The sequence below is a fragment of the Paenibacillus sp. MAHUQ-45 genome (assembly GCF_058133325.1).
The window spans coordinates 346029-576714 of the sequence record NZ_JBYUPV010000001.1 but is presented as its reverse complement, the minus strand read 5'-3'; the positions used below and the strand labels follow the sequence as shown (position 1 = coordinate 576714).

Annotated in this window: 210 protein-coding genes, 3 tRNA genes, 1 other RNA gene and 4 pseudogenes (2 of these 218 only partly in view); 31 read left to right on the top strand and 187 right to left on the bottom strand. The window is 48.7% G+C overall.

The annotated features are described in order from the left end of the window. The 8 genes from AC3Y23_RS02570 to AC3Y23_RS02535 all read right to left on the bottom strand — a co-directional run. On the bottom strand, positions 1 to 793 hold the beginning of the coding sequence (locus AC3Y23_RS02570) for an alpha-L-rhamnosidase-related protein (protein WP_379195279.1). The gene continues 1412 nt to the left of window position 1, outside the view; only the first 793 of its 2205 coding nucleotides appear in the window; it begins with the start codon at positions 791 to 793; the stop codon falls past the left edge of the window. Between the two features lie 52 nt (positions 794 to 845). Then, positions 846 to 1685 (bottom strand): carbohydrate ABC transporter permease, encoded by an 840-nt coding sequence (locus AC3Y23_RS02565; RefSeq protein ID WP_379195277.1) that lies wholly within the window; start codon positions 1683 to 1685, stop codon positions 846 to 848. A gap of 16 nt (positions 1686 to 1701) precedes the next feature. Further along, positions 1702 to 2598, bottom strand: a complete 897-nt coding sequence (locus AC3Y23_RS02560; protein ID WP_379195275.1) for a carbohydrate ABC transporter permease — start codon at positions 2596 to 2598, stop codon at positions 1702 to 1704. 62 nt (positions 2599 to 2660) lie between these two features. Beyond that, positions 2661 to 3965: an ABC transporter substrate-binding protein gene (locus tag AC3Y23_RS02555; protein ID WP_379195273.1), complete on the bottom strand. Its 1305-nt coding sequence runs from the start codon at positions 3963 to 3965 to the stop codon at positions 2661 to 2663. Between the two features lie 16 nt (positions 3966 to 3981). Continuing rightward, positions 3982 to 6324 carry a glycoside hydrolase family 65 protein gene (locus tag AC3Y23_RS02550; RefSeq protein WP_379195271.1) on the bottom strand — a complete coding sequence of 781 codons (2343 nt, stop codon included), beginning with the start codon at positions 6322 to 6324 and terminating at the stop codon, positions 3982 to 3984. 178 nt (positions 6325 to 6502) lie between these two features. Further along, positions 6503 to 7495, bottom strand: a complete 993-nt coding sequence (locus AC3Y23_RS02545) for a LacI family DNA-binding transcriptional regulator (RefSeq protein WP_379195269.1) — start codon at positions 7493 to 7495, stop codon at positions 6503 to 6505. A 361-nt stretch (positions 7496 to 7856) separates the two neighbouring features. Then, on the bottom strand, positions 7857 to 8378 hold the full coding sequence (locus tag AC3Y23_RS02540; protein ID WP_379195267.1) for a serine O-acetyltransferase: 522 nt from the start codon (positions 8376 to 8378) through the stop codon (positions 7857 to 7859). Positions 8379 to 8565: 187 nt separating this feature from the next. Then, entirely contained in the window at positions 8566 to 9336 is a 771-nt protein-coding gene (locus AC3Y23_RS02535) for a glycosyltransferase family A protein (protein ID WP_379195265.1), read from the bottom strand. A gap of 317 nt (positions 9337 to 9653) precedes the next feature. Here AC3Y23_RS02535 and AC3Y23_RS02530 point away from each other — a divergent pair, with 317 nt between their 5' ends. Further along, positions 9654 to 10160 (top strand): hypothetical protein, encoded by a 507-nt coding sequence (locus AC3Y23_RS02530; protein ID WP_379195263.1) that lies wholly within the window; start codon positions 9654 to 9656, stop codon positions 10158 to 10160. A gap of 598 nt (positions 10161 to 10758) precedes the next feature. Here AC3Y23_RS02530 and AC3Y23_RS02525 read toward each other — a convergent pair. The 3 genes from AC3Y23_RS02525 to AC3Y23_RS02515 are packed head-to-tail and all read right to left on the bottom strand — an operon-like array spanning position 10759 to position 14374. After that, complete coding sequence (locus AC3Y23_RS02525) at positions 10759 to 11889, bottom strand: Ger(x)C family spore germination protein (protein WP_379195261.1); 1131 nt, start codon at positions 11887 to 11889, stop codon at positions 10759 to 10761. Next, on the bottom strand, positions 11886 to 12983 hold the full coding sequence (locus AC3Y23_RS02520; protein WP_379195259.1) for a GerAB/ArcD/ProY family transporter: 1098 nt from the start codon (positions 12981 to 12983) through the stop codon (positions 11886 to 11888). Before AC3Y23_RS02520 ends, AC3Y23_RS02525 begins: the two co-directional genes overlap by 4 nt. Continuing rightward, on the bottom strand, positions 12980 to 14374 hold the full coding sequence (locus AC3Y23_RS02515) for a spore germination protein (RefSeq protein ID WP_379195257.1): 1395 nt from the start codon (positions 14372 to 14374) through the stop codon (positions 12980 to 12982). Before AC3Y23_RS02515 ends, AC3Y23_RS02520 begins: the two co-directional genes overlap by 4 nt. Before the next feature lie 211 nt (positions 14375 to 14585). Between AC3Y23_RS02515 and AC3Y23_RS02510 the strand changes: the two genes are divergently transcribed. Beyond that, a complete protein-coding gene (locus AC3Y23_RS02510; protein ID WP_379195255.1) occupies positions 14586 to 14684 on the top strand; it encodes a sporulation protein YjcZ in 99 nt (32 codons plus the stop codon). Positions 14685 to 14755: 71 nt separating this feature from the next. On the opposite strand, the gene AC3Y23_RS02505 is transcribed toward AC3Y23_RS02510, so the two are convergent. Beyond that, positions 14756 to 15052: a hypothetical protein gene (locus AC3Y23_RS02505; RefSeq protein ID WP_379195253.1), complete on the bottom strand. Its 297-nt coding sequence runs from the start codon at positions 15050 to 15052 to the stop codon at positions 14756 to 14758. Between the two features lie 317 nt (positions 15053 to 15369). Between AC3Y23_RS02505 and AC3Y23_RS02500 the strand changes: the two genes are divergently transcribed. Both AC3Y23_RS02500 and AC3Y23_RS02495 read left to right on the top strand, forming a co-directional pair. Further along, positions 15370 to 15455, top strand: a tRNA-Leu gene (locus AC3Y23_RS02500). Positions 15456 to 15692: 237 nt separating this feature from the next. Continuing rightward, the gene (locus AC3Y23_RS02495; RefSeq protein WP_379195251.1) at positions 15693 to 16007 is read left to right on the top strand and encodes a hypothetical protein; all 315 of its coding nucleotides are present in this window, start codon (positions 15693 to 15695) and stop codon (positions 16005 to 16007) included. Between the two features lie 50 nt (positions 16008 to 16057). Here AC3Y23_RS02495 and AC3Y23_RS02490 read toward each other — a convergent pair whose 3' ends face one another. From AC3Y23_RS02490 to AC3Y23_RS02480, 3 genes are all read right to left on the bottom strand, one after another. Beyond that, on the bottom strand, positions 16058 to 16150 hold the full coding sequence (locus AC3Y23_RS02490) for a YjcZ family sporulation protein (protein WP_379195249.1): 93 nt from the start codon (positions 16148 to 16150) through the stop codon (positions 16058 to 16060). A gap of 196 nt (positions 16151 to 16346) precedes the next feature. Further along, positions 16347 to 16742, bottom strand: a complete 396-nt coding sequence (locus tag AC3Y23_RS02485; protein ID WP_379195247.1) for a WGxxGxxG family protein — start codon at positions 16740 to 16742, stop codon at positions 16347 to 16349. Positions 16743 to 16817: 75 nt separating this feature from the next. Beyond that, positions 16818 to 17501 carry a M15 family metallopeptidase gene (locus AC3Y23_RS02480; RefSeq protein ID WP_379195245.1) on the bottom strand — a complete coding sequence of 228 codons (684 nt, stop codon included), beginning with the start codon at positions 17499 to 17501 and terminating at the stop codon, positions 16818 to 16820. A gap of 283 nt (positions 17502 to 17784) precedes the next feature. Here AC3Y23_RS02480 and AC3Y23_RS02475 point away from each other — a divergent pair, with 283 nt between their 5' ends. Beyond that, positions 17785 to 17943: a hypothetical protein gene (locus AC3Y23_RS02475; RefSeq protein ID WP_379195243.1), complete on the top strand. Its 159-nt coding sequence runs from the start codon at positions 17785 to 17787 to the stop codon at positions 17941 to 17943. An 11-nt stretch (positions 17944 to 17954) separates the two neighbouring features. Here AC3Y23_RS02475 and AC3Y23_RS02470 read toward each other — a convergent pair whose 3' ends face one another. Then, the gene (locus tag AC3Y23_RS02470; RefSeq protein WP_379195241.1) at positions 17955 to 18290 is read right to left on the bottom strand and encodes a YolD-like family protein; all 336 of its coding nucleotides are present in this window, start codon (positions 18288 to 18290) and stop codon (positions 17955 to 17957) included. 216 nt (positions 18291 to 18506) lie between these two features. Then, positions 18507 to 19067, bottom strand: a complete 561-nt coding sequence (locus AC3Y23_RS02465) for a hypothetical protein (protein ID WP_379195239.1) — start codon at positions 19065 to 19067, stop codon at positions 18507 to 18509. A gap of 179 nt (positions 19068 to 19246) precedes the next feature. Between AC3Y23_RS02465 and AC3Y23_RS02460 the strand changes: the two genes are divergently transcribed. Continuing rightward, positions 19247 to 19735: a PH domain-containing protein gene (locus AC3Y23_RS02460; protein ID WP_379195237.1), complete on the top strand. Its 489-nt coding sequence runs from the start codon at positions 19247 to 19249 to the stop codon at positions 19733 to 19735. Positions 19736 to 19829: 94 nt separating this feature from the next. Here the strand turns inward: AC3Y23_RS02460 and AC3Y23_RS02455 are convergent, their stop codons facing one another. Continuing rightward, positions 19830 to 21314, bottom strand: coding sequence for a glycosyl hydrolase (locus AC3Y23_RS02455; RefSeq protein ID WP_379195235.1), 1485 nt, complete (start codon positions 21312 to 21314; stop codon positions 19830 to 19832). An 89-nt stretch (positions 21315 to 21403) separates the two neighbouring features. Then, positions 21404 to 21568, bottom strand: a complete 165-nt coding sequence (locus tag AC3Y23_RS02450; protein WP_379195782.1) for a hypothetical protein — start codon at positions 21566 to 21568, stop codon at positions 21404 to 21406. Positions 21569 to 21703: 135 nt separating this feature from the next. Between AC3Y23_RS02450 and AC3Y23_RS02445 the strand changes: the two genes are divergently transcribed. Further along, positions 21704 to 22138, top strand: a complete 435-nt coding sequence (locus AC3Y23_RS02445) for a DNA-entry nuclease (RefSeq protein WP_379195233.1) — start codon at positions 21704 to 21706, stop codon at positions 22136 to 22138. Between the two features lie 55 nt (positions 22139 to 22193). On the opposite strand, the gene AC3Y23_RS02440 is transcribed toward AC3Y23_RS02445, so the two are convergent. Beyond that, the gene (locus tag AC3Y23_RS02440; protein ID WP_379195231.1) at positions 22194 to 22346 is read right to left on the bottom strand and encodes a YjcZ family sporulation protein; all 153 of its coding nucleotides are present in this window, start codon (positions 22344 to 22346) and stop codon (positions 22194 to 22196) included. Positions 22347 to 22540: 194 nt separating this feature from the next. Between AC3Y23_RS02440 and AC3Y23_RS02435 the strand changes: the two genes are divergently transcribed. The 4 genes from AC3Y23_RS02435 to AC3Y23_RS02420 all read left to right on the top strand — a co-directional run bounded on the left by AC3Y23_RS02435 (position 22541) and on the right by AC3Y23_RS02420 (position 24141). After that, a complete protein-coding gene (locus tag AC3Y23_RS02435) occupies positions 22541 to 22717 on the top strand; it encodes a YjfB family protein (RefSeq protein ID WP_379195229.1) in 177 nt (58 codons plus the stop codon). 189 nt (positions 22718 to 22906) lie between these two features. Then, positions 22907 to 23401, top strand: coding sequence for an ImmA/IrrE family metallo-endopeptidase (locus AC3Y23_RS02430; protein WP_379195227.1), 495 nt, complete (start codon positions 22907 to 22909; stop codon positions 23399 to 23401). A gap of 108 nt (positions 23402 to 23509) precedes the next feature. Next, a complete protein-coding gene (locus AC3Y23_RS02425; protein ID WP_379195225.1) occupies positions 23510 to 23683 on the top strand; it encodes a hypothetical protein in 174 nt (57 codons plus the stop codon). 95 nt (positions 23684 to 23778) lie between these two features. Then, the gene (locus AC3Y23_RS02420; protein ID WP_379195223.1) at positions 23779 to 24141 is read left to right on the top strand and encodes a hypothetical protein; all 363 of its coding nucleotides are present in this window, start codon (positions 23779 to 23781) and stop codon (positions 24139 to 24141) included. 135 nt (positions 24142 to 24276) lie between these two features. Here AC3Y23_RS02420 and AC3Y23_RS02415 read toward each other — a convergent pair whose 3' ends face one another. After that, positions 24277 to 24522, bottom strand: coding sequence for a hypothetical protein (locus tag AC3Y23_RS02415; protein ID WP_379195221.1), 246 nt, complete (start codon positions 24520 to 24522; stop codon positions 24277 to 24279). 86 nt (positions 24523 to 24608) lie between these two features. On the opposite strand from AC3Y23_RS02415, the pseudogene AC3Y23_RS02410 reads away from it, so the two are divergent. Continuing rightward, a pseudogene (locus tag AC3Y23_RS02410) lies at positions 24609 to 24797 on the top strand (YHYH domain-containing protein); the annotation flags it as partial. 83 nt (positions 24798 to 24880) lie between these two features. Here AC3Y23_RS02410 and AC3Y23_RS02405 read toward each other — a convergent pair. The 12 genes from AC3Y23_RS02405 to pyrR all read right to left on the bottom strand — a co-directional run bounded on the left by AC3Y23_RS02405 (position 24881) and on the right by pyrR (position 36650). Next, positions 24881 to 25165 carry a hypothetical protein gene (locus AC3Y23_RS02405; protein ID WP_379195219.1) on the bottom strand — a complete coding sequence of 95 codons (285 nt, stop codon included), beginning with the start codon at positions 25163 to 25165 and terminating at the stop codon, positions 24881 to 24883. A 180-nt stretch (positions 25166 to 25345) separates the two neighbouring features. Continuing rightward, a tRNA-Ile gene (locus AC3Y23_RS02400) sits at positions 25346 to 25419 on the bottom strand. A gap of 45 nt (positions 25420 to 25464) precedes the next feature. Then, positions 25465 to 25541, bottom strand: a tRNA-Met gene (locus AC3Y23_RS02395). Positions 25542 to 25622: 81 nt separating this feature from the next. Next, positions 25623 to 25856 (bottom strand): hypothetical protein, encoded by a 234-nt coding sequence (locus tag AC3Y23_RS02390; RefSeq protein ID WP_379195780.1) that lies wholly within the window; start codon positions 25854 to 25856, stop codon positions 25623 to 25625. Positions 25857 to 25914: 58 nt separating this feature from the next. Next, on the bottom strand, positions 25915 to 27465 hold the full coding sequence (locus AC3Y23_RS02385; protein ID WP_379195217.1) for an extracellular solute-binding protein: 1551 nt from the start codon (positions 27463 to 27465) through the stop codon (positions 25915 to 25917). A gap of 305 nt (positions 27466 to 27770) precedes the next feature. Beyond that, complete coding sequence (gene pyrE / locus AC3Y23_RS02380; RefSeq protein ID WP_379195215.1) at positions 27771 to 28412, bottom strand: orotate phosphoribosyltransferase; 642 nt, start codon at positions 28410 to 28412, stop codon at positions 27771 to 27773. Next, entirely contained in the window at positions 28409 to 29182 is a 774-nt protein-coding gene (pyrF, locus tag AC3Y23_RS02375) for an orotidine-5'-phosphate decarboxylase (RefSeq protein WP_379195213.1), read from the bottom strand. Before pyrF ends, pyrE begins: the two co-directional genes overlap by 4 nt. Before the next feature lie 138 nt (positions 29183 to 29320). Next, positions 29321 to 32542, bottom strand: coding sequence for a carbamoyl-phosphate synthase large subunit (gene carB / locus AC3Y23_RS02370; protein WP_379195211.1), 3222 nt, complete (start codon positions 32540 to 32542; stop codon positions 29321 to 29323). 1 nt (position 32543) lies between these two features. Next, positions 32544 to 33722 (bottom strand): glutamine-hydrolyzing carbamoyl-phosphate synthase small subunit, encoded by a 1179-nt coding sequence (gene carA, locus AC3Y23_RS02365; protein WP_379195209.1) that lies wholly within the window; start codon positions 33720 to 33722, stop codon positions 32544 to 32546. 44 nt (positions 33723 to 33766) lie between these two features. Continuing rightward, the gene (gene pyrC, locus AC3Y23_RS02360) at positions 33767 to 35050 is read right to left on the bottom strand and encodes a dihydroorotase (protein ID WP_379195207.1); all 1284 of its coding nucleotides are present in this window, start codon (positions 35048 to 35050) and stop codon (positions 33767 to 33769) included. A 104-nt stretch (positions 35051 to 35154) separates the two neighbouring features. Further along, positions 35155 to 36063, bottom strand: a complete 909-nt coding sequence (locus tag AC3Y23_RS02355) for an aspartate carbamoyltransferase catalytic subunit (protein ID WP_379195205.1) — start codon at positions 36061 to 36063, stop codon at positions 35155 to 35157. A gap of 2 nt (positions 36064 to 36065) precedes the next feature. Continuing rightward, complete coding sequence (gene pyrR, locus AC3Y23_RS02350) at positions 36066 to 36650, bottom strand: bifunctional pyr operon transcriptional regulator/uracil phosphoribosyltransferase PyrR (RefSeq protein WP_379195203.1); 585 nt, start codon at positions 36648 to 36650, stop codon at positions 36066 to 36068. 431 nt (positions 36651 to 37081) lie between these two features. Here pyrR and AC3Y23_RS02345 point away from each other — a divergent pair, with 431 nt between their 5' ends. Together AC3Y23_RS02345 and AC3Y23_RS02340 are read left to right on the top strand one after the other, a co-directional pair. Beyond that, on the top strand, positions 37082 to 38059 hold the full coding sequence (locus AC3Y23_RS02345) for an ABC transporter substrate-binding protein (RefSeq protein WP_379195201.1): 978 nt from the start codon (positions 37082 to 37084) through the stop codon (positions 38057 to 38059). Next, entirely contained in the window at positions 38052 to 39695 is a 1644-nt protein-coding gene (locus tag AC3Y23_RS02340) for an AraC family transcriptional regulator (RefSeq protein ID WP_379195199.1), read from the top strand. The genes AC3Y23_RS02345 and AC3Y23_RS02340 overlap by 8 nt, the downstream gene beginning before the upstream one ends. A 237-nt stretch (positions 39696 to 39932) precedes the next feature. On the opposite strand, the gene AC3Y23_RS02335 is transcribed toward AC3Y23_RS02340, so the two are convergent. The 5 genes and pseudogenes from AC3Y23_RS02335 to AC3Y23_RS02315 all read right to left on the bottom strand — a co-directional run bounded on the left by AC3Y23_RS02335 (position 39933) and on the right by AC3Y23_RS02315 (position 44488). Further along, complete coding sequence (locus AC3Y23_RS02335; RefSeq protein WP_379195197.1) at positions 39933 to 40394, bottom strand: phosphotransferase enzyme family protein; 462 nt, start codon at positions 40392 to 40394, stop codon at positions 39933 to 39935. A gap of 32 nt (positions 40395 to 40426) precedes the next feature. Further along, positions 40427 to 41272, bottom strand: coding sequence for a GNAT family N-acetyltransferase (locus AC3Y23_RS02330; protein WP_379195195.1), 846 nt, complete (start codon positions 41270 to 41272; stop codon positions 40427 to 40429). A 67-nt stretch (positions 41273 to 41339) separates the two neighbouring features. Then, on the bottom strand, positions 41340 to 42248 hold the full coding sequence (locus AC3Y23_RS02325) for a protein kinase family protein (RefSeq protein ID WP_379195758.1): 909 nt from the start codon (positions 42246 to 42248) through the stop codon (positions 41340 to 41342). Positions 42249 to 42632: 384 nt separating this feature from the next. Next, a pseudogene (locus AC3Y23_RS02320) lies at positions 42633 to 43001 on the bottom strand (kanamycin nucleotidyltransferase C-terminal domain-containing protein); the annotation flags it as partial. A gap of 476 nt (positions 43002 to 43477) precedes the next feature. Beyond that, positions 43478 to 44488 carry a sigma-70 family RNA polymerase sigma factor gene (locus AC3Y23_RS02315; protein WP_379195193.1) on the bottom strand — a complete coding sequence of 337 codons (1011 nt, stop codon included), beginning with the start codon at positions 44486 to 44488 and terminating at the stop codon, positions 43478 to 43480. A 167-nt stretch (positions 44489 to 44655) separates the two neighbouring features. On the opposite strand from AC3Y23_RS02315, the gene AC3Y23_RS02310 reads away from it, so the two are divergent. Then, on the top strand, positions 44656 to 45003 hold the full coding sequence (locus AC3Y23_RS02310; protein WP_379195191.1) for a winged helix-turn-helix transcriptional regulator: 348 nt from the start codon (positions 44656 to 44658) through the stop codon (positions 45001 to 45003). 63 nt (positions 45004 to 45066) lie between these two features. On the opposite strand, the gene AC3Y23_RS02305 is transcribed toward AC3Y23_RS02310, so the two are convergent. The 6 genes from AC3Y23_RS02305 to lspA all read right to left on the bottom strand — a co-directional run bounded on the left by AC3Y23_RS02305 (position 45067) and on the right by lspA (position 49953). Further along, positions 45067 to 45597 carry an NAD(P)H-dependent oxidoreductase gene (locus AC3Y23_RS02305; RefSeq protein WP_379195189.1) on the bottom strand — a complete coding sequence of 177 codons (531 nt, stop codon included), beginning with the start codon at positions 45595 to 45597 and terminating at the stop codon, positions 45067 to 45069. Between the two features lie 97 nt (positions 45598 to 45694). Beyond that, on the bottom strand, positions 45695 to 45979 hold the full coding sequence (locus AC3Y23_RS02300) for a hypothetical protein (RefSeq protein ID WP_379195187.1): 285 nt from the start codon (positions 45977 to 45979) through the stop codon (positions 45695 to 45697). Between the two features lie 388 nt (positions 45980 to 46367). Continuing rightward, positions 46368 to 46940 (bottom strand): DUF4352 domain-containing protein, encoded by a 573-nt coding sequence (locus tag AC3Y23_RS02295; RefSeq protein ID WP_379195185.1) that lies wholly within the window; start codon positions 46938 to 46940, stop codon positions 46368 to 46370. 198 nt (positions 46941 to 47138) lie between these two features. Beyond that, positions 47139 to 48392: an LL-diaminopimelate aminotransferase gene (locus AC3Y23_RS02290; RefSeq protein ID WP_379195183.1), complete on the bottom strand. Its 1254-nt coding sequence runs from the start codon at positions 48390 to 48392 to the stop codon at positions 47139 to 47141. A gap of 94 nt (positions 48393 to 48486) precedes the next feature. Beyond that, positions 48487 to 49458, bottom strand: a complete 972-nt coding sequence (locus tag AC3Y23_RS02285; RefSeq protein WP_379195181.1) for an RluA family pseudouridine synthase — start codon at positions 49456 to 49458, stop codon at positions 48487 to 48489. A 12-nt stretch (positions 49459 to 49470) separates the two neighbouring features. Next, positions 49471 to 49953 (bottom strand): signal peptidase II, encoded by a 483-nt coding sequence (lspA, locus tag AC3Y23_RS02280; RefSeq protein WP_175372942.1) that lies wholly within the window; start codon positions 49951 to 49953, stop codon positions 49471 to 49473. Between the two features lie 247 nt (positions 49954 to 50200). On the opposite strand from lspA, the gene AC3Y23_RS02275 reads away from it, so the two are divergent. After that, the gene (locus tag AC3Y23_RS02275; RefSeq protein ID WP_379195179.1) at positions 50201 to 50935 is read left to right on the top strand and encodes a TraR/DksA C4-type zinc finger protein; all 735 of its coding nucleotides are present in this window, start codon (positions 50201 to 50203) and stop codon (positions 50933 to 50935) included. A 427-nt stretch (positions 50936 to 51362) separates the two neighbouring features. Here the strand turns inward: AC3Y23_RS02275 and AC3Y23_RS02270 are convergent, their stop codons facing one another. The 36 genes from AC3Y23_RS02270 to AC3Y23_RS02095 all read right to left on the bottom strand — a co-directional run bounded on the left by AC3Y23_RS02270 (position 51363) and on the right by AC3Y23_RS02095 (position 93237). Next, positions 51363 to 51665 carry a DUF5665 domain-containing protein gene (locus tag AC3Y23_RS02270; RefSeq protein ID WP_379195755.1) on the bottom strand — a complete coding sequence of 101 codons (303 nt, stop codon included), beginning with the start codon at positions 51663 to 51665 and terminating at the stop codon, positions 51363 to 51365. Positions 51666 to 51987: 322 nt separating this feature from the next. After that, positions 51988 to 55080, bottom strand: a complete 3093-nt coding sequence (ileS, locus tag AC3Y23_RS02265; RefSeq protein ID WP_379195177.1) for an isoleucine--tRNA ligase — start codon at positions 55078 to 55080, stop codon at positions 51988 to 51990. A 1010-nt stretch (positions 55081 to 56090) separates the two neighbouring features. Continuing rightward, entirely contained in the window at positions 56091 to 56576 is a 486-nt protein-coding gene (locus tag AC3Y23_RS02260) for a DivIVA domain-containing protein (RefSeq protein ID WP_379195175.1), read from the bottom strand. Between the two features lie 223 nt (positions 56577 to 56799). Further along, positions 56800 to 57582: a YlmH family RNA-binding protein gene (locus tag AC3Y23_RS02255; protein ID WP_379195753.1), complete on the bottom strand. Its 783-nt coding sequence runs from the start codon at positions 57580 to 57582 to the stop codon at positions 56800 to 56802. Positions 57583 to 57588: 6 nt separating this feature from the next. After that, positions 57589 to 57858, bottom strand: coding sequence for a YggT family protein (locus tag AC3Y23_RS02250; RefSeq protein WP_379195173.1), 270 nt, complete (start codon positions 57856 to 57858; stop codon positions 57589 to 57591). Positions 57859 to 57865: 7 nt separating this feature from the next. Then, positions 57866 to 58315 (bottom strand): cell division protein SepF, encoded by a 450-nt coding sequence (locus AC3Y23_RS02245; protein ID WP_066364116.1) that lies wholly within the window; start codon positions 58313 to 58315, stop codon positions 57866 to 57868. Positions 58316 to 58318: 3 nt separating this feature from the next. Continuing rightward, complete coding sequence (locus AC3Y23_RS02240; protein ID WP_379195751.1) at positions 58319 to 59008, bottom strand: YggS family pyridoxal phosphate-dependent enzyme; 690 nt, start codon at positions 59006 to 59008, stop codon at positions 58319 to 58321. Positions 59009 to 59017: 9 nt separating this feature from the next. Then, a complete protein-coding gene (gene pgeF / locus AC3Y23_RS02235) occupies positions 59018 to 59869 on the bottom strand; it encodes a peptidoglycan editing factor PgeF (RefSeq protein WP_379195170.1) in 852 nt (283 codons plus the stop codon). Between the two features lie 138 nt (positions 59870 to 60007). Further along, positions 60008 to 60319, bottom strand: coding sequence for a YlmC/YmxH family sporulation protein (locus AC3Y23_RS02230; RefSeq protein WP_286154934.1), 312 nt, complete (start codon positions 60317 to 60319; stop codon positions 60008 to 60010). Positions 60320 to 60611: 292 nt separating this feature from the next. Further along, on the bottom strand, positions 60612 to 61394 hold the full coding sequence (sigG, locus tag AC3Y23_RS02225; RefSeq protein ID WP_066364124.1) for an RNA polymerase sporulation sigma factor SigG: 783 nt from the start codon (positions 61392 to 61394) through the stop codon (positions 60612 to 60614). Between the two features lie 78 nt (positions 61395 to 61472). Then, the gene (gene sigE / locus AC3Y23_RS02220; RefSeq protein ID WP_066364125.1) at positions 61473 to 62192 is read right to left on the bottom strand and encodes an RNA polymerase sporulation sigma factor SigE; all 720 of its coding nucleotides are present in this window, start codon (positions 62190 to 62192) and stop codon (positions 61473 to 61475) included. A gap of 82 nt (positions 62193 to 62274) precedes the next feature. Continuing rightward, the gene (gene spoIIGA, locus AC3Y23_RS02215; RefSeq protein ID WP_379195167.1) at positions 62275 to 63225 is read right to left on the bottom strand and encodes a sigma-E processing peptidase SpoIIGA; all 951 of its coding nucleotides are present in this window, start codon (positions 63223 to 63225) and stop codon (positions 62275 to 62277) included. A 258-nt stretch (positions 63226 to 63483) separates the two neighbouring features. After that, a complete protein-coding gene (locus tag AC3Y23_RS02210; RefSeq protein WP_379195165.1) occupies positions 63484 to 64395 on the bottom strand; it encodes an Rpn family recombination-promoting nuclease/putative transposase in 912 nt (303 codons plus the stop codon). Positions 64396 to 64504: 109 nt separating this feature from the next. After that, positions 64505 to 65626 carry a cell division protein FtsZ gene (ftsZ, locus tag AC3Y23_RS02205; RefSeq protein ID WP_379195163.1) on the bottom strand — a complete coding sequence of 374 codons (1122 nt, stop codon included), beginning with the start codon at positions 65624 to 65626 and terminating at the stop codon, positions 64505 to 64507. Positions 65627 to 65689: 63 nt separating this feature from the next. Then, the gene (gene ftsA, locus AC3Y23_RS02200) at positions 65690 to 66952 is read right to left on the bottom strand and encodes a cell division protein FtsA (RefSeq protein ID WP_379195161.1); all 1263 of its coding nucleotides are present in this window, start codon (positions 66950 to 66952) and stop codon (positions 65690 to 65692) included. A 345-nt stretch (positions 66953 to 67297) separates the two neighbouring features. Next, on the bottom strand, positions 67298 to 68047 hold the full coding sequence (locus tag AC3Y23_RS02195) for a cell division protein FtsQ/DivIB (protein ID WP_379195159.1): 750 nt from the start codon (positions 68045 to 68047) through the stop codon (positions 67298 to 67300). Between the two features lie 66 nt (positions 68048 to 68113). Then, a complete protein-coding gene (gene murA, locus AC3Y23_RS02190; protein ID WP_379195157.1) occupies positions 68114 to 69397 on the bottom strand; it encodes a UDP-N-acetylglucosamine 1-carboxyvinyltransferase in 1284 nt (427 codons plus the stop codon). Positions 69398 to 69658: 261 nt separating this feature from the next. After that, entirely contained in the window at positions 69659 to 70771 is a 1113-nt protein-coding gene (gene murG, locus AC3Y23_RS02185; RefSeq protein ID WP_379195155.1) for an undecaprenyldiphospho-muramoylpentapeptide beta-N-acetylglucosaminyltransferase, read from the bottom strand. 5 nt (positions 70772 to 70776) lie between these two features. Continuing rightward, entirely contained in the window at positions 70777 to 71874 is a 1098-nt protein-coding gene (gene spoVE, locus AC3Y23_RS02180) for a stage V sporulation protein E (protein WP_379195153.1), read from the bottom strand. A gap of 48 nt (positions 71875 to 71922) precedes the next feature. Beyond that, positions 71923 to 73344, bottom strand: a complete 1422-nt coding sequence (gene murD, locus AC3Y23_RS02175; RefSeq protein ID WP_379195151.1) for a UDP-N-acetylmuramoyl-L-alanine--D-glutamate ligase — start codon at positions 73342 to 73344, stop codon at positions 71923 to 71925. A 3-nt stretch (positions 73345 to 73347) separates the two neighbouring features. Next, a complete protein-coding gene (gene mraY, locus AC3Y23_RS02170; protein WP_175372879.1) occupies positions 73348 to 74313 on the bottom strand; it encodes a phospho-N-acetylmuramoyl-pentapeptide-transferase in 966 nt (321 codons plus the stop codon). A 22-nt stretch (positions 74314 to 74335) separates the two neighbouring features. Continuing rightward, entirely contained in the window at positions 74336 to 75739 is a 1404-nt protein-coding gene (locus tag AC3Y23_RS02165) for a UDP-N-acetylmuramoyl-tripeptide--D-alanyl-D-alanine ligase (protein ID WP_379195148.1), read from the bottom strand. Then, entirely contained in the window at positions 75736 to 77223 is a 1488-nt protein-coding gene (locus AC3Y23_RS02160; RefSeq protein WP_379195146.1) for a UDP-N-acetylmuramoyl-L-alanyl-D-glutamate--2,6-diaminopimelate ligase, read from the bottom strand. The genes AC3Y23_RS02165 and AC3Y23_RS02160 overlap by 4 nt, the downstream gene beginning before the upstream one ends. 107 nt (positions 77224 to 77330) lie before the next feature. Next, positions 77331 to 79256, bottom strand: a complete 1926-nt coding sequence (locus AC3Y23_RS02155; protein WP_379195144.1) for a stage V sporulation protein D — start codon at positions 79254 to 79256, stop codon at positions 77331 to 77333. Between the two features lie 83 nt (positions 79257 to 79339). After that, positions 79340 to 81499: a penicillin-binding transpeptidase domain-containing protein gene (locus AC3Y23_RS02150; RefSeq protein ID WP_379195142.1), complete on the bottom strand. Its 2160-nt coding sequence runs from the start codon at positions 81497 to 81499 to the stop codon at positions 79340 to 79342. 111 nt (positions 81500 to 81610) lie between these two features. Continuing rightward, positions 81611 to 82006: a septum formation initiator family protein gene (locus tag AC3Y23_RS02145; protein WP_379195140.1), complete on the bottom strand. Its 396-nt coding sequence runs from the start codon at positions 82004 to 82006 to the stop codon at positions 81611 to 81613. 23 nt (positions 82007 to 82029) lie between these two features. Further along, positions 82030 to 82983, bottom strand: a complete 954-nt coding sequence (gene rsmH, locus AC3Y23_RS02140; protein ID WP_379195138.1) for a 16S rRNA (cytosine(1402)-N(4))-methyltransferase RsmH — start codon at positions 82981 to 82983, stop codon at positions 82030 to 82032. A 39-nt stretch (positions 82984 to 83022) separates the two neighbouring features. Continuing rightward, on the bottom strand, positions 83023 to 83460 hold the full coding sequence (gene mraZ, locus AC3Y23_RS02135; protein ID WP_379195136.1) for a division/cell wall cluster transcriptional repressor MraZ: 438 nt from the start codon (positions 83458 to 83460) through the stop codon (positions 83023 to 83025). 274 nt (positions 83461 to 83734) lie between these two features. Beyond that, positions 83735 to 85366: a bacillithiol biosynthesis cysteine-adding enzyme BshC gene (gene bshC, locus AC3Y23_RS02130; protein ID WP_379195134.1), complete on the bottom strand. Its 1632-nt coding sequence runs from the start codon at positions 85364 to 85366 to the stop codon at positions 83735 to 83737. 270 nt (positions 85367 to 85636) lie between these two features. Continuing rightward, positions 85637 to 86554: an ABC transporter ATP-binding protein gene (locus AC3Y23_RS02125; RefSeq protein WP_379195132.1), complete on the bottom strand. Its 918-nt coding sequence runs from the start codon at positions 86552 to 86554 to the stop codon at positions 85637 to 85639. Positions 86555 to 87118: 564 nt separating this feature from the next. Next, a complete protein-coding gene (locus AC3Y23_RS02120) occupies positions 87119 to 88066 on the bottom strand; it encodes an ABC transporter permease (RefSeq protein WP_379195130.1) in 948 nt (315 codons plus the stop codon). 2 nt (positions 88067 to 88068) lie between these two features. Beyond that, entirely contained in the window at positions 88069 to 89001 is a 933-nt protein-coding gene (locus tag AC3Y23_RS02115) for an ABC transporter permease (RefSeq protein WP_379195128.1), read from the bottom strand. Between the two features lie 216 nt (positions 89002 to 89217). Further along, complete coding sequence (locus AC3Y23_RS02110; protein WP_379195126.1) at positions 89218 to 90927, bottom strand: peptide ABC transporter substrate-binding protein; 1710 nt, start codon at positions 90925 to 90927, stop codon at positions 89218 to 89220. A gap of 150 nt (positions 90928 to 91077) precedes the next feature. Continuing rightward, positions 91078 to 91464 (bottom strand): DUF3397 domain-containing protein, encoded by a 387-nt coding sequence (locus tag AC3Y23_RS02105; protein ID WP_379195124.1) that lies wholly within the window; start codon positions 91462 to 91464, stop codon positions 91078 to 91080. Between the two features lie 7 nt (positions 91465 to 91471). Further along, on the bottom strand, positions 91472 to 92452 hold the full coding sequence (locus AC3Y23_RS02100) for a ketopantoate reductase family protein (RefSeq protein WP_379195122.1): 981 nt from the start codon (positions 92450 to 92452) through the stop codon (positions 91472 to 91474). 134 nt (positions 92453 to 92586) lie between these two features. Next, on the bottom strand, positions 92587 to 93237 hold the full coding sequence (locus AC3Y23_RS02095; protein WP_379195120.1) for an RsfA family transcriptional regulator: 651 nt from the start codon (positions 93235 to 93237) through the stop codon (positions 92587 to 92589). Between the two features lie 344 nt (positions 93238 to 93581). Between AC3Y23_RS02095 and AC3Y23_RS02090 the strand changes: the two genes are divergently transcribed. Continuing rightward, on the top strand, positions 93582 to 93818 hold the full coding sequence (locus tag AC3Y23_RS02090) for a DUF2626 domain-containing protein (RefSeq protein WP_379195118.1): 237 nt from the start codon (positions 93582 to 93584) through the stop codon (positions 93816 to 93818). A gap of 215 nt (positions 93819 to 94033) precedes the next feature. After that, positions 94034 to 95140 carry a coiled-coil domain-containing protein gene (locus AC3Y23_RS02085; protein WP_379195116.1) on the top strand — a complete coding sequence of 369 codons (1107 nt, stop codon included), beginning with the start codon at positions 94034 to 94036 and terminating at the stop codon, positions 95138 to 95140. Here AC3Y23_RS02085 and AC3Y23_RS02080 read toward each other — a convergent pair. Both AC3Y23_RS02080 and AC3Y23_RS02075 read right to left on the bottom strand, forming a co-directional pair. After that, positions 95132 to 96355: an ABC transporter substrate-binding protein gene (locus tag AC3Y23_RS02080; RefSeq protein WP_379195114.1), complete on the bottom strand. Its 1224-nt coding sequence runs from the start codon at positions 96353 to 96355 to the stop codon at positions 95132 to 95134. The genes AC3Y23_RS02085 and AC3Y23_RS02080 overlap by 9 nt on opposite strands. 555 nt (positions 96356 to 96910) lie before the next feature. Continuing rightward, positions 96911 to 98242, bottom strand: coding sequence for a PhoH family protein (locus tag AC3Y23_RS02075; RefSeq protein WP_379195112.1), 1332 nt, complete (start codon positions 98240 to 98242; stop codon positions 96911 to 96913). A gap of 105 nt (positions 98243 to 98347) precedes the next feature. Between AC3Y23_RS02075 and AC3Y23_RS02070 the strand changes: the two genes are divergently transcribed. Further along, positions 98348 to 98920 carry a YhcN/YlaJ family sporulation lipoprotein gene (locus AC3Y23_RS02070; RefSeq protein WP_379195110.1) on the top strand — a complete coding sequence of 191 codons (573 nt, stop codon included), beginning with the start codon at positions 98348 to 98350 and terminating at the stop codon, positions 98918 to 98920. Positions 98921 to 98953: 33 nt separating this feature from the next. On the opposite strand, the gene AC3Y23_RS02065 is transcribed toward AC3Y23_RS02070, so the two are convergent. From AC3Y23_RS02065 to AC3Y23_RS02010, 12 genes are all read right to left on the bottom strand, one after another. Further along, positions 98954 to 99409, bottom strand: coding sequence for a PNPOx family protein (locus tag AC3Y23_RS02065; RefSeq protein ID WP_379195108.1), 456 nt, complete (start codon positions 99407 to 99409; stop codon positions 98954 to 98956). A 76-nt stretch (positions 99410 to 99485) separates the two neighbouring features. After that, positions 99486 to 100583 (bottom strand): LCP family protein, encoded by a 1098-nt coding sequence (locus tag AC3Y23_RS02060; protein WP_379195105.1) that lies wholly within the window; start codon positions 100581 to 100583, stop codon positions 99486 to 99488. A gap of 83 nt (positions 100584 to 100666) precedes the next feature. Further along, on the bottom strand, positions 100667 to 100963 hold the full coding sequence (locus tag AC3Y23_RS02055; RefSeq protein ID WP_379195103.1) for a YlaH-like family protein: 297 nt from the start codon (positions 100961 to 100963) through the stop codon (positions 100667 to 100669). A gap of 145 nt (positions 100964 to 101108) precedes the next feature. Beyond that, entirely contained in the window at positions 101109 to 102950 is a 1842-nt protein-coding gene (gene typA, locus AC3Y23_RS02050) for a translational GTPase TypA (RefSeq protein WP_379195101.1), read from the bottom strand. A 221-nt stretch (positions 102951 to 103171) separates the two neighbouring features. After that, positions 103172 to 103684 carry a hypothetical protein gene (locus AC3Y23_RS02045; protein WP_379195099.1) on the bottom strand — a complete coding sequence of 171 codons (513 nt, stop codon included), beginning with the start codon at positions 103682 to 103684 and terminating at the stop codon, positions 103172 to 103174. A gap of 305 nt (positions 103685 to 103989) precedes the next feature. Further along, on the bottom strand, positions 103990 to 104649 hold the full coding sequence (locus tag AC3Y23_RS02040; protein WP_379195097.1) for a TerC family protein: 660 nt from the start codon (positions 104647 to 104649) through the stop codon (positions 103990 to 103992). Between the two features lie 98 nt (positions 104650 to 104747). Next, on the bottom strand, positions 104748 to 106031 hold the full coding sequence (gene thiI / locus AC3Y23_RS02035; RefSeq protein ID WP_379195095.1) for a tRNA uracil 4-sulfurtransferase ThiI: 1284 nt from the start codon (positions 106029 to 106031) through the stop codon (positions 104748 to 104750). A gap of 3 nt (positions 106032 to 106034) precedes the next feature. Further along, positions 106035 to 107186: a cysteine desulfurase family protein gene (locus AC3Y23_RS02030; protein ID WP_379195093.1), complete on the bottom strand. Its 1152-nt coding sequence runs from the start codon at positions 107184 to 107186 to the stop codon at positions 106035 to 106037. A gap of 178 nt (positions 107187 to 107364) precedes the next feature. After that, the gene (locus tag AC3Y23_RS02025) at positions 107365 to 108093 is read right to left on the bottom strand and encodes a transglycosylase SLT domain-containing protein (protein WP_379195091.1); all 729 of its coding nucleotides are present in this window, start codon (positions 108091 to 108093) and stop codon (positions 107365 to 107367) included. A 440-nt stretch (positions 108094 to 108533) separates the two neighbouring features. Beyond that, positions 108534 to 108944, bottom strand: a complete 411-nt coding sequence (locus tag AC3Y23_RS02020; protein WP_379195089.1) for a hypothetical protein — start codon at positions 108942 to 108944, stop codon at positions 108534 to 108536. Positions 108945 to 108955: 11 nt separating this feature from the next. Continuing rightward, positions 108956 to 109234: a DUF1540 domain-containing protein gene (locus AC3Y23_RS02015; protein WP_379195087.1), complete on the bottom strand. Its 279-nt coding sequence runs from the start codon at positions 109232 to 109234 to the stop codon at positions 108956 to 108958. Between the two features lie 116 nt (positions 109235 to 109350). Continuing rightward, the gene (locus AC3Y23_RS02010; RefSeq protein WP_379195085.1) at positions 109351 to 109848 is read right to left on the bottom strand and encodes a YpuI family protein; all 498 of its coding nucleotides are present in this window, start codon (positions 109846 to 109848) and stop codon (positions 109351 to 109353) included. Positions 109849 to 110102: 254 nt separating this feature from the next. Here AC3Y23_RS02010 and AC3Y23_RS02005 point away from each other — a divergent pair, with 254 nt between their 5' ends. Further along, positions 110103 to 111995 carry a S8 family peptidase gene (locus AC3Y23_RS02005; protein WP_379195083.1) on the top strand — a complete coding sequence of 631 codons (1893 nt, stop codon included), beginning with the start codon at positions 110103 to 110105 and terminating at the stop codon, positions 111993 to 111995. A 79-nt stretch (positions 111996 to 112074) separates the two neighbouring features. Here the strand turns inward: AC3Y23_RS02005 and pdxR are convergent, their stop codons facing one another. Continuing rightward, on the bottom strand, positions 112075 to 113535 hold the full coding sequence (gene pdxR, locus AC3Y23_RS02000; protein WP_379195081.1) for a MocR-like pyridoxine biosynthesis transcription factor PdxR: 1461 nt from the start codon (positions 113533 to 113535) through the stop codon (positions 112075 to 112077). Between the two features lie 94 nt (positions 113536 to 113629). Here pdxR and AC3Y23_RS01995 point away from each other — a divergent pair, with 94 nt between their 5' ends. Further along, a complete protein-coding gene (locus tag AC3Y23_RS01995; RefSeq protein WP_379195079.1) occupies positions 113630 to 114847 on the top strand; it encodes an aminotransferase-like domain-containing protein in 1218 nt (405 codons plus the stop codon). Between the two features lie 133 nt (positions 114848 to 114980). Here AC3Y23_RS01995 and rnpB read toward each other — a convergent pair. The 32 genes from rnpB to AC3Y23_RS01835 form a co-directional block, all read right to left on the bottom strand. Beyond that, positions 114981 to 115392: RNase P RNA component class A (gene rnpB / locus AC3Y23_RS01990), an RNA gene on the bottom strand. 60 nt (positions 115393 to 115452) lie between these two features. Next, positions 115453 to 116568 (bottom strand): Nif3-like dinuclear metal center hexameric protein, encoded by a 1116-nt coding sequence (locus tag AC3Y23_RS01985; protein ID WP_379195077.1) that lies wholly within the window; start codon positions 116566 to 116568, stop codon positions 115453 to 115455. Then, positions 116544 to 117320, bottom strand: coding sequence for a tRNA (adenine(22)-N(1))-methyltransferase (locus AC3Y23_RS01980; RefSeq protein WP_379195075.1), 777 nt, complete (start codon positions 117318 to 117320; stop codon positions 116544 to 116546). The genes AC3Y23_RS01985 and AC3Y23_RS01980 overlap by 25 nt, the downstream gene beginning before the upstream one ends. Next, positions 117317 to 118165: a hypothetical protein gene (locus AC3Y23_RS01975; protein ID WP_379195073.1), complete on the bottom strand. Its 849-nt coding sequence runs from the start codon at positions 118163 to 118165 to the stop codon at positions 117317 to 117319. The genes AC3Y23_RS01980 and AC3Y23_RS01975 overlap by 4 nt, the downstream gene beginning before the upstream one ends. Positions 118166 to 118218: 53 nt before the next feature. Next, entirely contained in the window at positions 118219 to 119352 is a 1134-nt protein-coding gene (gene rpoD / locus AC3Y23_RS01970) for an RNA polymerase sigma factor RpoD (protein WP_066364230.1), read from the bottom strand. Between the two features lie 41 nt (positions 119353 to 119393). Further along, the gene (gene dnaG / locus AC3Y23_RS01965; RefSeq protein ID WP_379195749.1) at positions 119394 to 121214 is read right to left on the bottom strand and encodes a DNA primase; all 1821 of its coding nucleotides are present in this window, start codon (positions 121212 to 121214) and stop codon (positions 119394 to 119396) included. Between the two features lie 39 nt (positions 121215 to 121253). Continuing rightward, positions 121254 to 121733, bottom strand: a complete 480-nt coding sequence (locus AC3Y23_RS01960) for a YaiI/YqxD family protein (protein WP_379195070.1) — start codon at positions 121731 to 121733, stop codon at positions 121254 to 121256. Between the two features lie 230 nt (positions 121734 to 121963). Continuing rightward, a complete protein-coding gene (gene glyS / locus AC3Y23_RS01955) occupies positions 121964 to 124039 on the bottom strand; it encodes a glycine--tRNA ligase subunit beta (RefSeq protein ID WP_379195068.1) in 2076 nt (691 codons plus the stop codon). Next, on the bottom strand, positions 124032 to 124919 hold the full coding sequence (gene glyQ / locus AC3Y23_RS01950; RefSeq protein WP_066365582.1) for a glycine--tRNA ligase subunit alpha: 888 nt from the start codon (positions 124917 to 124919) through the stop codon (positions 124032 to 124034). Before glyQ ends, glyS begins: the two co-directional genes overlap by 8 nt. Positions 124920 to 125378: 459 nt before the next feature. Beyond that, positions 125379 to 126134 (bottom strand): DNA repair protein RecO, encoded by a 756-nt coding sequence (gene recO, locus AC3Y23_RS01945; protein WP_379195066.1) that lies wholly within the window; start codon positions 126132 to 126134, stop codon positions 125379 to 125381. A gap of 36 nt (positions 126135 to 126170) precedes the next feature. Continuing rightward, positions 126171 to 126314 carry a YqzL family protein gene (locus AC3Y23_RS01940; protein WP_379195064.1) on the bottom strand — a complete coding sequence of 48 codons (144 nt, stop codon included), beginning with the start codon at positions 126312 to 126314 and terminating at the stop codon, positions 126171 to 126173. A 101-nt stretch (positions 126315 to 126415) separates the two neighbouring features. Beyond that, the gene (gene era, locus AC3Y23_RS01935) at positions 126416 to 127312 is read right to left on the bottom strand and encodes a GTPase Era (protein ID WP_379195062.1); all 897 of its coding nucleotides are present in this window, start codon (positions 127310 to 127312) and stop codon (positions 126416 to 126418) included. Between the two features lie 337 nt (positions 127313 to 127649). Next, positions 127650 to 128045: a diacylglycerol kinase family protein gene (locus AC3Y23_RS01930; RefSeq protein ID WP_379195060.1), complete on the bottom strand. Its 396-nt coding sequence runs from the start codon at positions 128043 to 128045 to the stop codon at positions 127650 to 127652. After that, positions 128045 to 128542: an rRNA maturation RNase YbeY gene (gene ybeY, locus AC3Y23_RS01925; RefSeq protein WP_379195058.1), complete on the bottom strand. Its 498-nt coding sequence runs from the start codon at positions 128540 to 128542 to the stop codon at positions 128045 to 128047. Before ybeY ends, AC3Y23_RS01930 begins: the two co-directional genes overlap by 1 nt. Continuing rightward, complete coding sequence (locus AC3Y23_RS01920; protein ID WP_379195056.1) at positions 128539 to 130794, bottom strand: HD family phosphohydrolase; 2256 nt, start codon at positions 130792 to 130794, stop codon at positions 128539 to 128541. The genes ybeY and AC3Y23_RS01920 overlap by 4 nt, the downstream gene beginning before the upstream one ends. A gap of 14 nt (positions 130795 to 130808) precedes the next feature. Then, positions 130809 to 131780: a PhoH family protein gene (locus tag AC3Y23_RS01915; RefSeq protein ID WP_379195054.1), complete on the bottom strand. Its 972-nt coding sequence runs from the start codon at positions 131778 to 131780 to the stop codon at positions 130809 to 130811. Between the two features lie 6 nt (positions 131781 to 131786). Continuing rightward, positions 131787 to 132977 (bottom strand): sporulation protein YqfD, encoded by a 1191-nt coding sequence (yqfD, locus tag AC3Y23_RS01910; protein WP_379195052.1) that lies wholly within the window; start codon positions 132975 to 132977, stop codon positions 131787 to 131789. Then, positions 132974 to 133267, bottom strand: coding sequence for a sporulation protein YqfC (yqfC, locus tag AC3Y23_RS01905; RefSeq protein WP_379195050.1), 294 nt, complete (start codon positions 133265 to 133267; stop codon positions 132974 to 132976). Before yqfC ends, yqfD begins: the two co-directional genes overlap by 4 nt. Before the next feature lie 256 nt (positions 133268 to 133523). Next, complete coding sequence (locus tag AC3Y23_RS01900) at positions 133524 to 134111, bottom strand: YqfB family membrane protein (protein ID WP_379195048.1); 588 nt, start codon at positions 134109 to 134111, stop codon at positions 133524 to 133526. A 16-nt stretch (positions 134112 to 134127) separates the two neighbouring features. After that, a complete protein-coding gene (floA, locus tag AC3Y23_RS01895) occupies positions 134128 to 135132 on the bottom strand; it encodes a flotillin-like protein FloA (protein WP_379195046.1) in 1005 nt (334 codons plus the stop codon). 259 nt (positions 135133 to 135391) lie between these two features. Then, positions 135392 to 136777 carry an NfeD family protein gene (locus AC3Y23_RS01890; protein WP_379195044.1) on the bottom strand — a complete coding sequence of 462 codons (1386 nt, stop codon included), beginning with the start codon at positions 136775 to 136777 and terminating at the stop codon, positions 135392 to 135394. 121 nt (positions 136778 to 136898) lie between these two features. Continuing rightward, positions 136899 to 137342, bottom strand: coding sequence for a GatB/YqeY domain-containing protein (locus tag AC3Y23_RS01885; RefSeq protein WP_379195042.1), 444 nt, complete (start codon positions 137340 to 137342; stop codon positions 136899 to 136901). A gap of 15 nt (positions 137343 to 137357) precedes the next feature. Further along, complete coding sequence (gene rpsU / locus AC3Y23_RS01880; protein ID WP_005547957.1) at positions 137358 to 137531, bottom strand: 30S ribosomal protein S21; 174 nt, start codon at positions 137529 to 137531, stop codon at positions 137358 to 137360. Between the two features lie 138 nt (positions 137532 to 137669). Then, complete coding sequence (locus AC3Y23_RS01875) at positions 137670 to 138029, bottom strand: histidine triad nucleotide-binding protein (RefSeq protein WP_379195040.1); 360 nt, start codon at positions 138027 to 138029, stop codon at positions 137670 to 137672. A 432-nt stretch (positions 138030 to 138461) separates the two neighbouring features. After that, on the bottom strand, positions 138462 to 141890 hold the full coding sequence (locus AC3Y23_RS01870; RefSeq protein ID WP_379195038.1) for an AAA family ATPase: 3429 nt from the start codon (positions 141888 to 141890) through the stop codon (positions 138462 to 138464). Between the two features lies 1 nt (position 141891). Then, on the bottom strand, positions 141892 to 143073 hold the full coding sequence (locus AC3Y23_RS01865) for an exonuclease SbcCD subunit D (RefSeq protein WP_379195036.1): 1182 nt from the start codon (positions 143071 to 143073) through the stop codon (positions 141892 to 141894). Positions 143074 to 143554: 481 nt separating this feature from the next. After that, positions 143555 to 147739: a UvrD-helicase domain-containing protein gene (locus tag AC3Y23_RS01860; RefSeq protein ID WP_379195034.1), complete on the bottom strand. Its 4185-nt coding sequence runs from the start codon at positions 147737 to 147739 to the stop codon at positions 143555 to 143557. Beyond that, positions 147736 to 151266: a helicase-exonuclease AddAB subunit AddB gene (addB, locus tag AC3Y23_RS01855; RefSeq protein WP_379195032.1), complete on the bottom strand. Its 3531-nt coding sequence runs from the start codon at positions 151264 to 151266 to the stop codon at positions 147736 to 147738. Before addB ends, AC3Y23_RS01860 begins: the two co-directional genes overlap by 4 nt. Before the next feature lie 281 nt (positions 151267 to 151547). Beyond that, positions 151548 to 153287, bottom strand: coding sequence for an ABC transporter ATP-binding protein (locus AC3Y23_RS01850; RefSeq protein ID WP_379195030.1), 1740 nt, complete (start codon positions 153285 to 153287; stop codon positions 151548 to 151550). After that, positions 153284 to 155089 carry an ABC transporter ATP-binding protein gene (locus AC3Y23_RS01845; RefSeq protein WP_379195028.1) on the bottom strand — a complete coding sequence of 602 codons (1806 nt, stop codon included), beginning with the start codon at positions 155087 to 155089 and terminating at the stop codon, positions 153284 to 153286. The genes AC3Y23_RS01850 and AC3Y23_RS01845 overlap by 4 nt, the downstream gene beginning before the upstream one ends. A gap of 118 nt (positions 155090 to 155207) precedes the next feature. Next, complete coding sequence (locus AC3Y23_RS01840) at positions 155208 to 156266, bottom strand: helix-turn-helix transcriptional regulator (RefSeq protein ID WP_379195026.1); 1059 nt, start codon at positions 156264 to 156266, stop codon at positions 155208 to 155210. Positions 156267 to 156713: 447 nt separating this feature from the next. After that, positions 156714 to 158117: a class I SAM-dependent rRNA methyltransferase gene (locus AC3Y23_RS01835; RefSeq protein WP_379195024.1), complete on the bottom strand. Its 1404-nt coding sequence runs from the start codon at positions 158115 to 158117 to the stop codon at positions 156714 to 156716. A 93-nt stretch (positions 158118 to 158210) separates the two neighbouring features. Here AC3Y23_RS01835 and AC3Y23_RS01830 point away from each other — a divergent pair, with 93 nt between their 5' ends. Continuing rightward, a complete protein-coding gene (locus AC3Y23_RS01830) occupies positions 158211 to 159197 on the top strand; it encodes a Na/Pi cotransporter family protein (protein ID WP_379195022.1) in 987 nt (328 codons plus the stop codon). A 187-nt stretch (positions 159198 to 159384) separates the two neighbouring features. On the opposite strand, the gene AC3Y23_RS01825 is transcribed toward AC3Y23_RS01830, so the two are convergent. From AC3Y23_RS01825 to gpr, 23 genes are all read right to left on the bottom strand, one after another. Further along, complete coding sequence (locus tag AC3Y23_RS01825; protein WP_379195020.1) at positions 159385 to 161586, bottom strand: translocation/assembly module TamB domain-containing protein; 2202 nt, start codon at positions 161584 to 161586, stop codon at positions 159385 to 159387. A 386-nt stretch (positions 161587 to 161972) separates the two neighbouring features. After that, on the bottom strand, positions 161973 to 163307 hold the full coding sequence (mtaB, locus tag AC3Y23_RS01820; protein ID WP_379195018.1) for a tRNA (N(6)-L-threonylcarbamoyladenosine(37)-C(2))-methylthiotransferase MtaB: 1335 nt from the start codon (positions 163305 to 163307) through the stop codon (positions 161973 to 161975). 3 nt (positions 163308 to 163310) lie between these two features. Next, positions 163311 to 164075, bottom strand: coding sequence for an RsmE family RNA methyltransferase (locus AC3Y23_RS01815; protein WP_379195015.1), 765 nt, complete (start codon positions 164073 to 164075; stop codon positions 163311 to 163313). A gap of 156 nt (positions 164076 to 164231) precedes the next feature. Then, positions 164232 to 164915, bottom strand: a complete 684-nt coding sequence (locus AC3Y23_RS01810) for a site-2 protease family protein (RefSeq protein ID WP_379195013.1) — start codon at positions 164913 to 164915, stop codon at positions 164232 to 164234. Positions 164916 to 164917: 2 nt separating this feature from the next. Next, positions 164918 to 165970, bottom strand: a complete 1053-nt coding sequence (gene prmA, locus AC3Y23_RS01805; RefSeq protein WP_379195011.1) for a 50S ribosomal protein L11 methyltransferase — start codon at positions 165968 to 165970, stop codon at positions 164918 to 164920. A gap of 86 nt (positions 165971 to 166056) precedes the next feature. After that, positions 166057 to 166635 (bottom strand): DNA-3-methyladenine glycosylase I, encoded by a 579-nt coding sequence (locus AC3Y23_RS01800; protein WP_379195009.1) that lies wholly within the window; start codon positions 166633 to 166635, stop codon positions 166057 to 166059. 140 nt (positions 166636 to 166775) lie between these two features. Further along, positions 166776 to 168434: a DUF4179 domain-containing protein gene (locus tag AC3Y23_RS01795; protein WP_379195007.1), complete on the bottom strand. Its 1659-nt coding sequence runs from the start codon at positions 168432 to 168434 to the stop codon at positions 166776 to 166778. Then, positions 168394 to 168954, bottom strand: coding sequence for an RNA polymerase sigma factor (locus tag AC3Y23_RS01790; RefSeq protein WP_379195005.1), 561 nt, complete (start codon positions 168952 to 168954; stop codon positions 168394 to 168396). Before AC3Y23_RS01790 ends, AC3Y23_RS01795 begins: the two co-directional genes overlap by 41 nt. Before the next feature lie 149 nt (positions 168955 to 169103). Next, positions 169104 to 169478 carry a hypothetical protein gene (locus AC3Y23_RS01785; RefSeq protein ID WP_379195003.1) on the bottom strand — a complete coding sequence of 125 codons (375 nt, stop codon included), beginning with the start codon at positions 169476 to 169478 and terminating at the stop codon, positions 169104 to 169106. 54 nt (positions 169479 to 169532) lie between these two features. Then, the gene (locus tag AC3Y23_RS01780; RefSeq protein ID WP_379195001.1) at positions 169533 to 170315 is read right to left on the bottom strand and encodes a GNAT family N-acetyltransferase; all 783 of its coding nucleotides are present in this window, start codon (positions 170313 to 170315) and stop codon (positions 169533 to 169535) included. 58 nt (positions 170316 to 170373) lie between these two features. Further along, positions 170374 to 171045: a 4'-phosphopantetheinyl transferase family protein gene (locus tag AC3Y23_RS01775; RefSeq protein WP_379194999.1), complete on the bottom strand. Its 672-nt coding sequence runs from the start codon at positions 171043 to 171045 to the stop codon at positions 170374 to 170376. A gap of 122 nt (positions 171046 to 171167) precedes the next feature. Next, complete coding sequence (locus AC3Y23_RS01770) at positions 171168 to 171347, bottom strand: YfhD family protein (protein ID WP_379194997.1); 180 nt, start codon at positions 171345 to 171347, stop codon at positions 171168 to 171170. Between the two features lie 46 nt (positions 171348 to 171393). Then, on the bottom strand, positions 171394 to 171753 hold the full coding sequence (locus AC3Y23_RS01765) for a hypothetical protein (RefSeq protein ID WP_379195746.1): 360 nt from the start codon (positions 171751 to 171753) through the stop codon (positions 171394 to 171396). A 179-nt stretch (positions 171754 to 171932) separates the two neighbouring features. Then, positions 171933 to 173057, bottom strand: a complete 1125-nt coding sequence (gene dnaJ / locus AC3Y23_RS01760; RefSeq protein WP_379195744.1) for a molecular chaperone DnaJ — start codon at positions 173055 to 173057, stop codon at positions 171933 to 171935. A gap of 161 nt (positions 173058 to 173218) precedes the next feature. After that, positions 173219 to 175063, bottom strand: a complete 1845-nt coding sequence (dnaK, locus tag AC3Y23_RS01755) for a molecular chaperone DnaK (protein WP_379194995.1) — start codon at positions 175061 to 175063, stop codon at positions 173219 to 173221. Positions 175064 to 175220: 157 nt separating this feature from the next. Then, positions 175221 to 175781, bottom strand: a complete 561-nt coding sequence (gene grpE / locus AC3Y23_RS01750) for a nucleotide exchange factor GrpE (RefSeq protein WP_379194993.1) — start codon at positions 175779 to 175781, stop codon at positions 175221 to 175223. A 48-nt stretch (positions 175782 to 175829) separates the two neighbouring features. After that, a complete protein-coding gene (gene hrcA / locus AC3Y23_RS01745; RefSeq protein ID WP_379194991.1) occupies positions 175830 to 176861 on the bottom strand; it encodes a heat-inducible transcriptional repressor HrcA in 1032 nt (343 codons plus the stop codon). A 219-nt stretch (positions 176862 to 177080) separates the two neighbouring features. Then, on the bottom strand, positions 177081 to 177569 hold the full coding sequence (locus AC3Y23_RS01740; protein ID WP_379195742.1) for an N-acetyltransferase: 489 nt from the start codon (positions 177567 to 177569) through the stop codon (positions 177081 to 177083). 95 nt (positions 177570 to 177664) lie between these two features. Beyond that, a complete protein-coding gene (hemW, locus tag AC3Y23_RS01735) occupies positions 177665 to 178837 on the bottom strand; it encodes a radical SAM family heme chaperone HemW (RefSeq protein WP_379194989.1) in 1173 nt (390 codons plus the stop codon). Positions 178838 to 179050: 213 nt separating this feature from the next. After that, positions 179051 to 180865, bottom strand: coding sequence for a translation elongation factor 4 (gene lepA, locus AC3Y23_RS01730; protein WP_379194987.1), 1815 nt, complete (start codon positions 180863 to 180865; stop codon positions 179051 to 179053). Between the two features lie 220 nt (positions 180866 to 181085). After that, positions 181086 to 181574, bottom strand: coding sequence for a hypothetical protein (locus AC3Y23_RS01725; RefSeq protein WP_379194985.1), 489 nt, complete (start codon positions 181572 to 181574; stop codon positions 181086 to 181088). Positions 181575 to 181603: 29 nt separating this feature from the next. Beyond that, positions 181604 to 183025 carry a stage II sporulation protein P gene (locus AC3Y23_RS01720; protein ID WP_379194983.1) on the bottom strand — a complete coding sequence of 474 codons (1422 nt, stop codon included), beginning with the start codon at positions 183023 to 183025 and terminating at the stop codon, positions 181604 to 181606. A 618-nt stretch (positions 183026 to 183643) separates the two neighbouring features. Next, the gene (gene gpr, locus AC3Y23_RS01715; RefSeq protein WP_379194981.1) at positions 183644 to 184642 is read right to left on the bottom strand and encodes a GPR endopeptidase; all 999 of its coding nucleotides are present in this window, start codon (positions 184640 to 184642) and stop codon (positions 183644 to 183646) included. A 180-nt stretch (positions 184643 to 184822) separates the two neighbouring features. Here gpr and rpsT point away from each other — a divergent pair, with 180 nt between their 5' ends. After that, entirely contained in the window at positions 184823 to 185095 is a 273-nt protein-coding gene (gene rpsT, locus AC3Y23_RS01710; RefSeq protein ID WP_066364350.1) for a 30S ribosomal protein S20, read from the top strand. A gap of 163 nt (positions 185096 to 185258) precedes the next feature. Here rpsT and holA read toward each other — a convergent pair whose 3' ends face one another. The 4 genes from holA to AC3Y23_RS01690 form a co-directional block, all read right to left on the bottom strand. Continuing rightward, entirely contained in the window at positions 185259 to 186278 is a 1020-nt protein-coding gene (gene holA, locus AC3Y23_RS01705) for a DNA polymerase III subunit delta (RefSeq protein ID WP_379194978.1), read from the bottom strand. Between the two features lie 379 nt (positions 186279 to 186657). Then, positions 186658 to 187908 (bottom strand): anti-sigma factor family protein, encoded by a 1251-nt coding sequence (locus AC3Y23_RS01700; RefSeq protein WP_379194974.1) that lies wholly within the window; start codon positions 187906 to 187908, stop codon positions 186658 to 186660. Continuing rightward, entirely contained in the window at positions 187905 to 188453 is a 549-nt protein-coding gene (locus AC3Y23_RS01695; RefSeq protein ID WP_175372810.1) for an RNA polymerase sigma factor, read from the bottom strand. The genes AC3Y23_RS01700 and AC3Y23_RS01695 overlap by 4 nt, the downstream gene beginning before the upstream one ends. 353 nt (positions 188454 to 188806) lie before the next feature. Beyond that, positions 188807 to 189448, bottom strand: a complete 642-nt coding sequence (locus tag AC3Y23_RS01690) for a bifunctional 2-keto-4-hydroxyglutarate aldolase/2-keto-3-deoxy-6-phosphogluconate aldolase (RefSeq protein WP_379194972.1) — start codon at positions 189446 to 189448, stop codon at positions 188807 to 188809. Between the two features lie 323 nt (positions 189449 to 189771). Between AC3Y23_RS01690 and AC3Y23_RS01685 the strand changes: the two genes are divergently transcribed. Further along, positions 189772 to 190722 carry a sugar kinase gene (locus AC3Y23_RS01685; RefSeq protein ID WP_379194970.1) on the top strand — a complete coding sequence of 317 codons (951 nt, stop codon included), beginning with the start codon at positions 189772 to 189774 and terminating at the stop codon, positions 190720 to 190722. 184 nt (positions 190723 to 190906) lie between these two features. On the opposite strand, the gene AC3Y23_RS01680 is transcribed toward AC3Y23_RS01685, so the two are convergent. The 13 genes and pseudogenes from AC3Y23_RS01680 to AC3Y23_RS01620 all read right to left on the bottom strand — a co-directional run bounded on the left by AC3Y23_RS01680 (position 190907) and on the right by AC3Y23_RS01620 (position 204478). Next, positions 190907 to 191920, bottom strand: coding sequence for a LacI family DNA-binding transcriptional regulator (locus AC3Y23_RS01680; protein WP_379194968.1), 1014 nt, complete (start codon positions 191918 to 191920; stop codon positions 190907 to 190909). A gap of 82 nt (positions 191921 to 192002) precedes the next feature. Continuing rightward, entirely contained in the window at positions 192003 to 193064 is a 1062-nt protein-coding gene (locus AC3Y23_RS01675; RefSeq protein ID WP_379194966.1) for a hypothetical protein, read from the bottom strand. Then, the gene (locus AC3Y23_RS01670) at positions 193061 to 193609 is read right to left on the bottom strand and encodes an RNA polymerase sigma factor (RefSeq protein WP_379194964.1); all 549 of its coding nucleotides are present in this window, start codon (positions 193607 to 193609) and stop codon (positions 193061 to 193063) included. Before AC3Y23_RS01670 ends, AC3Y23_RS01675 begins: the two co-directional genes overlap by 4 nt. 232 nt (positions 193610 to 193841) lie before the next feature. Beyond that, positions 193842 to 194168 (bottom strand): AzlD domain-containing protein, encoded by a 327-nt coding sequence (locus AC3Y23_RS01665; protein ID WP_379194962.1) that lies wholly within the window; start codon positions 194166 to 194168, stop codon positions 193842 to 193844. Then, positions 194159 to 194896: an AzlC family ABC transporter permease gene (locus tag AC3Y23_RS01660; protein WP_379194960.1), complete on the bottom strand. Its 738-nt coding sequence runs from the start codon at positions 194894 to 194896 to the stop codon at positions 194159 to 194161. The genes AC3Y23_RS01665 and AC3Y23_RS01660 overlap by 10 nt, the downstream gene beginning before the upstream one ends. Before the next feature lie 33 nt (positions 194897 to 194929). Beyond that, positions 194930 to 195514: a helix-turn-helix domain-containing protein gene (locus AC3Y23_RS01655; protein ID WP_379194958.1), complete on the bottom strand. Its 585-nt coding sequence runs from the start codon at positions 195512 to 195514 to the stop codon at positions 194930 to 194932. A gap of 905 nt (positions 195515 to 196419) precedes the next feature. Then, positions 196420 to 197571 (bottom strand): serine hydrolase domain-containing protein, encoded by a 1152-nt coding sequence (locus AC3Y23_RS01650; RefSeq protein WP_379194956.1) that lies wholly within the window; start codon positions 197569 to 197571, stop codon positions 196420 to 196422. Positions 197572 to 197798: 227 nt separating this feature from the next. Further along, positions 197799 to 197910: pseudogene (locus AC3Y23_RS01645) on the bottom strand (DUF2441 domain-containing protein); the annotation flags it as partial. Between the two features lie 46 nt (positions 197911 to 197956). Further along, complete coding sequence (locus AC3Y23_RS01640; protein WP_379194954.1) at positions 197957 to 198811, bottom strand: DUF2785 domain-containing protein; 855 nt, start codon at positions 198809 to 198811, stop codon at positions 197957 to 197959. 920 nt (positions 198812 to 199731) lie between these two features. Next, the gene (locus AC3Y23_RS01635; RefSeq protein ID WP_379194952.1) at positions 199732 to 199998 is read right to left on the bottom strand and encodes a hypothetical protein; all 267 of its coding nucleotides are present in this window, start codon (positions 199996 to 199998) and stop codon (positions 199732 to 199734) included. A 135-nt stretch (positions 199999 to 200133) separates the two neighbouring features. Next, the gene (locus AC3Y23_RS01630) at positions 200134 to 202827 is read right to left on the bottom strand and encodes a ComEC/Rec2 family competence protein (RefSeq protein ID WP_379194950.1); all 2694 of its coding nucleotides are present in this window, start codon (positions 202825 to 202827) and stop codon (positions 200134 to 200136) included. A 270-nt stretch (positions 202828 to 203097) separates the two neighbouring features. Next, the gene (locus AC3Y23_RS01625; protein WP_379194948.1) at positions 203098 to 203616 is read right to left on the bottom strand and encodes a deoxycytidylate deaminase; all 519 of its coding nucleotides are present in this window, start codon (positions 203614 to 203616) and stop codon (positions 203098 to 203100) included. A 106-nt stretch (positions 203617 to 203722) separates the two neighbouring features. Further along, positions 203723 to 204478 (bottom strand): ComEA family DNA-binding protein, encoded by a 756-nt coding sequence (locus AC3Y23_RS01620; protein ID WP_379194946.1) that lies wholly within the window; start codon positions 204476 to 204478, stop codon positions 203723 to 203725. Positions 204479 to 204664: 186 nt separating this feature from the next. On the opposite strand from AC3Y23_RS01620, the gene comER reads away from it, so the two are divergent. Then, positions 204665 to 205516: a late competence protein ComER gene (gene comER, locus AC3Y23_RS01615; RefSeq protein WP_379194944.1), complete on the top strand. Its 852-nt coding sequence runs from the start codon at positions 204665 to 204667 to the stop codon at positions 205514 to 205516. 111 nt (positions 205517 to 205627) lie between these two features. On the opposite strand, the gene leuS is transcribed toward comER, so the two are convergent. From leuS to cymR, 8 genes are all read right to left on the bottom strand, one after another. Beyond that, on the bottom strand, positions 205628 to 208078 hold the full coding sequence (gene leuS, locus AC3Y23_RS01610; RefSeq protein WP_379194942.1) for a leucine--tRNA ligase: 2451 nt from the start codon (positions 208076 to 208078) through the stop codon (positions 205628 to 205630). A 608-nt stretch (positions 208079 to 208686) separates the two neighbouring features. Then, positions 208687 to 209754 carry an AI-2E family transporter gene (locus tag AC3Y23_RS01605; RefSeq protein ID WP_379194940.1) on the bottom strand — a complete coding sequence of 356 codons (1068 nt, stop codon included), beginning with the start codon at positions 209752 to 209754 and terminating at the stop codon, positions 208687 to 208689. Positions 209755 to 209983: 229 nt separating this feature from the next. Then, complete coding sequence (locus tag AC3Y23_RS01600) at positions 209984 to 210193, bottom strand: hypothetical protein (RefSeq protein WP_066364384.1); 210 nt, start codon at positions 210191 to 210193, stop codon at positions 209984 to 209986. 14 nt (positions 210194 to 210207) lie between these two features. Further along, positions 210208 to 210729 (bottom strand): PRC-barrel domain-containing protein, encoded by a 522-nt coding sequence (locus AC3Y23_RS01595; RefSeq protein WP_379194937.1) that lies wholly within the window; start codon positions 210727 to 210729, stop codon positions 210208 to 210210. A 97-nt stretch (positions 210730 to 210826) separates the two neighbouring features. Next, entirely contained in the window at positions 210827 to 211978 is a 1152-nt protein-coding gene (locus AC3Y23_RS01590) for a cysteine desulfurase family protein (RefSeq protein WP_379194935.1), read from the bottom strand. 527 nt (positions 211979 to 212505) lie between these two features. Continuing rightward, positions 212506 to 212964: a 2-thiouracil desulfurase family protein gene (locus tag AC3Y23_RS01585; protein ID WP_379194933.1), complete on the bottom strand. Its 459-nt coding sequence runs from the start codon at positions 212962 to 212964 to the stop codon at positions 212506 to 212508. Between the two features lie 129 nt (positions 212965 to 213093). Then, positions 213094 to 214368, bottom strand: a complete 1275-nt coding sequence (locus AC3Y23_RS01580; RefSeq protein ID WP_379194931.1) for an MFS transporter — start codon at positions 214366 to 214368, stop codon at positions 213094 to 213096. A gap of 595 nt (positions 214369 to 214963) precedes the next feature. Next, positions 214964 to 215383, bottom strand: coding sequence for a cysteine metabolism transcriptional regulator CymR (gene cymR, locus AC3Y23_RS01575; RefSeq protein ID WP_379194929.1), 420 nt, complete (start codon positions 215381 to 215383; stop codon positions 214964 to 214966). A gap of 324 nt (positions 215384 to 215707) precedes the next feature. On the opposite strand from cymR, the gene mnmA reads away from it, so the two are divergent. Then, positions 215708 to 216832, top strand: coding sequence for a tRNA 2-thiouridine(34) synthase MnmA (mnmA, locus tag AC3Y23_RS01570; RefSeq protein WP_379194927.1), 1125 nt, complete (start codon positions 215708 to 215710; stop codon positions 216830 to 216832). Positions 216833 to 217065: 233 nt separating this feature from the next. Beyond that, entirely contained in the window at positions 217066 to 217326 is a 261-nt protein-coding gene (locus AC3Y23_RS01565) for a hypothetical protein (protein WP_379194925.1), read from the top strand. Positions 217327 to 217514: 188 nt separating this feature from the next. Here the strand turns inward: AC3Y23_RS01565 and AC3Y23_RS01560 are convergent, their stop codons facing one another. From AC3Y23_RS01560 to AC3Y23_RS01545, 4 genes are all read right to left on the bottom strand, one after another. Then, a complete protein-coding gene (locus AC3Y23_RS01560; protein WP_379194923.1) occupies positions 217515 to 218330 on the bottom strand; it encodes a class I SAM-dependent DNA methyltransferase in 816 nt (271 codons plus the stop codon). Between the two features lie 251 nt (positions 218331 to 218581). After that, positions 218582 to 220201, bottom strand: a complete 1620-nt coding sequence (locus tag AC3Y23_RS01555) for a sigma-70 family RNA polymerase sigma factor (protein WP_379194921.1) — start codon at positions 220199 to 220201, stop codon at positions 218582 to 218584. A 189-nt stretch (positions 220202 to 220390) separates the two neighbouring features. Beyond that, on the bottom strand, positions 220391 to 221380 hold the full coding sequence (locus AC3Y23_RS01550) for a MerR family transcriptional regulator (protein WP_379194919.1): 990 nt from the start codon (positions 221378 to 221380) through the stop codon (positions 220391 to 220393). 212 nt (positions 221381 to 221592) lie between these two features. After that, complete coding sequence (locus tag AC3Y23_RS01545; RefSeq protein WP_379194917.1) at positions 221593 to 222030, bottom strand: GNAT family N-acetyltransferase; 438 nt, start codon at positions 222028 to 222030, stop codon at positions 221593 to 221595. A 230-nt stretch (positions 222031 to 222260) separates the two neighbouring features. Here AC3Y23_RS01545 and AC3Y23_RS01540 point away from each other — a divergent pair, with 230 nt between their 5' ends. Together AC3Y23_RS01540 and AC3Y23_RS01535 are read left to right on the top strand one after the other, a co-directional pair. Further along, positions 222261 to 222527, top strand: coding sequence for a helix-turn-helix transcriptional regulator (locus AC3Y23_RS01540; RefSeq protein ID WP_379194914.1), 267 nt, complete (start codon positions 222261 to 222263; stop codon positions 222525 to 222527). A 72-nt stretch (positions 222528 to 222599) separates the two neighbouring features. Then, positions 222600 to 222863, top strand: a complete 264-nt coding sequence (locus AC3Y23_RS01535; protein WP_379194912.1) for a hypothetical protein — start codon at positions 222600 to 222602, stop codon at positions 222861 to 222863. A 5-nt stretch (positions 222864 to 222868) separates the two neighbouring features. On the opposite strand, the gene AC3Y23_RS01530 is transcribed toward AC3Y23_RS01535, so the two are convergent. The 3 genes from AC3Y23_RS01530 to trpB all read right to left on the bottom strand — a co-directional run bounded on the left by AC3Y23_RS01530 (position 222869) and on the right by trpB (position 225523). Further along, positions 222869 to 223453 (bottom strand): TMEM175 family protein, encoded by a 585-nt coding sequence (locus AC3Y23_RS01530; RefSeq protein ID WP_379194910.1) that lies wholly within the window; start codon positions 223451 to 223453, stop codon positions 222869 to 222871. A 67-nt stretch (positions 223454 to 223520) separates the two neighbouring features. Next, positions 223521 to 223910, bottom strand: coding sequence for a hypothetical protein (locus tag AC3Y23_RS01525; RefSeq protein WP_379194908.1), 390 nt, complete (start codon positions 223908 to 223910; stop codon positions 223521 to 223523). Positions 223911 to 224362: 452 nt separating this feature from the next. Then, positions 224363 to 225523 carry a tryptophan synthase subunit beta gene (trpB, locus tag AC3Y23_RS01520; protein ID WP_379194906.1) on the bottom strand — a complete coding sequence of 387 codons (1161 nt, stop codon included), beginning with the start codon at positions 225521 to 225523 and terminating at the stop codon, positions 224363 to 224365. A 251-nt stretch (positions 225524 to 225774) separates the two neighbouring features. On the opposite strand from trpB, the gene AC3Y23_RS01515 reads away from it, so the two are divergent. Next, positions 225775 to 226605, top strand: coding sequence for a class I SAM-dependent methyltransferase (locus tag AC3Y23_RS01515; RefSeq protein WP_379194904.1), 831 nt, complete (start codon positions 225775 to 225777; stop codon positions 226603 to 226605). Between the two features lie 93 nt (positions 226606 to 226698). Next, positions 226699 to 226848, top strand: a pseudogene (locus AC3Y23_RS01510) (AraC family transcriptional regulator); the annotation flags it as partial. A 67-nt stretch (positions 226849 to 226915) separates the two neighbouring features. Here the strand turns inward: AC3Y23_RS01510 and AC3Y23_RS01505 are convergent. From AC3Y23_RS01505 to AC3Y23_RS01485, 5 genes are all read right to left on the bottom strand, one after another. After that, entirely contained in the window at positions 226916 to 227488 is a 573-nt protein-coding gene (locus AC3Y23_RS01505; protein WP_379194902.1) for a GNAT family N-acetyltransferase, read from the bottom strand. Between the two features lie 28 nt (positions 227489 to 227516). Beyond that, a complete protein-coding gene (locus tag AC3Y23_RS01500) occupies positions 227517 to 228044 on the bottom strand; it encodes a GNAT family N-acetyltransferase (RefSeq protein ID WP_379194900.1) in 528 nt (175 codons plus the stop codon). A gap of 112 nt (positions 228045 to 228156) precedes the next feature. Continuing rightward, positions 228157 to 229461 (bottom strand): replication-associated recombination protein A, encoded by a 1305-nt coding sequence (locus AC3Y23_RS01495; RefSeq protein ID WP_379194898.1) that lies wholly within the window; start codon positions 229459 to 229461, stop codon positions 228157 to 228159. A 142-nt stretch (positions 229462 to 229603) separates the two neighbouring features. Next, on the bottom strand, positions 229604 to 229885 hold the full coding sequence (locus AC3Y23_RS01490) for a CD3324 family protein (protein ID WP_379194896.1): 282 nt from the start codon (positions 229883 to 229885) through the stop codon (positions 229604 to 229606). Positions 229886 to 230654: 769 nt separating this feature from the next. Beyond that, positions 230655 to 230686 carry the 3' portion of a tetratricopeptide repeat protein gene (locus AC3Y23_RS01485; RefSeq protein WP_379194894.1) on the bottom strand. The gene runs 1531 nt beyond the window's last position, so only the last 32 of its 1563 coding nucleotides appear in the window; its start codon lies off the right edge, out of view — the gene reads right to left on this strand; it ends in the stop codon at positions 230655 to 230657.

Sequence of the window (230686 nt, the reverse complement as noted above, 5' to 3'; positions counted from 1 at the left end):
GCTTCGCCCGATCCGCAATCGCGCTATATACCTCACGCTTCTCAGCCAGCAAACCTGCATATTGAGCCGATAGATGACGATAAGTCTCCTCAACCTCTTCACGGGAAGTGTGGGACCCAGCGACGAACAAATTGAAACGGCGCTTCTCGCCAGGAGCCAGTCTAAGCTCGGTACGGAACGCGATACCGCATCCTGCTCCAGCTGTAAACTCAGGTCCATACAGATCTGGACGAGTCTCTACTTGATCACCAGGAAGATCGGTACCTACCAGTGTGTACCACTCATGGCTGGAGTCCTTCACGAGCACTTCGCGCGGGTTCAGCACTGTTGCTTCATCTGCAGTACCATCATGAATACCAACTTCATCGGAGTACCACACCGGACGCAGATCGGTACGGAACAGAAGCTCCACCTGCAGCTGCAATTCCTCATCACCATAGTGTTTAATTTCATAAGCAGCCGTCATCCCTTTTACATGCTCAGGAGCAAACTGTGTACGCTCCATGGATACCGGGATGTAGCTCAGGCCATGATCATATTCAAACCGGCTGCCCCAAGGCTCGCTAGTAAAGCCGTCCGCACGGGACCAGACGGAAATATTCCGCTTCTTGTCGGTGAGCTTCAGCCAGAAACCATCCAGCAGCTTGATCGGATGCAGCCAGACGCCGCCCATCTCATTGGCAACATGGTGACCGAAATCAGGAAAATAGCCGTCCTGCGTACCGCAGATTTTGACGTATTCCCCACCGTTATAATATAGATTGAATGGATGCTTGCTAGTAGTGCTAGCCATTAAGGTAACTCATCTCCTTATCTGTAGGTCATACGATAACACTTTAGCCCCATTAGCCCTTCACGGCTGAGGAGATGGAAATGCCCTCGATGAAATATTTCTGTGCGATAAAGAACAGGATCAAAGCCGGCAGCATAATGAGAATCGTCGCAGCCATCAACATGTTCCATTCTACGTTGTACAAGCCCTTGAACATGGAAAGTCCCAGTGCGAGTGTATATTTCTCATTAGAGTTCAAATAAATCAGCGGACCTTGGAAGTCATTCCATACGCCCATAAAGGTGAAGATGGATACGGCAACCAGCGGAGCTTTGGACAACGGCATCATAATCCGGGTGAAAATCTGCCAGCGGTTGGCCCCATCCACATAAGCCGATTCATCGAGTTCACGCGGAATCCCACGCATAAACTGACGTACGAGGAAGATATTAAACGCATTCTGACCGAAGAAAGCCGGAAGGATCAGCGGCAGGAACGAGTTCGTTAGTCCCACTTGCTTAAACAGCAGGAATGTTGGAATCAGGGTAACTTGGCTCGGCAGCATCATTGTTGCGAGCAGGATCAGGAATAGTGTTCTTTTGCCGCGGAAGTTAAAGCGGGCGAAACCGTAGGCGCTGATCGCCGACGTGAATACCGTACCGATCATGACAGGAATGAGGATGATAAGCGTATTGCCCAGGAATTTAAAAAACGGAATCGCCGTCACGGCATCCGCATAGTTGGACCATTTCCATGAACTCGGCCAAAAAGCAGTACCGAACACTTCAGCCGGTGTCTTCAGCGATGTCGAAATCGTCCACAATAGCGGAATCAGCACGATGGCAGCACCACAGAGCAACAGTAAGAACGCAATCAGCTTGGACAGATTGAATCTAGGTTGTATTTTTTGCATCTTCGCTTCTCCTTCCTTAGTCATTTTGATCATCGCCCTGGTAGTGAACCCAGAAGGACGAGCTGCGGATGACCATTAGCGTGAATATCAGGATGATCAGGAACAGAATCCAGGAGAGCGCGGACGCATAACCCATGTCAAATTCCATAAATGCTTTATTGTACAAGTAAAGATTGTAGAACAGGGTCGAGTTCAGTGGTCCGCCATTTGTCATAACGAACGCTTGAGTGAAGTATTGGAATCCACCGATAATCCCCATAATCAGGTTGAAAAATACTGTCGGCGTAATCATTGGCAATGTAATACTGAAGAATTTGCGGAACGGACCCGCACCATCCAGGTCACCCGCCTCGTACAAGTCCTCAGGAACCCCTTGCAGACCCGACAGATAGATGATAATCGTGTTACCCACGCCCCATAGACCCATTACGATCAGAGCGCCCAGCGCATAGCTTGGGTCTTGCAACCAGGCCGGTCCTTGAATACCAAACAAGGCCAATCCCTGATTCAGAATTCCGTATTCCGGGTTGAAGATCATCACCCACATCATAGATGTGGCGACAGCAGGAATAATAGAAGGCATAAAGAAAATGAGTCGGAAAAACTTCATTCCGCGTGAACGCATATTCAATAGCACCGCAATCAGAATCGATGCTACCTGGAAGAGAGGCACAGAGACAAGTGCAAAGATGAAGGTTACTTTTAAAGACTGGTAGAACAATTCATCATGGAAAATGGCTTTGAAATTATCCAGTCCCACAAATTGAATCGACTCAACACCGGTGATTACATCCCATTTGCTGAAGGAGAGGATCAGCGAAAAGATCATCGGGCCAAGTGTGAAAATAACCAGTCCCAGCAGCCACGGTAGGATAAACCAATAACCCGCGCGCTCCGATTTGGTATTATTCATGACGGCCTCCTTGATGGAAAGCAGGTGAAGCACCTAGTTCAGTGCTTCACCCGCAAACTTATTTATTTGATTTTAGAATCAGCGTTTTTAGCTGCTTCGTCGAGTGCTGCTTTTACGTCCAACTTGCCAAGCAAGATTTTCTCAAGGGCTTGGGTGAATGCTTCTTTGAAAATCGGGCCATTGGAAGAACGCATTGTTACCGGTTTGCGTGCAAAGCTCATCATTTCGATAACTGGTTTGTCTTTCTCTTCTGTAGCTTTTACTTGATCCAGCTCAGCTACAGTTGCAGGAAGTACCAATCCGTTCTTGGAGCGCAGTTTCTGTGCATCCTGGCCGGACAACCATTTCATCAGTTCGAAAGCTTCAGCTTTATGCTTAGTCTTGGAGTTCATTGCCCAGCCTGCAGCTGCGATAATGCCGGCACGTTCGCCGTCAGCACCCTTAGGGATCAGCGCGGAACCATATTCTACATTGGATTTGTCCAGATCGGACTTGATCCAGCGACCGGTAACCATCATGGCCAACTTATCGGTCATGAACATGGAGGAGTCACCGCCCATAGTTTGTGTATCTTGTGGTGTTGGGGATACTCTTCCATCACCTTGGGACAGTGCTACGTATTTCTCCATCGCTTGAATGGTCTTCTCACTGTTCATGAAACCTTCAGCTTTGGTACCTTCTTCATTAGCAATATCAGTGCCATTGGTCCACAGGTAGGTGTAGATCGGATACTCCCAAGTACCTGCGTTGAAACCAAATTGTGTGTATTTGCCGTTCTCTTGCTTGGTCAGCTTCTTCGCTGTAGCGAACATATCATCCCAAGTCCAGTCTTCGCTCGGGTAAGGAACACCCGCTTCGTCAAAGATACGTTTGTTGTACCACAATGCTAGCGGATTGAAATCCTTCGGCAGATAGTACAGCTTATCGTTGATGCGCTCCATGTCGATAAGATCTTTCTGATACATGGCAAGGTCAAACGAAGAATCCTTGGCAATATAATCGTCAAGCGGCTCTACTACACCTTTATCTACGTAGGAGTAGAAATCGCCTTCCCCAATCAGGAATACATCCGCTGCGGTACCACTTGCTAGAGAGGTTGTCAGCTTGGTTGCATAACCGTCACCTGGAACTGGCTCGAATTTCACTTCAATATCAGGGTGCGCGGCGTTGAATTCATCCGCCAGTTGCTGCTCCGAAGAACCGCTGTTTACGTCACCCCAAGTTGTAAAGGTAAGCTGTACCTTCTTGCCCCCGGTATTGCCGGAGCTTGCGTTATTATCTGTGTTCGTGTTACCTGCGGAACAAGCCGAGAGAAGCATAACGCCTGCAAGAACGCCGGCAACCTTCATGGATACTGTCTTTTTCATATAGAAAGACCTCCCCTTATAATGTCGATGTGTTAGCAAATGTAGCACTTTCATGTACTTCTTGCTGCTTACCGTGAACGATCAGTTGAATCGACCCACCTGTAACATTGGTAATGGAAATCTCTTGCGGGGTAATGTTAACTTCAAGGCGTTTACCCTGCCAGTAGAGCGGGAAGGACAGGCGATCCCAATGCTCAGGCAGTTTTGGTGCCAAATGAAGCTCTCCATCCAGCATTCTCACGCCGGCGAAGCCCATAACCGCACATTCCCAAATTCCGCCAAGTGAAGCCGAGTGGATACCCGCATCGGAGGAATGAACCTTCGGTCCGAGGTCAATCTCGGTCGCTCTGTGGAAGAGACGGTAAGCAAGTTCCTTGTCGCCAAAGTCGCTGGCCAGAATCGAGTGCGTGGACAGTGACAGCGAGGAATCATGCAATGTTTTTTCCTCGTAGTATTCGTAGTTAGCACGTTTTACTTCTGGTGAGAATTTATTCTCTAGTAGGAAGAACAACATCATGATGTCTGCTTGTTTCGAAATCTGCATGTTACCAACCTGATCCAGGTTGTAGTCATTGAATATACTGCCCACTTTTTCCTGATCCTTGTACGGTGTCAGGTCAATAATTTCCTTTTGCAGGTACGTATCGTCCTGCGGAATAATCAGATTCTCGTTCGGTTGCGGGAGATAGATCAGATTCAGCTTGCTTTCCCACACTTTATGAGCTTCTTTCAGGTTCAACAATGCATCATAACGGGCGAACAGTTCCGGATTCTTACCTTCAAGCTCCTTGTAATAATCCATTGCCAGTTCGATGTTGAAGTGAGCCATGTAGTTGGTGAAAGCGTTGTTGTCGACATGCTCTTTATATTCATCTGGTCCGACAACTTCGTTAATTTCGTAGCGTCCGAGCTCTTCATTCCACTCCAGGCGGCTTGCCCAGAAAACAGCTGTATCGAAGATAATTTCATAGCCGTATTTCTCCATGAAATCGGTATCTCCAGTAGAGCGGAAGTAATGCCATACTGCATAAGCTATATCGGATGTAATGTGCTGTTCAATGAATCCGGACCAAATCTTGGTCTGCTCACCTGTAACAATATCAACTGCACCCCAAACCGGCGTTACTTCGCCGTCAGACGGCCAAGCTGCTTCCCATGGATACATCGCTCCGGCAAAACCATTTTCCTTCGCCTTGTTACGAGCGCCTTCCAATCCCAGATAGCGGTATTCCAGCAAGGAACGGGCAATTTCTGGGTTGCTGTAGATGTAGAATGGCAGGATGAAGATTTCTGTATCCCAGAAGGAGTGGCCTTTATAGCCTTCGCCGCTCAAACCTTTAGCTCCAATACCCATTCTGTTATCGTGAGCTGGTGTCATTACTACCAAGTGATAGAGTGCGAAGCGTACACCGAGCAAGTCAAATGGATTGCTGGACTCAATCGTAATTCCGTATTTCTCCCATACCTTAGCCCAAGCAGCAACATGGTTGCTGAACAAGGCGTCGTATCCGGACTCTTGCGCTGTTTTCAATGCTGCAAGTGCTACTTCCCGCGCAGTTGGCAGGCTGTAGTTGTCACCGAATTCCTTGTCGCGGCTAGTGTATACAGTTGCAACCTTGTCGAAGGTAAGCGTTTGACTTTCTTGCAGGTCTAGCTTGTAGGCTACTGCTACCTTGCGGCGGTCAATCTCCATTGCAGGTGCAACTTCAACAGTCTGGCCGTCTACCTTCAATTGGTGAGAAGCCCCGATAACAAAATCAACCTTCGACTCTGTTGTCGTCTGGATCAGCTCCAGATAAGTCTTGTCATAGATACGCTTTTCGCCTTCATGGAAATGCTGGCTACCGCTGTTGCTGACTTGAGCATCAATACCGGAGCTAACGGACAGATTTACCGAGCCACGAAGCACTTTCACTTCCATCTTCAGCCCGATAATGTGCAGGTTATCCAGTGATACGAAACGGCGGAAAGTAAATTCCAGCTCTTTACCGTTATTGCTCCAGATGAAGGTACGAACCAATTCAGCATCACGCAGATTCAGGCTGCGGCTGTAATTCTTAACTTCACCTTGCTCCAAGTTAAAGCGTTTGCCATCAATACGAATGTCCAGTTTGGTTAGATCCGCTGCATTTGGCAGCTCGCTAACTTCAAGGTCATCGAAGCGGTTGAATGTACCATTCACGAACAGATTGCGTGTTTCACCAACATAAGACTCCTCCGCTGCGGAACGAAGTCCCATGTAGCCGTTACCAAGAGACATTACAGCCTCACATTTGGCTAGTGCCAAGCTTGAGAATTGGTCTTCCGATACAACCCACCCCGGGGCTCCATCTGGTAGTGTCTTGTTGTAATTTAGCATGGGTTAGATTTTCCTTTCTTTCTCCTATATTCTCTCTCTAATTTTGGAAACTTTGTAAGCGATATCGAAATCGTTTTCGATTCCTAGAAAAAAAGATCGAAAACGATTTTGAAAGACCCACTAAGATGCCCTGGTATAACGATTTGTGTAAGGGATTTCGAAAACGTTTTCGACCTAATTATAAAGTCATGATCGTCTCTCTGTCAACTATTTTGAAGGGAAGAATCTTATGATACCCAGGGGTATTATTTTCCAGCATCTTCACCACCTGCTCCAGTGCGGAGTATCCGATCCCGGCAAAATCCTGGCTAATCGTGGACAGCTTAGGCGTAGTATAACTAGATAACACAATATCATCGAACCCCAAAATTGAGATATTGCCTGGAATCTGCAGCCCCAGTTCGCGGCAGCGGTTCATAAAACCAATCGCCATAAGATCACTGGCCACAAACACAGCTGTTAGACGAGGGTTCTCCGAAATATAAGATTCTGCAAGGGCATAAGCCTGTTCTTCGCTAAAATCTGCTTCTACTACACGCGTAGGAATATACTCGATTCCCGCTTCCTCCAGCGCTTCTCTATACCCCTGCTCCCGCTTAATACTAACCGTAGCATATTTATGCCCATTAATCATCCCGATCTCCCGATGTCCCTTGCCAATCAGGTAACTCACCGCTTGCCGCGCAGCCTTGAGATTATCCGTGATTACAGAGCCAGCATGCGGGCCAACCGTATCCGCGTCAATAACGACGCAAGGGATATCACTGCCTACCAGATCCTCGAAATAAGGGTCGGTCGTCCGCAGACCCGAGATTACCACACCTGCAATCTTATGGTCCTTGCAGAATTGCCAGTACGACTTATCCTGCTGCTCAGACAGACTGCGGGTATAGATCACAACCTCATACCGGAACTCGGTAGCCGCCGAATAGACGCCACTCATGATCTGGAACATGACGCCGTCCTTCCCGTTGGCCTGCTCAAAGTTCGAAATGATCAGCGCAATCGTCTTTGTGACCTTATGCTTCAAATTCTTGGCCAGCATATTGGGCGAATAGTTCAGCTCCTGCGCAGCCTGCAAAATCTTCTTCCGCGTAGCTTCGCTGACATCGCTATACCCATTAAGCGTCTTAGAGACCGCAGAAATACTCACGCCTGCATGTTTTGCCACATCTTTAATCGATACCATAATCGGCCCTACCATCCTTCTTGATATTTCAACTATGACTGAATGTAAACCCCATTATAACACATAGGGCGTGGCGAGGAATTTAAGGAAGTCACAAAAAGGTGGGAATTAGAACCATAGCACTAACCGAAAAAGCGCTACTTTTCCTTGCTCAGCGTGCCTTTCAGAAGTTTTGACCAAAGTTATAAACTACATTCAATTACTTTATTTCCAGTTCAATTCAGGGTAAAATTGCTCAATTTTATACCACTTCATTCAGGGTTATGAGTTTCGTTCGAACTAAATTTGTGTGATGAAACATCACCTGTTTTTAGAGCTTCTCTCACATGATTGCTTCCTCCGTCTATCTATCATGTGCCTCTTTAGGTTCATTGCGCAGCAGATTTCTCGCAGGGATCCCTATGGCTGATGCATTGTCAGGCACATCCTTAACCACTACCGACATCGCTCCGATATTCGCATCATTCCCAATCCAGATAGGACCAAGTATTTTCGCTCCCACTCCGATCAAGACTCTGTCCCCAATGACTGGCTCACCTAAACCGTTCCTTCCACCAATGGTCACTTGATGAAAGATGGTAGCATAGCTACCGATAACCGCTTTGTGACTAATAATAATCCCATTCAGACCATGCGGTAAATGAAGATAGTCCCCGATCTTGGCCTGTGCATGTAATTCTCCATTAGAGATAATCCTGACGAAAATCAAGTCCATCCCCTTATAGAGTACCCACAGCGGTTTCTTGACAATTCTACTCTTAACCTGATAGTGAACCCAGTTACCAAAGCGATAAGTAAATAAGACCATCAGCGTTTGTGGATTTCTACGATTCGCTTTCAAATCTGTTCTAAATGACTTGATCACCTGGGCTCCCTCCATCTACCAAGAAATTTATGCTATGCACCTTTAAAAAGTGAACGGAGCTGCTTTTTCCCTTTTCTATAACCAAGATAAGCCTCATGATTACGACTAACCTTTGCTTCCATACTGAGGAATCCGGCCGTCCATCTGAGCATAAGATACCTGAAGTAATTTGCCTTATTTCTCGTTTTTAGCAAATGGAAGTGATTAATGATTTTGGTGTACGAGACCTGCTCGACTTTATCTCTCTTGAGGTTGGAGATCCGTGGTGTATTAATTTCAGAGCCGGATTCACATACATCGGACCGTGTTTACCAGCCAAAGCAGATATATATAAATCTTCACCTAGACTGTACCCTTGGAGCCAGTTTACGGCTTCGATCTCAGACAGGTACTTTTTGCGGTAGCACATATTGCAGCCATGCAAAAACTCTGTCTCAAAAACATTCTTCTGGACATTCCACAAATTCATAGCTGAAGCAAATCCGCTTAACGAGTATTTCCCCGGAGACAACAAGCTGCGACCACTGAGAATCATCATGAATCTACCTTTGACAGAGCAGGAAAAGCCTTGGTCAGCGCCGCTAATTCCAACAGCTTCCGGGTAAGAAAGCAGCGTTTCCTTAAGAACATCAAAATAGTCAGGTGAAAGCTCAACATCATCATCTATGAAAAGAATGGTGTCGTAGCTGCTAATCTCAATGGACTTAACTCTAGACTTGATCAAACCAGCTTCAGTGGGGTCTTTCTTATAGTATCGAAGATACATATTCCCCTTGTTAATGAGGCTACCGGCGTGGTCGAGCCACTCTCTATCGGTATCACCATCATCAACAATAATGACCTCAATGCTGTCACCCTCAATGTTCGCTTGTCTTGAGATCGACTCCACACATTTCAACAGGTCGTCATGCCGGTTCCTGGTGCATATCGCCACAGACAGTTTGATAGAGTCGCCCATAGTCACCACAGCCTTTTTTCCATAATAATACACGTATAATGGTAGACTTTATGTCGAAAATTGTATGGATTTAAAATTTTTCTAAAATAAAAACTCTCTTTTAAACTTTGTGAATATATGCTACCCTTCAAGCAAAATTGTAAAATGGATTATACAATACATATCTTTGTGGGGTGCCGCCTAGCTATGAAAATTATCGACACTTATTATGCTATATTTTGTAGAATCCGTGGAATTACTTTCTATAACATTTGATAAACATGGCTTGATTGAGCCGGAGGTTGATATTGTTTTTTAGGTTTGTGTAACGGCGCTGGGTGGGCAAAAAAATAAATGAACGCAGTGTTGTGCTATTAGGAGTTGAAAAGATTCTTGAACTAGGTTGGGATGCTCCTGAAGACCTTGCTGCATTGCTGTATCACGAGCTCGGACATATTGGGCAACAGAACGGGAGGGTCGCCATCGCTCAAAACCAAACCGAGTATTCGATTCTTCAATTGTGTCAAGAAGGGGTGGCAATGTATTTTGAGCAGTTGTTATGTGATAATATGAATTTCTACCATCAAGATAAGAATGGGTGGTTAGACTGGTGTGTTTCGAATACTGATTTCATCAAAAAAGAATACCTTCATAGAATCAATACAAACCAGAGTACCCAGGAATTTTTCGGGGATTGGAACAATTTCCATGATTATTCCGACGTAGGATATTACCTTGGCTGTGAATTTGTAAAACATTTAGTTGGCAAATATTCAATCAATAAAGTTACAATGCTGAAAGCAGGGGAATTACTTAAGGAGTTTGAGCTTTATGCTGCGCATTAAATTCATCACCATCCTACATAAGCGAATTCTTCAAAATTTTATGTCTTTCTAATAGTGTATTAAAGTGAACAATCATGCCCTATCACCTATAGAATAAGGAGAAATCATATGTCCCTTTTCAGAAAAGCTACTTTCTGGTTCTCATTAGTAAGCATTCTAGTTTGTGTGCTTAATTACATGGGAAACGACGACAAGAATATTTTGCTGATTGGTTTTAATCCCCTCCTGAATACTATCGTTTATGACCAGTCCTTTCGAAGTTGGATCATCGGAACCGATGATGTCATTCGTCCGACTGCTTATTTGTTACACTTTGCTTCATTCTTTTTGACAGGAGCTATTGTGGATATTCTGAGTTATGTATTCAGAAGACGAGAAAAATAAGCTTTATGTCACACACTGAATGATAATCCGCCATAAAACAAGCCGCTTTCTATTAGAAGGCGGCTTGTTCTATGTTACAAGTCAATTTTCAATAGCAGCGATCAATTACAGATATCACCTACATCCGGATACGCCAAGGCACAGTTTATTTAGCAAGTGTTCTAGACTTATTCTCGCGTAAAATTGACGGCTGGCAGGTCGGAAATTACGTGGATTATTCAACCTCTGTGTTTAGGATCTGAACGTCCAATTTCAAGTCAATAGGCAATCGGGGATAGTCTGTTCTCCAATCCAAAGAACCCCAGGTTTTCGGATGAAATGCCTTGATGTGTTCCCCAATATTGAGCAGATCACAATTTGCTTTTTGTAATTTCTTTATTGTATCATTAGCAGCACTCTTCAAATATTGACTGATTTCTTTTTCTGCTTGTTCTACATACATTTTTTTAAATGGACGGCCTTTTTCATCGATTGCGTATACATTAATAGCCAATGATACATGAATTGATACTGTAGGCAGGCTATTAGATTTAGGAATAACCACTGTCTGCGACTTTACCTTTTTGACGGAAAATGCAAACTCATTGCCTTTTTGTTTTCCGTCCGTTGTAATTGTTTCATTTTTTTCTGGTAGCCTGCCAGTTATCTTTTGCATTCCCATGTCTTTGCCTAACATCAGCATTGTTAAACGAAGTTCCTCTTTGCTAAGTTTAACTTCTGTACTTTTACCTTGACGAAATAATAAGGCTCCACCCAATTCCAATCCTGAATCGGATCTCCTCACAACTGGTAATGCAATGTCTTCTAACCGCTCTTCTTGAGATAATATAAAATGCATCATTGAAACGTTGGATATCATTCCATTAGTCTCCAATGACATTATTAATCTGTTTAGCTTCTTTGAAAACTCATCTTTTGAAGCAAACTTCTGGAGAAGCTTAGAAACTGAACCTTCATATACTACTACCGGAGCATTTATCGACGTATATGGTGCATGAAGTAAATATGAGAACCTTTTTGTAGGTTCATTCGAAGCGAACGACTCGCTTATTAAAAAAAGTCTCGTGTTACTCGCAAGGAAAGGGCCTTGTTCTTTATATTCTCCTTGTTCTATAGCTTCAACTAAACTCGATCCTTTTAGCTCTGTTGTTTCTGTAACTGCCTCTCCACCTCCCTGGCCTGCTTTTTTTATTTGTGTGACAGCAAAACTAAGAATGAACTCTCCACTTTTTTTATCAAAGTCTATACCCGCGATATCTACCAAATGTAAGTCACGCAGCCGCATTTCATCCCAACATCCCGTTAGCAGCGCCACTAACACAAAACAAATCGCCATTTTTTTCATCTAAGGTCTGCCTTTCCCCGCACTTTAGAGACAAGTAGCAGGATTGTTGGAAGAACAAATATAACAATGATGGTTGCTTTATTATGATAAGTTGAAAAACTAAGCAGCCATTGACGATTAGAGCCCCATTGTCCAATCACAAAGCAAACGATTGCTATAAACCATATGAGGAGAGGATGCTTCCGAAATTCCTTTGTACCAGCAGAAGCCATATAACGAGCTGACAGAAATAAATAAACATAAGCTGTTGCTAAAGTCACTAAGAGCCACATTGCCAAAAATAAGATATCAAGACTTTGCACGACCGGCCATGCGAATTGACGAAGAATGAATATCATTGGTTCTAATACGGAATTCAGTTGGTTTTCACTGAAGCTGTAGGTCACTATGACGGATATCAGCACATAAAAAAAAGTTGTAAAACCATTAGCCGCAGAAACAGTTAATAAGATGTAGCTTTTTTTACGGCACTTTACATATGGAAGCACATAAAGCAGAAGCTCATATCCGGCATAAGCCCAGAAGCCTGAGAGAGAACCCCTCAAAATTGAGCTGAGTTTGTGATTAAAAATGGGCATAAAATGGAGAAGATCTCCTTTTCCAGTTCCGCTGATAAATACAATGGCAAAACAAGCCAGAAAAATTAGCATAAGGGTCTCTGTTATTGTACTTATAGATTGTAGCGAAGAAGACGCTATATATGCTGTTACGGCGAACATTACTCCAGATATAACAAACCAAGGCGTGTTATGTAGCATCCATCTACTAAGGACATCAGAATATCCAATTATCACCAGCAGACTAGACTCTGCGCAATATAAGCTAAACAAAATGCTTATTATTGGTCCCAGAGGCTTACCCACTATTGCGGATATATATTGGGGCAGTGACCGATTGCCGTATCTTTTTCCCAGAAAAAAAATAATCAAAATACCTAACTGAGCATACACTCCCCCAAGTAAAACGGACATCCATGAGTCATGACCTGAATAACGCGATTCATCATAGGGGATTGCCAGTACATGAACTCCAACTTGAGTCAGGATAACGAGACAAAATAGTTGTTTGAGACTAATTTTCCCTGCACTGTTCATTCAGTTGATCCCCTTGCATGGTTTCTCTTATTAGCTGATCCTCTGAAAATCGTATCGTTATTTTTAGAACCAGCAATTCCGGAATAAAAATAGGGGATACCCATCGTGTTAATACGTGCAAGGTGAGTGAGAACTAATAAAAAGGAAAGCACCAACCCGATCAAACCCAATATTGCGGATAAAATTATGAACGGATAGGTCAAAAGTCTTGCCGCACTTCTCATTTCGTACGAAGGAATTATGAATGAAGCGATAGCTGTGAATGCAACTATAACAACCATCATTGTAGAAATTAAATTTGCCTGAACAACAATAGTTCCAATAACGATACCTCCTACAACCCCTATCGTCTGGCTGTTAAAGCTTTCGAGACGAATTGTCGCTTCACGTAAAATTTCAAGCGTAATCAACATAAATATTGCTTCAAATACTGGAGGAATTGCGATATATGCCATAGTACTTTGCATGGTCAGCGCTAATTCATACGGAATAATGCGGGGGTCGAATGAAACGAGGGCTACATAAGCGCCAGGCAAACAAATACCGAGAATAAAGCTCACGATACGGAGAAGACGAAAGGAACTCCCAATGATCCAATTCACTTGATAGTCGTCTGGACTCTGAAAAAATGCCCAAAAGGACACTGGAACAATTAAGCAATCCGGAGAACCATCGATCAAAATCGCTATTTTTCCGTCCAGCAGATATGACTTTATTCGATCCGGCCTCTCTGTTACAAGTATTCGCGGAAACCATGAGAATTTCCCGTCCTGAATTAAATCTTGAATGAAACCTAGAGCTTCAACATTATCTAGTTCAATACTTTTTAGCTTCTGATCAAGTCCATTTACAACATCTTTATTAGCCAGTGAATTCATATAGAGCATAGAAATCTTATTTTTCGACTTTCGACCGAGTTCATATTGTCTTACAGCTAACTCAGGAGTTGCAATTATTTTTCGTATCAGATTTATGTTTGTATCGAGATTTTCAATTAATGCTTCATTGGAACCACGCAATACGCGTTCATTCATCGGTATGTTTATGGAACGTTCCTTTGAAAGCTCTGTTCCAAGCAAATAAAACTTTGCTTCCTTATCTATTTGTAGGACGGTCTTTCCTTCGATAAGAGCCATTAGGGCGGTCGATACAAGCTCCGTCTCATTGTAATCCAAAATTGAAATGCCCTCACGAACAGTGAATTGCTTGAGACCAAGAAGAGGACGGATAATATGTTCTTGTACCACAGCTGGATCAACCATGGTACTCAAATAAAAAAGGTAACAACAACGTTCTCCAGCCACAAAAGTGCTCGTTTTGAAATCTGAACTTTCAGATAAAAGCTCATTCATCATCTTCTTATTTTTTTCTGCGGACTGGTCAGCATTCATCTCAGGCCATTCCTTTCTCTTTTGGTTACGCCCATAATTTCCCCATGAATTAACTTTTTATCCATTTCATATTTTTTTAAAATTAACCCCGTTTTTCACCATTTTAAGAACGTAGATTTCTTTTTACTGGGTTAACAATGTAGGCATTCACACTTACGATCCACAAATGTACACATACATTAGTGTAGAAAGTTACAAAGGAGGGATTGGAATGAGCGAATGTGCAGGTTATCCCCCAGTAGGCTTCACGTCCACTACAGTCATTCTTGTGCTTTACATTCTCCTGGTCATTATTTTGAGAACATTCTAAGTTATAAAAAAGTGGAATCGAGAATCTGACACTTTGTCAGGTTCTCGATTCCACATATAGGAAAAGTTCCTTCATAAAGCATAATCAAAACAAAGCGGTGCTGAGATCGTCTTCCATCTGCGGCTCGACTGATTATCATAAAGCAGCTTTACATTAGCGGGATCATGTCCCGCCTCATCCAGAAGCTCAATTTCATTGACATCCTGCAACCAGGCAAGCGGAATTTTATAATCCATCTGCGGCCCGATGTGCCAATAGCGGCCACGATCAATACCATTCAACTTAATCTGTCCTTTACTCATTCCGCTCAGGCGAAGTTTAAGCTTGGGACGCGCAGCTTCAGGCCATTTCGGTTTGGTAAATCGCAACGTGTGTCGTATCGGACCAGTATAGCCTTGTACATCTCCAGGACTTTATGAAAAGGATCATCCCTCGGTCATAAAATAAGGAAAAGAAGGACAGGTAACGATACCGGCAGGATGGTTATTATGCTCTTAGAGGTTTTCTTCCTTATGCGCTAATCCAAAAAAGCCATGATCACATTGGATCATAGCGTAATTTTGAAACTGCTATATAATTGAGGAAACTTACATATTTTTAGGGGTTGCATGATTGTCCAAAACATGATATTATCTATCTTGTCGCCAATAACACGAGTTACCAGCTGCAATTCAGCATTTTACATGCCGGGGTGGCGGAATTGGCAGACGCACAGGACTTAAAATCCTGCGGTAGGTGACTACCGTACCGGTTCGATCCCGGTCCTCGGCATCCATAACAATAAGGGTTTCAGCTCATTCGGGCTGGAACCCTTATTTGTTTATTAGGTGGTTTTACTAACATTTTTTCTGTAGACGTAATGTATAATCCTCGATCTTCTCTATTAAGACAAAATCCCCTCGCCCTGCATCTCCATAAAAGACTAATCCCTGAAGCCACGCACCCTCCCCTAGGCAAATGCATACGATAATTCTGAAATAATATTTAGTAACCGGAGGTCATATACCCATGAGTCTTCAACCATCAGGATATCATCATCCACAGCAGCAGGTGTTATACAGAGCGGACAATAACACGATTCATAATTTAAGAAGTGTTCGAGACAAACTCCACAATATTTGCCGGGTCCATGGCAATCAATCCGTTAGAATTGAAACCTTGGATGGCCAGGTGTACGTGGGGAGAATTGTCGGCTGCAACGGAGGATTGATGTATTTAAAGGTTAGCAGTCAGGGAGGACAACGGAGTCCATACTCCAATGATGAACTAATCTTAACCCTTGTCCTTTATGAATTGCTGGTCATCACATTATTGTACACCTAGTGACAACAGGAGCCTGCTTACGCAGGCTCCTGTTTAATGACACATTTTCATTAGAATGTTCTCAAAACAATCACCAAGAGAATGTAAAGCACCAAAATTACGGTAGTGGAAGTGAATCCACCGAGTCCTGCATAGCCACTCATCCTTATCCCTCCTCTGTCGTTCTACACCCATTATATTCTCCACTCCTATCTCTGCTTGTGCTGATACCCAAAGCATCGTTTGAGATTCTTTTACCCAGACACAACAAAAAACGTCCCTGCCTGATCGGCAGGAACGTTAATAAAATCAGCTTTATTCCCACACGCCTGCAAGCGCTCGGCTCTTACTTTTTTCTACTTAGCTGCGCTCTCCAGTACGATTTCTCATGCCAGCCAGACCCAACAGGCCGATGAGTCCCAACCAGCCCCAGTTTGACCCGGTTCCGGTACTAGTGGTGCTGGTCGCCCGATAGGTGCCGTCCTGGTTCGTGGTGGACAACGGAGCTATTCTGTGGTTATTTTCAGTCCGAACGTTGTTGTCCAGGATGTTGTTGTTACCTCTGTTCGTTCCTGTCGTTCCATTGATCATACTGCCATTAGGATGCATACGGTTCGCGTCATTTCTAATGGTGCCTGTATTGCGCGTGGTATCGCCCACCCCGTCGACTCCGGCAGCTTCGGCTGTATAACCGGTGCCAAGCAGTGTCATGGACAATGCAGCGGTACAGATAAGGCTTGTTATCAGCTTATTCAAGATATGTTGCCCCCTTGTAGTTTGATTGCTGATAATTTCCCCTCATCCCTTATTTTCTATACAGTCCCAAAGCGGCTATCCCGTAACAATATTCACGGTCTTGCTTGCAGCATCATACGTAACCTTCGCTCCCAACGCTTCCGCCAGCGCCCGCACGGGCACATAGGTGATGCCGGTATCCAGAACACCGTCTGTGAGCTTGTTGCCATTCAGAACGATGCTTACTTTCACATCTTTGTTCACGTTGTCACCTCCATTGATCACGTTAAGCGCAGCCTTGATCTGCTCTGCCGACGGCCGGAGGCCTGCCCGCAATTGATCAATTGAAAGTCCATAAGCAATCTGCAGATGGGAATAATCTTTGAAGGAAGTCCAGTCCCCTCCCCATTCAAAGCCCAGCTTTTTGGCCTCCTGCACCACTTCCTGCCAGTCCGCTATTTTGTTGCCGTTTCCGTCACGGTTCATATCCCAGGAAATGCCCTTCCCATCTGGCAGCAACAGAGCAAAATCAATCGCCAATCCATAGTTATGATAACTGAATCCCCCGCGCGCATTGGTCACGATGTTCCCCGGTTTACTTCTGCCCTGTGCATAGAGAGAATTCTGCTCGGCAATAGTCCGCAGTCCCTGGGTAATGATAATCGGCACGCCCTTGGCAAAGCTGCGCTCGATCAGTGTATTTGCTCCGGCCAACACGGCTGGATTCAGCCCGGCGAGAGAAGCGGTCGATTTGCTTTTTACCACGTCCAAAGTCAGCATATCTTCACCCCCTGGTATAGTAGATGTCCGATTTTTCTGTTCTGCTTGTACAGATACCCCTATGCTTGGACCGTTTGCAGTTCAATACTTTCACACGTCTCTTTCCCACGAAAAAAGAGCCCTCGGACAACCGTCCGGGACTCCATCTAAGAAATTTACACTCTCATATAGTGATGCTTATAAATCCATATTGTACCTTTTTATCGCTTCAGCATCTGGATGTTTCCCGTCTATAAGGACAACCTAAATAGGTATCTTATACAACAGTGAAAGGAGATTTGTCATGGACATCCATAGCGACAGCTACAAAATCGCCACATTAAGCGAACGAGGTGAAGCGGTTGAGATTATCCGGAACGCGGAAGCTGCCCTTGCCGAACTGACTGGCAACCCCACTGTAACCTTGATCGCTTATGAAAAAAGTACAGGAGCACGCACTTAGGCAGTAGCTTGTTAGACGATATAGGCCTCTACAATCTGGTCTACATGAATCCACTTCCATTCCTCCGCCCACTGCAGCTTGATCTCCCGCGAGTGGGTGTGAATGGAGGTCACAAAGCCGCTCACGGCCTCATTCTCGAACGGATCGAACAGAATCACCGTGACGCGCACATGACTGCGCAGAGACAGCGCCAGGGCGCTCTCAATCTCCTCCTGCTTCTGCTCATCCAGTACCGGCTGGGTGCGGCGCAGCGTCTCCCGTTCATCGCTGATAATCCGGTTCTTGTGCTCCGGCAGCATCATCCGACTGCTCTCCCATAATCCGTTTCCTTCCAGCTTCTTACCCATTGCCTAGCCTCCTTGTGTTCAATTAATAACCCTACATAACACGAACGTATGTTTGTATTATATCCATAGCCAAGTCCTTTAATCAATATGGAAAAAATGACAGTCTGCACGCAAAAAAGCGCCCACAGCTGTACTGTGCAACGCCTTTTATCATCATCCCCAAATATGGGGGCAGGTTGTCCTATTGATTAACACTCTTCGAATCCGTTCCAGTTATCACTTTGGATCAGTGGTTGCCTTCGTATCCGCATCCTTATCCGGCTCCAAAAGTCCAGTGGCCACTCTGGCTTCGTTCAGCTTGGAGATACCGTATAACATAGCGATATCAGCATTCTGATTAAGCTCGTTGAACTCGTCGGCAGACACATCGGCAGAATCGGCACCTTTTGAAGCTTGTTCCTTTAAGGAATAGGCACTTTGAAAAGCAATCTGGGCCTCATCCAGCAGCTTCTTGACTTTATCCGGCAGGCGGTCGGAAATTTCAACCTTTTTCGCCTGAGATGAAATACTAGTAGCCGTATCCTTGAATTTGGCGATGGCTTTCTCCATCTCCTTGGAAGTAGCGTTCCCAGCCGAATAAGCGGCGATCGTCTTGTTGAATTGCTCCCGTGACGACTTCCCTAATTGTTCAATTTTGAACATCTCATTGTAGTAATTTTGCACAGATTCCTTAACTTCTTCCTCAGACAACGCCGCGGTTGAAGCAGAATCATTATAGCTGCAGGCTGAGAGCATTAGAACCAGCCCAATCAACCCTATTAGCCAAGCTCGTTTCATCGTTTACATTCCCCCCACATAACAGAATAATGTCGGTTATTGTAAAGTGCAAATGAAATTAATGTAAAACGGGGGAAAATGCAAAAAAATACGTTCCTGCTATGAGTGCAACCAATGACCGGGTGAAGCAGTATAATAATAAATATAATAAATGTTTATTAGGAGAGGAGGTTCATTCGATGCCTTATTGTACAGCCTGTGGAACAGAGTATAAGCAAACAGCTAAATTTTGCGGAGAGTGTGGGACCGCGCTGAACGGGGGAGCTTCACCAACAGCCGAGCGCATGCTGCGAGACCTGACGCCTGCTCAGGAAATCAAACTATGGGAAGGAAAGCCTGCCGGCATATCCGACCGACTGAAGGGTCTTGTGGGCCTTAATACGACCACCTATACGATTACAAGCCAAAGAATTATAGTAAAGACAGGCCTGATCGGTAAAAATATCGAAGAAATCGAGCTGCTGCGAATTCGTGACCTGGGAGTCTCTCAATCCATTCCGGATCGCATGCTTGGTATAGGGACACTGACAATTTTCTCCGATGATGCTTCATCGCCTCAGTTGTGGTTCCGCAAGATCCGTGGTGCCCATACCGTGAAGGATGCGCTGCGCAAAGCAGTACGTGATGAGAAAACAGTCAATAATATCAGCTATCGCGAACAGATCTAATCCTATACGCTTTTGCTGCAGACCAAAAAGCCCCGGATTTCTCGGGGCTTTTCCCTCGTTCACTTATATATATAGAACTCCGCATCACTTCACATTAAGGGAGAAAAAACGCCACTGCCGGGATAACCTCCTTGACCTGACTCGGACTCTCCCACATCAGCACGGCCTTCGCATCACCCTGATTCTCAAAGAACTCTACTTTGATATCATGCAGCTTGCCGGCGATCAGATTGACACTTCCTTTCCGCTCCTGTCCACTCTGCTTGATCCAACTGTCAATAACAAGCTGTCCGTCAATCCAGATTCGGATGCCATCGTCCGATGAAGAGTACACCGTGTAACCCTCACTATAAGTCGCACTAAGCTTTCCGATCCAGCGTACAGAGAAGAAATCCACACCGATTACCGGGTCCGGCGTGCCTTGTCTCCAGATGAAGTTAATATTGGCATCTGTCCGTACTAAAGCTGGCATTCCACTAAGAAGCATATTGTTATAATATTCTCCTCGCAGACCACTGACAGGGATTGCCGGACTACCCTCAGGCCTGGAAGCTTGGATTGCAAAAGCCTTAGTATATTCGCTCCTATTGAAGGTGAAACTGGCATTCATAAAATCCTTAATTGCTGCCTCCGTATTGTTCTCATAGAGAAGCTTGCCCCAAGTCATCAGGTAAGACCACCTGCGCTGTGACTTGGCAAGCAATGCAGATGATGGAAGCTTGCCGTTCTCGCCAATTGCAATCAGTTTGCCCCGTCCAAGATCCCACAGCCGATTATACAGTTCTTCCTTAAATTCTCCGTTATAAATATCGAGCGCCAGAATATCCACCTTCGCCACACCCGGATAATAGGTTTCCAGTGCGTCGACTCCATCTCCGTCTGCATTGGGGCTCCACACCCACAATATATTATTGAGCTTATGGGTCTTTGTGAAATAATCGAACATCAGATTCCAAAGTGTGATGAACTTGCTCTTGCGTCCCCACCAGAACCACCCGCCGTTCATCTCATGATATGGCCTCCATAGTACAGGAACGCCAGCATCGGCTAACTTGTGCAAAGACAAGGCAACATCATCGAGATCGGCGAGCAATGCAGCATTCTGGGGAGTGCCAGGGGTTACGTATTTATCGAATTCTGCATTACTCAGATTCATAGATACATTTGACCAAGCCGGAGCTGTTCCAGGCAAATGAGCATGATAGGTCAGAGCTACAATTCCCCCGGATTGATACCAGCGGATTGCACTGGCGACTACCCCGTCTCTTTGGCTGCGGATCAGTTCAGGCGACTGGTTGTTGATGGCCCCCAGTTCATAACCATGAAGCCCGGCATACTGTCCCCCAGTCGTCTTCAGCTTGTTATTGAATTCATCCGGGCTTTCGAGATAATCATGCTGTCCGTTAATAATTCCCGTGCCTTGCAAAGCATATAACGTCCTCAGAAGCGTCCGGGCAGGAGCCGTCAAATCCGGATTAGCCGGGGTCATGACCCAATTCCGGAACGCCGTCTGCCACTGTACATCGTTTACCAGCCGTGATGCCGAATCCAACAGCTGCCATAGCATCCCTTGTTCCACTAGCCCTCACCACCCTAGTACTTGTGGTACATAGTATGAAAAGGCCCTGCACAAGGACGCGGCCAATGTACAGAACAAAGAGCCTGTCTTTAGAATCTGCTGTTTCTCTGCTCGATTTTGTCAGCAATATACAAATCCAGTGCCCTGATCCCGCGAGTTGCCAGCTTAATGAACAGGATAAATGCATACACTCCACAACCCAAAAAGAACAAATAAAACAGCAGACCAAAGATTCCAAAACCCGTCATCATCACAAAGAACCCCTCCATCACATAGATTTACAAGCATATATAAGTGGCTAACGCCACACCTTCTCCTAATTATAGAGAATCGCGCTATAATTCGAAATACGCTATACTGATTGAATCGCAGAAAAAGGAGGAGCAGAAGTGAAGTTACGTAAATTAATCGGCAGTCTCATCATTGTTGCACTGCTAGCTCTAGGTTCTTACTGGTATGAAGAGGACGGACAGTTCCCGCCATCATCCCCATCCGATTCTGAAATTGTTCAGTTGGTCTTTCCCTCGGATCGTTATCCAGAGACAGCCAAGCATATTCAGGAAGCCATTGCAAAAGGTGAGTCCGCCATATGTACAATCGATCGTGAGCAAGCAGAGAATAACCGCCGCCTCTCTTTAAAGGGCGTTCCTACCAAAAAGGGCTACGACCGCGACGAATGGCCGATGGCGATGTGCAAGGAAGGCGGAGAAGGCGCAGATATTAAATACATATCGCCAAGCGACAACCGCGGTGCCGGAAGTTGGGTTGGCAATCAGTTGGAAGGATATGCGGACGGGGTTCGTGTTGAGTTTATGTTCCAGTAATGAAATAACCCCCGCCCGGCCAAGGCCAGGGGGGGAACAGTCCGATAAGGCTAGCCTAGAACAAACAGGCTTTAGTGATAATAACCAACAGAATGAAGAGAACCAGAATAGCACCTGTAGAAGTAAAAGGACTTACACACGGAGAGACGACAGGAGCTTCATTTACCGGACTAACATTTCCACAACCGCAACCATATCCTGCACCCATTTAAATTTCCTCCTTAGAATGATGAATATTGAATACAGCTCAGAATATGTGAAATTCCGCCTGAAGGTATGGGCCAACAGGTAAAGAAATGCGTGACAATTATATCAAGGCCTTGACTGAACAATTGTTGTGCATCCTGCCTGCTTATAAAAAAGAATATCCCTGTCGATATAGCTTATAGGAGGAGGTGCGATATGGATATTGCAGCATTATCTACTTCAATGAGCCAAGCATCCTTGGCCCAGGCCGTGGGTATACAAGTATTAAGTATTGCTAAGGATCAAGCAGAAACTCAGTCCCAGAATCTGGTGCAAATGCTTGAACAAAGCGTTCATCCGAACTTAGGAAAAACACTTGATATTCGCGTCTGAATGTTTTATGCTAGTCTTCACAAGAACATTAGTTCCCTTTTCTAAAATTTCAAAAGGCATCAGGCGGAAAGCAGACCCCTGCTTTCTCCGCCTTCCTGCTTTTTCACAGCCCTTCGGGCTTTTCTTTTGGTCAATAATACGAACATACGATCCTATAATGAGGTGGATAAAGTGAAATCTTACTATCAAATGACTGTTTTGGAAAAATGGACAGAGGATTTATACAACAGACTCCAGATAAAGCAGCCTTCGCAAATCTCCATTGAGTATATTTCAGAGCGCTTGAATATCTGGGTTCATTACCTCGATGTTAGAAGTAAGGCTGTTGAGGCATCCGCCGGAATGTACAGCATGTTCATTGATAACCGTCTGCCAGCAAGCATGCAGCGCCTGGAGTTTCTTCACGCTCTCTGCCATCTGCTGCGCCATTCCGGCAGGCGTACGCTGATGCCCGCGATCTTCACTCAAGATCAGGAGGATGAATCCGACCGCTTCATTCTGTATGCCTCCATGCCATACTCCATGATCTCGCGCCTGCCATTGCCGGAGCATCGTGGAGAGGCCATCCGTTACCTGGCAGCTATGTTTCAAGTCCCGAATGAACTGGCTGTCCAGCGGATCGATCAAATACAAAGACGCATATTTCAAGGCCAACTGCTTGCGGTTATGTCCCCAGCAAATTAATCCCACTGATATTCAGTCCGACTCGCGGGGATAATACCAATAACTGAATCACCAAGCCGTTAACCGCCCCCTGTTGCATGGCAGAATGATCTCATTGGAGGAATCCCTATGGAAGCCACTAAAATCATTGCCTTATTAATGTCCCATCCCGAATACAATGTTGATGCAGTACACCCCGAGATACCTGATTTTGTGGGAATCGAAACGATTGAAGTGGATCACGAGACCCAGACCTTCTCTATTCTGCTGCAAGAACCCAAGGAAGATGGTGTAATTCTATAAGACCTGTATGACCATGGATCGCCTCCGGCTGATGGTTGTTATACCAATCATAATATGGGTATAATTGACACAGACTAATTTATGGGGGCAACTTAATGGATAAAGGAGTACGTCAGAACTTGCAAGCTGCAGTGGCAAAGAACGAACGTATCAACCTCGTTTTATTGAATGGCGGGAACCTGCAGGGCACAGCGGAAGCCTTGACCTACCGAATGATCAAGATACAGACGGAGGAAGAATCACTCTGGGTTCCGATTACGGAGATCGAGAGCGTGTCCCATACATTGCAACCAAATATAACCGGTACCCCGGTAGATCAGGAAGCTAGCAGAGAGAAAGCCAGTCAAATCACAATCAGCCGCATCCAAGAAGCGATATCTCAAGAAAATAACCCCAGGCAACTAAGAGCCTTGGCGGAGCTTCTAATCACGTATCTGGATAAGAAAATCTACGATTAACTAATTTTACCGACACTACGCTGTAAGCAGACATCATACAATGTCCATCCTACCCATACATAGGCCTGACTACATCAAAGCACCTCGCCTTATCGGCAAGGTGCTTATTTTGTGGCATTCTACAAGCCACCCCCATCACTTAGCTATTGCTCTTAAAACACCCGTCAACCGCTTGATTCCCTCTGTTCCTGCCCAGCCTCCCGCGCTCGCCAAAATCACGTTATGAAACAACTTCATGGCTATGGAATACGCCATCGTTCCGACCACGATCTCCAAGACAATAAACCGTAGAATATCACCAGAGGTTATAATATATACTTTAAACTCCTGATTATGCAGCATGGGCTCACCATCCACCTCTAAAGCTTTTATGTAACCCATATGCTTTCACCAGATTGTCTGATTCCTGTCAACATTTTCCTAATATTATAGTAATATTTACCTAGTTCTGCTAGACTATATCTAAAATATTACTCAATCAGGAGGATTTTCGCGTGAAAAAAGTAATACTCCCGCTATCCCTATCAATAATTCTGTTACTCACACCTGCGCTGGCCAGTGCCCACCAAGGTCGGACCGATTCAAATGGTGGTCACTATTGCCGCACAAACTGCGAGAAGTGGGGATTGAAAAAAGGAGAGTACCACTATCACAGCAGTGGATCTAAAAAGAAAAAGCACTGATTCTGTGCAACTCTGGCACCTCAGTAAATGAAATTAAATGAGTTGCCAGGGCCCGATTAATCGCTTAATAAACGTAGCTCGTCTTTCTCTGGCTCTTTTCCTAATTTTGAATTAATTTTATGTAATTGTTCTATGATCTCGGATAAACCGATGAAAAACATCCCCGAAACAAGACCCGCAGCCCAATATAACAGGGTCAAAGACCACAGTTGTTCATATGTCTCACTATATAGGCCCACATTCTCTCTCCCAAACATCAAACCAAGAATAAACCCTGCTGCTATAATAACAATCCCTATCCAGGTAAGCACGCCAGAAATTTTTTTTTCTCTTTCCAACATATGAATCACCACCTTTCCAATAGTTATATTTTACCACATACGCAACAGGCATCTATATTTCTTCGAGGAAAAATGTGATGCTTTACTATTAGATCAACATTATTACTAAGCCTTTTTTAGTTATGCAAAACTTATAAATAAACAGCAAAAAACCCTTACAATGTAAGGGTTTTGGCGAAGTGGGCCCTGAGGGACTCGAACCCCCGACCAATCGGTTATGAGCCGACCGCTCTAACCAACTGAGCTAAGGGCCCGGATCTAAAATATCCGTATTTAGGAGTGCTGAGGATGAATAAGATTGGTTGCGGGGGCAGGATTTGAACCTGCGGCCTTCGGGTTATGAGCCCGACGAGCTACCGGGCTGCTCCACCCCGCGTCAGTCATTAAATTCAAACAGCGACAATAATTAATATACATTATATAGCACCTATAAGTCAAGAGAATTTAGAAAAACTTCTCAAGGGAGGAAACGCACCCCGTACTTTCCCTTGCGGGAGCGGTAAATTTCCACGAAACGCGGATCATGATAACCGTAGATCCATCCGTCTTGCTCTAATCGTTTGGCCAGACATCCAGCCTGAAACCGGGTCCGGAACAGCTTGGCGAAGTATATCCAGTTCATGATGTATTCGACTCCTTTGTCGGCATAATAATGGGATTCCTTCATGAGCTTATCATACCCAGTTTTCATAAAATAAGCCGCCGGGACCCCCGGCGGCTTTAAAGCTTTTATTTGGAATAACTACAGATTAATTCCTTACAGCACCTTGCGTAATCCAGCCATCCTCCAGATCGAAGGTGGACGAGGGCGATTTTCTCAGCTTCTCAAGCATCTTGTTGCCCTGAGACTCCCAAGTTTTCAGAGCTCGATCTACGGATTGGCGGCCGTTATACACTTCGATGAACAATTGTCGACCGGCATCGCTAATTTGGGTAATCCCCGGCTTCTGCGCCTCCAGTTGATCCATAGCGGGATCACCGGCAGGAAGTGGCTTCTGTGTATAAAAGGCCTGCAAATCCAGACCTGGCTGACTGGAAGTAATGTAGTCTTTACGGGACGTCAGTTCGTAAGAGTTATGGGCTTTGATTTTCGCCACCTCGTTACTGTTAACGAACTTGATCAGGTCCCAGGCATCCTCTTGATTGGAAGCATTAGCGCTGATCGCCATCATATTACCGAGCCAAGTGCCAGATGACACCCCTGGCTTCTCCGCAAACGAAGGGACACTCACAATGCCCCAATTCACCAGCTTGTAGTTGGGAATTTGGGCCGCATTTCGCTCAATATCCGCCAATTCCTTCAAATAGCCATACTCCCCGATGACCATAGCAGCCTTGCCTGTCGCGAACAGCTCTCCCTCAAGTGGATTGAATCCATTGCTCTCAGGGTTACCGACAGACTGAGTACTGCCTAGCCCGGGAATGATCCCCTTATGCACAAGTTCACTATAAGTAGTCCATGCTTTTTTCCACTGCTGATTGTTGACGGTCATCTTCTCGCCTTTGTTATCGTACATGGTCAGCTGTAGCGGCGATATATAGCTCAGCATATCCCAGAAGGGATCGCTGGAATAACGGCTCATGGAGAATCCGTAGATACCGCTGTCGGGATGACCCGACACCTTGGTCATCTTGGAAGCATTAACAACCTTCGCGGCAAGTGTAAAGACTTCATCCCAAGTCATTCCATTCGTTGGATAAGGCAATCCGGCTTTATCAAAAATAGCTTTATTATAATACAAAGCACTGGAGTTAAAGGTTGGTGCCAAAGCAAACAGATTGCCATCGCCCAACTCGCGGATACCATCCAGCATAGTCGGAGCCATATTGCTAATATCATAGTGGTCACGGTCAATCAGTGGCTGAAGCGGCTTAAGCATATTATGATCTCTCAGGCTCTTAATGAGCTTACTGTCCCCAACAATCACATCTACAGGTTTATCTCCGCCCATAAGCTTGCGAAAGCTCTCCAGGTTGCCTTCGGCGCCTGCCTGTGAACCAGGAGTGAAACGGAGGTCAGCGCTGTCTATAGCAGGCACAATCTCAAGCTTGACTTCTGGGTGCTTCATTTCATACAGATCTGTAAACTGTTGACGAAAATAAGTATCGTCTTCTCCACTCCACAAGCTGCCGATCCGTAGCACTCGCTCTTTCTGCTGAACTTGATCTTTCCCCGGCTCCGCCCACGCTGTATGTAAGCTTGATGACGCCAAAGGTAGCAGCAATGCCGCGCAGAGGCCAAGGCTCACCCGACGAATCGACTTTCGTTTCTTGTTAATTGTATTCATATTAAATTTCACTAGATACCCCTCCTGAACGTACTTAAACATACTTAGACCCTGATTACTGGAGTAATCATCCATTCCTTCTTTATGTATTATATAGGCTTATAGCATAGGGAAAAGTTACAGCAAATTTAAAGTTAGACAACGAATCCTTAATAGAATCACCTTAATTTGGAACAAATAGAAACGGTTTCGCCGTCCGCTAAGAGACGGTATCCGTTTCAGTGAGAAATATAAGGATGACTTATAGCGGAAACATATAAATTCTTCTATTTTAAAAAAAGTCCCTGCGCACCAAGGCGAGGGACTTTAAGTATGCTTTATACTCCGAAGGACGCAGGATCTTTTCTCCAGGAATGCAGAAGATCCACATCACTTGCAGCAATTTTACTCTGAGACAGTGCGACATCAATCAACGTGGTGTAATTGGACAAGCTCTGCAGCGGGATCTCTGCAGCGGTGAACGCTTGTGTGGCTCGGTCTAGCTCATAGCTGAAAATAGCCAGCACCGCCAGTGGCACGCCACCGGCCTCCTGAACCGCCTGAGCAGCCTTAATGGAGCTGCCACCAGTGGAGATCAGGTCCTCGATGACGATAACCTTCTGCCCGGGAGCAATCAGACCCTCGATCTGGTTCTGCTTGCCGTGGCCTTTAGCTTTGTCGCGGATATATGCCATAGGCAGATTCAGCTTGTCAGCTACCCAAGCCGCGTGCGGGATACCGGCTGTTGCTGTTCCGGCAATCACCTCAGCGTCCGGGTAACGGCTCTTAATCAGCTCGGCAAAAGCATCGGCGATATAGTTACGAACTTCTGGATACGATAAGGTCAGACGGTTATCACAGTAGATAGGTGACTTAATGCCTGAAGTCCAGGTAAAAGGCTCCTGCGGGCGCAGGTTTACCGCACCGATCTCCAGCAAATACGAAGCGACTTGTTCACTTTTATTTGAAAATTGGCTCACGCTTGAATCATCTCCTCAATAATTGTTAGTGCTGCTTGACGCGGATCAGATGCTGCTGTTATCGGCCGACCGATTACGAGATAGTGGCTGCCCTGCCGGATCGCTTGTCCCGGTGTCAGGACTCTCGTCTGATCATCCATGGATGACCCAGCTGGCCGGATGCCAGGGGTCACTGTGCGAAAATCTGGGCCGCAGGCAGATGCAATAGCTGCTGACTCCTGCGGGGATGCTACAACGCCATCAAGGCCTGCTTCCGCAGCCAGCTTGGCGTAATGCACTACTGTATCGCCAACAACACCTGGAATGCCAATCTCCTCGTTCATAACTTCCTGGCTCGTACTGGTCAGTTGGGTCACCGCAATAATTACGGGCATATCAAGCTCTGGATTAGCGCTAACCGCAGCGGCTGCCCCCTCACGAGCTGCAGCCATCATCGCCTTACCGCCTCCGGCATGCACGTTGAACATATCAGCGCCCAGCCTTGTGATGCTGCCTGCTCCGCCTTTTACTGTGTTCGGGATATCATGCATTTTGACATCCAGAAATACAGAGTAGCCCCGGCCTTTCAGCTCTCGTACGAACTCCGGTCCTGCCGCATAGAACAACTGCATGCCGACTTTCATATAACATGGAATGCCTTCCAGCTTCTCCATAAGCAGTCTTGCACTGTCTACATCCGGGTAATCCAGGGCAATCATCAACCGCTTGGCCATGTCTGACCACGCAGCATCTTGTCCTGGCTTCACCTCTTGCTCTTTTTCATAAGCCATAACCACCGCTCCTATCCAGTTTCACCTTATCCACGAGGACCGCATTGTAGCTACTTCAAGGCCCGGTCATGGCGGGACGGTCTGCGAATCCTCCGCAAACCGTCCCTGTAGCACGTTCAATGCTGTTTATTCAGTTCTTTATTGACCGACAAATGCAGGCATGGACTGCGACGAGAAGTTAATGGTCTGCAGCATTCTCAGCAGCGCCGCTACTGTATCGAGCGAGGTCATGCAGACCACGCCGTTCTCTACCGCTTCACGGCGGATGCGGAATCCGTCACGCTCTGGTGTTTTGCCCTTAGTCAGGGTGTTGAAGACAAAGTTGGCTTGCCCGCTGCGGATCAGGTCGATGATGTTCGGTTCGCCTTCGCCGAGCTTGTTGACGTTCATAACATTCAGCCCCGCTTCTTCAAGCGCTGTAGCCGTACCGCCAGTAGCGATAATTTTGTAGCCCATGCCATCGAAGCCCTTCATCAGTTCTACCGCTTCTGCTTTATCTTTATCCGCTACGGTGACAATGATTGCTCCCGTGGCTGGGATCTTCATACCCGCACCGATGAGGCCTTTGTACAGGGCTTTGGCATACAACTTGTCGCGGCCCATAACCTCACCCGTCGATTTCATCTCAGGTCCCAGGGTAGGCTCAACGCGGCGCAGCTTGGCGAACGAGAAGACCGGTACTTTTACCGATACATAATCGCTTTCCGGCCACAGTCCGTCTTGGTAGCCCTCTTCCTTGAGCTTGCCACCCAGAATGACCTTAGTAGCCAGGTGAGCCATCGGAATGCCTGTCACTTTGCTTAAGAAAGGAACCGTACGCGAGGAGCGCGGATTCACCTCAATGACATACACTTCATCTTTATAGATAACGAACTGGATATTGACGAGGCCCACAGTCTTCAGTTCTTTGGCAATCTTGATTGTGATCTCAGTGATCTTCGACTTCAAGCCTTCATCCAGATATTGTGGTGGATACACAGCGATGGAGTCGCCGGAGTGGACGCCTGCACGCTCAACATGTTCCATGATCCCTGGAATGACTACTGTCTCACCATCACAAATCGCGTCAACCTCAACTTCTTTACCCAGCATGTAACGGTCGATCAGAACTGGATGCTCCGGATTCACCTTCACGGCTTCCACCATGTAGCTCAGCAGCTCAGTATCGTTGTAGACGATCTCCATCGCGCGTCCGCCAAGTACGTAAGACGGGCGAACCAATACCGGATACCCCAGCGACTGTGCAGTTTCAACAGCTTGATCAACAGTCGTAACCGTCTTACCCTTCGGCTGTGCAATATCAAGACGAGAGAGCAATGCTTCGAACTTCTTGCGGTTCTCGGCTTCGTCAATGCTTTCCAGACTTGTTCCGAGGATATTTACCCCGGCAGCACTCAGCGGTGCCGCAAGGTTGATCGCCGTCTGTCCACCGAACTGTACGATGACCCCGATCGGATTCTCCTGCTCTACCACGTTCATAACATCTTCAAAGAACAACGGTTCAAAATACAACCGGTCCGATGTGTTGAAGTCTGTAGATACGGTCTCCGGATTGTTATTGATAATTACGGCTTCGTAGCCAGCCTTCTGAATCGCCCATACCGCGTGTACGGTAGAGTAGTCGAATTCAATCCCTTGTCCGATACGGATCGGACCAGAACCGAGCACGATTACCTTCTGCTTGTCGGAAGGCGTCACTTCGTTCTCAGTCTCATAGGTGGAGTAGTAGTAAGGTGTGGAAGCCTCAAACTCGGCCGCACAAGTATCTACCATCTTGAACACCGGCTTCAGTCCCTGAGCAAGACGCAATGCCCGCACCTCGGATTCCTTCGTTTGCTTGCCGTTAGGGTCGCCTTCAGCACGAATCTCGGCGATCGCCCGGTCGGTAAAGCCGAAGCGTTTGGCTTCATACAACGTTTCCGCTGTCAGGCTCTCTTCCCCGCGAATCACGTTCTCGAAGCTCACCAATCCTTCAATCTTGGAGAGGAACCACCAGTCTACGTTAGTGATATCCTGAACCTCTTGCAGTCCGTAGCCGCGGCGGAATGCCTCAGCGATCAGGAACAGACGCTCATCATCGGCTTTTGCCAACCGATCTCTCAGGACCTGTTCTTCCAGCTTCTCTGCACCTGGCAGACGGAAGCGGTGAACACCGATCTCCAAGGAACGAACCGCTTTATGAATGGACTCTTCGAAGGTACGGCCGATAGCCATAACCTCACCGGTCGCTTTCATCTGTGTGCCCAGCTTGCGGTTAGCCGACGTGAACTTGTCGAACGGCCAGCGTGGGATTTTGCTCACGATATAGTCAAGAGTTGGCTCGAAGCAAGCATAAGTCTGGCCGGTAACCGGATTGACGATCTCATCCAGGGTATAGCCCAATGCAATCTTAGCCGCCATCTTGGCAATCGGATAACCGGTTGCCTTGGAAGCCAGCGCCGAAGAGCGGCTAACACGCGGATTCACTTCAATTACATAGTATTGATAGCTTTGCGGATCAAGCGCGAACTGTACGTTACAGCCGCCTTCGATGTTCAGCGCACGGATAATCTTGAGCGACGCGCTACGCAGCATTTGGTATTCACGGTCGGACAGTGTTTGGCTTGGCGCCACAACGATACTGTCTCCGGTATGCACACCTACTGGATCGAAGTTCTCCATGTTGCAGACTACGATACAGTTGTCATTGGCATCACGCATAACCTCGTATTCGACTTCTTTCATACCGGCGATGCTCTTCTCAACCAGACATTGTCCGATCGGGCTGTAACGGATACCCGCCTTAACGGTCTCACGCAGTTCCTCTTCGTTATCACAGATACCGCCGCCTGTACCACCCAAAGTGTAGGCAGGACGGACAATCAGCGGATAGCCGATCTCATCGGCGAAGCTCAATGCTTCCTCCAGTGTGGTGATGATGGTGCTCTCCGGTACCGGTTGTTCCAATTCACGCATCAGTTCGCGGAACAGGTCACGGTCCTCAGCTTTTTCGATGGAGTGCAGTTGCGTTCCGAGCAGCTTCACATTCTCTTGCTTCAGAACACCCGCACGAGCCAGTTCTACCGCCATGTTCAGACCTGTCTGGCCACCGAGTGTCGGCAGCAATCCGTCTGGACGCTCTTGACGGATAATGCCGGTCACGAATTCCAGGGTAATTGGTTCAATGTAGACTTTGTCAGCCATATTGGTATCGGTCATAATCGTCGCCGGGTTGCTGTTGATCAGCACGACCTCGACGCCTTCTTCTTTCAGGGCTTGGCAGGCCTGTGTGCCTGCATAGTCGAACTCGGCTGCTTGGCCGATGACGATCGGACCGGAGCCGATCACCAGGATCTTTTTAAGCTTCTCATTCTTAGGCATTTTATCTTGCTCCTTTCACGGCTTCAAGCTGGGGCGTAGGCTGCGGCGCCGTGATTCTGGCGTTGGCTGCAAGCTGTGCCTGGCGCGGGTTGACCGGCTTACCTGCCTTATGCTCTGCAATCATTTGCAGGAAACGGTCGAACAGGTAACTGCTATCATGCGGTCCTGGCGCTGCTTCCGGGTGATATTGCACCGAGAAAGCAGGGTAGCGTTTATGTTTGAGACCTTCAACGGTCTTGTCGTTATTATTGATGTGTGTAACTTCCAGCTCTGTACTCTGGATGGAGTCCTCGTTAACGGTGTAACCATGGTTCTGCGAAGTAATGAAGCAGCGTCCGCTCTCCAGTTCTTTTACCGGATGGTTGCCGCCGCGGTGACCGAACTTCAGCTTCTCGGTGTCTGCGCCGCAAGCCAGTGCGAACAATTGGTGACCCAGGCAGATGCCGAAGATTGGATATTCGCCGAGCAGCTCGGAGATCGTTTGTACCGCGTAAGGTACATCCTTAGGGTCTCCAGGGCCATTGGACAGCTGGATGCCATCCGGGTTCAGGCGACGAATCTCATCTGCAGTCACATCATGCGGTACGACAACTACGTCACAACCGCGGTTGTTCAGCTCGCGCAGAATACCTGTTTTTGCACCGTAATCGACCAGTACAATTCTTTCCTTGTTGCCAGGGCTGATGTACGTGTTCGGTGTCGAGGTGCGAGCGACTTGATTACGCAATTCTTCAATCGTGGTATCGCCCATCATTTCCATCAGTTCTTCCACACGTTTGTTGGAAGTGGTCAGAATCGCCTTCATCGTTCCATAGTGGCGGATGATGCGAGTCAGCATCCGGGTGTCAATCCCGCTGATGCCGGGAATGCCATATTCCTTCAGCAGATCGTCTACGCTGTATTCTGCCCGCCAGTTGCTTGGTACCGTCTCATGACGGCGAACCACAAACCCGTGCACGAATGGACGTGCGGATTCGAAATCATCGCGTGTAATCCCGTAGTTCCCGATCAGCGGGTAGGTCATCGTTACGATCTGTCCGCAATAGGACGGGTCCGACAGAACCTCTTGATATCCCGTAATCCCCGTGTTAAATACAACCTCACCTGTCTTTTCGCCCTCGGCGCCAAATGCGGTGCCCGTAAACAACGTGCCATCCTGCAGAAGCAATCTTGCCTGCATTCCCTTCCACTCCTTCTTGTTGTTTCTATTATAAAAGTCCGTTATTAGCCACGATTATTCCATACCAGCTTACCGTCAACCCAAGTGCTAACCGGCCAGCCTTTCAGCTTCCATCCTGTGAATGGGGTGTTCCGTCCCTTAGTGGCAAAATCCGCCGGATTCACTTCCTTCTCTTGCTCCAGATCGATCAGTGTCAAATCTGCAGGCGCTCCGATCTCCAGCACACCTGTGTTCAACCGGAAGACGCGAGCCGGATCAGCAGTCATACGCTGTACCAGCAGCGACAGATCCCATTTGCCAGTAGCTACAAAAGCGGTGTAAAGCAGCGGGAAGGCTGTTTCAAATCCGACGATACCAAATGGCGCAAGCTGCATGCCCTTGGCTTTCTCTTCTTCACTGTGCGGCGCGTGGTCGGTAACGATCATATCGAGCGTTCCGTCCAGCAGACCTTCGATACAAGCTTCAACATCGCGGCGCGAGCGCAGCGGCGGGTTCATTTTCCAGTTGGCATCAAGCCCCGGAATATCCTCTTCCGACAGCAGCAGATGGTGCGGGCAAACCTCAGCGGTCACCTTAATTCCAATCTCCTTCGCTTGACGAATGAGGCGTACCGATTGCTCAGTGCTGACGTGGCAGACATGATAGTGAACCCCTGTAGCTTCTGCGAGCAAAATGTCGCGGCCCACATGGATCGCTTCCGACTCATTCGGAATGCCGATCAGGCCGTGCTTCTGCGCGAACGTTCCTTCAGATACACATCCGCCTTCCACCAGCGAGTTATCTTCGCAGTGGGCGATGACCGGCATATCCAGTCCAGCGGCGAGCTTCATAGCATCTTTCATCATCTGTGCGCTTTGCACGCCGACTCCATCATCGGTGAACCCGATAGCACCGGCTGCTTTCAGTGCAGTGAAATCCGTCAGTTCCCGTCCCAACTCATTCTTCGTAATGGCTGCATACGGCAGAACCTTCGCCAGTCCAGCTTCGCTGGCTTTGTCTTTCACAAGCTGCACCACTTCAGGGGTATCCGTAACTGGACGAGTATTCGGCATGCAGGCGATGGTGGTAAAACCGCCCTTGACTGCCGAACGGCTGCCAGTTTCAATCGTTTCCTTATGTTCAAAGCCCGGCTCGCGCAGGTGCACGTGCATGTCGATCAGACCAGGAGTCAGCAGCTTACCTTCTGCATCAATAACCTCGGCGGTTCCGGCTGGTTCTTCACTGCCATTCAAAATTGCGGCGATGACTCCATTCTCAATCACAATAGTTTTTCGTTCCGGCTGGCCTTCTTTATTCAATACGCTGGCGTTTTTAATGATCACTGTCATGATTCTCCTTTTGTGCCCGCAGACCACTGCTGCAAGCTTCCCCGTTATTATATAATAAAAATTCATGATTGTGTATATTTATTAATTAGTAAATGTCAGCTTTTTTAGAGAAGCGCTCTTTCGAGGACAGCCATCCGTACCGGCACCCCGTTCGACATTTGCGGGAAGATGCGCGACTGGCTGCATTCTACCACTGCATCATCAATCTCAACGTTCCGGTTCACCGGTGCTGGGTGCATGATAATCGTGCTTGCACTGAGCTTCGAAGCGCGTTCTTCGGTCAGGCCGAACTGTAGGCGGTATTCTTCTGCCGACTGCAGAATTCCGCTAGCATGACGCTCGAGCTGTACCCGCAGCATCATCACAACATCAGCTTGCATCGCCTCTTCCATGGAAACATATGGCGCGTAAGCCGCAAGCTCGGGAGCCTTCATATTCTCTGGTGCGCAGAACTGCACCTGTGCCCCCATCTTGGTCAATCCCCAGAGGTTGGAGCGAGCTACACGGCTGTGCAGGATGTCTCCGATGATCGACACTTTCAGGCCTTTCAGACTGCCGAAGTGTTTGGTCATCGTATACATATCCAGCAGTGCTTGTGTCGGATGTTCGTTGTTACCATCACCCGCGTTGATTAATGGGACGGATACTTTCTCGGCAAGCTGCGCTAACACACCCGCCGGCTTGAGCCGGATTACTCCGGCATCAATGCCCATCGACTCCAGTGTCCGTACCGTGTCGTAGATCGACTCGCCTTTTTCCACACTGGAAGCAGCAGCCGTGAAGTTCAATACTTGTGCACCGAGGCGCTTCTCAGCCATTTCGAATGAGAAGCGGGTACGCGTGCTATTCTCAAAAAACATATTGGACACAAACCGCGATTCCAGAACGGGTGTTAATTTCTGACTCTGACTATCCCAATGGGCCGTTCTCTCCAGCAGTTGTTCGATCTCTGACCGATCCAGATCTTTTAAGCCGAGCAAGCTGCGTTCCTTCACCTTGGTTGCTGTCATCATGATTATTTTTCCTCCCATTGCGAAATAATGGACACTTCGTCTTTACCGTCATATTCCTTCAGCGCCACTTCGATTTGCTCATGTTTGGAGGTAGGTACGTTCTTGCCGATATAGTCTGGGCGGATGGGTAGCTCACGGTGACCGCGATCCGCAAGGACCGCAAGTTGAATCATTCGCGGCCTTCCGCAGTCCATCAGGGCATCCATCGCCGCGCGGATCGTCCGTCCGGTGTAGAGTACATCATCGCACAGAATAACTTTTTGATCGTGGATGCCTGTGCTGTCCGCATTCAACATCAGATTGCTGCTCACTACCGCCGAGGCGCCCGCTTCACTACTGCTCTCGCCCTCATCACTACGGTCATCACGGTAATGGGTGATATCCAGCTCGCCGTAAGGAATGGCTACTCCTTCAATCTCCTTGATCCGCTCTGCAATCCGGCGGGCCAGATACACACCACGGGTGCGAATGCCGACTAATAAGCAGTTCTCAATACCTTTGTTCTTCTCCAAAATCTCATGTGCAATTCGTGATAACGCCCGGCGAATCGCCGTTTCATCCATAATGACGTTTTTTTCAGTAACCATGATTGTCATCCTCTCTGCTTGTACGCCACTTCAAGTTCCTTGGAAAACAAAAAACTCCTTGCCTGAAACAGGCAAGGAGTGAACTCCGCAGATGAAGAAGATGATGGCCGCGCGCATAAAAAGACCCCCGTATAATTATACGGATACCCTCTTAAGAGTCGCGAACCTCGATTCACGTTACCTTGCCAGCCTCACGGGACTGAATTAAAGGCGCTATTCATTTAACAGAAGTATGACAGAATGATGATGGCATGTCAACTCCCAGAGATGATTTCGGGAAGAAGTGGCGCCCCACAGGGTTGTAGAACATACAGTCATTGTGCTGTCCTTCTATAGAAGAGAGCATTATCGGTTATTCACAAACGTCCGGCCTCCCTCTATACTGTTAAAAGATAATGATAATCAATCTCATGATAAGGGGTATCTACAAAATGACATCGAAGAACCGTTTCATGTATTTAATCGTTACTATTTTAATCGTCAGTGTACTGAGCGCTTGCGGAAATTCCAACGATGGTCAGTCCACTTCTACTTCTGCACCGTCTCCTTCGGCCCAATCGGAGTCAGCCAACACTGCTTCTAATGAGGATGGATATCGCTTGTTAACAGATGCCCTGGGTAATGAAGTGAAAGTACCTAATCATCCGCAGCGAATCATTGCTTCATTCCTGGAAGACCCTCTTACTGCACTCGGCATGAAACCAGTCGCTCAATGGGGCTATAAAGGTGCTCCTCAACATTACTTACAGGACAAGCTTGGTGATGTGCCAGTACTGAATGTGGATGGAGGGCTTAAATCAGAAGAGACACTGTCCTACAATCCCGACCTCATTATTTTCCTCTCACCCTCTTATCTCCGAAACGGCGATTATGAGCAATTTGCCAAGATTGCACCAACCTTCGTGCTTTCCGATAACGATAGCGATTGGAGAGGCAATCTTCAGAAGCTAGGTGCCTTATTAGGCAAAGAGGATGCGGCGAACCAAGCGCTGGCTGACTATGACAAAAAACTTAGCGATGCGAAAAAACAACTGGGAGATACACTCACTGACAAAACAGCAATTTTGCTCCAAGGCGGAGATGAAAAAGGTTATAACCTGTTCGGCCCAGGCTTCTTCGGAGGAGCTATGCTATATGATTCCTTCGGCTTTAAAGCACCTAGCCTAATTAACGGAAGTTATGAGACTTACTCACTTGAAACACTTCCACAGCTGAAAGAAGTGGACTATATCTTCGTACTCTCCGGTGAAGGACGAGCTAAGCCACCTGAAGACAATCCGCTGTGGCAGGAATTGCCTGCTGTCAAATCTGGCAATGTGTTTGCAGTGGACTCCGGGCATTGGTTCAATGCCAACCCTATTGCAAACGGCTTAGTCATCGACGATATTGTACGGTATATCCATGAATAATAGGAATAGCCTCGACCTGCAGCATTTTGCTGCGGGTCACTTTTATTACAAGCTGCTGGATGTCGTATGCATCAAGGACCACTCAAGCCCGCATTGGCCTGAACGAAAATTCTTAGAGACTGAGTCGCATGTACTGCTGCTCTCCTCATCGGATCGTGGACGTTTAGTGATTGATGGACATTTTCACCCTATTCACGCAAGCTCCTTATTTGTATGTACACCTGGCCAGTTGGTCGAAGTAACTAATTATTCTGGCAGTGAGCTGGAACTCCTGCTGCTATATTTTCAAGTCCAAACGCTTCCGCTAGAAAAAGAAACCAGTAAGAGCACTCGAACAGACGTTACTTTTCCTTTTCACGGGGAAGCGATGATTAGCCCGTCTTCGGCGGTCACCCATCTGTACGACATCATCAAAACCCATTGGAGCAATAAGAACTCTCCCTCCGCTCAGCTTCGCTGTGAAGCCGGACTTCTGGAGCTGCTCAGTCTTGTACTTGGTTATCAGGAGCAACAGACTGCCCTTGCACTGGAAAGTGCCCGTCTAGAGCTTGAACGGCATTATCAGAGCGACATCACGATAGACAGCCTGGCGGGAATAGCCGGATTGAGCCGGTTCCATTTCATGCGATTATTTAAAGAGCGTTATGGCAGAGGGGTGATGGAATACAGAACGGACCTGCGGCTTATGGAAGCCAAACGGCTACTAGACAATCCTGACTCTCCCTCTATCAGTAGCATCGCTTATCAAATAGGCTATAAGAGCGAAACCTATTTTAGCAGTCTTTTCAAAAAACAAACAGGACTTGCTCCCGCAGTTTACCAGCGCAATCAGAAGTGCAGAGTCGCCGCCTACAGCTGGATCAACTTCGGTCAGTTGCTTGCGCTGCAGATCATCCCTTTTGCCGCACCGATTGATCATTACTGGACAGATTACTATAGAATCAAATATAAATACGAAGTGAAGGTTCCATTAAGCCATCAATATAATTTTAACTGGGAAGCTTTGAAGCAAGCTAAACCTCACTATATCATCGGTATGGACAGCTTAATCCCTCCAGAGGAGCAGGTCAGACTTGAAGGAATTGCACCATTACTGCTCCTGCCTTCTGGAGCAAGCTGGCGCCAGCACCTGTGCCTTATCGCAGAATTTCTGGGGAGAACGAACGTGGCCCTGAAATGGCTAAGCCATTATGATCGCAAAGCAGTAGCGATACGAGAGCAATTACAGCCGATGATAGGCCAAGATTCACTGCTCGTTGTGCTCATAAGTGGTGACCAATTATATGTATGGGGAAAAAGCGCAGGCACCGTGTTCTACGACGATCTTCGGTTCTCCATGCCGCCAGCCGTCGCTGAATTTGATTGGAAAAAGCCCATAGAAGCCCATGAACTTCAGAGTTTCAGCGCAAACCGGATTATCGTACATCTCAATGAAGATCCCGTCTCCCAAACACTATGGACCAAGCTCTTAGGGTCAGATGCCTGGAACAGGCTACAAGCTGTTCGTGAACATAAGATTCACCTCATCACAGGCTATTCCTGGTTTGAAGCTCCCTGGGGCGAGTACGCCGCAGATCATTTTGACCGATTTATAAGTATGGTACCTGGAATTTTTGCTGTTGATACGGGAATATGATTGTTAGCGGAGATCGACGTTCATCTAATGTATGCTCTAAGCGATAACCCTTCATAAAGTGACTCATGAATCGGCGGGTTTGCTCTTCACGGTAAACCTGCCCCTCATCACCGCCATAAACATATACCAAATAATACAGCTGTATCGTTATATCCTCTACAAACCAACTGTACTGGGCTTCATCAAAATCAAAAAGTGAGGAAGCTATACAATATTTTTCAGGAACCAATTTTGGCTTCAGTCCTGTCTTTTGACAATCCCCTCTTGGGGACGATACGTTTTGGACAAAGCATGTAGCCTTCCTGTAAGCCGTCCCAGTTGCTCGTGCAGCTCATCATGCTGAAGACAATCCGGATACTCAACCTTTTTTCCCTGAGCTTTTTCAAAAGACACGCAAGTGTAATACCCACCCAGAAAATGAATGACCTCCGTCCATCGTCCCTTATTCGAAAGAGTAGGTAAGGAGACTGCAATCCCTGCATTTGCGAGGAACATCATCCAATCCAGTTCACTTTGGACCAAACTCTCTGAACGATTGGCGCTTGGCGTGAATCTCAGAATAAAGCTTGCTCCCTCCCGCTCATACTCGTAGACGATATTCTGACTGCCTCCTATATAAGAGAGCTCATTGCTGCTCGTGTTAAAAAGTTGGGCCGCTATCTCAAGTAGCTCATTGGTTAAAGCAATATTATTTTTCATCGTACCTCCACAGCGTTAGGTTTCAGGATTTCCTATTGCTTTGAATAATTGAATTTCTCCAAATAGTCGCTAATGATTCTCTCGTCCTGATGCCACCATAACATTGGAAAATCATGATTTCTTACAAATCCTAATTTTGTCGCTAACTGAATCGAACGTTGATTGCCTGCGTCGCAATTATAGTTTGGCACTACATCATGCTTCAAACAATGCTCGATATATGCTGCACCTGTAAGTGTTGCTAACCCTCGCTTCTGGTATTCATCCACCGTTACGATATCAATATCCGCATACCCTCCACCTACAAAAAACGAATTGCACACGCTAGCGAAATGATCATTCATCATTATGCAATAACCAAATCCTCGCTCCATAAAATGTTGGGACGAATTCCATAGCGAGTCATAGGAAGAGTCCATTTCATTTCGATATTTGTTGAACAGCGTGTCATCCATTGATTTCATTACATAATACTCGGGCAATGCTTGTAGAGTAGTTTTAAGATTCTGGAATCGGGATGGATCGAATGTAAAAGAAGATCGGTGCAACAAAACAGTCCTCCCCGCCAGCCTTTCGTTAATTAGAATTAGCAGTTCCGGCGTTGTAACATAAAGATCATAGTAAGTTGAATGGTTCTGTTCATTGAGTAAATATTCAACTACATCGTTCATAAAGCGCTCATCGCTGCCGCTCCCGGCCAAAAGATACTGTCCATACGAATGGATGACAAGACAAGAGGCAGGATTCTCACGGTGATCCACAAACACTTTTCCAGACTGATTATGATCAATTACGGAATACGCAAACACAGGTTCATAGGCTTGATTCTTCAGCAGTGGCAGAACGCGAGTGTACTCCTCATCAGATAGTTCTATCATCTTATCTACCTCCTTGAGTGTATTTAAGCAAAGCTATTTAGCAAAAATGGTGTTCCATCATGGCAATTTACAAGCCCTTTGCTTCATCCCAGAAGCGTTTGAACGTGCTGACATTATCGTACCTTAATTCTCGATCTTCACTAACTGCTCGCAGTGCTACTTCGTAGAGCGGCCTCCCTGCTTCCCATTTAGAGAAAGCGTGATCCATTTCGCCTCCTAACAAACCAAAGGCAATAGCGCCCATGGTGAAAACATTGGTCTGTGCATCGATAGGCGCACCTAATATAAACTCTTCAGGCGCTTTTGATCTTGTGGCACCCCAGAAATTCTCCCCCATGTCATTTACAGCAGGGGCTTTTCTGTAGAAATCAATGTCACATATTTTAGTTATATCGTGTGAAAAATCGTATAAGATACTTCCATCGTAGAAATCAACGGCGACATATCCTTGTGCTTCAACAAAAGTATGAAATTCAAACATGGCATTCAGAGATTCCAGACGCTTTTCAAGGGGCAAATGCTTGTATTTATAAAATGGCGAGTCAGGATGATTATGTTTGGCTTCACCTGCGAAGGACCAATGCGAATGAAGACATTCACCTTCGAACCATTCAAATACTGCTGCGTATCCGTTATCGGTACGGAAATGATCCTTGATCTGAATAAGATACGGATGATTTAAAACGTTATACAACGGAATAGCTGCAACTAACCGCGACACAGCCTCTTGAGGATTCCCTGAAAAATCCAGCGGCCTCGCTCCTGCATACTTAACGAATTTCTTCGCTCCATCCTTCTCCACCCCGAAACAGATATTCCCTGAATCTTGTTGATCAAATACACAGAACACTTTACCTAGAGAGCGCAGCCATTCAAAATCGTGCTGTTCTTGAAGCTGAAAGGTAACCTCATCGAAAGAATAGGTAACCGGAGCGCCTGCTTCCTTCTCTTGAAGAAACGCTACAAACTGCTCAATGTTCGCAAAACGGTTGATTTCGACCCCTTTGCTTCGGAGATAGTCCTCTAACATAGAGCTTAAACGTTCAGTAGCTGCTTGTAGCTGCGATAGATCTTGTGAATGAAGAAGTAATACCAGATCGGGGAATCCCAATTGTCTGTATTGCTCCTGGTATTTAAAATCAGTGGTATAGTCGCTAGGCCAGTGCCCGGTTTCAGCGTAAAACAAAAAGGCAGCGATCGAATCCTGTACATGGACAGCAGCGAAAAATGCGGTATCGAAATCGTTTCTTTCACATGCGGTAATGATTTTGTCCAGAACGCCCTTTTCCTCTTCATAAAAGCCTTTCATTCTACCAGAGTAATCAGGGTTGCTGTAGTGCTGTTCCCTTTGCGCCATGATTAGCTCAAGTGTATCTGCCACGAGTTCTTCACATGCCTCAAGAATACGGGCGTTCACGTCGCTTTGTGTAATCGTTTCTATATAAGATTCCAAGCGCACCGGCTTGATCTGAAGACTTAATATTTGTTCCATGTTTTTACCAAAGCCCTTTGAGTAATACGTCCCATTTAACAGGGCAAGGCTTAGGAAGATCTTTGTTAAAATACCGTGTGACTCTGTTCTATAGAACGTTAGAGAGCCAGACTCGCTAGCACGGGTCAGCTTATATAAATGCACATAAACATCACGGAGCTCGGCTTCAGCCTTCTCTATCATTTTTTGAGCATTCTCCGAGGCCTGCAACGCAGAGGTAGTCTCTCGCAGCTTCATGAATCTCTCACGATCTTCATCCGAACGGGTATACAGAAGCTTACAATCCGTGATAATCGTAGTTTTATCTTCTTGAAACGAGGTCATCCTCTCCGCACGTTCCCAACTAATCGGCCAGAAATCAAAGCCTATGCCATCAATAATAAATTGAATACTTGCGTCATAACCTTTCGAAGTGGCTGGTATAAAAAAGAAGTCCAAGTCAGAGCGTTTCGTCGCAGTTCCCTGCGCGTATGACCCGTAGTAAGCAACAATTGCAATCTCTTCAGCGTAAACTTTCTCTATATGAATCAAAAGTGACTTGGCAACATCAAATACATTCAGCATTTTAATTCCCCTTTGTATATAAATGGATATCCCATTTTCATAATACTAAAGGATCAGGGAAGAATTCCGGTAAAGTTTAATTATAATAAGAATTAACAAAGACCACCCTGAGAACAGGATGGCCTTTGTATTTAAACAACTTACAAGTATTATTTGTTATTATAGCTCTCCAAAAGGGCTTCGATGGACACCCCGTTGATTTTAAGCCCTGAGATATCGCAATCTTTAATGTCGACGTTTGAAAGATTACAGTTCAGGAAGGAGCTGCCCTGTAACTCGCAGTTTTCGAACCTGTTTGGTTCTCCATGCATCTTAATATCGTGGAAATGAGCTCCTCCCAGTTCACAATTACTCACCTCAATCTCCCACAATCCAACCTCAACAAATTTAGCAAGATGCATAGTTATATTATTATAGAAGGTCTTGCTCATATTGATATCATCAAAACTGGAACCCTCCAGATTAATGTTATAAAATCTTGTTGTATTCAGATCGCTGTCGTCAAAATCACTGCCTCCCATAGCCACACGCCGGAACTCCGTTTCTGGCATTCTCTCGTCCTGAAAAACCTTCTTCTTAAACGCCTCGTTCAATTTGTTCTGGCTGAGATTGTCATTTACCATGCTTAGCATCTCCCTTTTTAATGATGTTCTTGATCTGCGAAGTCTGCTCTCTACTGCATCAACAGATACACCAAGGAAATCACTAATCTCCCTGATCTTATACCCATCAATGTAATACAGAATTGTGACTGTACGGTTAGCTTCGGATAGGGTGTTCAGAGCGTTCCATACCTCATTACGAAGTTCTTTCTTTAATAATTGATCTTCGGTGCTTTCTAGCTGCGGGGCATCTACTCGTTCCGCTAATTCGTACACTTCCTTGTGTTTGTTAGCCCTGAACCAATCCATGCATTCCCTTGTGGTAACCGCATATAGCCAACTGCCAAGTTTTTCGGGTTCCTTTAAGCTGGACAACTTCTTGAATGTCTTAACAAAGACCTCCTGTGCAACATCCTGCGCAGTGTGGAAATTACCCAATTTACCGTAAGCTACCCCGTAAACAGCATTGGCATATTTGCTGATCAGTTCACCGAATGCATCAACCTCTCCTCTGCACACCCTATTTACCAGCTCTGTATCCGAACAACCCACTTTCATCCTCCTCAAATTAAGTTCATAACATTAGACGTAAGAAGAATTAAGAAACCGTCTTATCGATTATAAATTTATTTATAAATTACCATGTCTACCTATTTTCAATTAAACTATAATATATAAAGTATGTATAATTAAATCATGTACCATCCCAAAGGAGAGTGTAACTTGTGCCTGAAAGCTGTGTTCCTACTGGCGTGACGCTAAAAGATACTGGTTTTGGATATACATTGTCTTTGATCGGCGGTAAATACAAAATGATTATTTTGTATTGGCTGTCTGAAAATAAGATTTTGCGGCATAATGAGCTGAAGCGAAGCATCGGTACCATTTCTTTTAAAACACTAAGTATTATGTTAAAAGAGCTTGAGGCCGATGGCCTAATCCTACGGAAGGAATATCCCCAAGTCCCGCCAAAAGTTGAATATTCACTATCCGAACGCGGCCTTTCTCTTATCCCATTGTTAGATATGATGTGCGATTGGGGAGAGAACAACAGACCACCCATTCTGGTTTAAAACAAAAGAAGTATCTCCCAACAAGGAAATACTTCTTTTTTATGTTTTAATAAAACTTCTATTTTAGAGATTGTCAATAAAACTCAAATAATCTTGTGCGCTTTTTTCCAAATCGCTTATAGAATACTCACTTTCTGTACCATAATACGCATAGAACGAACGGTAATCCGCGCCACAGTATCGGAAGGTCGTTTCAAAAGGAGATAATAAATGCTCAAGCGTATAGTGGTACTTTCCCTCTTCCGTATAATCTTCTTTTTGGATTCCGGCAGATACAGCTAGTCCGACTTTACGATTCTTTAATTTATCCCCACTATTTGAGCCATATGCCCAACCATAAGCGAAAACGTCATCCAGCCATTTTTTCAGAAGAGGCGGACTATTAAACCAATATATCGGAAACTGCAAAATAAGCTGATCATGCTCCTCAACGGCTTGCTGCTCTTTGTTCACATCTATGTTTCCATCAGGGTAAATCTTATACAATTCATGCACGGTGTATTTCTCAGGATATTTTTTGAGTTCTTCAACCCATCGCTTATTAATAACGGATTGTTCCAGGTCTGGGTGCGATACGACAACAAGAGTCTTCAAAGGTTTAACCTCCCTAAATATTAATTACTGTTAGAGTATAAGGTTCGTAATTCAAATAAGTAAGTATGCACTTTTAGTACAGGTACTTACCTAAAGGTTAGCTAGGGAGAGTTAAGTGGCATCCGTCATCCGTTCTAATTATAAAAGCCATTTCTTGCGTCGTATTCTTCCACTTGCATACCAGCCGAAGGCCTCTCAGGACATTTCCTGGTTCAGATTGCTTGTACTTAAGAGTCGCTTGCTCCGTCAAAAGATAATCTAGTAATTCATAAGAATCGGGTACAGCCTCTTGTTCGTTAAGCTTCACATGAATGGTCTGGCCGATCTTAACATAAGGGAGAACAGCATCTGGATCGTCTATAAGCGATTGAAAGAGTTCCATTTTCCAGCCTTCCGGCTCCTCTGAACTAAATAAATCCTATGACCAATTTGTTAATTCTCCGAAAGCTCATGCCATGATGTTATTTTTTTATGGCGTGTGGGACAAAACCTTTATAATATGCTTGAATATTCTGTGTTTTAATACTATTGAGATACGCTGTTCTCCGTACTGACTGGAACGATAAGTTTAAGAGCCATCCCTTGCGGGATGGCCCTTTCTTTTTATGAAAACAAACTAACTATTATTCCATCTAAAATCCAAAATGTTCACTAACTAATCTAAATTGTTCGTCAACATTTAAGTCAGGTGTTCTTTCAATGGTTCTGATTCCGCTCTTAACGCATGCCGCTACAATTTCATCAGAAAATTTGACCATGGGTTTGTTTTATTATTTCAATTCAATTTGGCCTTGCTCGGTTCCCCAGAATCCAGTCTGGACATTTAAAATAAAGCCAGTCAAATCTTCCGGAATTTCAAATACTACATTGCCTGTCTGAGCTAATCCAGGATTGATTCCTTTATATAAAAAATAGTCTCCGGAAGAAGTAATCAACGTTGACGGTGCATATGTAACCTCGTCTTTTAAGAGCTGAAAGTATGAGGAGTCCGTGGTAATCATCTTCTTACCAGCATTCTTAACAGTTACATTTACTACAAGGAAAGTGCTTCCTTCTGCACTTGGAGAATAAGAAAACAATTGTCCATCCTTAATTTTATTGGTAGTGGTTACTTTATTAACTTTAAATACGACATCCCCAACTTGCAGTTCTTCCCCTTTCTTTGCCAATTTCTTCACTTCTTCTTTGGCGTTACTCTTTGTACCTACAGAGCTTGCGGGGGTGTTGGCCTTGTCAGTTGTATTGCTTGAACTATCCTTATCTTTGGCAAATAAACCAATGACAATAGCAAGTACAATTAAAGCGATGAATCCCAGACACCCCATTTTAAAAATCTTTTTCAAGTAAAACCCTCCTAATTAGGTAGTTTGAACCATTTATTATACTATCAATATATCGGAAATTATAGGAATTTTTTTATAAGGATTAGTGACTTTTCTGAAAAAATGTTTTAGGGAAATGAAGGGGTTTATTTCATCTTCTTTTACACAAAACAATACCCCGCAGCCATTACCGGCTGCGGGGTATCCATATCCACTATATTAAAATTCAAATTCAACATCGCTGAGCCGGCGTTTGATCTCAGAGATCACGCGATGCTCTTCCTCTTCACCTTTCGCAACAAAGGTTACGGAGAAGCGTACGAAGGCTCCAGCATCATCCCAAGGTACGGTGGAGATCAGCTTCTCACGGATCAGGAATTGCGAGAAGTCTTCGCCAGTCTCAAAACGGCGTCCGCCCTTCACGCCTTTCGGCGCAGCTACGTACAGGAAGAACGAGCCTTTAGGCTTCTCGGCCTGGAAGCCGAGGCTGTTCAGCGCATCCACCAGCAGGTTATGACGGCGGGAGTATTTGTCCGCGATCGCTTCTGTAATCGATGGGTTAGCCAGACCATAGGCTGCGGCTTTTTGGATGGCGATAAACTGACCGGAGTCATTGTTGTCCTTCACATCGCTGAACGCTTTGACAATCAGCGGATTACCGGCCACAAAGCCAATTCTCCAACCAGTCATGTTATACGACTTGGACAGGGAATGCAGTTCAACACCGACATCTTTGGCACCCGGAACGGACAGGAAGCTGAGCGGCTTCACACCGTCATAGGTAAGGGCAGCGTATGGTGCATCATGAATCACGACAACATCGTATTTCTTGGCCCAGGCTACGACCTCAGCGAAGAACTCAGGCGTTGCACTGGCTCCTGTCGGGTTATTCGGATAGTTCAGGTACAACAGCTTAGCCTTCCGGGCAATCTCCTCTGGAATGGCATTCAGATCCGGCAGGAACTTGTTCTCCTTCTTCAATTCCACTGTGTAGACTTGTCCGCCCAGGTATTTGGTGTGCGTACCCAATACCGGATAGCCTGGTACCGTCATGATGGTGATGTCACCCGGATTAATGAAGCAGGATGGCAACATCGCCAGTGCTGGCTTCGAACCGATAGAATGCACGACTTCTGTTACCGGATCAATGCCTTCTACGCTGAATACATCGTGCAAGTATTGTGCAGCTGCAGCCTTGAACTCCGGAATGCCGTTATCCGAATAGCCGCGATTCTCTTCCTTTGCTGCTTCTTCGGCCAGCTTGGCAACGATCCCAGCGTCCGCCATTTCGTCCGGTTCACCGACGCCCATGTCAATCAGTTCAATGTTAGGGAAATCCAGCTTAGCGGATGCTTTGGCGCGTTTGATTTTCTCAAATTTATAGATCGCAGTGTCCTTGCCGTAGTTCGCGCCGCCGATGCGGTCTGCAAAGTTACTCTGGATGAATGTATCTTGATATTGTTCAATACTCATAAAGGTCATCTCCTGGCTTTTTTCAAAGTTCTAATCATAAATATGACGTAAACCGTGATGCAAAACCATGGATTTATTATCACTTCATTTGTACTTATCTGCTACGCAGTGCGAACAATAATTCTTCCATATCTGCTGGAAGCGGTGCACTATATTCCATATACTCTCCAGTAGATGGATGGACAAATCCGAGGACAGCCGCATGCAGTGCCTGGCCCTTCATTGTCGTTCCCTTACTACGACCATAGATAGGATCACCGGCCAGCGGATGACCGATGAATTTCATATGTACCCGAATCTGGTGAGTACGCCCCGTCTCCAGTTGCAGCTCCAGAAGCGTGCAATCGCCAAACCGTTCCAGTACGGTAAAATGAGTCACGGATTTCTTGCTGTTCTTCTCAGTAACTGTATACAGCTTACGGTCATGTGGATCTCTTCCGATCGGCGCATCTACGGTTCCCTTGTCATGCGACAGATTGCCTTGAACCACGGCGATATAACGACGGGTCACACTATGCTCCTTCAGCTGCGCAGCCAGTGAAGCATGACTGGCATCGTTCTTCGCAGCCATAATCAGGCCAGAGGTGTCCTTGTCAATGCGGTGTACAATGCCTGGGCGGATCTCGCCGTTAATGCCGGACAAGTCCTTGCAATGATACATCAAGGCATTGACCAACGTTCCTGAAGGATGTCCTACTGCTGGATGCACAACCATCCCGCGCGGCTTGTTCACAACAATCACATCGCTGTCTTCATACACAACTTCAAGCGGGATATTTTCCGCAATCAGATCCGTAACTTCCGCTTCAGGTACTGTGACAGCTACTACGTCGCCTTCCCATAGCTTGTGGTTGGCCTTAACTGCTGCACCATTTACGGTAACATGCCCGCCAGAGATCCACAGCTGTACTTGAGAGCGGGATATCTCTTCCTCCCAAGCCTCGGTAATATACTTATCAATACGCTCCCGGGCATTCTCGCCGGAGACCGTCCACACTGTGACGTCCCTCTCTTCTTCGTAGCCGGATGCCGGTTGCTGATTGACGTCATTATTCAAATCATTCATTCCCTTCTTAACCTACTTTGTTTCTTTTACTTCCGTAATCTCTTCTCCGCCCTTCATATCACGCAGCGAATCCAGAATAATCAGCGCCACACCGATAACAATGCAGGAGTCCGCGACATTGAAGATCGGGAAGGTATAGCTTCCAAAATTAAATTGTAGAAAATCGACAACCTCGCCATTTAGCATCCGATCCAGGAAATTGCCGACGGCTCCACCGAGTACAAGACCTAATGCGGTAGGCAGCAATTTGCGTGTCGCTTTGACCTTATTCAGATACCACACGATACCGGCGACAACAACGATGGTAACCAAAATGAAGAACCACTGCTGTCCTTCTAAAATGCCGAAAGCAGCCCCGCGGTTACGATGGGAGGTAATCAGGAAAAAGTTTCCGATCACCGGAATTTGTTCCCCAAGTTCCAGACGCGTAGCGATTACATATTTGGTTGCCTGGTCGATCAAAAAAGCAATGAGAGCTATCAGATAATACACCACAGAAGTTGTCACTCCGTTCTTATTTTTCCCGCTTTCATGCGGTCAAATACTGATTAAAGACTCGTATATTGTAGCACAGGCCTAAAGACCCGTCTATTGCAGACCCTTTCGTTCAAGGACTTCCCCGGGGACTATTTTCCATCGCTAAAATCCCTTCTCTCCGGTCAACCTATCAAGGAGCCCTCCCGCACAGGCTAGGCGGGGAGGAACGATTGTTCTAAAGCAAGATCAGAAAGGAGCTCACCAAATGACACACCTGACAGCAGAGCAGCTCGCAGTACTTCGTGGAGAGCTGAATCAGCAACGGGCCGATATTCGCCACAGAATGCGGAATAACGAGCATTACGGGCTGCAGGAATCCATGCGTGACAACTCCGGGGAATTGTCGGAAATCGATAACCATCCGGGCGACGTCGCTACCGACCTGTATCACCGTTCCATGGACATTTCGCTCTTGGAACGGGACGAGCATGAACTGGATGATATCGAGGCTGCCTTGAAAGCGATGGATGAAGGAACATATGGCATCTGCCTTGCCGGCGGAGAGCCTATTCCATTCGAGCGGCTGGCGGTCGTTCCTGCTACCCGTTACTGCAAAGAGCATAATCCTAGACAGAAGAAGCCGCATAACCGTCCCGCCGAAGAGGAATTCCTCACACCGCCTTTTGGACGAACCAGTCTTGACGAGAAAGAAGAACAAAATGGTTTTGACGGCGAGGACGCCTGGCAAATTGTTGAGAGCTGGGGCACATCCAATTCCCCGGCCATGGCAGAGAGCAATGAAATCGGATCCTATGAAGACATGGAGATTGAGGCCGACGAAACCGAAGGTTTTGTAGAGCCCTGGGAAAACTTTATTGCTACCGACATCGCAGGCAACAATGTAACCGTCGTTCGTGGGCGTAGCTATCAGCACTATATGGACAGTGGCGAGGGCAGTTACCTGCTTGACCCCCATCGCCAGGATGACCGGAAAGACTAACAGAACCTATTCATGATTATGCACAGAAAAACATCAGAATACATCGTATGGAGACGGTTGCAGGACGCTATAGACCGGCTCCTCTTTTTTATGTTAAGAAAACTTTGAGAAAATGTTCAGAATGTCCTAGTATAATAGTTCTGTCGAACTATATATCTGTTGATCTATATCATTGAATTCTTTTCTGTCTATGTGTATCACGAACCCAACTCAGAAGGAGTATGCATAATGAAACCTAATTACTTTAAAGAAGTACATCAGTTCAGTCATCAAGATGACCGGCGTTATCAACTGCTCATGAGAAAACTGCGGATTATCCATGCGGAAAAGAAGCAGTACACCCCGCTGCAGCGGTTGAAGAGAGAATGGAACAGCTTTAGAAATCCGATCAAAGCAAGCGATTGGAGCAGCGCAGAGGCTCCGGCTTTTAAAAGGTCTTCAGTTCCAATTGATGTTGTACAATCCGCACGATATCCGCAATGTAATCCCCGATAATCGGCAGATTAAGCGCCCCCAGCACTTGAAGGACATAAATAATCGTTGCCGCAAAAAATGTAAAGCCCACTGCAATCCCAACTCCACGTGATGTTCCTGAGAGCACATTCAGCCAAATCAGGCGCCAGGGAGAGTAAAGAAGCTCTGTGTACTGAGCAATCCGAGACTTCTCCATCTGCTGTGCCAGCTCAAAAGTCATCCGATAGACGAGGTTTAGCTTCTCCTCCGGTGGAATTTCCTCAGGATTTCGAGGATCCCCGGCTGGAGTTTCCTTGTGCCCATTAATCTTATCTGAGGTCTTGATGGAGATTCTCCCCCTTGGCCCTGATCCTTCGCTGCCTTCCTTGCGTTCCGTCACTGTCACTCGCCCCTTCCCATGTTCCTAGCATCACAAAACAAACGAGCCCGGCAAAGGAAATATCTTTCCTTTAGCACGGGGCTCGTTATTTTGCGCCGAAATATAAGGAACTATATTTCCTGAATAGACGGACGGCCGTAAGACTGTTCGTCTATGCTTGTGACGCTAGTATATGCCATTAAGGGACAAGTGATACATTTTAAGCACCGATGTGAATACCGATAGTTTTGCCTCCGGCCTCCACACTCTCAAAGGATTGTGCGCCACCTAATTCTACAGTGGTAACCAGGACGTTCTCACGTAGCACATGCTCAAATGCAGTAACTGCTACCTTCAGTTCGTCGTCAAGATCCAGTGTCAATGCAATTCGCTTGTCGATCGGCAGATCCAGACGTTTGCGGTAATCCTGTACCGCCCGCACGATTTCCCGCACCCAGCCTTCTTGCACCAGCTCAGGCGTGATCTCGGTATTCAGCGCTACAGTGATCCCATAGCCAGATGCAGAGGCAAAGCCAGGCTTAGCCTGCTTCTCCACTAGCAGCTCATCGGCAGTGATTTGCAGCTCTTCCCCATCTGGAGAAACGATAGCGATTACGCCATCCTGTACGGCTTTGCGGGTAGCTTCACTATCCAAGCTCTTCAGGAAGCCTTGCAGGAAGCCGATATTTTTACCGTATTTTTTACCAGCAACCTTCAGATTCATCTTCAAGGTAAAATCTACAAAGCCGCTATCACTGGTCTCCACCACAATGTTCTTGATGTTGATCTCATCCTTGATGATTTCTTCATAGTCGGCCACGTGGAAGCTGCGATCAATCGACACAATCAGCTCGGACAACGGCTGGCGGTTCTTAATACCCGTCTCGTTACGCACGTTACGTGCAAGCTCGACGATGCCCCGAGCACTCTCCATATCCTGCTCCAGCTCTTTGTCGATCAGGCTTTCGTCAGCTACCGGATAATCCGCCAAGTGCACGCTCTCTCCGCCACCCAGGTTTGTGAAGATATCCTCAGACAGCATTGGTGTGAACGGCGCCATCAGCTGTGCTGTGGTCAACAGTACATGAGTCAGCGTACGGTAAGCATCCAGCTTTTCCTCGCCCAATCCGCTACCCCAGAAACGGTCACGGGAACGACGGATGTACCAGTTGCTGAGCTCGTCGATGAAGTTCTCAATCGCTTTGGACGTATTGACAAAATCATTCACGGCCAGTCCTTTATCTACCAGCAGGATCAAGCTATTCATACGGGATAGAATCCAACGATCCAGCTTATGAGCGGATACTTTGAACGGATGATCCGCCGGATCATAACCGTCAATGCCAGCATACAGGGTCAGGAACGCATGCGTGTTGACCAATGTATCCACGATTTTGGATTTGGTCTCACCGACCAGACCACGGGAGAAGCGTTTATTGTTCCATGGCGCGCTGTCGGACAGGATCGCCCAACGGAAGGCATCGGTTCCGTATTCATTCATGATTTCCCACGGGTCAATAACATTGCCCTTGGATTTGGACATTTTTTGGCCATTCTCATCAAGGATATGACCGGTAGCAATAACCGCTTTGTAAGGGGCAACGCCCTTGAACAACGTGGATACTGCCAACAGGCTGTAGAACCAGCCACGGGTCTGGTCAATTCCTTCACAGATCATTTCCGCCGGGAATTGCTCATCTAGCGCGTCAGCATTTTCAAATGGATAGTGGCTTTGGGCAAAAGGCATCGATCCGCTATCGAACCAAACGTCGATAACTTCTGATGTGCGTACCATGACTCCACCCTCGCTGAACGGACTGCGCAGCTTGATGTTGTCTACGAACGGCTTGTGCAGTTCGATATCCTCTGGCACTTCATCCACGGCCATCGCTCTCATCTCAGCAATGCTGTGCGGTGCGAACTCCTTGCCGGTATCCTGACAGACCCATACATTCAGCGGCGTTCCCCAGTAACGGTTACGGCTGATGTTCCAGTCCACCAGCTCCTCCAGGAATTTGCCGAAACGTCCATCACGTACGTGTTCAGGGTACCAGCTCACACCGTTGTTGTTGGCAATCAGTTGATCCTTGATCTCTGTTGTGCTGATGAACCAGCTGTCTGTTGCATAGTACAGAAGCGGGGTATCGCAGCGCCAGCAGAACGGATAGCTGTGCTCATATTTTTCCTTGCTGTAGAGCAGACCTTTCTCCGACAACGTCTTAACGATGTCTAGATCGCAATCCTTCACGAATCGTCCAGCAAAATCAACAATTAGATCAGTATATTTACCAGAAGCATCGACTACATTCACAAAGCTGATGCCGTTCTCGCGGCAAGTCTTGTAGTCATCCTCACCATGTGCCGGAGCCATGTGTACAATCCCTGTACCGCTAGCATCTGTAACGAAAGATGCGCCAACAATGACATTGCTCTTCTCAGCCTTGATATAGCCGAATGGAGGGGCATAGGTTTTACCGATAAATTCAGAACCTTTATGCGTGGAAAGGATGGTATGCTCACCCTTCATCACATCATCTACCAGATTCTTCGCCAGAATGTACACGCCATCCTCTTGCTGCACCCGCACATAATCCATATCCGGGTTCATCGCCAATGCCATATGCGCTGGTAGCGTCCAAGGCGTTGTCGTCCAAGCCAGTACATATTCACCGCTGTCATCCAGCTTGAACTTGGCGGTAGCACTGAGGTCTTTGACCGTCTTGTAGCCTTGTGCTACTTCGTGGGAGCTCAGTGTCGTCTGACAGCTCGGACAGTACGGGCTAACGCGGTGTCCACGGTACAACAGGCCCTTTTCATGTACTGTAGCGAGGATATTCCAGACACTCTCAATGTACGTATTGTTCAACGTGATATACGGGTTATCCAGATCCGTCCAATAACCAATCGCTTCCGTAAATTCACGCCATTGCTTCTCGTATCCGAAGACGCTGGCTTTACATTTCTCGATAAACTTCTCAACACCGTATTCTTCGATCTCTTGTTTACCAGAGATGCCTAGCTGTTTCTGTACTCCCAGCTCAACCGGCAGGCCGTGTGTGTCCCAGCCGGCTTTACGTACTACACGGTAACCCTTCATCGTTTGGTAACGACCGATAAAGTCCTTGATTACGCGTCCCAGCACGTGCCCGATATGCGGCGCACCGTTCGCTGTAGGCGGACCTTCATAGAACACATAGTTCTGGCGGCCTTCGCGGTTCTCCATGGATCTGCGGAACGTATTTTCGTCACTCCATTTTTTCAGGATGCGGACGTCTCTCGCCCGCGCTTTTTCTCTGACATCAACTTTTTGCATTGGGGTCAAATCCTTCCTTGGTTTTTTCGATCCCTCCCAAACCCTCCCTTCGCCAAGGGAGGGCCCCAGAGGGCGCTGCCCTCTGGACACCCGGAAGCAGAGCTCGAGGTGGGAGTGGCTTTGGTGGAATAGTAACTGATACATTGGCGCGAGGACCGGCCCTTCTTAGGCTCCCCTGCGGGTTCGCCTGCACGGCCTCGACTTTTAAAGACTTTGGAATGCTTGCGACGCTTTCAACCGTCGCTGGCTTCCGAGCCTGGGCTGCCTCCTGCGGAGGATCGCGAGCTCGGAGGCAAAGCGGAGTGCTTGCGACGCTTCGACCGTCGCTGGCCTCCGAGCCTTAGGCTGCCTCCTGCGGAGGGTCGCGGGCTCGGGGGCAGAGCGGAGTGCTTGCGACGCTTCGACCGTCGCTGGCCTCCGAGCCTTAGGCTGCCTCCTACGGAGGATCGCGGGCTCGGGGGCAGAGCGGAGGCCCCGCAGGCGAACCCGCCAGGGGAGCCTAAGAAGGGCCGCTCCCCCGCCGAACAAACCACCTGTCCGCTTGCCAACCTTCTTCCGACGAGATTTACTTGCGGGTGTCCAGAGGGCTGCGGCCCTTGGGGTCCCCCTTAGAAGGGGGATTTAGGGGGATGCGCACGCAAAAACGAGCGCCATCCCGCCCCACAAGGGGCGAGACGACGCTCGCGATACCACCCTAATTCAGTGCATGAGCACCACCTTAGAGGGAGTGTATTCAGGCACGATCTCAGCTCCACGCCGTATTTATGACGCGGGTCCGGTGTAACGTCCGGCAGACGGCTCGGCTTACACACGCGAGAATGCGCTTCAGCGTCGCTTCTAAGGGAAGATTTTCCGGCAGGGTCTGAACATCGGCTTTCAGCAATCACCGACTCTCTGGGGAACAGATTCTTGTCGTACTTGGCCCTTCATCGAATTACATATAATCATGGTTGTAGATATGTTCTAGTTATAGCCTCTTTGAGCTTAAATGTCAACCAGACAGAATGCACCTAAAATGCGTTCTCGGTAACCTCTCGGCTCTCAAGTGCATTCCAGTCATCCTGAGAAAGAAGCTCCAGTTGGGCTTCAAGCAAGGTCCGGAAGCGAGTCCGGTAAATAGAGGCCTGCTTGCGCAGCTCTTCGGTCTCCATCGAAATCTTGCGGGATTTGGATAAGGCTTCGTTAATGATACGGTCAGCGTTCTTCTCCGCTTCCTTGATAATCAGCTGCGATTCCTTCTTGGAGTTGTTCTTCACTTCATCTGCTGCTTCCTGAGCAATGATGATCGTCTTGGACAATGTCTCCTCGATGTTCACAAAGTGGTCCAGACGCTCCTGAAGGGCCAGGAGCTGATTTTGCAGTTCCTTGTTCTCACGGATGACGCTTTCGTAATCTTTGATGACCTGGTCCAGAAACTCATTGACCTCATCTTCGTCATAACCGCGGAGCCGCCGGGAAAACTCCTTGTTATGTATATCGAGCGGCGTTAATGGCATGCTGTGCACCTCCTAGAAATTTCGGACCTTCCTGGCCTCTGCAGCCGTTGCAGCGGACAAAGAAGCAAGTTTGTAACTCAAGTATTAGGCAATAGTTGCTGTTTCATTCCTACTGCCGGCTAGGGTCCGCCTCTTCTACACTATCGGCGTCCAGCTTCAAATTCGTTTGTTTCCCACGAGTTAATCATTTTCGACAAGGAAAGCGAGATTCCTGCAAAGGGATTCACACAAATTTGCCAACCTGAACCCGGTATCGACCTTTTTTCGTCAAGCCGCCGACCTCCAGCACCTTGAACCGGCCAAAGCCTTGCAGAGATACCACATCGCCTTCCTTGAGTGCGGTGGACGGATCCTCCTCCACCTTCCAGTTCACCCGTACCCGTCCGCTTTTGATCGGCGCAAGAATTTTGCTCCGGCTAAGCCGGGTCACATCCGCAGCGATGCCATCAAGCCGCAGGGAGGCCACAGTCAAATCCATCATTTCAAGCTTGGTCTCACTGCTACGCAGCGAGGAAAGTGGCAAGATTTCAGTGCTGACGGTAACCTTATGAACACCATGCAGATTCATGGTGAGATAATCGGCGATATCTGCCGTTACTACAACATGACAACCATCTGCAAGCACATGGATATCACCGATTTTGCTGCGTTTGATTCCAAGACCTAGAATCGCGCCCATATAATCACCATGCTCCAGTGCCAGAAATTTCTGCTCCCCGGAAGTGATCGCGAGCACTTTCATAGCCATGTCTTCGCCATCCAGCTCACGGTAATCTGGAGCAATCAGAGCTCTGCACCGCTCTGCACCCTCATGCCCACCTTCCAGTCTGACTATGACATCAGGGTGGCGGTTGACCAGACTTTGCAGAATATGGCCTTGGCGTGGATCGAGAAAATCCGTCAGTTTACTCTCATGATATTGTCCCGCGGCCGTTACCCAGTCCCAAGCTCTGTCCACAAACTGCCGCTCGTCGGGATGAAAATGCCCGTAGATTTCAGTCTTCAGCATGGGTTACAGAACATAACTCAGCAAAGATTTGAGGCCGTAAACCGCCCATCTGAGTACAAACAGCGCAACGATCGGCGAGATATCCAGCATTCCGAAGAGCGGTGGAATAAACCGGCGGAACGGTGATAAAAACGGTTCGACCAGCTTCGCCAATAGTTCCCCAATAAAGTTCTCACGGACACCAGGAACCCAGGACATCAGGATATAGATAAAAATCATGTAGAAGTAGATATTAAACAGGATATCAATAATGGAGCTCACTTCATAATACAAAGCCCGTTCACCTCATTCTGTTATAGTCTTGTTCGTCGCCAAGGATCTCGGTGATGGAGCCTTGAATTTCAACCGTATCCGGAGTGCACATAAATATATTGCCCCCAATTTTGGATATTCCTCCACCCAGGGCATAAACAGTTCCGCTTAGAAAATCAATAATTCGCATAGCCTGGTCATTGCGCACTCGCTGTAAGTTAATTACAACGGTCCGGTGTGCCCGGAGATGATCAGCAATTTCCTGCGCCTCCTCATAGGAACGCGGCTCATACAGCACAACCTTAACATTTTTCTGTGAATGGATGCTGACGACGTTGTTGGTCCGCTGATTCTTGCGGGTTTCTACAGGGGTTGGCTCGTACTCATCTTCCTCACGTGAAGAAATCTGCTCCCGTTCCACAATCTCCTCTTCCTCCTGCAAGCCAAAAAAACTCATAAAACGGTTCATAACACCCATCACCTATCCCTCCTTGTGACCTACCAACACCGTACCCAAGCGAACCCAGGTAGCTCCTTCCTCTATCGCCACTTCAAAATCATTCGACATTCCCATCGACAGCTCCCTGATCGGCTCCGGAGTCAGTTCCTGCCGATTCAGCTCATCACGCAATTCTCGAAGTCCGCGGAAGACAGGGCGAGTCAGCTCCGGCTCCATCTCATAGGGCGCCATGGTCATCAGACCGATCACATTAACGCGATCAAGGCCAGCGATTTCCTGCAAAAATCCCGGTACATCAGCAGGCGGCAAACCAAATTTCGTATCCTCACCCGAGATGTTCACCTGCAGAAAAACATTGACCTTCTGTCCGGTGCTCTCGGCCTTTCGCTGCAACTCCCGGGCCAGCGAGATGCGGTCCAGGGAGTGAATATATTGAAATTTGCCGATAACATCCTTCACCTTATTCGTTTGCAAGTGACCGATGAAATGCCAGGTCCCCTTCTCTCCCAAGGCCAACCACTTATGCTCGGCATCCTGCCAGCGGCTCTCGGCGACATGCTCCAGCCCTGCTTCCAGCACAGCGGATACCGTTTCCAGAGAAACGTATTTCGTAACCGCAATTACATTGACGTCCTTACGATCTCGTCCGCTCGCTGCACAGGCACGTGCTATGCGCTCTTCTACCTCGGCTATTCTCTCCTGTAATGTCAAGCCCAACATTCAACTCTCCTTTATTCCGATCCAGCTCGTCATTCTGCCTGTAATCCCATTTTCCGCACGGTATGAAAAGAAAATATCTGTATTACAGCTTGTACACCATGATGTACATTCGATATGTGTCGGCAATATTCCTGCTTTTATCATAATGCGTCGATTCATTTCTTTCAAGTTCAGCATACATTTACTGCTATCCGTAGCAGAAGGGCTGTACAGCGCTTCATCCTGCCCCATCGATTCCCCACTCTCTGCTTCCAGACGCCGGATATGATTCATCACATAATCGTCCACTTCATAACAGCAATCACCAATCGAGGGGCCGATGGCAGCCCGAATATCCTCCGGACGGCTCCCGTATGCTTGCCCCATGGCATGAACAGCCGCAGCAGCAATTTCCGCCACGGTCCCTTTCCAGCCTGCATGCGCAAGACCTACGGCACACTTGATGGGATCATAAAAATACAGCGGCACACAATCCGCATAGAATGAAGTCAGCAGTACACCCGGAACATTGGTGACCATAGCATCTGTAGCCTGAAAAGCAGAAGCCCGGTCCAGGCGTCCCCGTCCACGGTCATTCTCTGTAACGACAGTGACTGCAGCGCCATGCGTTTGCTCGCCACAGGTCCAGTCCTTCAGGGTAAATCCTAAACTATCAACCAGCGTGGTCCGGTTATTCATTACATCGGCAGGATCATCCCCGACATGGAATGCACAGTTAAAACTATCATAGGGTGCCGTGCCGGCCCCACCCTCTCTACCAGTAAATCCTGCGGTTATTTCCGGATGCTCCACTGCCCACGGTTCCAGCCGCAGCAGCATGGGAGCTTCTCCGCTCCGTACAAACGGTTCCATTTCCTCACCTCCGTCTTAGTGTACCACAGGGCAAAACTCCCAACAAAGAAATGCCTTTGATTCTGAGGCAGAACGCTGAAAAATCAGGCATTTTGACCTATCCTGCACAAAGAAATAGCCAAAGAAAAAGACGCATCATTAATACATGCGCCGTTCACTGCGGTCTCCCCGCTCCAAGTACATCGTTTGCCGCTCTTCCTCAGCCTGGGGCATCCGGTTCTCTTCAATTTTCACCAGAACCACATCCGAGCCAATCTTCACAATGTTCCTCCAAGGTATGATCAGATCTGCACCACCGCCGAACAACCCCATAAATCGGGTATAACCGGGAACTACAATAGCATCAATAACCCCCCGCCGGAGATCCAGCTCCAGATCACTGATCTGCCCCAGCCGCTTGCCGTCCACGATATTAATGACATCCTTAGTCTGAAAATCAGAGATCTTCATTTTTTTGCTCGCTCCTATAGTTTCCTGATTCATTTCATCTCACCCCTGTACCATCAGACCTATAGTCCAATATATGATCCCTAAGCTTGGCAACATGTCAATTGCAGTCCCATTCTTCTCTCTGGGGACAAAATATAATTTGGAGCGCTGAACCGATGTTCCTTTGTGATGAAATGCTGATGGCTGTGCGTTCATAGGATAATCTTAGAACAGAAGTGTACATAGAAAATGGGATGTCCTCAGGCCCTGATTGCGGCTGGAGGAACATCCCATTTTTTAGTGGAGCCAATAATTACGATTTGACATGCTTCTGCATTTGCTGAATTGCGGATTTCTCCAGCCGTGAGACTTGAGCTTGTGAAATACCGATTTCATCCGCGACTTCCATCTGGGTTTTCCCTTCAAAAAAGCGCATGGACAGAATCCGCTTCTCCCGGCCACCAAGCTTCCGCATAGCTTCCCGCAGGGCAATTTCCTCGATCCATGAGACATCCTTGTTTTTATCATCGCTGATCTGGTCCATGACATAAATCGGATCCCCGCCATCATGATAGATCGGCTCGAACAGGGAAACCGGGTCCTGAATGGCATCAAGGGCAAAGACAACATCTTCTTTAGGTACACCAAGGGCTTGCGAAATTTCGAAAATCGTCGGTTCCCGCGAGTTTTGATTAGTCAGACTGTCACGCACCTGCAGCGCCTTGTAAGCAATATCCCGCAGCGACCTGGAGACACGAATCGGATTGTTATCACGCAGGTATCTGCGAATCTCGCCGATGATCATGGGAACCGCATATGTGGAGAACTTAACATTTTGCGATAAGTCAAAATTGTCGATGGCTTTCATAAGCCCGATGCACCCCACCTGGAACAGGTCGTCCACGAATTCCCCCCGGTTGTTGAACCGCTGAATTACACTCAGGACCAATCTCAGGTTGCCGTTAACCAATTTCTCTCTGGCGGATCGCTCCCCCTGTTGCTGCAGCGAAGTGAACAATTCACGCATTTCAACGTTCGTTAGAACGGGCAGCTTGGATGTGTCCACACCGCAAATCTCGACTTTATTACGGGTCATGATGATTAACCTCCCAAGGAGAAACATTACTGTACATTATCTCCCCGGCCCGGCATTTTATTCCTTGATTATCTCACCTTAGACCATCTTGTTGAACTCCTTGCGCAGCCGCTTGATAATTCTTTTTTCCAGGCGCGAGATGTAGGATTGGGAGATACCAAGCAGATCAGCCACATCTTTTTGTGTCTTCTCCTCCCCGCCGCGCAGCCCAAATCTCAGCTCCATAATCAATCTTTCCCGCTCGCTCAGCTTCTCGAGTGCCTTCTGCAGCAGCTTGCGATCCACCTGTTCTTCAATGTTCCGATAAATCGTATCGTTCTCAGTCCCCAGCACATCAGACAGCAGTAGTTCATTACCGTCCCAGTCAATATTCAGCGGCTCATCAAAGGATACCTCGCTCCGTGTTTTGCTGTTGCGTCGCAGATACATCAGAATCTCGTTCTCGATACAACGCGAGGCGTAGGTTGCTAGTTTGATTTTTTTCTCAGGGTCAAACGTATTGACCGCCTTAATCAGCCCGATCGCCCCAATGGAGACGAGATCCTCGATGTTAATGCCAGTGTTCTCGAATTTGCGGGCAATGTAGACCACAAGCCGCAGGTTACGCTCAATCAGCATGGCCCGTACTGCCGCATCACCGCTGGATAGCCGTTGCAGCAAAAACTCCTCCTCCTCACGTGTTAACGGGGGTGGCAGAGCCTCGCTCCCGCCGATATAATAAATTTCCTGGCTCTTTAGCCCCAGCAGAAACAGCATGCGGTAATATTGTAGCTGCAGCGAAATTTTCCATTTGATCATTCTTGTTCCTCCTTCAAGATGTGCCTGGTTCGTGAAAGAATGGCCTGGGGAAACGTACCTGTTTGTCAGTCGTATGCCCATATTAGGAAGGCACCGCCTCAGCACTTTCCCGCACAGCCAGATCAGGATGTATCACAGCTCGGTACGCTCCGTCTCCTGAAAGCGTCCCGCCATCCAGCCCGATCAGCACACGCTTACTACAAAAAGTGTCCCCATCCAGCTTTATGGTCACACGGTCAGGCTTCAGGGCGAGCATAAACGATGCACTTCGGTTCACTCCCCGGTAAGGGACCAGCCGAATTCTGTCTTGCCAGGCAAAGGACTGCCCGTCCGTCTCCAGCAAAAGTTGGTCCGCACTACTCTGGGTCAGCCTTCCCTTCCAAGATGCTGGAAGCTGTGTCTCCCAGAGCGACGATTCCATGACCATGACGGGAATCTTGGTCAGCGGATCACTTAACCGGTTGCCTGTATCCAGCAAGCCAAGGCAGGAAACGATAACGCCATCAATCTCGACGATCACTTCCCCGATATAAGACTCCAGTTGTTCACGTTTCATCCGGGAAGTGTGCACCACCTTGAAGCAGAGCAGCACCAGCGGCAGAAGCGCAATAACGAACCACATTCCGATCTTCAGCCTATAGGCGTGCCCGCCTGCCGCCGTGAACATGATGCCATTCCAGATATCACCTGAGCTTTGCAATAGATAGTGAATGCCAACAATTCCGCCTGCTGCCGCAAAATTGATGATATAAAAAGCGCCCATCGTCCGCAGATAGCGCTGAAGGCTCCCGAACCCAAAGGCAATCCACAGCATAATCACCGACAGTCCGAACTTGATAAGGAAGGTATACAGGAAGGTTAGCTCTGGTACAAACATCATGACCACATACAATGCTCCAACCACAGCTGAGAGTACAAGCCTCCACCAAGATACCTTGAGCTTGACCAGCCAGCCAGTCAGCCAGAGCAGCACTCCGTCAATCAGCAGATTGGTGGCGAATATCAAGTCAATATAAACTACCAGGACATTCACCTGCCTACAGACTGCAATCTATTCCCGAAGCGGACAATAGAGCAGGCTCTCTTTTTTGGACGATATGATTAGTATAGAAAGTCTCTTATTCAAAGTCTGTCTAAACTTGGGGGGCATTCTTGCGGTTTTTTTGTCGAGTTATAGAACAGCAACCGCCATTGCAGCATAAAAAGACCAGCCGTTTCCGGCTGGCCCTAAGCTAATTGTTATATTGATTCATAGGCGTCTGCTTACGCAGCATTTGTATTACTTTAAATATTAAGGGTTAATAGATTCAATTTCCTCTTTACTCAGTCCTGTAGCTTCCTTAATGTCTTCATGGCCTAGTCCCATCGCTAATAGTTTCTTGGCCACTTCAAGTTTAGCTTTCCACTGTCCTTCATGTAAACCCTCTTTCAGGCCCTCTTTTAAACCTTCTTTCAGACCTTCTTCCATACCCTTTTTCAATCCTCTTTCCCAGCCATTCTCTGCCGCATCACGAAGAGAAGCTTCATCATGCAAATATTTTTGTCGGGCTTCATATATCCGGCGAGCTTCCGAATCCTGACTTAAAAATTGCAGAGTGTCCATGGCCTTCTTCATAACCGGTTCGTTCATCCTCAGCACCTCCCAGTGAGATTGATCTACACCCTTGAGAAACAACAACCAATTCACTAAACCTCCTTGCTCGGGAGGTGAGGATAAATGCAGCTTCGGCAGCTCCAGAAAGTGAATCTCTATATCCTGGGTGAGCTCTACACCGCTATTATCCTCACGCAAATGAAAAACACTATGATACTGCTCGCCAAGCAACAGACTATAATTCAAAATGTTGATCGTCACACACTTTTTAAGATCTCTATATTTGCCGCTTTCTTGAAGCTGTCCGGAATAGCGTTTGCTCCAGTAGTAAAGCGTTCGTTTTTCAATATCATACTTGTTAAACAGTTGCATCTCAATATCAATCATTTTACCATCTACCGTCTTGGCCCATATATCGAAGATAGATTGCTTGTCCAGCGGATCATCTTTATCCGTATATGGATTCAGCAATACTACTTCATTCAGGGCAGGTTCTCCTGCCTCGGCGAATATCCTGTTAAGAAAGGCCAGCAATACGTCTTTATTGTTCTCAGTGGCAAAAATCCGTTTGAATACAAAATCCACCCGGGGATCAAGTAGTTCCATCATGTCATCTCCCGTTATTTTATTATAACCGCAGGTACAACAAAAAACACCGCATTGCCATAGCTATCAGCTAAAGCAATACGGTGCTTCCGTATATCTATTAAAGATTCAATTAGTCATTATTGCCGCGTGTACGGTTCCGGAGGAACGTTGGAATATCGAGCTGATCAGAAGTATTCTGATTGCCGAACGGACGTAAATTAGCATTCTTATCCGCAGCAGCAGGCTCGGTATTCGTACTCGGGGCTACCGGACGACGACCAGGAGCTATAGAAGAAGGCTTATGTTCAAAGCCAGTTGCGATAACCGTAACTTTGATCTCATCCTTCATACTCTCTTCGATAATCGCACCAAAAATCATATTTACTTCCGGATCCGATGCTGAAGTGACGATTTCCGCCGCTTCATTAACCTCATAGAGTGAGAGGTTAGATCCCCCGGTAATATTCATGATGACTCCGCGCGCGCCTTCAATAGAAGTCTCAAGAAGCGGGCTCATAATCGCTTTGCGTGCAGCTTCCGAAGCACGGTTCTCACCGTTGGCAATACCGATGCCCATCAGTGCTGAACCACGTTCAGTCATGATCGTCTTCACGTCTGCAAAGTCAAGGTTGATTAAGCCGGGAACCTTAATCAAATCCGAGATACCTTGCACCGCCTGACGAAGCACGTTGTCCGCCTCACGGAAAGCTTCAAGCATCGGGGTCTTCTTGTCCACAATTTCGAGAAGTCGGTCATTCGGGATAACGATTAACGTATCGACCTTTTCTTTCAAAGCTTCAATGCCAAGCTCAGCATGATTGGAACGCTTTTTGCCCTCAAAAGTAAACGGACGAGTCACTACACCAACGGTCAGTGCTCCGCACTCTCTCGCGATTTCAGCAATTACCGGTGCCGCCCCTGTTCCTGTACCGCCGCCCATCCCTGCGGTAACAAACACCATGTCAGCACCTTTAAGTGTATTCGAGATCAAATCACGGGATTCCTCAGCTGCCTTCTTACCAACCTCAGGATTGGCTCCGGCACCAAGGCCACGCGTCAATTTGTCCCCAATTTGCAGCTTATGCTCCGATTTGGCCATATGCAGCGCTTGGGCATCCGTGTTAACGGTAATGAACTCGACGCCCTGAACGCCATTTTCAATCATCCGGTTGACCGCATTGCTTCCGCCGCCACCCACGCCAATGACTTTTATTTGCGCCAAGCTCTCCATTTCAAAATCAAATTCCAACATATTGTTCCATCTCCCCCTAGAAAAGTGCTTGGATGCCCGGTCCAAGTATATCTGGTCTTACAGTTATATAAACTCGCTGAACATATTCTTCAGACGTTCTACCAATCCGGGCTTCCGAGCGGTATCCTGGTTTGGTGCCGCACTCTGCTTGGTGCGAGCCGTCGTCTTCTTGTTGCCGCTTCCGCCGGTACTGCGTCCGCGGAATCTGCGGACCACATTATGCAGAATGCCGACACCACCGATAAATCCGGGGTCGCGCACACCGATATAATCGGGTACAGCAATACGTACAGATGCCGCCAGCTCTGCTTGAGCAACCTTTAATACACCTGGCATAGAAACAGTGCCGCCCGACAGGATGTAACCTCCCGGAAGCTCACTGTAACCCAGGCGCTTCACTTCCTTGCGGATTAGATGGAAAATTTCCTGGACTCGCGGTTCAATAATCGCCGCCAAATCCTCCTGGTTGAACTCCTTCTCCACGTTGCTGCCAATTCGCAGCACCTTAAAGACCACGTCCGAAGCCGCATCGTCGATCCAGGCGCAGCCGTATTTCAGCTTCACCTTTTCTGCTTGATCGGTCAATGTCCGAAGTCCGTAGGCAATATCATTGGTTACAAACTCCCCTCCGATCGGAATCGTGGAGGTTGCAGTGAGGGAACCCTCTTCATATACGGCTATTGTAGTTGATCCTGCTCCGATATCGACCAAGACCGCTCCCATCGACTTCTCGTCTTTAGAGAGCGCCAATCCGCCGGCGCCAAGAGACATCAGCACAAGATCTTTAACCTTCAGTCCTGATTTCTCCACGCAACGCAGCAGATTATGTATCGGCGTCTTCGCACCGGTGATGATAGTCGCGTCAACTTCCAGACGGACGCCGATCATCCCGCGCGGGTCCTGAATGCCCTCGAGACCATCGACGATATATTGCTTAGCGACAACATCGATCACTTCGCGTTCTGGAGGCAATGCGAGCACCTCCGCCGCCTTAATTACGCGATCAATATCATCTTCACCGATCTCACGGTCTTCATTCTGAACGGCCACGACACCGTGGCTGGATTGCAGGCCGATATGGTTGCCGGTAATCCCGACATAGACCTCGGATATTTGAATACCAACCATCTGCTCTGCATGTTCTATAGCGCTTCTGATTGATTGCACAGTCTGATCGATATCTACAATCGCACCTTTGCGTATTCCTTCCGAATCAGCAGATCCAACGCCAATAATATTAAAGGTTCCATTGGTAACTTCACCAATGATCGCCCGAACTTTGGATGTACCGATGTCCAAACTAACAATGATGTCATTGTTGCTCAAGCCCTATGGCACCTCCTGTTATAATCAAAGTAAATTGCAAAGCCTTTCCCAGTCCCGGGAAACATCTTCTGTACATATTCAACATACCTAATCCTTTCCCTCTTTTTTCTACAAATTTTTTGAGTGGAATAATAATACAACTACCCCAAAAGCAAATGACTCTGCATGAAAATTAAATAGCAGACCATTTTACACAAGAAATATAAGCAAAAGAGTGAAAATATATCTATAAATATGCTCAGATTCCAAAAAATCCGGAGAAAAAAGAGGGATGGAGCTTAACCCATAAAATCTATTTTAGCATTTTTTTATATCTATTAGTAGGGACTATTTACTCTTGTGTCCCTATTTCCCCTCTGTTTCTGCCTCTTCCGGTTGGAAAGGAACGTAGGAATCCGCCTCCAGCATCGTGATCAATCCGGGTTGCTCCGTTTCTATGACCTGATTCAGATAACCCACCTTGTTCTTCAGCAGCGAAATCGCCGTAATCACCTCAAATTTGGAGCGAGTATACAGCTTGATTCTGTCCGGAAAAGACAGGGTCGGCGAAGGTACAATTTCGGAGATATCGCTTGTAAGATCATTAGGAATTCCAGCCAGCACCTCAGAGAGCTTTGCCTTAAAAGGATCGGATGGCTTCCAATTGGTCAGTATAGGCTTCTCAACGGCAATCCCGGTCTCATTCACTTTGACAGCTGCGCCGCTGGAGAGAATGGCCTTGATGCTGCCTTCCTGATCCAGTTCATAGGCCACCGCCGGATACTCCTCTATATGAATAGAGATTAGACCAGGGAACTTCTTGTCCACCGTTGCTTTTTGCACTGTATCCAGCTTCATCAGGGATTCCTCCACAGTGCTCTTGGAGACAGCAAAGAACTGTCCTCCGTTCTGCAGACCGCTTTGGGCCAGCAATTCTTCTCGGGTAGAATACTTACTCCCCTCAAAATCTATCTCTGTAATCCGGCTAGCAGACGAACGGAAAAAAATCACAGCTAATAGCGCGGTGAACAGCAGGATCAGAATAAAGGTAACCTTCCGGCTCATTTTCTTTTTGGGCTTGTCCTCTTTCAAGAGAGGCACAGTGGTTTTAGACATTCTCATTTCTCCGTAGTAAGGCCCTGTCTCCTTCCCAGGCGATTCATCCGAAGGAGACAGGGAGCTTTAATTGGCCAAATCAATCGGTCCCGGAACAGGCACCTTGCGGCTAATACGGGCGCCCAATTTTTGAAACAACTTTTCAATACCGTCGTAACCCCGGTCAATGTGATGCGCCTGCTCAACAATGGTCGTCCCGTTGGCGGCAAGGCCGGCAATCACAAGCGCTGCCCCCGCCCGCAGGTCGGTCGCCTCAACAGTAGCTCCGTATAGTCTCTGCACACCACGAATAAACGCCCGGTTCAGGTCAATCGAAATATCCGCACCCATACGGGCCATTTCCTCTACATGCTTAAATCGACCTTCAAAAACGGTTTCCTTGATCACACTAAAACCGTCGGCGAGTGACAGCAGCACCATCACCTGAGACTGGAGGTCTGTCGGGAACGAAGGATAAGGAGAGGTCACTATCCTCTCTACCCCCCGAGGACGCCCCATACAACTGACATTAATTATATCATTGCAGACTGTAATTTGAACACCGGCGCGCTTGAGCACATGAATGAGCGAGGTTAAATGCCCTGCATTGGTATGCGTCAACGTAACGTTACCCCGTGTTGCCGCTGCCGCAATCATTACGGTTCCAGCCACAATCCGGTCCGGAATTACCTCATACGTACAGGGATTGAGCTTCTTCACCCCTTGAATCGTAATGGTATCAGTTCCTGCGCCCATGATCTGGGCACCCATCTTGTTCAAAAAATTCTGAAGATCCTGTATTTCCGGTTCCCTGGCCGCACCGGTTATCGTTGTGGTACCTTCTGCCATGGCCGCAGCCATCATAATATTCTCTGTCGCCCCTACGCTTGGGTAGTCGAGATGAATATCACTTCCCGTAAGCTTCTCCGCCCTGCAGGAGATTTGACCACTACTTTCCTCGATCACCGCACCGAGCGCCTTCAGACCCTGCAAATGAAGATCGATCTTGCGTTCACCGATGGCACAGCCCCCAGGCTGATAGATCGTCACCTCGCCAAATCTGGACAGTAGCGGACCCATTAGAAAGATCGAGGACCTCATCTGCCGCATTAAATCCTCTGGAACATGAGAAGTAGCTACGGAGGACGTATCAATCGTCACTCTCTCCTCTTCATGAACGCTTTTGCAGCCCAGCCGGTCCAAAATATCCAGCATGGTCACGGTGTCCAGCAGCTTCGGCACATTATGCAGTGAGTGAACTCCTTCGGCCAGCAGGCTTGCCGCCAGAATCGGCAGCGCCGCATTTTTTGCTCCATGGATCCGAATGGTGCCGGACAGGGGACTCCCACCCTCAATCACCAATTTGTCCAATGTATCACCTCCGAGATTACCGCTCACCCACCACAAACACTTCCGGTACCAGGGCCCTCATGAAACGAACAGGAACGCCCGCCTGATCTCATCTCAATGCCGGAAGTGTCTGGGTGATTGTCACGATTATAGGAATATCCTATGTTCAATCCCTCGGGTGTGTGACAGTGGCTGCCAATAAGGCATTTTCCGCCGTCTTTGCCCTAAAACTCAGGCTTGTTTCTCCAATCTCGAACGGCTTGTTCCATAACCGTCAAGGAACTACTTTTGCTTGCCGACGAGTTTGTACAGCTCACTCACGACCAGCGCGGCGGAATCCCTTTTGCCCAAACGCAGCGAGGACTCAGACATTTTACGGCGCACAGACTCATCTCCAATAATCTTGGCAATGGCACCGTGCAGCGCCTGTCCGTTCAGTTCTTTCTCTAACACTACCACAGCGGCACCTTCACGTTCCAACTGTCTGGCATTGGCTTCCTGGTGATTGTTCGTTACGTTAGGAGAAGGTATTAGTACAGAAGGAATACCCAGGGCCGTAATTTCCGAAAGAAATGAAGCGCCAGCACGGTTAACAATCAGGGATGTACATGCCAGCACTTCTGGCATATTGTGAATATAAGGAAGCACATGCAGCCAGTTGGGGATCCCCCCCAATTTTTGCCGCAGGGCTTTGCGAGTCTCTTCAAAATAAGGTTCGCCAGTTACATAAACATAATGAACTCCATTACCCTTACCCACAAAAGGGGCCATGTCAATCATTGCATCATTAATCGCCTTCGCTCCCCGGCTACCGCCGACCACCAGCACAACCGTGCTGTCTTCAGGAATGCCCAGTGATGCATACCCACGCTGTGCACTTGCCGTGGTCACTGTAGTCGCTCGCGGATTGCCGGTATAAATGACCCGTTTACCACCAGGAAACGCAGACTCTGTGCCTTCAAAGCTGACAGCCACCGTATCTGCATAACGACTCAGGAAACGGTTAGTCAAGCCTGGGATGGCGTTTTGTTCATGAATCAAGGTTGGAATGCCGAGCCTTGACGCAGCATACACAACAGGACCACAGACATAACCTCCCGTCCCGATCACTACATCCGGCTTGAACTCTTTGAGCATCTCTTTAGAAGCCCTGACTCCCTTCAGAAAACGCATAACCGTCTTAACGTTATCGAGAGATAACTTGCGGCGGAAGCCAGTAATATCAATAGATTTGAACGGAATATTCTCCTGGGGAACCAGTTTACTCTCCAAACCACGCGTGCCGCCAATGTACAGAAAAGCAGCTTGGTCGTCCTCTGTCTCCAGTTGCCTTGCGACAGCGACGGCCGGATAGATATGTCCACCCGTGCCACCGCCACTTAATACGATGCGCATGCCTTTCACCTCGCATAACGGGATAAATTCAATAGAATGCCGAGTGCCGTGAGCATAAGGGTTAATGAGGACCCGCCATAGCTGATCAGTGGAAGCGTAATGCCTGTTACCGGCATAAGGCCGATAACTACACCGATGTTAATGACGACTTGCACAGCCACCATACAAACGATGCCTACGGCTAGATAGCTCCCAAAGCGGTCAGGCAGGCTCATTGCCACCCTCATCCCGCGCCAGATCAGAATCAGGAACAGGGTCAGTACCGCCAAGCCCCCGATAAATCCCAGTTCCTCGGCCAATATAGAAAAAATAAAATCAGTCTGTGGTTCCGGCACATAGCTGTACTTCTGACGGCTCATTCCAAGCCCCATACCACCAAGCCCGCCAGGGCCGATGGCGTACAGCGATTGGATAATCTGATAGCCTGCGCCAAGCGGATCGGACCAGGGATCCAGGAACGCTGTGATCCGTTGCAGACGGTACGGTGCCGTGGCGATCAGGCCGGCAAACCCGGCCAGACCTGCAATACCCAGCGACACCAGATGTTTCATTCGGGCACCAGCAGTGAAGACCATCATCAATGCGGCCCCGAACATGACGGTGCCCGTCCCAAGGTCGGGCTGGAGCATAATCAGACCAAAAGCCGTACCAATCAGCGCCAGCGGGGGCAGCAGCCCTCGGGTGAAGGTGGAGATGTCATAATCATCACGCCCTAGCCAATTGGCCAGGAACAGAATCATGCCCATCTTCATGAACTCCGAGGGCTGAATGCCGAAGGAGCTAATCCCCAGCCAACTGCGCGCCCCGCCGCGCACAACCCCGATTCCAGGGATCAACACAATCACCAGTAATACAAAACAAACGATCAGGAGCGGTTTGGCAAACTTCTTCAGAACGCGATAATCCGTATTGGCGGTAAAGAACATGACCACCAGGCCCAGACCCGCGAACAGCAGCTGCCTTTTGACAAAATAAAACGAGTCTCCATAATTGCGAAAGCCCAAGACGGATCCGGCGCTGTATACCATCACCATGCCGATAGCCAGCAGGGCAAGAATAGGGATCAGCAGCCAAATATCCGGCGCATGACGGGATTTGTTCATGAGGAGCACACCTCTGCTTCCGTAGTAGGGGCTTATCCGCCCCCCTACTTAAAGGTTATGCACCGCCTCTTTAAAAATACGCCCGCGCTCTTCATAGGATGTGAACATGTCCCAGCTTGCACAGGCAGGAGACAGGAGAACGATGTCTCCTTCTTCCGCCAAAGCGGATGCCTCCCGCACAGCCTGCTCCAGCACGGCGGCGGCGCTCTCCCCATTATCGACGGAGACCACGTCGTTTAGTCCTGCCAGCTTCGCCACGTTCACCAGCTTGTCCTTCGTCTCTCCCAGCGCCACCAGGGCCTTAACACGACTGCTCAGGACAGGCAGCAGTTCAAGATAATCAGACCCGCGGTCCAGCCCGCCAGCAATCAACACTACCGGTCTACGGAGAGAGGTCAGCGCCATCGTAGTCGCTTGGGAATTCGTCGCCTTAGAATTGTTATAATAAGCAGCTCCGTTTTTATCTGCAACGTACTCCAGACGGTGCTCTACACCACGGAAAGACTTCAGTACCGCTGACAGTCCAGCTGGATCAGCCCCCGCCGCTATGGCAATAGCGCTGGCAGCCAGCGCATTCCCCACATTGAAGCGTCCTAGAAGACTGATAGACTCTACCGGGGCAATCTCTATCTCCTGACCCGCCGAATTCCGGTAGAGAATGACGCGCTCCAGATCGTCTTCAACATCAGGGACATAGGATGGGCTAACAAAGACGCCCTGCACCAGCTCCTCTGTCATAGAGAAAGGCAGCAGTTCTGCTTTTACATAAGGCACCAGTTCGCGACAAACGGGGTCATCCCAGTTCAGCACTGCTGTGTCGCTATCCAGTTGATTGGCGAAAATTTTCGCTTTGGAGTCCACATAATCCTTCATATCTCCGTGATAATCCAGATGCGTCTCGGCTACGTTCAGCAGACAGCCTATCTTCGGGCGGAAAGTCTCCGTTCCTTTGAGCTGGAAGCTGCTAAGTTCAACCACCATCCAGTTCTCTTCTGAGGCTTCCTGTGCGGCCTGACAGAGTGGTGTGCCGATGTTGCCGGCCACGATCGGCTTCATACCCGCTGCATCCAGCATCTGGCCTACCCAGGTCGTTGTCGTCGTCTTGCCGTTGGAACCGGTGATACCGATCATCGGTGCGGCACAGAGACGGTAAGCCACTTCGACCTCAGTGACCACTTCTATGCCCAGCTCCAATGCTTTTTGAACAGGAGGCACAGAATACGGTATGCCCGGATTCTTAACCACCAGCTTGATGCCCGGATGAATCAACCCTTCCGGATGCCCACCGCATATAACAGAAATTCCCAAAGATTCCAATTCGGAAGCTTCGGGACTTTGTTCTCTTTCCTTTTTATCATTGACCGTAACTACGGCGCCACGTTCATGCAGCACTTTGGCCACCTGGACGCCGCTCTTGGCAAGCCCTAGAACGACGACCTCTTCTCCACGATACATATCTGGATGTTTCATAGTCTACAACCCCTTGCTGATATAAAGTCCTACGGCCGCCAGCACCAGACTTACTGCCCAGAACGAGATGACGACCCGCCATTCCGACCAGCCACTGAGTTCAAAGTGGTGGTGGATCGGGCTCATTTTGAAAATGCGCTTGCCACGAGTTTTGAATGAGGCTACCTGCAGTACGACGGATAGCATCTCCACTACAAATACACCGCCGATAATCAGGAACAACAACTCGCTCTTCGTTACGATCGCTATGGCGCCAATGGCTCCGCCAATCCCGAACGACCCCGTGTCTCCCATGAACACCTTGGCCGGATGGGCGTTAAAGACCAGAAAGCCCAGTACAGCACCGATCATCGCCGCAGCACATACGCCTGCCGCAATGGAAGTCGTCTGCATGGCAATAACGGCGTAAGCCGCAAGAGCAATCGCACTAACCCCAGACAGCAAACCATCTACGCCATCAGTAAAATTCACAGCATTGGTGACAGCCATCATCATAACGATGACGAACGGATAGTAGAACCAGCCACCCCAATCAAAGCTCCAGGATGTTCCTGGTACACTAATGCTAGTGCTATGTCCCGCGGAAATTAGCAGGTAGCACATTACTGCTCCCACGAGGAGCTGTCCGATCAGCTTCTGGCGCGCCGTTAGTCCAAGGGAGCGTTTGAAGACGATTTTGATATAGTCATCCAGGAAGCCGATCAGGCCAAAGCCGAGCGCAGCTACAAGAAGGACATAAAAATCTGAGTTTACTACGGAAAACTTAAGAAAAGACAAAGTGAAGGCCACGATGATCACGATTCCGCCCATTGTAGGCGTTCCCGCTTTTTTAAGATGGCTCTGCGGCCCGTCGTCACGAACCTGCTGTCCGAATTTCATCCTGCGCAGCAGCGGAATGAATAGCGGAGCGGCAATGACCGCAAGGATAAAGGAAACAGCAATAGTAAGCAGCAATAATTGATAATCCATGGGTACACCCCCTCCTAGTGTTCTATGTCTGTTGATAATGTGCATTCAGTGACCCCAGCACTTCTTCCAGCCGCATGCCACGTGAGCCCTTGAAGAGCACAATGTCCTTTGGCGTGCTTTTGGCGATCAGAAGTTCAGTCAGAGACGCTTTATCGGTAAAAGCGAATACTCTGTCCGGACCGAATGTCTTGGTGGCAGCATCTGCGATATGTGTAGACAGAGGGCCAAAAGTAAATACATAATCAAGCTCTTCGGCATTCAGGTAGCTGCCGATTTCACGGTGAAACCGTTCTTCCTCCGGCCCAAGTTCCAGCATGTCCCCGAGCACGGCGATTTTGCTGCCGCTGGCTTTCATGGCCTGGATGACATCAATCGCTGCCCGCATGGATGTCGGACTAGCGTTGTAGGCATCGTTCAGCAGGGTCAGTCCACTAGGCGTAGAGATCACTTCGATTCTCATGCCTGTCAGCCGGAGTTCGCCGAGGCCCTGCTCGATGTGCTCTTCCGTAATGCCGTAGTGACGCGCAACTGCCAGCGCAGCCAAAGCATTCACCACATTATGGCGGCCCGGCAGTGACAGAGTAAACGCTCGCTCGGCATGAAGATGGGAGGTGAAGCTCATTCCCGCACTGTGAGCCATCATGCCTGTCGGATAATCATCATTGTCCGCATTCAGGCCGAAACGGAAGGTTCTCATATCCTGTGGAGCCTGGAACCCCGGTTCCTGCATCACTTCCGCAAGCAGTGGCTCATCCCCGTTATAGACGAGCAGACCGCCGTGCTTCAGACCTTCGGCAATTTCCAGCTTCGCTCGGGCGATCTCCTTGCGGGAGCCAAGCTGCAGCAGATGCGACTCACCAATGTTCGTAATGATGGCGATATCCGGCGGGGCCAGCGAAGCCAGAAGGGCAATTTCGCCCCGACCGCTCATACCCATCTCCAGAACGGCAATCTCGGTATCGGAGGCCATCGATAGAATCGTTAGCGGTAAGCCGATGTGATTATTGAAATTACCTTGAGTCTTGTGAACCTTATATTGACTCTCTAGCAAGGCAGTGACAATGTCTTTGGTCGTTGTTTTACCATTACTACCCGTAATGGCTACGACCTGAGGCTTCACAATATTCAGATAAGAAGCGGACAGCTTTTGAAGAGCTACCAGCGTATCTTCAACGAGAATGACTCCACCCTCAGGGGCAGGTCCCCTGTCACGCTGCCAGAGTGTACCTGCAGCCCCTGCTGCAAGCGATGCAGCACCATAATCATGTCCATCGAATTTCTCGCCTACCAGTGGAACAAATAGGCAGGCAGGTGCAATTTTGCGAGAATCCGTAACCACTCCCGCAACTTCTATATCGGCAGCTGCGGGAGCCAGAAGCTGCCCCCCGCACATGGCAGCGATATTTCCAAGTGTACTAGTAATCAATAGCTTCGGCCCCTTATCACTTCTTTGGCAACGACGCGGTCATCGAAATCATGAACCACTCCGCCGATCAGTTGGTAGGTCTCATGACCCTTCCCCGCAATCAATACTACATCGCCGGGGCTTGCCATTTCAATAGCTTTCCTAATAGCTTCCCTTCTGTCAGCGATCAGTTCGTAGCGTTCCCGTGCAACCCCGTCCTCCACCAATCCGGCCTCAATATCCTCCAAAATCAGCAGTGGATCTTCAGTTCGTGGATTGTCAGAGGTCACAAGGATGGTATCACTGTACTTAGCGGCGATTTTACCCATCAAAGGGCGTTTGGTGCGGTCTCTGTCTCCGCCACAGCCGAAGACGGTCAATACCTTGCCAGTCGCAAACTCCCGCACTGCGCGCAATACATTCTCCAGACCATCCGGAGTATGGGCGTAATCCACGATCACCGCAAACTCCTGGCCTTCATCCACGGATTCTACTCGCCCGGCCACGCCGGGAACAGCTTCCAAACTTGCCTTGATCTCTTCTAGCGGCACACCCTCCAATAGGGCGGCCGTAAGGGCAGCCAACGCGTTATACACATTGAACTTGCCAACCATACGCAGCGAAATGTCCGTCTCCCCTTTAAACGTCTCCACATGGAAAAATGTTCCTTTTGCCGTAATGGAGATTTGGGAAGCACGAACATTGGCCTCATTATCAATGCCGTATGTAATGACTTCCGCCGCTGTCTGGGCTGCAAAATAGGCGCTGGCCCCATCATCTGCATTCAGCACCGCGTATTTGCGCTCTTCCTTCCAGGGGGAGATGACATTGCCTAAGCGGGAGAAGAATAACCCCTTAGCTGCCCGGTACTCCTCCATTGTATGATGATAATCCAAATGGTCCTGGGTTAAATTCGTAAATATTGCTGTGCGGAAATCCGTTCCTTTCACTCGCCCTTGTTCTAACGCATGCGAGGACACTTCCATGACACACAATTGCACGCCTTTGCCCGCCATATCACTCAGTGAGCGCTGAAGCTCCAGAGATTCCGGCGTGGTGCCAGACATTGGATAGCTTTGTCCATCATAACGCATTTGAATAGTTCCGATGAGCCCTGTCTTCACCTGAAAATCTTCCATGATTCGTTCAATAAGATAGGTTGTCGTAGTTTTGCCGTTAGTACCTGTGATACCGATCATCCGCATGCGGCTGCTCGGGGAACCGAAAAAAGCATTAGACAGCACAGACATCGCAAAACGGCTATCGTTTACCACGATTTGCGGGACATCAAGGTCAAGTTTGCGTTCTGCCACAATCGCAGCAGCCCCGTTCGCCACAGCTTGCGGGGCATACTCATGCCCGTCTACGGTGTGGCCGGGCAGACAAATGAATAAGTCGCCTGGCTGAACCCGGCGGGAATCTGTCTGTAGATTCTTGATCTCAATATCTCCTGCCCCGTATAGCCGTGATACGGCCAGACAGGAAGCCAATTCGTTAACTTTCATAGTAATCCCTCACTCTACATTTTCGGATAAGAGGTATAGCTGTATACCTCTTGGGATGCATATTTGATACTGACGCCCTATCGGTCTTTTCGTTCATCCACTAGCGATTACTCGGGTGATGCACCCATGTAAATACGGATGGTGGATCCCCGTTCCACTCTTGCTCCTGGCTTAGGGGCTTGATTAATTACGGTATTACCCGTTCCGGAGCGAGCCAGTGAAAAGTTCATATTCAGATCTTCATAAATATCCTGTACGGTGGCGCCAGTTAAGTCAGGTACAGTCACAATCGGCGTTTCCCCGTATTTATAGTTTTTAGGAAGCTGGTCAGCCCGTTCCGGTACCTTCATGTAATGCAAGGAATCTTCCAAAATATTCTGTACAATTGGTGCGGCGACAACACCCCCGAACTGAATGCCTTTCGGATTATCCACCGCTGTGTATACCACGATTTGCGGGTCATCCGCTGGCGCAAAACCGACAAAAGAAACGATGTGCTCTGTCGGAGAATAGCGGCCATTAATGACCTTCTGCGCGGTCCCCGTCTTGCCGCCTACCCGGTATCCATCAATAAAAGCCGGGCGGCCAGTGCCCTTGGCAACCACACTCTCCAGCGCAGCCCGAACCTTCTTCGATGTCTCTTCCGAAATAACCTCCCGCACCAGTTCAGGCTCCACCTCTGAGACCGTTTCCCCTGTATCCGGGTTAATCCAGGCTTTGGCTACATGCGGTTTATACAACTTGCCGCCGTTAATAGCTGCCGATACTGCGGCGATCTGCTGAATGGGCGTAACCGAGACCCCTTGGCCAAACGCCGTTGTCGCAAGCTCAACAGGTCCCACCTGCGACGGCTTGAACAGGATACCATTCGATTCCCCGTTCAAATCAATTCCTGTCTTGCTTCCAAAGCCGAAATCCCGGATGTATTTGAACAACGAGTCCTTACCTAGACGCTGACCGAGAGCAACAAAGCCCGGGTTGCAAGAGTTCTCGACCACCTGCAGGAAGGTCTGGCTGCCATGGCCGCCTTTCTTCCAGCAGCGAAGTCTCGCCCCGCCGACCTCGATAAAACCAGGATCAAAGAAATGATCATTATACAGATCAACCTTCCCCTCCTGCAGCGCAGCCGCGAGGGTAATAATCTTGAAGGTAGACCCGGGTTCGTAGGTCATCCAGATCGGCAAGTTCCGGTTATAGGTCTGGGCATCATATTCCTTATACTTCCCTGGCTCATACCCGGGCCTACTGGCCATGGCCAGAATCTCGCCATTCTTAGGATTCATGGCAATAGCCCAGCTGCCCTGGGCCTGGTACTTCACCATCGCTTGATCCAGCTCACGTTCCATAATCGACTGGATCTGCTTGTCAATCGTCAGTTCCAGATTAAGACCATCCTGCGGCTTAGAATACTTCTCTGAAGAACCTGGCATCAATCGACCACCGGCATCGGAAAGATAAGATATGTTACCGACGATGCCCTGCAGCAGCTTGTCATAGATACTTTCTACACCAGTGATACCCTGGTTATCTATCCCCGTAAAGCCTAGGATATGCGCGGCAAGATCACCATAGGGGTAATAGCGCTTGCTATCCTCAGCCACAACGATGCCCGGCAGCTTCAAATCACGAATTTCGGCGGCAAGCTCCATCGTAATTTTACGGCCGCCGGGCTGCAGTCTCACCGAGGCTTTCTTTTGGGACAGCATAGGCACAAGCTTCTCCTTGGTCATGCCAAGCAAGGGCGCCAACTGCTGTGCTGTCATCTCTTTATCTTTTACTTGCACAGGAATGGCATAAATCGTAGGTGAACTGACGTTATAGGCCAGCGGAACGCCTGCGCGGTCCAATATTTCACCGCGCTTAGCGGTAAAGGGAATATTACGACGCCAAGAATCCTCCGCCTTAGCAGTCAATTCCTGTCCTTTGGACAATTGCACATAAGCAAGCCGGACCGCCAGTGAACCAAACAACAATGCCAGTCCCAGTAGCGTCCACAACATTCTTCGGCGGCTTGTAACCTTCGATACCTTCATTCCCGTTCTCCCCCGTTTCCCAAGTAATAGACATGAGCTCTTACCTTCATGACTATTCGGGACAAACAGGGGTTAGAACAAGCCTATGGATTGCTTGGGCCCTCACTCTCCCCATCCGGGGGGTGATCGGCGGCTGCCTGATCTCCCTCCGGCTCGTTGAGCGGGGTTAATTTGAGGGTGATGAACTTCTTGCCATTCTTCGTACTCTCTACTTGTTCTGTTACATAACCTTCACCCTGTACAGCGATTCCTACCTTCAGCAGGCTAAGCACTTCCAGCGCATCACGCAAGGATTGTCCCTTCAAATCCGGAATGACCGATGAATTACCCTCCTGGCTCAGCAGATAAATCCGCTGACCTGAAGCAAGCTTCGTTCCACCAGGAGGATACTGACTGACCACAGTAGCTCCTTGACCGACAGTCTCGAAGTCGTATCCGCCGTCGAGCAGAAGTTCACGGGCCTCCTTCATCGTTTTCCCTTGAAGATCTGGAGCCGTGCGCAGAACCGGAGCCGTTGCCTTGACCGGTTCTTTACTGTTTTCATCATCCTTGGTGACGTTCTTCGGTACACCCATGTATTGCAATGACTGGGACACAATCTCCTTGAATACCGGTCCTGCCGCCGTACCGCCGCCTACCTCGACATTCGGCTCGTCAATGATGACGATGACGGCAATTTTCGGATCATTCACGGGCGCATAGCCAATAAAGGACACCAGAACTTTGGATTTCACATAATCCTGGCCCTCAACCTTAATTGCCGTACCCGTCTTCCCCGCTACACGGTACCCTTCAATATAGGCATGACGTCCGGTTCCTATCTTCTGGTCGGCAACTACCTGTTCCAGATAGCCCCCGGTCTCCCTGGCGCTTTCCTCCGAAATCACCTGTCGTACAACCTCGGGTTGAGTAACAGCCGTCTGACCTGTATTCGGGTTGGTCACTTCCTTGACCACATGCGGAACCATCAGCTTGCCGCCGTTGGCAATGGCAGCAACCGCCGTTAACTGTTCGATCGGGGTTACCTGCACCTTACCATGACCATAAGACAGTGTGGCAAATTCAACGGGGTATTGGGGCGATACTCTACCCGTAACTTCCCCCGGCAAATCGATACCTGTTTTCTCTTTAAAACCAAAATCTTCAATATACTTCAAGAGTCTATCCTGTCCAAGCATTTCATAACCCAGTTTGACGAAAGCTACGTTACTGGAACGTTTTACACCCTCAAGAAACGAGATTTGGCCCCAGCCGACTTTTTTGATATCATGCAGCGGCTTGCTGTAGCCCTTGATCCGGATCGATCCAGACATGAATGTATCATCGGGTTTGAACAGCTTCTCTTCCACTGCCCCGGCCAGCGTAGCAATCTTGAAAGTAGAGCCAGGCTCATAAATGGACTTGATGGCATGATTCAAAAAAGCACCTTGATTTTTAGTTTCCCAAAAAGCATTAGGGTTGAAGGTAGGCATATTCGCCATCCCCAGAATCTCCATAGTGTTGGGATCTGCTGCGATGACAGTCATACTTTTTGGCTTATACTGGTTATAGGCCTTCTTCATCGCCTCTTCGATATAATACTGAATGGTACTATCAATCGTCAGCTTGAAATTGTTTCCATTGACAACTGGTTGATAGGATTCTTCTGCATTGGGCAGCTTGACACCCTTACCATCACTCTTATAGAGTAACTGGCCATCCTTGCCTTTCAACTGATCGTCAAAATACTTCTCGAAGCCCATAACGGCATTGCCGTCACGGTCTGTATACCCGAGAACATGGGCAGCCAGAGTATTCTTGGGATAATATCGTTTCTGTTCCCGTACAAATCCGATTCCCGTCTCCTGAATCTTATGCTCTTCTTTCAGCTTGTCGCGGAAAGCCAGTACCTTCTCATAGAGATCCTGATCGATTTTCCAGCCTTCGTTACGGATTTCACGGTTTTTCAGAAAATTACCCTTCTCATCCTTGGCTTCCACCAGTTTCCGCAGCTCATTCTCCGGCTTCTTCAGCAGATCCTTGAGCCCGGCGATCACCTCATCGCCAATGCCTCTCTCGTTAATCACCTCAGGGTTCACAACAACAGTGTAAGCAGGGACGTCGCTGGCCAGTATACTTCCATTACGGTCAGTGATCTCCCCACGTTCCGCCTTGATGGTGGAAGTATGCGCCCACTGCTTTTGTGCCCGCTCTTGCCAGAATTCCCCGTTCAGCACCTGGATATAGAACACCCTTCCGACCAAAACAAGAAAAAAGAGGGTAATACACCCTCCTATAAACAGCGTGCGAAGTTTTATTCTTTTAATCATACCTAACCTCACATACTCTATTATTGCGATCCTGCCAATCGCTTCCTAGTTATCTCCGTCAGTAGATGTTCCTGATTTCGGAACAAATATCGTAGTATCTTCATTAGGTGCGACAAATCCCAGTTTTTCCTTGGCCTTTTGCGGAATCGACTGCTCCAGCGTCTGCTTCTCCATCTGGTATGTAGCGATCTGCTTCTTATCTCTGGAAATTTCAGCATCCAGCTTCTGCGCCTGCTTGTTCAAATCGTAAATATGAACGTAACGCCAAATCAGGGTGACGGCTACCAGGACAAATACACTTAGAGTCAGCATGTACAACAGCTTCTCTTGCATGGGGAGTACTTTTCGCCTGGTGACAACTTTTGTCTTCTCGCGGTAGAGTGGGTTTTTTTCTTCTTTTCTTTTGGGCTGGACTGCCAAGTTGCCGCGGGTATAGGCCATCTCTGACTCTCCTTTATCGTAATTTACAATTTCTCTGCAATACGCAGCTTCGCTGAACGGGCACGAGGATTAAGCTCAAGCTCTTCTTCAGAAGGCAGTCGGGGCTTGCGATTGATCAGCTTGAGCGAGCCTTCAGCACCGCATACACATAACGGAAAATCAGGTGGGCATGTGCATTTGCTGACATAACTACTCAGAATCTGTTTGCAAATCCGATCTTCCAACGAGTGGAACGTGATGACGGATACTCTTCCTCCAGGCGCCAGGCAGCGAACCGCCCCCTGCAGCCCTTCTTCAAAGGCACCCAATTCATCATTTACAGCAATACGCAAAGCCTGGAAGCTTCGTTTGGCAGGATGCCCACCAGTTCTGCGCGCAGCCGCAGGGATACCTTCCTTAATCAACTCTACTAATTCGCCAGTGTTCTCTATAGGCTTCTCGGCTCTCCGTGCTACAATGCGTCCGGCAATCCGTCGCGAGAATTTCTCTTCTCCATACTGGAAAAGAATACGGGCAATCTCCTGCTCGGACCATGTGTTGACAATGTCCGCTGCAGTCAACATTCCCGACTGGTCCATCCGCATATCCAGCGGCGCGTCGTGATTGTAGCTAAAGCCGCGTTCCCCTTCGTCGAACTGGGGCGATGAGACGCCAAGATCAAAGAGAATCCCATCAACTTGGGGAACTCCGTCTTTTTTCGGGACAAAAGGCACATCTCTAAGCACATATTCCAAATCACGGAAGTTCGTCTTCACAAGAACAACCTTGTCTCCGTATTCAGCCAGCTTTTCTTTGGCATTGTTCAGAGCCCAGTCATCTTGATCCAGGCAGATTAAACGTCCTTCTCCGCTGAGTTTGGAAGCGATCAATGAGCTGTGACCTGCCCCGCCGAGCGTGCAATCTACATAGATTCCGTCTTTTTTGATGTGCAGCCCTTCTGTCGCTTCTTCTTTAAGCACCGTGATGTGATGAAACAAGCTGCATCCCTCCAGGACAGTATTCGATAATTGTGTGGTTTATAGATCAAAGTTGAAATCGACCAATTTCTCGGCAATCTCGTTGAATGATTCTTCTGACTGTTCGAAGTACTGTTCCCAAAGCTCCTTGTTCCAGATTTCCACCCGGTTAGAAACGCCTAGAATAACACAGTCCTTGTCCAGCTTGGCATACTGCCGCAAATTGCCCGGCAAGTTTACCCTGCCCTGCTTGTCCCAAACACATTCTGTCGCTCCCGAGAAAAAAAAGCGGCTGAATGCGCGGGCATCCGATTTCATCAACGATAGGGTTTTGAGCTTTTGCTCCATGATGCCCCATTCTTCCATGGGATAAACAAAAAGGCAGGAGTCAAGTCCGCGGGTCGCCACGAAGGAAGTTCCGAGCATTTCACGGAACTTGGCCGGAATAATAATTCGGCCTTTGTCGTCGATACTATGCTGGTATTCACCCATGAACATAGTTTTCCCACTCCCGCTCCCCAAGTCCCCACTTTACCCCACTTTTCACCACTTAAGCATAATAGATTCGCCGTTAAAAATCAAAAACCTTTTTCCAGCCCAAGGTAATTGTTTCCTAAATGTAAAATTGCCTCTAAGTCCCTATATATATGGTTCCAAGGTCCTGTACAATGCTGATTCACCCTGTATAAATTACCAAAAAACGCGCAAGAAACCGCCCGGCCGGAATACACTTCCGACAGAACGGCTTCTGCATCGTGTCAACTATGCAATGTTACATATATAACATGCGGTGAGCACCGCTGTAATCAGCAGGAACAGCCATTAGTTCGTCAAGCCAATTAGGACCATAGCGATTCAAGTAATACATGATGTTGTAGACTCTCTCCTGCAGTTTTCCTTGCGGCATTAGAGACAGTTCAATCCGTTCCCACTGGCGCAGCGCTGCTTCGTTCTGCTTCTCGACAGCATCCTGTGCCTTGGCTTGCAGGAACGAGATTTGATCCAGGATCTTATCCTTATTATTACTTCCCAGCTTCAACAATCCGGCTTGTATGGTGCCGAGCTGTTCAATCAAAGGCTCGTAAAGCGCATTGAATGCTGCTTTCGTTTCTTCAAAACGGGCTCCCAAACGAAGCTCGTCCTGCGCAGTTAGCCATTCCTGTCTCTTACTATCCAGTCCCTGATGCACATCGGCAAACCCGATTCCATACTTGTCCATATGCTTTTGAAGCGTGCCCTCCACAAAGGTGAATGACATCCGCGGGATAATTAGTGGCATGGCGCCGCCAACTGTTCGGAAGGCTTGATGCGGGATCGCCCAATAAGCGATCTCTCCCTGTCCAAGCACAGTAGCTAATGTAGGCAAGAGATAGTCTTGCATGAGCGGCCGGGTCAGTACATTATTGCTGAAGCGCTCTGGATGGGTATACAGTGTATCTAGAAGTGCCTCGCTGGAGAAGGATACCGTTCCTTTACGATCCGTATAAAAGCCATCCTTCTTCTGTAGCAGCAAACGTGTGCCTTCATGAATATAGAACAGATTGGCGCTTCCTTCTGTAACATCAGCCTGAAGCTCGTACCCGCTCTCGCGAATAGTCTTAGCCGCATTCAGATAGGCTGTCTCCAGCTCTCCATTCTCCCGAATCAGCGTTTCAAAAAATGGTTGCTCAAGCTTACGTAGACACGGATCCGCAGAATCAAGCAAAATCAGACCATATTTACCAAACAGATTCCCCATCAGCTTAGCGAAAAGCTCTGTCATGTTATTGGAAGCAGAAGAGGCTTCACGAATGAATTCCATAATCCCTGGTTTGAATTCGCTGTCCTGCAGCAGTTCATCCAGTTGAGCTACAGCTTGCTGCCAGCTCTCGTCTTCTACCTTGATATCGCTGACTGATGAACGGAGATCTCCAGATTTCTCAATCTTGATTTTGCTGATTTCCCCACTTCGGCTCAGCACATAGGTATGATTGACCTCATCCCAGTCATGATCTTCCCCGGCGATCCAAAATAACGGAACCACAGGCCGGCCTAATTGCTCACCGGCCTCCTTTGCTGCCAATATGGTTGTCATTGCCTTATATATCACAAGCAGTGGTCCCGTGAACAGCCCGCTTTGCTGGCCACCGGAAATCACCAGCGTTCCCGGCTGTTCTAGTAGTGCAAGCGAAGACATTACCGCCTCATGTGGATTGTTCGCTTCATTATAACTCCGTAAGCAGGCTGCCACTTTCGCCCGATCAGCACGCATGCCCTCGCGGCTGTCCAGCCATTCTGCCCGCAACACTCTGCTTTCTTCGTTACGGAAGTCACCACCGTATAAATGTTCTACCGTCTCATAACGGTTCATATAGTCCCTGGCAAGCGCAGATCCGCCCGCAAGCGGCTCCGTTACAATCTTCATTGCTGTAGCCTCCTGTCTGCTATCTCTGCTATATATAAATTACAGAGTGATAAACCCTATCTGATTGTATCCAAAGCAGGTGGCTTCGTCAAAGCATCACTTATCTTAAAACATAAATTAAGGTAAGTTGTAGACAAATTGACCCTTAAATCACCATAAAAATGCACCCCTTAGAATTTCATTGGATGGGGTCTAATCCAATGTTTATTCTAAGGGGTGCACTTCAAAATCCACATTATATTATCAAGTGGATTTTGAAATTATTTTATATTAAGCATACGCTTTGGATACGAAATGTCCTTTGGATACCTCAACCAATTGCGTGTCTTCCTCGCTCTTCTGGCCTTGCGTATAAATCGGCGATTTCAACTCATCGTGGAAATGAATCCGCTTCTTGTTCGCCTCAGCCTCTGGATCCGGCTCTGGGATTGCAGACAGCAATGATTTGGTATACGGGTGGATCGGGTTAGAATAAAGCTCTTCACTTTCTGCAAGCTCTACCATTTTACCTAGATACATTACGGCTACTCTATCACTGATGTGCTTGACCATAGACAAATCATGGGCAATAAAGAGGTAGGTAAGGCCAATACGATCCTGAAGCTCTTTAAGAAGATTGACAACCTGCGCCTGAATGGACACGTCCAAGGCAGAAATAGGCTCGTCACAAACAATAAATTTAGGATTAACGGCAAGTGCACGAGCAATACCAATCCGTTGCCGCTGTCCGCCGGAAAATTCATGAGCATAACGCGTTGCGTGATCATGATTCAGACCAACCATATCCAGCAATTCTTCGATACGTTTTTTGCGCTCAGAACTACTTCCAGCCATTCCATGGATATCCAACGCCTCACCAATAATATCAGAAACGGTAAAACGTGGATTCAGTGATGCGTATGGATCCTGAAAAATCATTTGCATATCCCGGCGGAAAGCCTTCATTTTTCTTGGGGATAATTTATAGATGTCAGTTCCGTTATATTTCACGCTTCCGGCAGTAGGCTCATACAAACGAAGCACCGTACGTCCTGCTGTGGTTTTACCACAACCAGACTCACCTACCATCCCTAGCGTTTCTCCCTCACGGATATTAAAGCTGACGTTATCAACTGCCTTAAGTACCTTGCCTTTACCTACATTAAAATATTTTTTAAGACCTTCTACTTCAATCAAGTTCTTACTCATAAGAACCGCACCTCCTTGGCCATCAAATGCAGATTCCAGCCATGCACCAAATGCAAATACTGAATTCTGTGACACCGGGATCGAACCATTCACATGTATGCACCTTACCGCTGTAACGCACAGTGAACAGATAGCCCATCGGTGATTTATAAGAATACGGCGATGTGTCGCTAATTAAAACAACAACTCTTCCTGTTATGCTACAAGCAACACTACATTTTGAAGAATGGTAACGTAAGCAAAACACTGCTCATCTTTAATCAGCATTCAGGACACAAAATAACGCGATAGTAACCAACAACTATCGCATACCCGGAAGAATTGTAAGAATGTTGATTACAACGGATACCTGTATCATTTATATCAACCAGGTTCAGCACTCCAATACCTTATGAAGGACTCAAATGCTGATCATGCTTGATATTTGGTCAGAACTATGACAATTAGTTTCAATGTCATGACCCTTCTGAATCTTTTTAAATTTACGAGAAGATCAGAGGAAATCAAGAATTAAACAGTTACGCGCAAAACACTAAACTCATAAAATTGATTTCCCCAAAATCTTTATTTTTTCAATTTAGGATCCAATGCATCCCGAAGACCATCGCCTAGAATGTTAAATGCAAGCATAGTCACACTGATTGCAGCGGCAGGGAAAATCATGCGCCAAGGATAAGTCATCCAACCTGTTCTGGCATCGTTAACCATCGAACCGAGTGATGAAACTGGTGCTTGAACACCCAAACCTAGGAAACTTAAGAAAGCTTCTGCAAAAATCGCACTTGGCACTGAAAGCGTAATGGTAACAATAATCGGACCTACTGCATTCGGCAACAAATGACGGAACAATAGACGGCCAGAGCCTGCTCCCATTGAGCGTGACGCAAGAACGAATTCACGATTTTTGAGCTGCATGATCTCGCCACGCACAATCCATGACATATTTATCCACCCTGTGATGGTTAACGCCAAAATAATCGTGCCTAAACTTGGTTCTAAAACAACCAGCAATAGAATCGTAACCAGCAGGTACGGAATAGAATAGAGGATTTCTGAAAACTTATTCATAATCTCATCTACACGCCCGCCAAAATAACCCATGATTCCACCATATATAACACCGATGAACAAGTCAATCATGGCTGCTGCCAAACCAACGATAAGTGAAATACGTGCGCCCATCCAAGTCCGCACCCACATATCCCGTCCTAAATCATCGGTTCCAAACCAATGCTCTGACGAAGGGGGCTGGTTAGTATTCAGCAAATCATTTGAATAGTAATTATATTTCGAAATAAATGGACCAACAATCGCTGCGATTACAATAATGATCATCGCCACTAAAGCTGTCATAGCCATTTTATTTTTACGCAAACGGTACATGGAGTCTTTCCAGGCGGAAATACTCTCACGTTCAATAGTTTCGGCTGCCTTCTTATTTGTACCAACTTGTACAAAATCCTCTGGCTTAAGTTGCGTGCTCTGCGAAGATACGGTTTGATTTACAGACAAAACTAGCCCTCCTTCCTTCCAACAAGTTTAACTCGAGGATCGATAAACACATACAAAATATCTGTTGCAAAACGTGCAAGCATTAGTAATGCTCCGTAAAAAATAGTAATACCCATAATAAGTGTATAATCCCGAACACCGATAGCCTGTACGAACTGCTTACCGATTCCGCCAATACCGAAAATTTGTTCAATAACCACTGAACCAGTAACAATGTTAGCAGTCATCGGTCCTACATAGGTAACCACTGGCATGATTCCGTTACGAATAACATGTCTGAACATGATTTGAGCCCAGCTTAAACCTTTAGCTTTTGCTGTCTTAATATATTCTGCATGCAGAACTTCAAGCATACTCGAACGTGTCAAGCGAGCAATAAACGCAATTGGCTGAAAACTTAGCGCAGCTACAGGCAACACATAATCGAGTGGTCCTGTGAAGCCCATAACTCTGAACATGTGCAATTTATAAGAGAAGACATACTGCAGCAAAGCAGCGACTAAGAAGCCCGGTACAGCAATACCTAAGACCGCTACCACCATTGCTATATTATCAATCAAGCGCCTATGATACAACGCAGCGAGCATCCCCAAAAGTACGCCGATTACAACGGATACTATTATAGCAACTAGGCCAAGCTTTAAAGATGCGGAAAACGTTTTTCCGATCAAGCCGCTGACATCTTGGTTCAACTGCTTCATAGAGATCCCTAGATCACCTTGCGCAATATTCCCCATGTATTTCAGATATTGTTTCCAGACAGGCTGGTCCAGACCATATTGCTGATAAAGTCTGGCTTGTACTTCAGGTGGGACTTTCTTTTCAGACATAAATGGATCGCCAGGTATTGCTTTCATTAGAAAGAATGTAGCAGTAATTAGAATAAAAATAGATACTAGCATGTAGAAAAATTTATTTAAAAAATAACGCACCATATCCTACTGGGCACCTCCTTTTTCGAGTTAAAACAATCCTTATCAATTGTAGAAAAAACGAAGCCTCTTGTCCAATACATTTTTATGGATAAAGAGGAAAAAAAACACACCGTTGCACTAACACAAAAAAACGGGATATATATGATGTGTTACCACATATATCCCTAGAGTTTATATCATGCACTCTTTTTTAATACATAGTGTTTGTGCAAGCTCTTAGTGTTCCAACAAATATGCTTTGGAGTAATCCACAGAGCCGTCATACTGAGAAGTCAGACCTTTAAGGTATGGTTTTTGAAGCGATACTTGAGTGTAGTAGTAAATCGGCATAACGCCCATCTCATCTTTAATCAAGATCTCTTCAGCTTTATGGAAGCTTTCCATACGTTTAGCATTGTCTACTTCTTTATAAGCATCATCAAGCAGCTTGTTGTATTCTGCATTGTCGAACTTAATGTCGTTGTTACCATTTCCAGTCTTCCACATATCCAGGAATGTCATTGGATCGTTGTAGTCTGGGTTCCAACCAGCACGTGCTACTTGGTAGTCGCCATTTTGACGGTTTTTAATGAATACGCCCCACTCTTGGTTTTCTGTTTTCACGTCAACACCAAGGTTCTTTTTCCACATATCAGCGATGGCAAGAGCAATTTTCTTATGACCTTCACTTGTGTTGTAGATCAATGTAACTTGCGGCAATGTAGTGTATCCTTTTTCTTTCATACCTTCTTCAAGCAATTTCTTTGCTTCTGCATAATCCTCAGTGAAATAGTCGTCTTTGTATTCAGAACGATATTCGCTACCTTCGGCTGCACCTTTAATACCTGGTGGGATATAACCGAATGCTGGTACTTGAGAAGCCAATGTTACCTTGTCAACGATATCTTGACGGCTGATTGCCATGGAAAATGCCTTACGGATTTTCGCGTTGTCAAATGGCTCAGCTTTTGTATTGAACTCATAGTAGTAAATGCTTGCAATAGACTTCAGTGTGAAGTCATCTGGCAATTCATTTTTCAGTACAGGAATTTGGTCTGGTGGAATGTCACCGTTTGGTGCGCCTGCACGATCAATTTCGCCGTTTTTGTAACTTAGAACTTCTGTAGAAGCTTCGTTAACAATAGTAGCGGTGATTTTATTCAATTTAATGTCGTCTTTATCCCAATACTTATCGTTCTTGGTATATTCAACGGATTGACCTGTAATCCAGCTAGTAAGGGTGAAAGGTCCGTTTGTAATCATTGTTTTAGGATCAGTTGCCCATTTCTCATTACCCTCTACCGATTTGTGAACCGGGAAATAGGTGTAGAAGGACATCAAGTTCAAGAAGTATGCAGTTGGGTTACTCAAAGTTACTTCAAGAGTGTGATCATCAACTGCTTTAACACCTACTTGAGAGAAATCTTTAATTTCACCTTTGTTGAACTGTTCTGCATTTTTCAAATAGTAAAGTTGTTGTGCATATGGTGGAGCTGGAACAGTTGCTGGGTCAAGAACCCGTTTCCATGCAAACACGAAATCATTTGCAGTTACCGGATCACCATTGCTCCATTGGCTGTCACGCAAGTGGAAGGTATAAACCAATCCGTCTGCGGAAACATCCCATTTTTCAGCAACGCCTGGGCCTTCTTTTCCGTCTTTGTCAATACGCACTAAACCTTCATACATTAACTTAAGAGCCACATTCGATTGGCTGTCCTGAGCTTGACCAGGATCAAATGTCGGTACGTCTGCACTCATATTAAGTCTAAGCGTTTGGTCAGCAGCCAGTTTTTCGTCGCCGCTACCTGTGTTTGTGCTGCCTGCCTCGTTCGTTGGGCTGGCTGTGTTGCCGTTGTTTGCTTTGTTCCCGCCGCAGCCAGCAAGCGCTGTGCCGATTACAAGAACTAGAGCAATCATAAGCAATAGACTTTTACTCTTCTTCATCTAGCAGTTCCCCCTAAATAGAATGTGGTATATGGTTTATGATTATACAACCAGTGGTCAAAAAAATCTAGACTAATGTTTTCTGAAAACACATTTTTTTTAAAACTTTAAAATTTTGTGACGTTGACGCTTCACCGAAGTAGCGGAACGTTACATGGCTTGTGATATGTACTTTATGAGGCCTACGAACATGAACAAAACATAAAAAGTACTCATTACGATAAAACTGAGCCGCCAAACTGCACGTAAAATCCGTTTACCGTCCACTTTTCCTTTCATGCGATTTTGCGCTCCACCAATCAGTCCAGCGGATATTAATACAATAAGTAGTATAAGATAAAAGCCGGATTTGGAATTGAATATGTTATTAAAAAGAGCGGATACCGATAGCAATACAAAAATCGTGCTGACATCCATGGCCAGAAAAAAGGTCTTTCTCCTGTCTTGTTTCATACCTGTTCCGATAAAATAAACAAGCAAAAAGGGGACAACCGGAATAACACTTAGTGTAACAAACGAATTCTGCAAAAATTCCAAGGCAACCTCACCTCTCCTCCGCAATCATACCCTCTACCAGTCGGCACATACAGCGATGCAGCGGAACCGCCAGGCCGGAACGCTCTCCCATTTCTACAAGACTGCCATTAATCCAGCGGATTTCTGTTGCCCTTCCGGCAAGAACATCCGCAAGCATAGATGAGGTATTGGCCGATGTGGATCGGCATACCTGAACAATGATCTCCCATGAATCGGTTTCATAAGGGATGCCGCATGCTTCATATACTGCGATGGCTTCATCATACAGTTCTCTCATGACTTGTATGCGTTCCTCGGTAGCGAGCAGCTCACCGTTCGGAATGCGCCAAAGGGCAGTAAGCGGATTAATAACAGCATTGATCAAGAGCTTTCGGTAAATCATGGTATTCATGTCATTCGACAAAAACGCGGAGAATCCTGCAACTGAAAGTGTTTCAAGTAAATGAATTGCTTCAGAATCATTTTGAAGCTCCGTGCTGGAATCTCCCGCGGAGGCTGTTAGAGGAACCTTCCCTATCCATACTTCCCCTTTTCCGGCGTGAATAACCTCTGTTAATGTTTTCCTCTTGGCACCTTCCGTGGTCACGGCTGTATAGATATTGCTCTCCGGAAGCAGTTCTTGCAGCAGATTTATATGTCCGACACCATTTTGGAAGCATACGATACTAGGACGCTCATTGCGAAGTGGCTCCAATATCCCTGGTAAATCATGATGAAGAACATTTTGTTTAACGGTAATTACAATACAGCCACCAGGCTCTTTTCTATAAGTCTCGGTAAAATCGGTAACCAAACCCGCTTGAAAAAGGTCGCTTGTAATCCTAATTGGCGTCCCTTCATCCTCATAACTAATATTGATCCCACTGCGCAGCAGCTCCTGGACCTGTTGGCTGCCACGACACCACAATCTGACCTCATTCCCAGCTGAAATAAGCCGTCCGGCCAGCAGCAGCCCCAATGAACCCGCACCTATAATATCAATTCTCATACTTGCCCCCTGCCACATTTTCCCTCAGTTTCTCCTTAGTATATCCCGCCCCCTCTGGCAAAAGCAAAAGCAAAAATCCCGCAAGACAGGTATTTACACCTGCACCTTGCGGGATTCGCGGAACTCAAGGAACCCTACTCGATTCGTTCCAGATTACCATTGGCATCCATCTTGAACCGGGTCTTGAGCTCCTCTTCCTCTTCATTCAGAAAGGCCAGCCTTCTGGCGCGGTCCATAATCTGAATCAATGCTTTATAATCGTCATTTACAACCCTGTAATCGGTTTGTGCAAGATTGACTTCCTTGGACAGGCGTTCATTCTCCGTCCGCAGCTCTGTCAATTCCTCTTCCTTCTCTCGCAGGTCTCGCTCGAGCATCTTTAGCTGCCGGCCGGCCTCGTGAAAAGTTCCTTTCCATTGCCTTAAGAAACGAATGACCGCATCAATAGACAATGTGTTCTCGGTTAACCCTTCACTTCTGCTGTAATCCTCTTCTGTTTCTCCCAGAATCAATCCAGCTACCTGTGCGCCCCTTACGGCCGGTTGTTTCTTCAGATAGCTACGCTTCTGGCGCTGTCCCTTAGCAATGCTGATAGCTTCTTCATAACTCTTGCGAACACAGCTGTTCCAGCGGAATCCGCATGCGGCGGAAGTTCTGCCGATTTTTTCACCCACTTCTTCAAAAGCAGCAAGTTGTGTACTGCCCTCCCGAATATGGCGCAAAGTTACTTCTGCCAGGATTAGATCATCCTCTGTACTCCAAGCGTCCTGTCTAACGGCTGTCATAAAAGCCAAACCTCCTAACAACATCTTGAAATAACCATCTTCATAACCGGCAGCTCCGCCGGGTAGTGAATAGGGATAAAAGCTGCTTACTCCATTTCTATGCCTCTTAAAGAGTTCATAGAATCTATTTGATACTAAATTGTATTTCCATTTTACGTACACCTCATACGCATTATGCTTTATTAATTCTCTCAGCCCGTCCTGAAGAAAATATGTCAATCATAAAAATCACATTTTTATACAAATTCGCACTTTTTTTCGATGAATTCGTTTACACTCATTTCAGCAACGGGTATAATTAAAATAAATGGAATGAAGATACATATTGGAAGGGGGACTCGCTCTTGGACCGCATGTTTCGGGTGTTGGGTTTTTTCACGCTGGCGATCGGCCTGATGGCTTTTGCCGGAAATTTGACCGAAATGGCCTTACTCTTCTTTTTGCAAACCGCATTCTTCGTCATCCTGGGGTATCTTAAATTTACCGAGAAGACATATGTTCTACTCTTCTGGGGGTACATGATTGTGACCTTTACCGGCTTTAGCTACTGGACGATATTCCAGATGGGTCTCCCGTTATAAATGTAATTCTCTCATCGAACGGACGATGCCCCCTTACTGCAAGGGGCTCTTCCGTTTTTTTGCATGCTTTTTTTTATAGGCCACGGACTGAAAAACGGAGTATGCTATTTTTACAGGGTGAATCATATCATTATTAATATTGGTATTTCTGCTCCTGAACTATTTATCCAAGCAAAGGTGGTGGTGTGGTGCTCTCCCGTCCTTCTATTCGCCGTATGATTGCAGCCATACTCATATTATTCTGCTGCGCACTCCTGCCACTAGTTCCCTCCGCATATCTGTCTGCCGACCCTGTCGGTACTATCGCTTCTCCGCCCGCTTTCGATACTGATAATGAAGAAACTCGCAAGCTGCTGGAGCAGACCTTGTCCTCTGCCGAGATTGAGAAAGAAATCGACCGGATTAGTGGTGAACAGGCTGTTCTCGAGAAGAAAGTGGCTGAGCTAGAAACCCAGGCGGCCGAACAAAAGTCGGCGATAGCCGATCAGCAGGAACGCGCTGGTGCAATTATTCGTTCTTATTATATGGGAGATCGTGACGGATTATTAGAAGCCTTTCTGTCTGCCAAAAGTATCAGCAGAGTGCTAATGTTGTGGGATTACTATGAAATTATCATCGGGCGGGACCGCGATATATTATCGCAGTATGAGAATCAATATAAGAAGTTAAAAGTGACGCTTCAGGCTGCACAGCGAAATTCACAGGAGCTAGCAACGCTCAAAAGCGCGCTTGAGGAGCAAAAAATCAGGGTAGCGGCTCTTCACAAGGAAATTGAAGGGGGAATTCGAAGCAGCAGTGATCCGGAAAGTATGAATGCACTCCTGAAAGAGTTCTCATTATATTGGGAGAATATCGGGCTACATGAAGTAAAGACCTACTTTAAAGCATTATCATCCGCGATGAACAATCTGCCAGACTTTGTCCAGAACCATAAAGATTTGCTTACCCGGCAGGGGATGACTTATCAACTAAGTCTTAAGGAAGAGGATCTCAATGATTTTCTACAATCGCAGAGTAATCTGTTCAGCGATTTTGCTTTTCACTTCAATGAAAGCTCCGTGACAGCTTCGGGGAAAAGCGGCAAGCTATCGCTGGCTCTGACCGGACACTATACAATCCAGAATGAACCGGTCAATGCGATGTTGTTCCATGTCGACAAAATTATCTTTAACGGACTTGAGCTGCCGGACACTACCAATAAAGCATTGGAAAAAGAATTCGACTTAGGCTTCTATCCGGCCAAAATCGTCTCTTTCCTGCGGGCAACCGAAGTCGAGAGCAAGGACGGGCTGCTTCAGGTCAAGCTTGTCGTCTCATTCTGATGTCTGAAGCTGTTTCTGGAGCTCTGCAGCATTCAGCTTGCCTTTTAAAAATAAGGAAACCGCTTCGGACATCGTCTTCCAGCCGCCTTCCGGTTCATCATCGGGGGCGGCTTCTTCTGCCAACAGCAGCTGCGAATCGAACGGCAGGGTTACACCCGATGGTGACCCGGAACGGTAAATTTCATCTAGCGCAGGTAGCCCCCCTGTTGCATTTAGCCAATCCAACTGCGAAGCCGTTCCAGTGATAAAAGCAAGCCATTTCACCGCTTCTTCGGGGTGTTCTGATTGCGCTGGCAAAGCAAACGAGCGGCTGTAGATGCTCTCAATTCCACCCGTGCTATGCACACCAAGCAGTCCTTCAGCCTTCAAGGAAGCATTCCCATACCTTTGCCATTCCGAGAACGGAACAGCTGCAATGGCAATATTGCCATCCTGAATTCCCCCCCAGATCTTAGGGTCCGGTTCGTTGCTCAAATAAAAATTCCCCAGCGCTTCCTGCATCCAATTCAGCGTCTCCGGTTTAACGGAGATCATGCTGGTTCCCATCGACTCCAGTACAGCTGCAAATCCGTATGGAGTTCGGGTATCCAGCGCGAGCAGATATTTGCCAGGCTCTTTACGGAGATTTTCCAACATGAGGTTCCACTCATTCATATTTCGCGGCAATGAAGGCATTCCAAGTTCAGCCAGCCGCTGCGGGGAATACACCAGTACATAAGGATCAATATCCAGCGGCACTCCCCAGTCATAGCCATTCCACTGCATTTGCGGGATTAGCCGGGTAAGCGGTGCACTGCCCGGAACACTTCTATATATATCAATAGGAAGCAGATAGCCGTGTTTGGCCAGATCGAGAATCTTTCGCCCATCGGTCATGATAATATCGGGACTATCACCGACGGTTAAATCCTTCAGCAGAACTTCCTCTGCATTTGCCGTCTCTATATTCTTCAAGTCTATTTTAACGCCGCTGGACAACGAATAGCTGCTGCTCAGCGCCTTTAGTTCAGTAAATTCCGCAGGGCTGAGAGCTACGGTAATGTGCAGACTATCCACTGTTCCGACCTTGCTCGAATTCGGAAAGGCAGAGGGATTCTGCCGTCTATTGACTTCAAGCGAGCCATTGCCCGTATTAACCTGCATGCTCGGCGACAGACTTGTCAACGAAAGCAGCAGAATGGCAAACAACAGCCAGTAGTTTTTGCGTATCCGCACGATAATTCTCCTCCCGGGGCACTTTCTCCCCCCCTATTCTACCAGACCCTTTCCCCCTTGTCTGCACTATGTGAAAACGTTCTCTTTCTATTATAAGATGAAAGTCGACGGAAATGTGGGGGTGGTGATCCTGTGGGTCGTTGCATGAAAGGTTTGGACTTCCGATCGCTGTTATTCTCGGATTCCTGATGGAATTAACCGCTAAGCGGTTGGAATCCGAGAATAGCCTATGCTTCCGATGCGAGCTTTCCTATGGAAAGCTTTTAGGCGAGCGCTGCGCTTCTCCAGTTCCAAACTTTCATTCCACTTACCCAGATCACCAAAAGGCATATCCCCGCGCCTTTCATGCGGCGGGGCAGCAAAAAGCCGGGAGTGATTTAACTCCCGGCGGTAAAACATAGGTTTCAGAGCGGATTAGAGCGGATTAGAGAGACTTAAAGCAATTAAAGGTAGAATTATGCTGCTAGAGCAGTTGGAGCGCTTAGAACCATTTTTAGGATGAATAGAGCGGTATAGTGACTTAGGACAACAATGATGATTAGGGCAAATGAGCTGTTACAGAAGATCGGCGGCCAGCTGAGCCAGGCGGGAACGCTCGCCTTTTTCCAATGTAATATGGCCGCTAATGCCTTGCTGTTTGAATTTTTCCACAATATAGCTGAGTCCGTTACTCGCTGCATCCAGATACGGGTGATCGATCTGCTCCGGGTCGCCCATAAGAATTACTTTACTTCCCTCCCCGGCCCGGGAGACGATGGTCTTCACCTCATGACGGGAGAGGTTCTGCGCTTCATCGATAATAATGAACTGTGAAGGGATCGAGCGGCCGCGGATATAAGTCAACGCTTCGACCTGGATACTGCCAAGTCCCATCAGAATTTTGTCAATATCCCCAGATTTCTTCGTGTCGAACAGAAACTCGAGATTATCATAAATCGGCTGCATCCACGGCCGGAGCTTCTCCTCCTTCTCACCAGGCAAGTATCCGATGTCTTTGCCCATCGGTACGACCGGGCGGGCGATCAGCAGTTTTTTGTATTTATGCTCATCCTCCACCTTGAACAGTCCGGCGGCAAGTGCAAGTAGTGTTTTGCCTGTTCCCGCCTTACCGGTAATAGTTACCAGCGGAATGTCGTCATTCAACAGCAATTCCAGCGCCATACGCTGCTGGGCATTACGGGCACTGATGCCCCAGACGGCATCGTTCCCAAGATACAGCGGCTCCAGGCGAGAAGCATCACTATTCACTCTGAGCAATGCTGATTTTCCGCTACCAATCTCATCCTTGAGAATCACGAATTCATTAGGATACAGACGGTAGGACAGCCCCAACTGTTTGATGGACAAATATCGATTGCTGTAATATTCATCAATTAATGAAGGATGCACATGCAACGACTGATAGCCGGTATACAGTTCATTTATATCTCCGGTACGGTCTGACAAATAATCCTCAGGCGTTACACCAAGCACATCTGCCTTAATCCGTACCAAAACATCTTTGCTGACCAGCACCACAGGACGCGGATCAGGCTTCTCATTCTCTTCAATTAAATAATTGAGCGCAACCGCCAAAATCCGGTTGTCGTTCGATACCTCACCGAACATCTCCTGAACCTTCACGAAGCTGCGGTGATTCAGTTCTACCTTCAGCATTCCTCCATGTTCCAGTTCCACTCCGCTGTGCAGGTGGCCCAGTTCCCGGAGTCCGTCCAGCAGACGGGACACGGTGCGGGCGTTACGGCCAATTTCATCGGCATTGCGCTTCTTGGAGTCGATTTCTTCCAATACAACTGCAGGAATGATGACTTCATGCTCCTTGAAAGAAAAAATCGAATTGGGGTCGTGCAACAGCACGTTGGTATCCAGTACAAATATTTTTTTCATGTTATCCCCTCCACAGCGCCTGGTTTGATTGGTCATACATAACTCTTTCCGTCACGGGAAAAGATAATCCCAGAACTAATCTTTGACCGAAAGGAGTAAGCACATATGAGAAAATCAATGTGTCTGTTGCTGGTACTGCTGCTGCTGACAAGCTGCGGTATCGCTAATAAGAAGACATCACCCTCTCCTCAGGATAAACAGTCGGCTCAAGCTGTAAGCAACAAAGGGGGCCACGAAGTTCGAAAGCTGGCTAATAACGCCACCGCCGTCCCTCTTCCAACCGCATCATCGGCCGGAGTCACTCATACGACCAGAGCGGGAAACGAGATTGCACTCAAGGATCACTTAGAGCAGTTGGCTAAAAGAGTACCTGGTGTAGATGGCGCACACTGTGTAGTTATGGGTAAGACGGCGATTGTTGGACTTGACGTCAAAGGCTCGCTTAGCAGATCGCGGGTCGGAAGTATCAAGTATTCCGTGGCTGAAGCCATCCGCAAAGATCCGCGAAGCGTTAACGCTCTGGTCACTGCCGATATGGACCTTTCCAGCAGACTTGCCGAACTGAGTCACCATATCTCCAAAGGCCGTCCTGTGTCAGGATTCGCTTCAGAGATGGCAGATATTGTCGGACGGATTATTCCGCAAATCCCGGAAGACACCAAGCCCAGAAAACAATAAACAAAGTTAGACAAAAAAAGCCCAGTGATGACCTCACCGGGCTTTTTGCATAGCAGCAAATACTTGTCCGTCCAACTTCTCCGCTGCACGCTGATCATATACTTTTACATATCGTGGAGCGGAGTCCAGCTTCGCACCATAAAAAAGCGCGTTACGCACCGCTTCAATTTCAACATCAAAACAGCAAATATTAAAAGGCACATCGTCAAGACGATCCTGCCTGACCGCAGCACGTCCGTTGATGGCATAAACCGTGCTCTCACCGAACACAGTAATTGTAACCATAGGGTTAACCTTCATATTGTTCACCAGCCGTGAACGATGATCCACTGCGATCCTTAGCACAGAAGGGCTCACTGCATAAATCCACGAAATGGCCGTGGACGTAGGACCCGATGTTTCAGCATCGACAGTGTTTAGCAGAACAAACGTCTCGGATTGCAGCATCGAAAGTAGGGATTCATTAAGTTGAGCAACGGCTTCGGACATGAGTACAGGCCCCCTATGACGCAAAAGTGCATTCAATTGAGTATATTATAGCATAGTAAGAAACTTGCATTCAATTTTAGTTATTATCGCCTTGGCTAACACCAGCGATCCGGTTATGAAGACTCTGCCTCGCCGTCTCAAGCTCTGTCTCATTAATATATACATATGGACTTTTCCATGTTCCGGTTACAGGCTTGAACTCTACATGCTGCTTGGAAATGTTCCAATAAGTAGCGATCAAATCCTTCAGCTGACTATTTTCAACATCAGTCTTCATGTTGTCATTCACAGCGTCCAGCATGCTGCCAATCTTCATGACACCGCCAAACGACTGAACCTGATCGATCAAGGCGTTTAGCACTTCATTTTGGCGTCTGTTGCGGTCGAAGTCATCCGAGCCCTTAGTTTTGGGCTTGCAATTGGATTTGCGATATCGAACATAATCAAGAGCGTGATCACCGTTCAGCTCAGCCGGACCTTTTTTCAGATTAATATTGGTTCCGTCTGCATTATCCTTATAGCACATATCCGCACTGACATTCACTTTAACGCCGCCAAGTGTGTCGACGATATCACGGAAGCCCTGAAAATCGAGAACCGTCACATAGTCCACCTTCACATTCAGGTACTTACCCATCATGGTCTTCATTTCTTCCTCAGCAGAGACGCCAGAGGTCTTTTCCTTGCTCTTGAAACGTGTATAGAACTCATTGATCTTCGTTTTCTTGTATCCGTCCAGCTCCACATAAGTATCACGCGGGAGCGACACTACCGTGGCTGATTTGGTCTCCGGGTTCAGCGATGCCACCATAATAACATCTGTCAGAAAAGATTCATGCTGCGGTCGACTGTCGGTTCCAAGAAGCAGTATGGTCAACGGCTTGACGGTGGCAGATTGCTCAGGCGGAACTGGCTTGTCTATACCGGTATCCAGAATCCCGTGCTCCAGCTTCCAATAGAGATAGCCTCCATAACCGAGACCACCAACAATGGCTACGATCAGAATAACAAGGAGTACCCTACCCAGTCTGGCCCAAAACCCTCTCTTCTTAGCTTTCTTTTTGCCCCTCTTTCTAGGAGGTGCTGTGGCAGGCTGCGTCCTGCCGTTCTCAGGTCTAGTGCTTGGATTCCCCGCTGATCTTCTCGGGGGTAGTTCATTATTGTTGCGTGTCATAATTGAATAAATTCCTTTTCATTTCATTGTAGTACAGGCTAATAATGTATATATAGACGATTTCAATAGTAAAAAGTTGCGGACTAGGAGCGTTTCACCCCGCCAGCTGCCTTCCTCTTCTGCCTTGCTTCGACAAAATATCGTACCCGGACAAGCAGCATTAAACTGACAGCTACAAGCAGACATTGAATTATTGGGAGCTTGTCGTGTTGAAAAATAAGGAGCATCCCGGAACCCAGCGCCATCATAATGTAGAGAGCAATTTCCTTGCCGATGGAGAGCTTTTGATTCACTCGGAACACCTGATTGTAAACAAAAGTGAGCAAAACAAAAATAACAATATAAGCAATAACAGGATGATCAGCGAACCAGGTTTGCATAGCTTTAGTACACCCCTCCCGAATATAGTTACGCTTACATTATATCATCAGTCCATCATTTTAACCTCATAATTACCTGTATGTATCCCTCTGTGAAAAAAATAAGCCGCCGGAAACTTGTTCCGACGGCTTATTGGTTTATTACTTACACGCTCGCTTGAGCTTGTTTACGTTGTTTTTCTGCGCGCTCGCGCTCGCTCTTGTTAAGAATTTTCTTGCGCAGACGCACCGATTTCGGCGTGATTTCGCAATACTCATCATCATTCAAATATTCAAGCGCCTGTTCAAGTGAGAACATCCGTGGCGTTTTCATTTTTACAGTATCGTCCTTCGTTGCGGAACGAACGTTAGTCAATGCTTTTTCCTTACAAATATTCACGACAATATCATTATCGCGGGTATGCTCGCCAACGATCATACCTTCATAAATGTCGGTTCCTGGCTCCAGGAACAGGATACCACGGTCTTCAACACCCATCATTCCGTAGAACGTGGAAGTTCCGGTCTCAGTGGATACCAGTACGCCTTGGTGACGTCCACCTACTTGACCACCAATCAACGGTGCATAGCTGTCGAATGCATGGTTCATTACACCGTAACCGCGTGTCAATGTAAGGAAGTGTGTGTTGTAACCGATCAGACCACGTGCAGGAATCAAGAATTCCAGACGAACCTGTCCAGTGCCGTTGTTGATCATGTTCACCATCTCAGCTTTACGAGTTCCCAGACTTTCCATAACAGAACCCATGCTGTCTTCCGGTACGTCGATCATCAGGCGCTCAAGCGGCTCCATTTTAACACCATCGACTTCCTTAACAATAACCTCAGGCTTGGATACTTGCAATTCATAACCCTCACGACGCATGTTCTCGATCAGGATACCGAGGTGAAGCTCACCGCGTCCCGATACTACGAACGCATCCGGGCTATCTGTTTCAAGTACGCGCAGACTGACATCTGTCTCCAGTTCTTTCATCAGACGCTCACGCAGTTTGCGGGAAGTTACCCATTTGCCTTCTTTACCAGCAAACGGACTGTTGTTAACGAGGAACGTCATTTGCATGGTCGGCTCGTCAATCTTCAGGACAGGCAATGCCTCTGGATGTGCAGGATCAGCGATCGTCTCACCGATGTTGATATCCTTGATACCAGCAATCGCTACGATATCACCGGCGCCAGCTTCTTCAGTCTCAATCCGCTTCAGACCTTGGAATCCGAACAATTTCTCAACCCGTGCAGACTTGCTCTTACCGTCACGTGTAATGACTGTAATAGGCTGACCTTGTTTAACCACACCACGGTTAACACGGCCAATGGCAATACGACCAAGATATTCGTTGTAGTCCATCAGAGTCACCAAGAATTGCAGCGGCTCTTCAACGCTTTCTGTTGGAGCAGGAATCTTCTCAACGATCGTTTCGTACAGTGCAAGCATGTTATCATCTTGCTTCTCTACGTTAAGGCTTGAAGTACCGTTCAATCCGGAAGCATACACTACAGGGAATTCCAGCTGCTCGTCATTGGCTTCAAGCTCGATGAATAGATCGAGCACTTCGTCAATAACTTCCGCAGGGCGGGCAGCCGGACGGTCGATTTTATTCACAACCACGATTGGTTTCAGATTCTGTTCCAATGCTTTACGCAATACGAACTTCGTTTGTGGCATACAACCTTCATAAGCGTCAACAACGAGCAATACGCCGTCAACCATCTTCATAATCCGTTCAACCTCACCGCCGAAGTCGGCGTGTCCAGGTGTATCTACAATGTTGATCAAGTAATCTTTATAGGTAATTGCAGTATTTTTGGCAAGGATCGTAATTCCGCGTTCACGCTCCAGATCGTTGGAGTCCATAGCGCGTTCTTGAAGGGTCTCGTGGGCACTGAAAATACCAGACTGCTGCAGAAGCTGGTCAACCAATGTTGTTTTACCATGGTCAACGTGGGCAATAATCGCAATGTTGCGAATGTCTTTTCTTGAATGCATGATTTGTATCCAAATCCTCTCATTTATCAAATTAAATCTGTTCAAATTCTGAGCACGTCTCGACAATCTCACAAAAGAAGCGCCTGGCGGAAAGCCGACGCTTTATCATAACATTAATTTTATAGTGAAAGCACCATGAAAAGCAAGTCTTTTTATGAAAAAAACACACTCGTTTTCGCTTAAATTTTTCCTATTTATATGCTTGTTTGTGCAAACGCAGGCTACCAGCCACGATTCCATTTCTTCCCGCCCCGTGATTTGCCGCGCCCGGCAATCAACCAGAGACCCGCCAGGACCAGAACAGCACCAAGTACATAGAGGAATCCTGTTCCAAGTAAGCTGAACACCAACAAGACAAGACTGAGCAAGCCAACTACAGCGGAACCAACTGCAAGCCCCCTGCTCCGGTAAGGAGAATAGAGCGAATATTGATATAGACCTAACGCAATACCAATCAGTAATAGTGGCCACAAATGTCTCATTAGACTCCAGCCCCAGATATTACAAAGTCCGAACAGAATGCCGTACACTGTCAGAACTCCTGCAGGAATCAGCAAGGATGCGGACACCTGGCGGTTAAAGAACAATACATACAGGATAAGGCCCGGAAGCAGAATCACGAGGGGCCAGAGCGCCCGCCCCAAAAATCCGAAGACTCCCAGCTTCCCGAATAAAATCACGATGCCGGCAGCGGCAATGAAAATCCCAAGCTTCATATCATTTTTGGAAGACATCTCTCATCCATCCCTTCATGGTTCAACATCACTTCCTGTTTCTAACGGGCCTATCGGCTCCGAATTACGACAGAATTCACTTTCATTTTAGCTGAAAACGGGTCAAAACACCACATTCTTCTATCTCTTCTCATTATGGACAGGTTACCACATTTTCTAACCCAAGTTGATCGGCTTTGCCATCCTTTAAGGGGCGGTATCTGCTCCAGCGAGAAATATAAGAATGATTTATAGCGTAAAACATATACATTCTTATATTTCAAAAAAAGATGGCCTCTTTCGGAGGCCACCCTTGTGGGCTTGTTTTAAACGATTTTGGCCGTACGCCGTTTGAGCGCTCCCGTTACCACCACTACAATGCCCAGGACAAGTGGAAGCGAGGAATGTAGCGACGGCAGGGCCAAAGAAACCAGCGGGCCTAATTTGCCATCCTGCAGCAGCATATCCCCCGCAGTATAAGCCAAAATATAGGCTCCGATGAAGACCAGCAATGGATAACGGTGCAGCAAATTCACAATAATTCCACTGCCCCAGACAACTATCGGGATGCTAAGCGCAATACCAATCACAATCAGCGACAGATCTCCTTTGGCTAACCCTGCAATGGCTAGTACATTATCAAGGCTCATAATGAAATCGGCCAGAAGAATCGTCCGAATCGATTTCCAAATCGTAGACACTCCGGCTATCCGCAGCGTGTTCTCTTCCTCCACCAGTAGTTTAAAGGAAATCCACAGCAGCAAAAATCCGCCGCCCGCTTGGATAAAAGGAATTTTGAGCAGCAATACTGCGGCAAAGGTCAGAAGACAACGCAGGAGCACTGCCCCGGCCGCTCCCCACCACACCGCCATTTTGCGATGATGCTCTGGAAGGTCCTTGCTAGCCAGTGCAATTACCATCGCGTTATCTCCGCTAAGCACCAGATTGACCATTAATATTTCACCCAGCAGCACTATTGAATCCATACTTTTAGCCCCCTCGAACTACATGTAATTACATGTATGTCCGAAAGTGACAAGCTATGCTTGCTGCCCCGTTTTTCAGAGGAGATATATGAGGGCTGTTAGAACCATTCCTCTTGCAATTCAGCTTCCACACTCACGACCTCTGTCGGCTTCTCGTCCCCGTATGGAGTGATCTCAATGGTCTCGGTAGCAGCCACAGCTTCATCCAGCAGTGCCGTATAACCAGGAAGCGTCGCTTCGATCTTCTCGACAATCCGCAGGTTGGGATTGGTGGTCGGCGATTTCGGAACGAACAAGGTGCAGCAATCTTCGTAAGGAAGAATGGACAAGTCATAGGTCCCGATTTGCTTGGATATCTCCACAATTTCACTCTTGTCCATCATAACAAGTGGGCGAAGCAACGGGAGCTGTGTAGCGCGTCCGATCACGTTCATGCTCGGCAATGTCTGGCTGGCGACCTGTCCGAGGCTATCGCCCGTTACCAGTGCCAGTGCTCCCTCCCGTTCAGCAATACCGGTGGCAATCCTCAGCATGGCCCGGCGCATCAGCGTCACGATCAGATTATCCTGTCCGATTCCAGTGAAAGAGGTCTGGACTGCTGTGAACGGCACCAGATGCAGCTTGATTACCCCTGCATATCTGGAGAGAACGCGCGTTAGGTCAACGACCTTTTGCCGGGCCAGCTCACTGGTATAGGGATAGCTGTAAAAATGAATGCATTCGACCTCCAGCCCTCTGCGCATGGAGGACCACGCGGCTACCGGGCTATCGATGCCACCTGACAGCAATAACAGAGCCTTACCATTGGTACCCAGTGGAAAACCGCCAACTCCCTCAATATTTTCACAGAAAATATACGTATGGTTCTGACGGATCTCTATTCGTATCTCCAGCTGTGGGGATTTGACATCCACTTTCAGGCCGGAATATCCTTGCAACAACGGAGTGGACACCAGTTTGTTCATCTCAATAGAGCCGTACGGGAAGTCTTTCCATACCCGCCGGGCATTGACCTTGAAGGTCGTACCAGGCTCAGGGGCCAGTCTCTCCAGTAATTCGCGGCTTACTGCCACAATCTGTTCCAGCTCCGAAGGAGCACATTTCACCGGACTGACGGAGGCGATCCCGAATACATTTTTCAGGACATTGGCTACTTCGGCAGCAGGCTCTCCATTCAGCTCAGCATAGATACGTCCGAATTCTTTACTGAGTACAATACCGGGATACGGCTTGATGATTTCTTTAACATGGCGCAGTACCGTCCGTTCAAACCGAGCACGGTTTTTGCCCTTTAATGTAAACTCTCCGAAACGTAAAAGCAGCATATCGGCGTAGTCAATGCTGCTGCCTGAATTCGGTTGGACTTCATTGTTGGCACTCATGATTTATTTCACGCCTCCTTCTGCAATCTTCAAATCCTGTACCGCTTTGATTAACGCCTTTTCCAAGGCTGCAACATCCTCAAGCGTATGCCTGTCACCGAAGCTAATCCGAATGCCGCCCAGTGCTTCCTGAGCAGACCGTCCCATCGACAACAGCACACGGCTCGGCTCAGCTAGTCGGGAAGAACAGGCCGAACGGGTGGATACTGCCATGCCCAGCTCTTCCAGCTTGCGAGCCATGACCTCCCCCTTCATGCCAGGGTAGGAAAAATGCACAATATGAGGCGCACCCTCCTCCCCGCTGTTCACGACAAATTCCGGAATCCCGCGCAGAAAATGCAGCAATCTGTCACGCAGCGGCACAAGCTGATCATATAATTGATGTCGCCCTTCCCCACTCATTCGCACAGCTTTGGCGGAAGCCACAATTGCCGGAACATTCTCTGTTCCAGCCCGCAGCCCCTCTTCATGGGAACCACCGGTCAGCAGTGGGGCAAGCGCAACACCTTGCTTAACATAGAGCAGGCCCGCACCGCGCGGACCGCGAATTTTATGAGGGGATAGGCTGTACAGATCTGCCTTCCATGTATCCAGTTCTACCGGAAGCTTCCCGAAGCCCTGTACCCCATCCACATGAAATAGCGTCCGGGGATTAGCCGATTTCACCAGCGCCCCGATCTCCTTCAAGGGCTGAATCGTACCAATCTCATTATTAACATGCATGACGCTGACCAGCACCGTATCCTTGCGCACAGCGGCAGCAACAGCAGCCGGATTCACGACACCGCTGGCATCAGGAGCGATAAAGGTGATCTCCCATCCCCGCTGCTGCAGCTGCAGACAGCTCTCATAGACAGACGGATGCTCCAGCTCTGTAGTCACCAAATGACGGCCTCGACTCTCGTATTGGAGAGCAGCGCCCTTAATAGCAAGGTTATTACTTTCCGTGGCTCCTGATGTGAAGAGGATCTCCTCTGGCTTGACTCCAATGGCCGCAGCACTGACTTCCCGCGCTCGTCTAACCAGTCTCCCCGCCTCCATGCCCGCTTTGTGCAGGGAGGAAGGATTCGCATAGTGGAGCTTCATGATTTGTTCCATCGTCTGGACCACCTCTTCATAAGGCGGGGCAGCGGCGGCATAATCCCAGTAAAGCATATATCGTTAGTCTCCTTTATTTCGTACAGTCTTCTGATTCTACACTATATGAGCTTGTTCAAAAAGTCTTCCTTTCATCAGCAAGCTGCAAGCCTACCCTCCCCTGATACAGAGAAAAGGATCAAGCGGGCTGCCCGGGCATCTAGCCCAGGGAGGAAATCCCGTTTGATCCTTTTTATTATACCGCGTATTGTGCGCGGGCGCGTTCTATTTTGTAGATATAGTCCTGAGTCTCTTTAGGAAGCTGAGAAAGATTGGCCATCAACTCCTGATCATTACTGACACCAAGTTTCGTTACCCGGCCCGGACCGGCATTATAGGCCGCGAGCGCCATTCTTTCTTCCCCGCCGAACCGCTGAAGCTGATACGACAAATACCGTACGCCCCCGTCAATGCTTTGTGCCGGATCAAATGGGTTGGATACCCCAAGCCCACTGGCCGTGCCATCCATCAGCTGCATCAATCCCTTGGCTCCAGCGGAGGATACCACATTGGGATTAAAAGAGGACTCCGTATCAATTACAGCTTTGATCAGATCGACCGGTACACCGTACTTAGCGCTTGCCGTCTGAATAAGCTCTTCGTAATCGGTGGGCTTAGTTCCCGTTATTTCCCCGGAAATGCTTCCCGATGTCTGTGCGCCGAGATTCTGCCAGAGAAGTGGGCTGGCAGCGGCCATATCGGCCAGAGCCGAAGCGGTATCAAGACTCTTCAGCGAATCTCTCTGCGAGGTACCCTCCTGCAGCATCGCCGAGAATACAGCTGATGATTTTCCCTCAACCGGGGTACTCGGGGTATCCTTCACCTTCACCTTCACCTTGTCTGAAGGCCCTGTCACTGCACCTGTCTTCAGATTGACCCATTTCAATTGACCAGCCCCGTTGGCTTGTACCGGATTAATCCCCATGCTGACATTCCTTTCTTTTAGCTATATAAGACGAACTTAAGATCCGAACTTAAGGCTCGATCGTCACTACGGTGGAATGTTTGGACTTCCGGCCGTTGTTGTTCCCAGATTTCTTCTTTATAACCGCTATTAGCGGTTGAAATCTGGGAAGCTTATGCTTCCGACGCGAGCTTTCCTACAGAAAGCTTTCAGACGAACGCTTCGCTCCTACAGTTCCAAACTTCCCCCTTCGTTCCTCTTCTCTCTTCGTTACTTTCTTTTGTTCATCTTATATATTCTCTATGTTGAACTCTTACATTCCACTTTTAAAATACGCCTTAATCTTACATTTTTATTGCAATGTTTGCTATATGGGGCATCGAAAAACAGACTTCAGACCCGGATATTTAGGTCTAGAAGCCTGTTTCGATGTCGATATTTCCGCTTTTCACCAGCACTTGTCAGCGTGCAAATGGGGTCATAACAAAGTAACTCAGCGCAGCAACAATCCCGAGTCCCATAGCCCACGCGCCTGTTGTCTTTTGACCTCTGGCGTAAGCAAAATAACCCAGTACTGCGGCTGCCGGCCCCAACACAATCGACCAGATGAACAAAGACGCGATTCCGAAGGCCAGACCTGTGTAGCCCATCGCACGACTTCCACTGTCTGTTCCGTCCAGTTCATCGTCTGCGATTCTATCCTTGACTGTGGCATTTCGTAGTTGCGTTGGAACAGGGCTTACTTCAGCAGCATACTCTTCACGATGTTCGCGTTCCCGGCGCGGATAATCGACTCTGCGAGGACGCAGAATGACTTTTTTGCGCTCAGAGGTCTCCTCCGACCGTTCGTGTTCGTTATCATAGTTATCCATGAGCGGGCCTCCTAAGAGTTCGGCTTGAAAGTCAGGCAACAGGTTGCAGATGAGGTATTGGCATGATCTTTATGATCACCATGAATCAGTTCTTCAGCGAATTCTTCTTTAAAATGACTTCCTGAGTGCTTGTCAATTTCAATGATGATTTCTTCGGCCCTGCAAATATTGCTTTCTCCCCAATAATGACAATTGCTGACACTGCACTTTACGAACGGCTTTTGATTGCTTGGCATCATCATCACCTCGGCTTCATTATGTCCGAGCGAGCATTCTGCTATCCAATTCACCACTTCCAGTTGATTCCCGAACTACGCTACCCTACCCTTAGCCACCTTTTTATACATAAAAAAGGATCAGCAACCCTGAACTGGGTTACTGATCCTAAGTAACATTGTGGATAAAACTATACCTGGTTTTGCATGCGCTTCTCGGTCAAATAATCATTCTCATAGTAAATCAGATCGTCGCGCAGTTCTTCATACAATTTGGTAATGTCCAGAATGATATCCCGGGCTGGACGTACGGGCTTCTTGCGGAAACGGATAGCATCCTGCCCAGTATAGGCATAACGACCATCTTCGGAGTAGCTTTCATTCTTGGGATAGAAGAAGTTGTTCACGCCATAATGGTAGACATTATAAAGCGCTTTCTGCGCAAATGACTCATCAAATGTGGCACGGCGCAAAGCAACTCCCAGCTTCTCATATGACATCTCGGAGAATACCAGCACATGACGCAGATCGGACAGAAACCCTTCATAGAAATGCACGGTTTCCTCATCCTGCTCGGTAACAAGCTGCGGTAATGCGTGCTGGTTCAGGAACAGCTCCATTTTATCGATTGCGATTTTAAGCTTTTCTCTCGTCGTTTCACATAATTTCTGCACATTAGCTGCTGACATGGCGGTTGCTCCCCCTTATTATTCCTTACTCTTGCCGTCGCTTACGTTCAATTTACGCTGTTCACATTTCAAGTTTCATGAGTTATTATGTTCCGTTGTTTAATCCTACAAGTTCAGGAATTCAATCCTAGGCTTTTCTTGCTTCTGATATTATCATAAAAAACGAGCCTGCGGTATCCCTTTTCTGCAATGCATAAAACAGGCTTCCGTTTCTCAATCTATGGAGACTACAAAGCCATGGAGGAACGGAAAACATGTCACGAAAAAATTTAAAAATCGCCGGTCTGCTGACCGCCATTGTTGCCGTTGTTCTGTTGACCTTCGCCCTACGACCGGCAGAAAAGGGAAGCACACCACTCAGACAAGCCTCAGTTCCTGGGCCCAAACAGGAGAAAGCGCTAAAGAAAACAACCCTTTCGCAAGATGTCACGGCAACAGATCGGTTGAACCGGGTGGATGTCAGCCGGCACCTGACAGTCTTGCTCAACAAGGCACATGGAGCTTCCTTGAAGGATGTTTCAGTGTATGCAGAGCACCTTAAGCAGGAACACGGGCATTTTGCCATGCTGACATGGATAGATTTCCGTACGAACAAGACCACCACCTTCAAATCTTCCCTTCCCCAGGCTAGCGCTCAGGAGAATAAAGTCCTACAGAAGTACCAGAAGCTTGCCAAGTCGGGCTTAAGAAATCACCAGTCCTACGAATCCCCGACTTTTGCAGTTGGCAAGGAAAAATATTATTTTATGGGCCAACGTGACAAGGACGGGAGCATCGGTGTGATTGCGCTAATTAATCAGAAAGTGCTGGGCAAAGTTGCTGATCATCAGATCAAGAATCTTCGCCTCATTCCTTATCCCAAAGAAGGAAAATTCCGTGTGGAATCCGTGCATACCGATACCCTTGGCGAACTGACCGTCAAGACCGGACACGACAATCAGAATGCCAGCCATTTTTATGAGAACGAGATTGTAGTACGCTTCCCGAACGGCCATCCCACTCAAGGACAGCTTCAGACCATTGTCGCTGACATCAACGGCAAAGAACCGCGCAAGTTGGGCTATGCTTATATTTTCCGCTCGGAGAAGATGAGCTTTTTTCAACTCAAATCGTATTTCGATAAAAAATGGCATCCAGAGTATACGGAGCCACACTATCTATATTTAACGAATGATACCGTCTCTGAAACAAATCCCGAGGTCATTACGCCCAACGACTTGCTTTACTCCACTTACCAGTGGAATTTACCGGCGATTGAGACAGGACAGGGCTGGAATTTGACCAAAGGCAGCAAGGATGTCATTGTCGGTGTCGTGGATACAGGTGTGCAGGCTAGCCATCCCGATCTACAAGGCAAACTTTTACCGGGCTATAATGCCGTGACAAAGGGCTCTACCCCGGATGATGATGTAGGTCATGGAACACATGTTACGGGCATTATCGGAGCTGTGGTTAACAATAACGAGGGTGTGGCGGGGATTAGCTGGTACAACAAGATTTTGCCGGTCAAAGCACTCGATAACTCTGGAGCGGGAACCACCTACTCAGTTGCTGAAGGTATCATCTGGGCCGCTGACAATGGGGCCAAGGTGATTAACCTCAGCCTCGGCAATTACGCTGACTCCCAATTTTTGCACGATGCCGTTAAATACGCCTACGACCGGGATGTAGTCCTAGTCTCAGCCTCGGGCAACGATAATACGGAGCGACCGGGATATCCCGCCGCCTATCCGGAAGTGTTGGCTGTAGCAGCCACTAACGCATCACATCAACGGGCGTCTTTCTCCAATTATGGTGATTATGTGGACGTTGCTGCTCCTGGTGAAAGCATTGCCAGCACATACCCGAACAGCCAATATGCGGCGCTATCAGGTACATCGATGGCAAGTCCCCATGTAGCGGCGGTAGCGGCATTGGTTCGATCTCTGAACCCCGATCTGAGCAATCAGGAAGTCATGGATCTGTTGATGAAAAATGCAATCGACCTCGGCACCCCGGGTCATGATAAATATTACGGCTGGGGCCAGGTCGATATTTACAAGACTCTGCAGGCAGCCTCCGGCAATACCGTTCCGCTGCAACTCTGGCCGCAGCATGTTCGGCAACAACTGAACCAGTTGAAGCAGCGAATGGGCGTCAAGCCTTGATACAAGGAAACGCAGAGCCGAATACCAAACTTGCCACCTTGATTAGTGATAAACGGTCGAGCCTATGCCTGAGACACTTTTACTGGATCTTGCCATCCGTTAACTCAGAGGCCATGTACCTGGACAGCAGCTCCAAAAATAGCTTCAGTCCCTGCTCCATACGAGCCTTATCCATTTGTGCATAACAAAGCCGAATATGGCTCGAGCTGCCGTCTCCGGCACGGCAGACATCACCAGGCAGGAATGAAATACTCTCCTGCTCAGCAAGTGTGTGCAATTTGTCGATCTGAAGTGTAGCCGGTAGTTCCAGCCATACATTAAGTCCGCCCTCCGGCAGAGTCCAGCGAACGCCGGAGGGCGCATGTTGCCTCAGCAGTCTCCCTGCACTCTCCATCCGCTCCCTTAAACCGATGCGAAGCCCGGCGGCATATCGTTCATAGCTGTCTGCTATGAACGGCAGTACGGCTCGCTGGGTCAGAAGCGGACTGCCGAGATCGCTGGCGGATTTGGCAGCAATCAGCCTCGACAGAATGTCACCTTCGGCGGCGACACAGGCGATTCGGCAGCCGGGAGCCAGTACCTTACTGAAGCTTTTCAAATACACGACATGACCATCTGTGTCCATCGACTTGATGGAAGGCGGTGGCGGGTCGCGGAAATATAGATCACTGAACGGATCATCTTCAACAATAAGACAGCGGTAGCTGCGAGCCAACTCCAGCAGCTGCTGTCTTCTTCGCATGCTCATCGTAACCCCGCTCGGATTTTGAAAGGTCGGGTTGGTATAGATCAGCTTCGGGGGCCGCTCGTCACATAGAGAAGTCAGTATATCTACTCTCATCCCTTCCCGGTCCATCGGCACAAAGATCATCTCTGCCCCGCGTCCGGCAAAAACATCAATCGCTCCTGTATAGCTCGGATCTTCGAGATAAACGACATCTCCCGGTCCGACAAAGGTGCGGGCCACGAGATCAATGCCCTGCTGTGAGCCGCTTGTAATCATCAGCCCGGAAGATACCAGCGTCATCCCTCGCTTCCGCAGATGCCGCCGCATGACCTCCCGCAGTTCCAGATCACCTTGGAAATTTCCGTAGGACGCCATTAATTCAGGCTGTTCCGACACAAGAGCAGCCATGGTACTGCCAATAGATTTCAGCGGCAGCAGTTCACGGTGCAATGAAGCCAGATGAAATGAATAGTCCGCTTCAGACTCATTGAAATTACGCCAGAGCTGCGCTCTTGGCAAATAATCATCATAACGTCCCTGCCAACCGCCTACTTCCCCAGCTCCCTCATGCTCCTCCGTATCTGTAACAAAGCAACCCTTTCCCTGAATACAGAGGATACTTCCCTTCTTCTCAAGCTCTGTATAAGCCTTGCTCACGGTTACCTGGCTGACCTTCAGTGATAAGGCAAGTTCACGTACGGAGGGCAGACGTGCTCCGCGGGGTAGAAGACCGGAGGAGATCCGCTGCCCTAATCTCTCACAGATTTGCTGAGGTAGGGATTGGCTGCTGCCACGCTTCAGTTCTATGTGCATACCGGTTAGCCCCCAACTGTTATATTCGGACCTTTACTGTTATACTCCCATGCCGTTATGATACCATCAAACCAAGAAGGCGGGGAGCAATCTTATGAATATCCAGTACTCTGCAGCGGCTCAAAATATAGGATCGTCAGTTGTTCGAGAAATCCTGAAAGTTACACAAGGTACAGATGTTATCTCGCTTGCGGGTGGATTGCCCGCAGAAGAGCTATTCCCGGTAGAAGCGGTCCAGACAGCCTACAATCAGGTGTTGTCAGGCAATGGTTCTGCTCTACAGTACGGGATCACCGAGGGCTTCACTCCCCTGCGCGAACAAATTGCCGAAAGACTTGCCCATCAGGGCATTCCCGTATCCAGTGATGAGATTATTTTAACTACAGGCTCTCAGCAGGCGATTGATCTGATCAGTAGGATTCTGCTAGACCCCGGCGATGCCGTGCTCGTCGAAACACCTACCTATCTCGCTGCATTGCAATCACTGAACTTCTACCGTGCTGACATCCATATTGTGGACCATGACAGTGAGGGGATGATACCTGAAGACCTGGAGGAAAAGCTGCGGAGGCTGAAGCCGAAGCTGCTGTACACCGTCCCCACCTTTAATAATCCCTCGGGGGCTACGTGGAGCAAGGAACGCCGCCTGAAGATTGTAGAGCTGTGTCAACGTTACGGCACTCTGATTCTGGAGGATAATCCCTATGGGGAACTAAGATTCACCAGTGATCCTGGCAGTATTCCGCCCACACTAGCGGCCATCGACCGAAGCAGCAATAAAGAACATTGCGTCATCTATACAGGCACCTTTTCCAAAATTGTCGCCCCTGCTCTGCGCACAGGCTGGATTGTCGCTGACCCTGCAATTGTCAGAATGGTTGCCAAGGCCAAACAGACAGCCGATCTGCATTCCAGCGCAATCGATCAGCGGGCATTGCACAGGCTGCTGCAGACGTTCGATATCGAGCGTCACATCGCTAGCGTCTCCCGTGAATATCATGCTCGGATGAAGCTGTTATCCCAGGAGCTTCTGGCTCAGGGGATGGAAGGATTGAGCTTCCGTGAGCCTTTGGGAGGCATGTTTCTTTGGCTGACACTACCAGCCGAAATCGATACAACCAAGCTACTGCCGATAGCCATGGAACATGGTGTCGCTTTTGTTCCCGGCGAGGTGTTCTATCCCTCCCATCCAGAGAAGAATACGATGCGCCTGAATTTCACCCATACGCCACCGCAGCTTGTTCAGGAGGGCGTTCAGCGCCTGATGAGAGCCATTGTGCAGTGGCGCGAACATGAGACTGCCATCATATAGCGTGCGGGTTTACCGAAATTATTTTATAAAAAACAAAAAACGGCGGCGTTACCCGGATAACCGGATACACGCCGCCGTTTGATCTATGCTGTTCATCGAACGATTGAAAAAAATCATACATAACGTTGCCAGTTAGGAAAGTTTGCCGTAAGCCGGGTTCTGTGCTCTTCGTGGTTCATACGGGAACTACCCTCCCACCATAAGCGACAATCATCTATCTAGGCCGTACATTACTGCACAGCTCCAGCGACCAACCTAGACGCGCCTCAGGCGAAGGCTGCTTCTTTCCGCGAGGAATGATGCTGCGTCTCATTAGGTCTTGCTCCAGATGGGGTTTACCAGGAACAAAGTCACCAGTGTTCCTCGGGGTCTCTTACACCTCGGTTCCATCCTTGCCTGTGCCGTCCGAAGACGGCCATCGGCGGTCCATTTCTGTGGCACTATCCTTCGGCTCGCGCCGACTGGACGTTATCCAGCACCCTGCCTTATGGAGCCCGGACTTTCCTCCCGCGGCTTGCGCCGCCGGCGATTGTCTGTCAAACTTTCCGAACAACATTTATATTATACAGACTTAAGTCAGCCTGCACAAGTGTAATTGTTTGGAATTATAGAAAATTGAATGGCTCTGTATTCACCTGCGAAGCATGGACTACTGTCTCATAGCGCCCTTCGGTAAGCTTCTGGGTCATCCACTCCGCAACTTTCTCCTTCATGATTTTCTCCGCGTTATGCCCGGGATCAATCAGAGTAATACCTGCCAGCAGCGCATCCTGAGCTGTGTGGTAATCAATATCTCCAGTAACCAGCACGTCCGCTCCACGGAAAATTGCACTGTTGTAGTACTTAGCCCCGGAACCGCCCAAAACGGCAGCCTTGCGGATCGGACGATCGAGATCGCCAACCACACGCACCTTATCCACCTTCAGTCCCTGTTTGACAGTTTCCACGAAGTCTCCGAGGGTCGTAGCTTCTTTAAGCTTCCCTACTCGGCCCAGACCAAGGCTGCGGCCCTTCAGATCCATCTGATACAGATCATAGGCCACTTCTTCATACGGATGCGCCTTCAGCATGGCCTGCACCACTTTGTTGCGAATTCCCTGCGGCACTATCGTCTCAATACGCATTTCCTCAGCACGCTGCATTTTACCCGGCTCCCCAATATAGGGCTCTGTTCCTTCACCAGGCAGAAAAGTGCCGTATCCCTCAATATTGAAGCTACAGTGACTGTAGTTGCCAATTGAGCCCGCACCTGCGTTCAGAATGGCATCCAGTACCTTCTGATGATGATCCTTCGGAACAAACACAACTAGCTTGGACAACTGCTCCGAATGAATATCCTTAATCGGTGCACTGTTCTCGATGCCGAGTGCTTCCGCCATCCAGTCATTCATTCCGCCTTCGGCCACATCCAGATTCGTATGGCTAATGTACACAGCGATATCATTCTTGATGAGCTTCTCATACAGTCGACCAGCTGGCGTATCGGTAAGAATACCCTGCAAGGGACGGAAAATAATCGCATGGTGGGCAATGATTAGATTACAGCCCAGGGAAATGGCTTCCTCCACAATCTCCTCATTCACATCCAGTGCAACCAGAATCCCGGTAATCTCCTTCTGCAAAGTGCCCAGCTGCAGCCCAACCTTATCCCAATCCTCAGCGATATGCTTTGGGGCAAGCTGCTCCATATACTGAACTACAGTCTGTCCTTTCGCAAGCATTCCAGCACCTCCGTGATTTCCTTGATCTGTCCTGTAACGACTTTCCGCTTGTACTCTGCAGAAGCCAGCTCGGAGCGAGACAGCGAGGCCAAAATGCTTTCCAGCTTCCGAATCTCACCCTGCCATTTATCAAAAAACACATCATTCGGCGATCTCAGCAGCCAAGGCCCCATCTGAATCAATCTTTCCTTGCTGCAGACAACTTCGCCGCCCGCCAGTTTCAGATCGCTGTACACCTCAGCATTGGTAAGGGTTCCCGCAGCTTCCGGCACCGCGGTCAAGACCTCATAGATCTTGCCGTCTTCCTCTAGAATGTGCTCAGCAGTGAGCACCCAGCCGTGCTCCAGCAACCAACGGCGAAGGTTATCTTCGCCAACATTCGGTTGAAGCGACAGCGTAGTCACGCCTTCCAGCTTCCCTTGCTGCCGCCCCCGGTCCAGAATCGCCGCAATCAGCGATCCCCCCATACCGGCGATAGAGATACTGTCCACCTCGCCGGGCTCCAGCACCTCCAGGCCATCTCCGCGGCGAACTGAGATCACCTTTCCTTTGCCAGCTTCCGCCACGCCTCTGCGTGCAGCTTCAAAAGGTCCCTCATTGACCTCTCCTGCGACAGCAAACACAGCACGTCCGCTCTCCAAAGCCGCTACAGGCAGCAGCGCATGATCGGAGCCAATATCGGCCAGCCGGCTGCCCTGCGGAATCTGCTCCAGCACCAGCTGAAGCCGTTCAGATAATTTAGTATTGTTCATGTAGCCACCCACGCAATCCATTTTTTTCGGAAAAGAAACAACAACGCCAGCTCTGCAGCAATCTTCGCTAATAGTAAAAAGGCAATCCACTGCGGATAATTATGGCGCAATAGAAGCGCATCCAGCTCTGGCAGAAGCCAGAGCGTGGCTCCCACTGCAAAGTAAACACCGGCAACTCCACTTACCCGGTAATGCAGCAACCAGCTCAGCCAGATCATCAGCACACACAACGGGAGCCAGAGCAGTTCCAGCTCAAAAATCGAAGCATCCGGACGCATCCCGCCGAAGAAGCTGCCATACAGCAGCGCCCAGAAGGCATAACCGCAGTATTGCAATAGCCCGATACGAAGGACAAAGCCAAGCACACACCAGAGCAAACCACAGGTTCCAATAAGAATTGGCCGCCAGAAGCCCGGATCAAGATCATGCAGCGAAATGAGCCACAGCCCGAATCCCAAGGTCAGCATGCTCCCGACTCCTGCCAGCAGCAGGCTGATCGTCCGGTTTCGCTTTGTGTAAATTGCTGCATATCCATAGCAGACAACCAAGACAGACAGGACGGTTGCGATTTGCAAAGGCCAAGGAAAAACGCTAAAATATATACTAATCAAGAAAAACAAGGAAATAATGCCAAAACCAAACAACCATATTTTGATGCTGCCCTGCTGCAGATTTTGCAGCGAGATCGGGTTGCTGTCCTTGACCGCAGTTTCGTCGTCATACAGGTTAGTCAAGAAATCACAGTATTGCTCCGGTAGCAGTCGGCTCTTTCGCCAATACTGAATTTCTTTCAAGATCGTGTCGCGTTTCTCCAAATTCACCGGCTCATCCCTCTCTCCGTCCATTAAACGAAAAGAACCTCCTGCCACTGAGCAGCAGAAGGTCCAGTTCATACATCCTATTCGAGGAAATCCTTCAGCCGTTTACTACGGCTAGGGTGACGCAATTTTCTAAGCGCCTTGGCTTCAATCTGACGAATCCGTTCCCGGGTTACGCCGAAGACCTTGCCAACCTCCTCCAGTGTTCTCGTCCGGCCATCATCCAGGCCAAAACGCAGACGAAGCACGTTCTCTTCACGCTCGGTGAGCGTGTCCAGTACATCCTCCAGCTGTTCCTTCAGCAGTTCGTAAGCCGCCGCATCCGCAGGGGCCAACGCTTCCTGATCCTCAATGAAATCGCCCAGGTGAGAATCATCCTCTTCACCGATCGGTGTTTCCAGCGATACCGGCTCTTGGGCAATCTTCATGATTTCTCTTACCTTTTCTACCGTTAATTCCATTTCCGCTGCAATTTCTTCTGGCGAAGGTTCACGTCCAAGCTCCTGCAGCAGTTGGCGGGAGACACGGATCAATTTGTTGATCGTCTCTACCATGTGCACTGGAATACGGATCGTTCTGGCCTGGTCCGCAATCGCACGGGTGATCGCCTGACGAATCCACCAAGTGGCATACGTACTGAATTTGAAGCCTTTGTTGTGGTCGAACTTCTCCACCGCTTTGATCAGACCCATGTTGCCCTCCTGAATCAAATCCAGGAACAACATGCCACGGCCTACATAACGCTTCGCGATGCTGACTACGAGCCGCAGGTTCGCTTCTGCAAGACGGCGTTTGGCTTCTTCATCGCCGTTCTTGATCCGCATGGCAAGCTCCACTTCGTCGTCTGCCGACAACAGGGGAACACGGCCGATTTCTTTCAAATACATCCGCACAGGATCATTGATCTTGATGCCCGGAGGCAATGACAGATCATCATCGAAGCTGAAGTCGTCATTATCGCTGCCTTCGTTGTCCTCACTTTGTCGAAGAGTCGTAACCTCTTCGTCATTCTCGTTCACAACTTCAATCCCCAAATCGCTAAGCTGCTCATAGAACTCTTCCATTTGCTCGGGGTCTTGATCAAACGGCGATAATTTCTCCATGATATCTTTGTAATTCAGTGATGATCTTTTCTTGCCATGTTCAATAAGTTGATCCTTAACCTGATCCAAAGTAAATTCCGCTTCGAGTTCAGTATGCTGATCGTTCGCCATAATTCGACTCCCTCCTCCCTAGGTACATCCTGCCAGGCATTTCATTGTCTCTCTAGGGCTATAATCTCACTTGCTATTTGTGCCGCACGCAAAAAGTCACCTGTTTTTTCGGCCTGAATCATTTCTTCTCGCTTCTGTTCCATCCTGCGCTGCAGGGGGTATTTCCGCACTTCACGGATGTAATCGTCCAGCACCTGCGTATTCCAGTCTGGAGGGGTATCCATCATAGAAATGGCAGTCGCCGTTTTTTCCAGACGGTCATCCTGAAGAGATGAGAGAAACCGGCTGATTCCCGGTGGTTTTCCTTGAGCGTAATAGGCGTATAGATAAGCGGCAATTGCCGCATGATCATCGATGTTGAACTCTTCTCCGAGGCGTTCGCCCACATATGTGGCGGCTTCCGGGTCCTGAATCATGAAGGACAACAGGCGCCGTTCTGCGACATGGTAAGCGGGTAGCAGCGTAGGTGTCTGCACTTGCCCTTTTTTATGCCTACCATTATTCCACCTATTATCGTTATTATCCCCTTCGGGGATGTTTTTTTGCATCGATGCCCGGAGTAAATTGCAATCCTGCTTTAAACTATCATATGACAGCTCCAGCTCGGAGGCGATTTCCCGCAAATAAACTTCTCGTTCCGTAGAGGAATGCAAGGATGCAATAATCTGAAGTGCTTCTTTTACGTAAGCAATTTTACCGTCTTCCTCTAGGAGTATATGGTTTTTTTTCAGATATATAAGCTTAAATTTCACGGATGAGACCGCCGACTCAATCACCTGTTCCCTGAACCGCTCCCCGCCAAAACGGGAAATAAATTCATCCGGGTCCAGTCCGCTGGGCAGCACGGCAACTTTCACGCGGAACCCCGCTCCCTCCAGCATAGGAATAGCCTTGATGGCAGCAGCTTGTCCCGCCCGGTCGCCATCATACGACAGCACAATCTCATCAGCCAGATTTTTCATCATTGCCACATGATTCTCGGTGAGCGAGGTCCCCATGGTGGCAACGCCGTTCAGCACACCTGATTCCCAGGCTGAAATGACATCCCCATATCCCTCTAACAGAACGATTTGCCGCGTTTTGCGAATGGATGCTTTCGACTGGTGCAGATTGTACAGAACCCTGCTTTTGTTAAACAGCTTGGTGTCCGGGGAATTCAGATACTTTGGTTGGCCTTCCCCCAGAATTCTTCCGGCAAAAGCAATCACCTTGCCTGTGCGGCTCGCAATCGGAAACATAATCCGGCCGCGAAAACGGTCGATGAAGCCTTTACCCTCGCCTCTGACAGACAATAGTCCGCCCCGCTCCATCTCGGCGAGATCAAATTGGCGCTTCTCCAAAAATTGCTGGAGTGTATCCCAGCGGTCCGGCGCGTACCCGATCTGGAACTGGTCAATCATTTTATCGCTGAAATTCCGGGATCTTAAATACTCCATGGCGGCAGTGCCGTGCTCCGTATTCTTCAGCAGAAAATGATAGAACTTCGCAGACCATTCATACGCTTGCAGCAGCCGGTCCCGTTCCGGGTCAGGCGGAGACAATAGCCCGCTTTTCCCTTCCGGAAGAGGAATGTCGCTTTCTTCGGCCATCGTTCTAACTGCCTCGGGGAAGGATAACCCTTCGATTTCCATCCTGAATTTGATGGCATTTCCGCCCATACCGCAGCTAAAGCAATGAAACACTCCACGCTCTGGAGTGACCGTGAAGGAAGGGGTTTTCTCCGAATGAAACGGGCAGAGGCCCCATAAATATTTCCCCCGCTTGGTCAACTGGACAACTTTACCGACGGTATCGACAATATCATGGCGTGCCAGCACGCTCTCGATGACCTCTTCCGGGATACTTCCCTGTCCGCTAGCCATTTCAACCACCTTCATCTCTTAACAAATAAATATAATTCGCTACAGCTGAACATTCTCCTGCAAAATTGTTAAAAGTTTTGTCAGTTTATGTTGAAAAAAGTTTTTCTCCTCAGCAGTGATGGGTTTTGGCCCTTTAGAATAGCGTCCCCGCCTTCGTTCCACTGCTCTGGCATGCCTTCCCTCCAGCATGAAATCCATCGTGGAATCCTTATAATCCTGGCCACGAAATGAAAGCACACTGCAGCGTTTGCCCAGCGCCAGTGCGGCCAGTCCATAATCCTGCGTCAGCACCACATCGCCTGCGGAGATATGATTGGCAATATACAGATCAGCACTCTGATCGCCCCGGTCCACCTGCACAACCGTTACCCCTTCTTCACTCTTAAGCGCATGGTCATAGGAAGATACCATAACCACTGGAATCCCAAAGGAGCGGCCTACAGCGGCAATTTCTTTTTTGACCGGACAAGCATCTCCGTCTACGACAATTGTTCTCACCGGAGACTTCTCCATCTTCATCACCAATTTCCCGTGTAGTATATATACGCGCTTCTGGTATAAAATCCTTCTTTATTCAATATAATCTGAATCCCGAAACGTGAGCTGACAATTTGGCAAAATCATAAATACGGAACAGTTGTCAAGCTGACGCTTTGGCACTGTTCCGTATATTTATACCCTAAACCATCAATCTATACCATAAAACACTTAACTTTTTTATAGCCAGGAATAAAGGAAGCGTCCTTTGTTTACCACACCAGCTTGCCGAAATCAGCGAAAATCTTCGAGTCGGCATCAATGCCAGCCAGCAGGGCCAGACGGTTAGCGCGCACCTTCTCATCCTCTGCCATAACCATAACGGAATCGAAGAATCCGGTAACGGCATCCTTCAAGCCGGAAAGAATAGACAATGCTTCTTCAGCTTGCTTGCTAGCAAGGGCGTCACGGTAAGGCGTGTGCAGAGCCTGCCATGTCTCATACAGTTTCACCTCAGCAGCTTCCACCAGCAATGCAGGGTCGATAGTGACTTCCGTTGCCTTGGCGGCAAGGTTGCTGACCCGGGTCAGGGAATCCACAGTAATCTTGAAATCCTCTTGTCCGGTGACGGAATCCATCAATGCCTTGCTTCTGGCCACTACATTCACTACATCATCAAAACCGGCAGCAATGACAGCATCCACTACATCATAACGAACATTGTCGGACAGTAGGCGTTTCACGCGCAGACCAAAGAACTCGTAAAGAGTATTACGCAGTTCCTCACCCGAATGTTTCAGATTTCGTGAACTTTCATGCACTTCAGTTGCAGCGGCAAAAATATCCTGCAGTGAGATTGGAAGCTGACGCTCCAGCACGATCTGCACGATCCCTGCAGCCTGGCGGCGCAGTGCATAAGGGTCCTGAGATCCAGTCGGAATGATGCCAATGGAGAAGCAGCCGACAATAGTATCTATTTTATCCGCAAGGCTGACTATCGCACCTGCATCTGTCGATGGAACCTGATCCCCGGCGAAACGCGGCTGGTAGTGTTCAAAGATCGCTTTGGCAACCGTCTCCGGTTCTCCGGCTTTACGTGCATAATCTTCACCCATGGTGCCCTGGAGTTCAGGGAACTCATAGACCATTTGGGTAACCAGATCGAATTTGCAAATATCAGCGGTGCGGCTGACTTCAGACGCAGTTGCCGCAGGCAGATTCAGCTTCGCAGCCAGCAGATCCGCGATCTTGCGAATTCGACGGACTTTATCGCCGATACTGCCGATTTCTTCGTGATACACGATATTTTCCAGCTTGGCCAGTGCGTCACTGATTTGCAGCTTCTGATCCTCTTCATAGAAGAACTTGGCATCAGACAAGCGAGCACGAAGCACTTTCTCGTTCCCCTTCGCAATCACATCCAGTGATTCCGCGTTTCCGTTACGGACAGTAACGAAGAATGGCAGCAGCTTGCCTTCTGTATCCAGTACCGGGAAGTAACGCTGATGCTCGCGCATCGAGGTAATCAATACGTCCTGCGGAATATTCAGGAAGGATGGGTCGAAGGTTCCGAACAGAACTGTTGGCGTCTCCACCAGGAACAATACTTCTTCAAGCAAATCTTCCTTGATGGCGATGGTCCAGTTTTTCTCAGCAGCCAGCTTGTGAATCTGATCTAGGATCAGGCTCTCACGTTCCTTCACATCAGCCAGCACATGCTGTGACCGCAGGCTCTCTACATAAGCGGCAGGCTCGGCAATTACAGTCTCGCCCCCGAGGAAACGATGTCCACGACTCGTATTACCGGCTTTGACACCAGTGATCTCCAAATCAATAATGTCCTGGCCGAACAAGGCAACCAGCCAGCGGATCGGACGTACGAACTTGAAGTCATAGCTGCCCCAACGCATGTTTTTCGGGAACGTCATGGCATTAACGATGTCCGTCAGACCTTCTGCCAATAGTGTGGATGTTTCTACACCAGCACTGCTTTTCGTAGCGTATATATATTCAACGCCTGCCAGTTCCTTAAAGGTAAACTGCTCTGGAGATACCCCTTGGCTACGGGCAAAACCAAGTGCTGCCTTGCTCCATTCGCCGCTTGCGTCCAGAGCAATTTTGCGTGACGGCCCCTTGACTTCTTCACTGATATCGGTCTGCTTATCCGCGGCATCCTTGACCAGAACAGCCAGACGACGGGGCGTTGCATAGGCGGTAACCCCGCTATGAGAAATACGCGAGGATTCCAGCCATTTGGACATTCTGTCTTCAAGCTGCTCCATCGCAGCACGGATGAAACGGGCCGGAACTTCCTCCAGACCGATCTCGAACAAGATATCTTTAGCCACGGTCAGCACCTTCTTTCTTCAGCAGCGGGAAGCCAAGCTTCTCGCGTTCCTCCACATATGTTGCAGCTACCGTACGAGCCAGATTACGTACTCTCGTAATAAAGCCGGTGCGTTCAGTTACACTGATTGCTCCCCGTGCATCCAGCAGGTTAAAGGTATGGGAGCATTTCAGCACATAATCATAAGCCGGGAACACCAGATGGTTCTCCATCGCTCTGCGGGCTTCTTCTTCATATGTGTTGAACAGTGTGAACAACATTTTGACATCGGAAACTTCAAAGGTATATGTGGAATGCTCCACTTCCGGCTGATGGAATACATCTCCATAGCTGATTCCGTCCACCCACTCCAGGTCGAATACATTTTCCTTCTCCTGGATATAGGAGGCGAGACGTTCCATACCATAGGTGATTTCAACAGCTACCGGATGTGTCTCGATACCGCCCACTTGCTGGAAGTACGTAAACTGTGTGATTTCCATCCCATCCAGCCATACTTCCCAACCAAGGCCCGCGCAACCAAGGGAAGGATTCTCCCAGTTGTCCTCTACAAAACGAATGTCATGCAAGAGCGGATCTACGCCAAGCGCCTTCAGACTTTCCAAATAAATCTCCTGGATATTGTCCGGGGACGGCTTGATAATCACCTGGAACTGGTGATGCTGGTACAAACGGTTAGGGTTCTCCCCGTAACGTCCGTCTGACGGACGGCGTGAAGGCTCTACATAAGCCACCTTCCACGGCTCTGGTCCCAGTGAACGTAAAAAGGTCATAGGGTTCATCGTACCCGCCCCTTTTTCCGTATCGTACGGCTGGACGATAATACAGTTGTGTGCTGCCCAAAACTGCTGCAGTGTCAAAATCATCTGCTGAAAGTTCATGCTACCGACTCCTTCGCTTACAAGTTTTTTCATGCCTGATGCCTTCTTTAGGCCTTGCGCTGGAGGCGGCTCTTCTCTATTCTTGCAGCGCACCGGAAGACTCTCCGGCTAGCCACAGGTCAAAAAGCTCCCGCCCCCATGCCTGATATACAGACATAGGGACGAGAGCTTAACATGTTCTCCCGCGGTTCCACCCTACTTGATCCGTCCCGTAACTGATCATGAAAAAACCAAGAACAGGGTGACGAATCCACTTTTCGCTTGGTGCCGCTTCGTACTCCCGGGTGCCATGTTCATGAACTTTGCCCTGCCAGGCTTCCACTGCCCCCGACTCGCTGATATGACAATACGGTTCATTACTTTCCCGATCGATGCACGTTCTCCTTAACGGAGCTATTACGGCAGACCACAATTAATAAAAGTAAACTGCCACTATATTAACGGAAATTTCGAGATTCGTCAAATCTCGTATTTATCCAGCTGGTCCAGAAAGTTCTGCGATTTCAGCCGTAGCCCAAGCTGCATATCCATAAATGATCGCATAATTTTCTTGAGTTCCAAACGGGTGGCTTCCTTCACATCCACATTGCCGAGCCGGGTCAGATCCAGTGCCGCGAATAAGCGTAGCAGCTTCAGCGCCCGGGGTGAAATCGTAAGTGCTGGAGGGTCCTGATGCTTGCAGCTTCGGCACAGCACCCCGCCGAGGCGGGGACTGATCAGAAGCTGGTCATCAGGTTTTTGCGAGCCACAGATGATACATGTATCCAATTCCGGACCATACCCCGCTGCCTGGAGAAGCTTCATTTCGAAAATATTAATAATCACACCGGGTTCCTTATCTTCTTCCAGCGCATTTAGGCAGGCCGTCAGTTGGCGAAACCAAAAGCTTCCGGTCTCCTCATCATGCAGCACACGATCCAGCAGCTCGCAGGCGTAGGAGGCGTAGGCCGCTTTGATCAAATCCTCACGCAGTGGATGATGAGATTGCGTAATCTCACCGGAGTTCAGCGTACCGAGTCCCCCGTTATTTCTGAAAAAAACAAATTCTCCAACTGTAAACAGCTGAATCAGCGCAGCATGGCGGCTTTTGACCTTCTTGGCACCGCGTACGAGCACACCTACTTTGCCCGCGTTCTCGGTGCAAAGCGTAATGATCGCGTTCCCTTCACCGTAGTCCATGCTGCGGATGACGATCCCTTCCACCCTGTGTAGCATGCCTCTTCCCCCAACCATTCGGCAAGCAACCAGTCCCTATTGCGCTTCTTCATCATAGACCTGCTCTTCCTCCGCCGGTACAGGTCCGCTCTCGGGGAGCGAGCCTGCAGCTTCCCTATACAGCAGATAAGCATCGACATCTCCAGTCATTGCAAAATACTTCCACGAAAAATCTCGCATTCGTATTCATCCTTTCTTCGGAAACACGATGTCTCTTCGAAATTAGGATGTGCGATGTACCGGGTTCTATCCTTGCAATTCCTGCCAAGGTGGCGAAGTCATTATTGATCTTTATGAAAACCCAAGTCACGCAGGACACGGTCCTGATTGCGCCAGTCTTTTTTCACCTTTACCCAAAGCTCCAGAAAAATCTTCGATCCCAGCAGACGCTCAATGTCCATACGAGCACGCTTGCCGACTTCTTTCAGCAGCGCCCCTTGCTTGCCGATAATGATTCCTTTCTGTGAATCGCGCTCGACAAAAATAACAGCTGAGATGTGTACCACACCGTTCGACTCCACACGCATATCTTCAATGGCCACCGCGATGGAATGCGGCACCTCTTCACGGGTCAGATGCAGGATCTTCTCTCGCACCAGCTCGGCAACGACAAACTGCTCAGGGTGATCCGTAACCTGATCCTCCGGATAGTACTGTGGCCCTTCAGGCAGATACTTCTGTATCTGCTCCAATAGCGTGTTGACATTGTTGCCCAGCTTGGCGGAGATCGGTACGATCTCGGCAAAGTTGTGCAGCTTTTGATATTGCGTGATCAGCGGCAGCAACGCTTCCGGCTCAATTTTGTCAATTTTGTTCATCACAAGAATAACCGGCGTCTTCAGCCCTTGTAACTGCTCCGCAATAAAACGGTCGCCTCCGCCCAGTCCATCTGCAGCGTCCACCAGGAACAATACAGCCTCTACTTCGCCCAATGTGCTCATCGCTGTCTGATTCATGAAATCACCCAGCTTGGACTGTCTCTTGTGAATCCCCGGTGTATCCAGGAATACGACTTGTGATTCATTCGTTGTATATACCCCGTGAATTTTATTTCTAGTGGTTTGCGGCTTGTCCGACATGATGGCGATTTTCTGTCCAATCACCTGATTCATAAGTGTCGATTTACCTACATTCGGTCTCCCGATAATGGCAACAAAGCCTGATTTGAACTTCTTCATCTAATCTTCCTTCCTTGAATGAACAATAATTTATTCTGGAAATCATTTAACTGGAATATATCCCGTTAAATTATGCATCGCCGTTCCTGGCGAATCATCCAGCCCATCGGGCTTGCCATATCGGCGGCAGCGCGCAACAACTTGCGTGGTATGTGCATCAGCATGAAGCCCATTAATACATTTCCCTAGAGATGGCTTCGTAAGTTACTACCCTAGTATTCCCGGCAAAGAAACGTAAGAGTCCTTGCCCACTTCAAAAAGGGCGGAATCGCAAACCGCGAAATCCGCCCCTGGGTATGCCTGCAATCTTTATGCTATGAAATCTGAGGTACACTGATTATGACATAAGTCCGGTAATCCAGTCTATCACAGGGTGATAAAACACATAAATCCCCATAATTACAGCAAACACCGCCGATAGAAGCACGGCTCCTGCGGCGGTATCTTTGGCTTTCTTGGCCAGTGGGTGAATCTCCGGCGAGACCAGATCAATCGTCGCTTCTATAGCCGTATTCATCAGTTCGGCGGCCAACACCAGCGTAATCGCCAGCAGCAACAGCAGCCAGCTACCCGGAGGCAGTCTGAATACCGCTGCAGCGAGAAGGACGATTACAGCAAGACCGCAGTGCACTTTCATGTTCAATTCCGATTTGAATGCCGCGACGATGCCTTGTGCGGCGAAGCGAAAGGAATACCAGAACTTTTTGCGCCCTACTGCCGTGTTCTTAACCATTAGCGCGTCAGTCCGACCTGAGCCAGAACATGCTCTTGCTTGGACATCATTTCAGCTTCGGAGGCGTCATCCTGATGGTCGTAACCTAGCAGATGCAGAAAGCCGTGCACGAACAGGAAGCCAAGCTCACGTTCTAAAGAGTGGCCGTATTCCAATGCCTGCTCCTGAGCACGAGGGACAGAAATAATAATATCCCCAAGCACCTCCGGAACATCCTCCAGTGTCTCGCCTTCCTCCAGCTCATATATAATTTCCGGTTCATCTTCCGCCGATTCGTTCATCGCAAACGACAGTACATCCGTCGGGCGATCAATGCCGCGGTATTCCCGGTTTAATTCATGGATTCGCTCATTGTCTACGAAAGTCAGATCGACTTCGCCGCTATCAATGCCTTCAGCCTCCCCCGCTTTTTGCAGGATACTCTCCAGCAATGCAATGAGACTGTCGTTGATTTCAAATTGCTCTTGTTCATTATTCCATACCACATTCAGGCTCATGTACCAACAGCCCCTTCCTCTTTTTTCGGCTTACGCGCTTCCTCCGGATACTCAATCCGGGAGTGGAATATGCCCATCACCGTTTCTTTTAACGTGCGCGCAATGATGTCCAGTTCCTTGATAGTGAGATCACACTCGTCAAACTGATGGTCATCGAGGCGGCTCTTGATGATCTTCTCGATCATTGTTTCCACCTGCTCAACGGTCGGCTTGCGTAAGGATCGAACAGCAGCTTCCACACTGTCCGCTATGCCAACCACCGCTGATTCCTTGGATTGAGCCTTGGGCCCCGGATAACGGAAATCATCTTCTTCGAAATCAGGTGTAGTCCCCTTCTCTTCAGCAAGACGTAGCGCCTTATGATAAAAATAATGCAAAAATGTTGTTCCATGATGCTGCTCGGCGATGTCGCGGATCGGTTTGGGGAGCTTGTACTCCTTCAACATCTCGACCCCGTCCCGGGCGTGAGCCACAATAATGGATTTACTGAGCATCGGCTCTATAGAGTCATGTGGATTCTCCATATTGTTCTGATTCTCGATGAAATAAAACGGCCGTTTGGTCTTGCCGATATCATGATAATAGGAGCCTACCCGGCAGAGTAATCCATCCGCACCGATCGCTTCCGCCGCTGCTTCCGACAAATTGCCAACCATCACACTATGATGATATGTGCCGGGTGTTTCCGTCAGTAGCTTGCGCAGCAGAGGATGGTTGGGATTCGACAACTCTACCAGCTTAAGAGCCGATAGAATGCCAAAGGTAGCTTCGAAGAACGGCATCAAGCCGATAACCAGCACAGCCGTCAGAAGACCGCCGGTAAAAGCAAACCCGAGCGCATACAGCGTATCCATTTCTTTCAAGACACCACCGCTTAACAGCGTAAGCATAAAGACCGTCACACTGCCGAACAATGATACCATAATTCCGCCTTTTAGCAAGGCGGAGCGTTGTCCAGCCCGATGAGTGGCAAAGATCGCAACATAAGACACGACCAGGGCAAAAAAGCCAAACGTAAAGTCAAATACGGTATCCAGCTGCACATTCAGGATAACGCTAGCCAGAATGGCGAACAGGATCGAGCAGAAGTACGCCAGCGTCATATCCAGTAGCATCGCTACCAGCATGGCGCCGATGGCGACCGGAGCCAGAAAACCAGTATAAGGACGTACATCGCTCTGGAGAAACGCTGCAAGACGCATCAAGACGATTGTAATTACAAAGACCAGAACCAGCATCAACAGCTGGGAGTTATTATACTTGAAGCTGGATGGGCCTCCAGTATAGCGGATAAACATCAAGAGGCCGGTAGACAACATCGCAGCGAGCATCAATAGGCCAAGCTGTGGCCAATAGTTGACTTTGTTGTTCAAAAGGCCGCTCTCATCCAGAAGCTTGTACAGCTCTGGCGTGATCATTTGGCCCTTGGCAACAAGTACATCCCCTTGCTCAATGAACACCTTCGGTGCATTTTCGCGGGCCTGAACCTCAGCATCCTTGGTGGCATCCTCATCATAGAATTTGTTGCTCGTAATGACGAGACGTACCAACTCCTGCACGACTTCCCGGGCGGTACGCTGGCTGAGCGCACTGATGCTAACCTGTTCAGCCACCTTAGCCCTTGCGGTCTGAGCGTCCGTAATCTGGTCGTTCATCAGTCGATTGACAATATCACGAGCCACAGGCTTCATCTCGATGATGTCCTGGGAAGTCAGCCGCGGGATTTTGATAAACGTCTCTTCTGGAATAACATAGGTCTGATCCTTGATCACCGACTGCATTTCATCCAGTAGATGATCTGAGTATGTACCGTTATTTCGGCTTGTGCTTACAAAGTTCAGAATGAAATCACTGGCCCGCTTCGGAATCTCCTCACGGTATATGCCTGTTTTGTCGCTCTGGGAGATTAGGTCATCCTGATTAAGCCGGTCAATCCGGTCGAGCAATGACGTAACCGAATTGTCCGCTCGCATGGGGATGATTTTATAGCGTGGCTCCACATTCTCAGCAGCCTGCTCCTGTGCCTTAAGTGTAGCTTTGTTGTCCTGAATTCGCTTAGGTGATGTAATCTCCTTTGCACTCTGGGTCCCTTCCTTGATATCGTACCGCTTAGGTAACAGGTCGGGTGCGAGAGAGAAGTAGAACACAATTCCGAGCAACAGGAAAAGAGCATAGCGCGTCACCGCGCTATACTTCCATCCGTTATTGCTGTATACAAATCCGCTTAATTTCGTAGGTTGCTTTGAATCCATGGAGACAGTCCCCTTTATTCAAGGTTTTCGGCAGCCCGGTCATAGGCGACAATGATCTTTTGCACCAATGAATGCCGTACTACATCCTGTTCCGCAAAATAGACAAAGCCCAGCTCTTCTATACCGGATAAAATCGCTTTTGCTTCAATCAGGCCGGATTTTTTGCCACGAGGCAGGTCAATCTGGGTCACGTCCCCAGTAATAACCATCTTGGAGCCGAAGCCGAGCCGAGTCAGGAACATTTTCATCTGCTCCGGTGTCGTGTTCTGCGCTTCATCGAGGATGATAAAGGAATCATCCAGCGTACGCCCCCGCATATAGGCCAGAGGGGCGATTTCGATCAATCCCCGTTCTAGTGCCTTCGCCACCTGATCGGGCCCCATAACGTCGTACAGGGCGTCGTAGAGCGGTCTGAGATACGGATCTACCTTCTCCTGCAGATCTCCAGGAAGGAAGCCCAGGCTCTCCCCTGCTTCAACAGCCGGACGAGTTAGCACAATTCGCTTAACCGCGCCTTCCTTCAGCGCCGCAACGGCCAGAACTACGGCCAGATAAGTCTTACCCGTACCAGCCGGGCCAATCCCAAAAACAATATCCCGTTTCTTGATCGTAGTCACATAATGCTTCTGTCCAACCGTCTTCACACGGATCGGCTTGCCGCGGAAGGTTGTTGTAATTTCGCCTTTGAACAAGTCGAGCAGCTGATCGGCGCGATAATCCTTCGCAAGCTCCACAGCATACTGCACATCCCGCTCACTGAGTATGTATCCGCTGCGGATCAGAGACAGCAGCACATTGAACAGTTGACCCAGCTTGTCTACTTTCTGTTCTGCACCGCGCACCGTAAGCTCCGCCTCGCGGGAATCAATGGTTGCCGGAATTTCACTCTCGATGATTTTCAGAAATCCATCCTGCGGGCCGAAGAGGGATTGCGCTTCTCCCGCATTTTGCAAAGATATACGAATGCTTGCAGTCTGTTCTGACAAGTAGCCTCATTCTCCTTGGTTGTTTACTATCGGAAGTTCTTCCGCGATACTCTCTTCTACTTCAAAAAGTACTTTCATATAAACTTTACCATTCTCTTTCTTCTCATGCAAAATTTTTTGACTTTTGATGACGCTTTCGGTGCCGTAACGCGCGAAAATATCAGCTTTGGCCCGCTCCAGCCCCTCCGCTTTGGCCTCTTCTACCGTACGCGTGGCGGATGTCTCCCGGACCTCCATCTCCTTTTCTGTCATCCAACCCACTGGAAGCTCGATGGACCGCCAGGTCAGCGGGTCCATTTCGGTCAGCGTTCTCGATGCCTCGAAAGTCGATTTTCCATAGCCCCACAGCTGGATCGCCCACTTGCCGAGCACGAGATAGCTGCGATCCTTCCGTTCACCAGTGTAGGAGCTGCCCTTCGTTTCAAGTGGAACCGTGATATTGTATTCATGCCAGACAAGTCCCTTGACTTCCCCCTTGGCAACCACAGCCTTGGAGAACTCTTCGTCACCGAGGATACCAGAGATCAGGACATCTCCTTTCTTCACGCGGGAGTTACGGGCGACAACCGGCCTACCCTGCTCCGCGTATATATTGGTTACCACCGCATCGGTGCGGCTAATCAAGTGACGATTGCTAAGCAGCGGTTTTCGCTCCGGCTGGGCAGCTTCTACCACCTGTATGACTACACTTGTCCCTGTTCGCTCCATGCCTACCCATGAGACACCCGGCAGATGGTTCGTCAGTTCTGTAGCCAGCTTGTCCGGGTCCTTCAGACGCCAGATCCATTGATAGGTATAAAGCCCCTCTTTACGGGCGGCCGTTAAAATATCCTCTGAGGCAATGCGGTTATTCCCCTCCACCTTGATACTCCAGACCATAGAGCATAGAAGTAGGAGAGAGACACCGAACAGTACCACGCCCACGGCAAAAAATTTACGTTTCCACAGAAGGACCATCTTAAAGGGCAGACCATGCCGTCCGGTGACATGCATGCGGCAGCCTGTCCGCTTCAAGAGCGGCCGGAGGTTATAGAAATCGTCCAGCAGCAGCTTCAAGGAAGCGCCGTTCCCGGCAGGCTTCACGTCCCAGATGACTATGCCTGCCTCGGCAACAGCGTTAATGAATCCTTCCACCTGCGGTCCCGTCACTTGCAGAGTAACGAACCCCCGCAGTGATGACAGAGGCGGTTCCTTCATGATCTCTCCTCGCTTTCCTTGTACCTGATTTCCCCGATTATCCCCTCTATAGCCAGCTCCTGGCCAAGAATATTCCGGATCATAAGCCCCTCGCCTGTGATTTCCAGCGAGCCCTTGGCTAACGCAAGCTTCAGCTGCCCGGAGGAAAAGTGCAGCACGCCGCGATGATTCTCAATATGCAGCTCCTTATTGCCGATCAGGGTGATCCGGGGCATATCCTGCAGCAGATCCTGCGGCAGATCCAGCACCCCGTTTGTCCATCCCCGCAGCCTGCGGCCAATACGGGTCATAAGTAGACGTTCCCCCTTCCTGCCTTCTGTACACCATATGCGATAGCGCACCACTTTATGAGAAGAACTCATGGAAAAAAGCCCGCAGAACGGGATAGTTCGGCAGGCAATTCAGTAGGGAGAATCCGGCAGAAGCCTCCGCATACGAAAAAAACCTCTGACATTCCTGCAACCAGAAATGCCAGAGGCTTATGTTCTTGCTCAGATCAAATAATTGGTTCTTGCCAAAGGTCAGACATTAATATAAACAGTCCTGTTAGTTTTCTTTGCGGTAAGCATGCGGACGCTTCGAACGCGGAGGGCCGAGAATCTCTGCCCATATGAGACCTTTCCGCAGATCCTCACGGCTGGTCGCCAGAACCGGCCTTGAGGCCATACCGGCGTTCACTGGCTCGGAAGCATGCTTCACGCTTGGGGCGGGCTCACCAGACATTTCATCAAAGACAGCATGGAGCCGCTCCAGTTCCTGCTGCATTTTTTCAGTACGAGCATTTACGCTATCCAGTTCTTCCCCCTGCTCCACCGTCATTTCATTTCCGGTATCGGTATCTGCATCGGAACCAGGAATCCATTGCTGTTCCCGTTCCATCGGAAAGCTCTCTTCCAACTCACGCTCTTCCCGTGCAAGCTCCCGAGTCTCCCTGGGAACCGGAGCACCTGGTGGCGGGAACGTCCTGCCCTGCTGACCCACGTCACGCTTGACCCGGCGAAGCGGGCTGTCGTCCCCGCCTCCGAAGGTGGGCATGCCGCCCGGCGGCGCTCCCTTACCCTTCGTTTTATTAGCCTTGTTCACATTCGAGACGATGGCAAAAATAATCACTGCAACGATATAGATCCAGCTCACGGGATATCACATCCCCTTATTTGTTGTTTTTCGGACCGCTATTCTCGTCCTGATCATTCATTTTGCCGAGAGAACCGCGCATTTGCGTATCCGCCTCAATATTCTTGAGGTTCATATAATCCATCACACCGATCTGACCGCCACGTAGCGCTTCAGCCATAGCAAGGGGAACCTTCGATTCAGACTCCACCACAAGCGCCTTCATTTCCACGACGCGGGCCTTCATCTCCTGCTCATGCGCTACAGCCATTGCTCTGCGCTCTTCTGCTTTCGCCTGCGCGATGCGTTTGTCAGCCTCGGCCTGCTCTGTCTGGAGGTAGGCACCGATGTTCTTACCGACATCAACGTCAGCGATATCAATGGACAGAATCTCAAAAGCAGTACCTGAGTCCAGACCCTTGGACAAAACTGTACGGGAGATGGAATCTGGATTCTCTAAAACGTCCTTATGAGAGTTACTGGAACCAACAGTGGTTACAATCCCTTCACCTACACGGGCAATAATCGTTTCTTCACCGGCACCGCCGACGAGACGATCAATATTCGCACGTACGGTAACCCGGGCTTTAACTTTGACCTCGATCCCGTTTTTCGCTACCGCAGCAACAGTTGGAGTCTCAATGACCCGCGGATTAACGCTCATCTGTACCGCTTGCAGTACATCACGACCTGCTAGATCAATAGCAGCAGCACGCGTGAATTCCAACGGAATATTGGCACGTTGTGCCGCAATCAGGGCATTAACAACACGGTCGACGTTACCGCCAGCCAGATAGTGACTTTCAAGCTGGTTAATATTCAGACCGAGTCCGGCCTTTGTTGCCTTAATCATCGGATTGACGATCCGGCTTGGTGTAACCCGGCGCAATCTCATGGCCACCAGCGTAATAATGCTGATTCTGACTCCGGAGGCCAAGGCCGAAATCCAGAGCATGACCGGAAAGAAGCTTAAGAAAACACTCAGAACAATGATCACGACCACCGCGATCAGCAATATAGGAATCAAAGTTGCCTCATTCATACGTTGTTCAAACCCCCATCATTAAATAAATTCATTGGTGTAAAGTTCCGTCTATAAATGTTGAACTTAAGATACTAACGTAAGGATCGGCGTCGCTCCGGTGAAGCTTGGACTTTCGGTCGCTGTTGTCTCCAGATTTCATCTAAACTAATCGCTTATGCGGTTGAAATCCGGAGACAAAGGCGATCGCTTTCGCTCCTACAGTTCCAATCTTCCCCTTCACTCCTTCTCCCCTTTTCGTTCCTTTCTTCAGTTCACCTTACTTAGCCAGTTCTTTAACCACAATCCGTGCACCTTCCACGGTCACTACGGAGATTTCAGCACCAGCAGCAATAAAACTACCCTCGGTGACCACATCTATCCGTTCTCCATTCACCATAGCGGTGCCCGCCGGACGCAGTGGAGTAAGACTGACCCCAATCCCACCGACGAGATTCAGCTTCTCAAGCACAGGTATATAACCCTGCTCCTTGGTCAGACTTTCCTTCAGAATGAACCGGTTCCAGATGCCGCGCTCTTTGAATACAACGGCCACAATAATAATGACCACCGTCGCTGCCGCAAAAGCAATACCAAGGCTAAGCAGCGCATTCGTGTAGCTGTAAGCCGCCCTGACCACTCCTGCCACAAGACTTGCCGACCCTAACAGTCCCAAGATGCCAAAGCTCGGCATGAACAGCTCCAGCACCAGCATGACTAGCCCAAGGATGAACAGCAGCCAAGTCTCGGAACCAGCGAAACCTGCCACATAATTCCCGAAGAAATACAGGGTAAAGGCTAATGTTCCGATAATGCCAGGCGCTCCAAACCCAGGAACGATCAACTCAATAACGACCCCTGCAATGCCGACGAACAGCAAAATCGTCATAACAACCGGATTAGTCAGAAATTGCGATATCTTCTCAGCACCGGTGTGTTGCACCCGAAAAATATCGTCCGTAGTATACCCCATCCAGACTATCGCTTCTTCCGGAGTGTCTGCTATGTAATCAGCATAACCAGCTTTTAGCGCCTGATCGCTGCTAAGGGCAATAATCTCACCGCTACCCTTGCTCACGCCAAGCTTCGGCTTCTCTACAACAAGATTAATATCGGTCATTCCCGCAGCAATCTCCGGGTCCCGGCCGTTCAGCTCCGCAGCCCCCATCATCTTTGATTTCCAGTAGGATATCAGCTTCGGGTCCTCAACGTGACTTCCACTCTTGTCCACCAGCGAGGCTGATCCAATCATACTCCCCGGCTTCATCACAATCTTATCGGCGTTCAGTGCAATGTAACTGCCCGCGGAAGCTGCATCACTTTTAATAAAAGCTAGCACCGGGATAGCGCTTTCCCTAATTAGCTTACCAATCTGTTCAGCCGCACTAACTTGACCTCCTGGCGTATTGATATCCAACACAATCAGCACCGCACCGTAATTGTTCGCTTCCGCAAAACCCCGCTCCAGAAAACTCTGTAGACCCCGTTCGATTGCCTGATCAACAGGAATGATGAAGACCGGCCCCTTGACGGACTCTCCAGCTGCCAGCTCAGGCTGCCTAGGTGGATCAACATCAGCACTTGCCAGGGATGACAGCGGCACGAACAACAGCAGAAACAGCAACCCTGCAATGCAGGCATATGTAGTTTTACGAAGCCCTCTCATCTCTTCTCCCTCCCTTCTTAGAAAAATGGACATAAGCACATAATCAGTAGTACGAAAGTCGGGAGCATTCGTTTCAAAACAAAGAAAAACACCCCTTATAAAAAGGGGTGCTGACGTTCTATTATTGCAGAAATTGCTGAACCACTTGGTTCACAAGCTTACCATCGGCGCGACCTTTGACTTTCGGCATTAGCGCGCTCATGAGCTTACCCATTTCACTTTTCGAAGAAGCACCGGTTTCCTGGATGGTCTGCTGTACAATTACTTTAATTTCTTCTTCGGAAAGTTGCTCGGGAAGATACTTAATGATAATCTCGATTTCTGCCTTCGTACTCGCGGCAAGCTCGTCGCGACCCGCTGTCTCAAATTCTTGGAGGGCATCTTTGCGCTGTTTGATTTCACGACTAAGGATATCAAGCACTTCGCTGTCGTCTAATGTTCTCTTTAAATCTATTTCAAGATACTTTATCGTAGAACGAACCATTCGAATGGTGGAGAGTGTGAACTTGTCCTTACTCTTCATCGCTTGCTTCATATCTTCGTTCAATCGATCGCTAAGATTCATGCTTGGGTATTCCTCCTAAAACTTTCTCTTACGAGCAGCCTCAGACTTCTTCTTGCGCTTTACGCTTGGCTTTTCATAATGCTTGCGTTTCTTCACCTCAGCCAAGACACCATCTTTAGCGATGGAGCGTTTGAACCGACGAAGTGCAGCATCAATTGTCTCGTTTTTGCGAACTTTAGTTTCAGACACCAGTTTTCCCTCCCTCCGACCAGACCGTCCAAGAGCATAACACGGTTCATCAACTTTCATTATAGGTGAAACAGAAATACAGTGTCAACTGTGTAACACCTTTTTTTTATAACATACCCTCAAATCAACTCTTCAGTCTTACTCATGGGAATCCGAGATTCCCGTCAGAGCGCCCAATTTGGCCCCTCCGAGCAAGTGGTAATGCAAATGCGGTACAGTCTGTCCACCGTCAGGTCCGCTATTGTTGATCAACCGATAACCGGATTCCGCAATCCCAAGTTGAATGGCAAGCTGCTGGGCGACACTGTGAATCTCGGCAATCAGCGGCAGATCCTCAGGCGTAACCTCATTCATCGACCCAATGTATTTCTTCGGGATAATCAACACGTGCACCGGAGCCGCAGGCGCGATATCATGAAAGGCCAAAATGCGCTCATTCTCGAATACTTTGTTAGAGGGAATGCTGCCCTCAATGATTTTGCTGAATATGGTTTCCATACTGCGACTTCCTCCCCGAATTGGTTGTCCTATTATCATACAGGATAATCATGGTTAACGAAAGTCGGACAGAGCCTGCTACTGTAAAACCTGTCGACGGTATTAACTGGCGGTTGTATTAAAGTGAAATTAAACCTCAAACAGTCTTATCATACACTCTCTTTTTTCCGTGGCTTTGTTTATCACTTTAATGCGTTCTATAAATAAATTTTGATAACTGTATCTGCTACAGCTCAACAAACCACTCAAAAGGACAAAAAAAAGAAACACCCTTCACAGCTTAGAAAGCTGATCGGCGGCGGGCGTATGAAAAGGAGTCTTGCTCCCGGTCATACGTCCGCCGAGGTGTTTCAAAAATGATGTCGGCTTAGCTGTATTATAACAGGGGGGTGGTACTGTCTCTGTGACTGTTATCACACTGTTTGCCAAACCTCACATTTTTTCCAAAATAATACGTGACCCTCCTCCACCTTGCTCGGCAGGGACAACAACCAGCTTGCGCGGCAGCCGGGCCCGCAGTTCTGGAACGTGGCTTATAATGCCTACGGACAACTGATCATTATGCAGCCGCTCCAGCGAAGTTATCACGGTATCCAGCAGATCAGGGTCCAGTGTGCCGAAGCCTTCATCCAGGAAAAAGAACTGGAGTGGATACTGTCCACGCAGCTGAATCTGGGCAGACAAGGCCAAGGCCAGCGATAGTGAGGTCAAAAAGGTCTCGCCGCCAGACAGCGTTGATACCGGGCGCTTCACTCCGCCGTTGCCATCGTCGCGAATGACGAACCCACCGCCGGAATCAACCTCTAGCGCGTAACGCTGTTTGCTCAAGTAACGTAGGCGCTGGGAAGCCGCCTGACAGACTTGCATCAGCTGCTCCTCAGCGATATATTCCACAAAAGCATTACCGCGCAGACAGGACTGCAGCTTGGACAGGCGGTCCTGCAGAGCTTCATGCTCCAGTCGCTGAGTCTCAAGCTCCTTCCAGCGAATATGACGATGACGCAAATCCTCCAGATCACGTTCCCCGCGGGCCCGGTTCTGGAGCGAAAGTTCATCCTCTTCCTTGCAGCGGCGCAGCGTCTCCTGACTCTCCGCCCAGTCCACTTCGCTAAGCTGGGCTCCAGCAAGCTTCTCCTCAATATCACGAAGCTGTAAATTCACTTCCACTTCATCGTCCCGGTGATTCTTTACACGGGCTGCCGCAACGCCCCGCGCTTCTGCCGACAGCGCTGCACCTTCAACTTCGGCTGCTTCCGCGAACGGCGATAATACTAGACTATCCTCCCAGGCTTTGGCCGCAGTGGCATAGTGCTCTTGAGCGGAGTCTGCCGCCTGCTGAGCTATAGCCGCCTCTTTGCCTTCCTGCTGCGCTGCATCTGCAGCAGCACGGTAAGCCTTTTGACCGTCCTCCACAGCTGCCAGCAGCTCCTGCAAGCGCTGCTCGCAAGTCGCCAGCAGCCCAGCCGCAGGCCGCCCCTCCGTCCACTGGACCAGCCGGGCTTTCTTCTCACGCAACAGGGCATCCTTGCCTTCAAGCTGAGCATTCCACTGGGCCAGCTCCCTGTCGAGCACAGCGATACTTTCTTGAAGTTCCTGAATAGCAGCTGCTTTATCGTCTAGGAACTTCACGCTAATATTCAGCCGCCCACGAATTTCCTCGGCCTGCTCGTCTTTTTGGAGCCGTTCACGGTATGCGTTCTCTGTATCTTCAGGAGCTAGCTCCGGGAACTGCTCACTCCAGCTTTGCCGTAGACTTGCGGCTTGCTGGGTTAATTCACCGGCTTTGGCGGTTATACCTTCCACCCAGGCTTGTTCCGCCTGGACAGCCGCTGCCGCCTTGTGACAGGCCTGCTGGCCTTCTTGCAAGGCACGCTGCCATTCAGCTGCCGTCCGGCGCAGCTCCGCAGATCGCTGCTTCATGCTAGTCAGACTGCTGTCCAGTGAAGACAGCAGCGCTGCTGACTCTCCTGCGGACTCTGTGAACAGCTGATCCATTTGCCCTGTCTCGCCCAACATCTCGCGGCCTGCCGCGGCTGGATGATCCCAAGCCTGGGTGACTTCACCGCCATAAATCTGTTCCAGCCAGGTCATATCCTGCTCCCGCTGACTGCGGAAGCCAAGACGCAGCTCCAGCGCAGCCTTGGACCTGCTGCGGACTTGCTGCAGCAAAGCTTCCTGTCCCACCGGCACCCCGCTGTCTTGAAGTGTCGCAGGAGCTGGGTGATGCTGGCTGCCGCAGACCGGACAAGGGACGCCCTCCTCCAGATCACGGGCTAGTGACAGAGACAGGCGATGTATCTCCTGGTCCTTCAGTGCAGCTTCCAGCGCAGCGGCCTCATGTTCCAGGGTCTCCGCTGCATGCACCGCGGCGGCCTCTGCCGACCGCAAACCTTCAAGGTGCAGCACCGCCCCGCGGACCCGCTCAGCGCGGTCCGCTTCCAGTGCCCCAAGCGCCGCCTCAGCCCCGGCCAGGCGGCGCTGCGCGTCCGCGAGCGCGGCCTGGCGCTCGCGCTGCTCACGCTCTGCAGCATCCCGCTGGGATTCCGCAGAGCGCAGCCCTTGCAGTCTCTGCATGGCTTCCTGCAGAGACTGGCGCTCCTGGGAGCGGACCTCGAGCGGCTGCAGGCTCTGCTGCAGCTCGTGCTGCCGCTTTTGGCCCTTGGCCAAAAGCTCCCGCTCCCGGGCCAGCCCTTCCCGCATGGCGTTCAGCCTGCGGGAAGCCTCCTCGCTGCGCTCGCGCAGCGCAGCAAGCTCGCGCAGCAGCAAGTCGCGCTCGGCTTCCAGCTCGAGCGCCCGCCGGTACGTGCCGGCCGCCTCGCGGAGGGCCGGCTCTTCCCCGGCCAGCGCAGCCTGGGCGGCTGCTTCGACCGCTGCGGTGCGCGCCGCCTCGGCTTCGGCGGCGACAGCTCGGGCCGCCAGTTCCTCTGCACGGGCCTGGCGGTTCTTCAGGGCACCTTCCGCGCTGCGCCAGGCTTGCAGGAGCGGCAGCCTTTTCTCGGCTTCGTCAGCCTTGCCGAGCCGCTGTTCCAGAAGCAGGATATCTGCTTCCTGGGCCAGCAGGCGCTCCCGCTGCAGTTCCCGCCGGGAGCGCTCGCCTTGCAGCTCGCGAATCCGGGTGAAGCGCTCCGACAAAGCCAGCGCTTCTTCCAACCGGCGTCTGCATTCCGCCGCATGGACCACCGCCTGCTGCAAACGTTCAGCAGCAGCCTCCAGATCCTGCTCGCCAGCGCTGCCCAGACCCTGCTGTTCCGCCTCCAGCGCACGCAGCGCCGTATCGTTCTCCTTGACCCGGCGGCTAAGCTTCAAGGCAAGCTGGTCCCCGTACTGCTCCAGATGAAAGAGACGCTGGAGCATCTGCCTGCGGTCTACGCCACGCAGAGACAGAAACTCGGCGAACTTGCCTTGTGGAAGCACGACCGCCCGGGTAAAGTCATCCATTTTGAGACCGATTTTCTCCTCAACACAACGTGTCACATCAGCCAGCTTGTCCGCCAGTACCTGATCACCGTCAGGCAGAACCTCGATGAAACGACTGATCGTATTACTGACCGTCTGTTCACCCGTGCGCTTGAACTTCCGCTCCACACGGTAACGGTGCGAGCCTGCGGCAGAGGTCAGCTCGAAGGTAAAGGCCACGCTAAGCTGATCCTCGGAATGGTTCATAATCCCCTGGGTTCCGCCTACGGCGCGTTCCACCTTGCCGTACATGGCCAGTGTAATTCCGTCCAGCAAACTAGACTTCCCGCTGCCTGTCGGCCCGAAAATACCGAATAATCCCGTCTCCGTCAGACTCTCAAAATCTATCTCCTGCTGCTCTCTATAGCTTTGAAGTCCCGCTACCTTTAAAGAAATCGGCTTCATGTCAGTTCTCCTCCCCTTCCTCCGGCTGACGCCGTTCTTCTTCCGTAAGCTCCAGGAACAGCTCAATCAAGCTGTCATCCGGTTCAGCTCCCCCGGTCTGCCGCTGATAGAATTTACGAAATAATTCCTGTACAGGCATGCGAGAACGCGAGACCTGTTCCAATTCTTGCTCCATCTGTGGATAGATAGGACGAATATGTACGATTCCTTCCCGTGCCTTACGCAGTCGCTGGATATCGTTCATCGAGAGGGCTTCGTTCAGCCGGATTTCCAGATCAATAAAAGCGGAAGCGTCTCTGCCTTCATCCAGCCAGCGGTATACTTCCTCAAGCCCGCCGCTAGATTTCCAGTTCACCAGCGGACGGCCGCAACGCAAATAAACTTCTTCACAGACAGGCTCCTGGCCCGGAACGACATCAATCAAGGTCACCGACTTGGCCTGTCCCGCTTCGGAAAAGCTGTACGCGAGCGGGGAACCGCTGTAACGGATCATCCCATCGCCCTTAACCCGTTGTGCACGATGCAAATGACCAAGGGCCGTATACTGCGCTCCACAATATAGAGCAGAAGGATCGACCGTATAAGCGCCGCCAACCTGGATTGGCCGTTCAGAGTCACTTTCTACTCCACCCAGCACATAGATGTGGCTCATAGCCAAATTGACCGTCTCCGGGGTGAATTCTCGGCCCAGCAGCTTCATGAGCTTGCCCACACGGGCACTGTAGGCGAGGCGCAGCTCTGCTTCGCCGCTTTCTCCTGCCAGCAGCTCCCCCAGCCGAGCTTCAGATGGATAGGGCAGCGCAGCAATTTTGGCAACTTCTCCTGTACGTGCCACTTGAACCGTCACCGGATCAGAGGTTGGCAAGCCGACCAGCGTAATTCCTTGTCTACGCACAAGCGGGGAGACGGAAGAAACACGTTCCGGCTGGTCATGGTTACCCGCGATGACTACTAGCGGCCGTCCGCCTGCTGTCAGGCGTGCTGCTGCATCATAGAACAACTGCTCTGCCGCAGCCGGAGGGTTCACAGAATCATACACGTCTCCCGCCATCAAAATAAGATCAGCTTGTTGGTTATCCGCGATCTCCACCAGTTCATCCATGAACTGTTCCTGCTCCCGCTGGCGGCTTCTTCCCTCCAGCGTACGCCCCAAGTGCCAGTCCCCTGTGTGCAATATCCGCATCTTCTGTCCTCTTTTCCCGCCTTGCTTCAGATCTGATATAACACCACGACAGCTATACGTAACGACCATCGCAGCTTTATATCAAACCTGAAAAGGCCTGATTAATATAAAAATATGGCTCACCCCAAAACCAGCGACTGCTAAAAACAACTTCGTCAAAGCAACTCGATCACAAGGTTAAAAAACTCACGCCTGGAAGCGAGCGGACCGCATAGCAACGCATAACACCACATAGTCGTTATGTGCATGAAGCCACTCGCTGAAATATGCAGTGGACTCAGGTGAACCTATCTCCTCCGTAATAGCGGATTTTGATCAGCTTTATGCCTATAGAGTCCCTGTGGTCCTTTATCCTACTAAACGGTGAAATGGATAGGCAATAAAGACTCTGTAGTCCGTTGCTTGACGAAGCAAATACTGATTTTGAGGTAGCCCCTCTTGTTCATCTTCTACGCATAATAGAGTGAGACATTCACTCCTGCTAGATTTCAAGCCGTACAGGATGCCCTCCGTCGAAGAAATACAGCCAGATCTCACTGATGCTTTCTCCCAAAATATCATTCAAAGCTTTGCTATACAATTCCAGCTGGAAACGGTATTTCTCCTGTAGTGCCTTCAGGCCACCCTGATGCTCCAGAACGGAATCTGTCTTGTAATCCAGCAGGATTAGTCTCCCATCCTCACGAAACAGACAGTCGATAACCCCTTGAATTAACACCTCTTCACGTTCATGCTCTGGCGTCTCCGCTTCTGATGATGGTAGACCGGAGACTGCTTCGTCCAGTGGACCAAGTCCACGATAAGCCTCATCTGCTGGAACCATATAACTGAACGGTAATTCTCTCCGGTTCCATTCCGATGCCAGCAACCTGCTTCCAAGCTCGGTAGCATAAAACGCTGCAATTTGTTCCGCATCTATGACTTCAACCTGTTCCGGCGTCAAGATTGCCACCTGTTTCAGCCGGGCCAAGGTCTCTTCCACCACAGTGCGAGTCACCGCCGCGTCCAATGGAATATGCTGCATCACCGTATGGTAGGCCGTTCCCCGTTCTGCAGAGGTAAGGCTGCGCCGCTCCATAAACTTGGGCCGCCGCAAGCGCAGACTGTCCCGGTATGCCAAACCAACAGCCTCTTTTTCACCAGCAGGTCTGCTGCGATCCTCGTACAGATCATAAGAGGGCTGTTCTTGCATGGACAGCAGCGATTTCAGCTCCGTAACCGATGTCTTGGCAGGTATACGGGAAGCCGCAGCATATGGATAGTCCCAATCAAGCCTGCTTGCAATCTCGGTTCTCGCTGCTGTCGCTAGAGCTGGAATTGGCTGACCTTCCTGCAAAGCCGAAAGCGCCAGCTCGCGTTCTGCCCCGGCTTCGCTGTCCTCATCCCTCTCGGAAAATGCAGCTGAACTGAGTCCGTTGGAATCCATTACATGTATACTCCAGTGGGAAGCATCGCCATGAAGCACTGTGGATACTGTACCTTCCGATCCCGACAGCTTGCGCAAGATAGCTGCGCCCGGATGACGGATCAGCGCAGGCCCGACCCAATCAAGGTAGGTGCGCCCCCGGGCCAACAGATGGTCTGCCAGCAGCAGTTCCTCCCGGCCCTGTACAGCGCTCCAGCCCGCAACTTTGCGCGGTAAGTCACGCATCGTGCCGACCAGAATCATTTTATCCCGGGGACGGGTCAGCCCCACATAGAGTACACGCATTTCTTCAGCCAATAGTTCCAGCCGTGAACGCCGGTTAATTGCTAAATAAGGCAGAGTCGGATAAGTCACCCTTGTCTCCCGATCCACAAAACGCGGACCAAATCCCAACTCCTTGTGCATTAGAAACCGAGCGTGCAGATCCTGGCGGTTAAAGGGCTTGTTCATACCGGCCAGGAAAACAACCGGGAACTCCAGCCCTTTACTCTTGTGAATGGTCATAATTCTGACCCCGCTGCCCTCTTCGCCACTGCCACCCGCTATCCCTAAGTCCCCACCGTTTTCCCTCAGACGGGAAATATACAACAGGAACCGGAACAGACCGCGTGCCGAAGTATCCTGCTCATACTGGACAGCTCGATCATACAGAGCTTTCAGGTTGTTTTGCCGCTGAGCACCACCAGGCAGACCGCCAACCCATTCCAAATACCCGCTTTCCCCATAGATACGCCAGATCAGGTCGCTAAGGCTACCCTGACGGGCGGCCAGTCTCCAGCTCTCCAGTTGATCCAGAAAATGCTTGAGCTTGGCTATAAGCTCGGGCGCCAGGTCAGGACCAGATTGACTTACTGCTAATTCTTGAATCGTCAACTGATTATGCACACTGACTAATTGATCAAGTTCTTCCAAGGAAGCTGCAGGCGCCTCCAGACTACTGAGCGCGGCCGCAATCTCAGTTTGACCTGACTCTGCTGTCGGCAGCGCCGTTGCGGCATTTTCAGCTTGTCCTGACCCTGCCATTGGTAGCGCCGTTGCGGCCTGCACAGCTTCATAGAATGTCCCGTGACTGCACAACCGCACTGCAGACAACTCTTCCTCACTCAAACCGACTACCGGTGAGCGCAGTACGCCCGCCAGCGGAATATCCTGGCGCGGATTATCCACTACTTTTAAGAGCGAGAGCGCAATCTCTACTTCTGTGGCTTCAAAGTATCCCTTGTTCTGGTCGCCATAAGCAGGGATACCCTCCATTCGAAGCTCCTCAATCATGAGCGGTGTCCAAATTCTGGCTGAACGCAGCAGGATTACAATATCTCCGTATGCCACCGGGCGCATCATTTTGAGGCCTTTGTCGTAGATGAGCATTGGCGTTCCGCCGCTCATTCCGGTCATCACCGAAATTCTGCGGGCAATGGCCCGCGCTTCGAGCTGTGCCGTCTCACTCTCGATGACCTCACTCTCCGGTGCTGCTTCCCCGTCCCCAGGTTCTTCCTCTGACCTATCGGCACCAGATGTACCACGGTCAATCAGCAGCAGCTCCGGAGCAAAATACAGATCGGCTTTCTTGCCTTCCGTTCCTGGAAAACCGGCACCATAGACCAACTCAGCCCGCTCATCATAATCGATCTCCGCCACTGTCGCATTCATAATCTGCCGGAAAATCATATTCACGGCATTCACAACCTCCATCCGGCTACGGAAGTTTCGGGCCAGGTCAATAACCATTCCCTTGGAGGTACTGATCGCAGGATCTCCCCCAGCTATAGCCCCATCTGCCGGATGCTCGTCCGCTGACTCTAACGGCGCTCCTCCCGCACTGCTAAAGCTGCGGTATTTCTCTAGGAACAGACCTGGCTCCGCCAAGCGGAACCGGTAGATACTTTGCTTCATATCGCCGACCATGAAACGGTTCCCCGGGTCTTCCCTGGCAATCAAGCGAACAATTTCTTCTTGCACGCTGTTCGTATCCTGATACTCATCGAGCAGGACTTCATCGAACTGGGCGCGGTATTCCATCGCCGCATCGGAGGGCATGGAGTGGCCCGGCTGTGAGTCCGGGTGACGGAGAATTTGCAGGCAATAATGCTCCAGGTCGCTGAAATCGACCAGTCCTTTGCCGGCTTTCTCCAGCCGGTATCGCTCACCGAAGGCGATGACCGTCTCTGCCAGCTCCTTCATCAGCGGCGCCGCTTCATGCAGTTCGGCCAAAAAAGCCTCTGCCGGACGCCCAAACAGAGCATTCTGAAGTTCGGATAGGGTCTTCTTAACGCTTTCCCGCAACTCCTTGACCATCTCCTGCAGCCCAGGATCTGTGGCATCCTTCTTGCACAGCTTCAGCTTCCCGAAGCTTACGCTGCGGAAAGCCTCATACAGCTCGGCCCAGGGCCGTCCGCTTAAAGCGGCCTGCAAGCCTTGCACCATATCCAAATCTGCCGCAAGATTCTCGGCATATGGAGCAGGCCCCCCCGGCTGCAGGGCTATTTCCCGGCCTTGTAGCAATTGGCTAGCCGCACCGTCCAAGGCCAGCTTCGCCTCTGCGAGAATGCTCTGCACCCATGGTGTGCGCCCCAAGCTCTCCGTATCCGGCAGCGAGAAGTCCGCTGCCGTATCGCGCAGCCACTGCTCCGGCCATGGATGGCTGCGAGCAAAATCATGCAGCCGCTGTATTAGCGCGTGTACTGCATCATCTGTACGCTCGCCGCTGAACCAGTCGGCCAGCGCGACGAACACACTGTCCCCGCCATCTTCCCCGGCCTCGCCATACTTCTCTTCCAAGAGTTCCATCAACAGCTCTTGTCGCATCATTTCCGCTTCATGCTCGTTCAGGATGCGAAAGCCTGGATCAATCGGAATCAGTTGATAATACCGCCGAATAACCTCCAGACAGAAGGAGTGCAGAGTCGTAATAGAGGCTCTGCCAAGCAGAGCAAGCTGGCGACGCAAATGCTCATTCCCATTATCATTCTCCAGCGCGCGGTCCAGTGCCTCGCGGATCCGCTGCCGCATTTCCGAGGCAGCCGCCTTGGTGAACGTGGCAACGAGCAGCCTGTCTACACTGAAGCCGTTCTCTTCCCGGCTGATTTTACGAATAATCCGTTCTACCAGCACCGCTGTCTTCCCGGAACCCGCCGCAGCCGCGACCAGGATATCATCGCCGCTCTCGGCAATGGCGCGCCATTGGTCATCGCTCCATATGCTGCCTTCGGGCTTATTGTCTATAGCAGGCCTTACATTCACGGCGTTAATCCTCCTTTGCGGGACAGCAGGTCCCAGATGTCGTCCTTGCCCGGCTTGCCGAGATGGTTATATCCGCTGCCTTCAATACTCTCATCAAACTGGCATACCGGTTTGAAGGAGCAGAATGTGCAAGCTGTCTCCTGTTGAATCCGATAGGGCTGAATGGCTACGTCCCCTTCTGTAATTCGGGTGCCGATTTCTGCTATTGTGCCTTTTACAGAGGACAGCAGCTGACCCCATTGCTCCGGCGTTGCTACAGAAGCGCTGCTGTAGAAGCTGCCGTCGCTTTTCACCGCAACTGGAACAATCGCAGAATGTCCTTTGTCGAGTGTAGTGTCCATTAAGGATACGACTTCACGGTCAGCCAGCAGCAGACCCTTCATTTTGAACCGTTTCAGCAGTTCCTGCTCCGCCTGCTCGCGGTTCATGCCGTTGGACGAAGAGAGCAGCGGATCATGGACGTGAAAATAAAGCGTGCCTGCCGGGAGTGCTGGCTTACCCAGCCATTCCTCGGAATAGGTTAGCAGCACTTCAAGATACGTCAGCATTTGCAGCGATAGACCGTAGTAAACTTCGTGGAGCTTGAGGTCCTTCTGACTGGACTTATAGTCAATTACACGCAGTAGAATGCCGTTCTCCCCTTCCGCCTGATCCACCCGGTCAATCCGCCCGACCACTTCCATCACACAGCCGTTGGGCAGTGTAATCCGCAGGGGAGGAAGTTTTTTACCCGGTCCAAAATCAAGCTCCAGTCCGACCGGCTCAAAGCTACCCCGGCGGGCATGCTCGCCCAGAATTACGGAAGCCCGGCCCACAATACTCTTCAGCTTGCGGGTGATATAACCGTACCGCTTCGTACTGAGGAGAATCTCACCCTGAAGCAGCGGTGACAGGCGGTCCACTGTCTCCCCGGCTTCGCGGCGACATTCCTCCGGTGTCAGGCTGGCCCAGCCACGGCCCTGCTCTTGCAGCCGCTGCGCCATTTCACTAAGCGCCGCATGGAACAGCTGTCCGATGTCCGGGGCCTGAAGTCTGTACATCTGCCGCTCCTTAAGGCGTAAACCGTACGCGGCAAAATGAGAGAACGCACAGGCCGAGAACTTCTCCATCCGGGACACGCTACCACGCAGCGTAGAGCCGCCATACAGCCTGAGGCTCGTCCCCCGCTTCAGTTGAGTGCCTTCGTTGCGGTAGAACAGTGAGCCGAGAAGCCGCTTCAGGCGTATCTTCTTCGCTTCCTCCTCTGCTCCGGAAGCGAACCAGTTATAGACATCCCACCAGAAAGACGGTATATCGACACCCTGTCGCCACTGTCTCAGTTGCACCATCAGGATGCGCAGACTTTGTTCCGGATCCCCAATAAAGTCCATATGCAGGGGTAACACGGTCTGCGCCGCTTCATCTGATGCCGCAGGCGGACTGGCTGGAAGCTGACGTTCTGTCAGCTTGCCCCCGAACATCAGCTGCAAATGACGAATCACTTCAGACGGCAAAAGGGCCTTCCCTTCCTCGTCAGCAGTCGCATAGCTAATCCACAACTTATGGCTCGCTGTTGTGAGCGCATTGTAGATCAGGAAGCGCTCGTCAAGCAGCCTACGGGATGCCCCCGGAGCAAGCTCCAGGCCAACGTTCTCCAGTATCCCACGCTCTCCCTCGGACAAAATACCATCTTCCTTGAATTGTGCGGGAACAACACCCTCATTGAATCCAAGCAGAAATGCATACTTCACACCCGAAGTACGCGTCCGGTCCATGCTACCTACCAGAACCTGATCCAAAGCCGGTGGCACCAGTCCCATCTTCAGCTCGGCGAGACCGGTCTCCAGCACACCCGCGAACATCGCAAACTCCATTTTCTCGTTGCCCATCATTTCCACGATCTGATCCAGCAGATCAAGCACCGCACTCCATATCTGGCTGTTCTCACGGACACTAGCAGCCTTTCCCGATTTCAGCGCCTGGGTGCTCATCTCCTCCAGCTTACCCGCCGTACCAGCATCCTCAAGAAGAGTGTATACTGCCCGGCAGAGATCTTCTCCGCTACGGCTTTTCTTTACCCGCTTCTCGAAAGCTTCCAAGGGACCGATAATGGCTGCCCTACATTTCTCCATCGTAGACAACAAGCCTTCATCCACAGTCCTGTCGCCTTCCAGCGAAAGGCTGGGAATACCTCTCCAAGGACGACCATCCGTCCAGCGATACCCCTGAATACCGCACGCCAGCACATAATTCTCCAGATTGTCCATGTCTTCACTAGTCAGGCTCCCGTCATCTGGAAGAAGCAGTCCGGTCTTCACGCAGCGAAACACATCTTCATAACGCCAGCGACGCCGCACCACATCGAGCGCAGAGCGGATAAATTCTACTAGCGGGTGATGTAGCTCATTCACCTTCTGATCGAGGAAGAACGGTATCTTGTAATCGTTGAACAGCGGAGACACTAACGATTCATAATCGCTGATGTTTCGCATGAATACCGCCATTTCGCCGTATTTGGCACCTTCATCCCGTGCTAGTCTGAGCATTTCGCGCAAGGCCCCTTCCACTTCAGCCCTGTGCGATACAGCAGCGCCAATGGTAATGGACTGCGCTGTGTCCCCCTTATGTCCACTCCAGCCCAAACGGCGGTCATACCCCCGCTCCAGATGGCCGAGTACAGGGCTATCCTTGAAGCGCGGCAGCACTTGAGGCGATAATAGCTCGTCCCAGACCTCTAGCCCCGCTTCCTCGGCCATACCACGGAGCTTGATATACGTCACCGCAGCCGGATGGAACAGATCAAGCTCGTGCAGCCCACCACCGGATGGATAAGACTTGTCCAGGGTTAGCGATATTGTCATACTGGAGGCATGCAGCATCAGTTCCCGCAGCACCTTGAATTCCTGAGGGGTAAAGCCGTGAAAGCCATCCACCCAAATCTCCGCACCCCGAACATAGGAAGACAGTGAAATCTGCTCGGCCAGTTCGACCAGCCGGTCCTCTTCGTCCATATACAGCTGCGACATCTCTTGCTCCAGATCGCTAAATACGATATATAAATCCTCCAGCTTGCCTGCCAGAATGGGGCTGTTACCAATAGAGTCGCGCATACTGGACAATTGCTCGTTCAAATCATTAGAACCGATACAGCATCGCTTCAATTCGGTATGCAGCTGGCTCAGCCGTTCCACAAAGCCCGGACGATCCGAAGAGGGTCCGAAGAGCTTCAGCTCCTCCTTGCGGCGGCTGATGATTTTATAGATAAGCATCTTCTTGCCTTCTTCACTGATCGGAAGATTTGCACTGCCGCCCGTTTCCTGCCTTACCCGATAAGCCAGCCGCGAAAAGCTCAGGGTCTGGGCGCGGATGCTTCCCTTGGCACCACCCGCAGTGAGCAGCCCCCGTTCGGTCCCAAAAGACCCCTGCTCCGGCACAAGCACAATCATTGGTGCGCCAAGCGGTTCCTGCGCTAGCTGAGAGGAAATCGACTCCCGTATTTTAGTTGTCTTACCGCTGCCCGAGCGTCCGATTAAAAAGGTTATCGACATAAATAAAGACTCCTCCCATGACAAAACAAAAATGTAACTCCAGTCACTTACTCGTCCCAACATTATACCATATCACCCTTCATTCGGAACATACGTTTGGATGATCTTCAAATGTTTTACAAGTGTTCTGCGCTCCTACAGTTCCAAACTTCCCCCTTCATTCCTCTTCGCTTTTGTCATTTTCTTTTGTTCGGCTTATATAACTTTCTACCAAAACGCGCAAAAGCCCGCCGTATCTGATAGATACGACAGGCTCTTGTTACAATAAACAGATTATAGTACTACGATGATATGCGAAAGCCGCCGGATTCCTGCTGCAAGGTCCACAGCTTGGCGTAAAGCCCACCCTGCTCCAGCAAACGTTCATGACGGCCCTGTTCCACCAGCCTGCCGTCCTCCAGCACGATGATGTTGTCGGCACCGCGGATCGTTTTAAGCCGATGAGCGACGACAATAACAGTCCGCCCTGTGATCAGGGCGTCAATCCCTTTCTGAATCTCAGCTTCATTTTGCGGATCAAGCGAGGCTGTGGCTTCGTCCAGCAGCACCACTGGCGCATTTTTGAGAATAGCGCGAGCGATGGAAATGCGCTGTTTCTCCCCACCGGATAGCGTGCTACCACCCTCACCAACCGGTGTATCATAGCCTAGCGGCAGCTTCATGATGAAATCATGACAACGCGCCATTTGAGCGGCCTGCCGTACCTCTTCGCTTGTAGCCCCCGGCCGTCCAAAGGCGATATTGTTGCCGATTGTGTCCTGGAACAAGTACACATCCTGAAACACCACCGAGATCGAACTCAGCAGATGCTCCGGCTCTGTTTCCCGCAAGCTGCTTCCCCCCTGCAGGACACGTCCCTGATCCGGATCGTAAAACCGCGAGATTAGCCGCAGCACGGTACTTTTTCCGCTGCCCGAGGGTCCTACAATGGCTGTCAGGGTCCCCTGAGGCATTGTAATACTCAAATCCTTGATCACCGGCTTTCCGCCGTAGCTGAAGGTTACATGATCGAATTGAATTCCACGATCAGCGGGCAGGGGTTCGGTGTTCCCGGTCATTACCGGCTCATGGAGCAGATCCACAATCCGTCCGCCTGCTTGCTCGTTATAGCGGAATTCAGCGTAATTGGAGAGAGCCGTGTTCAGCGGATCATAGATACGAGTCCCGATAATGAGGAATACCGCCAGCTCCAGGATACCGATCTCTCCACCCAGCAGAAGCTGGACGCCCACGAAGATCAGAAGCGTTAAACCGGCGCGCAAAAGAGCCAAAGCCAACAAAATAACTGGACCGAATATCCCCTCCAGCTTGATGCTTTCCTTCATCAGAACCTTGAACGAGTCGTCAAGGCGGACAAACCTGTCTCCAGTCAAATTGTAGGCCTTCATTACGCGAATACCGTTCAGGTACTCCTGCAGACGGTTCGCCGCATTCAGCTTGGCCTTCATGTGCCCTGCGCCCAGCTTGCGCTGCAACCCCGTCGTTACATACATGATCAACAGAGCTACGGGCAGGGCGGCGAACATGGAGAGAGCCATGCGCCAATCCAGCACGATCAGACCAACTAGCGCAAGGACCGGCAGAACGAAAGCCCCGGCCAGTTGGGGCAGCATGTGGGAGAGTCCGCTTTCCACCAGAGAGAAGTCACCCATCATCATATTGGCAAGATCGCCAGGATCACGCCGGGTCAAATAGCCCAGCGGGAGCTTCCGCAAATGTTCAGCAAGTTCAGCCCGGCCCTGTGCAGCCACTTCATAGGCCCCACGATAAGCTGCACGGTAAGCTGGAATCTCGCTGAGATACATTAGGAGCATTGATCCCACCAATCCGCCGCAAACCCACCACAGACGTTCGGTCTGCAGAACCGCTCCCGGCGTAATAAAAGGTGCAAAAATAAGTCGCACCGCTTCAATAATCAGGGCAAAAGGCAGTACGTTCACCAGATTGGATAATAGCGAATACAGGACAGGCTTCAGCAATTTCTCTGGATGACCAGCGGTAATATTATGCAGCATCTTCACGTCAGCGCCCCCCCTTTCTCGATAATCCAGTCTCCAGCATCACTGTAAGTGTGCCACATCTGGGCATAGAGTCCTTCCTTCTGCACCAGCTCCCCATGGTTTCCACGCTCTGCAATGGTCCCGTTCCGAAGCACTAGAATTTGCTCCGCATCACGAATCGAGGACAACCGGTGAGCGATGACGATAACCGTCTTGCCGCGCATCAGTTCAGTAAGCGCCAGCTGCATTTTATGTTCATTCTCTGGGTCGGCAAAAGCAGTCGCTTCATCCAGCACCAGAATCGGTGCATTTTTGAGAATCGCCCGGGCTACGGCAATTCGCTGTTCCTCCCCGCCAGAGAGATAGACGCCCCCTTCACCGATGAACGTATCATAGCCCTTCGGCAGTCTGGAGATAAAATCATCACACTGTGCCGCCCTCGCCGCAGCCTGTACTTCTTCCAGCGAAGCCCCCGGCTTGCCTACGGCGATATTCGCATAGAGGGTATCATAGAATAGAAAGGTCTCCTGAAAGACAAAAGCGACCGTGTTCATCAAATCATCCAGCGCCATTCGGCGGATGTCTACGCCACCGATACTGATTGTCCCGGATTGCGGGTCCCAGAAGCGTGGAATCAGGCTCGCTACGGTTGATTTTCCAGATCCCGAAGGACCTACCAGTGCAGTAACCTGCCCTTGTTTCGCCTGGAAAGACACTCCCTGCAAAGCATCAGCAGCCTTGTCCTCAGGGGTTCCGTAAGAAAAGGTAACCTCCGCAAATTCGATGTCAAAAGTGTACGGTGACTCCGGATCCTGCGGAATTGGCACCGGGGTCTGAGCCAGAAGCTGATCCATTCGCGCCACTCCCTCTCCGATATCCCGCGTACTGGAGGCCAGCAGCAACAGCTTGAAGAGTGGTGCGGAAATTCCCGGAGCCATCACTAGAAAGAATAGTAGCACTATAGCAAAAGACATATTATCCGGCTGACCGCTCAATAGAAAAACCCCTACCGGCAAAATAAAGGTGAACATAGATGACAACAGCGTTTTGAACAGAATATAGCCGTTCTGATACCGGTCTGTAATTTCCAAACTATGATCACGATAATTGACCATATCACTGTAAAACTTGCGGAACGAATGGACAGTCTGCCCAAAAACCTTCACCGCAGGCATCCCCCGGATGTACTGCACGGCCGAAGCATTGATCTGTTCCAGGGAATCATAATACAGCTTTATGCCCTCCTTGCCCTTGCTCCCTACCATCAGCAGCGTTTGAGCAATAAAGCCTAGCAAAATCGGCACCAGACAGGCAATCGCCAGCGGAGGACTCAGCCAGAACATGGCAAAGATCATCACTATGGTCGTAACCAGAGCACTAATGAGATCAGGCAGCTTATGCGCAATAAAGTTCTCCACCTTCTCCACATTCTGTTCCAGTGTTTTTTTGACCGCACCGGTTGAGGTACCTGTGAGGTAACCGAGCGGCAGTCTGCCGAGATGCTCGGTCATTCGCACCCTGAGATTGTACTGGATGCGAAACGCTGCAATATGCGAGCACATCCCCCCGGCATAGAGCAGTATCAGCCCTAAGACCAGACCGCCCAGCGCTATAAGTCCCCACTGCATCATGTAGCTCCCGTCCGCCTGTCCCGGCGTCGAAGCGTGGCGGAGCAGCTCCGCCAGCACAAAGTATACGGAGATATACGGTACCAGCATCAGCAAAGCACTGGCGGAGGACAATACACCCGATAGGAACAGAAGAGCTCTCTTTTCTCCGGCGATTTCCAGCAGTCTGGGCAGGCCAGTTTTGGTTTTACTCACAGTATCTTCCTCCAATTTTGTTTAAAAGCGCAAAAAAAGTGCACTGAGAATCATTCTCTGTGCACTATATTAGAGGAGCAATGCTGTCCGGCTCTACTCCTTACGGGATTATTATGAATCAAAAAGGGAGCAATCCAGGCAAATTCCCATCCTGAACGTCATCAGCCAACCATCCTGTCCGGCTCGGACCTGCCCCCCGGGAACGAAGGGCATATTCTCCGGGCCGAATCCCGAATTTCTTGCGGAATGCGGCCGCAAAGTGGCTGGCATTGCCGTACCCTACACGGTACGCGGCTTCCGTCACGGTCACGCTGCCTTGGTCCAGCAAATGACGGGCCTGCTGCATCCGTTGTTCAATCACATAGGCATGCACGGTATAGCCGAACATTTCCTTAAATCCTTTTTTGAGCTTGAATTCGTTGAGACAGATGCTCCGGGCCAGTGCTGCCAGTGTCGGTGGCTCGATATAGTCCCGTTGTAAAATCTCCCGGGCCTGCTGTAAGCTGGCCATATCGTCTTTGGAGAGACGAACGGTTTGTGGAATCCGCTCCGCTTCATACAGCGATTCATTGAGGTAGACGGCGAACAGCTCTAGCATTTTCGCTTCCAAATAGAGCTCCCTAACACCTCCACTATAGGGGCATTCCCAAATTTGCGACAGAACAAGCCGGATAGAAGACGTAATCCTATTTTTGTTGAAAAATACGGCTTCATTTCCGGTAAAACGAAGCCGTTCATCCTCGGTCAGTCCACTCGTCATCCGCTTGAACTGCTCTGGGCTCATATCCAAGCTGAGAAACCGATAATCGGCATCCCGCACATACTGACAATTCTCAGCCCGTACGCCGCCATAAAGCAAAGCGCTCTGCCCTGTGTCAAGGCCAAAGGTATCACCCTTAAGCGTAGTACCCCATTCAATTCCATGCCCAAGACAGAACACCAACTCTGTCCGTGGAGAGCGGAACTCTCCGTTAGCCTGTATGTCCCGGTTAAAAGTAAGGCTGAAGTTGGTCATCTGAATATTTCCTCGGGTGAGCAAACTGCGGCAAGCCCCAGCCCCTATCTCTTCCGGAGGCTTAATTTCGAAATGGCCTCCGTCAAGACGGTAGGTATGGCTGAATCCCTCGCAAGCAAGTGTCTTTTGAGCATCTATTCTTTCATGATCGTATACGTTCACATTATGTCCCATTCCTTAACCCCACTTCCTCTTGCTTTGGGTTCATTATATACGCAAATGAGAACTATTATCAATGGAGTGAGACGAGTTTAAGATTATCTATTAAAGCTCGCTCGTCACTACGGTGAATGTTTGGACTTCCGGTCGCTGTTGTCCCCAAATTTCTTCTTTATTACCGATTCCAACGGTTGAAATCTGGTGACAAAGGCGAACGCTTCGCTCCTACAGTTCCAACCATTCCCCTTCGTTCCTTCTGGCTTTTTGTTACTTTTTTTCATTCGTCTTATATAAAATCAAAGAGTACTTTACTGCCTCTAGTCTCCACACATAAAAAAGAGCACCGAGAAGTCCGTAGACATTCTCGACACTCTTATTCTGGTTAGGAAGGCAGCTTCCTATTTTCACGTCAAGGCATAGCTCACATTTCCAGCGTACCCAACGGGAGGATTAATTACTCTTGCTTCGCACTTCAAAGATCGCGAATTTCAGGTAATGCCCTTCATCCACACCGAGAATTTGCGGGTGGTCCTTGCCAGCGGCACGCCACTCTACCAGTCTAAGCACTTTACCAGCATCCTTGGCCGCTTCGCCGATGGTTTCCAGGAACAGATCCGGCTGCATATGATAGGAGCAGCTTGCCGTTACTAGATACCCACCTTCGTTCACCAGCTTCATGCCGTGCAAGTTAATATCCTTATATCCGCGGCAAGCTCCTGCTACCGCGCTTCTAGTCTTGGCAAAAGCAGGCGGGTCCAGAATTACGACGTCAAAGGTCCGTCCGCCGCCAGCGGTCATCGGCTTGGCGGTATCACTCTTGGCCACCTTGGCGCCAGAAGCAGACTGTCCCGCTCCTGCGGTGGCACGTTCAGAGCGTTCTTCCAGCCCCTTCACCTGATTACGCAAGTATTGGAATGCGTCATCGACCACGAATTCCACCCGGTCACTGAATCCATTCAGCTCCACGTTGGTCTTGGCACTTTCAATTGCATGAGCGGATACGTCAAGGCAGGTCACCTTCTTGGCTCCGTATTTGCAGGCATGCAGGGTGAAACTTCCTGTATGCGAGAAGCATTCTAATACTGTAGCCCCATCCCAGTATGGGAAGGTCACGGTCTTGCCGCTCTTGTTAACTGGCAGCACCTGGCGGGAGCCATCCTCGGCCTCCACTTCCTGCAGTGTAATACCGCTGCGTTCCCCCCAGCCTGTCATTAATGGTGCAATCGAGGCCCGGTTCTCACGCTGATCGAAGAAGTAACCGGTCTTCTGGCCTTCCACGATATCTACGATCAGCTTCAGACCATTCTCGGTAACCGTCACATGACGGGGACATTCCCCGTAAAGAAGCCCGGTTACCTGCTCCAGTCCCTCCAGCTCGCGCACGCTAACGTCGCTGCGCTCATAAATCCCGCGCGGTGCCATCACCTGCACCAGCGCCTCTACAATCTCTGCACGCCGCTTGTCCATACCAAGCGTCAACAGCTGCACGACCAGAACATCCCCGAACCGGTCCACAATCAGTCCCGGCAGAAAATCGGCTTCGCCGTAGACCAGCCGGTATGCGTCTGCGCCGGGCAGGAAGCGATTCCGGTGACGCAGGCAGTTCGTGAACCGCTCCACGAAGAATGCTGTGTCCATCTCTTCCAGATGCTGATGGGAGACGACGCGGACCCGAATCTGTGAAGACGGGTTATAGTATCCTGATGCCAGAAAGCGGCCTTGATGATTCAGAATATCGACCAATCCACCAGCTTGTGGCTCTCCTTCTACTGAGGCCACTTCACTGCCATATACCCATGGATGGCCCTGCTCCAGTCTTTTTTTACGGCTGCGTTCCAAAATTACCGATGCCAATGACTTCAACTCCCTGATCTTATGGTTTTATACATGTCTACTGCGCTGCATTCATATATTGGTGTACAACCCCAGTCAAAGGAGCATGTTGTTATGATCCGTGATCTGTTGTTCCCTGTCATATATGGTCTTGTTATTTTTCTGGCCGGTATGAAGCTCATGGAGACGTCCATGACCCGGCTAGCTGGCCCGCTGCTAAGGGCCGGATTGAATAAAGCAACGGCTACGCCGCTAAAAGGCATGATATCCAGCAGTCTGCTATCCGCCCTGCTGCAAAGCAGCACCGCTGTCACCGTGCTGACGATCGGTATGGTGAATGCCGGGCTGCTTACTTATGCCCGCACACTGGGCATTATTCTCGGCAGCAACATCGGCACATGCCTGACTACGGAACTGATTGGACTGCAGATCAGTTCCTATTCCTCGCCACTACTGGCCGTCTCACTCACCCTGTGGGGTGTTGCGGTCATCCTGGGTGAGCTGTCGCCTAACCATCCCGCAGCGTTATCGCTCCGGCGGTTATCCACGCCACTCCAATACACTAGCCTAGCTATCGCCGGTTTCTCGCTTGTCCTGTGGGGCATCAAAGTCATGCAGTCGATCGGCCCTGCGCTGCAAGAAAACGGACTGTACTGGTGGTTCCTGGATCATGCGGCCACCAGCGCCCTCTGGGGCATCATAGCCGGTGCCTGCCTGACAGCGCTCGTACACAGTAGCGCTGCTGTTATCGGTATGGCCATCGGGGTTGCTACCTCGGGGGCCTTGCCAACCGAAGTAGGGATTGCCATTGTGCTGGGCGCGAATGTCGGCACATGCGTCACCGCCGTGATCGCATCCATCGGCGGCTCCATGGCTGGAACCTTCGTCGCCTGGACGAATGTAGCACTTAACGTAGGCGGCGCGCTGCTGTTCCTGCCGCTCATCGGCCCGCTGCAGAGCCTGTCCGCCTGGATTGGCGGAGGCTCTGGCGCACAGATTGCGCACGCCCAGACCATTTTCAACGTCGTCTGCTCCGCGCTCGTCCTCCCGCTGTGCTACTTGCAGTTATGGTCCAGGCTGGAGACCCGGTTCCAGTCCTAATATGCGGTTCCATAGCATACACCTTACCGGCTCTTCTGCTGTCGCTGTATTATTATACTTCAATTGGGCTTTTTCATCTAATACAAAGAAGAAAAGATGCCCGTCATAAAAAAAGAACTGCAAAGGCCCGATAATCAGGTCTGCAGTTCTTTCTGTCTTTCAACTATTTTTAAGCATAATGCTGCAATTACTTAACTGTGACAGAGACCGTTACAGTCTTGCCGTCGTATTTGCCCTTAAAGGATGTCGAACCCTTTGCCAGTCCTGTAATGCTGCCAATTGACCATTTGGCTACCGATGGCTTCGAGTTGGTCCAAGCTACAAGACCTGTCACATCAACCGTTTTACCATTATCATACTGAGCTGTTACCACTATCGTTTGCTTGGCGCCTGGAGCCAGCTTGAGACGTGTTTCATTCACGGTCAGCTTGGTCAGCTTAGGAATTACGTTGACTTTCAGACTGATATCAATGCCTTGATAGGAGCCATTCAATGTAGTCGTGCCTTCAGCTATAGCTTTTACGGAAGAGCCAGTTACCGTAGCCACTGCAGGATTACTGGATTCCCATTTGATGCTGCTGGACAGGTTACCAGTTTTTCCATTGGAATAATAAGCTGTTACTTTAACTGTCTTACTGCTCTTGATGTTCAGATCCAGTGAAGCCGGTTCAACCACAATCTTGGTGATCTTCTGCTCAATGGTTACCGGGATTGAGATAGTCTTGTTAGCATACGTCCCTTTCAGGCTCGCGCTGCCTTTAGTGAGACCTTTAATGGTCTGACCGCTTGTGCTCGTCTTGAGTACGGCGTTCGTGCCGGTAATCTCCCACTTGATCTTATCCGCGGTCTCACGTTCGTCCCCGTTCTCCATAACCGCTTTTACTGTAGGCAGCGCCTTCTCTTCACCGGTCACCACCACAAGGTTGTCCTCAGATCCGATCAATACCAGTACTTTATCCTGAATTGTAAGTTTCAGTTCCACGCTCTTCTTGCGGATATCCGCTTTGGACGCGGTGGCGCCGCCCTCTTTAATTTTACCATACAGAGTGACAGTACCTGCAGCTTTGCCTTCAATCTTGCCGTCCTTGATCAGCGCGATCTCTGCATTGCCGGACGTCCACTCTACCTCTTGGGTGAGATCAATCTTGCTGCCGTCGAGTTTGGTTCCATCTACTTTTGGCAGGCCCAGCGTATCGCCTCTGAACATCTCTTGCTCGGTCTTCTCGATAGACAATGCTGTAAGAGTTGGCAGCACCTTCACCTTAATATCTCTGCTGATTCCTCTGTACTCGGCTTTGATGGTAGTATCGCCCACACCTTTGGCTGTAATGTCTGCAGCATCAGCTGCTGCTTTAGTTGTAGCCACCAGTTGGTCACTGGATGTCCAGGTGGCGTTCAGGGATACATTCAAAGTGGAGTTAACCGCATCTCTTACCTCTGCCTTCACATCCAGCACTTCGCCCATGAACAGTGTCTGCTCCTTGGCAGGTGTCAGCAGCAGGGCTTCATAAGGCGAACGGACATAGACATCTACGGAGGCTTTGACACCCAGACTTGTAATCGTAATCACTGTTTTACCCGTAGTCAGAACTTTGAGTTCCCCGTCCTTAACTGTAGCTACAGCTGGATTAGAAGAGCTCCAGTCTCCCTTGGTAGTTAAATCTTCCGCTTCCGATGCCGTAGCCGTTTTGCTGAACGCCGTCAATTTGATAGGATTGTCCCCGATCAGAGTCTCAATATCCTTGACCACCTTGCCGTTCTGCTTGATTTCAATCTCAGTATAAGCAACTTCTACTTCAGCCTTATATGTAGCCGTCAAGCCTTTGTATTTCGCTGTAATGGTAGACTTGCCCTCTTTCAGAAGATTGACTTTACCATCCGATATCGTCAATACACTGGTGTCAGAGCTGGACCATTCAACATCTTTGGTAACATCAGTCGCTTCGGTAATGGACTTTCCACCGAGCACCGTTGCTTTAATCGTCCGCTTCTCTTCGCTGTCTCCCAGCTTGTAAATGCCATCTTTATGTTCAATCTTCAGGTCTTTAAACGGATGGGTAACCGAGACCTCGATTGTAGTCAACGCAGTATTATAAATCGCAGTAATTGTAGCTGTACCACTGTCGAGCGGGGTCACAAGACCATTCACAACCTTAACAGTAGTAGTATTAGAGGAGCTCCAGCTCACTGCGCCCGTCACATCTTTCTTGGAGGTAGACCCTTCCACATTGGCGAACACTCTCAACTGTTTCGGTGACTGCCCTACAACCAGATCCAGCTTGGCCGAACTCTCAAACTCAATCGAGTTGATGTCCCCCTTCTCCGCAAAGACACTTGCCGGGAATACTACGGTAGCCAGCAGTGCTATGATGAGAAGCAACTTCGTCATTTTCCTGTTCACAGTCATCATTTCTCTCCTTCATTTCTGATGTTGTCCTGGGAGGGTACATTCCCACACTCTTCCACTACTATCGACATTTTGCATCGAAGTGTTTACTCTTTCTGAAATTAAGGGGGCTGGAAATCATAATTCAGGACTTTATGACTATAAAAATTCCGTGAAAAGCAGTTCCATCGCCTTATGCGAAATTTGTCTGCCGACTACTACATCTTCTTAAAAAAACGCTCCGCTCCTACAGTTCCAAACTTTCCTCTCCGTTTCTTCTCACTTCTTGTTATTTTCTTTTGTTCATCTTATGTAGAACATAAAAAAAGCCAAGCAGCTTCTCCAAATTATTCTGAGGAATCGCTGCTTGGCTCTTGTCTCTGCAAATTTTAAAGCGATAGACTCGCCTGTTTCACACTAATCAGCTCGCCACGGCATTCATTCACGCCGGCTTGCGTGATTTTCACCTGGCACAGCTCACCTTGCAGGGAATCATCGCCTTCAAAGAAGACCTGCAAGTAATTGTCGCTGAAGCCATGCTGTGTGCTCCGGCCTGGAGCATCCTTCGCAGACCGTTCAGGAATCACGTTCAGCGTCTGGCCTACGAACTTCTGCGCGTACGCCAGCTGCATTTCCTCTGACAAATCAATCAGTTCCTGCACACGGGCATTCTTGATCTCTTCATCCACCTGATTATCCATACGAGCAGCCGGTGTACCTGTCCGTTTGGAGTACGGGAATACGTGCATTTCCGAGAAATTGACCGCCTTCATAAAATCATATCCGGCGCGGAACATTTCATCGGTTTCTCCCGGGAATCCGACAATGACATCCGTAGTAATGCCGACATCCGGCATAGCCTGACGGATCAGCTGCATTTTGGCGTAATATTCCTCGGTTGTATACTTCCGGCGCATCGTCTTCAGCACATCGTTATGTCCAGCTTGCAGCGGGATATGCAGATGACGGCACATTTTGGAGGAACGATTCAGCACCTCAAGCAGCTTCTCATCAATCTGACTAGCTTCAATGGAAGAGATGCGCACCCGCTCCAGTCCGTCTACCTTATCCAGCTCCCAGAGCAGGTCGGACAGACGATAGTTGTCGAGGTCATCACCATAGCCGCCGGTATGAATACCGGTCAGAACAAATTCCTTGTACCCGGATTCCACAAGCTGACGCGCCTGCGTGACAATACTCTTCGGATCACGGCTGCGGGACAGTCCGCGCGACCAAGGGATAATACAGAAGGTACAGAAGTTATTGCAGCCGTCCTGAATCTTCAGGAACGCCCGTGTCCGGTCAGCAAAGGCCGGTACGTCCATTTCCTCAAACTCACGCGTCTTCATGATATTGCGAACCGCATTCACCGGCTGGCGCGACTGCTGAATGTTCTTCACATGCGTCATGATTTGATCTCTGTCCTGGTTGCCGATAACTAGGTCGACACCAGGAATATCAAGAATCTCCCCTGGAGACGTCTGCGCATAGCAGCCTGTAACAGCTACGATGGCCTCAGGGTTGCGGCGCACAGCGCGGCGGATCATCTGGCGACTCTTCTTATCACCGGTATTGGTAACCGTACAGGTATTGATCAGATACACATCGGCGGTACCCTCGAAATCCACCTGCTCGTAACCTTCATTTTTGAACAGTTGCCAGATGGCTTCGGTATCATAGAAATTAACTTTGCAACCCAACGTATAAAACGCTACGGATGACATCTCTCAAGCTCCCCCCATTTCTCCGGATTCATATAACAGGCATGCTGCAGCTACCATCCCTGCCGTCTCGCAGCGCAGAATGCGCGATCCAAGGCCCACAGGCACAGCTCCGGCTGCCTCAGCCTTCACGGCCTCATCGGTCGTAAAGCCGCCCTCTGGTCCAACTACCACCATTATTTTGACAATAGACTGGTTCTTCAGGGCTTCAAGCTTTGGAGCCGCGGCACTGCGTAATTGCAAGCCCTCTTCCTTCTCATAGCAAAAATACACGGCGTCATATTCCGCAAACGATTGCAGCAAAAGCTTCCAGGATACCGGCGGCTCTACCAGAGGGATAATGTTCCGGTGGGCCTGCTCCGCGGCTTCCTTGCAGATTTTGCGCCATCGTTCCAGACGCTTGCCTTCCTTACGTTCGTCATATTGCACAATAGTGCGCTCTGACAGGAACGGCTGAAAGGACACGGCACCGATCTCGGTACATTTCTGAATCACGGTCTCCATCTTGTCGCCTTTGGGAAGGCTTTGGGCTACTGTGATCTTGACGCGTGCTTCATGCGTCATCTCCAGGACTTCCACTACATTCGTCGTAATTTCTCCGATTTCAATCTGAACAATCTCAACCAAGGCTTCACGGGAGGACCCATCGCTGACAATCAGCTTGTCCCCTTCCTTGCCGCGCATGACCTTGGCGATATGGCGAGCATCCTCGCCGCCGATAGTTACGGTATCGCCGCTGAACTGCTCCGGCGTCACAAAATATCGTTGCATCGTATCAACATCCTGTTCGTTATTCAGGCGCCGGGGGACGCCAGACCTGCCTCTGCAGATTGACTCCCGTCATCCGGCGCAACATAATCTGCCGTCTTAACGCCAAAAACCATCATACAACGTTTGCCATGTTGTGACCAGCCTTATTCCCCCGCGTTAGCTGCCAAACATCCAGAGAAACAGCCTTAGAAAACCTCGGGTCATTTCATCGCCCCAAATATGCAGCGGGGTAATCGTGTACATTCTTAGTGCCGGAATAAATAGAATCAGTAGGAAAATCAGGCTTCCCCATTGCTCATACTGCTGCAGTCGCCCGCGAAGCGGACGTGGGGCCAAATCCTCGACAATCCGATAGCCGTCCAGTGGTGGCAGCGGGATCAGGTTGAACAGGAACAGGAAGAAGTTCCACTGAATGAACATGCCGAAGAACAAATACACGGCTTGAAGCAGCCGAACATTGGTAATCGCTTCGATCGTTCCCGTCGCCAGAAGCGCCGCGTAGATCAATGTTCCGATAATCGCCAGCAGCAGGTTACTGATTGGTCCTGCAATCGAGACGATAATGCCCATCAGGCGGGGGTTTTTGAAGTTGTCCCGGTTAACCGGAACAGGCCGCGCCCAACCGAAACCGACCAGCAGCATCAAAATAACGCCCAGGAAATCAAAATGAACGGCAGGGTTCAGCGTCATACGGCCCATCAGCCGTGCAGTAGGATCGCCAAATTTGTTGGCAAAATATGCATGTGCAAATTCATGCACAGTAAATGCGATCAGTAGTGTGATCAAAAAGAACGGAAGCTGTTCAAGCGGAATACTAATAAAATTTTGCAAGAAATCCATCTTTACCTCTTTCCGGCTGTAAATGCCACCCAATCTTCTTCACGGGTAATTTCGATAATCTCAAAGCCGGAAGCCGTCAGCGCCTGTGACACCAGACCTTCCTTGTCCTTGTAAATGCCAGAGGTAATGTAGATGCCGCCTGGCTTCAGCGCCCGGTAGACATCATCTGTGAACAACACGATAATCTCTGCGAGAATGTTAGCTACCACAATCTGCACTGGCAGCGTAACGCCAAGGCTGTCCTCAGCAGGATTGGTCTCAGGCTGTACAGAGGCATTAGCCTCTGGTCTTGCCGATGGCCACATGTCTCCGGCTGGCGTATCTGCAGCCTTTTCGCCGCCCAGTAGCGACAGCAGGTCACTTTCTTTTACAGTAATGGAATCTTCAAGCCGGTTCAACGCCACGTTCTCCGCAGCACTCTCTACAGCAACGGGATCAAGATCCAGCGCCAACACAGAGCCTGCGCCCAGCAGCATCGCGCCGACCGCCAAAATACCGGACCCGGTACCGACATCAATGACTTCTTCCCCACCTGTGATATTCTTCTCCAGTGCCCGCAAGCATAGAGCTGTCGTGGGATGTGTGCCTGTACCAAAGGCCATACCAGGGTCGATCTCAATAATTTTTTCGTTTGGACTTTCCGGCGTATACTCTTCCCAGGTCGGTTTGATGGTCAAACGCTCCGATACACGCAGCGGTTTGAAATACTGTTTCCAGGCATGTGCCCATTCTTCATCATCTACAGTTTTCCAGGAGATCTGAGCCTTGCCCGGATCAATGCCATATTCCCGCAGTTCCTCTACACGGGGAGTCAACTCCGCAATCACTCCATCCATGTCGACAGATTCTGCATAGTACCCCTTAATTACTGCTTCCCCTTCGGGAATATCATTCAGCGGCTCGTCATACAGTTCACCGTAGCGGGTATCCCGCTCTTTGCCCAGTATGCCGGATTCCTCGATGGAAACACCGCCTGCGCCTGCTTCATATAAAAAATTGGATATCATTTCTTGAGCTTCTTCGGTTGTATGTATCGTAACTTCATGCCATAACATCTTGTTGGAATCCTCCTTAAATTTGCGAACATTACCAGTATAACATTTCTCCTTGCCTGAGTGCCAAACTGCACGCATAGACAGAGTTAATCTTGGCTGCGACAGAAACAATCCAGGGTATGGTCATTCACCATGCCGGAAGCCTGCATAAAGGCATAACAAATCGTGGTGCCGACGAATTTCATGCCTTTCTTCTTCAGCGCTCTGCTCATCTCATCGGATTGCGGGGTGCTGGCAGGCACTTCGGCCCTGCTCTTCCAGTGATTCAGGACAGGCGTTCCGCCAACAAAGCTCCATAAATAACTTGCAAAGCTGCCTTCCTCCCGGATAATTTCCTGATAGACGCGCGCATTATTGATCACGGACAGGATTTTCAGCCGATTGCGGATAATTCCGGCATCCTGCATCAGTTCGTCGACTTTCGACTCCCCATAAGCGATAATCTTCTCGGGATCGAAACCGTCAAAGACCGCCCTGAACCGCTCCCGCTTTTGCAGCACTGTAAACCAGCTTAGTCCTGCCTGCATCCCCTCCAGTATCAGCAGTTCGAACAACGCCCTCTCATCATACAAAGGTTGTCCCCATTCCGTATCATGATAAGCGATATATAAGGGATCAGCGGTGACCCAATCACACCTTTTAATCGTCATCTCCTCCTCTCTCATTAATGCCGTGGTGTCTTATAGACTGATTCTTTTGCCCTTCCTTGGCAACGTCTTCTTAATGTATACGAAAAAAAGGGAGGAACACAAGGTTCTCCCCATTAAAATAAGGTTAATATTTTGAATTATTTTCCCCGAGCAAACTAGGGCTGCAGCTGCACCCGGGTCTCTTTGTCCGGCTCGTCGGTCGTATAGTAGAACATATAAAGGGATGCTTCCTTTTCTTTGAAATCCTTATAGACATCAATAGCCTTGTTATTGCCATCACCAGAGAAGTTGACCGTAACTGGTCTGCCAAGAATTCTGTCTTTACCAAGGTTAATATGAGTCTGGTTGATCCCGCCAAAATGGGCATCCTCGCTTCCGGTCTCTACATACAAATTTCCGTCCTGCATATAGTACGTCCAGTGAACGGGATAGCCGCCAACCTCCCTATTCAATGTCTGCTTTTTAGTGGAGATGTCGGTCAAGAGAACCGGTGTCTTGTCATCTTCATGGACCGTAACCTTATACTTGCCTACAAAAGTGATCGGCGTCTCCTTGGTGATTACCAGATCGGAAGGCAATTCGAACTTGTAGCTAAGCAAATTGGGATCATCCTTGGGCGAACGCTCCCTCCAGCCTTCAAGCGTTCGTCCATTTACCTCAAGCGAGATTTTTTGATACGGTATATCTGCGAACCCTTTAACCTTAGATCGTACGGCCACCCGGATTTGGGTAGGCGTTACCACCATCTTTTCGATGATATGGTCGTAATCTCCAGCTTCAAGTGGAAGATCCAGCGCCGTCTTGATCGTTCCGCTTTCCATTTGCTTTTTACTCAACTGCAGGTCAAATTTCCAAGGTCCATCTATATTTTTTTCCATCTTAGTATATTGCAGTTTGTAGGTCGTCTGTCCCGCAGGCAAGTCACTGCTTTTAAAATACTGCTGGGTTGTATATTCGCCATGATCCCCCGGCTGACCGTAGGTACTTCCAGACAGTGCGTGCAGCGTCTTTCCTTGGACAACCGGCGCAATCATCGGATAAGCCCAGGTTTTGGCTTCTGCTTGATCGAATATTATCGCTGAGGAGAACAGAATCTTATCTGCTTGCTTAAATGCCTTGACCTCCATTTTTTGCAGGCCGTCCTTGCCGATCTGGAAGCTCTGTACCTGCTCGGAACTACTGTCCAGTTGCAAATCCTCTTCCTGCTGACTGTATAATTGAAGAATATCCGCTGTCAGCGTAACCTTTGCCGTCGCCTGCTTGGAAGACCAATCACTCTCGAAATAACCGTTATATCTGTGGTTCTTCTCATCCCACTGCAAATAGCTGAATTCTCCTTCGCTATTCTTTCCCTGCTCATCCTTCAGGCTCAGGCCCTTAAGATCCCAGAACTCGGTATCCGCACGTTTCCCCACATCCAGGTTGTACAGAATGACCGTCCGGTTCTCATCCACAATCGCCGTGCGGAGCGTTAGCGTAACACCGTCCCTGCTGATCGTCTGCCCCAGTGACTGTCCCATATTCTGATCCAGAACAGCCTGAAGTCCCCCTTTGTCCCGCAACACGTTGCCCCAGTCGTAATGAATGGCGGCATACACTGGAGCAGCAGCCAATAGTGCGCTGAGTGAAGCGGCCATTGCTATTCTGCGCCAGCTTTTGTGGCGACGTGTGGATACACGGGCCGGTGTAGAATCCACTACTGCTGAGGTATACCCCGCTTCTTCCATCCTGCTCCACATGTTCTCAAAATCGGGATAAGGCACGTGCTCATCCTTATTTAATTGACGCTTTAGCGTAGGCTCTATTTTGTCCATAAGACTCTTCCTCCCTGTCTTGGGTGTGGGCGCCTGCTTCTTGCAGAATCCCCTTCATCAATCGCAGCCCCTTGTGCAGCCTGGATTTCGTCGTTCCCAAGGGGATCGACAACAAGCCGGAAATCTCAGCTAGACTGAAATCATGCATGTAACGCAGTGTCACTACTGCCCTGATTTTGTCCGGGAGACGCTTCATATACCCTGCCCACTCTACTGCGGATTCCCGTTCCTCCGCTAGCCGGTCTACCGGCTTCTCTTCATTTCCAGTGAACAGATACGGATGATCTGCAACTTTCTCATTCAGACTCCGCCGTCGCCGCAAATGATTCAGACAATGGTTGACTGTTATTTTCATGATCCAGGCCCGAATATGTTCGATCTGTTCCCGATTGCTGCGGAAGACCGTAATAAATACTTCCTGTGTTATGTCCTCCGCATCTGCCGCATTATGCAGCATGTAGTAGCAAGTTCGATATACATCCCTGTTGTAGGCTTCGAACAGCTCCCGATTGCTCTCCAATGTTCCCCCTCCTCTCTGGTCTCGGATATCTATATAACAATTGAGCCGCCCAAAAGGTTCATTCCAAATATGTAAAGAAAAAATAAAGAGGGCAAGCGGTCTGCTTGCCCTCCATTGGTCCAGGATATGTATGCCACAGCATCCACTACTTATTTCTTGGAGCTATAATCGCCGATCCTGATCCCCCAGACGCTGTCCTTACGGTACGCTGCTACCTCCTGTAGAGCCGGAAGCCTGTTATCCTGCGGATAATGCCGCTCCAGATAAGAAGCAAACGTACCACGCAGCCTTAGTTCAGCTTCCAGCTTGTTGAACTCGCCCGGATGCTTCTCCAGCTCTGCCAAAGCCCCTTCCCAGCGGCTGAGATCAGCGTCAGAGGATTGTCCAGCGTTAATATCTTGGACCAGTTCACGTAGTTCGCGGTAGGCGAACCTGACACTGGAAGAATAGCGCTGCTTTTGATTAAGATAGGTGAGAAGTGTGATCACAAGCACGAGTCCGCCCCATAATATGATGTTGTCCATTGCCTCTCCTCCAGATTCTGCAACAAATTCGCTGATAGCAGGGGTTACGGTATACTAGCCGGGAAGACCATACTTTTCAATCCAGCCTGCCACCGATTTCTCAAACTTGTTCCGGGTCATGATTTCATGCGTAATGAAATGCCCTTTGTAGAACAGGCTGTAACTGGTATAGGGGGTCGGTGCGTTCTGCGCTTCTTCTGCAGTCATTATTCGGCGCACCTGCAAAGGAATTCCGCGTTCCTGAGCGCATGCCTCAAGTTCGCCTACATAATGGATAGTATATGGGCACTGTACGGTATAAAGCAGTTGTAAGCCCTCCGAAAATCCTACCTCTTGCTTCTGTACGGATGCTTTGAATTTCGGCGTTGGTGCAGCCTCGTTGAATTTCAGGACCACCAGTTCAAAATAAGGTGGCGCCTGATCGCATACCTGAAACCCGTTATGGAGGAAATAAGATTTGTCTGACAGATAAGGCTTCTTCGTCTTGCCTGTTACAGCCACAATACCATTAGCTCCTTGCGCTTCCTCTAGGCATTCAGCCAGCAACTGCGCGCCATGTCCCTTCCCCTTGAAGGAACCAGCTACCCATAAGCAATTGATAAATAAATAACCAGGTGCCTCTACTGGACACCAAGCATAATCCGCCGGAAGATATTCAATAAATACTTTCTGTCTGACATCCAGCTTCTTAAAACGAAGCCCCTCCTGAAAACGTTCCTGGAGCCACTCCTTCTTCAGCCTAACTCCCTCCGCACCCTTCTTGTCCGAGATCGCACAGCATATATGCTGCTGCTCGATATTGTTACTATTCACCGTTATAATGGCAGTGTCGCTCATCTCAGAGCTCTTCCTCCTCAGCACAACTTAATATCAATATTAAAATATGAGAGCGGATTCAATCGTTCAACCAAGCCTGCTGAAGTCTCTGAATATTCTGAAGGATGAACCGGTTCGGTAGATCGTCCTGACTGGAGCAAGCAGAGAACTTATAAGCGCTGTTAATATCATAGGTTTTGAAAAAGTAGGTCCCCGCGTCAGGCGAAAGTCCGACTGAACCATCCGGGTGCTTGCGCACAGAGAATGAGGTCAAAGGATGGGATAAACCGCTACCGAGCGCTTTTACATAAGCCTCCTTCAACGTCCATATCTCGTAAAAACAATCATTTCGTTCTGCCTCCGGCCGCAGCATTAAATCCTTGTACTCCTCGTCTGAGAAAAAGCGTTCCGCGATAGTCAAATCGATGGGGCGAATCTCTTCAATATCCACACCAAGCCTGCCTGTTCCATAAATCAAGGACACCCACTTGCCTGAATGAGAGACATTGAAGGAGAAGCTCTCGCTGCCATCCAGATGCGGTTTTCCATATTCGTTCTTCTGAAAATGAATTTCCTCATTAGGAATACCGAGTTCCCGGCGAATCACCGTCCGAACCAGAATTTCTCCAAACAGAGAACGGTAAGCATCCTCAAGACGCAAGAATCTGCCGATTTGATTCCGACGTTGTACCGAGACCTTGGACTTCCAAAATTCATATGTATTACTGTCCAGCTTACCGGGTATTTCCAAAAGTACAATTTGCGACAATATCATCACCCAGCTTTATGTTTTTTAAGCACAGCTTCCTTTAATTATACACCCCTTACATGAAAAAAAGCCCCATCAAGTGGGGCAATTTCTAATATTTTCTTTTACTTTTTCTTCAAAATCTCGTGCAGCTGCCGCTTATCAGCTTCCAGTGCTCGCTCCTGAGCTTCCAAATCATCATGATCCGCTAATGCGGCAGAGAATTCAACATCCTCCGCTTTGGCTTCGTACAACATCTTCTGCTTGTCTATCTTGGAGAAAATTTTGGAGTTCTCTCTATCCATCCTGGCTTCACAATCCCTTCAGGTTATAGTCATGTTGCCTGCCGCTTTAGATAAAGCCGCCAGCTTCCTCGATTAAACGCAGCGCCCTGTCATACGAGCCTGAGTCCACCACTACGGTCAACAAAATATCTCTTCCCGTGGGGCCGCCGTCCCCTCCATGGCTCATTCCGCTGGCACTGGTGTCCGCTGCAGCAAGAATACCAGTATGATTACGATCTGCGGTCATCGAAGCCATGCCGGCTATATTGCCAGTGACTGGATTAATGCTCTGAATCGGACCGTTCCCGCCATATTTGCTAAAGCGGTCGATCGAGAGCTCAATTACCCGCAGCGCTTGTAGCTTCCTTGAGACTCCCTCGGCTTCCTCCGGGCTTTTAAAATAGGACAAAATAAAGCGTTCCGGCATGATATCCCCGCTTTCCAATGTAATCAAGCTCCGCATGCGGCTAAAGTTATATTGTCTTAACTCCCCTGAGTTTATGCTTCTATTCCAATACAAAAAAGAGGATGCCCCAGAATGAAAGCCATAGAATGGCTCTTGGGACACCCTCACTACAAATTAAGCTATGCAAAAAACGATATGCTTTATTCCCCGCGGAATGCACGCTTCACACGGTCAAAGAAGGATTGCTCCTGCTCATGCGTATTCTCCCCATTAAGGGCTCCGAACTGGCGCAACAAGTCCTTCTGCTCTTCGCTTAGCTTACTTGGCGTTACGACGATAACTCTGACATGCTGATCACCTTGGCCCATACCGCGCAAGCGTGGCACACCATAGCCCTTCATACGGTAGTAAGTACCCGTTTGCGTCCCAGCATGGATTTTGAGCTTCACTTTACCAGTCAAAGTCGGGACCTCAATATCGTCACCAAGTGCTGCTTGAACGAAGGTAATCGGCATTTCGCACAGAATATCATTATGGTCGCGCTCGAAGAAATCATGCGGCTTCACACGGAAAACAATGTACAGGTCGCCCGCAGGACCACCCCGTAAACCGCCTTCACCCTCACCGTCTATACGTAGTTGTTGGCCGTCATCAACACCAGCCGGAATAGAAATATGGACCTTACGCTGCTTCTTCACCTTACCGCTGCCGGAGCAAGTGGTACACTTCTCCTTGATAACTTTACCGGTCCCGCTACAATGGGAGCATGGACGGCGGTTGCGCATTTGGCCGAGTGGCGTGTTCTGCACAAACTCCTGTTGGCCGCTACCGCGGCAGACCGAGCAAGTCTCAGGCTTCGTTCCCGGCTTAGCACCGGAACCAAAGCAAGTGTCGCAGTCTTCGGTACGTGGAATTGTAATATCCGTTTCCTTGCCGAACACCGCTTCCTTGAACTCAATGGTCATTGTATACTGCAAATCGCTACCGCGCTGCGGAGCATTAGGATCACGGCGTCCGCCGCCGCCGAAGAACATATCGAAGATATCGCCGAGGCCTCCGAAGTCTCCGCCACCGCCGAAGCCGCCGCCACCCATACCTTGGTTAGGATCAATATGACCATATTGGTCATATCTTGCACGCTGCTGACCATCGCTCAGAACGTCATAGGCTTCCTTCACTTCCTTGAATTTAGCCTCGGCATCGCTGGCTTTGTTCACGTCCGGATGATACTGGCGGGCCAGCTTACGATAGGCTTTCTTGACCTCGTCATCTGATGCGTCTCTTCCAAGACCCAGTACTTCATAATAATCGCGTTTCTCTGCCACTGCATTCACCCCCGTACCTCTAATTCCGCCCGACAATTCATACTATTCCTCTATCGTTTCAGACGGTGCATACACTTATCCCTGTTACATGTAAAAGGAAAGCCAAAACACGGGATGACCCGGTTTTGACCTTCCCCACTTACGACACTTATCGTCTAAGGTTACCCTTGATTCTTCTCGTCGTCAACAACTTCATAATCAGCATCTACCACATTTTCTCTCTTAGACGCGCCTTCAGAAGCACCTTCGCCGCCGGCAGCACCTTGTTCAGCTGCTGCTTGCTCGTACAGCTTCACGGACAACTGTTGAACGATCTCGTTCAAAGCTTCTGTAGCTGCATTGATTTCTTCGAGGTTGTCGGTTTGAATAGCCGCTTTTACCTTTTCTTTAGCTTCATTAGCCTTTTCAACTTCGGAAGCATCGGCCTTGTCACCAAGATCCTTGATTACTTTCTCAGTGGAGTACACGAGTTGGTCAGCGTTGTTCTTCGCTTCTACCAGTTCCTTACGCTTACGGTCTTCCTCAGCGTGCAGCTCGGCATCCTTCATCATTTGTTCAACTTCAGCATCGCTCAAGCCGCTGGAAGAAGTGATGGTGATCTTCTGGCTCTTGTTAGTGCCTTTATCGGTAGCCGATACGTTCACGATACCGTTCGCATCGATGTCAAAAGTAACTTCGATTTGTGGTACACCGCGTGGTGCCGGTGGAATCTCGTTAAGCGTAAAGCGACCCAGTGTTTTGTTGCCGTTCGCCATTTGACGCTCACCTTGCAGAACGTGAATTTCCACGCTTGGCTGGCTGTCAGCAAAGGTTGAGAACACTTGAGATTTGCTTGTAGGAATCGTTGTGTTGCGCTCGATCATCTTCGTGAAGACGCCGCCCGCAGTTTCGATACCCAGGGACAATGGAGTTACGTCGAGCAGGACTACGTCTTTAACGTCGCCTGTCAGAACGCCCGCTTGAACAGCAGCACCAAGGGCTACCACTTCGTCCGGGTTAACGCCTTTGTGAGGCTCTTTGCCAGTAAGCTTCTTAATGGCATCTTGTACGGCTGGAATCCGTGTAGATCCACCTACCAGTACGATTCTTGTAAGATCAGCAGGAGTCATACCTGCATCGCTCAATGCTTGACGTGTTGGGCCCAAAGTACGTTCTACCAGACCAGCAGTCAACTCATCGAACTTAGCGCGAGTCAAGTTAACCTCCAAGTGCTGAGGTACGCCGTCAACGACAGTGATGAACGGAAGGGATACTGTAGTTGTAAGTACGCCGGACAGTTCTTTCTTCGCTTTCTCAGCAGCGTCTTTCAGACGTTGTACAGCTGCTTTATCTTTGCTCAGGTCGATGCCTTGTTCTTTCTTGAATTCAGCTACGAGGTAATTCATAACTACTTCGTCAAAGTCATCGCCACCAAGCTTGTTGTCACCGCTTGTAGCTTTTACTTCGAAGAAACCATCGCCCAGCTCAAGGATAGATACGTCAAACGTACCACCACCAAGGTCATAGACAAGGATTGTTTGATCTTCGGATTTCTCAAGACCATAAGCCAAAGCTGCAGCAGTTGGCTCGTTCACGATACGCAAAACTTCCAGGCCGGCGATTTTACCCGCATCCTTAGTAGCTTGACGTTGGCTATCGTTGAAATAAGCTGGAACTGTAATTACGGCTTGAGTAACTGTTTGTCCCAGGTAAGCTTCTGCATCGGATTTCAGCTTTTGCAGAATCATAGCAGAGATTTCTTGTGGGGAGTAGTCTTTAGCATCGATGCTTTCTTTATGGTTCGTACCAATATGGCGTTTAATCGAGCTGATTGTGCGATCAGGGTTCGTAATCGCCTGGCGTTTAGCAGTTTCTCCGACGATACGCTCGCCGTCTTTCTTAAAGCCTACAACCGAAGGGGTTGTGCGTGCGCCTTCCGGATTCGGAATAACAACGGCTTCGCCGCCTTCCATAACGGCTACGCAAGAGTTGGTGGTTCCAAGGTCAATACCGATAACTTTACTCACTGTAATTTGCCTCCTCAAAATGTAATGGAGCATATGCTCCGTTTAAATTTCCCTCTTTATGTGTACCAAATCCCAACGATTCAAGAAGCAAGCTGACCGCAAATGGTGCAGTTGCTTCACTTCGCGGGCCAAGGCTTTTCCCGCTTATATAGACAAACTACATGCTGACTTTGACCATGGCTGGACGAAGGACTTTATCCTTCAGGAGATAGCCCTTTTGGACCTCTTCCGTCACGATACCCTCTTCGTACTCCTCGCTCTCCACCTGCATAATAGCTTGATGATATTCAGGGTTAAAAGGCTGGCCCACCGATTCCATCGCTGTAAGTCCCTCTGACTTCAATACCCCATCCAGTTGACGGAAAATCATGTTCACGCCTTTCGTGAACGCCTCAATCTCTGGACTTGTAGGTGCTGTTGCCAAGGCCCGGTCGAAATTGTCCAGAACCGGAAGCAATTCGTTGATGAGCTTGGAAGTAGCGTACTGAGCCAGTTCTTCTTTCTCTTTCAGGGTCCGGCGGCGGAAATTGTCAAAATCGGCTTGTACGCGGAGTACACGTCCCTGCAATTCATCAGCCAGCGTCTGCAGACGAGCTGCGTCCCCGGCTTCTTCTGCCGATACAGTACCGGCCTCCGAGACAGTTTCCTCAGTCGCTTGTTCTTCATTAGTAGCATTATCATTCAATTCATTCGGATCTTGAACTTGTTCCTCTTTCAAGTTGTCTTCACCTCCTTAAAATCATCACGAAAATCAATATGGCTCTGTTCACTTATACCAGTGTGCCAGCATCGCTGTCAAATCTCGGGATAAAATGCCCAAGATGCCCATTACCCGCGCGTATTCCATTCGGGTAGGACCGAGAATACCAATGCTGCCTAGCGCCTGACCGTCAAGGGAATAAGTCGCTGTAATAAGACTGCAATTCGCAAAGGCCTCATGGTCGTTCTCGGTACCTATCCGAACTTGAATGCCAGGTCCACCTGGTACGGGCGACATCATCTTGAGCAGCGTAGGCGTCTCCTCCAGCAGATCCAGAATGTGCTTAACCTTGTCGACATCCTTAAATTCTGGCTGGGTCAGCATATTCGTGGCCCCGCTCAAATAAATCCGCTGTTCATTCTCACTGTCAAGCGCGGTATCAAGCATCTGCATCAGCTCTTCATAATGAGAGATATGACGCTGCATTTCCTCGCCAAGCTCGGTATAGAGCTGGGTCTTCAGCTTGTAGAGCGGCACATTCTTCAGTTTGCTGTTCAGTAGATTGACGACCTTCTCGATCTCGGAGATTGAAATCTCCGGCGGAATGTTAACAGTTCGGTTCTCTACCTGCCCCGTGCTGGTGACAATGATCGCTACAGCGGTCTTATCGTCCAGGGGCAGCAATTGAAAATGGCGTAGTGAAGTATGAAAAACCTCCGGTCCCAGAAGGATGGAAGTGTAATTCGTCATATTAGAAAGAATCATCGCCGCATGCTGGATAACCTGTTCCGTTGCATTCAGCTTCTCAGCGAAAAATGTACGGATCGTTCCCATCTCAGCGATTTCGGCAGAATTCCAGGGTACCAGGTGATCCACATAATAACGGTATCCCTTATGAGACGGAATTCGTCCTGCCGATGTATGAGGCTGTTCAAGATATCCCAGTTCCTCAAGGTCGGCCATTTCATTACGGATGGTAGCAGGACTGTATCCTACATCGCCCCGCTTGGAAATGCTGCGTGAGCCTACCGGCTCAGCCGAAGAGATATAATCATCCACTATAGCATTCAATATCATTCTCTGGCGATCGGTTAACATGTCATTCCCTCCTGTCACCCTGTGGCCGACATTCGTTAGCACTCGACTTAGATGAGTGCTAACCACTATTACAAAAATACCAAACTGACATTGACATTGTCAAGTCAGTTCAGCATCTTGGGGGGACGCTTTTTTTGCTGCGCCGTGGGATTCTTCTTCATGAGACTGATCAAGCATTGATTTGAAAAAAACGCCGAACCGGCGTTGACAAAAGTCAAGTCAGTTCAGCATTTTAAGTACTGCTATTTCATCGCAGGCATGCTGCTTTTTACAATTTACACAATCGGTCCATACCTTCTCTGGGAAAATCTCTTTTTCAACGATAGTAAATCCGTTTCTCAGGAAGAAATCAACCGCATAGGTCAGGGCCATAATCTTGGGAATCTTCTGCCGTCTGGCTTCTTCAGTCAGCTTATCCACGATCAGGGAACCGATCCCTTTACCTTTGCATTCAGGACGCAAACCCAGCGAACGAATCTCCACGAGGTCATTCCCTAGCTTGCAGAGCGAGCCACAACCGACGAATCTGCCATCAATCTCTGCAATGACGAATTGGTCGATCTGGCGGGTCAGGGCTTGCCGGGATCGGGGCAGCATAATACCACTCTGTGCATATTCTTCTATCATCTGATACAGTGGTTCAACATCTTCCACCGTGGCACTTCTGCATTTAGCCCCTGTATCCGCCTTAGCAGAGACACTGGGCATCAAATCCGGTTTGGCAAGCACTCTAATTCACCCCTCGTTGATAATATGAATAAATATACAACAAGGTGAATTTGAATTCAAGAGTTATTTTAAAATTAAACCTCTGTCAGCGCGCCAACAAATTCGCCGAAAACATCGTTGCCAAACAGCACGCCCTGCTTGCTGAGACGGTAGCCGTCGCCCACGCGCTCGAGTAGACCTGCATTCAGCATTTTATGCAATGAACCGGCAAATATGTCCTCCATGGATTGCCCAAATTGTGCCCGGAATGAAGCATCCGAGATTCCTTCGCGCATCCGCAGGCCCACCATCATAAAGTCCTCCATCGCTTCCTGCGGCGTTACCGGGTAGGAGTCCAGGCGAGGCAGGCCTTTGCTTGCAGCTTCAACATATGGATTCACGCCTTTGATATTGATATGGCGGTTGCGGCCTACGTAACCATGTGCACCTGCACCGAGTCCGTAATAATCCTGATTGCGCCAGTAGGTGATATTGTGACGGCTTTCCATCCCCGGCTTGGCAAAGTTGCTAATCTCATACTGCCCGTACCCGGCCTCTTCCATCTTTGACATCAGCAGCAGATACATTTGCAGTTCATCCTCTTCATTAGGAAGCGGGAGCTTGTTCTTGTTAAAGAGAGTATGGAAAAGCGTATTTTCCTCCACTTTGAGACTGTAGATTGAATAGTGCGGCAGGTCTAGCTCCAGCGCTTTGCGGACACTTTCAGCCAGCATATCCACGGTCTGGTTCGGCAAGCCGAACATCAGGTCCACGGAAAGATTGTTCAGACCTACAGCGCGCGCATTCTCCAGACTGCGATAGACATCGTCCACGTTGTGAATGCGTCCGATTCCCGTGAGCAGCTCGTTCTGGAAGGCCTGTACGCCGAAGCTGACCCGGTTAACGCCGCCTTCCTTCATCACAGCAAGCTTGTCGATATCGGTGGTACCAGGGTTGGCTTCCATCGAGAACTCGATATCATCAGCCCAATTCGGAAAGTGTTTCCGCACGGAAGCCAGGAAATAAGCCATCTCGTCCGGCTTCAGCACGGTCGGCGTTCCACCGCCCACAAAAATCGTCCGGATCACACCGGGCGGAGTGATTGCAACCGTCTGCTCCATCTCCTGATCCAGCGCACGAAGATAGTCCATTACAGGCTGGTCCTTCAGGACATAGGAGTTGAAATCACAGTAAAAGCACTTGTTCGTGCAAAATGGGATATGAATATATACAGCCTCAGGGGGACGGCCGTGGATTGGTGTTGTCATAGCTGTCTCCTTTGTTCTATCGAATGATGTCAGGGTTGAATCGCCTGATCTTAAAAAGTAAGAAGAAACGGCTCCGCCGTCCTCTATGAAGAGGTGGGTACCCGTTTCTCATATAGATTAAGCCTTCGAATCTCCAGAAAAGGGAAGCCTGACGGCTTCCCTTACAGGATTGTTCTCTTATAAATCAAGCAGCTTGGCTGTAATTACAGTGTCTTACTCGTCGATCTTGAGCACCGCCATGAACGCTTCTTGCGGCACCTCTACGCTACCGACCTGCTTCATGCGTTTCTTACCTTCCTTCTGCTTCTCCAGCAATTTCCGCTTACGCGAAATGTCACCGCCGTAGCATTTGGCAAGGACGTTCTTGCGCATCGCCTTAACGGTTTCACGCGCAACAACCTTCGTACCAATTGTCGCCTGAATCGGTACCTCGAACATCTGGCGCGGAATGATGCCGCGCAGCTTCTCGCAGATAATGCGTCCGCGGTTGTAGGCGCGGTCGCGGTGCACGATAAAGGACAAGGCATCGACCTGTTCGTTGTTAAGCAGGATATCCATCTTGACCAGATTAGAACGGCGGTAGCCGGAAATCTCATAGTCAAAGGAAGCATAGCCCTTCGTACCGGATTTGAGCTGGTCGAAGAAGTCGTATACGATTTCCGATAATGGAATTTCGTAAGTGATAGTTACACGGTTGGAATCGAGATATTCCATGTTCACGAACTCGCCGCGCTTGCCTTGGCAAAGTTCCATGACTGTTCCGACATAATCATTCGGAACGATGATCGCAGCCTTAACATAAGGCTCTTCTACATAATCGATCGTGCCAATCTCCGGATAGTGTGACGGGTTGTCGATCTGGATCATTTCCCCGCTCGTCAGCATAATCCGGTAAATAACGCTTGGCGCTGTCGTAATCAGCGGCAGATTGAACTCGCGCTCGATCCGTTCCTGAATGATCTCCATGTGGAGCAGACCCAGGAAGCCGCAACGGAAGCCGAAGCCAAGTGCACTTGAGCTTTCCGGCTCAAAGCTAAGCGATGCATCATTAAGCTGTAGCTTCTCCAGCGCTTCACGCAGGTCGTTATAATCCGACGTTTCGATCGGATAAAGACCGCAATACACCATCGGGTTGATTTTACGGTAACCCGGTAGTGGTTCTGGTGTCGGATTCTTCGCATCCGTTACCGTATCACCGACACGAGTATCGCCGACATGCTTGATCCCGGCCACGATAAAGCCGACATCGCCGATGTTAAGTTCATTGACAATGGTCATCCGCGGCATAAATGCGCCCACCTCAATGACCTCAAAGGTCTTGTCGGTAGCCATCATCTTGATCTTCGAGCCCGCACGGATACTGCCGTCAATGACGCGTACATAAACGATAACGCCTTTGTACGGATCGTAATGGGAGTCGAAAATCAGTGCCTTCAGCGGATCTGTCGAGCTGCCTGTTGGCGCCGGAACCTGCTTGACGACCTGTTCCAGAATTTCCTTGATACCAATTCCGGCCTTGGCAGAAGCCAAAACCGCTTCACTAGCGTCGAGGCCGATTACATCCTCGATCTCCTGTTTGACCCGTTCAGGGTCGGCACTCGGCAGATCGATCTTGTTAATGACCGGCAGGATCTCCAGATTGTTGTCCAGCGCCAGATAGACGTTGGCCAACGTCTGGGCCTCAATCCCTTGCGCCGCGTCTACAACCAGAAGCGCACCTTCACAGGCGGCAAGGCTGCGGGAGACCTCATAGGTGAAGTCGACGTGTCCCGGTGTATCAATCAGATTGAGCAGATATTCCTCACCGTCGTCGGCTTTATAGTTCAGCCGAACGGCCTGCAACTTGATGGTAATCCCGCGTTCGCGCTCCAGATCCATCTGATCGAGCACTTGCTCCTGCATTTCACGCGTGCTCAGTGCACCCGTGTATTCCAGAATGCGGTCAGCCAGCGTCGATTTGCCATGGTCTATATGTGCAATAATCGAGAAATTGCGGATTTGTTGTTGTCTTTTCTGTACGTCAGTCATTCCTTACCCCCACAGACAGCCTATGTTAATCCATTTATTATAACAGTACAATCTATCCCCAGCAATCCCGGGCTGGCCTCTGGGGCAAAATGTCATTGCAAAAAAAACAGCGAATGATCCCCCAAGAAAGGGAACATCCACTGCTGTATAGTGTAGGGAGTAAATGAAGACTGCATCGGAAGATGCCTTGTTGCTGAAAAATCTGATGCTGGATCGTCCCTCACTCCGCTGAAGAGAACAACGAGACGACCCAGCGAATACCCTTCTGCGAAGCCTCCTGCAGTAGCCCTGCCGTCTTGTCAGCCAGCACATCCACCGTAGGCTTCTGCCCCTCCGGAACCAGAATTTGCTCTGGCGTCAAAGTCGTACTGTAGTCCTCCGTCTCCTGCTGCGGCTGATTATCCGGTGTCTGCCCCGCTGCCCCCGTTTCTGTCCGCACCGGGAGCGGCATATACGCTCCAGTGGCGGGATCGACCGCCATAGGAACATACACATAAGTCTGGGGAGCGCCTGCGCTGGGGGCAGGCTTCTGTCGGACTCCCCCATTCCCCGCTACTGCGGGAACACTCTTTGCGGTTTGTGTCCCGTCATTCCAGCCCGGAAGCACATCGGAGATTCTGGTTTCGCCCCCTCCGAATTGCATGCCAATCAGAATACCGATGCCAGCCCAGATCGTAACCATTGTCAGCTTTCTTCCGACTCGTGACATTATCCTCACCTTCTCTCCTTAACGTTAAATTAGGATGCCTTGTCTGCTGAGGCTTTCCCTGACACCTGATCTCCAGCTTTACCTGTTGTCTTGGCACTCTCGCCGGATGATTCACTCCCAGGCTGCGCAGATGGAGCCGCTGAAGCGGGCGCAGTTACAGTCTGTGGTGCATTCACCTTGTCCGCCTTCTGATTATTCCAGTACACATCGGCGATGGTATCCCCGAGAATTTCTGCAGTCCGTTTCAGTTCCTCCTCGGTACTGTCAATTCCGCCAACCTCTATAAGCACACTGTTGGGGGAAAGCGACTGATTGTATTCCCCGTTGCCCTGGCTGGAGGTCTTGCCCCAAATGCCTCTGGAAAGGCCAGGGTAGCTCTTCTCCAGCTCCTGATGAATCTTGTTCGCAAAAGCCTCATTCTTCTTCCAATCTTTATTTTCATGCCCCAGAATAAAGTAGACTTGGGCATAGCTTTTACCATCGATAACCGTCGTCGTTTTGCCATGCCGCTGTGAGTCACGGTGAATGTCGATGAGATCGGTTAGCTGATCATTACCTGCCAGTGCCGCCTTAACTGTGATCCTGGAATATTTATAAGAGAAGTTCCATTTGTAATCCTTCACCTTGGTGGCATAGTCCTCCTGCGAATGAATGGTGCCAACGCCATGCTCTTCGAGTCGTTTGGCAATATATGAACCGACCAGCATAACATTCTTCGAAGGAAGCGACGAGCTGGGATTATCGCTCTGTGCCGCTAGCAAGGGGTTGAAGGCTTCTCGAGGATGAGAGTGATAGATCAGTACACGTTTGATTGAAGTGTCCTCTGTGCCGTTGTCACCGCCGCTTTTGCCGCCTCCATCGCTCGTTCCATCTCCGTTCGTCTCTGGCGCCGGAGTGGCCACCGGTGCATCTGGTACAGAGCCATCGTCGCCGGGATCCTCCGTCCCGTTGATTGCAGGAGGATCATGTTCCTGCCCGCCATCCCCCGAAGCCAGCTCATCGGTTCCCGGATGATAATCGGCAGGCGCGCCCGCCACACCGCCGGAACCTTTGCGGAGCAAAAACGGGTCATCTGCGCCCATTCCCGGTACCTCGCGGGCCAGAAGACTTTTAGGATCGCCAGGATTCACACTGGTTAGTAATTGGAACACAAATGATGTTACATTTTTGGGTGACAGCTCCTCCGCTTCCTTGCCCTGAGGCAAATGCGGAACCTCCATCCCCAGGATTTCCATGAAGAAACCACTGGATAACGAGGCGGCAAGACCTTTCATAGAAGGAATGGGTGAAGAGTTCAACTTCTGTCCGGCAATTCCGCCAGCGCCGAGCAGCATAAAGAAGACAAGCGAACCTCCGGCGAGCAGCAGCATCGTTCTCCCCAGCGACAAAACATCCAGCACTTTTCCCCGCAACCGGCCGATGTTCCATAGCTGAAACCATTTTTTGTTCATTATTGTTATGTCCTCCTCCAGCCCTCTGTAATCTCTTATACTTCAAATCTATGAGTAACAGAGCTCTGCTAGAACCGAAAATAGAAGACGAACAAATAGAGCACCGCCCCCTTCATAAGAACAGAATCAGTGGCAATGTAATAGGAGTGTACTTTAAGGAGCATTAAAAAAAGCAAGTCCCACCAGAACGCCATCACGGCAGACCACCGGTCCATGCTTGCTAAATTGAAAGAAGAAGAACTAACCGCTTCTATATTGAATGCATTAAAGTAACAAATGCAGGCAAAAAAAAAGCGTTTGTCTATCTATAAAGTCCCCAAGTATAATTAATAGCATTTTCGCACCTTAATTCTTCTAAAGCTGAGGGTCAGCGAAAATTAAGTGCAAAATTGTACCTTAAATTTTCCAAAATGCCCATCGAGCAATACTTTTTCGGAAAATAAGATACAATAATGCCCTTATTTACCTCATTTGCCTGTATTAAAGAAAAATAAGGTGCGAAAATGCCGTTATATCGTATGAACTAAAAAGTCTAACCTCCTTGTGCCTCAGGTTCAAATTATACTTTAGGCTTTATACAGCAATTAAAATCCGGGAACAGCCTTCAGCGCATTGGCTTTAGTGGGTGTAAGCACCCACATTACTAGGATCTACTGCCTCATGCAGCGCCGCATTCAATCCGGTCGCTACAATATTGGCGATATCTTCAATGAACTCATCTATTTCTTTGGGCGTAACAATCAGATCATGGCCGAGCGGTTCAAGCACTTCCTTCACCAGCGCAAGCCGTTCCTGTTCTGAGATATCGTCGAGCATCCCCATAATTTCCTTAGTATGGGCACCCTGACCGAAATGACTTTTCATCATTTCCAGCACGTTGTTGACAATCGTTGACGCATAGCAAACGGTGGGAACGCCGATGGCAATGCAGGGAACACCCAACACTTCCCGGGTCAGACCACGCCGTTTATTGCCAATCCCGGAACCGGGATGGATACCAATGTCAGCAATCTGAATGGTGGTATTAATTCGCTCCAGAGAACGGGAGGCCAGCGCGTCGATCGCGATAATAACATCCGGCTTCGTGCGATCCACAATGCCCTGGACCACCTCACTGGATTCAATCCCCGTCAAACCCAGTACACCCGGGGCAATCGCGCTAACCTTTCGGTAGCCGGGAGACACCTGATCCGGGACCAATTCATAGAACTGGCGTGTGACAAGCGCGTTCTCGACCACCAGCGGACCCAGTGAGTCCGGCGTCACATTCCAGTTCCCCAAGCCGACAATGAGGGCAGAGGAATCTTTGCCAATGCCGATCCGATTCATAAAGCTCTCAAATTCACGGGCAAAGGCTTCGGCCACTTTTTGCTGCAGACCTGTATCCCCGCCGCGCAGACCCGGCACTTCCAGTGTCACATAATTGCCGACAGCGCGCCCAATTGCCTGCGATCCGGCAGGAGTCGCTACACCAAGCCTGGTGATTGTAATACCGTCCGATTCTTCGACCTCCTCGTTCACACCGGGGATCGGCGATTTCTTCGGCCCTTGGGCCATTTCCCTCGCTTCAAGCGCCAAATCCGTGCGCACCGAATACAGCTGCAGATCCAGTTCCATTGTTATATCAGCCTCCTATGCTCGTTTATCGGTAGTGTGCGAGTGTAAGCCAACGTTTATGCAGAGGTCATCCTTTAATTTCAAAGCTTTTATATGTTGCATTTTAGTATGGAGCATGCTAAACTATTTTAAGTTGTGAATCATTTGATGATTTCGAATGTCTTACAGGAGGTGAATGCAATGCCAAATATTAAATCCGCGGTTAAACGTGTAAAAACGATCGAAAAACGCCGTGCACTGAACGCTTCCCAAAAGTCCGCGCTTCGTACAGCCGTGAAAGCTGCTGATGTAGCTCTGACTGGCACGGAAGTTGAAAATGCTCAAACTGCTTTCCAAGCTGCTTCTCAAAAGCTGGACAAGGCCGTTACTAAAGGTCTGGTTCATAAAAATGCGGCTGCCCGCAAAAAATCCCGCTTGGCGAAGAAATTGAACGCTCTTAAGGCTCAAGCCTAAGAACGACTTTCATATTGAGCATTGAAGAACCTGACCGCTATGCTACATACGGTTAGGTTTTTTTGTATTCTCATTACCTCATTCCGCCATATCCAAAAAGCCTGTCCGCCCTGTAACAACAGGACTGGACAGGCTTTTTCAGGTCCGGACACACACCTACCACTTAGGCACCCAGCTTCAACATGAACATCTCAAGTCCCAGCACCTTATCGACGGCCCCCGTCTTCATTTGGTAATCGAGATCAGCGAGGGCGCTCAAGATCTGGCGCAGCCGGTCGGTACCGAACTTGCGTGCCTGCTCACCAGCGATCTTCACGGCATAAGGATGCAGGCCAAGCTGCGAAGCAATCTGTCCCTGTGAATAGCTGAGCGCCGATAAATCCTTTACTTGTAAAATCATTCGGAACTGCCGGGCGATCAGCGCTGCAATCTTAATGGGCTCCTCCCGCTGCTTAAGCAGTTCGTATAATGTATTCAGCGCCTTGTCGAGTCGCAGGTTCGCAATATCCTCCACCAGTGTGAACACGTTCTGTTCCGTGCCGCGGTGGACGAGACTCTCTACAGCCGCCGTGTCTACAATCCCGCCCTGACCCGCGAACAAGCAGAGCTTGTCCATCTCCCCAGTCAGACCCTGCAGTCCTGTCCCGGCATTGGCGATCAGCGCTTCAGCCGTCCCTGGCGCCACCGCGCAGCCGCGATCCTTGATGCCCTTCTCTACCCACCGGAGCAATTCCTCTGCTCCCAGGGGATTGAAGGCCAGCACCGTTCCGGAGGACTTCACGGCCTTGACGATTTTTTTGCGCTCGTCGAGTTTATCGCTGTTAACCATAAATACAATCACACTATAGTCTACAGGATGCTGTAGATAGTCATTCAACAGATCTACCTTGTGCTCCAGTTTTGCATTCTCTTTGCCCGCAGTGAACAACGAGGCGTCCCGTACCAGAAGCAGTTTGCGCGGTACCATAAAGGGTACCGTCTCCGCCTCTTCCACCACCGCCTGCACCGGCGTTTCGGACAGATCAAAAGGGATAACCGCGAAATCACGGTCCTCCTTCGCAATCAATTGATCTTCCAGCATGGCCGCAAATTCATTCATCCGGAACTTTTCACTGCCGTACAACACATACAGCGGTGAAATTTTCCCCTGTTTGATCTCTTTGGCCGCCGCTTTGGCATCCATCTTGCCACTTCCTTTTCTTCATTCATCTGGCGTTCATTCCCTTGAACTTTCCCGAAGCTTTATTGTAACAAAAAAATCGTTTCAAAATAAGGCTCAATCTCAAAATCAATAGTTTTAACGAATGAAAAGACCGCCGCTAGCTTAGAGCCCCATATATTAACTAAACGCAAAAACGGAGGAACCCCGGCAGCCTGTGCCAAAGTCCCTCCGTTTCAGCGGCGCATCTATATAAACGACGGTATGCAAGGCCCTAGAAACCTCACAACCGACGGTCATACCGATGTTCTGCGAACCTGCAATTTCCGGTTCCATCTTCTCTCTTGCCATAGTATATTCCTGTGCCGGTAAAATAGTGACACCCCGGAATCAATTTGTATATTTAATTCCCCGTAGGCGTTACCGACGGCTGCGGAGTAGGCGAAGCCGAAGGGGCAGCGGAGCTACCAGCAGACTCCACAGTGAAAGTCTTGGTTACGTTCGCCCCCTGTTGTGAAGTCACATAGGTGAATTCCTTGCCATCTGGCGACCACCCTCCGGACACCCATGTTCCTTCCAGCGGAAGAGAAGTCACCGCCTGCTCACCGCCTGACCCATCCACAGCCAGATTATAGATAACCAATTGCTGCCCGGCTAATTCCGCTTTGTGAAGTCCATCCGGGGAAGTCCATGACGTCTGTGATATCGCTGCATTCAACGCCGAGCCCGGCGGTAGCCACCCCATCGCAGCGTCCTCAGCTTCGCCCGGAGACGGTGCACCTCCCCCTGCTGAATTCACTGGATCTTGCAATCCCCGGTCAAGGCTCTCCGTGTCATTCTTCAAATCCTTCTGCACCTTAAGCTCATCTGCCGGAACAGTAGCCTTCGGGGATGGTGTAGTGACACGACTGCTCTTCTTGGGTTTTTCCGGTTTGACCGGCTCCTTGGTCTTGACTGGAGCAGTCCTGGAGACCTCTTCTGGTGCAGCACTTTGCGTAGCGGATGGAGCAGCATCCTGTGAAGGATCAGCGGTACCGCCTCCATCCTGAGCAGTGACATCCGTGGCACCAAAGGAACTGATACTCTCACCGGAATTCGTTCCATTATCATCCCCTTCAGCTTTCTCCGCTTCTGCAGTTTTAAATGAGGATTCGGAAGAAGCGCCACCGGCCGCGTCATTGTTTGAAGCCTTATTTGCAGCGCTCTGATTCAATAACTGATCCACCTCAGCACTAGGCATTTTTGGTGGCGCATAGAATATTGCAATACCCAATATAACTGCAGCGGCTGCCGCCCCAATGCCTGTCCGTTTCGCCATGGAATAGTTCCTTGCGGGCTTCTTATGGGAGACTTTGCGTGAGAACGGCACTACCACCTGTTCATCTTGTGGTTGATTCTCGGCCTTGATGGCGCTTGGCTGATGAAGTCCACGATCCAGTTCATCTAGCTGCGGCAGAATAGAATCCACCAGACTGAAAGGAGGCTTCACATCTGGCATCTGCTCGAGTGACTTGGACAGCGTGGATAATGAGTCAAAAACTTCCGCGCAGGAAGGACAATTGTCGATATGACGGAACATCTCTAATATCTCATCCTGACTAAGATCATGATCCAAATAGCGGTGCATCCATTCCATCACCTCCGCGCAATTCATCCCGATACACCACCTTTCTGATACTCTTGGAGTCTATTTTGCAGCTGCTGCCTCGCTCTGAACAGATAGGATTTCACCGTATTCAGAGGTAAGTCCAAACAGTCTGCAATCTCGTTGTAAGAAAAATCCTGCAAATATCGCAGTACGATGACCGTCCGGTGATGCTCCGGGAGCTGGTCAATCGCCTCACGTATATCCTGGGCCAAATAGCCCGACAACACTTCCCGCTCTACGTTATGCTTATCCTGAAACACCATTTCGTGCTCATCAATAGACACCGTAGGCTTGGTTCTCCTGAACTTGTCAATGCATATATTGGTCACGATACGCTGTACCCATGTTTTGAACTGGGCTTTTTCCTCGTAGGAACCAATTTTGGTATACACCCGGATCAAAGCCTCCTGAGACGCATCCAGCGCATCCTGTTCATTATGCAAAATGTAAAAGGCTGTCTTGTACACAGTCCCTTCTATTTCTCGCAATAGGGTGATTAGAGCGTCGCGATCGCCCGCTTGAGCGGCTCTGATGAGTCCCTGCTCCACCACGAAGGTTCCCCCTCTCTATGCAATCTTACTGACGCGCAAGACTGCGAATATGTTGCATCTCTGTAATCGTTATTTTTAGAATACCAAACTTTATTTTCCTCGTCATGCCATATCCGGCATTTCCTTACTACTTTTCGGTACAATCTAATAATCCTTACTAAGCATACAGGGGAAGCGTCCGTCATTCAAATACTCTTTTCAATAAATTGATTACAAAAATGACACCAACTGCCACTCCGCACCCATCGCTTGGACAAAAGTGACAACATTGAAAAAGGCCGCCGCACCGCCACCCGGTCCGCCAGCCTTATTATTGATAAATTCTCCTTGTTATACGTATCTTTAGAAAGAGTTCACGCGCCCTTGATCTCCTTGAATTTGGCTACATATTGGGCCGCCAGTTCCGTGACGAGATCGTAGCGCCCTTCCTTTGCCGGAGCCGTCAGATTGCCCCCGATACCGACAGCGAGGCTGCCGCCGTTAATCCATTTGTCCATATTGTTCAGATCCACCCCGCCCGTCGGCATGATGTTCACATAAGGCATCGGTCCTTTGACTGCCTTGATATAGTCCGGACCGAAGGCACTGCCCGGGAACAGCTTGAGTACATCCGCACCAAGCTTCAGTGCCTCCTTCATCTCGTTCAGCGTCATACAGCCAGGCATATAAGGAATGCTGTAAAGATTGCACATTTTCGCCGTTTCCTCTTCAAAAGAGGGGCTGACCACAAACTCCGCGCCTGCCAATATCGCAATTCTCGCCGTCAGCGGGTCCAACACCGTTCCAGCACCAATCACCGCACGGTCACCATACTCCTCAGCCAGCCTCTTGATAACAACATCTGCGGAAGGCGTAGTGAAAGTTACTTCAATATTGTTCAGACCGCCCTCAATGCAGGCTGCCGACATTTTGTAAGCACCCTCCGGATGATCTCCCCGAATCACCGCCACCACACCAACGGACGCCATATTCTGCAATACCTTTATCTTCTTCATTTCGAACTCCCCTCCCTCACATAATTATTTAGATAAACTTTTTTTATTAAATTTACTAATATTCTTCCGAATTCGTTAATGAAATAGTAATAACAATACCACTAACAGTCAATGATTTTTTTCAAAATAAACTAGAACTACACTTTTTAAATTAGCTAATAACCTTATAAATAAAGGATTTTCATAATCCCTTAATACTAATTCTTTTTTAAAACATTCGACTACACATAATGAGTCATTGTACAAAACCGATTTATATGATAATTTCAATTTATCATTCTTCGTCGTAAGGACTTACCACTTCCCCTGAGGAGGATTAATACATGATTAAACATTTACATGCCGTTACTTTCGGCGAGCCGATGGCTATGTTCTATGCCAATGAGACCGGGCCACTGCACGAAGTATTTTCGTTCTCCAAAGGCCTTGCCGGGGCAGAAAGCAATGTCGCTATCGGCCTGTCCCGCCTGGAACATCCCACCGGTTATGTGACCAAGCTTGGTCAAGATAACTTTGGGACTTTTATAGCTGATGCGTTAAACAAAGAGAATATAGATACGAGCCATATCTCAGTTACCAAGGAACACTCCACAGGAATGCTAATCAAGTCCAAGGTTATCACCGGCGATCCCAAAGTCGAATATTTCCGTAAGGGTTCCGCCGCGTCCAGGCTAAGTCTGGCTGACTTTGATGAGTCTTACTTCACCGCTGCTGACCATCTGCATGCCACCAGCATTTCAGCTGCTTTGTCCCAGAGCTGCCGCGAATTCTCTGTACACGTTATGGATTTTATGAAAAGCAAAGGCAAAACCGTGTCCCTCGATCCCAATCTGCGCCCGGCACTGTGGCGGGACACAGAAACGATGGTTAGCACTATTAACGATCTTGCCACGCGCTGCCACTGGTTCCTGCCAGGGCTGAACGAGGGCCGCATCCTTACAGGGCTGAACACACCCGAAGAGATTGCCGATTTCTATCTAGCGCGCAATGTCTCACTCGTCGTCATTAAGCTGGGACCGGAAGGCGCCTATTTTAAGTCGGCACAAGAAGAAGGGTACGTGCAGGGCTTCAAAGTGGATAAGGTGGTCGATACAGTCGGTGCGGGGGATGGGTTTGCCGTTGGTGTAATAAGTGGGCTGCTGGAAAAACTACCAACCTCTGAAGCTGTGAAGCGAGGCAATGCTATCGGAGCACTAGCCGTGATTTCCCCCGGGGACATGGACGGACTTCCGAGCCGTGAGAGGCTGGAGCAATTTATGCGGCAGAGTGTGTAGACTAAGATCCGCTAGCTCAGAACTACATGTCGTTACACAATCGAATTTTTTTAGAAGATAACTCAATAAACGCTAAACCCTGGTGAACCAACCCGATAATTATAAAATAAAGCAAGCCCCCGAACCAATGTAACTGGCAACAAGGGCTTGCTTTATCTATGAAGCTATAGAGGTTTCGTACAATTCACAGTGTCTTAACCGACTGCCCTTGCTCCAAGGACGGAACAAAACGGTAGGTAATCGGCACGTTGGCCCCCTTATCCTCTATACAGGACAGCATGATCCGGGCAGCCTGTACGCCCATCTCGTAAGCGGGCTGGGAAATCGTCGTAATAACCGGATTGTAGATATGAGCAAATTCAGCATCATCAATACCGATAACCGAAAGCTGGTCCGGGATGGAAACAGACTGACGGTTGGCATATTTCAGAATCTCAGCCAGCACGATATCATTGGCGGCGAGCACGGCTGTTGGCGGCTGAGACAGCGCTGCGAGACGTTCCAGCTCAGCAGAGATATTTTCACGGGCAGCGCTGACAATGTACTCCTCCCGCAGCTCCAGTCCAGCTTCCTCCATTGCTCGCTTGTAACCGCTCAGTCGCTCCTTGCGGGGCGTGATGGAATGCTCACCCAGCGGAAGCGTCAGCAGAGCAATCCGTTCGTGGCCATGACGAGCCAGTTCGCTGACCCCGAGCTTCACAGCCATTTCATTGTCGAGCAGCAAGCTCTGGGTAGACATCCCTTCTACTAGCCGATCCATAAAGACAAGCGGGAAGGGTTCTTCCACAAGACGAGCATAGGCTGATCCATCCTGTCCTGCTGGGAAAATAATCAGTCCATCCACCTGGCGCGCAAGCAGTGTCTCCACATACTTCGCTTCTTTGTCAGCATCTTCGTCCGCATTGCAAATGATCACCTGTATGCCATGCTGCTGAAGCTCGCTTTCGATCGCCCGAATGCAGTGAATGGACAGTGTATAATCAATATTGGCCACAATAATGCCGACCATATGCGTCCGGTTCTGCTTCAGACTGCGGGCCAACCCGTTCGGCTGGTAGTTCAGCTCCTCAATGACCGCAGCAATCCGGTTTTTAGTGGCTTCACTCATATATTTAAAACGCTGATTTAGAAATTGGGAGACGGTACTCTTCGAAACTCCCGCCTGCCGGGCCACATCATCAATCGTTAATTTCTTCATTTCTTCCGCTCCACTTCTTCTCTAAAGAAAACACTTTAAGGAAAAGTATAGCTTTTTCTCAGGATTTTTTCTACAGGCCGGCTTAATGCTTAGCCTCATTCGCATACCATTGCCAGCCAATTTTCATGAAGATTTCCGCTGTCCGTTGCACTCCATCTAATTTATAATGCGCTATTGCATCGGAGCTTTCCTTATCCATCTCGATGGCGGTATCCAATTCGCGCATAGTTTGAGACCTCAAGTCATAAAGCCTAACCTTGTCTTTATTATTCCCATTCTGCTCGATAGCCATATCCACAATTAGAATCCTTTCATGTTGTTGGTCAAAGGCGAGAAATGACTTGTTTTGATCGTTCAATGAAGTATCCAATGTCAAGAATTCCTGTGGTTTAACAGCTTCTCCGGACGCCACTTGTTTCATATTCAGTATAGATACCTTTAGTGGGTAGGCTGTCCGTTCATTTGCATTCTGTGCGCCAGTCGCCAGAAATACATGCTCGCCAAAACCATAGATACCAATCAAAAAGTTATAGACCTGAGCCCCTCCGGCATATAACGGGAAGGTATAGACTTTGCGAGCTGAATAAGGCGACAACTCCGTCTGTTCCTTGGAGCTTAAATATAATGTGTATGGCTCCGTGGGATACAGAAGCTTTGTTGTTTGGTTCTTCTTCATAGGTGGAGCCGGTGACCATAGAATCCCTTCCGAGGTATCAGCCGCATAGGAAGCGTTCTTGTCCCGATCAAGAGGAAGCGTCATAAAATAGTATTTTCCGTTAAATTCAAAGTCAGCCGAACTAAAGGTAGGCAAATACTTTGTTGCTCCAGGAGAAGGGAAGGGTTGTGACGCAGCAGCTGACTGAGTCTTTATGGTGGATTCCGAATTCAAGTCTCCCTGTCGCAGCCCGCTATTAGGCCACACTAGAAGGATAATCAATAAAGCAGCAGCCAACCCGGTCAAGACCCTTCTTTTCCCTAACTTGAATTTAATAGAATACCGGGGATGACGATGTACTGCCGCCTGTTCGATTCGTAGCATAAGTTCCGGTGTGAAGCCCTGTTCGCGCAAGGGGTTCTTTCCAGCAACACTGTACCAGTTCGTATCATCAATTCTCACATTTTCTCTGTCCGCTTTGTTCTTCATTCCCGCTCCTCCTCCTTAATGGCAATCCGAACTTTATCCCGGGCTCGCGCCAGACGTGACTTGACGGTTCCTTCAGCTACTCCCAGCAGCTTCGCCATCTCAGCAATAGATAATCCATGCTGGATATCGAGTGCCAACACTTCCCTGTTCTTCTTCGGGAGTGCCATGATGATTTCCCAAATTCGGTTAGCATACGCATTGCCGAGCGCCTCCTGCTCTGCAGAGCGGACTTCGCCCGGTGAATGCTGCTTCGTATCCAGTGTGATGAATCTGCGCCAAAAGTTGCTTTTGCCATAGCTGAAAGCCGTATTTCTAGTAATCGTCAGCAGCCATGTCTTGAGCGAAGAGTCCCCCCGGAATTTCCCGATGCTTCGGTACGCCTTCAGAAAAACCTCCTGACTGATATCATTCGCTTGTTCGCGGCTGCGGGTCAGAAAGAACGCATAGTTCCACACATCCGAACCGTATTCCTCCATCATTTCCCTCAAAGTCACAGCTGGAGCATAGCTAGCTTTGGCCATATACCCCATATCATTACTTTGCATTATGTATCTCACCTCTTGCCCAATAAGACTTCCCAGGATGCAAAAAGTTCCCTGTTCTCATAAAAATATACTATAAGAATATCATTCTGCTCTTTGTTCGCCGTTAATATTTGCACTTTCTCTTTTACCATGGGGTCCATATCCCCTCTAAAAAGAAAAAATACAACAGGCGTGAATGCCCATTGTATTGCGTTTGAACTATTTTATAGTTTAGTGTTATGTATGCAGATCACTAAACTAGGAACCGCAGAACCATAACCGTTATTATGCCAACCCCAACCGTCCCTAATAAGCTTTTGGTGAAAATGGCTGTCAAAAAAGTAGGCAACGCCGCCCATAACTCCACGTTATTTGATAGAGATGCTAGCTTCCCGTCCGATATTAAGAGCTCTTGTGCTACAAGAGCCGCCATAACGGCTACAGGGATATAACTCAACCAGCGCATCAACCATTCCGGCAAAGCCTTACGGCTAAGCACCATAATCGGCAACACTCTTGGAATAAGCGTTACTAAAGAAGCTCCTACGATGATAATAAATACATGCCATCTTATTTCCACTTGTCGATCACCATTCCTATCGTAGCTGCTATAACCGTAGCAACAATTACAGCCATGCTAGGTGATAATACATAACTTGCACCGATTACGCTCGCGACTGTGCACAGCACAACGATCATATCTTTAAGTAGCTTTCTGCGACTTACCAATTGAAGAACCAGTAGACCGATGAACATCGCAGACAAGGCAAAATCAAGCCCGAGCTTCTCGGGATTCGCAATCCACTGGCCCAGGTACGCACCAGCTAATGTAGCGATTATCCAGTTGATGTACGCCGTAACATTTAGCCCATGCATCCATCGTTCACTGAGGTGCTGCCGATCCGTCACCTTGTTCATCGCAACCCCGAAGCTTTCGTCCGTAAGCAAAGCTCCAATCAGCATATTTTTAAACGGGGTAAGCTGACGAAAATACGGAGCCACCGCAGCACTCAATAGAAGATGGCGAAGATTTACGATAAATACAGTTAAAATGATTGCAGCAGTCGAGCCTTGGGTTGCGATCATTCCAGCCACGATAAATTGTGCCGATCCTGCATAAATTAAGATTGACATAAGCGTAATCTCAGCCATGCTCAGACCTGATGTATGACCGATCACACCAGCAGCGAAGCCGATGCTTAAGTACCCTAGTAAGGTGGGGATGCAATCCTTAACCCCTTGGAGAAAGCTGTCCTCCGATTCGGTTAACTCTATTCCAGTGCCTTGTAATTGAACATTCTCCCTCATGCTCTCACCTCTCTTTCTTACGTACCGCATATCCTAGTTAGGATAATGAATAATATTAAAAAACTTGACCGTCGACGTCCCCACATTCCGGTAGGTATGTGGTCTATTCGCCTGAAACATGACCGACATCTCCGGCTCGATGATGTACTGCTCCCGCTCAATGATAAGCTCCAATACCCCCTCAGAGACCAGCACATACTCCTCAACTCCGTCGTAATGAGCCTCTGATTCATGGGAACAGCCCGGCTCAAGCTCAATACTATAAATTTCGAACTGCTTCTTGGAGTCGAAGGGAAATAAAGAGTGAACCCGATAATTTCCGTCATCTTCTGTAATCGCATTTTTTTTGGATACGACTGTTACAAGCGGTGCTTCTTCCTTAATCAGAGACGAAAAGGACACATGCAGTCCATTGGCAATTTTCCACAGCGTAGTTACCGTAGGATTCGTCTCGCCTCGCTCGATTTGACCAAGCATCGCCTTGCTTACCCCAGTTAGTTCCGCAGTCTGATCCAGACTCAGCTTACGTTCCTTGCGTATTCTGGACACATTCTTGCTTATGCTGATATTTATGTTGTTCGGATGAATGACCTTCTCCTCCTCCACAGTTTCGTTCATTATATTATTTATTTGTATAATATAACGCACAAAAAGGAATGAGTAAATACCCATTGTCGCCGATGAAACAGCTTCGATGGTAAATATGCGGGTTACCGCTAGGTATTTTAGATTGGGTTGAAATTTTGAGCGTATCTCAAAATCAATGCCTGCTTCGTCAGGGAGCTGGCCCTGGCTCCAGCGATTTTACGCCGGTTAAGAAGCTAACGGACTCCAGAAACCTTATTGCCTATAATTCGGCCATCTAAGAAGCTAACGGACTTCAGCGACCTTATTTCCTAATTCAGCCATTTTAATAAGCTAACGGACTTCAGCGACCTTATTGCCTATAATTCAGCCATCTAAGAAACTAACGGACTCCAGCGACCTTATTGCCTATAATTCGGCCATTTAAGAAGCTAACGGACTCCCGTGACCTTATCGGCAGAAATACTGTTAAAATATCGCTACTCCGTAGGAAATAACGTCATCTGAGTCCGCTACATGTCCCAGAATAAATTCTTATGGAAAATAACGGCTATACGGTCCGTTCGATGGCATAAATACGCTATAACCTGCTCAAGGGAGTGCGCTCTTAAGCAGATTTAACCAGGTTCATTAACCATGCACTGATGACGATGATGAGCCGAACCTTTTTTTGTAATCATAGTCGGTTTGAAAATGCTGGGGGATGAGCGCTTGCGTATGCACAAACCATTATCATTATTGTGGGCTAAGCTTCTATTAGCTTCAGCGGACTAGAAGCAGTAGACTGGAAGCATTAAACTGCTACTTATATAGGCTGGCGGATGAACAGAGGATGATACAACGGGGTAAATGAACTCTTTGGAGATATACATCAATCAACAAGAAGCGGAATAAGGCCCTGATCAGCTCTCCTCCCGCTTCTTGCCTATATAGCAAACTTAATCTTCCCACACGCTGGCATAAGCGTAGTTGCGAATGGTGCCATGCCAACGGAACCACGGAGTGCCACTCTCTTGCTGTGCGTAGAACATTGCTATCTCGGCCTCCGGATCTATAACAACATAACAACCGCGGGCGCCATCCCATCCAAACTCTCCGTTAAAGCTAAGGGAGTTGTTATCTTCCCGATCGACCAATGTTCGTACGCCAAGGCCGTAGCTATATCCGCTTTTACTTACGCCGCCAAACTGGGCAAAATCCTGCTGTGCCTGTGGGTTCAGACGTCTTGTTCTCATCTTGTTAACAGTCTCTTTACGCAAAATCCGCTCGCCGTTCGTTGCCAGACCATAATTACATAGCGCCTCAGCAAACAAAATATAATCCGGAACGGTCGAATATAACCCCCCGCCACCGTTCTCATAAGCAGTGCCTGGCTGCAGCACAAAATGTTCTCCTATGCTCTCGTGCGTATGGTTCTGCCCATTGAAGTGATTGTACAGCTTGGAGAAGCGATTCTCATCCTTCAACTGGAAAGAAGTGTCCTTCATCCCAAGCGGATCAAAAATATTCTCCTTCAGATAAGCCCCAAATGTTTGTCCAGACAGCACTTCAATCAGGGCTCCAAGCACTTCATGACAAGAACCGTATTTGAAACGTGAACCCGGTTCGAAAATGAGCGGTTCGCTAGCTAACGCCTTAATCACATCCAGCGTTTTGCCTTCCCCGTTCGACTCTTCAACAACACGCATCGTTTCCTTCGTATCTCGTTGATCGATACCGGCTGTCATACTGAACAGATGCTCGATGGTGATAGGTTGCTGTGCAGGCCGCAGCTCTTCCGATCCATCCTTGAGTGTATGCCGCACGGTCATATGCTTGTACTCCGGGATATAGGCGGACAATGGATCATCCAACCGGAACTTCCCTTCCTCATATAATTGCAGAAGCGCCGTACATGTGATTACCTTCGTCGCGGAGTATAACCGGAAGATCGTGTCCTGTCCAAACCGCACTCCATTCTCTACGTCTGAAAACCCGGCATAATGCTCAAATACCGGCTGATGCTTGTGATACATTGCAAACCCCAAGCCGGGGACATTCTTCTCTTTGTAGAATGAGTCCAAATACGCCTTTAATTTTGAAAAGTTCACATGTCCTTCCTCCAATCGAAAGTTAAGTAATTCAAGACATGAAACCGCATTCAAGATAGAGCATAAATATATGTGCTAGATGAAAAACCGTCCCTTTGGGTACAGATGGTACGCCCTCAGCTTACCACCTAGTAACTTCTCCCCTAGCAGCTCGTCTACGGTTTTAAGCTAATATTTCATGATTACAACATACCTGAAAAGTTCCCCGGAGGCTATAGAACTTTTAATTAAACAGAGAAATCTTCAATAATTTCAACGATCTCTTTCTTTCCATTAAACGAGGAGCTCAGGCAGTTCATTATTTACAGTTTCCTCCCAATACTCTCTAGCCTGTTCAACTATAACCCTAGAATGGCGCTCATTTTCTGCCCGATATAACCCATCACTACATCAGCATCTTCTGTCGGTATTTATTCAGTTTAGCTTCAGCGGCAAGCAGCGACGCGGTAAAATCCTTTCCCCGACTATTCTCATCTCTCCTGTGGTACAAGCTGCGCAAAAAATTCTTGCTGTTCACCCGGGCAATCATCTGTTTACGACTTCTCGGCCAATCGACGCATTGTGTCAGGGTATTGATCCAGTCAGAGATATCTTGCCTTGGAAGCAGCTCTCTTTCTAGCATGACATCCACGATGCTGACCATTCGTTCGTCATCTTCCTCATTAAAGCTTTGTTTTCCGTTATAAAGCATTCCATGAATGGCATCGAGAACCTCATAAAGCAACGCACTATCGCTTTCCGGACACTGAACCAACTCTACCAGGGTATCCGCACCGTGAGCCGCGCTATGGGCCCAGCCACCTTCGGCCAAATACCCACGTAGATCCTTTTCTTCACGATAATAACGGAGCAGCGCATGCTTCAAATTCGCAAATTCCCCTGCTTCCAGCAAAGGCTGCTGTCTGTGGCGACGAACGATTAGGGCAATAACTAGCACAGTGAAGGTTCTTGTAAATACACTAGGGTCTTCGTCGCTGCCAATACAGTAAAATAGATGCTCTTTATCGGTCAGAGTCATTAGCATTTCGCTGAGTTCCTCTGCCGTGAACCGCTTTTGAACCTCTATCCATTCATAAAAGGTCGGATAAATAAGTCCATCCCGTAGCTCGGACATAGGATCACCAATATATTGCAGCATCAATGTAATGAAATCCTGTATTTGCTCATTTTCACGAAACTGATAATGCTCCTCCTCGATTCTTTGCAGATCCATTATGAGCTTTGACCTTGTCTTGTCCATTGGTTCGTCTCCTTTAATCTTGGCGTTAATATTTCTATTACAATCTTCAGCCCATCGTGAAATATAAGCCGAATGCAGCAGCGCTTCTACCACTTGTGATAATTAGATTTTTTATTTTCATTTCATTAATAAAAGAGAAAAATAACTATTTATGTTTTTAAAAAGAAACATACATTAGGACTAGCACTAAAGAAAATACAAACGAAGAAGTACAATACAAATACATTTTAGATAATAGTAATGTTAAAATGAATCCCAGCAAACTAACCACTAATACACCAATGTATAGTGCCATAGCTTTTTCGTTACTTGCGATAAAAGTCCCTCCGGTATTTAAAAGGTACCCTACCAATCCATACCAGCTGAAGAATCCAGATAAAAGACTCATACCAATAGAAATAATTACTTTCATATACTTTTCTATGTAGAACACCCTTTCAGCTGAATGACAACGCCCCTATATAAATATAATTATCGGAAATCATCGCATAAATCTGAAATATTAGTATTTTTTACAATCTATATTTAAACAGCGCTTACCTCTATCTAGTAACGGACACCAGTGACCTTATTCCCTATATATTCGACTGTTTAGGCACATAACGGACTCCAGTAACCCTATCAATGTAATAACTTGTCCAAATCTCCTGCTTTACTGTAAATAACGTCACCTGAGTCCGCTTCATATTTCAAAACACGAATCATCACAAATAGCGGCGATACAGTCCGTTCGTACCCAAGTTGTCTCACTTACTCAATCTTCAGATAATGACCCTGCAGTTTGAGACTTATTACTTGAATCCAGATTGTCACCTAAGGTTTAGGAGCCGCCTATATATTCCCCTCAAAAAGATTAATTATTAAAATAAAAACTAAAATTGAAGGAAATATTTTGTTTTTCATATCAACGTTCCCTTCTACTAAGACGAGGTAAAACTAAACGTAACAAAAATACAAATCCCTAGAAAAAGCGCAAGAAAACAATAACCGTATACTTTCAATCGAGCTACAGTAAAAATAAAAATTGCTAAACTTAATACTAGGATTACTAAATACAAATAACCATCTGGATCACCAATTGTGAAATCCCCCATTAATGAATAGCCAAACAACAAAAGTGAAAAGGGTATGACATAGCCAGCTATCAACCCTACGCATATTGAAACTATAGTTTTTACATTTTTCATATATTCTCCCCCTTTCGAGTCCAAAACTTATATTGTCTTTTTCGGAAAAAAACCAATAGCCTTCATAGCAAAAAAAGTCGAATAATATAATTAAAAGGAATTAATATGACAAAAATAGATATTCAATCTCATCCCTCATTCCCCCACATCCAGCTTATGCCGCACCTTGATCTCATCCTTCGTAACCTTCATCTGAATTTCCCCCTGCCGATCTGTACGGTACACCGTTGTACCGCTGTCGGCCAGACGCTCCATTACCACTGGTGCTGGATGCCCGTACATGTTGTTAACGCCCGCCGAGATGACTGTAGCTACTGGCTGCCAGAATTGCAGCCAATCCTCTCCCGTTGAAGTCTTGCTACCATGATGCGCCGCTTTCAGTACATCGACCTGTGGTCCAGTGTGAAAACCTAATGCGTTCCCCTGGGCGACAATCTCTTCTTCCGCAGCTATATCCATATCCCCTGTGAACAGGAAATTCCGCTCATACATATTCAGGCGAAAGACTACGGAGGCATGATTCTGGTTGTCCGTCTCAGGAAGATGCCCCTCTTCCCCCTCTAACGGCGGCGGCCACAGGAAAAATAAGCGAGTAGCCTTGTCCGGAGCAAGTTCCATCCCCTGATGCACAGCATACAGCTGGACACTGGCTTCCAGTGCGGTCCGCATCAGCTTCTTATATGACTCCTGGTCAGCCATAGTCCCGTTGAATAAGAAGGCAGAGACCGGAATATTCTCCAGCACAGCCTGTAACCCTCCGGCGTGATCCTGATCGGCATGGGTCAGAATGATGGCATCCAAGCGGTGAATGCCGCGTTTTTTAAGGAGCGGGACCAGCACCTTAGCTCCTACCTCGAACGGATTGCGACGGATACGCCACTCTTCTTTTTTGCCAAAATTGACCGTTCCGCCGCCGTCGACCAGAATGTGAGACCCGCCCGGGGTGGTGATCAGACTGCTATCGCCCTGCCCAATGTCAAGATAACTGATGCTGCCGCCACCTGGAAGCTTATCCGGTAGATAGCCCTGATACAATAGCAAACTGAATCCTGCAAACATTGCAAACAGTATTACCCCACTCCAGCGTAGTGCTGGTGACCTCCATCCAGTGTACATCGTTGACAGTTCCTTAATTCCACGTACGTCCCGGAATCTTTCAGATCCCATTGATTCTTCTAAGGGTCTTGTCTCGTCCTCTGCATATTGCCTTGCACTGTCCCTCGCTTCGATCCGCAGTTTGGCGAAGTACAGCAGTGCGAAGAGTAGGACGTAATATGCACAGATCCATAGTAGAGAAGGTGAACGCCAGATCATCACCCCTCCCGAAAATCCGTTGATCCATTCTACCAATCCAAACGTGACATTATTCAGCAGTTCTGTAACAGTTGCCAACAACCTTGCCGCATCCCCCCAGAGTCGCCCCAGCATTAAAGCGAGCGCCCCTAGCGGCAGAACAACAAGGGTTATCAAAGGCACCAGTACAAGATTGGCAACAAAGGACATCAGTGAGAATTGGTTAAAATAGAAGATTGTTAATGGAAAAGAAATGAGCTGCGCGACGAGAGTCACCGATACAGCACTCCTGAGCCATTGAGGCAGTCTCCTCAGCAAAACATCAACCAGCGGTATATAAATCATCAGCCCGGCCGTCACCAGGAACGACAATTGGAAACTGACATTCACCAACATATAGGGATTCCAAATCAGCATGACGAGCGCAGAAGCGCATAGAATGTTCAGACCGTCTTTCAGAATCCCTGCACGCGCAGCGGCCAAAGCGATCATACTCATCAGTCCGGCGCGAATCACCGAAGGTCCCGCCCCTGACAAAAGCACATATACAGGTACAAGCATGAACGTGATAGTTAAGGTCGTCTCCCGGGTCAGGCGGAAGCGTTTTAGGAGAAAAAGAATTGCCCCCACGTACACCGCCACATGCATTCCTGAAATCGCCAGGATATGTGTCAGCCCCAGCTGGGAGAACTGCCGAAACGTCTCTGGATCGAGGTCATCCTGCATCCCGATAATAAGACCCTTCATATACCCTGCATGCAGCTTTTGAAATAACTGATCCAGTTCAGCCCCAAGCGCTGACCGTGCTCCATCATTCCAGCGTAACACCGTGGACAGTCTCCAAGACCCTGGCGGTGCTGTCTCCACAGTCTCTGCTCCCGTTACTTTCAGCAACCAATAGATGTCCCGGGTCTGGAGGTAAGCTCTGTAGTCAAAACCGCCAAAGTTCCGGGCTTCCTGGGGCTGCTCCAGCACACCTGTCAGCTTTACAAGGTCGCCCCGCTTCCACGCAGCAGCTATCTCTATCTCCGATTCTGCCTGCAATTTCACCTGCACAGCAATCTGTTCTCCTGCCCCTGTGCCGCCAGAAGACTTCTCGCTGCGTTGTACACCAGTGTGGTCAGGACCACTTCCGAAGCCGCCCCCTGCCTGTCCTCCTAACTCCTCGCTGCGAGTAATCTCCGATATTTTCATTGTAAAATCTGCACGATCCCCGTCCTGATTCACCGGAGAAACTATAACTCCCTCTGCCTTCACTTCAACCTCTTTCGTCTCTGTGGGTTGCAACTGAAGGGCGCCGGGGAGTCTACTGAAATGATGAACTTCATTCCATTCCCAGTAACCACCCGACAGAATCAAGGCTGCTGCCAATACTGCGATATATTTCAGACCCAGCCTCCCCGTACAGGCGAGCGCCGCGAGCAGCAACAATAATCCCGCTCCGACAAGAAGCAATCTGCTCCCGGAATATAAATAGGCCGCAGTACTGCCGATCACCCAACATACGGTAAAGCTTAACAGTGGTCTAGCTCGCAAATCCTCATCCTCCCTCTCTTCGCTGCACCCGGCAGCAAATCTGTATTCGCCCCTCTAACGATTCAAATGAGAAATATACTCAGGGCAGATGAAAATCATCTTTTCCACACCTTTTCTCATGCATAAACACTTTCATGAGTCTGGCTCATAACACGTACTAAAAACGCTAAAGCCATGCATTTACGCAAAAAGACCCCTGTATCCGCACCAATCATGCGTCAACAGAGGTTCTTCCCCAGCTCATTACTTAGTTAATTCGTAGTTTCCAGCCTATTCCGATACCGTGATCATCGTCTCCGGCGGTGGCTCATAGCTCTCCAATTGGCGGAATATAATCCCCTTAGAGGCCATCATGGCCCGTACTTTCTCCATATCCTTTCGGTAAGGACGATAGTACACGATCTCTACAATCCCGCTATTGGCCAGCATATTGGCGCAGGTCCAGCAAGGCTCATCGGTGACATATACGGTACTGCCTTCACGGTCAATCCGATCGGTGAACAGCAGCAGATTCTGTTCGGCATGAATAGTGCGAATACAGCGCTGCTTCTTGACCATCGTCTCGACACCGTCCACAACCGCCATCTCAACCGTCTCCGAGACCATACAGCCGGCCTCCGAGCAATCCGGCACTCCCATCGGTGCGCCATTATAGGCGGTTCCGAGCAGCTTTTTGCCCTGCACTAGTACAGCACCGACATGACGACGATTACAACGCGAACGGGTTGAAACCATGCAAGCAATGTCCATAAAGTAGGTATCCCAGTTTTTGCGTTTGACTCCAGTCATCTTCCATCTCCATCTTCTCTTCTTCAAAATATTTGTTTACTATTGTAGCACATCACCGCATGTGTCCACTAGGACAAGAAGTGCCATCTACCCTTGGAGAGTATGATTAAAAGGCCACCATCGGCCGTAGTTTCTCCAGCACCTTCGGTCCGATCCCCTTAACCTTGCCCAGGTCTGTCGCACCTCGGAAAGAACCTTTACTGTTACGGTAATCGATAATGGCTTGCGCCTTCTTCTCCCCAATTCCTGGCAAATTCATTAATTCTGCTACGGTTGCCGTATTTACATTGATCAGTCCGGAAGCGGGGGTAGCGGGTGGAGGGACAGGGGGAGCAGCTGCAAGTGCTGCGGCGCTTGCCCCAGCACTTGCTCCAGCACCCGCTTCACCATTCGCTCCACCACTCGCTCCACCACCCGGCTGGCCCGGCGCTTGTCCCTCTACAAAGGCCTGCTGCCCTGACGGAGAAACTGCATTTGCAGAATTTGTATCGTTTGCAGCATTTGCAACGTTCACAGCATCTGTAGCATTTGTGGCATTTGTGGCATTTGCAGCCCCTGCAGGCAGCGCCGCCCCTATATTTGCCCCCGCATCAGTTGCGTTCCCCAATGCTACAGGTGCGGCTACCGAAGCGGCTTCTGCCCCTGGCTGAACAGACTCGGCCAAAGCCCCTTTGTCCTGTCCACCTTTTTCACCAGCCGGCACTTTTCCTTCCTCCTGAACAGCGACCCCAATAGCCTGCCCCATACTGACATTAAGCGTCTCCCAACCGGCTATACCGGAACTACTGCCGCTCGCGGCCCATATTAAACCACTACCTATAAGCGCTGCGGCTATTCCACCGATGATTGTTCCTTTATTCACCTAACTTCACTCCCTTCTTTGTATCCTTCTATTCGTTTTTTTGAATATAAATACAACCCATGCAATATAAACACTTGCCCTTTTAAACAAAACCTGTCATGTGTCCAAGGCTACTCTGCATACATATAACGAAGAGAATTCATGTCATTCCTCAAAAAAGCAACATGGGAAAGGAGGAACCTTAGGATGAAGATAGGATTTATCGGAACCGGCAGCATGGGCAGTCTATTGATTGACGCGTTCATTTCCTCCGGTGCACTTGAGCCAAGTCAGGTGCTAGCCAGCAACCGCAGCACAGGCAGGCTGTTGCAGCTTCAAGAGCGGCATCCTGGAATCAAGCTATGCGAGAGCAACAGCGAGACTGCTAGCGGAAGCGATATCCTTTTTATATGCGTGAAGCCCCTGGAATTCAAAACGCTGACAGATGAGATCGGCTCGATCTTAACAGAAGAGCAAATCGTGGTTTCCATTACTAGCCCTGTGCAACTTCATCATCTGGAAGGCGTTCTACCGTCCAAAATCGCCAAAGTCATCCCTAGCATTACGCACTGCGTCAAGAGCGGCTCATCTCTTTGCATCTTTGGCAGTCGCCTAAATACGGAAGACAGGCAGCAGTTGCTCAGCCTTCTGTCATTTATCGGCGTTCCTATAGAGATCAACGAAGCCCATACCCGGATTGCTTCTGATTTCTCCAGCTGCGGACCTGCTTTTCTAAGCTATTTCATCGAGCGCTGGATCGATACCGCTGTCGTTACAACCGGTATTGACGGGACTTTAATCAGTCGTCTGGCCGGTGAAATGCTGCTTGGCACAGGCAAGCTACTGACTGAAGGAAACTTCAGCCCGCAGGAGCTACAGGAACGGGTTGCCGTTCCCGGTGGGATTACAGCAGAAGCTCTGAACCATTTGCGTCTCAGTTTAAATGGTGTGTTCGAGCAGCTGATCGCTACAACCCATGACAAATATGACGAGGATGTCGACAAGCTGAATCTGCTCTTCGGATTGGACGATACTCCCCAGGACTCACCTGATAGCTAGTAATTCCCCTACTTAAACAAGCCTCGTTCAGACAGCGTCACCCCTTATTCTGCAAAATAAAACCCGCAGCACGGATCACTCCGATGCTGCGGGTAATATTACGTTCTTCGCTTAACCCACTACGATATTTACAAGCTTGCCTGGAACGGCAATAATCTTGCGTACAGTCTTGCCTTCAACGGCTGCACTCACATTCGGGAGCGCAAGCGCATGAGCCTGCATTTCATCCTGGCCCATATCCTGCGGGATCAGAGCGCGTTGTACGATTTTGCCATTGACTTGAATGACAATCTCAACCTCAGCATCCACAGTCCATGCCTCATCATAACTTGGCCAAGCTACATAGCTGATGCCATCTTCATGACCCAGCAGCTGCCAAAGCTCTTCTGCCAAGTGAGGCGCCAGCGGCGACAGCATTTGTACGAAGTTCTCGGCTGCTTCCTTGGAGATTGTGTCCTGCTTGTAGGCGTCGTTGATGAAGATCATCAGCTGGCTGATCGCCGTGTTGAAGCGCAGGTGCTCGAAGTCCTCAGTAACCTTCTTCACCGTCTTGTTCCAGGTCCGTTTGAACTCATCCGTACCGCCATCAGCTGTAATCTTGCTGCTCAAGCTTCCGTCCTCGTTCACGAACAGGCGCCATACACGGGACAGGAAGCGATGAATCCCTTCCACACCCTTCTCGTTCCATGGCTTGGTCGCTTCCAGCGGCCCCATGAACATTTCATAAACACGCAGTGTATCACCACCATAAGCGTCCACGATCTCATCCGGGTTGATGACATTACCGCGTGATTTACTCATTTTCTCATTGTTGTTACCCAGGATCATTCCCTGGTTCACCAGCTTGTGGAACGGTTCCTTGGTATCCACTACGCCGATATCGTACAGCACCTTGTGCCAGAAACGGGCATACAAGAGGTGAAGTACCGCATGCTCGGCTCCGCCAATGTACAGATCCACCGGAAGCCATTCTTTCTGCTTCTCTGGCGAACAGATCTCATCATTGTTGTGCGGATCGATATAGCGCAGGTAGTACCAGCAGCTGCCCGCCCATTGAGGCATCGTGTTGGTCTCACGGCGTGCCTTCATACCGGTCTCCGGATCAACAGTCTCTACCCATTCGGTCACGTTAGCCAGCGGAGATTCTCCTGTGCCAGACGGCTTGATGACATCGACATGCGGCAGCATCAGCGGCAGCTGATCCTCCGGTACAGTCTTCATTGTGCCGTCTTCCAGATGCAGAATTGGAATCGGCTCACCCCAATACCGCTGACGGCTGAACAGCCAATCGCGCAGACGGTACGTCACTTTGCCTTGACCCTTGCCGTTCTCTTCGAGCCAGGAGATCATCTTGGCAATGGCGTCTGCATTGTTCAAGCCGTTCAGGAACTCGGAATTGACGTGCGGACCGTCTCCTGCGTAAGCTTCTTCCTCGATATTACCGCCTTGTACCACTTCAACGATGTTCAGACCGAATTGCTTCGCGAATTCCCAGTCGCGGGAATCGTGTCCTGGTACCGCCATGATGGCGCCTGTGCCGTAACCTGCCAGCACATAGTCCGCAATCCAGATCGGCACTTGTGCACCATTCACTGGATTTACAGCATAAGCACCTGTGAATACGCCGGTCTTTTCTTTTGCCAGATCGGTACGTTCCAGGTCACTCTTACGCGAAGCCTTCTCACGGTATTCCGAAATTGCTGCACGCTGTGCCTCGGTAGTAATTACGTTCACCAGTTCATGTTCTGGCGCCAGTACACAGTAGCTGGCTCCGAACAAAGTATCCGGGCGGGTCGTAAATACTTGCAGGCTGGACTCGTGGCCCTCGATGGCGAAGGTCACTTCCGCACCGGTCGATTTGCCAATCCAGTTGCGCTGCATATCCTTGATGCTCTCGGACCAATCCAGTTCTTCCAGATCCTCCAGCAAGCGCTCAGCATAATCTGTAATCTTCAGAATCCACTGACGCATCGGCTTGCGCACGACAGGGTGGCCACCGCGCTCACTTTTACCGTCAATTACTTCTTCGTTCGCCAGAACTGTGCCCAGTGCCTCACACCAGTTCACAGGCACTTCGTCTACATAAGCCAGTCCACGGTTGTAGAGTTGAATGAATATCCATTGCGTCCATTTGTAATACTCAGGGTCTGTTGTGCTGATCTCGCGATCCCAGTCATACGAGAAGCCCAGGGACTTGATCTGGCGGCGGAAGTTATCAATGTTCTTAAATGTGAATTCCCGCGGATCCTGTCCGGTATCCAGTGCGTATTGTTCTGCTGGCAGACCGAACGCATCCCAGCCCATCGGGTGCAATACATTGTAACCACGCATACGCTTGTAGCGGGAGACGATATCAGTTGCCGTATAGCCTTCCGGATGGCCTACGTGCAGCCCTGCACCTGAAGGATACGGAAACATATCCAGTGCGTAAAATTTCGGTTTTCCAGACTCTTCACCAGTCTTGAAGGTCTTGTGATCATCCCAGTATTTCTGCCATTTCGGTTCAATGGCCTGTGCCCGGTAGCCGCCAGCGGCTGTGTTGTTTGGTTGATTGTCGCTCATGTCATGCCCCTCCTTGGAGTGTTGCTAATCAGTAGAAACGGCTGTGCCTTCCCCTTGAAGAGGAAGACCTGCGTTTCTCGTAAAAAAATATAAGCCGTATGTACTGCACGAAGCATATACATTCTTATATTCAAGTAGAAACGACTTAACCGTCCGCTAAGTGACGGCATCCGTTTCAGCGAGAAATATAAGGGTGGTTTATAAGCGTAAAACTTATAAATCCTTATATTTTCAAAAAAACCTCCCATCCCTAGCGTATAATCGCTAGGGACGAGAGGTCTGAATTCCCGTGGTACCACCCTAGTTAGCGGCTGGATATGCTTTACCGGCCACTCACTTTGCACCCTTTAGCGGGGGTGAGGCGACGATGGTTCACACACTGTGATGCTCCCCCTGGGGAACGCATCTCTTCTGCGGCTTGCATCGTTACTCCGAGGTGAGTTCATTCCTTTCCGTCAACCGGCTCGCACCCTTGTGCCGGCTCTCTGCAATAACGGTCTACTCGGAACTAATACTCCTCATCATTGAACAGCTATTCAAGATTTGAATCGTAATATTCCACAACATTATATACAATAGCCCTGCCTGTAGTCAATCATTAACCACATCTACACCGGCTTTCTTCTGATATAGTATGCCACGAAATGCTGAATGACAACCTTGGCCGCCGCGAAAAAAGGCACTGCCAGAATCAATCCCAGCATCCCGGCCACCTCGCCCCCGACCAGCAAGGCAAAAATAATCAGCAGTGGATGCAGATGAAGCGTTCGGCCCACAACCTGAGGCGAAATAATGTTGCTCTCCACAATCTGGCACAGGGTGTTCACCAGTGCAACCAATAGCACCAGCTTCAGCGAGTCGGTCGAAGCCATCACAATAGCCGGTGCTGCGCCGAGAAAGGGTCCCATATAGGGCACGATATTAAACACCGCAACGACGCTGGCGAATAGCAACGCATACGGCATTCCGATGATCGCATAGCCAATATAGGCAAACACTCCAATAATTATGCAGACCAGAAATTGACCGCGAATATAGTTTCCTAGCGCCTCATCGATATCTTTGAACAGGGTAACAATTGATTTCCTACGCGACCGGGGTAGACACGACACAATTGTCCGTTCAAACACTTCAAAGTCCTTAAGGATGTAGAAAACAAGAAACGGTACGATAAAGGCATTGAACAGCACGTTGATGGTAGAGCCGATATTATCAAGAAAGTTAGAGATCCCTTCTGCCAAACGATTTTCCAGTTGAAAAAACCAATTGTTCATCCCCATCTCCACACCCGGCGGAATCAGCTTGGAGTTCATACCGCTCATCAAGCTCTGGGCACGGAGTGTCATTTCCGGCAGATGCTCGTTTAATTCTTCCAACTGCTCGATGAACATGGGGATCAAATTGATCGCCATGACGGCAATTGCTGTTAGAAATACGGCATATATGAGCAGAACAGCGACACTTCGCGGCATTTTCCGTCCGGCCAGCATGCTGACTACAGGATTAAGCACATAAGAAATAATCATGGCTGCCAGAAACGGCGCCAGAATTGCTTTTAAAAACATCCAAATTCCCATCAACATCGGACGAAGCAACCAAACAAAATACAAAATGATCAGAGAGAGCAGCACCCCGATCATCCAGCGGAACCATTTACTTTGGGACCATTGCTCCATGAGTGCGACCTCCTGCGGTATAACTGGACTGGCTACGTACATAAGTATATGTTCTACCGCAGTAAAATAATCGCTTCTACTCCAGCCGCGCCAAAATAAGGCTTATTCTTCGGCCCAAAAGAGTCCGAAAAATCAAAAAACGCCAATAACCCTGCAGCTTTGGTTCGCTGAAAGGAAATTGACGTTATATGACCTATGTACCGCTATTCAGACCAACTCCAATGAAGGCTTAGGAAGAGGCGTGAATCTGCGGGAAATCCTGGGCGATTTCTTCTCCGGGAAAGAGGTCGTCAAGCGAGCTGAGCGTACCGTCTTCCTCCACCTGGTACACGGACATTTTCTCCCCGTTCACCGTTAATTCAATAAAGCAGCCCCAGCAATAAAATTGATGCGAGCCGATCTTGCCAATATCTTTAGAGCCACAGTTTGGACACTTCATAATAAATATTCCACCTATCCGTTAACAATATTAATGGCTTTCTGTAGCCGTTCTTCGCTCATCGCGGGCACCATGACGGTATCCTCACCGATAGACATCTCTTCAGAACAAGGCAGCCATTTGCGGCCTTCGATCAAATCAGTCACAAGTCCGTCACTGATTTCCAGCGCTACTATTGTGTTTCCCATCTTTTGGTCAAAATAAACATCGGAGATCCGGCCCAGTATCGTTCCGGCTGCAGTAATAACCTGCAAATCCTTCAATTTACGTTTGCCCAGAAGAAAAGTATATGGTATGTGGTCAGCTTCTGCCTTTTCAATCGACTCTTTACTGCGAATCATGACAGCATCCTCGCCATAGGCGATCATTTCGTTCCATGCCACAACTTTCACATGATTGGTGAAAAAAGTTTTGCTTTCCAGTTCAATACCCGTAATCTTCCAGTTTGAATCCACTAGAATATCGACAATTTTTCCGACTACCTGACCTTCCTCTACCTCAAATACAGCAAGGCCGATCATATCCTGAAGTTTCATGGCTGTTCCTGGTCCCCCTGATTGTGAAGTGTTATTCGGAATTCCAACGAGCCGGATGCCCAAATTCCATCACTCCATATCAGAACCGCAAAAATGCCTAGTCTCTACTACGCAGCCGATTCAAAATGGTTGCAACTTTTTGGGCAACATGCTCTATTTCTTCAGTAGTATTACCCAAACCCGTGCTAAAACGAATCGCCGTGTCCAAAAGATTCCCAGGGAGCTTCATCGCTTGCAGCACATGGGAAATCTCCAGTGATCCTGAGGTGCAGGCCGAGCCACTGGCTGCGGCAATTCCCTCCATGTCCAGGTTCATCAGCATGACATCGGTCCGAACCCCCGGAAAGCTCACATTCAATATTCCCGGTAGAAAATGTTCGGAATTCCCGTTCACCACGAATCCCTCGTTTCCAACCAAACGGGTCAGCTCATCCTGCAGCAGCTTCCGCAGTTCCAGCGCCTTCGCGCTGCGCTGCTCCTGCCCCTGAACCGCCAGCTCTACCGCCTTCGCGAACCCGGCTGCGCCAGCCAGATTCTCTGTGCCTGCACGCCGGCCACGTTCTTGCAAACCGCCGTGCAGCCTTGGATGCACCGGCGCACCGCGCCGTACATAGAGACCGCCGATCCCCTGTGGGCCATTTATTTTGTGAGCGGTGAAGCTCATGTAATCCACAGGAAGCTCACGCAGCTTGATCGGCAGCGCTCCTAGCGCCTGAACCGCATCGACGTGAAACAGGATACCCCGCTCCCCAGCCAACCGGCCGATCTCTGCAATCGGCTGAACAGTGCCCACTTCATTGTTGGCATACATCACACTGATCAGCACGGTGTCTTCACGCAAAGCGGCCTCTACATCAGCTACAGAAACAAGGCCTGTCTCATCAACAGGTAGATAAGTAACCGTATACCCTTGATGCTCCAGTTCCTCGCAGGTATGCAGCACTGCATGATGCTCAATCATCGTGGTAATGATATGACGACCTTTGTCAGTAGAAGAAGCCGCAGCACCGAACAATGCCAGATTGTCACTCTCTGTTCCTCCACCAGTGAACACCCACTCGTCGGGGAAACAGCCCAAAAAGGCCGCGATGGAATCACGCGCCCCGTTCAAAATTCTTTTGGCCGAACGCCCGAATTGGTGCACACTGGACGCATTGCCATAGCTTTCTGTCATTATATTCAGCATGACCTTCGCTACCTCAGGATGAATCGGGGTTGAGGCAGCATGGTCCAAATAGATGGATTTCATAGCTAAAGTTCTCCACTTCTATAAATATGGGAATTGATGATTTGATTATAACGCCGAAGACGGATATTTGCCAAAAAAAGTTATTGCAAATCTAGAACACATTAATAAGAAGTATCGAAGTGTAATTAAAGGCATTTTTGCACCTTAAATCCTCTACAGCTAAGGGTTAATGGAAATTAAGTGCAATAATGTACCTTAATTCTCCCAGAATACCCGTCCAGCGTGCTTTTTTCGAGAAATAAGATACAATAATGCCCTTATTCCCCCCATTTGCCTATATCAAGGAAAAATAAGGTGCAAAAATGCCATTAGTTGGGGAGATAGCCCTCTTTTTCACCGTTAAGACTACTGATGAAGGGGATATACCGCTTCTAGTAATTGAAATCTTTCAAAAAGTCTGTGTTCCGGTGCTAGCTTTCTACGGAAAGCTTCCAGGCGAGAGCTTTGCGCCTACAGTTCTAACTTCTTCGTTCGCTCATCTTCGCTTTTTGTTCATTTCATTTGTTCGGCTTATATGTTTTTATCGATCACTCAAACAGGCCGGCCAGATTATCCTCGGAGAACACGGTGATACCATGCTTACGCAGAAGTGCAGTGGTGACGCCATCCCCGGCAATCTTCTCACCTGAAAACTCACCGTTATAGATCATTGCGCTGCCGCAAGACGGACTGTTCTCCTTCAGCACAACCATGGTGGCTCCGATCTCCTGAGCCTTGTTCAGCGTTATCTGCGCGCCACGAAGGTACAGCTCAGTCACATCGACTCCAGACCTGTCCATCACTCGGGCCTTTCCTTCTAGCACATCGTACCCGTCTCCGCCAACGATCTCAGCCGGCTCCCGTGGGGTAGAGAAGCCGCCCAGCAATTCTGGGCAGACCGCCACAGCCTTATTCTCGTCCAGGAGTTTCTGAATGCTTCCATGCAAGCAATCGGTGCCGTTATATCTTACTTTCATTCCTGCCAAACATGAGCTTACCAGAATCACCCGGCACACCTCTATTCATAAAATATAATGCCTTGGAGGCGCAAGAAAAAACGGATGCACCGTCCCATAAGGGACAGTGCCCGTTTTGTTTGAGCAACACTGTATTGTCAAGTATATCAGAAAATCGCCTTAACCGCCCTGTTTTTCTGATGTCCGAGCTCGGATTTGTCTGGCGAATAGCCCAAGAACTGGCATTAGCAATACTGCTGAAGTGACGATGGAGGCCCGAACCGACAAACGATTGCCGATCCAGCCTACCAGTGGTCCGCCCGCCGACTGACCCAGGGCATCGGATTGGCTCATCATCGAGATCACCGTTGCCCGTGACTTACTCTCGACGTGCTGATTGAGCCATGTATTGTAAATCGGTCCGTTCAGGGTCATGACTGTATCGTGCAGAAGCACAGCGGCAAGCGCCCATCCGAAGCCGGGAGCAAATGCCATGAGCAGGATTGCCCCGATCCGTAAAGCAGTCAGTACAATCAGACTAAAGACGATCAGCGGCCGGCTGTTGATATCCATTTTTTTCTCCGCAAGCCAGACCACCGGCAGACTGACCAGTGTCGACAGCAGAGAGATCAATCCAACCCACACCGCTACCGAGGCCGTTATCCCTGCGGGAAATCCGATGTCTGTAATCAGATGTGCTTGCCATAACCGATCATATCCTTCCGACGCCGCACCGCTGAACACGGTAACGAGCAGTAGCATCAGCAAAACCGGATGACGGCGAATCATGCCTGCTCCAGATAACCAAGCAGTTTTCATACTTTTCAAATGTGCAAATGACGTTCCCTCCGTCTTCTCCGGTCTGACAAACTTCGTCTCCCTCATATAGCGGATCAGAAAGAATCCCAGTACCAGATACATCAAGCCTGCAGCCACATAGGGCAGATTCGACTGGATCATAGACAGCCCTACACTAATGCCGATACCAGCCAGTGTTCCGAACAGACTCAGCCGCTTGGCAGTCAGAAAAACACGTCCAGCCTCCTGCTCGCCGACCTCATCTACAATCCAGGCAATGTCAGCACCGCTCGTGAACGTGTACCCAATGCCAAAGAAAAGCTGCGACACTAACAGCCACGCAAAAGCCGAAAACAACGGAACACTGCTCTCCAGTGCCTGTACACTACCTTCAACTACAAAGCCTACACCTAAGATGAACATACCTATGATCACCGACCATTTGCGGCTGTACACATCCGCGATCACGCCGGTAATCCCTTCAAAAATCAATACCGTTAGCTCCAGCACCACACCCACCATCAGCAGCTGCAGCGGACTAAGACCAAGGGTAATGACCTGATACACCGCATAGGTAGTAAACATCGTGGCATTGGCAAGGGATGTCCAAAATCCCATAAAGGAATACACATGTCTTGCATTTAGCTTGCTTTTCATAAAACCGGGTCCGCCTCTCTATTAACGGCAGAATCATCCGTACACGTTCATCCCAGCTTCATGAGTCCCAGTCTAAGCCGTGCGAAAGTTCTACCGGTCTGTTCTTCCTTTCCATACTGTGAGTGAACAAGCAGCCAAGTTTCTCTGTCGCATAAGAACACACCTCCGAAATTAGTTGAGATTAATTATATTCATTAGATACCAGTTAGGCAGGGGAAAGAATGAGTATAGTTGAAAAGTACCTGGGGGATTCCGATAGAAGGAACATGATAAATGAGAGCTAGGGGGCTAATACATTGCAATCACATATTATAGATTATTTAAAAAGAATTCGTATAAAGGTAATCCCCAGCATTTGAAAATGTTATTTACTGCTTTGGATGTTTTTTGTAGAGCTATCATTATAGAGAAGGAAATTTTCTCAAGCTACGCTGATTCGATAAAACATGTTATAGCTGAACTCTTTTATCCGCTTGATGATTATATTTTCAATTGCACTGAATATATTTGCTTTGTCAATTCTGACGGAATGATTTAGCTCGCAAAAAAAGTCCTCCCCAAATTTCTTGAGAAGGACTTCTATTAAAACATTTCTTTAGATGTAGAACATATAGTTATCGGCATGATTCTCTTCTTTGAAGTTAATCAGATCCGACAATGAAGTGGAATCCAGAACATCAGCGATGCTGTCGCGGATACGCAGCCACAGATCGCGCTTGGCCGGGTCATCTTCTTCCGTAAAATCGACAGGCGAAATAGGACCTTCCAATACGCGGATAATATCTCCAGCAGTGATGGTAGCAACTTCGCGGGACAGAATGTAACCGCCATAGGCTCCGCGAATACTTTTTACAAGACCTGCGTTCCGCAGGGGAGCGATCAGTTGCTCCAGATAATGTTCAGACAATCCATTTTTCTCAGCAATGCTTTTAAGTGATGTTGGACCCTCACCGAATTTCATGGCAAGCTCCATCATGATTGTTAATCCGTAACGTCCTTTTGTCGATATTTTCAAAGGGGCACCTCTTTCGGTTTAGTTGCTGTTTATAGTATAATCATTTGTCGGGTAATACAAAACTTACATTTCAACGTATTCCGATGTTTCCTATGAGTTTATGTTAACATATCTGCGGCCACATTTGGAGAACAAAACGTAACTTTTTGCAAGAATGTTCTCTCCCAGTGGACAAATTGTCATGACTTTGGGCTTTTTTGGCTGATTTCAGCCTAAAATGGACAGTCTGTGGTAGACAGGTATGTTATAATACAAATTGAGCCGGGTGTTTCATAAATGCTTCGGCCCGTTCGCTTCATATTTTGCACAGAAATGGTGATTACGATGACAAAAGCAAAGCAAGACACACGTGTCGTCGTCGGCATGTCCGGAGGAGTCGATTCCTCCGTCACGGCGCTTCTGCTCAAGCAGCAGGGCTATGACGTCATCGGCATCTTCATGAAGAATTGGGACGATACCGACGAATTCGGCGTTTGCACGGCGGAAACGGATGCAGAGGATGTTCGCCGCGTCTGCGAGCAGATTGATATCCCTTACTATACCGTAAACTTCGAGAAGGAATACTTTGATAAAGTCTTTTCCTATTTTCTCGATGAATATAAGGCTGGACGCACCCCCAACCCTGACGTCATGTGCAACCGTGAGATCAAATTCGGGGAATTCCTGAACAAGGCGCTGCAGCTCGGCGCAGATTATGTGGCTACCGGGCACTATGCCCGCGTGGTTGAGGAAGATGGCGTGTACAAGCTACTGCGCGGTGTCGACAACAACAAAGATCAGACATACTTCCTGAACGCATTGAATCAGTACCAGCTCTCCAAAGCCATGTTCCCGATCGGTCATCTGCCGAAACCGGAAGTACGGAGAATTGCCGAAGAAGCAGGTCTATATACTGCAAAGAAAAAAGACAGCACCGGCGTCTGCTTCATCGGAGAGCGCAACTTCCGTGAATTCCTCAGTCAGTACCTGCCAGCCCAGTCGGGCGACATGGTCGACATCGCTACCGGCGAAGTCAAAGGCCGTCATGAAGGGCTGATGTACTACACCCTGGGACAACGCCAAGGACTTGGCATCGGCGGATCGGGCAATGGCGAGCCATGGTTTGTGGCTGAGAAGGACTTGAGCCGCAACATCCTGTACGTAGTGCAAGGCGACAAGCATCACAGCCTCTACTCCACCGGGCTGGTAGCCTCCGGAGTAAGCTTGATCAACGGCATAGAGCTCGGCGCGGAGCCGCTGAAATGTGTAGCGAAGTTCCGTTATCGTCAGCCGGACCAAGGCGTAACCTTGACTGCCCGCGAGGACGGAACGGTGCATGTAGCATTTGACGTGCCACAAAAAGCGATTACGCCAGGACAAGCCGTTGTCTTCTATCAAGGCGAACAGTGCCTTGGCGGCGGGACGATTGAGTATGCGGAGAAGATTGAGCCTGCGACGCAGATCGTCTAAAAGTTTCGGATTAAGAACGCATTGCCCAAAGTTCAAATAGACATGGGCTACATCAAAAAGGTGACCACGGAGAAATCCGTTTGGTCACCTTTTTTTGCGTACCCTAATCCTTACTAAAAAGAATTGATATATAAACATCCACCTTCGCTCCTCCCCGCTTGTTATTACCATCTTTTGTTCAGCTTATATACCAAGAAAATATTACTTTATCTTCCAATCGAGAAGCATGTATAATGGTCATTAAGCACATAAGTCGTTCAATTGCTATTACAAATCAGCTTCATTCATTAATCAAACTGTTGCCGATAGATGCTGCTGAAATAAAATACATAGTATTCTCACAAATCGGACAGTCTCTGAACAATGCCTTCAATCAGTATTCGCTTGAGATATCTTCAAAAGAAACTGAGGAAACAAAAATTGTTGGGGTTATTGTTTGGGGCGAGGAAGAGTTAGTCCGGGCGACTACAAAAAAATATAGTGTCTTAAAATAAATGTTAAATTTCACAAAAAGGTTGACACAGAAAATCCCCCTCTGGGGGACTTCTGTACATCAAAACTCAAGTTATTCAAAGAGCCTAGTATTTGCAAAGCTTTTGGTCTTATATTTTTTTAAAACATGTATGCTTTCATCCGTATGGTTTCTTCTAAATTCTCTGACTTTCTTCGCGTGTAAATCTTCTTACTCATCAATTTCGCTCCCCATCACTGCAGCAACTTGAGAATAAAATTTTCGAGCGGTCACTATAGGCTGGTAGTAGCCTGTATCAGCGGGGAAATGCCACTCAACATCGCTGAAACCAGTCACACTCAATGCTTTGTTAATATCCTCTCGCAACAATGCTCTGTACTTAGTTTTATTATGTGTTGTTTTCCATTCACCGTTCATTTCTTGCACGATAAATTGGTTAGTCGTATACGTTTTTCCGTCTTCCGCCCAATCCCATACCTGAAAAACAATCCTCTTCCCCTCATCGAAAACACGCGGCTGTGTCGTTGATAGTTTCTCTTTTACCAATGCATCGTAGTCTCTTATGGTAACTAACAACAAACCATCCGGATTAAGTTTTGTATGGATATTTTGAAAAGCTTTATTTAAATCTCCGTCTGTAAGAAGATGCGGAATAGCATTGTCGGCGGACAGAACTATATCAAATGATCCCGATACATCTTTATCTAACGAGCGAAAATCTGCTACTCCAAAGTTTATATGAACCCCGCGGGATACCGCTTCTTTTTCTGCTCTTTTAACGGAAACAGGACTAATATCAGTCGCACTTACTTTATAGCCGTATTTCGCCAATCCGATTGCTTGTGTACCTATACCGCACGAACAGTCCAGAAGTGAAATGTTATGCGTGTTAGAAATATTCAATTTTGATTTGATAACTTTGTCGAGAACCTCACCTTGTTGTGAAATTGCTTGATCCCAATCAACAAATATAAGATGGTAATCTTCTGCACTCTCATCATAGAACTTTAGCACGGAATCATTCAATTCAAGTTCCCCCTATCGATAAAATTCATCAATTGATTATAACCTTTTTGACAAACAACTTGGCATTCAATTCGTTGCACGCACCCAATCATTTTTCAATAAGATGAACGCAATCCAAGGGAAGGACTGGGTCCGCAGTTTTTAGGGCCATCCTTTGCAGGTTGGCCCTTCTCTTAATCTAACTTAATTCGACTTGTTAACCGAACGTCCTTCAAAAAGCATGATGTTAATTTAGCGGTGGTAACCCCGCGTTAGCTTTGATTCATGAACATGATCGTAGAAATACCTTTTTGCCGGTGCGGATCAGGTATTTTTAACATGCCGCTGTCGACCAAATGTTTGAGTACATAGGCACGCATTGTCCCTGACGCCAAGCTGTTCTGCGACCAGTAGCGCACATATTTATGAGCTTGTTCTGGCTGGCCGTCAAGATTTAATCGATAGACCTCCTGGTCCAACTTCGCTGCAGCTTCTTTGATTATTTCGGACGGTTGTGGAATCGCCGCTCGCAGACGTTCTCCTGTTTGCTTATCTTTGCAATAAACAATATTAACTTCAAGTCCGTTCTCCGTTCGCAGCAGATACTGCTTCTCGAATAGACGGCGATACGCATCAATATTCACATCGTTTTGCGGCAAATTCCCATTAATCACGTGCATCAGGTTGATGAAATCCGAACTTAGATTGTCTCTCCAGCCTCCCTGTCTGCCACACCACCAGGTATCGGCTTGCCATGCCTTCAGTCCGTGTTCATCGGAATCCCGGTTCATATCACCGTTAAAGAAATATTGAAGGCGGTCAAAGCTGACGTCATACTTTCTATCGATTGCTGCAAAAGCGGCATAATGGCCACCGTCTTTGCGGCTGACTGAAACATCTATATGACTCACCTTATTGAGCTCCTTGAAGCTCAACTGTTTACCGGCATACGGAATGAGACTCCACAACAGTACATTGACATCACCGCTCGGAATGTAGACACCCGATTCTTGGAACAATTCGACCATTGAGAAAAATTGCTTGAAATGATGCTCGGCCACAATCTCGGCATACACTTTGAACAAACGGTGTAATGCCTCACTTTTCAATTGGGATGGATCTTCAATATACATATTGGTGCGATATTTCCCACCCGATAATTGATCCATGAATCCGTATTCTTCCAGTGATTCGATTTCATCTTCGATAAATACTGGTGAAATGCCCAATTCTTCAGCGATTTCATTAACCGTGAGCGGTTTGTGATAAGCAGAGAATGCGATATTTTGTCTGATTGCCGTCGCTAGAAAGTCGGAGGTGTCGCCTTTGTTGCCGGGGGATCCGCTGTGTCCTAAATTTGTCATACGGATCGGGTTAATGCCGAGTTTGCCCATTGATCGGATTGTGTTCATCTTGTGTTTTAGCTCCTTTTTCGCTTCGAATAAGTGCCATTTGACTGTGCCACAGGAAAGCTCCATCACAGCCGCGATTTCGCGGATTTTCAGGCCACCGTAATAGTACTTGACTACGATTTCCCGTTGCTGGTGAGATAAAAAGGCGATTTCCCGCCGCAATGCACCAGCTGTTTCTTGACGGATGATTGCGTCGAAGGCCTCGTCTCTGTACATCACCTCGTTATCATCTATCGTCAATTGGTTGGTCGCTTTTACTTTCTCACCGACGTATTTCGCCCACACATAATGCGCGATCTTAAAGACGTAGCTGTTCAGATCGAGAAACTCCGTCTTATTGAGAAGCGCCTGATAAACCTCCAGCGTCATTCTTCCGGCCAGTTCCTCCGCTTCGGCGATATTGCCTGTTTTGTTCAAAGCAAATCCATACAACGGCTTGATGTATTCCTTAATGACACGATCGGCTTGTTGTTTATCCATCACTTGAAGCTCCTTCTTATCAAATGGCACTTAACTAAATACTGCAAAGAAAACGGAAAAGGTTGGGTAGATGAGGAAAAAAATTTCGCTTGGAACGTGTCTTTCCTAAATATGTGGCGCAAGTTTTAATATCAGGTAAAAAACGCACCGACTCCAAGAGCCGATGCGTTTCTGTAAACACTTTTGCAGCTATGAATTTTTCAGTTTGATTGGGAACAGCAGGTCAATTTGATTCTGGTCATTCCATGGCTGATTAAGATGGCAATGGTAGACATAATTCAAATGTTCCTCTAACAAGCCGTTCATAAACTCCCCATTGTCGTCCAAAGTATTCGCTTCAACCTTCGGATTATCCTGATAAACCCAGCGCGATAACAATTCCCACTCTTGGAAATTATCAAGTGTTATCGTATGCGCTGCATACAACCCGCCAGCAAACTTCTTTTTCACAAGTGGTGCAGGAACATCCCATTCTTCTGGAATAGTAACCCAAAACTCGTATCCATAGAATGGTCTTTCATTAGATGGGTTTGGATGATTAAAACCAAATACCCGGGCATCCGGCTTCACGTTATACAACTGGCTCTCCTGTACGAACTGATACAACTGCTTCCCTGCATGCTCTTCGGGATTTTCCCCGATAAAATGGCTAGACGCAACGGTAAAGGGCGGCACGTGGACAATCCTCACATTTTCAATCGTCTGTAATGTCTCCGCAGCTTTGTTTAAATCCTTCATTGACTTATCCTCCTTCAAATCGAGATAGGTTAAGGATAAGGAGGCTACTTCGCGCAGTAGGGCTTCATCGTTTAGCATATTTTGATTGATATCAAGCTGGTGACTGTTTTCCAGCCCTTCGATGAGCTTAAGTATGATTTCCTTGATCGTTGTCAACGAATCGATTCTACCGGTTACCTCTTTGACTCTTTCTTTAAAAATTTCTACAGTCGCTCTGACATCTTCATTCTCAAGAATGCTGGCAATTTGTTTGAGCGGAATATTGAGCTTTCTTAGAATGATAATCTGCTGAAGACGCCGGAGGGCACATTGATTATAAGTACGATAAGCATAGCCCTCTAATTTTGAGCTTGATATAAGCCCTAGTTGTTCATAGTATCTAAGCGTTCTGGTCGTCACTTGATAATGCCTTGATACTTCGCTGATGGTTACGAGCTCCATAAGCAGCCTCCTTTCCTTTATTTGAAGTGTAGAGAACGCCGCGACGTCAAAGTCAATATAGTAAAAGCTTGCCGTTACTTATGATAAGATTCCCATCTCTAGACGAAACGGCAAGTTTTTAGGTCTAGTTTCAGAGCCATCCTTTAATCAAGGTTGTTTGTGATGCTAGTTCCCCTGCAGCCTTATTATCTCGCACAGTTAATTTTAATGAATCAAATATTTATTGACATGAAGTTCTTTCCTTCAACAAAACCAAGACTTTCATACATCGATTTAGCCATATCAGACGAATGTAGCAGGATTTTTCTAATTCCTTGTGCCTTCAAATAGTCTATTGCTTCACTAACAAGTTTGGATACTATACCTTGTCGACGGTAATTTGGGATTGTGAAAACATTAGTCATGTATGCAACCAATCCAGAGGGATTTTCAAATCGTGGTGCAAATTGACATAAGCAAAAACATACTGCAGATACAACTACTCCTCCATCATCAGCAACCCATACAACGAGCGACTTGTCTGATAATGAGGAATCAAAGTAGTTTCTAAATGTTTCATCCATACTACTGTTGTCCTCATTACATAGCAATATCTTACGAAATTTAATTAACTGTGGTATATCGGTCGTAGTCGCCTTTCGAAATAGCATGATTAACTTCCTTCCTGTACAAAATATAATTTTTCAAACATTAAATGCTACACCAAGATACACGCTGGAAGCAGCAGATGAAATCAAACAAGAGAGGTTTGTCAACGAACAATTTTCCCAGTTTAAGAAGACTGATGAACGACGAATTCCATCACTTATATTGCTGTTATTTTATACTTCATATTGAAAGGTGGTAGAGTAATGGATTGCTTACTAGGATGAATCAGACTATGGACTACATCGAAATGAACTTGACCGGGGAGATTGAATTGTCTGAGGTTGCTCGAAAAGCATGTTGTTCATCACATCATTTCCAGAGAATGTTCTCATTCATTACGGATATAACGCTTGCAGAATATATTCGATGTAGGCGGTTAACCTTAGCCGCGCTTGAATTACAAAACAGCGATATTACGAGAATCATCGGTATCGCATTTAAATACGGATATGGATCGCCCGAGCTTTTCATTCGCTTCATGGAGTCACTCCTTCAATAGCACGTCAAAATGGAGTTGAACTTAAAGCTTTTCCTCGTCTCTTCTTCCTTATTACGATAAGGAGCAGAATCTATGAATTATCGTATTGAAACAAAGGAATCTTTTCAAGTATTTGGTATTGAAGGAGTGTTTCAACTGGAAACGATGAATCTCCTAATACTCCAACGCAATTGTGTCAGCAGTGCCACGCCAACGGTGATCTTTGCGGGCGACTTGCCTTCATTTGTTGATAAGAACTTATATAAAGTGAATACCAAAAGAAGACATCTTCCCCGAAGGTTAATGTCTTCTTTTTCTAACACCCCTGTAGCGCAATTATCGAGTAACTGGCATTAATCTGTTTAAGTTTGATGGCCTCGCAGAGCGTGCTCAATTCGCTTATCCGGTATGAACCAGATCAATGCCACAAGTAGGAAAAAGAAGCCGGATATCCAAGGACTCGCATAGGCAGTCAAGGATGCGGTCAAGTAGAGCACGGGAGATAATTTCCCCTTCAAATCTCTGCCCATCGCCAGAACCAATGGGGAATCGCCGGGATGCTGGTTAATAATCGCGCGCTGAAGCAGCCAGTACGATATCGACGCGAGTAGTAAAATAATACCGTATAACGCCGTTGGTGTTGCTGCAAAATGGCTTTCACCCATCCAAGCTGTCGTGAACGGTATAAGGGATAACCAAAAAAGAAGCAGTAAGTTGAGCCACATTAAACGCCCGTTCATCGTTCGAACCATGTGTAGTAGATGGTGATGATTATTCCAGTAGATTCCAATATATACAAAACTGAAGATGTAGCTTAAAACCTTGGGGCCAAGCGTGATCAGCGAATACCAGTCATGGTCTTCCGGCACTTTAAATTCCAGCACCATAACCGTAATTATGATCGCCAACACGCCATCGCTGAACGCTTCCATCCGATTCGCTTTCAAAATACTTCACCTTCTCCTCTCTTCTCATTCAGGGAACCACCGAATCTGTTCAGCGGATGCTGCAATATTACGGAAAAACGATTTCACCGTTGTCGCTACTGACATCAAAAAAGCCCACCATGTGTTTTAATGCTAATTCCCGCATTGTCGTATAGGCCTCCTCAGCAACGGAATAAGCAAAAGCCGCATAGATGACGGCAGAACCAAGCGAGTAGTCGGTCAAGCGGTTATCAGTTCCAGCTTCCTCCATAGCTTCAAAAATTTCATCATCTGCATTCATATTGGGGAAATGTTCCGCCAGCTCACTGTAAAAGTGCTGTAACGCCTCGGAGCAAACGGAAGGAGCATTATATTCATGGTCTTCCGACCATTGCACTTGCTGCTCATACCAATCCATAAATGCTTCCCTTTCCTTCGGCGCCTTGGACGGCTCGAAAGCCATTAAATCATAGCTCACTTGAATTCCTCCTGTATTAAAATTTCAGAACACGCCTATTTCTCTTTATACAATCGATATAACCTACAACATTTTTTTCAGAACCAAGAACCATAGCATCTTCCACTCATGGTTTGATCTTCTGACTCTAAAAAGTCTTCCTCAACTACCATGCATTCAGATTATCACATCCCCAGCGTAAGAAAAATAACTTATTAGAACTAAGCAAACCACAAGAAAGTGAAAAAATGAGCAGCCCTGTCCGGAATCTCGTTGTTACCTAATCTTAGTCGATGTATTTCAAATCTCTGTGGATGAAAGCAAAGGTTCCCCGACAAGCTCACCATCTTGATCTGACATTAAAAAAGCCCCAAAAGCACTATCCTCTATAGAGAAAAATCAAAGGGCACCCGATAGGGCGCCCTTCCGTCTTGCATACCTGCATTTAATATATAAGTGATGCATCCGCTATGTTATTTGAGTAATTGATACACTTGTTCGACATCCTTATCCCCACGGCCGGACAGATTGACGATGATGATCTGATCCTGGCTCATCGTCTGCGCCAGCTTCTTCGCATGTGCAATCGCATGTGCGCTCTCCAGGGCAGGAATAATTCCCTCTGTGCGAGACAGTTCCTGAAAAGCCGCCAGCACTTCTTCATTGGTAACTGTTGCATATTCAGCACGGCCCGTTACCTTCAGGTGGCTATGCTCCGGTCCAATGCCCGGATAGTCAAGTCCAGCGGCGATCGAATAGGTCTTTCTTGGCTGGCCTTCCTCGTCCAGCAGAACTAAACACTTGAAGCCATGAATGACGCTCGGTACACCTTCGGTTAAGGATGGCGCTTGATCGGGCTCAACGCCAATTAAGCGGACAGTCGGCTCATCGATGAAGTGGGCGAATGCACCGATCGCATTGCTTCCCCCGCCTGTACAGGCCACTACCGCATCTGGTAAACGGCCTTCTTTTTCCATAATCTGAAGCTTCGATTCTTCGCTAATAATGGCCTGAAAGTGCTTGACCATCGTTGGGAACGGGTGCGGCCCCACTGCGGATCCTAACAAATAAAACGTATTTTTATAATTACGGACCAGATCATCCAGCGCTTCATCTACTGCGTCCTTCAGTCGTCCTTGGCCTTTATGTACCGGTACAACCGTTGCACCGAGCAGTTCCATTCGGAACACGTTAAGGGCCTGGCGCCGCGTATCTTCGGCTCCCATGTAGATGACACAATCCATATCAAACATAGCGCAAGCAGTAGCCGTAGCAACACCGTGCTGGCCCGCTCCAGTCTCAGCGATAATCCGTTTAGCCCCCATCCGCTTAGCAAGCAGAATCTGGCCAATTGCATTGTTGATCTTATGTGCTCCGGTATGATTCAGATCCTCACGCTTTAAGTAAATCTTCGGCCCACCCCAGGCTTTGGTCAACCGCTCTGCATACGTCAGCGGATTCTCGCGGCCAACATATTCACTGAGATAGTAACGAAGCTCTTCCTTAAAATCTGGGTCGTCTTTGTATTTATTAAATTGCTCACTCAAATAACTCAGCACTTCCTGCAATTCCGGCGGAACAAAGCTGCCACCAAACTCTCCAAAGTAACCCTCTTGCTGCAATTGTTGATCCATAAGAAAGCGCCTCCATTAGTCGACATAAGAATGGTAATTACTCCTACCATCTTAACATAAATGACTGGAATACAATTACAATTGACCTTTGTTTAATAAAATTTTGACTGACTCTGTCGAAATTTGATACGGAAAGTTTCTTCTTCAAGTAAAAAATAGGAAATCAACTTTAATATTTTTCGCTTTTATCCCTTTTAATGTTAGCGTTATTATATCCTATGAAACTTATAATCTGACTGGAGGCAATAATCTTGGAAGCACGTAATTCAACATATAACTTTCAGAATGTTAGTATTGGTGCTGAAGCAGAGTTACTACGCTTAAAAGAACAAGCATTAATGGGCTGGGAAAAAGAATATCGCACACTGAAATGGTTTGGACTAGAGGATGGAATGAAGGTATTGGAAGTTGGCAGTGGTCCGGGATTCGTTACGGAAAAATTACTTGATAACTTGCCGGGCAGTGAAATTACAGCATTGGATATCGACGATATTTTACTTAAAGAGGCTAAGCAACGCTTAAATCACATACCCGAATCAAGACTTAAATTCACTAAAGCATCCGTCTACAATACTGATTTACCTAATGATTATTATGACTTTGCTATTGCACGTCTCTTATTCCTTCATCTACATAACCCGTTGCAAGCAGCAAAAGAAATTAGACGCGTACTCAAACCGGGTGGAACGCTCATAATTATTGATATCGATGATGGAGTATTTGGCGCTATCCAACCTGAACTAGACGTATTGCAATCAATATTAAAAAAACTGTCGAGGATGCAAGCTTCAATGGGCGGCAACAGAAATATTGGAAGAAGCTTGCCACGGATATTATCTGATTCAGGCTTTACAGATGTTGATTTAGAAGCAATCGTTCAACATAGTGATTTACAAAGTATCGAGGGATTCAAACGACAATTTGATATAAACCGTTTTTCTGGATTCTATCAGAGTGGGGTTATTACGGAGTATGAGTATGATGAGCTAAATAAATCCTATAAAAATTTTGATAGTTCCCCAGACGCTCATGCAATGATGTTATTTTTTATGGCTTGTGGAAGAAAACCTATGCCCGAGTAAAACTATTCCTAAAGGGCAAACTTAATTGATCACAAATAGTTGCGATCCGAATCTACCGTTATTTTATACTTCATATCGAAAGGAGGTGGACGAATGGATTGGCTTACTAGGATGAATCAGGCTATGGACTACATCGAGATGAACTTGACCGGGGAGATTGAATTGTCTGAGGTTGCTCGAAAAGCTTGTTGTTCATCACATCATTTCCAGAGAATGTTCTCATTCATTACGGATATAACGCTAACACTGAGCACTCCACATGTGTGGAGTGCTCAGTGTTAGCAAAATAGAAAAGGCAGCTTAAGCCGTTTTATTGATCTGAAGGTTCATATTCGCTCTTCAATCTAGAAAAGACAACAAGGTCCACATATTTGCCTTTTTCGAACTCATGTTGCCTTAAGACACCCTCTTTGTGGAAGCCGAGCCTATACATCAATCGCATCGACGCCTCATTCTCTGGTTCCACTTTCGCTTCAATTTTATTGACATTCATAGTCAAAAAACCAAAATGCATGATACATTTCACTACCTCTGTCATAATACCCTTTCCCCAAAAATCAGGATTTAGGTCATAACCAATTTCAATACGATTGTGTATCTTCTCGTAGTTTAGAAATCCACATGTTCCAATCACTTTTTTGGACTCACTATCTTCAATCATCCATCGTAAACCGGATTGTTCCTTAAAAATTTTCTGATACCAATTCATTTCATTTATCGCATCTTCGACTGAAGCAAATGGTATGCATGGCATATATTTCACAACAGCTTCTTTTGAATAAAGTTCGAAAATATCATAGCGATCTTTTTCTTCTTCTCTCCGCAGTATGAACCGTTCTGTTTTTAACTGGGGGAACTCAATAAATGCGAACTCTGAATTCATGTTACTCCTCCTTTTTTCCCACTTCGACTCACAATTTTTTCAGCATATGAATGTCATCAGGTTCTTTGTTGAAAAGCTCCTCATCGACTTCTGACGCGATAGAAGAACCAAAGCTCGAATAGAACTTCACCGCAGATTCAGTTTCTGTGGAGGAGATATAGAGGTATTCTGCTCCTTTTTCGATGGCAGCTTTACTTAATGCGGCGAAAATTTGCCGACCGATGCCCCGTCTTCGATATTCCCGAGTAACATACATCAGGTCGATTTGAAGTTGATTATGCTCTCTTCCCCGCACCTTATGGGCTAGAACTCCGAACCCCACCAACTTACTCCCGTCGAATGCGCCAAATGCCACCCCGCCATGGGCAAGCTCATACTCATATCGTGAAATAATCTCCTGATGATGGTCTTCCATCCAATTAGGGCACTCATGGGGTGTCTTTAATTCTTCAAGAGCCCCATCCCGATATCGGTACGTTAGTTCTATGGTTTCAGAGCGATCTATATCGCGGATTTTATAAGAATCCTCAAGCTTCATTTGAACGAGTGTAACCATACTTCCCCTCCAAAAGCTCAATGTATTATTCACATAAGGATTAATGTTAAAAATGAAGCACTAACCGTTGGAAAACTATCCAGCTCAGAGTTATGAAACGCTCTACACTGTTCTACCGCTCCCGCCGCAGCGCCTGGTTGTGGCGAATCTTCGACTCATTGCCCTGCTCGGTGGCTTGATAGAACACCCTGCGGGCAATCGCTTTGGGCAAGTATTCCTGCTTCACATAATGGCCCGGAAAATCATGCGGGTACTGATATCCAGCATGACCTAGTGCGGCTGCACCTTTGTAATGCGTATCGCGCAGGTGCAGTGGCACCTCGGCTGATTTCAGCTCCTCGATGCTGGACATCGCCTTGGAGATGGCCGTATACACGGCATTGGATTTCGGACTCTCCACCGCAAACAGAATCGCCTGGGCGATGTTCAACTTCGCTTCCGGCCAGCCATTGTTGCGGTACGCCTCCAGAGCGCTAACAGCTTGCACCATGGCCTGCGGATTCGCGAGGCCAATATCCTCGCTGCTAGCCGCGATCAGGCGGCGGATGAAGGTCATTGGGTCCATGCCGAGCTTCTCGACGGCATAGAGGAACCAGAACAGCGCGGCGTCACTGGAGCCGCGAATGCTCTTGTGAAAAGCAGACAACACATCGTACTGCGTCGATTCATCCGCCTTCACGATTGGGCGGCGGATCGACTCCTCCGCGACCTCCAGCGTGATATGCACGCTGCCGTCGCTCTGGGGCGCTGTCGTGAGCGCAGCCAGCTCCAGCGCATTCAGTGCCCGCCGGATGTCGCCGTTCGCCATCGTGGCGATATGCTGTAGGGCCTCCTCGTCCACTCGGAGGTCCATGAACCCCAGGCCCCGTTCCTTATCGTCCAGGGCCCGTTTCATCGCCGTGAGGCTATGCTCCCTCGTCAGCGACTCCAACTGGAACAGCGTAGACCGACTCATTAAGGCCCCGTTCACATAATGGAACGGGTTCTCAGTCGTCGCCCCGATAAAGATAATCGTGCCCTTCTCCACCGCGGGCAGCAGGGCATCCTGACGCGAGCTGTTGAAGCGATGCACCTCGTCCAGGAAGAGAATCGTCTTCGTCCCGTACAGGGACTTGTTGCTCTGCGCTCGCTCGATCACTTCCCGCACATCCTTGACGGAAGCCTCTACGGCATTCAAGCGCACGAACTCGCCCTGCGTGTGATGGGAAATAATATGAGCCAGCGTCGTCTTGCCGCAGCCCGGCGGCCCGTAGAGCAGAATCGACGAGACCTGATCAGCCTCAATAGCCCGGCGCAGCAATTTACCCCGACCTATGATATGCTCCTGTCCGATATATTCATTCAGATTCTCCGGGCGCATGCGATCAGCCAGCAGCCGTCCGTCCCCCCTGCTCTCTTCAAAAGAAAATAAATCCATGATCTCCACTTCCTTGCGATATTCTATATAGGTTGAACCTGACTATTTTAGTTCTCCTATCATACCATATCAGAGAAAAACATAATAAAGAGCATGACCTCGTCAACGGGACGGGAGCCATGCTCTTTGTTCAAAGTGCAGCCTAGCGGCTCAACGCTAGCCGCATTTTTGATATAATTTTACGGATACTTTCTTCCGATAGATGATATCTTTGCTGAAGCTCCGATACAGAGCATCCACTGCGGTGAGAACAAAAAATCTCTTCGTTACGGTTCGCAATCTCCTGCCTTGAACCACTGTTCTCGCCCCATCTGACACGCTGTTCCGACTTCTTGGGGATGTATAACAGTTCTCCCTGGATGTATCCCTGAAGCTCCTCTAGAAGCCTAGGGGGAAGAACATCCCTCCCATTTACATAACTCACGTTTCGTATCCTCCTTCAGTAGGTGTGTTCCTTGAGTTCCCGCCAACTTCTTGTTAAAGATAATCATGTCACGCTCTCCTTTCTTATTCTCAAATTTGGTAAATACCGTAATTTCATTATATTAAACCAACCGTTAGGCGTCTATATTCGGATAGAAAATTTTTGTAATCGTTTTATATGTTTGTAAATCGGACAAAAGCAAGTGCTCGGCACATGAAGACACAGCGCTCACATTATGCCTTAGCAGTCTAAACCTCGAGCGGCGCAGTTTAACAAAAGTAGGGCCCAGTTCTTTTAAATAAGGAGGCCTTGCGGCCTCCCCTTGTATTGCGATCTCCGTCGTTAGACGGAGACCACCTCATATACTGAAATCATCGTTAATCAGCCTCCTTCCAGAAGTAATCTTGCCCGGCCGGACACTTATTATTAAGCCATAGCCCCAGTGGAGTTACAAGTTCAAAAACAGTTTAAAACATTCTCCACCAAAGATACCGCCGCATGGAGGCGTTCAGGTTACAGCGAATGAGGTGTCTAGCTTCAGCGTATTCAGTTGCCTGACTCCAACGAATTCAGTTACCTAGCTTCAGTGTATTCAGTTGCCTGACTCCAACGAATTTAGTTACCTAGTTTCAGCGATTCAGTTACCTGACTCCAACGAAATCAGTTACCTCGCTTCAGGGTATTTAATCGCCTTATTCCGTGCATTCAGCTAACCTATACATTACTTTCTGGTTCCTTCAATTCAGCGCAGCCGCGTTCCACTATAGGATCATTCTACTCCCTGTTTCAAAGCGTTCAATA

Coding starts and splice junctions, on each gene's coding strand:
- AC3Y23_RS02565 (WP_379195277.1), bottom strand. CDS start 1,685: ATGCAAAAAATACAACCTAGATTCAATCTGTCCAAGCTGATTGCGTTC.
- AC3Y23_RS02560 (WP_379195275.1), bottom strand. CDS start 2,598: ATGAATAATACCAAATCGGAGCGCGCGGGTTATTGGTTTATCCTACCG.
- AC3Y23_RS02555 (WP_379195273.1), bottom strand. CDS start 3,965: ATGAAAAAGACAGTATCCATGAAGGTTGCCGGCGTTCTTGCAGGCGTT.
- AC3Y23_RS02550 (WP_379195271.1), bottom strand. CDS start 6,324: ATGCTAAATTACAACAAGACACTACCAGATGGAGCCCCGGGGTGGGTT.
- AC3Y23_RS02535 (WP_379195265.1), bottom strand. CDS start 9,336: ATGGGCGACTCTATCAAACTGTCTGTGGCGATATGCACCAGGAACCGG.
- AC3Y23_RS02525 (WP_379195261.1), bottom strand. CDS start 11,889: ATGAAAAAAATGGCGATTTGTTTTGTGTTAGTGGCGCTGCTAACGGGA.
- AC3Y23_RS02520 (WP_379195259.1), bottom strand. CDS start 12,983: ATGAACAGTGCAGGGAAAATTAGTCTCAAACAACTATTTTGTCTCGTT.
- AC3Y23_RS02515 (WP_379195257.1), bottom strand. CDS start 14,374: ATGAATGCTGACCAGTCCGCAGAAAAAAATAAGAAGATGATGAATGAG.
- AC3Y23_RS02510 (WP_379195255.1), top strand. CDS start 14,586: ATGAGCGAATGTGCAGGTTATCCCCCAGTAGGCTTCACGTCCACTACA.
- AC3Y23_RS02495 (WP_379195251.1), top strand. CDS start 15,693: ATGAGTCTTCAACCATCAGGATATCATCATCCACAGCAGCAGGTGTTA.
- AC3Y23_RS02490 (WP_379195249.1), bottom strand. CDS start 16,150: ATGAGTGGCTATGCAGGACTCGGTGGATTCACTTCCACTACCGTAATT.
- AC3Y23_RS02480 (WP_379195245.1), bottom strand. CDS start 17,501: ATGCTGACTTTGGACGTGGTAAAAAGCAAATCGACCGCTTCTCTCGCC.
- AC3Y23_RS02475 (WP_379195243.1), top strand. CDS start 17,785: ATGGACATCCATAGCGACAGCTACAAAATCGCCACATTAAGCGAACGA.
- AC3Y23_RS02470 (WP_379195241.1), bottom strand. CDS start 18,290: ATGGGTAAGAAGCTGGAAGGAAACGGATTATGGGAGAGCAGTCGGATG.
- AC3Y23_RS02465 (WP_379195239.1), bottom strand. CDS start 19,067: ATGAAACGAGCTTGGCTAATAGGGTTGATTGGGCTGGTTCTAATGCTC.
- AC3Y23_RS02460 (WP_379195237.1), top strand. CDS start 19,247: ATGCCTTATTGTACAGCCTGTGGAACAGAGTATAAGCAAACAGCTAAA.
- AC3Y23_RS02440 (WP_379195231.1), bottom strand. CDS start 22,346: ATGGGTGCAGGATATGGTTGCGGTTGTGGAAATGTTAGTCCGGTAAAT.
- AC3Y23_RS02435 (WP_379195229.1), top strand. CDS start 22,541: ATGGATATTGCAGCATTATCTACTTCAATGAGCCAAGCATCCTTGGCC.
- AC3Y23_RS02430 (WP_379195227.1), top strand. CDS start 22,907: ATGACTGTTTTGGAAAAATGGACAGAGGATTTATACAACAGACTCCAG.
- AC3Y23_RS02425 (WP_379195225.1), top strand. CDS start 23,510: ATGGAAGCCACTAAAATCATTGCCTTATTAATGTCCCATCCCGAATAC.
- AC3Y23_RS02420 (WP_379195223.1), top strand. CDS start 23,779: ATGGATAAAGGAGTACGTCAGAACTTGCAAGCTGCAGTGGCAAAGAAC.
- AC3Y23_RS02415 (WP_379195221.1), bottom strand. CDS start 24,522: ATGGGTTACATAAAAGCTTTAGAGGTGGATGGTGAGCCCATGCTGCAT.
- AC3Y23_RS02405 (WP_379195219.1), bottom strand. CDS start 25,165: ATGTTGGAAAGAGAAAAAAAAATTTCTGGCGTGCTTACCTGGATAGGG.
- AC3Y23_RS02390 (WP_379195780.1), bottom strand. CDS start 25,856: ATGAAAACTGGGTATGATAAGCTCATGAAGGAATCCCATTATTATGCC.
- pyrF (WP_379195213.1), bottom strand. CDS start 29,182: ATGGCTTATGAAAAAGAGCAAGAGGTGAAGCCAGGACAAGATGCTGCG.
- carB (WP_379195211.1), bottom strand. CDS start 32,542: ATGCCTAAGAATGAGAAGCTTAAAAAGATCCTGGTGATCGGCTCCGGT.
- carA (WP_379195209.1), bottom strand. CDS start 33,722: ATGCAGGCAAGATTGCTTCTGCAGGATGGCACGTTGTTTACGGGCACC.
- pyrC (WP_379195207.1), bottom strand. CDS start 35,050: ATGACAGTGATCATTAAAAACGCCAGCGTATTGAATAAAGAAGGCCAG.
- AC3Y23_RS02355 (WP_379195205.1), bottom strand. CDS start 36,063: ATGATGACAGCAACCAAGGTGAAGGAACGCAGCTTGCTCGGCTTAAAA.
- pyrR (WP_379195203.1), bottom strand. CDS start 36,650: ATGGTTACTGAAAAAAACGTCATTATGGATGAAACGGCGATTCGCCGG.
- AC3Y23_RS02345 (WP_379195201.1), top strand. CDS start 37,082: ATGACATCGAAGAACCGTTTCATGTATTTAATCGTTACTATTTTAATC.
- AC3Y23_RS02340 (WP_379195199.1), top strand. CDS start 38,052: ATGAATAATAGGAATAGCCTCGACCTGCAGCATTTTGCTGCGGGTCAC.
- AC3Y23_RS02335 (WP_379195197.1), bottom strand. CDS start 40,394: ATGAAAAATAATATTGCTTTAACCAATGAGCTACTTGAGATAGCGGCC.
- AC3Y23_RS02330 (WP_379195195.1), bottom strand. CDS start 41,272: ATGATAGAACTATCTGATGAGGAGTACACTCGCGTTCTGCCACTGCTG.
- AC3Y23_RS02315 (WP_379195193.1), bottom strand. CDS start 44,488: ATGAAAGTGGGTTGTTCGGATACAGAGCTGGTAAATAGGGTGTGCAGA.
- AC3Y23_RS02300 (WP_379195187.1), bottom strand. CDS start 45,979: ATGGAACTCTTTCAATCGCTTATAGACGATCCAGATGCTGTTCTCCCT.
- AC3Y23_RS02290 (WP_379195183.1), bottom strand. CDS start 48,392: ATGAGTATTGAACAATATCAAGATACATTCATCCAGAGTAACTTTGCA.
- AC3Y23_RS02285 (WP_379195181.1), bottom strand. CDS start 49,458: ATGAATGATTTGAATAATGACGTCAATCAGCAACCGGCATCCGGCTAC.
- AC3Y23_RS02275 (WP_379195179.1), top strand. CDS start 50,201: ATGACACACCTGACAGCAGAGCAGCTCGCAGTACTTCGTGGAGAGCTG.
- ileS (WP_379195177.1), bottom strand. CDS start 55,080: ATGCAAAAAGTTGATGTCAGAGAAAAAGCGCGGGCGAGAGACGTCCGC.
- AC3Y23_RS02260 (WP_379195175.1), bottom strand. CDS start 56,576: ATGCCATTAACGCCGCTCGATATACATAACAAGGAGTTTTCCCGGCGG.
- AC3Y23_RS02245 (WP_066364116.1), bottom strand. CDS start 58,315: ATGGGTGTTATGAACCGTTTTATGAGTTTTTTTGGCTTGCAGGAGGAA.
- pgeF (WP_379195170.1), bottom strand. CDS start 59,869: ATGGAACCGTTTGTACGGAGCGGAGAAGCTCCCATGCTGCTGCGGCTG.
- AC3Y23_RS02230 (WP_286154934.1), bottom strand. CDS start 60,319: ATGAAGATCTCTGATTTTCAGACTAAGGATGTCATTAATATCGTGGAC.
- sigG (WP_066364124.1), bottom strand. CDS start 61,394: ATGACCCGTAATAAAGTCGAGATTTGCGGTGTGGACACATCCAAGCTG.
- sigE (WP_066364125.1), bottom strand. CDS start 62,192: ATGATCAAATGGAAAATTTCGCTGCAGCTACAATATTACCGCATGCTG.
- AC3Y23_RS02210 (WP_379195165.1), bottom strand. CDS start 64,395: ATGATGGAACTACTTGATCCCCGGGTGGATTTTGTATTCAAACGGATT.
- ftsZ (WP_379195163.1), bottom strand. CDS start 65,626: ATGTTGGAATTTGATTTTGAAATGGAGAGCTTGGCGCAAATAAAAGTC.
- AC3Y23_RS02195 (WP_379195159.1), bottom strand. CDS start 68,047: ATGTCTAAAACCACTGTGCCTCTCTTGAAAGAGGACAAGCCCAAAAAG.
- murG (WP_379195155.1), bottom strand. CDS start 70,771: ATGCGCATCGTATTAAGTGGCGGTGGCACGGGTGGACATATCTATCCG.
- spoVE (WP_379195153.1), bottom strand. CDS start 71,874: ATGAACAAATCCCGTCATGCGCCGGATATTTGGCTGCTGATCCCTATT.
- murD (WP_379195151.1), bottom strand. CDS start 73,344: ATGAAACATCCAGATATGTATCGTGGAGAAGAGGTCGTCGTTCTAGGG.
- mraY (WP_175372879.1), bottom strand. CDS start 74,313: ATGGATTATCAATTATTGCTGCTTACTATTGCTGTTTCCTTTATCCTT.
- AC3Y23_RS02160 (WP_379195146.1), bottom strand. CDS start 77,223: ATGAAAGTTAACGAATTGGCTTCCTGTCTGGCCGTATCACGGCTATAC.
- AC3Y23_RS02155 (WP_379195144.1), bottom strand. CDS start 79,256: ATGAAGGTATCGAAGGTTACAAGCCGCCGAAGAATGTTGTGGACGCTA.
- AC3Y23_RS02145 (WP_379195140.1), bottom strand. CDS start 82,006: ATGGCCTATACCCGCGGCAACTTGGCAGTCCAGCCCAAAAGAAAAGAA.
- mraZ (WP_379195136.1), bottom strand. CDS start 83,460: ATGTTCATGGGTGAATACCAGCATAGTATCGACGACAAAGGCCGAATT.
- bshC (WP_379195134.1), bottom strand. CDS start 85,366: ATGAAGATTGTAACGGAGCCGCTTGCGGGCGGATCTGCGCTTGCCAGG.
- AC3Y23_RS02125 (WP_379195132.1), bottom strand. CDS start 86,554: ATGAGTAAGAACTTGATTGAAGTAGAAGGTCTTAAAAAATATTTTAAT.
- AC3Y23_RS02115 (WP_379195128.1), bottom strand. CDS start 89,001: ATGGTGCGTTATTTTTTAAATAAATTTTTCTACATGCTAGTATCTATT.
- AC3Y23_RS02110 (WP_379195126.1), bottom strand. CDS start 90,927: ATGAAGAAGAGTAAAAGTCTATTGCTTATGATTGCTCTAGTTCTTGTA.
- AC3Y23_RS02100 (WP_379195122.1), bottom strand. CDS start 92,452: ATGAGAATTGATATTATAGGTGCGGGTTCATTGGGGCTGCTGCTGGCC.
- AC3Y23_RS02095 (WP_379195120.1), bottom strand. CDS start 93,237: ATGACAGCCGTTAGACAGGACGCTTGGAGTACAGAGGATGATCTAATC.
- AC3Y23_RS02085 (WP_379195116.1), top strand. CDS start 94,034: ATGATTGCAGCCATACTCATATTATTCTGCTGCGCACTCCTGCCACTA.
- AC3Y23_RS02075 (WP_379195112.1), bottom strand. CDS start 98,242: ATGAAAAAAATATTTGTACTGGATACCAACGTGCTGTTGCACGACCCC.
- AC3Y23_RS02070 (WP_379195110.1), top strand. CDS start 98,348: ATGAGAAAATCAATGTGTCTGTTGCTGGTACTGCTGCTGCTGACAAGC.
- AC3Y23_RS02065 (WP_379195108.1), bottom strand. CDS start 99,409: ATGTCCGAAGCCGTTGCTCAACTTAATGAATCCCTACTTTCGATGCTG.
- AC3Y23_RS02060 (WP_379195105.1), bottom strand. CDS start 100,583: ATGACACGCAACAATAATGAACTACCCCCGAGAAGATCAGCGGGGAAT.
- AC3Y23_RS02055 (WP_379195103.1), bottom strand. CDS start 100,963: ATGCAAACCTGGTTCGCTGATCATCCTGTTATTGCTTATATTGTTATT.
- typA (WP_379195101.1), bottom strand. CDS start 102,950: ATGCATTCAAGAAAAGACATTCGCAACATTGCGATTATTGCCCACGTT.
- AC3Y23_RS02045 (WP_379195099.1), bottom strand. CDS start 103,684: ATGTCTTCCAAAAATGATATGAAGCTTGGGATTTTCATTGCCGCTGCC.
- AC3Y23_RS02040 (WP_379195097.1), bottom strand. CDS start 104,649: ATGGATTCAATAGTGCTGCTGGGTGAAATATTAATGGTCAATCTGGTG.
- thiI (WP_379195095.1), bottom strand. CDS start 106,031: ATGAGTGCCAACAATGAAGTCCAACCGAATTCAGGCAGCAGCATTGAC.
- AC3Y23_RS02030 (WP_379195093.1), bottom strand. CDS start 107,186: ATGCTTTACTGGGATTATGCCGCCGCTGCCCCGCCTTATGAAGAGGTG.
- AC3Y23_RS02025 (WP_379195091.1), bottom strand. CDS start 108,093: ATGGGGATTAATCCGGTACAAGCCAACGGGGCTGGTCAATTGAAATGG.
- AC3Y23_RS02020 (WP_379195089.1), bottom strand. CDS start 108,944: ATGGATAACTATGATAACGAACACGAACGGTCGGAGGAGACCTCTGAG.
- AC3Y23_RS02010 (WP_379195085.1), bottom strand. CDS start 109,848: ATGTCAGCAGCTAATGTGCAGAAATTATGTGAAACGACGAGAGAAAAG.
- AC3Y23_RS02005 (WP_379195083.1), top strand. CDS start 110,103: ATGTCACGAAAAAATTTAAAAATCGCCGGTCTGCTGACCGCCATTGTT.
- pdxR (WP_379195081.1), bottom strand. CDS start 113,535: ATGCACATAGAACTGAAGCGTGGCAGCAGCCAATCCCTACCTCAGCAA.
- AC3Y23_RS01995 (WP_379195079.1), top strand. CDS start 113,630: ATGAATATCCAGTACTCTGCAGCGGCTCAAAATATAGGATCGTCAGTT.
- AC3Y23_RS01985 (WP_379195077.1), bottom strand. CDS start 116,568: ATGCTTGCGAAAGGACAGACTGTAGTTCAGTATATGGAGCAGCTTGCC.
- AC3Y23_RS01980 (WP_379195075.1), bottom strand. CDS start 117,320: ATGAACAATACTAAATTATCTGAACGGCTTCAGCTGGTGCTGGAGCAG.
- AC3Y23_RS01975 (WP_379195073.1), bottom strand. CDS start 118,165: ATGGACGGAGAGAGGGATGAGCCGGTGAATTTGGAGAAACGCGACACG.
- rpoD (WP_066364230.1), bottom strand. CDS start 119,352: ATGGCGAACGATCAGCATACTGAACTCGAAGCGGAATTTACTTTGGAT.
- dnaG (WP_379195749.1), bottom strand. CDS start 121,214: ATGGCTAGCGGACAGGGAAGTATCCCGGAAGAGGTCATCGAGAGCGTG.
- AC3Y23_RS01960 (WP_379195070.1), bottom strand. CDS start 121,733: ATGAAGATGGAGAAGTCTCCGGTGAGAACAATTGTCGTAGACGGAGAT.
- glyQ (WP_066365582.1), bottom strand. CDS start 124,919: ATGAACTTTCAGCAGATGATTTTGACACTGCAGCAGTTTTGGGCAGCA.
- recO (WP_379195066.1), bottom strand. CDS start 126,134: ATGCTACACAGGGTGGAAGGGATCGTCATCCGCAGCATGGACTACGGT.
- AC3Y23_RS01940 (WP_379195064.1), bottom strand. CDS start 126,314: ATGCGAGATTTTTCGTGGAAGTATTTTGCAATGACTGGAGATGTCGAT.
- era (WP_379195062.1), bottom strand. CDS start 127,312: ATGAAGAAGTTCAAATCAGGCTTTGTTGCCATTATCGGGAGACCGAAT.
- AC3Y23_RS01930 (WP_379195060.1), bottom strand. CDS start 128,045: ATGGTTAAGAACACGGCAGTAGGGCGCAAAAAGTTCTGGTATTCCTTT.
- ybeY (WP_379195058.1), bottom strand. CDS start 128,542: ATGAGCCTGAATGTGGTATGGAATAATGAACAAGAGCAATTTGAAATC.
- AC3Y23_RS01920 (WP_379195056.1), bottom strand. CDS start 130,794: ATGGATTCAAAGCAACCTACGAAATTAAGCGGATTTGTATACAGCAAT.
- yqfD (WP_379195052.1), bottom strand. CDS start 132,977: ATGAAGGAACCGCCTCTGTCATCACTGCGGGGGTTCGTTACTCTGCAA.
- yqfC (WP_379195050.1), bottom strand. CDS start 133,267: ATGACCCGTATTGGCCGCAGGCTGCGGGGATGGACAAACGGGGTGCTG.
- floA (WP_379195046.1), bottom strand. CDS start 135,132: ATGAATGAGGCAACTTTGATTCCTATATTGCTGATCGCGGTGGTCGTG.
- AC3Y23_RS01890 (WP_379195044.1), bottom strand. CDS start 136,777: ATGAGAGGGCTTCGTAAAACTACATATGCCTGCATTGCAGGGTTGCTG.
- AC3Y23_RS01885 (WP_379195042.1), bottom strand. CDS start 137,342: ATGAATCTTAGCGATCGATTGAACGAAGATATGAAGCAAGCGATGAAG.
- AC3Y23_RS01875 (WP_379195040.1), bottom strand. CDS start 138,029: ATGGAAACCATATTCAGCAAAATCATTGAGGGCAGCATTCCCTCTAAC.
- AC3Y23_RS01870 (WP_379195038.1), bottom strand. CDS start 141,890: ATGAAGCCGATTTCTTTAAAGGTAGCGGGACTTCAAAGCTATAGAGAG.
- AC3Y23_RS01865 (WP_379195036.1), bottom strand. CDS start 143,073: ATGCGGATATTGCACACAGGGGACTGGCACTTGGGGCGTACGCTGGAG.
- addB (WP_379195032.1), bottom strand. CDS start 151,266: ATGTCGATAACCTTTTTAATCGGACGCTCGGGCAGCGGTAAGACAACT.
- AC3Y23_RS01830 (WP_379195022.1), top strand. CDS start 158,211: ATGATCCGTGATCTGTTGTTCCCTGTCATATATGGTCTTGTTATTTTT.
- AC3Y23_RS01825 (WP_379195020.1), bottom strand. CDS start 161,586: ATGACGAAGTTGCTTCTCATCATAGCACTGCTGGCTACCGTAGTATTC.
- mtaB (WP_379195018.1), bottom strand. CDS start 163,307: ATGTCATCCGTAGCGTTTTATACGTTGGGTTGCAAAGTTAATTTCTAT.
- AC3Y23_RS01815 (WP_379195015.1), bottom strand. CDS start 164,075: ATGCAACGATATTTTGTGACGCCGGAGCAGTTCAGCGGCGATACCGTA.
- AC3Y23_RS01810 (WP_379195013.1), bottom strand. CDS start 164,915: ATGGATTTCTTGCAAAATTTTATTAGTATTCCGCTTGAACAGCTTCCG.
- prmA (WP_379195011.1), bottom strand. CDS start 165,970: ATGTTATGGCATGAAGTTACGATACATACAACCGAAGAAGCTCAAGAA.
- AC3Y23_RS01800 (WP_379195009.1), bottom strand. CDS start 166,635: ATGAGAGAGGAGGAGATGACGATTAAAAGGTGTGATTGGGTCACCGCT.
- AC3Y23_RS01795 (WP_379195007.1), bottom strand. CDS start 168,434: ATGGACAAAATAGAGCCTACGCTAAAGCGTCAATTAAATAAGGATGAG.
- AC3Y23_RS01785 (WP_379195003.1), bottom strand. CDS start 169,478: ATGGACAACATCATATTATGGGGCGGACTCGTGCTTGTGATCACACTT.
- AC3Y23_RS01780 (WP_379195001.1), bottom strand. CDS start 170,315: ATGAGCGACACTGCCATTATAACGGTGAATAGTAACAATATCGAGCAG.
- AC3Y23_RS01770 (WP_379194997.1), bottom strand. CDS start 171,347: ATGGATAGAGAGAACTCCAAAATTTTCTCCAAGATAGACAAGCAGAAG.
- AC3Y23_RS01765 (WP_379195746.1), bottom strand. CDS start 171,753: ATGCCGGAACGCTTTATTTTGTCCTATTTTAAAAGCCCGGAGGAAGCC.
- hrcA (WP_379194991.1), bottom strand. CDS start 176,861: ATGTTAACCGATCGCCAGAGAATGATATTGAATGCTATAGTGGATGAT.
- AC3Y23_RS01740 (WP_379195742.1), bottom strand. CDS start 177,569: ATGCCCAGTGTCTCTGCTAAGGCGGATACAGGGGCTAAATGCAGAAGT.
- hemW (WP_379194989.1), bottom strand. CDS start 178,837: ATGACAACACCAATCCACGGCCGTCCCCCTGAGGCTGTATATATTCAT.
- lepA (WP_379194987.1), bottom strand. CDS start 180,865: ATGACTGACGTACAGAAAAGACAACAACAAATCCGCAATTTCTCGATT.
- AC3Y23_RS01725 (WP_379194985.1), bottom strand. CDS start 181,574: ATGTCACGAGTCGGAAGAAAGCTGACAATGGTTACGATCTGGGCTGGC.
- AC3Y23_RS01720 (WP_379194983.1), bottom strand. CDS start 183,025: ATGAACAAAAAATGGTTTCAGCTATGGAACATCGGCCGGTTGCGGGGA.
- gpr (WP_379194981.1), bottom strand. CDS start 184,642: ATGGAACTGGATCTGCAGCTGTATTCGGTGCGCACGGATTTGGCGCTT.
- rpsT (WP_066364350.1), top strand. CDS start 184,823: ATGCCAAATATTAAATCCGCGGTTAAACGTGTAAAAACGATCGAAAAA.
- holA (WP_379194978.1), bottom strand. CDS start 186,278: ATGGATGCCAAAGCGGCGGCCAAAGAGATCAAACAGGGGAAAATTTCA.
- AC3Y23_RS01700 (WP_379194974.1), bottom strand. CDS start 187,908: ATGAATTGCGCGGAGGTGATGGAATGGATGCACCGCTATTTGGATCAT.
- AC3Y23_RS01690 (WP_379194972.1), bottom strand. CDS start 189,448: ATGAAGAAGATAAAGGTATTGCAGAATATGGCGTCCGTTGGTGTGGTG.
- AC3Y23_RS01685 (WP_379194970.1), top strand. CDS start 189,772: ATGATTAAACATTTACATGCCGTTACTTTCGGCGAGCCGATGGCTATG.
- AC3Y23_RS01680 (WP_379194968.1), bottom strand. CDS start 191,920: ATGAAGAAATTAACGATTGATGATGTGGCCCGGCAGGCGGGAGTTTCG.
- AC3Y23_RS01675 (WP_379194966.1), bottom strand. CDS start 193,064: ATGAAGAACAAAGCGGACAGAGAAAATGTGAGAATTGATGATACGAAC.
- AC3Y23_RS01670 (WP_379194964.1), bottom strand. CDS start 193,609: ATGCAAAGTAATGATATGGGGTATATGGCCAAAGCTAGCTATGCTCCA.
- AC3Y23_RS01660 (WP_379194960.1), bottom strand. CDS start 194,896: ATGAGGGAGAATGTTCAATTACAAGGCACTGGAATAGAGTTAACCGAA.
- AC3Y23_RS01655 (WP_379194958.1), bottom strand. CDS start 195,514: ATGAACGAAACTGTGGAGGAGGAGAAGGTCATTCATCCGAACAACATA.
- AC3Y23_RS01640 (WP_379194954.1), bottom strand. CDS start 198,811: ATGGACAAGACAAGGTCAAAGCTCATAATGGATCTGCAAAGAATCGAG.
- AC3Y23_RS01635 (WP_379194952.1), bottom strand. CDS start 199,998: ATGAAAAATGTAAAAACTATAGTTTCAATATGCGTAGGGTTGATAGCT.
- AC3Y23_RS01625 (WP_379194948.1), bottom strand. CDS start 203,616: ATGACTGGAGTCAAACGCAAAAACTGGGATACCTACTTTATGGACATT.
- comER (WP_379194944.1), top strand. CDS start 204,665: ATGAAGATAGGATTTATCGGAACCGGCAGCATGGGCAGTCTATTGATT.
- leuS (WP_379194942.1), bottom strand. CDS start 208,078: ATGAGCGACAATCAACCAAACAACACAGCCGCTGGCGGCTACCGGGCA.
- AC3Y23_RS01605 (WP_379194940.1), bottom strand. CDS start 209,754: ATGGAGCAATGGTCCCAAAGTAAATGGTTCCGCTGGATGATCGGGGTG.
- AC3Y23_RS01600 (WP_066364384.1), bottom strand. CDS start 210,193: ATGAAGTGTCCAAACTGTGGCTCTAAAGATATTGGCAAGATCGGCTCG.
- AC3Y23_RS01595 (WP_379194937.1), bottom strand. CDS start 210,729: ATGAAACTTCAGGATATGATCGGCCTTGCTGTATTTGAGGTAGAGGAA.
- AC3Y23_RS01590 (WP_379194935.1), bottom strand. CDS start 211,978: ATGAAATCCATCTATTTGGACCATGCTGCCTCAACCCCGATTCATCCT.
- AC3Y23_RS01580 (WP_379194931.1), bottom strand. CDS start 214,368: ATGAAAAGCAAGCTAAATGCAAGACATGTGTATTCCTTTATGGGATTT.
- mnmA (WP_379194927.1), top strand. CDS start 215,708: ATGACAAAAGCAAAGCAAGACACACGTGTCGTCGTCGGCATGTCCGGA.
- AC3Y23_RS01565 (WP_379194925.1), top strand. CDS start 217,066: ATGGTCATTAAGCACATAAGTCGTTCAATTGCTATTACAAATCAGCTT.
- AC3Y23_RS01555 (WP_379194921.1), bottom strand. CDS start 220,201: ATGGATAAACAACAAGCCGATCGTGTCATTAAGGAATACATCAAGCCG.
- AC3Y23_RS01550 (WP_379194919.1), bottom strand. CDS start 221,380: ATGGAGCTCGTAACCATCAGCGAAGTATCAAGGCATTATCAAGTGACG.
- AC3Y23_RS01545 (WP_379194917.1), bottom strand. CDS start 222,030: ATGCTATTTCGAAAGGCGACTACGACCGATATACCACAGTTAATTAAA.
- AC3Y23_RS01540 (WP_379194914.1), top strand. CDS start 222,261: ATGGACTACATCGAAATGAACTTGACCGGGGAGATTGAATTGTCTGAG.
- AC3Y23_RS01535 (WP_379194912.1), top strand. CDS start 222,600: ATGAATTATCGTATTGAAACAAAGGAATCTTTTCAAGTATTTGGTATT.
- trpB (WP_379194906.1), bottom strand. CDS start 225,523: ATGGATCAACAATTGCAGCAAGAGGGTTACTTTGGAGAGTTTGGTGGC.
- AC3Y23_RS01505 (WP_379194902.1), bottom strand. CDS start 227,488: ATGAATTCAGAGTTCGCATTTATTGAGTTCCCCCAGTTAAAAACAGAA.
- AC3Y23_RS01500 (WP_379194900.1), bottom strand. CDS start 228,044: ATGGTTACACTCGTTCAAATGAAGCTTGAGGATTCTTATAAAATCCGC.
- AC3Y23_RS01495 (WP_379194898.1), bottom strand. CDS start 229,461: ATGGATTTATTTTCTTTTGAAGAGAGCAGGGGGGACGGACGGCTGCTG.